204 protein-coding genes, 9 pseudogenes and 1 riboswitch (1 of these 214 running past the window's edge) are annotated in these 229730 nt (G+C 67.3%); of the genes and pseudogenes, 129 read left to right on the top strand and 84 right to left on the bottom strand.

Translation table 11 applies throughout. The features are described 5' to 3' along the window. The 7 genes from WS62_RS01690 to WS62_RS38975 all read right to left on the bottom strand — a co-directional run. On the bottom strand, nucleotides 1-134 hold the start of the coding sequence (locus WS62_RS01690) for a hypothetical protein (protein WP_066566883.1). The gene continues 235 nt to the left of window position 1, outside the view; the window shows 134 of its 369 coding nt (coding positions 1-134); it begins with the start codon at nucleotides 132-134; its stop codon lies beyond the left edge, outside the window. A gap of 275 nt (nucleotides 135-409) precedes the next feature. Further along, on the bottom strand, nucleotides 410-1642 hold the full coding sequence (locus WS62_RS01685) for a glycosyl hydrolase (RefSeq protein ID WP_082720602.1): 1233 nt from the start codon (nucleotides 1640-1642) through the stop codon (nucleotides 410-412). Between the two features lie 473 nt (nucleotides 1643-2115). Next, the gene (locus tag WS62_RS01680) at nucleotides 2116-4485 is read right to left on the bottom strand and encodes a GNVR domain-containing protein (protein ID WP_066566877.1); all 2370 of its coding nucleotides are present in this window, start codon (nucleotides 4483-4485) and stop codon (nucleotides 2116-2118) included. Nucleotides 4486-4606: 121 nt separating this feature from the next. After that, complete coding sequence (locus WS62_RS01675) at nucleotides 4607-5935, bottom strand: cellulase family glycosylhydrolase (RefSeq protein ID WP_066566985.1); 1329 nt, start codon at nucleotides 5933-5935, stop codon at nucleotides 4607-4609. 31 nt (nucleotides 5936-5966) lie between these two features. Beyond that, nucleotides 5967-7310 (bottom strand): O-antigen ligase family protein, encoded by a 1344-nt coding sequence (locus tag WS62_RS01670; RefSeq protein ID WP_066566869.1) that lies wholly within the window; start codon nucleotides 7308-7310, stop codon nucleotides 5967-5969. Between the two features lie 636 nt (nucleotides 7311-7946). Then, complete coding sequence (locus WS62_RS01665; RefSeq protein WP_066566860.1) at nucleotides 7947-9230, bottom strand: methyltransferase family protein; 1284 nt, start codon at nucleotides 9228-9230, stop codon at nucleotides 7947-7949. 89 nt (nucleotides 9231-9319) lie between these two features. Then, complete coding sequence (locus tag WS62_RS38975; protein WP_066566857.1) at nucleotides 9320-10450, bottom strand: collagen-like triple helix repeat-containing protein; 1131 nt, start codon at nucleotides 10448-10450, stop codon at nucleotides 9320-9322. Here WS62_RS38975 and WS62_RS38970 point away from each other — a divergent pair. Then, a complete protein-coding gene (locus WS62_RS38970) occupies nucleotides 10410-11327 on the top strand; it encodes a hypothetical protein (protein WP_442855052.1) in 918 nt (305 codons plus the stop codon). The two genes, WS62_RS38975 and WS62_RS38970, sit on opposite strands and share 41 nt — an antisense overlap. 631 nt (nucleotides 11328-11958) lie before the next feature. On the opposite strand, the gene WS62_RS01655 is transcribed toward WS62_RS38970, so the two are convergent. Then, nucleotides 11959-13890 carry a S53 family peptidase gene (locus WS62_RS01655; protein WP_066566856.1) on the bottom strand — a complete coding sequence of 644 codons (1932 nt, stop codon included), beginning with the start codon at nucleotides 13888-13890 and terminating at the stop codon, nucleotides 11959-11961. On the opposite strand from WS62_RS01655, the gene WS62_RS37210 reads away from it, so the two are divergent. Then, complete coding sequence (locus WS62_RS37210) at nucleotides 13873-14100, top strand: hypothetical protein (protein ID WP_197422741.1); 228 nt, start codon at nucleotides 13873-13875, stop codon at nucleotides 14098-14100. The genes WS62_RS01655 and WS62_RS37210 overlap by 18 nt on opposite strands. Before the next feature lie 784 nt (nucleotides 14101-14884). Here the strand turns inward: WS62_RS37210 and WS62_RS01650 are convergent. Both WS62_RS01650 and WS62_RS01645 read right to left on the bottom strand, forming a co-directional pair. After that, entirely contained in the window at nucleotides 14885-15334 is a 450-nt protein-coding gene (locus WS62_RS01650) for a zinc-finger-containing protein (RefSeq protein ID WP_066566855.1), read from the bottom strand. Between the two features lie 157 nt (nucleotides 15335-15491). Next, complete coding sequence (locus tag WS62_RS01645) at nucleotides 15492-16955, bottom strand: sensor domain-containing diguanylate cyclase (protein WP_066566982.1); 1464 nt, start codon at nucleotides 16953-16955, stop codon at nucleotides 15492-15494. 429 nt (nucleotides 16956-17384) lie between these two features. Here WS62_RS01645 and WS62_RS35790 point away from each other — a divergent pair, with 429 nt between their 5' ends. Beyond that, nucleotides 17385-17618 (top strand): hypothetical protein, encoded by a 234-nt coding sequence (locus WS62_RS35790; RefSeq protein WP_066566853.1) that lies wholly within the window; start codon nucleotides 17385-17387, stop codon nucleotides 17616-17618. A 120-nt stretch (nucleotides 17619-17738) separates the two neighbouring features. On the opposite strand, the gene WS62_RS01635 is transcribed toward WS62_RS35790, so the two are convergent. Next, nucleotides 17739-18545: an alpha/beta fold hydrolase gene (locus WS62_RS01635; RefSeq protein ID WP_226383340.1), complete on the bottom strand. Its 807-nt coding sequence runs from the start codon at nucleotides 18543-18545 to the stop codon at nucleotides 17739-17741. On the opposite strand from WS62_RS01635, the gene WS62_RS38965 reads away from it, so the two are divergent. Beyond that, nucleotides 18471-18734 carry a hypothetical protein gene (locus WS62_RS38965; RefSeq protein WP_442855051.1) on the top strand — a complete coding sequence of 88 codons (264 nt, stop codon included), beginning with the start codon at nucleotides 18471-18473 and terminating at the stop codon, nucleotides 18732-18734. The two genes, WS62_RS01635 and WS62_RS38965, sit on opposite strands and share 75 nt — an antisense overlap. Here the strand turns inward: WS62_RS38965 and WS62_RS01630 are convergent. Beyond that, on the bottom strand, nucleotides 18719-20314 hold the full coding sequence (locus tag WS62_RS01630) for a flavin-containing monooxygenase (RefSeq protein WP_066566851.1): 1596 nt from the start codon (nucleotides 20312-20314) through the stop codon (nucleotides 18719-18721). The two genes, WS62_RS38965 and WS62_RS01630, sit on opposite strands and share 16 nt — an antisense overlap. After that, entirely contained in the window at nucleotides 20311-21219 is a 909-nt protein-coding gene (locus WS62_RS01625) for an SDR family NAD(P)-dependent oxidoreductase (RefSeq protein ID WP_066566840.1), read from the bottom strand. Before WS62_RS01625 ends, WS62_RS01630 begins: the two co-directional genes overlap by 4 nt. Before the next feature lie 106 nt (nucleotides 21220-21325). On the opposite strand from WS62_RS01625, the gene WS62_RS01620 reads away from it, so the two are divergent. The 3 genes from WS62_RS01620 to deoC all read left to right on the top strand — a co-directional run bounded on the left by WS62_RS01620 (nucleotide 21326) and on the right by deoC (nucleotide 24814). Continuing rightward, complete coding sequence (locus WS62_RS01620; protein ID WP_066566837.1) at nucleotides 21326-21979, top strand: TetR/AcrR family transcriptional regulator; 654 nt, start codon at nucleotides 21326-21328, stop codon at nucleotides 21977-21979. Between the two features lie 764 nt (nucleotides 21980-22743). Further along, entirely contained in the window at nucleotides 22744-24018 is a 1275-nt protein-coding gene (locus tag WS62_RS01615; RefSeq protein WP_066566829.1) for a NupC/NupG family nucleoside CNT transporter, read from the top strand. Nucleotides 24019-24031: 13 nt separating this feature from the next. Continuing rightward, complete coding sequence (gene deoC, locus WS62_RS01610) at nucleotides 24032-24814, top strand: deoxyribose-phosphate aldolase (protein WP_066566826.1); 783 nt, start codon at nucleotides 24032-24034, stop codon at nucleotides 24812-24814. 54 nt (nucleotides 24815-24868) lie between these two features. Here deoC and WS62_RS01605 read toward each other — a convergent pair whose 3' ends face one another. Then, nucleotides 24869-25048, bottom strand: a complete 180-nt coding sequence (locus WS62_RS01605) for a beta-lactoglobulin I (RefSeq protein ID WP_066485983.1) — start codon at nucleotides 25046-25048, stop codon at nucleotides 24869-24871. A 727-nt stretch (nucleotides 25049-25775) separates the two neighbouring features. Here WS62_RS01605 and deoA point away from each other — a divergent pair. From deoA to WS62_RS37775, 5 genes are all read left to right on the top strand, one after another. After that, entirely contained in the window at nucleotides 25776-27098 is a 1323-nt protein-coding gene (gene deoA / locus WS62_RS01600; RefSeq protein ID WP_066566823.1) for a thymidine phosphorylase, read from the top strand. A gap of 294 nt (nucleotides 27099-27392) precedes the next feature. Continuing rightward, nucleotides 27393-27785 (top strand): cytidine deaminase, encoded by a 393-nt coding sequence (locus tag WS62_RS01590; RefSeq protein ID WP_066566807.1) that lies wholly within the window; start codon nucleotides 27393-27395, stop codon nucleotides 27783-27785. A 410-nt stretch (nucleotides 27786-28195) separates the two neighbouring features. Continuing rightward, complete coding sequence (locus WS62_RS01585; RefSeq protein WP_066566804.1) at nucleotides 28196-28843, top strand: BON domain-containing protein; 648 nt, start codon at nucleotides 28196-28198, stop codon at nucleotides 28841-28843. Further along, nucleotides 28792-29406: a hypothetical protein gene (locus WS62_RS38960; RefSeq protein ID WP_442855050.1), complete on the top strand. Its 615-nt coding sequence runs from the start codon at nucleotides 28792-28794 to the stop codon at nucleotides 29404-29406. The genes WS62_RS01585 and WS62_RS38960 overlap by 52 nt, the downstream gene beginning before the upstream one ends. A gap of 13 nt (nucleotides 29407-29419) precedes the next feature. Continuing rightward, a complete protein-coding gene (locus WS62_RS37775; RefSeq protein WP_066566979.1) occupies nucleotides 29420-30361 on the top strand; it encodes a 1-phosphofructokinase family hexose kinase in 942 nt (313 codons plus the stop codon). Nucleotides 30362-30732: 371 nt separating this feature from the next. On the opposite strand, the gene WS62_RS01575 is transcribed toward WS62_RS37775, so the two are convergent. The 3 genes from WS62_RS01575 to WS62_RS01565 are packed head-to-tail and all read right to left on the bottom strand — an operon-like array spanning nucleotide 30733 to nucleotide 35115. Then, nucleotides 30733-31911: an acetate/propionate family kinase gene (locus tag WS62_RS01575; RefSeq protein ID WP_066566801.1), complete on the bottom strand. Its 1179-nt coding sequence runs from the start codon at nucleotides 31909-31911 to the stop codon at nucleotides 30733-30735. Further along, nucleotides 31908-33311 carry a bifunctional enoyl-CoA hydratase/phosphate acetyltransferase gene (locus WS62_RS01570; RefSeq protein ID WP_066566798.1) on the bottom strand — a complete coding sequence of 468 codons (1404 nt, stop codon included), beginning with the start codon at nucleotides 33309-33311 and terminating at the stop codon, nucleotides 31908-31910. Before WS62_RS01570 ends, WS62_RS01575 begins: the two co-directional genes overlap by 4 nt. 10 nt (nucleotides 33312-33321) lie before the next feature. Then, a complete protein-coding gene (locus tag WS62_RS01565; protein ID WP_066566794.1) occupies nucleotides 33322-35115 on the bottom strand; it encodes a PHA/PHB synthase family protein in 1794 nt (597 codons plus the stop codon). A 346-nt stretch (nucleotides 35116-35461) separates the two neighbouring features. On the opposite strand from WS62_RS01565, the pseudogene atpD reads away from it, so the two are divergent. The 11 genes and pseudogenes from atpD to WS62_RS01510 all read left to right on the top strand — a co-directional run. Continuing rightward, nucleotides 35462-36926 (top strand): annotated as a pseudogene (atpD, locus tag WS62_RS01560) (F0F1 ATP synthase subunit beta); the annotation flags it as partial. A gap of 471 nt (nucleotides 36927-37397) precedes the next feature. Further along, complete coding sequence (locus tag WS62_RS01555) at nucleotides 37398-37853, top strand: F0F1 ATP synthase subunit epsilon (protein ID WP_066566791.1); 456 nt, start codon at nucleotides 37398-37400, stop codon at nucleotides 37851-37853. Beyond that, a pseudogene (locus WS62_RS01550) lies at nucleotides 37781-38233 on the top strand (AtpZ/AtpI family protein); the annotation flags it as partial. The gene WS62_RS01555 and the pseudogene WS62_RS01550, both read left to right, overlap by 73 nt. Then, the gene (locus WS62_RS01545) at nucleotides 38226-38534 is read left to right on the top strand and encodes an N-ATPase subunit AtpR (RefSeq protein ID WP_066566786.1); all 309 of its coding nucleotides are present in this window, start codon (nucleotides 38226-38228) and stop codon (nucleotides 38532-38534) included. The pseudogene WS62_RS01550 and the gene WS62_RS01545, both read left to right, overlap by 8 nt. Beyond that, complete coding sequence (locus tag WS62_RS01540) at nucleotides 38531-39232, top strand: F0F1 ATP synthase subunit A (RefSeq protein WP_066566784.1); 702 nt, start codon at nucleotides 38531-38533, stop codon at nucleotides 39230-39232. The genes WS62_RS01545 and WS62_RS01540 overlap by 4 nt, the downstream gene beginning before the upstream one ends. Further along, on the top strand, nucleotides 39229-39477 hold the full coding sequence (locus WS62_RS01535) for a F0F1 ATP synthase subunit C (protein WP_066485967.1): 249 nt from the start codon (nucleotides 39229-39231) through the stop codon (nucleotides 39475-39477). Before WS62_RS01540 ends, WS62_RS01535 begins: the two co-directional genes overlap by 4 nt. Nucleotides 39478-39490: 13 nt before the next feature. Beyond that, the gene (locus tag WS62_RS01530) at nucleotides 39491-40240 is read left to right on the top strand and encodes a F0F1 ATP synthase subunit delta (RefSeq protein ID WP_066566781.1); all 750 of its coding nucleotides are present in this window, start codon (nucleotides 39491-39493) and stop codon (nucleotides 40238-40240) included. Continuing rightward, a complete protein-coding gene (locus tag WS62_RS01525) occupies nucleotides 40224-42161 on the top strand; it encodes a F0F1 ATP synthase subunit alpha (protein WP_066566779.1) in 1938 nt (645 codons plus the stop codon). The genes WS62_RS01530 and WS62_RS01525 overlap by 17 nt, the downstream gene beginning before the upstream one ends. Next, a complete protein-coding gene (locus WS62_RS01520) occupies nucleotides 42158-43009 on the top strand; it encodes a F0F1 ATP synthase subunit gamma (RefSeq protein ID WP_066566777.1) in 852 nt (283 codons plus the stop codon). The genes WS62_RS01525 and WS62_RS01520 overlap by 4 nt, the downstream gene beginning before the upstream one ends. Nucleotides 43010-43303: 294 nt before the next feature. Beyond that, nucleotides 43304-44329 carry an alcohol dehydrogenase AdhP gene (adhP, locus tag WS62_RS01515; RefSeq protein ID WP_066566774.1) on the top strand — a complete coding sequence of 342 codons (1026 nt, stop codon included), beginning with the start codon at nucleotides 43304-43306 and terminating at the stop codon, nucleotides 44327-44329. Nucleotides 44330-44460: 131 nt separating this feature from the next. Continuing rightward, complete coding sequence (locus tag WS62_RS01510; protein WP_082720598.1) at nucleotides 44461-44913, top strand: hypothetical protein; 453 nt, start codon at nucleotides 44461-44463, stop codon at nucleotides 44911-44913. A gap of 55 nt (nucleotides 44914-44968) precedes the next feature. On the opposite strand, the gene WS62_RS01505 is transcribed toward WS62_RS01510, so the two are convergent. Then, a complete protein-coding gene (locus WS62_RS01505) occupies nucleotides 44969-45478 on the bottom strand; it encodes a hypothetical protein (RefSeq protein ID WP_066485953.1) in 510 nt (169 codons plus the stop codon). A 431-nt stretch (nucleotides 45479-45909) separates the two neighbouring features. On the opposite strand from WS62_RS01505, the gene WS62_RS01500 reads away from it, so the two are divergent. Then, a complete protein-coding gene (locus WS62_RS01500) occupies nucleotides 45910-47058 on the top strand; it encodes an aromatic ring-hydroxylating oxygenase subunit alpha (RefSeq protein WP_066566769.1) in 1149 nt (382 codons plus the stop codon). Nucleotides 47059-47179: 121 nt separating this feature from the next. Here the strand turns inward: WS62_RS01500 and WS62_RS32175 are convergent, their stop codons facing one another. Continuing rightward, nucleotides 47180-47344, bottom strand: coding sequence for an FmdB family zinc ribbon protein (locus WS62_RS32175; RefSeq protein ID WP_025990365.1), 165 nt, complete (start codon nucleotides 47342-47344; stop codon nucleotides 47180-47182). Nucleotides 47345-47747: 403 nt separating this feature from the next. Continuing rightward, on the bottom strand, nucleotides 47748-48062 hold the full coding sequence (locus WS62_RS37205) for a hypothetical protein (RefSeq protein ID WP_442855054.1): 315 nt from the start codon (nucleotides 48060-48062) through the stop codon (nucleotides 47748-47750). Nucleotides 48063-48434: 372 nt separating this feature from the next. Here WS62_RS37205 and WS62_RS01495 point away from each other — a divergent pair, with 372 nt between their 5' ends. Further along, nucleotides 48435-50522: a putative bifunctional diguanylate cyclase/phosphodiesterase gene (locus WS62_RS01495; RefSeq protein WP_066566767.1), complete on the top strand. Its 2088-nt coding sequence runs from the start codon at nucleotides 48435-48437 to the stop codon at nucleotides 50520-50522. Between the two features lie 578 nt (nucleotides 50523-51100). Here WS62_RS01495 and WS62_RS01490 read toward each other — a convergent pair. Genes WS62_RS01490 through WS62_RS01475 form a run of 4 tightly spaced genes read right to left on the bottom strand, consistent with a single transcriptional unit; the run spans nucleotide 51101 to nucleotide 58069 of the window. Then, on the bottom strand, nucleotides 51101-52225 hold the full coding sequence (locus WS62_RS01490) for an ABC transporter permease (RefSeq protein ID WP_066485945.1): 1125 nt from the start codon (nucleotides 52223-52225) through the stop codon (nucleotides 51101-51103). 2 nt (nucleotides 52226-52227) lie between these two features. Continuing rightward, nucleotides 52228-55473 carry an ABC transporter ATP-binding protein/permease gene (locus WS62_RS01485; RefSeq protein WP_066566765.1) on the bottom strand — a complete coding sequence of 1082 codons (3246 nt, stop codon included), beginning with the start codon at nucleotides 55471-55473 and terminating at the stop codon, nucleotides 52228-52230. Continuing rightward, nucleotides 55470-56543 carry an HlyD family secretion protein gene (locus WS62_RS01480; protein WP_066566763.1) on the bottom strand — a complete coding sequence of 358 codons (1074 nt, stop codon included), beginning with the start codon at nucleotides 56541-56543 and terminating at the stop codon, nucleotides 55470-55472. The genes WS62_RS01485 and WS62_RS01480 overlap by 4 nt, the downstream gene beginning before the upstream one ends. A gap of 11 nt (nucleotides 56544-56554) precedes the next feature. Continuing rightward, nucleotides 56555-58069 carry an efflux transporter outer membrane subunit gene (locus tag WS62_RS01475; protein WP_066566761.1) on the bottom strand — a complete coding sequence of 505 codons (1515 nt, stop codon included), beginning with the start codon at nucleotides 58067-58069 and terminating at the stop codon, nucleotides 56555-56557. A 298-nt stretch (nucleotides 58070-58367) separates the two neighbouring features. Here WS62_RS01475 and WS62_RS01470 point away from each other — a divergent pair, with 298 nt between their 5' ends. The 5 genes and pseudogenes from WS62_RS01470 to WS62_RS38740 all read left to right on the top strand — a co-directional run. Further along, nucleotides 58368-59219, top strand: coding sequence for a TetR/AcrR family transcriptional regulator (locus WS62_RS01470; protein ID WP_066566760.1), 852 nt, complete (start codon nucleotides 58368-58370; stop codon nucleotides 59217-59219). Nucleotides 59220-59437: 218 nt separating this feature from the next. Then, nucleotides 59438-59908, top strand: a complete 471-nt coding sequence (locus WS62_RS01465; protein ID WP_066566757.1) for a universal stress protein — start codon at nucleotides 59438-59440, stop codon at nucleotides 59906-59908. Nucleotides 59909-59944: 36 nt separating this feature from the next. Beyond that, nucleotides 59945-60196 (top strand): DUF2964 family protein, encoded by a 252-nt coding sequence (locus WS62_RS01460; protein WP_066566748.1) that lies wholly within the window; start codon nucleotides 59945-59947, stop codon nucleotides 60194-60196. Next, nucleotides 60193-60636: pseudogene (locus WS62_RS01455) on the top strand (ABC transporter permease); the annotation flags it as partial. The gene WS62_RS01460 and the pseudogene WS62_RS01455, both read left to right, overlap by 4 nt. Nucleotides 60637-60644: 8 nt before the next feature. Further along, nucleotides 60645-61063 (top strand): annotated as a pseudogene (locus tag WS62_RS38740) (efflux transporter outer membrane subunit); the annotation flags it as partial. 27 nt (nucleotides 61064-61090) lie between these two features. Here WS62_RS38740 and WS62_RS01450 read toward each other — a convergent pair. Beyond that, nucleotides 61091-61927, bottom strand: coding sequence for a polysaccharide deacetylase family protein (locus WS62_RS01450; RefSeq protein WP_066566744.1), 837 nt, complete (start codon nucleotides 61925-61927; stop codon nucleotides 61091-61093). A gap of 369 nt (nucleotides 61928-62296) precedes the next feature. Here WS62_RS01450 and WS62_RS38955 point away from each other — a divergent pair. The 3 genes and pseudogenes from WS62_RS38955 to WS62_RS01440 all read left to right on the top strand — a co-directional run. After that, nucleotides 62297-62536 (top strand): annotated as a pseudogene (locus WS62_RS38955) (methyl-accepting chemotaxis protein); the annotation flags it as partial. 12 nt (nucleotides 62537-62548) lie between these two features. Further along, entirely contained in the window at nucleotides 62549-62980 is a 432-nt protein-coding gene (locus tag WS62_RS38950) for an adenylyl-sulfate kinase (protein WP_442855053.1), read from the top strand. Then, the gene (locus WS62_RS01440) at nucleotides 62977-63627 is read left to right on the top strand and encodes a BON domain-containing protein (RefSeq protein ID WP_066566738.1); all 651 of its coding nucleotides are present in this window, start codon (nucleotides 62977-62979) and stop codon (nucleotides 63625-63627) included. Before WS62_RS38950 ends, WS62_RS01440 begins: the two co-directional genes overlap by 4 nt. Before the next feature lie 462 nt (nucleotides 63628-64089). Here WS62_RS01440 and WS62_RS01435 read toward each other — a convergent pair whose 3' ends face one another. Both WS62_RS01435 and WS62_RS01430 read right to left on the bottom strand, forming a co-directional pair. Further along, entirely contained in the window at nucleotides 64090-64362 is a 273-nt protein-coding gene (locus tag WS62_RS01435) for a hypothetical protein (RefSeq protein ID WP_066566736.1), read from the bottom strand. 268 nt (nucleotides 64363-64630) lie between these two features. After that, nucleotides 64631-65572: a TIGR00730 family Rossman fold protein gene (locus WS62_RS01430; protein ID WP_066566734.1), complete on the bottom strand. Its 942-nt coding sequence runs from the start codon at nucleotides 65570-65572 to the stop codon at nucleotides 64631-64633. A gap of 330 nt (nucleotides 65573-65902) precedes the next feature. On the opposite strand from WS62_RS01430, the gene WS62_RS01425 reads away from it, so the two are divergent. Further along, nucleotides 65903-66190 carry a hypothetical protein gene (locus WS62_RS01425; RefSeq protein WP_066566731.1) on the top strand — a complete coding sequence of 96 codons (288 nt, stop codon included), beginning with the start codon at nucleotides 65903-65905 and terminating at the stop codon, nucleotides 66188-66190. Between the two features lie 209 nt (nucleotides 66191-66399). Here WS62_RS01425 and WS62_RS01415 read toward each other — a convergent pair whose 3' ends face one another. Both WS62_RS01415 and WS62_RS01410 read right to left on the bottom strand, forming a co-directional pair. Then, on the bottom strand, nucleotides 66400-66774 hold the full coding sequence (locus tag WS62_RS01415; RefSeq protein WP_066566728.1) for a DUF3564 domain-containing protein: 375 nt from the start codon (nucleotides 66772-66774) through the stop codon (nucleotides 66400-66402). 35 nt (nucleotides 66775-66809) lie between these two features. After that, complete coding sequence (locus WS62_RS01410) at nucleotides 66810-67157, bottom strand: c-type cytochrome (RefSeq protein ID WP_066566726.1); 348 nt, start codon at nucleotides 67155-67157, stop codon at nucleotides 66810-66812. A 289-nt stretch (nucleotides 67158-67446) separates the two neighbouring features. On the opposite strand from WS62_RS01410, the gene WS62_RS01405 reads away from it, so the two are divergent. Further along, entirely contained in the window at nucleotides 67447-67674 is a 228-nt protein-coding gene (locus tag WS62_RS01405) for a DUF3562 domain-containing protein (protein WP_066566723.1), read from the top strand. Between the two features lie 2 nt (nucleotides 67675-67676). Beyond that, nucleotides 67677-68663, top strand: coding sequence for a zinc-dependent alcohol dehydrogenase family protein (locus WS62_RS01400; RefSeq protein WP_066566721.1), 987 nt, complete (start codon nucleotides 67677-67679; stop codon nucleotides 68661-68663). A 144-nt stretch (nucleotides 68664-68807) separates the two neighbouring features. On the opposite strand, the gene WS62_RS01395 is transcribed toward WS62_RS01400, so the two are convergent. Continuing rightward, nucleotides 68808-69590, bottom strand: coding sequence for a helix-turn-helix domain-containing protein (locus tag WS62_RS01395; protein WP_066566718.1), 783 nt, complete (start codon nucleotides 69588-69590; stop codon nucleotides 68808-68810). A 671-nt stretch (nucleotides 69591-70261) separates the two neighbouring features. On the opposite strand from WS62_RS01395, the gene WS62_RS01385 reads away from it, so the two are divergent. Further along, nucleotides 70262-71008, top strand: a complete 747-nt coding sequence (locus WS62_RS01385; RefSeq protein WP_066566712.1) for a beta-ketoacyl-ACP reductase — start codon at nucleotides 70262-70264, stop codon at nucleotides 71006-71008. A 402-nt stretch (nucleotides 71009-71410) separates the two neighbouring features. Here WS62_RS01385 and WS62_RS01380 read toward each other — a convergent pair whose 3' ends face one another. Then, the gene (locus tag WS62_RS01380; protein ID WP_066566710.1) at nucleotides 71411-72790 is read right to left on the bottom strand and encodes an MBL fold metallo-hydrolase RNA specificity domain-containing protein; all 1380 of its coding nucleotides are present in this window, start codon (nucleotides 72788-72790) and stop codon (nucleotides 71411-71413) included. Between the two features lie 74 nt (nucleotides 72791-72864). Next, on the bottom strand, nucleotides 72865-73131 hold the full coding sequence (locus tag WS62_RS01375) for a hypothetical protein (RefSeq protein ID WP_156440826.1): 267 nt from the start codon (nucleotides 73129-73131) through the stop codon (nucleotides 72865-72867). Nucleotides 73132-73457: 326 nt separating this feature from the next. Between WS62_RS01375 and WS62_RS01370 the strand changes: the two genes are divergently transcribed. After that, nucleotides 73458-74363 (top strand): metal-dependent hydrolase, encoded by a 906-nt coding sequence (locus WS62_RS01370; RefSeq protein WP_066566702.1) that lies wholly within the window; start codon nucleotides 73458-73460, stop codon nucleotides 74361-74363. A gap of 464 nt (nucleotides 74364-74827) precedes the next feature. Next, nucleotides 74828-76390, top strand: coding sequence for an amino acid permease (locus WS62_RS01365; protein WP_066566701.1), 1563 nt, complete (start codon nucleotides 74828-74830; stop codon nucleotides 76388-76390). A 201-nt stretch (nucleotides 76391-76591) separates the two neighbouring features. Here WS62_RS01365 and WS62_RS35775 read toward each other — a convergent pair whose 3' ends face one another. The 4 genes from WS62_RS35775 to WS62_RS01350 all read right to left on the bottom strand — a co-directional run bounded on the left by WS62_RS35775 (nucleotide 76592) and on the right by WS62_RS01350 (nucleotide 79018). Next, nucleotides 76592-76735, bottom strand: a complete 144-nt coding sequence (locus WS62_RS35775; RefSeq protein ID WP_156440825.1) for a hypothetical protein — start codon at nucleotides 76733-76735, stop codon at nucleotides 76592-76594. 162 nt (nucleotides 76736-76897) lie between these two features. Continuing rightward, on the bottom strand, nucleotides 76898-77941 hold the full coding sequence (locus WS62_RS01360) for an FUSC family protein (protein ID WP_066566700.1): 1044 nt from the start codon (nucleotides 77939-77941) through the stop codon (nucleotides 76898-76900). 22 nt (nucleotides 77942-77963) lie between these two features. Continuing rightward, entirely contained in the window at nucleotides 77964-78536 is a 573-nt protein-coding gene (locus WS62_RS01355) for an isochorismatase family cysteine hydrolase (protein WP_066566699.1), read from the bottom strand. After that, nucleotides 78533-79018 carry a MarR family winged helix-turn-helix transcriptional regulator gene (locus tag WS62_RS01350; protein WP_066566697.1) on the bottom strand — a complete coding sequence of 162 codons (486 nt, stop codon included), beginning with the start codon at nucleotides 79016-79018 and terminating at the stop codon, nucleotides 78533-78535. The genes WS62_RS01355 and WS62_RS01350 overlap by 4 nt, the downstream gene beginning before the upstream one ends. A gap of 395 nt (nucleotides 79019-79413) precedes the next feature. Between WS62_RS01350 and WS62_RS01345 the strand changes: the two genes are divergently transcribed. Continuing rightward, nucleotides 79414-80295, top strand: a complete 882-nt coding sequence (locus tag WS62_RS01345; RefSeq protein WP_066566694.1) for an alpha/beta hydrolase — start codon at nucleotides 79414-79416, stop codon at nucleotides 80293-80295. Nucleotides 80296-80329: 34 nt separating this feature from the next. On the opposite strand, the gene WS62_RS01340 is transcribed toward WS62_RS01345, so the two are convergent. From WS62_RS01340 to benA, 4 genes are read right to left on the bottom strand one after another with little or no spacing between them, the layout of a single operon-like run. Next, nucleotides 80330-81124 carry a 1,6-dihydroxycyclohexa-2,4-diene-1-carboxylate dehydrogenase gene (locus WS62_RS01340; RefSeq protein ID WP_066566691.1) on the bottom strand — a complete coding sequence of 265 codons (795 nt, stop codon included), beginning with the start codon at nucleotides 81122-81124 and terminating at the stop codon, nucleotides 80330-80332. Continuing rightward, the gene (benC, locus tag WS62_RS01335) at nucleotides 81121-82140 is read right to left on the bottom strand and encodes a benzoate 1,2-dioxygenase electron transfer component BenC (RefSeq protein WP_066566688.1); all 1020 of its coding nucleotides are present in this window, start codon (nucleotides 82138-82140) and stop codon (nucleotides 81121-81123) included. The genes WS62_RS01340 and benC overlap by 4 nt, the downstream gene beginning before the upstream one ends. 43 nt (nucleotides 82141-82183) lie before the next feature. After that, nucleotides 82184-82675, bottom strand: a complete 492-nt coding sequence (benB, locus tag WS62_RS01330; RefSeq protein ID WP_066566686.1) for a benzoate 1,2-dioxygenase small subunit — start codon at nucleotides 82673-82675, stop codon at nucleotides 82184-82186. After that, nucleotides 82672-84039, bottom strand: coding sequence for a benzoate 1,2-dioxygenase large subunit (benA, locus tag WS62_RS01325; RefSeq protein WP_066566679.1), 1368 nt, complete (start codon nucleotides 84037-84039; stop codon nucleotides 82672-82674). The genes benB and benA overlap by 4 nt, the downstream gene beginning before the upstream one ends. A gap of 220 nt (nucleotides 84040-84259) precedes the next feature. On the opposite strand from benA, the gene WS62_RS01320 reads away from it, so the two are divergent. Both WS62_RS01320 and WS62_RS01315 read left to right on the top strand, forming a co-directional pair. Beyond that, nucleotides 84260-85174 carry a LysR family transcriptional regulator gene (locus tag WS62_RS01320; protein ID WP_066566977.1) on the top strand — a complete coding sequence of 305 codons (915 nt, stop codon included), beginning with the start codon at nucleotides 84260-84262 and terminating at the stop codon, nucleotides 85172-85174. Nucleotides 85175-85422: 248 nt separating this feature from the next. Next, nucleotides 85423-85635: a DUF1059 domain-containing protein gene (locus WS62_RS01315; protein ID WP_066566975.1), complete on the top strand. Its 213-nt coding sequence runs from the start codon at nucleotides 85423-85425 to the stop codon at nucleotides 85633-85635. 209 nt (nucleotides 85636-85844) lie between these two features. On the opposite strand, the gene WS62_RS01310 is transcribed toward WS62_RS01315, so the two are convergent. Beyond that, nucleotides 85845-86078, bottom strand: a complete 234-nt coding sequence (locus WS62_RS01310) for a hypothetical protein (protein ID WP_066566676.1) — start codon at nucleotides 86076-86078, stop codon at nucleotides 85845-85847. A 177-nt stretch (nucleotides 86079-86255) separates the two neighbouring features. Continuing rightward, the gene (locus tag WS62_RS01305) at nucleotides 86256-87308 is read right to left on the bottom strand and encodes an AraC family transcriptional regulator (protein ID WP_066566673.1); all 1053 of its coding nucleotides are present in this window, start codon (nucleotides 87306-87308) and stop codon (nucleotides 86256-86258) included. Nucleotides 87309-87438: 130 nt separating this feature from the next. Between WS62_RS01305 and WS62_RS01300 the strand changes: the two genes are divergently transcribed. From WS62_RS01300 to WS62_RS01250, 10 genes are all read left to right on the top strand, one after another. Beyond that, on the top strand, nucleotides 87439-89472 hold the full coding sequence (locus WS62_RS01300; RefSeq protein WP_066566669.1) for an NADPH-dependent 2,4-dienoyl-CoA reductase: 2034 nt from the start codon (nucleotides 87439-87441) through the stop codon (nucleotides 89470-89472). Between the two features lie 664 nt (nucleotides 89473-90136). Continuing rightward, nucleotides 90137-91024, top strand: coding sequence for a ubiquinol oxidase subunit II (gene cyoA / locus WS62_RS01290; protein WP_066566664.1), 888 nt, complete (start codon nucleotides 90137-90139; stop codon nucleotides 91022-91024). A gap of 2 nt (nucleotides 91025-91026) precedes the next feature. Beyond that, a complete protein-coding gene (gene cyoB / locus WS62_RS01285) occupies nucleotides 91027-93033 on the top strand; it encodes a cytochrome o ubiquinol oxidase subunit I (RefSeq protein WP_066566662.1) in 2007 nt (668 codons plus the stop codon). Beyond that, the gene (gene cyoC / locus WS62_RS01280) at nucleotides 93033-93641 is read left to right on the top strand and encodes a cytochrome o ubiquinol oxidase subunit III (RefSeq protein WP_066566659.1); all 609 of its coding nucleotides are present in this window, start codon (nucleotides 93033-93035) and stop codon (nucleotides 93639-93641) included. Before cyoB ends, cyoC begins: the two co-directional genes overlap by 1 nt. Next, nucleotides 93642-93974, top strand: a complete 333-nt coding sequence (gene cyoD / locus WS62_RS01275; protein WP_010110343.1) for a cytochrome o ubiquinol oxidase subunit IV — start codon at nucleotides 93642-93644, stop codon at nucleotides 93972-93974. 341 nt (nucleotides 93975-94315) lie between these two features. Continuing rightward, nucleotides 94316-95062 carry a response regulator gene (locus tag WS62_RS01270; RefSeq protein WP_066566658.1) on the top strand — a complete coding sequence of 249 codons (747 nt, stop codon included), beginning with the start codon at nucleotides 94316-94318 and terminating at the stop codon, nucleotides 95060-95062. Beyond that, nucleotides 95046-96335 (top strand): ATP-binding protein, encoded by a 1290-nt coding sequence (locus tag WS62_RS01265; RefSeq protein ID WP_066566655.1) that lies wholly within the window; start codon nucleotides 95046-95048, stop codon nucleotides 96333-96335. The genes WS62_RS01270 and WS62_RS01265 overlap by 17 nt, the downstream gene beginning before the upstream one ends. A 162-nt stretch (nucleotides 96336-96497) precedes the next feature. Continuing rightward, entirely contained in the window at nucleotides 96498-97703 is a 1206-nt protein-coding gene (locus WS62_RS01260; RefSeq protein WP_066566652.1) for an efflux RND transporter periplasmic adaptor subunit, read from the top strand. Between the two features lie 9 nt (nucleotides 97704-97712). Continuing rightward, on the top strand, nucleotides 97713-100928 hold the full coding sequence (locus tag WS62_RS01255) for an efflux RND transporter permease subunit (RefSeq protein ID WP_066566648.1): 3216 nt from the start codon (nucleotides 97713-97715) through the stop codon (nucleotides 100926-100928). Continuing rightward, the gene (locus WS62_RS01250) at nucleotides 100925-102334 is read left to right on the top strand and encodes an efflux transporter outer membrane subunit (RefSeq protein ID WP_066566645.1); all 1410 of its coding nucleotides are present in this window, start codon (nucleotides 100925-100927) and stop codon (nucleotides 102332-102334) included. The genes WS62_RS01255 and WS62_RS01250 overlap by 4 nt, the downstream gene beginning before the upstream one ends. Nucleotides 102335-102604: 270 nt before the next feature. Here WS62_RS01250 and catC read toward each other — a convergent pair whose 3' ends face one another. Genes catC through WS62_RS01235 form a run of 3 tightly spaced genes read right to left on the bottom strand, consistent with a single transcriptional unit; the run spans nucleotide 102605 to nucleotide 105003 of the window. Next, nucleotides 102605-102895, bottom strand: a complete 291-nt coding sequence (gene catC, locus WS62_RS01245; RefSeq protein WP_066566642.1) for a muconolactone Delta-isomerase — start codon at nucleotides 102893-102895, stop codon at nucleotides 102605-102607. Between the two features lie 37 nt (nucleotides 102896-102932). Continuing rightward, entirely contained in the window at nucleotides 102933-103835 is a 903-nt protein-coding gene (gene catA / locus WS62_RS01240; protein WP_066566638.1) for a catechol 1,2-dioxygenase, read from the bottom strand. Between the two features lie 34 nt (nucleotides 103836-103869). Beyond that, entirely contained in the window at nucleotides 103870-105003 is a 1134-nt protein-coding gene (locus WS62_RS01235; protein WP_066566636.1) for a muconate/chloromuconate family cycloisomerase, read from the bottom strand. Between the two features lie 89 nt (nucleotides 105004-105092). Between WS62_RS01235 and WS62_RS01230 the strand changes: the two genes are divergently transcribed. Further along, a complete protein-coding gene (locus tag WS62_RS01230; RefSeq protein ID WP_066566634.1) occupies nucleotides 105093-105980 on the top strand; it encodes a LysR family transcriptional regulator in 888 nt (295 codons plus the stop codon). Nucleotides 105981-106005: 25 nt separating this feature from the next. Here WS62_RS01230 and andR read toward each other — a convergent pair whose 3' ends face one another. Next, a complete protein-coding gene (andR, locus tag WS62_RS01225; protein ID WP_066566632.1) occupies nucleotides 106006-107031 on the bottom strand; it encodes an anthranilate 1,2-dioxygenase regulatory protein AndR in 1026 nt (341 codons plus the stop codon). Nucleotides 107032-107234: 203 nt separating this feature from the next. Between andR and andAc the strand changes: the two genes are divergently transcribed. From andAc to WS62_RS01200, 5 genes are all read left to right on the top strand, one after another. Then, nucleotides 107235-108512, top strand: coding sequence for an anthranilate 1,2-dioxygenase large subunit AndAc (andAc, locus tag WS62_RS01220; protein ID WP_066566629.1), 1278 nt, complete (start codon nucleotides 107235-107237; stop codon nucleotides 108510-108512). A 14-nt stretch (nucleotides 108513-108526) separates the two neighbouring features. Further along, nucleotides 108527-109012 carry an anthranilate 1,2-dioxygenase small subunit AndAd gene (gene andAd, locus WS62_RS01215; protein WP_066566622.1) on the top strand — a complete coding sequence of 162 codons (486 nt, stop codon included), beginning with the start codon at nucleotides 108527-108529 and terminating at the stop codon, nucleotides 109010-109012. A 21-nt stretch (nucleotides 109013-109033) separates the two neighbouring features. Then, nucleotides 109034-109363, top strand: a complete 330-nt coding sequence (gene andAb, locus WS62_RS01210; RefSeq protein WP_066566620.1) for an anthranilate 1,2-dioxygenase ferredoxin subunit AndAb — start codon at nucleotides 109034-109036, stop codon at nucleotides 109361-109363. Then, nucleotides 109350-110585, top strand: coding sequence for an anthranilate 1,2-dioxygenase system ferredoxin--NAD(+) reductase (andAa, locus tag WS62_RS01205; protein WP_066566617.1), 1236 nt, complete (start codon nucleotides 109350-109352; stop codon nucleotides 110583-110585). The genes andAb and andAa overlap by 14 nt, the downstream gene beginning before the upstream one ends. A 172-nt stretch (nucleotides 110586-110757) precedes the next feature. After that, nucleotides 110758-111174, top strand: coding sequence for an HIT family protein (locus WS62_RS01200; RefSeq protein ID WP_066494271.1), 417 nt, complete (start codon nucleotides 110758-110760; stop codon nucleotides 111172-111174). 43 nt (nucleotides 111175-111217) lie between these two features. On the opposite strand, the gene WS62_RS01195 is transcribed toward WS62_RS01200, so the two are convergent. After that, on the bottom strand, nucleotides 111218-112891 hold the full coding sequence (locus WS62_RS01195) for a phospholipase D family protein (protein ID WP_066566615.1): 1674 nt from the start codon (nucleotides 112889-112891) through the stop codon (nucleotides 111218-111220). Between the two features lie 176 nt (nucleotides 112892-113067). Here WS62_RS01195 and WS62_RS01190 point away from each other — a divergent pair, with 176 nt between their 5' ends. From WS62_RS01190 to WS62_RS01170, 5 genes are all read left to right on the top strand, one after another. After that, entirely contained in the window at nucleotides 113068-113601 is a 534-nt protein-coding gene (locus WS62_RS01190) for a GNAT family N-acetyltransferase (protein WP_066566972.1), read from the top strand. Between the two features lie 28 nt (nucleotides 113602-113629). Then, nucleotides 113630-114916: a DUF445 domain-containing protein gene (locus WS62_RS01185; protein WP_066566613.1), complete on the top strand. Its 1287-nt coding sequence runs from the start codon at nucleotides 113630-113632 to the stop codon at nucleotides 114914-114916. A gap of 183 nt (nucleotides 114917-115099) precedes the next feature. Next, nucleotides 115100-116680, top strand: a complete 1581-nt coding sequence (locus WS62_RS01180) for a Na+/H+ antiporter (protein WP_066566611.1) — start codon at nucleotides 115100-115102, stop codon at nucleotides 116678-116680. Between the two features lie 324 nt (nucleotides 116681-117004). Beyond that, nucleotides 117005-118645 (top strand): acetolactate synthase large subunit, encoded by a 1641-nt coding sequence (locus WS62_RS01175; protein WP_066566609.1) that lies wholly within the window; start codon nucleotides 117005-117007, stop codon nucleotides 118643-118645. Between the two features lie 45 nt (nucleotides 118646-118690). Beyond that, entirely contained in the window at nucleotides 118691-120124 is a 1434-nt protein-coding gene (locus tag WS62_RS01170) for an aldehyde dehydrogenase family protein (RefSeq protein ID WP_066566605.1), read from the top strand. 89 nt (nucleotides 120125-120213) lie between these two features. On the opposite strand, the gene WS62_RS01165 is transcribed toward WS62_RS01170, so the two are convergent. Further along, a complete protein-coding gene (locus WS62_RS01165; protein WP_231748165.1) occupies nucleotides 120214-120561 on the bottom strand; it encodes a MaoC family dehydratase in 348 nt (115 codons plus the stop codon). Nucleotides 120562-120736: 175 nt separating this feature from the next. Here WS62_RS01165 and WS62_RS37200 point away from each other — a divergent pair, with 175 nt between their 5' ends. The 8 genes from WS62_RS37200 (at nucleotide 120737) to WS62_RS01125 (ending at nucleotide 131231) form a co-directional block, all read left to right on the top strand. Beyond that, a complete protein-coding gene (locus WS62_RS37200; RefSeq protein WP_197422740.1) occupies nucleotides 120737-121252 on the top strand; it encodes a hypothetical protein in 516 nt (171 codons plus the stop codon). A 220-nt stretch (nucleotides 121253-121472) separates the two neighbouring features. After that, entirely contained in the window at nucleotides 121473-122570 is a 1098-nt protein-coding gene (locus WS62_RS01155) for a hybrid sensor histidine kinase/response regulator (RefSeq protein ID WP_066566599.1), read from the top strand. A gap of 171 nt (nucleotides 122571-122741) precedes the next feature. Then, on the top strand, nucleotides 122742-124418 hold the full coding sequence (locus tag WS62_RS01150) for a methyl-accepting chemotaxis protein (RefSeq protein ID WP_066566597.1): 1677 nt from the start codon (nucleotides 122742-122744) through the stop codon (nucleotides 124416-124418). Nucleotides 124419-124448: 30 nt separating this feature from the next. Then, nucleotides 124449-124976, top strand: a complete 528-nt coding sequence (locus tag WS62_RS01145) for a chemotaxis protein CheW (RefSeq protein WP_066566594.1) — start codon at nucleotides 124449-124451, stop codon at nucleotides 124974-124976. Further along, a complete protein-coding gene (locus WS62_RS01140; protein WP_066566592.1) occupies nucleotides 124973-127045 on the top strand; it encodes a CheR family methyltransferase in 2073 nt (690 codons plus the stop codon). The genes WS62_RS01145 and WS62_RS01140 overlap by 4 nt, the downstream gene beginning before the upstream one ends. Next, a complete protein-coding gene (locus tag WS62_RS01135; RefSeq protein WP_066566590.1) occupies nucleotides 127026-127748 on the top strand; it encodes a chemotaxis protein CheW in 723 nt (240 codons plus the stop codon). Before WS62_RS01140 ends, WS62_RS01135 begins: the two co-directional genes overlap by 20 nt. Next, nucleotides 127745-130201 (top strand): hybrid sensor histidine kinase/response regulator, encoded by a 2457-nt coding sequence (locus tag WS62_RS01130; RefSeq protein WP_066566587.1) that lies wholly within the window; start codon nucleotides 127745-127747, stop codon nucleotides 130199-130201. Before WS62_RS01135 ends, WS62_RS01130 begins: the two co-directional genes overlap by 4 nt. A 4-nt stretch (nucleotides 130202-130205) precedes the next feature. Beyond that, nucleotides 130206-131231: a chemotaxis response regulator protein-glutamate methylesterase gene (locus WS62_RS01125; RefSeq protein ID WP_066566585.1), complete on the top strand. Its 1026-nt coding sequence runs from the start codon at nucleotides 130206-130208 to the stop codon at nucleotides 131229-131231. Here the strand turns inward: WS62_RS01125 and WS62_RS35770 are convergent. Then, nucleotides 131186-131764 carry a hypothetical protein gene (locus tag WS62_RS35770; protein WP_066566582.1) on the bottom strand — a complete coding sequence of 193 codons (579 nt, stop codon included), beginning with the start codon at nucleotides 131762-131764 and terminating at the stop codon, nucleotides 131186-131188. The genes WS62_RS01125 and WS62_RS35770 overlap by 46 nt on opposite strands. A gap of 65 nt (nucleotides 131765-131829) precedes the next feature. Here WS62_RS35770 and WS62_RS01115 point away from each other — a divergent pair, with 65 nt between their 5' ends. The 3 genes from WS62_RS01115 (at nucleotide 131830) to WS62_RS01105 (ending at nucleotide 134473) form a co-directional block, all read left to right on the top strand. Then, nucleotides 131830-132552 (top strand): haloacid dehalogenase type II, encoded by a 723-nt coding sequence (locus WS62_RS01115; protein WP_066566580.1) that lies wholly within the window; start codon nucleotides 131830-131832, stop codon nucleotides 132550-132552. A 46-nt stretch (nucleotides 132553-132598) separates the two neighbouring features. After that, on the top strand, nucleotides 132599-132859 hold the full coding sequence (locus WS62_RS01110; protein WP_066566578.1) for a hypothetical protein: 261 nt from the start codon (nucleotides 132599-132601) through the stop codon (nucleotides 132857-132859). A 181-nt stretch (nucleotides 132860-133040) separates the two neighbouring features. Beyond that, a riboswitch (Fluoride riboswitch) is annotated at nucleotides 133041-133107 on the top strand. Between the two features lie 82 nt (nucleotides 133108-133189). Further along, complete coding sequence (locus WS62_RS01105; protein WP_066566576.1) at nucleotides 133190-134473, top strand: voltage-gated chloride channel family protein; 1284 nt, start codon at nucleotides 133190-133192, stop codon at nucleotides 134471-134473. Nucleotides 134474-134852: 379 nt separating this feature from the next. On the opposite strand, the gene WS62_RS01100 is transcribed toward WS62_RS01105, so the two are convergent. Both WS62_RS01100 and WS62_RS01095 read right to left on the bottom strand, forming a co-directional pair. Further along, a complete protein-coding gene (locus tag WS62_RS01100) occupies nucleotides 134853-135800 on the bottom strand; it encodes a CPBP family intramembrane glutamic endopeptidase (protein WP_066566574.1) in 948 nt (315 codons plus the stop codon). Nucleotides 135801-136100: 300 nt separating this feature from the next. Further along, nucleotides 136101-136367 carry a DUF4180 domain-containing protein gene (locus WS62_RS01095; RefSeq protein WP_231748166.1) on the bottom strand — a complete coding sequence of 89 codons (267 nt, stop codon included), beginning with the start codon at nucleotides 136365-136367 and terminating at the stop codon, nucleotides 136101-136103. Between WS62_RS01095 and WS62_RS35765 the strand changes: the two genes are divergently transcribed. Beyond that, nucleotides 136347-136964 (top strand): hypothetical protein, encoded by a 618-nt coding sequence (locus WS62_RS35765; protein WP_156440821.1) that lies wholly within the window; start codon nucleotides 136347-136349, stop codon nucleotides 136962-136964. The genes WS62_RS01095 and WS62_RS35765 overlap by 21 nt on opposite strands. Before the next feature lie 340 nt (nucleotides 136965-137304). On the opposite strand, the gene WS62_RS01080 is transcribed toward WS62_RS35765, so the two are convergent. The 3 genes and pseudogenes from WS62_RS01080 to WS62_RS01070 form a co-directional block, all read right to left on the bottom strand. Further along, entirely contained in the window at nucleotides 137305-138012 is a 708-nt protein-coding gene (locus WS62_RS01080; protein WP_066566560.1) for a glycine zipper 2TM domain-containing protein, read from the bottom strand. A gap of 252 nt (nucleotides 138013-138264) precedes the next feature. After that, complete coding sequence (gene trpS / locus WS62_RS01075) at nucleotides 138265-139305, bottom strand: tryptophan--tRNA ligase (RefSeq protein WP_066566557.1); 1041 nt, start codon at nucleotides 139303-139305, stop codon at nucleotides 138265-138267. Between the two features lie 448 nt (nucleotides 139306-139753). Continuing rightward, nucleotides 139754-140661 (bottom strand): annotated as a pseudogene (locus tag WS62_RS01070) (GlxA family transcriptional regulator). Here WS62_RS01070 and WS62_RS37765 point away from each other — a divergent pair. Further along, entirely contained in the window at nucleotides 140584-140844 is a 261-nt protein-coding gene (locus WS62_RS37765) for a hypothetical protein (protein ID WP_231748168.1), read from the top strand. The pseudogene WS62_RS01070 and the gene WS62_RS37765 overlap by 78 nt on opposite strands. Nucleotides 140845-140871: 27 nt before the next feature. Continuing rightward, nucleotides 140872-141570 carry a DJ-1/PfpI family protein gene (locus WS62_RS01065; protein ID WP_066566554.1) on the top strand — a complete coding sequence of 233 codons (699 nt, stop codon included), beginning with the start codon at nucleotides 140872-140874 and terminating at the stop codon, nucleotides 141568-141570. Between the two features lie 478 nt (nucleotides 141571-142048). On the opposite strand, the gene WS62_RS01055 is transcribed toward WS62_RS01065, so the two are convergent. Continuing rightward, complete coding sequence (locus tag WS62_RS01055) at nucleotides 142049-144037, bottom strand: ABC transporter ATP-binding protein (protein ID WP_066566541.1); 1989 nt, start codon at nucleotides 144035-144037, stop codon at nucleotides 142049-142051. Between the two features lie 679 nt (nucleotides 144038-144716). Here WS62_RS01055 and WS62_RS01050 point away from each other — a divergent pair. Further along, nucleotides 144717-145598, top strand: coding sequence for a Dyp-type peroxidase (locus WS62_RS01050; protein WP_066566539.1), 882 nt, complete (start codon nucleotides 144717-144719; stop codon nucleotides 145596-145598). 55 nt (nucleotides 145599-145653) lie between these two features. On the opposite strand, the gene WS62_RS01045 is transcribed toward WS62_RS01050, so the two are convergent. Both WS62_RS01045 and WS62_RS01040 read right to left on the bottom strand, forming a co-directional pair. Next, complete coding sequence (locus tag WS62_RS01045) at nucleotides 145654-146055, bottom strand: OsmC family protein (RefSeq protein WP_066494209.1); 402 nt, start codon at nucleotides 146053-146055, stop codon at nucleotides 145654-145656. Between the two features lie 90 nt (nucleotides 146056-146145). Beyond that, a complete protein-coding gene (locus WS62_RS01040) occupies nucleotides 146146-147072 on the bottom strand; it encodes a LysR family transcriptional regulator (protein WP_066566969.1) in 927 nt (308 codons plus the stop codon). Nucleotides 147073-147209: 137 nt separating this feature from the next. On the opposite strand from WS62_RS01040, the gene WS62_RS01035 reads away from it, so the two are divergent. From WS62_RS01035 to WS62_RS01010, 6 genes are all read left to right on the top strand, one after another. Then, nucleotides 147210-148442 (top strand): acyl-CoA dehydrogenase family protein, encoded by a 1233-nt coding sequence (locus WS62_RS01035; RefSeq protein WP_066566536.1) that lies wholly within the window; start codon nucleotides 147210-147212, stop codon nucleotides 148440-148442. After that, complete coding sequence (locus tag WS62_RS01030; RefSeq protein ID WP_066566533.1) at nucleotides 148439-149515, top strand: phosphotransferase family protein; 1077 nt, start codon at nucleotides 148439-148441, stop codon at nucleotides 149513-149515. Before WS62_RS01035 ends, WS62_RS01030 begins: the two co-directional genes overlap by 4 nt. After that, on the top strand, nucleotides 149512-150201 hold the full coding sequence (locus WS62_RS01025; RefSeq protein ID WP_066566530.1) for a histidine phosphatase family protein: 690 nt from the start codon (nucleotides 149512-149514) through the stop codon (nucleotides 150199-150201). Before WS62_RS01030 ends, WS62_RS01025 begins: the two co-directional genes overlap by 4 nt. A gap of 35 nt (nucleotides 150202-150236) precedes the next feature. Further along, nucleotides 150237-151007, top strand: a complete 771-nt coding sequence (locus WS62_RS01020) for an SDR family oxidoreductase (RefSeq protein ID WP_066566527.1) — start codon at nucleotides 150237-150239, stop codon at nucleotides 151005-151007. 92 nt (nucleotides 151008-151099) lie between these two features. Further along, nucleotides 151100-151891 (top strand): SDR family oxidoreductase, encoded by a 792-nt coding sequence (locus WS62_RS01015; protein ID WP_066566525.1) that lies wholly within the window; start codon nucleotides 151100-151102, stop codon nucleotides 151889-151891. 75 nt (nucleotides 151892-151966) lie between these two features. Next, a complete protein-coding gene (locus WS62_RS01010; protein WP_156440830.1) occupies nucleotides 151967-153238 on the top strand; it encodes an NADP-dependent oxidoreductase in 1272 nt (423 codons plus the stop codon). 1064 nt (nucleotides 153239-154302) lie between these two features. Here WS62_RS01010 and WS62_RS01000 read toward each other — a convergent pair. Continuing rightward, the gene (locus tag WS62_RS01000) at nucleotides 154303-155514 is read right to left on the bottom strand and encodes an MFS transporter (RefSeq protein WP_066566963.1); all 1212 of its coding nucleotides are present in this window, start codon (nucleotides 155512-155514) and stop codon (nucleotides 154303-154305) included. A gap of 549 nt (nucleotides 155515-156063) precedes the next feature. Between WS62_RS01000 and WS62_RS00995 the strand changes: the two genes are divergently transcribed. Continuing rightward, complete coding sequence (locus WS62_RS00995; RefSeq protein WP_066566519.1) at nucleotides 156064-158160, top strand: TonB-dependent receptor; 2097 nt, start codon at nucleotides 156064-156066, stop codon at nucleotides 158158-158160. A 267-nt stretch (nucleotides 158161-158427) separates the two neighbouring features. Here the strand turns inward: WS62_RS00995 and WS62_RS37195 are convergent, their stop codons facing one another. Beyond that, a complete protein-coding gene (locus tag WS62_RS37195; protein ID WP_066566517.1) occupies nucleotides 158428-158616 on the bottom strand; it encodes a hypothetical protein in 189 nt (62 codons plus the stop codon). 33 nt (nucleotides 158617-158649) lie between these two features. Between WS62_RS37195 and WS62_RS00985 the strand changes: the two genes are divergently transcribed. Next, entirely contained in the window at nucleotides 158650-159078 is a 429-nt protein-coding gene (locus tag WS62_RS00985) for a hypothetical protein (RefSeq protein WP_066566515.1), read from the top strand. Between the two features lie 307 nt (nucleotides 159079-159385). On the opposite strand, the gene WS62_RS00980 is transcribed toward WS62_RS00985, so the two are convergent. The 4 genes from WS62_RS00980 to WS62_RS00965 all read right to left on the bottom strand — a co-directional run bounded on the left by WS62_RS00980 (nucleotide 159386) and on the right by WS62_RS00965 (nucleotide 164210). Next, complete coding sequence (locus WS62_RS00980) at nucleotides 159386-160444, bottom strand: AI-2E family transporter (protein WP_066566513.1); 1059 nt, start codon at nucleotides 160442-160444, stop codon at nucleotides 159386-159388. 216 nt (nucleotides 160445-160660) lie between these two features. Further along, nucleotides 160661-161245 (bottom strand): BPSL1445 family SYLF domain-containing lipoprotein, encoded by a 585-nt coding sequence (locus WS62_RS00975; RefSeq protein ID WP_066566511.1) that lies wholly within the window; start codon nucleotides 161243-161245, stop codon nucleotides 160661-160663. 48 nt (nucleotides 161246-161293) lie between these two features. Then, nucleotides 161294-161674 (bottom strand): DUF883 family protein, encoded by a 381-nt coding sequence (locus tag WS62_RS00970; RefSeq protein WP_066566509.1) that lies wholly within the window; start codon nucleotides 161672-161674, stop codon nucleotides 161294-161296. Nucleotides 161675-162335: 661 nt separating this feature from the next. Beyond that, on the bottom strand, nucleotides 162336-164210 hold the full coding sequence (locus tag WS62_RS00965; RefSeq protein ID WP_066566507.1) for an ExeM/NucH family extracellular endonuclease: 1875 nt from the start codon (nucleotides 164208-164210) through the stop codon (nucleotides 162336-162338). A 367-nt stretch (nucleotides 164211-164577) separates the two neighbouring features. Here WS62_RS00965 and WS62_RS00960 point away from each other — a divergent pair, with 367 nt between their 5' ends. The 9 genes from WS62_RS00960 (at nucleotide 164578) to WS62_RS00920 (ending at nucleotide 173549) form a co-directional block, all read left to right on the top strand. Beyond that, nucleotides 164578-164931: a YciI family protein gene (locus WS62_RS00960; protein ID WP_066566960.1), complete on the top strand. Its 354-nt coding sequence runs from the start codon at nucleotides 164578-164580 to the stop codon at nucleotides 164929-164931. A 416-nt stretch (nucleotides 164932-165347) separates the two neighbouring features. Continuing rightward, the gene (locus WS62_RS00955) at nucleotides 165348-165761 is read left to right on the top strand and encodes a YciI family protein (RefSeq protein ID WP_066566957.1); all 414 of its coding nucleotides are present in this window, start codon (nucleotides 165348-165350) and stop codon (nucleotides 165759-165761) included. 21 nt (nucleotides 165762-165782) lie between these two features. Next, nucleotides 165783-166322: an SRPBCC family protein gene (locus WS62_RS00950; protein ID WP_066566505.1), complete on the top strand. Its 540-nt coding sequence runs from the start codon at nucleotides 165783-165785 to the stop codon at nucleotides 166320-166322. Beyond that, the gene (locus tag WS62_RS00945) at nucleotides 166319-167587 is read left to right on the top strand and encodes an RNA polymerase sigma factor (protein WP_066566503.1); all 1269 of its coding nucleotides are present in this window, start codon (nucleotides 166319-166321) and stop codon (nucleotides 167585-167587) included. Before WS62_RS00950 ends, WS62_RS00945 begins: the two co-directional genes overlap by 4 nt. 557 nt (nucleotides 167588-168144) lie before the next feature. Then, nucleotides 168145-169191, top strand: a complete 1047-nt coding sequence (locus WS62_RS00940; protein ID WP_066566500.1) for an N-acetylmuramoyl-L-alanine amidase — start codon at nucleotides 168145-168147, stop codon at nucleotides 169189-169191. Nucleotides 169192-169437: 246 nt separating this feature from the next. Further along, nucleotides 169438-169860 carry a rubrerythrin family protein gene (locus tag WS62_RS00935; protein WP_066492411.1) on the top strand — a complete coding sequence of 141 codons (423 nt, stop codon included), beginning with the start codon at nucleotides 169438-169440 and terminating at the stop codon, nucleotides 169858-169860. A 144-nt stretch (nucleotides 169861-170004) separates the two neighbouring features. After that, nucleotides 170005-171342, top strand: a complete 1338-nt coding sequence (locus WS62_RS00930) for a heterodisulfide reductase-related iron-sulfur binding cluster (RefSeq protein ID WP_066566497.1) — start codon at nucleotides 170005-170007, stop codon at nucleotides 171340-171342. Nucleotides 171343-171370: 28 nt separating this feature from the next. Next, entirely contained in the window at nucleotides 171371-171952 is a 582-nt protein-coding gene (locus WS62_RS00925) for a DUF3501 family protein (protein WP_066566949.1), read from the top strand. 589 nt (nucleotides 171953-172541) lie between these two features. After that, complete coding sequence (locus WS62_RS00920) at nucleotides 172542-173549, top strand: transposase (RefSeq protein WP_066566495.1); 1008 nt, start codon at nucleotides 172542-172544, stop codon at nucleotides 173547-173549. Between the two features lie 75 nt (nucleotides 173550-173624). Here the strand turns inward: WS62_RS00920 and WS62_RS00915 are convergent, their stop codons facing one another. Next, a complete protein-coding gene (locus tag WS62_RS00915) occupies nucleotides 173625-175136 on the bottom strand; it encodes a mannose-1-phosphate guanylyltransferase/mannose-6-phosphate isomerase (protein WP_066566493.1) in 1512 nt (503 codons plus the stop codon). Between the two features lie 428 nt (nucleotides 175137-175564). On the opposite strand from WS62_RS00915, the gene WS62_RS00910 reads away from it, so the two are divergent. From WS62_RS00910 to WS62_RS00865, 10 genes are read left to right on the top strand one after another with little or no spacing between them, the layout of a single operon-like run. Next, on the top strand, nucleotides 175565-176947 hold the full coding sequence (locus WS62_RS00910; protein WP_066566491.1) for an undecaprenyl-phosphate glucose phosphotransferase: 1383 nt from the start codon (nucleotides 175565-175567) through the stop codon (nucleotides 176945-176947). Nucleotides 176948-176992: 45 nt separating this feature from the next. Beyond that, complete coding sequence (locus WS62_RS00905) at nucleotides 176993-178414, top strand: UDP-glucose dehydrogenase family protein (protein WP_066566489.1); 1422 nt, start codon at nucleotides 176993-176995, stop codon at nucleotides 178412-178414. Between the two features lie 20 nt (nucleotides 178415-178434). Continuing rightward, a complete protein-coding gene (locus WS62_RS00900; RefSeq protein WP_066566477.1) occupies nucleotides 178435-178869 on the top strand; it encodes a low molecular weight protein-tyrosine-phosphatase in 435 nt (144 codons plus the stop codon). Next, the gene (locus tag WS62_RS00895; protein ID WP_066492399.1) at nucleotides 178863-180038 is read left to right on the top strand and encodes a polysaccharide biosynthesis/export family protein; all 1176 of its coding nucleotides are present in this window, start codon (nucleotides 178863-178865) and stop codon (nucleotides 180036-180038) included. Before WS62_RS00900 ends, WS62_RS00895 begins: the two co-directional genes overlap by 7 nt. A gap of 50 nt (nucleotides 180039-180088) precedes the next feature. After that, a complete protein-coding gene (locus tag WS62_RS00890; protein WP_066566476.1) occupies nucleotides 180089-182308 on the top strand; it encodes a polysaccharide biosynthesis tyrosine autokinase in 2220 nt (739 codons plus the stop codon). 31 nt (nucleotides 182309-182339) lie between these two features. Beyond that, a complete protein-coding gene (locus WS62_RS00885) occupies nucleotides 182340-183287 on the top strand; it encodes a glycosyltransferase family 2 protein (protein ID WP_066566475.1) in 948 nt (315 codons plus the stop codon). A gap of 43 nt (nucleotides 183288-183330) precedes the next feature. Then, on the top strand, nucleotides 183331-184470 hold the full coding sequence (locus WS62_RS00880; RefSeq protein WP_066566941.1) for a glycosyltransferase: 1140 nt from the start codon (nucleotides 183331-183333) through the stop codon (nucleotides 184468-184470). An 11-nt stretch (nucleotides 184471-184481) separates the two neighbouring features. Beyond that, entirely contained in the window at nucleotides 184482-185957 is a 1476-nt protein-coding gene (locus WS62_RS00875; RefSeq protein ID WP_066566939.1) for a glucose-6-phosphate isomerase, read from the top strand. Then, on the top strand, nucleotides 185954-187138 hold the full coding sequence (locus WS62_RS00870) for a glycosyltransferase family 4 protein (protein WP_066566470.1): 1185 nt from the start codon (nucleotides 185954-185956) through the stop codon (nucleotides 187136-187138). Before WS62_RS00875 ends, WS62_RS00870 begins: the two co-directional genes overlap by 4 nt. Continuing rightward, nucleotides 187138-188304 carry a glycosyltransferase family 4 protein gene (locus WS62_RS00865; RefSeq protein WP_066566468.1) on the top strand — a complete coding sequence of 389 codons (1167 nt, stop codon included), beginning with the start codon at nucleotides 187138-187140 and terminating at the stop codon, nucleotides 188302-188304. Before WS62_RS00870 ends, WS62_RS00865 begins: the two co-directional genes overlap by 1 nt. A 237-nt stretch (nucleotides 188305-188541) precedes the next feature. On the opposite strand, the gene WS62_RS00855 is transcribed toward WS62_RS00865, so the two are convergent. Both WS62_RS00855 and WS62_RS00850 read right to left on the bottom strand, forming a co-directional pair. Then, nucleotides 188542-189309, bottom strand: a complete 768-nt coding sequence (locus WS62_RS00855; RefSeq protein WP_066566458.1) for an AraC family transcriptional regulator — start codon at nucleotides 189307-189309, stop codon at nucleotides 188542-188544. Nucleotides 189310-189356: 47 nt separating this feature from the next. Beyond that, nucleotides 189357-189698, bottom strand: coding sequence for an FKBP-type peptidyl-prolyl cis-trans isomerase (locus WS62_RS00850; RefSeq protein WP_066566456.1), 342 nt, complete (start codon nucleotides 189696-189698; stop codon nucleotides 189357-189359). A 490-nt stretch (nucleotides 189699-190188) separates the two neighbouring features. On the opposite strand from WS62_RS00850, the gene WS62_RS00845 reads away from it, so the two are divergent. The 3 genes from WS62_RS00845 (at nucleotide 190189) to WS62_RS00835 (ending at nucleotide 192679) form a co-directional block, all read left to right on the top strand. After that, nucleotides 190189-191100 (top strand): metal-dependent hydrolase, encoded by a 912-nt coding sequence (locus tag WS62_RS00845; protein ID WP_066566454.1) that lies wholly within the window; start codon nucleotides 190189-190191, stop codon nucleotides 191098-191100. Between the two features lie 461 nt (nucleotides 191101-191561). Further along, a complete protein-coding gene (locus WS62_RS00840) occupies nucleotides 191562-191981 on the top strand; it encodes an MbcA/ParS/Xre antitoxin family protein (protein WP_066566449.1) in 420 nt (139 codons plus the stop codon). Then, complete coding sequence (locus tag WS62_RS00835; protein WP_066566447.1) at nucleotides 191972-192679, top strand: RES family NAD+ phosphorylase; 708 nt, start codon at nucleotides 191972-191974, stop codon at nucleotides 192677-192679. The genes WS62_RS00840 and WS62_RS00835 overlap by 10 nt, the downstream gene beginning before the upstream one ends. A 55-nt stretch (nucleotides 192680-192734) precedes the next feature. Here WS62_RS00835 and WS62_RS00830 read toward each other — a convergent pair whose 3' ends face one another. Continuing rightward, the gene (locus WS62_RS00830; protein ID WP_066492385.1) at nucleotides 192735-193469 is read right to left on the bottom strand and encodes a metallophosphoesterase; all 735 of its coding nucleotides are present in this window, start codon (nucleotides 193467-193469) and stop codon (nucleotides 192735-192737) included. Between the two features lie 121 nt (nucleotides 193470-193590). Between WS62_RS00830 and WS62_RS00825 the strand changes: the two genes are divergently transcribed. The 3 genes from WS62_RS00825 to WS62_RS00815 all read left to right on the top strand — a co-directional run bounded on the left by WS62_RS00825 (nucleotide 193591) and on the right by WS62_RS00815 (nucleotide 195197). Next, on the top strand, nucleotides 193591-194244 hold the full coding sequence (locus WS62_RS00825) for a DUF1345 domain-containing protein (RefSeq protein ID WP_066566445.1): 654 nt from the start codon (nucleotides 193591-193593) through the stop codon (nucleotides 194242-194244). Between the two features lie 142 nt (nucleotides 194245-194386). Continuing rightward, the gene (locus WS62_RS00820; RefSeq protein ID WP_066566443.1) at nucleotides 194387-194848 is read left to right on the top strand and encodes an SRPBCC family protein; all 462 of its coding nucleotides are present in this window, start codon (nucleotides 194387-194389) and stop codon (nucleotides 194846-194848) included. Beyond that, nucleotides 194832-195197 (top strand): ArsR/SmtB family transcription factor, encoded by a 366-nt coding sequence (locus tag WS62_RS00815; RefSeq protein ID WP_066566441.1) that lies wholly within the window; start codon nucleotides 194832-194834, stop codon nucleotides 195195-195197. Before WS62_RS00820 ends, WS62_RS00815 begins: the two co-directional genes overlap by 17 nt. Before the next feature lie 21 nt (nucleotides 195198-195218). Here WS62_RS00815 and WS62_RS00810 read toward each other — a convergent pair whose 3' ends face one another. From WS62_RS00810 to WS62_RS00800, 3 genes are all read right to left on the bottom strand, one after another. Next, nucleotides 195219-196358, bottom strand: coding sequence for an alkene reductase (locus WS62_RS00810; RefSeq protein ID WP_066566439.1), 1140 nt, complete (start codon nucleotides 196356-196358; stop codon nucleotides 195219-195221). Nucleotides 196359-196427: 69 nt separating this feature from the next. Next, the gene (gene dkgB, locus WS62_RS00805) at nucleotides 196428-197234 is read right to left on the bottom strand and encodes a 2,5-didehydrogluconate reductase DkgB (protein WP_066566436.1); all 807 of its coding nucleotides are present in this window, start codon (nucleotides 197232-197234) and stop codon (nucleotides 196428-196430) included. Nucleotides 197235-197477: 243 nt separating this feature from the next. Then, a complete protein-coding gene (locus WS62_RS00800; RefSeq protein WP_066566434.1) occupies nucleotides 197478-198680 on the bottom strand; it encodes an MFS transporter in 1203 nt (400 codons plus the stop codon). A 102-nt stretch (nucleotides 198681-198782) separates the two neighbouring features. Here WS62_RS00800 and WS62_RS00795 point away from each other — a divergent pair, with 102 nt between their 5' ends. From WS62_RS00795 to WS62_RS00740, 12 genes are all read left to right on the top strand, one after another. Then, a complete protein-coding gene (locus WS62_RS00795) occupies nucleotides 198783-199688 on the top strand; it encodes a LysR family transcriptional regulator (protein WP_066566432.1) in 906 nt (301 codons plus the stop codon). A gap of 625 nt (nucleotides 199689-200313) precedes the next feature. Next, nucleotides 200314-201903, top strand: coding sequence for an amino acid adenylation domain-containing protein (locus WS62_RS00790; RefSeq protein ID WP_066566431.1), 1590 nt, complete (start codon nucleotides 200314-200316; stop codon nucleotides 201901-201903). After that, nucleotides 201900-202160, top strand: coding sequence for an acyl carrier protein (locus WS62_RS00785; RefSeq protein WP_010110190.1), 261 nt, complete (start codon nucleotides 201900-201902; stop codon nucleotides 202158-202160). Before WS62_RS00790 ends, WS62_RS00785 begins: the two co-directional genes overlap by 4 nt. Before the next feature lie 92 nt (nucleotides 202161-202252). Beyond that, the gene (locus WS62_RS00780; RefSeq protein ID WP_059472738.1) at nucleotides 202253-203158 is read left to right on the top strand and encodes a chlorinating enzyme; all 906 of its coding nucleotides are present in this window, start codon (nucleotides 202253-202255) and stop codon (nucleotides 203156-203158) included. Nucleotides 203159-203161: 3 nt separating this feature from the next. Beyond that, on the top strand, nucleotides 203162-203959 hold the full coding sequence (locus tag WS62_RS00775) for a thioesterase II family protein (RefSeq protein WP_066566428.1): 798 nt from the start codon (nucleotides 203162-203164) through the stop codon (nucleotides 203957-203959). 7 nt (nucleotides 203960-203966) lie between these two features. Then, nucleotides 203967-204650 (top strand): RraA family protein, encoded by a 684-nt coding sequence (locus WS62_RS00770; protein WP_066566426.1) that lies wholly within the window; start codon nucleotides 203967-203969, stop codon nucleotides 204648-204650. Between the two features lie 14 nt (nucleotides 204651-204664). Beyond that, complete coding sequence (locus WS62_RS00765; RefSeq protein WP_066566424.1) at nucleotides 204665-205609, top strand: branched-chain amino acid transaminase; 945 nt, start codon at nucleotides 204665-204667, stop codon at nucleotides 205607-205609. Further along, nucleotides 205606-206448 (top strand): thioesterase II family protein, encoded by an 843-nt coding sequence (locus tag WS62_RS00760; RefSeq protein ID WP_066566422.1) that lies wholly within the window; start codon nucleotides 205606-205608, stop codon nucleotides 206446-206448. The genes WS62_RS00765 and WS62_RS00760 overlap by 4 nt, the downstream gene beginning before the upstream one ends. Continuing rightward, the gene (locus WS62_RS00755) at nucleotides 206445-207338 is read left to right on the top strand and encodes an acetaldehyde dehydrogenase (acetylating) (RefSeq protein WP_066566421.1); all 894 of its coding nucleotides are present in this window, start codon (nucleotides 206445-206447) and stop codon (nucleotides 207336-207338) included. Before WS62_RS00760 ends, WS62_RS00755 begins: the two co-directional genes overlap by 4 nt. Next, a complete protein-coding gene (gene dmpG, locus WS62_RS00750; protein ID WP_066566418.1) occupies nucleotides 207335-208378 on the top strand; it encodes a 4-hydroxy-2-oxovalerate aldolase in 1044 nt (347 codons plus the stop codon). Before WS62_RS00755 ends, dmpG begins: the two co-directional genes overlap by 4 nt. A 59-nt stretch (nucleotides 208379-208437) precedes the next feature. Further along, nucleotides 208438-208845, top strand: coding sequence for a cupin domain-containing protein (locus tag WS62_RS00745; RefSeq protein WP_066566937.1), 408 nt, complete (start codon nucleotides 208438-208440; stop codon nucleotides 208843-208845). A gap of 36 nt (nucleotides 208846-208881) precedes the next feature. Beyond that, nucleotides 208882-209484: a LysE family translocator gene (locus WS62_RS00740; protein WP_066566416.1), complete on the top strand. Its 603-nt coding sequence runs from the start codon at nucleotides 208882-208884 to the stop codon at nucleotides 209482-209484. A gap of 78 nt (nucleotides 209485-209562) precedes the next feature. Here WS62_RS00740 and WS62_RS00735 read toward each other — a convergent pair whose 3' ends face one another. Further along, nucleotides 209563-210594, bottom strand: a complete 1032-nt coding sequence (locus WS62_RS00735) for a helix-turn-helix transcriptional regulator (RefSeq protein WP_066566415.1) — start codon at nucleotides 210592-210594, stop codon at nucleotides 209563-209565. A 755-nt stretch (nucleotides 210595-211349) separates the two neighbouring features. Then, nucleotides 211350-212204 carry an AraC family transcriptional regulator gene (locus WS62_RS00730; protein WP_066566414.1) on the bottom strand — a complete coding sequence of 285 codons (855 nt, stop codon included), beginning with the start codon at nucleotides 212202-212204 and terminating at the stop codon, nucleotides 211350-211352. A gap of 93 nt (nucleotides 212205-212297) precedes the next feature. On the opposite strand from WS62_RS00730, the gene WS62_RS00725 reads away from it, so the two are divergent. Further along, the gene (locus tag WS62_RS00725; protein WP_197422739.1) at nucleotides 212298-212891 is read left to right on the top strand and encodes a LysE family translocator; all 594 of its coding nucleotides are present in this window, start codon (nucleotides 212298-212300) and stop codon (nucleotides 212889-212891) included. Nucleotides 212892-213099: 208 nt separating this feature from the next. On the opposite strand, the pseudogene WS62_RS00720 reads toward WS62_RS00725, so the two are convergent. After that, a pseudogene (locus WS62_RS00720) lies at nucleotides 213100-213513 on the bottom strand (winged helix-turn-helix domain-containing protein). A gap of 251 nt (nucleotides 213514-213764) precedes the next feature. On the opposite strand from WS62_RS00720, the pseudogene WS62_RS00715 reads away from it, so the two are divergent. Further along, nucleotides 213765-215002: pseudogene (locus WS62_RS00715) on the top strand (alpha-hydroxy acid oxidase). Between the two features lie 59 nt (nucleotides 215003-215061). Here the strand turns inward: WS62_RS00715 and WS62_RS00710 are convergent. Continuing rightward, complete coding sequence (locus WS62_RS00710) at nucleotides 215062-215517, bottom strand: YbaK/EbsC family protein (protein ID WP_066566410.1); 456 nt, start codon at nucleotides 215515-215517, stop codon at nucleotides 215062-215064. Nucleotides 215518-215824: 307 nt separating this feature from the next. Further along, nucleotides 215825-216538 (bottom strand): class I SAM-dependent methyltransferase, encoded by a 714-nt coding sequence (locus WS62_RS00705; RefSeq protein WP_066566408.1) that lies wholly within the window; start codon nucleotides 216536-216538, stop codon nucleotides 215825-215827. A gap of 279 nt (nucleotides 216539-216817) precedes the next feature. Between WS62_RS00705 and WS62_RS00700 the strand changes: the two genes are divergently transcribed. Then, entirely contained in the window at nucleotides 216818-218461 is a 1644-nt protein-coding gene (locus WS62_RS00700; protein ID WP_066566406.1) for a DUF3459 domain-containing protein, read from the top strand. Nucleotides 218462-218613: 152 nt separating this feature from the next. Here WS62_RS00700 and WS62_RS00695 read toward each other — a convergent pair whose 3' ends face one another. The 5 genes from WS62_RS00695 to WS62_RS00675 all read right to left on the bottom strand — a co-directional run bounded on the left by WS62_RS00695 (nucleotide 218614) and on the right by WS62_RS00675 (nucleotide 223414). Continuing rightward, nucleotides 218614-219204: a thiamine phosphate synthase gene (locus WS62_RS00695; protein WP_066566404.1), complete on the bottom strand. Its 591-nt coding sequence runs from the start codon at nucleotides 219202-219204 to the stop codon at nucleotides 218614-218616. A gap of 62 nt (nucleotides 219205-219266) precedes the next feature. Next, nucleotides 219267-220607 carry a hemolysin family protein gene (locus WS62_RS00690; protein ID WP_066566401.1) on the bottom strand — a complete coding sequence of 447 codons (1341 nt, stop codon included), beginning with the start codon at nucleotides 220605-220607 and terminating at the stop codon, nucleotides 219267-219269. 91 nt (nucleotides 220608-220698) lie between these two features. Beyond that, entirely contained in the window at nucleotides 220699-221478 is a 780-nt protein-coding gene (locus WS62_RS00685; RefSeq protein ID WP_066566398.1) for a sensor histidine kinase, read from the bottom strand. 81 nt (nucleotides 221479-221559) lie between these two features. Next, entirely contained in the window at nucleotides 221560-222483 is a 924-nt protein-coding gene (locus tag WS62_RS00680) for a DMT family transporter (RefSeq protein WP_066566396.1), read from the bottom strand. A gap of 55 nt (nucleotides 222484-222538) precedes the next feature. Further along, the gene (locus WS62_RS00675; protein WP_066566393.1) at nucleotides 222539-223414 is read right to left on the bottom strand and encodes a LysR family transcriptional regulator; all 876 of its coding nucleotides are present in this window, start codon (nucleotides 223412-223414) and stop codon (nucleotides 222539-222541) included. A gap of 97 nt (nucleotides 223415-223511) precedes the next feature. On the opposite strand from WS62_RS00675, the gene WS62_RS00670 reads away from it, so the two are divergent. From WS62_RS00670 to WS62_RS00660, 3 genes are all read left to right on the top strand, one after another. Next, nucleotides 223512-223895 (top strand): tautomerase family protein, encoded by a 384-nt coding sequence (locus WS62_RS00670; protein WP_066566391.1) that lies wholly within the window; start codon nucleotides 223512-223514, stop codon nucleotides 223893-223895. A 217-nt stretch (nucleotides 223896-224112) separates the two neighbouring features. Then, nucleotides 224113-225996 carry a CHAD domain-containing protein gene (locus tag WS62_RS00665; RefSeq protein WP_066566390.1) on the top strand — a complete coding sequence of 628 codons (1884 nt, stop codon included), beginning with the start codon at nucleotides 224113-224115 and terminating at the stop codon, nucleotides 225994-225996. A 33-nt stretch (nucleotides 225997-226029) separates the two neighbouring features. Then, nucleotides 226030-226878: a TOBE domain-containing protein gene (locus tag WS62_RS00660; RefSeq protein WP_066566388.1), complete on the top strand. Its 849-nt coding sequence runs from the start codon at nucleotides 226030-226032 to the stop codon at nucleotides 226876-226878. A 297-nt stretch (nucleotides 226879-227175) separates the two neighbouring features. Here WS62_RS00660 and WS62_RS00655 read toward each other — a convergent pair whose 3' ends face one another. The 4 genes and pseudogenes from WS62_RS00655 to WS62_RS37760 all read right to left on the bottom strand — a co-directional run. Beyond that, nucleotides 227176-227877 (bottom strand): ATP-binding cassette domain-containing protein, encoded by a 702-nt coding sequence (locus WS62_RS00655; RefSeq protein WP_066492331.1) that lies wholly within the window; start codon nucleotides 227875-227877, stop codon nucleotides 227176-227178. 1 nt (nucleotide 227878) lies between these two features. Next, on the bottom strand, nucleotides 227879-228553 hold the full coding sequence (gene modB / locus WS62_RS00650) for a molybdate ABC transporter permease subunit (RefSeq protein ID WP_066566385.1): 675 nt from the start codon (nucleotides 228551-228553) through the stop codon (nucleotides 227879-227881). Between the two features lie 12 nt (nucleotides 228554-228565). Beyond that, nucleotides 228566-229366: a molybdate ABC transporter substrate-binding protein gene (modA, locus tag WS62_RS00645; protein ID WP_066566383.1), complete on the bottom strand. Its 801-nt coding sequence runs from the start codon at nucleotides 229364-229366 to the stop codon at nucleotides 228566-228568. Between the two features lie 50 nt (nucleotides 229367-229416). Further along, nucleotides 229417-229730 (bottom strand): annotated as a pseudogene (locus tag WS62_RS37760) (hypothetical protein); the annotation flags it as partial.

The following is a 229730-nucleotide window of genomic DNA, read 5'->3' as shown; positions in this document are numbered from 1 at the left end:
CCGGCGCTACCCACGCCACCCATGCCGCCGCCGTGGCCACTGCCACTAGCCCCGCCGCCCGCCGCTTGCGCGGCCGACGACATCAAGACGAACAGACCCGTAGCAGTTAGTGCAACCAAACGATGACCTTTCATTTTTGCCTCTTCCTAAACGTTGTTTGGGCAATTGCATTGTACGAATCGCATGTGTCGCACAACGGCGGCGTTGTAATCAAAGGTAACCGCGGCGACGGACCGCCTGCGGCGCGACAGTGGGCGATGACGAAGGCCGCGCGGTCGGGTGCGCGGCCCGGCATCGAGTGCATGCGAAGGCAAGGCGGACCGCGTTCTGCCAAGCGGAAGCACGCGTTACCCGTTGGTTACAAGCGTGCTGCCTTCTCCCGACGCGAGTGTCGTCGCGCGAGCGCCGATCAGTTCGGAACAGAACCGGCGATCGCCGCTTTCATGAGCGCGTAGCGCGGCTTTTCTTGTGCGCTGCCCGTCAACAAACCGTAAGGACCGCTGCGATCGTCATAGAGCTCGTACCAGTTGAAGCCGATGACGTTGTAGGCCGCCTTTGCCGCGGCCAGTTCAGGAATCGTTTTCGCGATGTAGGCGGAGATCTGTGCGTCCGAATTGTCCGTGTTCGCGCCAATTTCGGTGACGACGATCGGCAAGTTGTAGCGCTCCTTCAGCCGTGCAAGCACGTTGTATCTGCCGGTCTTGCCGAGCGCGTTCTCGAAGTCGCCGCCGTTCGAATACCAGTGCCACTGGATCACGTCCGGCGTGATCTTCGGGTGCCCGGTGGTGCCATCGGGCTGCGTGCCCGTCATCAGGCCGTCTAGGAAGCCGAAATGCAGCGCGCCGGAGGTCGCGTTCGCGATCAGCTTCGTCGTGCGATTCGTGTCGACCGAGCGCCAGCCGTCGAGCGCGCCCGTGAGCGCGCCACGCCAGATCGGAAAGGTCGAATTGTCGTAATCCGAAATATTGACGCCGTCGCCCTGGATCGGCGCGTTGTGGCTGTCGAGATCGTACTCGTTGCCGAATTCCACCATCGGGATGCCGGCGAGCTTCTTCGCCGCATAGGCGGAAAGCTTGTATGCGTACGCGTAGGCGCTCGCCTCGGTCGGCTGCTGTCCGTTCAGCGAAGGATCGGCCCATGGGTGCGCTTCGATCATCGGCAGGACCGTGACGTTGGGGCCGAGGCCGGGAATGACTGTTGATGCGAGCGTGTTGACGTGATCCGGAATGTATACATCCTGCCGGTAGACGTTCATGCCGAGTCCGGCAAGATGGGCCGCCTGAGTCGCGAGCGGTATCGATGCATACACGCCGCCGTCGACGTAATGTCCGTTCACGCCGAAGAACGGCAGCACCGAAGCGGTTTCCGAAGGCGACGACGCGCCGGATGCGGGCGCGGATGTGCCCGTACCGGACGACGACGTCGACGAACCCGACGAGCCGGACGTTGCCGACGCGCCGGAAGCGGGCACGACGACGCCGTTCGTCGGCGCGACGGCGGCGGCATTGACCTTGCCTTGATCTCCGCCGCCGCCGCAAGCGGAGAGCAACAGCGCGAGCAATGCGGCTCTCGCCGCCGGATAATGAATAGGAATACTAATGGATTGTGTCACGCTCATGGCGACCGCGGCTAGGCGTTTCATGGTGGGATCTCCGAATAGAGAAACCTCTATTTTAGGTTAAATTGAGATAAAGCTATCTCGAAATTCCGCAGCGATAGTTCTGAGTATTCGCGTTCGAGAGATAAATAGTGGCTTCGGGGCGGCTTTTCCCCACTCGGCGGAGGGTTCGGCGTATGTTCGAAACGCGGATCGATATGGCGGGCGCCATTGCTCGCGCAAGCGATGAGAACCTTATGCGACGGGCTTTTGCCGCCGTCGTGCGTGACCGTGGTTCGTGTTGGGGGCGTGCCGGTGAGAGCGCGCGACGCGCGTTTTATCTATTGGGATTCTTATTCGACTCGCGATCTATTCACGAAACGATCATCGTCGTTGTAGCAAAGATGTGAACGCTCGAGCCAATAAAAAACCGGGGGTATGGAAACCCCCGGTTTTTCCTGCGATTGCTTCTTCATATCGCATTGATTCGGAATCCGACGAGATCGGACTCACTGCCGTCAGTTTCGGGAGGTTTTCGCGACGGCTCCTTTTGCCAGCCGGAACGTCTGCTTTGCTCGTGCCGGCCGGGCAGTGCGCTGCGGCTTCGCCCAGCGCTTGGCGACTTGGCGCCACCCGTCTCGCAGTGACGTCCACGTCCGCAGGTGATTGGGCGGCGCGACGTACGCGTTGAAGATGTGCCCGGCGACTTTCGCGTCGACGCTGTCGAGGCGCTGCAGCGCCGTTTCGAGCTCCGCGGCGCGCGTTGTCCTGCCGCGCGAGACGAGCAGCACCGCATCGCAGTCCTGTGCGGCGATCGACAGCGTGTCGCTGTACGGCAGCACGGGCGGCGCGTCGACGATCACGAAGTCATAGCGCGTGCGCAGCGTCGCGAGCAACTGCGAGAATTCGGCGCGTTCGAGCAGCTCGCCCGGATTCGATCCCGTGAGCGTGCCGGGCGTCATCACGGATAGCTTGCTCTTGCCGATCTTGATGATCGCCTTGTCGAGCGATTGCCCGCCTTCGAGCACGTTCGCGAGACCGATGCCGCCGCCGTTGCGGCCGACGCCGAGCGGATTGTGCGATCCGCCGCGCATGTCCGCGTCGACGAACAGCGCCGATGCATTCGCGTCGGCGAACAGATACGCGAGATTCGACGCGACGAAGCTGCTGCCGACGCCTGCGGTCGGACCCGCGAACACCAGCACCTTGCCGCGGCTGCGGCCGTCGTGCGCGAACGCCGCGCGCAGGCTCGTGCGCAGCGCACGCAGCGCTTCGATGCCCGGATCGTTCGGATGTCGCGCGGCAAGCGGTTTCACCGTCGCACGCGCGGCGCCGGTTCTGTCGTCGTCGAGCGCGAGCGCCGATGCCGAAGGTGCGACGACGGCGACGCAAGGAACGTCCGACACGTCTGCGATCGATTGCGGAACGCTCAGCTCGTTGCGATAGCGCGCAAGCAGATATGCGGCGGCGAGGCCCGCGAACAGCCCGCCCAGCAGCGCGCCGAGCACCACGATGCCGCGTTGCGGCCACGCTTTCTTGTACGGCTTGTTCGCCCAATCGACGACACTCACGCCCGGCGTCGTGCTCGCGACGGCGATCTCGAGCTGCTGGGCATTGGTCAGCACGCTCGTATAGAGCTGCGTCGCGACCGACACCTGCCGCGACAGCCGGACGAATTCGCGCTGGGCGGTCGGCAGCTTGTTGGCCGCCGCCGTCGTCTGCTGAATCTCCTTCTTCACTTGATCGAGCTGGGTCTGCACGGTCTGATAGGTCGTGCTGCCCGGCAGGAAGCGCGCCTTCACGTTGTCGAGCGCGAGCTGCAGCACGGTCTGATGCTCGGACAACGAGTTCAGCCGGTTGATGAGCGCGATGCCTTGCTGGTCGACATCGATCGTGCCCGTCGTCGTGCGGTAGCGGTTGAGCGCATCTTCGGCTTTCTCTAGATCCTTCTTGAGACCGGGCAGGCGCGCGTGCAGCGAGTCGAGATTGCGCTGCGCTTTCTCCGCGCGATATGCGATGTCCCGCTGCAGATAGACGCGCACGATCGCGTTGACCATCTCCTGCACGCGCTGCGGCGTGTCGGCCTGGTAGACGAGCTTCATCATCGATGGCTCTTCGAGCGTCGAATCGCGATTCGCCACGACGGTCTTCATCTTCTTCATCACATCGTCGTAGACGAGCTGCGTCGGTTCCTTGAGGATCGAGAACGCAATGCCGGAACGCGCGCGCAGCGTGTCGACGCGGATCCGGCCCGCTTGCGCCGGTTCGCCATCCACGGCGACGCTGAACGGCACGGTCTGGCCGACCGCGCCGTGCGCGAGCAGGCGGTCTTTCTTGTCGTAGAGCGTCCATTGGCCGTTTTCGCCCGCGATGAGCCGGAACTTGTCGCCGAGCGCGGCATCGGGCAACGAGAATTCGCCGAGCTTCAGCTTTTCGCCGCCCCACGCGAAGCCGGACATGCCGAGGAACGGCGACGCGAGCTTGTCGTCGTTCGCATGGCCTGACGCGAGCAGGCGGCCGACGAGCGGGAAATAGTCGAGCGTGCGGATGTCGAGGTTCGCGCCGATCTGTTCGATCGCAGTGCCGACGATCGCGCGCGACGTCAGCACTTCGCTCTCGTCGTTCGCGGACGGGCCGTTCGAGATCGTGCCTGACACGTCCGACAGCGCGCTGATCGACGATCCGGGCTTCGTCTGGATCCGCAGCAGCGCTTCGGCGCGATATTGCGGCGTTGCGAAGAGCGCATACAGAGCGCCCAGCGCGAAGAACACGACGACGATCGTCGCAAAGAGGCGCCGGTGCCGAACGACGCTCCACCACAGGCTCGCGAGCCCGTCGTTTCTCTTTGCGTGCAGTGCCGCCGAAATGGGTTGTGCTTTCAGATCCATCGTTGTTTCCCGTGATATGCGACGACGGCCGCGATGCCGGCCGCCGCAATCCTCTCAGTCAATTCTCTTCATCGAGCGATCGAGCCCGGTTCCGCGCGAGGGCGGGTGCCGGGCGCGACGCTCATGCCCCGATCGTGATGAATATCGGCCCTTGTGCCTCCGAAACGTCGAGTCGCCTGCGGCTGCCGACATCGAGCTCGGCGCCGTACATGTCGGTCACGACCGCGCCGGTCGGCAGCCGCGACAGGTCGACGCCGATCGCGTTGCCGTCGCCGTAGCACCAGACCACGTACTTCGTCGCGCGCGCGGCGGTCAGCTTCAGCACCACGTAGCGCGCGTCCGAACCCAGAAAATACTGGGCGCGTTCGGCGTCCCCGGTGAACGAGAATAACTGGCGAACCGCGATGTATGCCGGCAGCTTCCCGTTGTCAGTGTCGAGGAGTCCAAAGTTGTGCTCCATGTTCTTGCGATCGCGGCCATCGTCGCGAATGTCGTAGTACGACGTGAGCCCGATCTGCGAGATCCAGTTCGCTAGCAGCAGCCGTACTGCGTATCTCGCCTGGCGCTCGCGTGCGACGCTCGAGTGGCCGTCTCGGATGTCGGCGACGTAGTTGTAGCCGTAGCTCGGATACGCCCATTCGGTCGCCCAGATCTGCGGCAGCGTGCGATACGCCGACAGGTCGCGCCGCAGCGCCGCGTAGTCGGCAAACACCGTTTCCGGCTCGGTTTGCCGGTATGGGTGCACGCTGATCGCGTCGGGCGCCGGTTGCGCGCGGCTGGCGATATCGCCGACCGCACGAATGAACGTGCGGTTGACTTGCTGCACGCCGCCCGTCGCGACGATCGCATCGGGATTCGCGGCCTTCACCGCTTGCACTGCCCGCTTCAGTACGTTCCGGTACGCGGCGGGAGACGGCTCGCCGAGCCAGTAGGTCTTGTGGTCCTGCTCGTTCCACACTTCGAAGCGCACCGGCTTGCCCTTGAAGCGCTGCGCGGCCTTGAAGACATACTGGCGGAACGCGGCAAGCTGGGCGGGTGTCGTCGGCGGCTGGTTCGGGCTGTGCAGACGATGCATGCCGCCGAGAATGAACAACGCACCGAGCCCGCGTGCGGACAGATTGGCGACGAGCGCGTCGTACTTCGAGAAATCCCAGCCGTGCGGCGTGTCCACTGCTTCCCAGAACAGGTCCGCGCGGACGAACGAGAAACCGGCGTCTTTCACTGCATCGAGCAGCTTCGTATCGCCGATGTCGTGCACGGCGATGCCGGTGTTGTCGCGCGACGCGGCGAAGCCCGGCAGATCGACGTATGCGCGTTTCGCGACGATGTTCGTGGTCGGTGCATCGAGTACGACGGTAGTCGCGGCTCCAGCGAAGCCGGGTGCGGCGAGCACCGCGCTCGCAAGCGCGGCAAGCAGTCGGCGGCGCTGGTTGGACGTGCGGTTCGTCATATCGTCGTTTCCTTCTTGGCGCATCGCGGCTTCAGCGCGCGATCGGCGCGCTCACGCCCGCACCGTATCGCAACCGGTCGAACGCAATTCGCGCACTCGCGATGCGCGCGCGCTGCGGCGCACGCAGACTGATCGAGCGAAGCGTCACGCCGAGGAACAGCAGGCAGCCGATCGTCTCGCAGATGTCCGTCGTCACGCCGCTCACGAGCAGGAAGCAGAGCATCAGCCAGACGGGCCGGTCATTCGCCGGCTGCGAGAGGATGAAGCGCACGAGAGCCGCGACGATCAGCACGGCGCCGATCATGCCGAAGTTCGCGACCGTGTAGAGCGCCATGTTGTCCGCGTAACCGACGTTGAAGCCGAAGTCGGCCGTGTAATAGCCGACCGCAGAGCCGAATCCGCCCGGCCCGATGCCGAACCAGATCAGCTGCTCGCGCAGCAGCCCTTCGATCAGCAGCGGCCACGTATTGATGAAGCGGTCCTGCATCGACGACAGCGAGTCCGAGCTGCCGACGTCCTGCGTGCTCGCGAGCGTGACGACCCAGCCGGCGATCGGCAGTGCGATCGTGAGCACGGTCGCCCAGATGCATACCGTTCGCAGCGAGCGCGTGCGCAGCATGAAATGCAACGCGACGACGAACGCGAGCGCGACGAGCGTCGTCTTGTTTGTCGTCGCCCAGATGCCGAGCGCCGCGAACGCCAGCAGCGCGGAGCGCGCGAGCCGCGAGCGCAGGCGCGGAAAGATCCAGGTCGTCAGCAGTCCGATCATCAGCCCGGTCGTTGCGCTGCTGCGGCCGAAGCCGGGCAGCCGCGACGAGGTGCCGACGTACGACGATTTCGCAAGCTGCACGCTGACGCCGCCGATGTCGACGCTGCCGCCGACCCACGGCAGCCTGACGAAATAATTGAGCAGCACGCCGCCGATGCACAGCAGCGCGAGTGCGACGAATGCGCCGAGCATCCGGCGCGATTCGAGTTCGTCGAGTGCCTGCTGCGGCATGACGATCGCGAACAGCATCGGTGCGATCGTCCAGATCCAGAAGCCGACCGCGCTCAGGCTGACGCCGTTCGCGAGCGATACGCACGTCTGCGCGGCGAGGTACGCGGCGATGAGCACGTGGCTCGCTTTCGGCCGCTGGACGATCGCGAGCCCGAGGCACGCGACCATCAGCGCCTTCGGCAGGTAGCCGAGCGCCGCGACGCCAGCGAGCGACGTGTAGTAGCGGATCGCGCCGGACAACACGTCGTTCGCAACTGCGATGACGAACGTCGCCGCCCAGAGTCTGTGTATCTTCGAGATACCTTGCATCGGTGCGTAATAGTCGGATGGCGAGTCGAACTGCGGGTCGAACCGCTGGATCTTTCGGGCCGGCATCGTCGGGTTTCGAACGGTTGCGCGTGCCGCCTTCAATCAGCGAGCGATGCCGCAAAACCGCGGTCTCGGCTCAATTCGTCTGACTCACTCGGGCCGCGCGCCCGTGGACGCGTTCGCGCGGCCGGCCGTCGCTCCGACGGCTGGGTTGGCGAGAGGAGCCGCCGCCCGTGGGCGGCGGCGTCGGACATGGATCGACGCGCGAACCATGCATCTGCGTCGAAGGATAGCGTCGCCGTCCGGCGGGGAAAGTACGACAGCCCACACTACGCAGATGGGGCGCAAGGCGGGGAAACGGCGTTGACTGCGGCAAAAATAGGGGAAGACGGTGGGCGGCGGCGCGCACTTGGCGGAAGGCCGCGCGCGACGATGCGAGTGGTGCGGACCGCGGCCGGAGGTTGTTCGCGGGCGGGGAGGCACGCGAATGATGCCGGGGATGCGCCGGCGCGATCATGCGCGGCAGTACCGATTTTGGGCGCGGACGATGCGTGAATGTAGGGAACTGCTCGTGCGCTTGTTCTTATTTGGATAGGCAATCTCGCAATGCCCGTGTTTCGGATGCCCAATCAGCAAAGCGGTTGCTGGAGCAGCATCCGCCTGTCGCGCGATGGACGCGGACGCGGCCATCGCGCATTCCCATCACGCACGCCGCTCCCGCCCGGCCAGCCTCGCGAGCTTCGCGAACAACCCGTGCCGGTCGATCCATTCGGCGTACGCACGATATTCGGGATCGCGCATCAGATGCCGCTCCTCGGTCTTCGCGCGCAGCCAGTACAGCAGATTCACCGTGACGAGCGCCGTCGAATGCATGATCGCGAGGCGCCAGCCGAGCGGCTCGACGAACGGCACCGAGATCATCCAGTACGACAGGTTCTTCGCGAGATAGGCCGGATGTTTCGTGAACCGGTACGGGCCCGACGTGATGATGCCGCGATTCGTCAGGTTCGAGAAACGCAGTCCGAACGAAATCGTCGACAACGCATAGCAGAGCAGGAGCGCGACGATGACGCCGCCCCACACGAAGCGGACGATGGGCACGGACAGCAGCCAGTTGTCCCAGAACATCGAGCCTTCGTAGTGGATGTAGTTGTTTGCGATCAGCGACCAGAACGGCTGATAGCAGATCAGCGCGGCGAGCCAGCCGAGCGTCGTCGGCTCGACGCTGCGCACGTGGCTGTCGAGAAGGCGAAACGTGCACAGATAGCCGACTGCGCCGAACATCAGATCCATCGTGTACGACAGGTCGTACATGAAACGGAACGTCGCGAGCGAGAACGGCGCGCTTGCCGCGCTCGCGAACGACGCGCCGATGCGGTCCGCATCGGTCGATAGATAGACGACCATCAGCGGCAGGAAGAACGCCTTCACGGCCCAGCCGGCAAGCATCTGGCGGATCGGCCGCCAATCGGCCGGGCGCTGTCCGCGGAACAGCCAGCGGCCCCACCCTAGATACGCGTCGTCGACATCGCGCTGGCGCCGGTCCATCCAGCCGAAATAGATCGGCGCGGCGAGCGCGATGGACGGCGCGAGCATGCCGACGAGCGACCAAAACGGCTGGTAGAACGCGCCGTGGTATTCGGGCAGCAGCCAGTAGACGAGCGCGATGCCCGCATAGACCGACGCGAGCGCGGCGAGCCGCAGCGACACGCGCGCGACGCTGAGCGGGCGCAGTGCGCGGTTCGCGAGGCCGGCGCTCGGACGCAGATGGGCGCGCGCGACGAACAGCTCGTACGCGCCGATCGTCGCGATGATCGCGGCGCAGGCGAGCAGGCTGCGTTCCGTGCCGGTCAGCGCGGCCGAACCGCGCGACGCCCACAACGTGAAGAGCCCCGCCGCGATGCCGGCGAGGCCGATCGAAAATGGCGTCGCCGAACGCGGTGGCCGTTCTTGGGCGTTCGCGACGCTGTCGAGAGTGGATTGCATGTCATCCCCCGTGTCATGACATGGACGGCGGGCGGCCGGGCGTTTGGAGTGGTTGGGCCGGGCCGCCGCGCCGTTGCGCTTGCCTGCGCTTACTTTCCGGTGACGCCGCCGAGCAGTCCGCCGATCAGGTTGGTCACGGGCGCGAGCAGGTTCGTCGTCGCCGAGCCGCTCGCGGTCGTGCTGCCGGTCAGGCTGCCGGCGACGCCGGTGACGGGCGAGGTCGTCGTCGAACCGGTGCTCGTCGTGGGCGACGTCGTCGCGACGGCGCCGTTCGCGCTGGTGGCGAGCGAGCCGACGAGGTTCGTGACGGGCGCCAGCACGAGGTTGAGGCCGGAGGTCGCGTTGCCGCCCGTCGAGCCCGACAGGCCGCCGAGCAGGCCGGTGACGGGCGCAAGCGGATTCGACGTCGTGCCGGGCTGCGTCGCGCCTGCCGCGCCGGTCAGCGAGCCCGCGATGCTCGTGATCGGCGCGAGCGGGTTGGACGTACCGCCCGACAGGACGCCGGTGATCGGTGCAAGCGGGTTGGTCGTGCCGCCGGACAGGACGCCGGTGATCGGCGCAAGCGGGTTGGTCGTGCCGCCGGACAGGACGCCGGTGATCGGTGCAAGCGGATTGGTCGTGCCGCCGGTCAGCAGGCCGCCGACGCTCGTGACCGTGTTGCCAAGCTGGCTGACGACGCCGCCGACTGCCTGGACCACCTGGTTGTTGGTCGAGCCCGACACCTTCGCGCCGGCCGCGTTCAGCCCGCTGCCGACGGTGGTCAGCAGATTGTTGACGGGTGCGCCGAGTCCGGTGACGGCGCCGACCGTTTGCGTCGTGCCGGAGACGGCGTTCGTGATCGGGTTGATGATCGAGCTCACGCCGGTTTCGAGCTGCTGGACGGGCGCGCTGGTGAGCACGTTGTTCAGGCTGGAGCCGACTTGGGTGACGGTGCTGCCGAGCGTGCCGACCGCGCCGCCGAGCGGCGACGTGACGGGCGCGAGCGGCGCCAGGGGGCCGGTGCCGATGCTCGTCACGACGCCGCCGAGCGACGAAACCGCGTTGCCGACATTCGAGACGACGCCGGACGTCGACGTGAGCGTCGGGCCGAGCGGGTTCGGCGACGTGCCGAGCGTGCCGAGGCCGGCGGCGGTGCCGTTGCCGAGCGTCTGGACGCCGTTGCCGAGCGAACTGACTGCGTTGCCGAGATCCGTGGTCGTCGCGCTGTTGACGCCAGGCACCGACGTGCCGGAGATCTGGTTGCCGGTGGCGGAGACGACCGTCCCCGTCGCGGTGATCAGATTGCCGGTTTGCGCGAGGATGTTGCCAAGCGGGGAGGAGGCGGTGCCCGAGGTGCCAGACGTGCCGGAAGTACCCGAGGTACCGGAAGTGCCGGAGGTGCCGGAAGTACCGGAAGTACCGGAAGTACCGGAAGTACCGGAAGTACCGGAAGTACCGGAAGTACCGGAAGTACCGGAAGTACCGGAAGTACCGGAAGTACCGGAAGTACCGGAAGTACCGGAAGTACCGGAAGTACCGGAAGTACCGGAAGTACCGGAAGTACCGGAAGTACCGGAAGTACCGGAAGTACCGGAAGTACCGGAAGTACCGGAAGTACCGGAAGTGCCGGAAGTGCCGGAAGTGCCGGAAGTGCCGGAAGTACCGGAAGTACCGGAAGTGCCGGAAGTGCCGGAAGTGCCGGAAGTGCCGGAAGTGCCGGAAGTGCCGGAAGTGCCGGAAGTACCGGAAGTGCCGGAAGTACCGGAAGTACCGGAAGTACCGGAAGTACCGGAAGTACCGGAAGTACCGGAAGTGCCGGAAGTGCCGGAAGTACCGGAAGTCCCCGAGGTGCCGGAAGTCCCCGACGTACCGGACCCACCTGAACCCGACGAACCGGAGGTGCCGCCCGAACCCGAGGTGCCGGACGTGCCCGACGACCCCGATGTACCCGACGTTCCGGTATTGCCGATGGTGGTCGGCTTCACGCCGCCGGAAGGCAAGGACGGACCGTCGACCGATCCGCAGCCGGAAAGGGTGAGCAGCGCGGAAACGCCGATTGCGACGGCCGATTTATTGAACAGTTTTTGCATGACAGGCTCCCAGATAATCTCACTGTGACAGCCATCGATGCAATTTTCGTACCATTGAGTAATGGGTAGAGTTTCCCGTCGTTAATGTATAAAAAATATCAAATCATCGATTAATCGTTCGAAAGTGACGAAGAAATTTGGATTTTCTGCGAGGCCGTGGCGGCGCTGTTCCCGTCGTGCTACGTGACGTTCCGGGCGGCGTAACGGACGACGCTGGGAACACGGAACACGGAACATCGGACACGACGGTGGTGGCCTCGCGCCGTCATTGCTCGATTCGCGCGACGTTTGGCGTACGGCTCAGGTTCGAAAGCGTGAGGCGTGCTGCGATATCGATCGAGGCGGCCCGATTCGAGAAGAGGATGGTGGCTAGCGGGCGGCGCTCACCGACCGATCGGCATCGATTTGCTCGCCGCCGGCATGGTTGAGCTACCTGTGCGGCAAATCAACTGCGATGCGCCCGAGCGCACAACGAATCCGACGGCAAGCCGCAAATTGCGACAAAGAGAGCTCGGCAGGAATCCGTCTCTTCAGCACAGGTGACAGTCGCATCGAAAGCCACGCAGACGCCGGCCTACGATGCCGACATACGACATACGCGTTCCAGCATGAAACTCGCCGCGCGTTCCAAGCTGGCCGCGCGCGGCGATCCCCGCTCGTTACTTGACCGAACTCGCGCTCACCTTGGCGAAATCGAGACTGCCGAAGCCGGTGTCATCGTCCCACCCGGAGTTCGCGCCATAGCCGTAACCGTTATAGCCGTTGTTGCCCGACGTCACGTCGTGCACGAGCGACGTATTGCCCGGCAGGCCCTGGTAGAAGTTCGATGTCGGCAGACCGAGGCTGTTGTTGTTCGCCGATTCGACGCGCGCCCAGCCGCCGACGAAAATCGGCGACGCGAGGCTCGTGCCGCCGATCAACTGATTCGGCTGACCGTTGACGACGATGTACGCGCCCGTCGATTGCGCGGCGTCGAACGCGACGTCCGGCACGACGCGCTTCGTCACCGAGCTGCCGAGCGCGGCCGTCTGCCAGCTCGGCGCCGCCTCGTAGCCGCTGACGCCGCCGCCCGTCGCCCAGATCCGAACCGCGTTGTCGAGCGGCTGGCCGTTGCTGCCGATGTCCGCGTACGCAAGACCTTCGTTCCAGACGGTCTCGCCCGCCCAGGTCGTCGTTCCGCTCGTCGACAGCGTCGTGCCGCCGACCGCGACGACGTACGGCGAGCTCGCCGGCGACGATACGCTGTACTTCGCCAGATTGATCTTCGTCGTGACCTTGCCGCCGCTGTACGTGCCGATGTAGCCCGGCGCGCCGTACGGCGACGTCGACCATTGGTAGACGCCCGCGTCGCCGGACGACACTGAGAAGATCTGGCCTTGCGCGACCGCCTGCTTGAAGACCGCGTCGGTCGCGGCGAGCGTGCCGTCCGAGTTCGCGGCCGCTTCGTCCTCGCCGAGCGATACGTTGATGACCTTCGCGACGTTGTCGGTGACGGCCTTGTTGTACGCGGCCGTCAGCGTCGCGTTCGTGAGCCCGCTGTCGTTGCTGTCGCCGTTGACGGCCGCATAGAAGATCAACTGCTTGACGCCGCCGGATGTGCCGATGATCGTCTGGCTGTCGAGATCCCATTCGCCCGGATCGCCGTCGTTGGCGAGCGTGCCCGAGCTGCCCGCGACGACCGCCGTGTTGACGGTCGGCAGGCCCGCGTTCTGCGTGAACGTGTTCAGGTCGGCGATCGTCTGCGTCATGTCGCCCCACGTGATGATCCCGACTGTCGTATTGGTCGCGGCCGGCAGGCCGCTCGCGTCGTAGATCTGCGCGAAGTCGGTTGTCTGGTGGCCGACCTGCGAGCCGCTCGTCGCGTTCTTCGTGATCGTGTCGGGCTGGATGCGCGCGGCCGTCGGCGTGGCGCGATGGAGCAGCCGATGCGGAACGGCTGCATTCTGCAGCCCGAGCACCGAATCGACGAACGGGCTCATCGACGCAGGAATCAGCGCCGCCGCGTCGTTCGCGTAGACGGCCTTGCCAAGGTAGTTGAAGCGCTTGAGCGTCGTATGGAAGCCGCGCTCCGCATTCGATGCGTTGCCTTCCGCGAAGATCAGCTTGTTGTTCGCCGACACCGTGACATTGCTGAAGCCGTTCGCCTTCAGGTGCGCGACGACGGCCTGCACCTGGCCGTCGGTCGGCGCGAAGCGCGCCTTGAATTGCTCGGGCGTCAGGTACTTGTGATAGTTCGCGCTGCCGGGCTGGTTCACTTCATGAAGGAACGCGTCGAGCTGCGCTTCGTTGCGGCTCTTCAGGACGACGGTCACGCGCAGCGGCTGGCTCAGCTCGAGCGGCGTGACGGTCGTGTCGGCGAGCTCGGGTGCGCCGATCGTATTGAGCGCGTAGCTCGGCGCCGTCTTGGCCAGCGTCTGCGATGCGGCGGCGGCTGGCGCGCGCGTGAGCAGGAAGGCATCGGTGCGGGTCGGCGCCCAATCGGATGCGGCTTGCGCGGAAAGCGGGGACAACGTGGCGGCGATCGCTAGCGGTAGCAGCGACAGCGCGAAACGTTTCGAGAATAGCCGGTTGACATGCTGAGTTCTCTGCATTTTGGGAGTCCCAAGAAAATGATGAAGAACGGATGCGCAGCCTTGGTCCGGCGGGTAGGGACGCGCGGCGCGCAGCCGATGCACGGCGATGCGGCGAAGCTGCGATTCATGGCGACATGGCTTTCTCCCTTCGACGGATTGCGCGGCGGAACGGCGCCGTTTGGTTCGGCGTTCGTGTCGGCGCGCGGTCGGTCTCGCGTGCCGACATGAACGTGCGCCCGACTCGGCGGCGGCTCGCTCAATGCTTAGGAATCCAATTGTTATGGCGCGCGAAAGAACCGCTTCCGCCGCACCGCCATCCATTCCGCGATCCGCACGGTGGCGCGGCGGGCCAGCGTGGCCTGTCGCGCGGCCGCTGCGCCGCGTCTTCCTGCGATTTCAGGCAACACGATCCCGTCGCGCAGCCGCGGCGAAGCGGCGCGCGAGACGGAACGCGCACTCAATAGACCGGCCGGAACCGGGTGAGCTGGTCGGGCCGTGAAGCAAGCCGTGCTGCCGGGGCGTCGGCGGCGCGCGCATCGTTCGTCGTATGCCGCCTTCGTCGGCCGCGCCGGGCGGACGCGCGACATCCGACATTCCGGCATCCGCGCTGCACCGCACTGAAATCCGATCTCGAAAATCCGAGGTTAATCGATTGATTTTCGATATTTCTGATTCGCGATGAATGAAGTTGGATTGCCGGTTAATCAGGAATTAATCGATGGTCCGGAAACGTGCTGCGGTTTCTTCGTGGATTGAAAGCCGCCCCTCGAAAATAACGTAATTGATTTGGAAGAATTCAGTCGGGCTAATGTTTGGGTAATGCTTGTGCCGTGTGCCAGTAGCGGCATTTGTCTGCGAAAAGATAGCAAGGAAAAAATCGAGGCGTCAAACTTTTTTTGATTCGATCTAAAAAATTTAGAAGCGTAATTCGTTTGGATCGAAATCGATAAAAGCTGCTTGTAAGTTTGTCGATGGAAAGCGTTTGATACGCCGCGGAGGCGGTGAATCCGTATTACGAATTCGCGGGCGGCGATTTGCGGGACAGGAATTGCTCGACGAGCAGCCGCGCGTTCCGGCATGCGTCGAGATCGAACGTGTGGAGCGTGCTCGACGTGGCGTCGAGCCCCAACTGCGCCGCGAGCCAGCGTATGCCCTTCGCGCGCGCTTCGAACGCGTTGCAGCCGTCGCGCCGCATCTTCGCGGCGACGAGCGGTTCGAGCGCCGCATGCAGCTCGGATTTCGCATGCCTGAGCTCGGCGTTCGCGAGCCGGCCGAGCGGCACGTGGCGCCGGCTGCGCGGAAAGACGCCGATCCATGCGTCGCACGGCGGGCAGATCCACAGTTCGCCGTGATCTTCACGGTACGGATACGCTTCGTCGCCGAAACGCGCGAGCGTCGCTTTCGCGCCGCAGTAGTCGCAGACGGGTTGAGGGAGGGCGGGAACGGGGCGGCCGACGCGCATGATTCAGGGCAGGTTCGAGCGTGGATAAAGCGATAGCGTATACGAATGACCGGGCCGCGCGGTCTGGGTTCCTTCCGCGCGCGTTCGCGCGCAGGAAAGCGGCGCGGCGGCGCGCGTGCGCCGGGGCTGCGCCGGCGGACCGAAGCGCGGGCGCTCGCTACGCGTGCTGCGCGTCGCAAACGCGGTTGCGGCCCGTCGACTTCGCCTGGTACAGCGCGGCGTCGGCCATCTTGACGAGCGCCGTGTCGGAATGCGCGGCGTTCGCGTGCGATGTCACGAGTCCGATGCTGACGGTCACGCGCCGGTACGGGCTCGTTTCGTGCTCGATATCGAGATCGTAGACGGCGCGGCGGAGGTGTTCGGCGATCGCGGATGCGCTCTTCGCATCGGTGTCCGGCAGTGTGATCACGAACTCCTCGCCGCCGTAGCGCGAAACGTCGTCGGCCGCGCGGCGCACGTTCAGCGCGAGGCAGAGGGCGACTTCGCGCAGCACTTCGTCGCCCGCCTGATGGCCGTAGCAGTCGTTGTAATTCTTGAACTGATCGATGTCGACGAACAGCAGCGACAGCGGCCGGCTGGAGCGCAGCGCGCGCGCCCATTCGCGGCGCAGGTTCTCGTCGAACGCGCGGCGGTTGCCGAGACCCGTCAGCGCGTCGGTGCGCGCGAGGCGCTGCAGGCGCAGTTCAGCGTGCCGCCGCCAGCGCAGCTCGCGCGACAGCAGCGCGGTACCGGTGACGATCACGACGCCGAACACGAGCATCAGCATGCCGAGCCGCCGCGCGCGGATGTGCCATTGGGCGAACACGTGACGCTCGGCGGGCGACACGTCGACCACGATCGGCAGACCGGGCAGCCGCTTGTACACGTAGAGGCGGCGCACGCCGTCGATCGACGCGACGCCGGTGAACGCGCCTTCGTCGTGCGCCGTCGCGTTCGCGTAGAGCTCCGAATTGGCGATGCTGCGCCCGACCATGTTCGTGTCGAACGGCAGCCGCGAGATCATCAGCCCGTTGGTCTCGAAGATTGCTGCGGTGCCGTCGGGGCCGACCGACAGGCCGTCGAGCAGCGCACGAAAGTAGTCGATGCTGAGCGTGCCGGCGACGATGCCGCCGAACGAACCGTCGGGCCGTGTGATGCGCCGGCTCAACGCGATCGTCAGCGCGCCGTGCCGCAAGCGCGCCGCGTACGGCTCGCTGATGTAGAGGCCGCCCGCCGGGTGGTCGCGCTGATAGACGAAGTAGTCGCGATACGCGAAGTTCGCGACGGGCGGCGGCTTCGGGAAATGCGAATCGAGCACGATGTCGCCGCGCGCGTTCATCACGTAGATCGTGCCGAGATACTTGCCGGTCGCCGCGCGGTCGAACAGCACCTTGCTGCGAATCGCGGGGTCGAGGGCCATGATGCGCGGATCGTTGACGCCGTCGACGACGGCCTGAAGCGACAGGTCGTAGAGCTCGATGTTGCGCGCGATGTCGCGTTCGAGCAGCAGCACGAGGTTGTTCGCGTTTTCGGTCGCACGCTGGTAGGCGTCCTTGCGCGACTCGTACAGCACGCGTGCGCAAAACAGCCAGATCAGCGTGAGCAGCAGCGCGCCGCAAACGATTACGCCCGTCGGCGACATCAGACCCTGCATCCAGGGCTGCAGGTAACGAATCGTGAAGGAGGTCGAGCGCTTGCGCATGGCGTCGGGGGCTGTCGGGCGGTGGATCGGCGGCGTCCCGCTTCCGGGCGCTGTCCGATCGAACCGCCGTTTCGTTCGTCGCGTTGCGCGGGTTGCCGGCTCACGCGGGTGCGACGGTTATGCGGGTTATCGTGCAAGGCGGCATTTTCTTGAGCATTCGGGCGTCGCACAAGGGCATTCCCGAGGTCATTCCCGAGGTCGATCCGGCGACGGCCGGCGATTCGGCCGTCGCACGCCGGCCCGTCATGAACGGCGCGCCGCGCACATTTTGCGTCGGTTGATTCGATCGGAGATTTTTACTTCGGAATATCGCGACCGTCGAGCACGGATTCGCGCCCCGATCTTTCAACGTCATTGCAGTGCCGGTCGATGACCGATGCGCTGACCGCGCATGGCCGCATGCTTGCGATGCGATGCGATGGCGTCGCGGGCGCGAGCGCGCGACAGGGCCGGTCAGTCGGGACGCAGCGCGCGGCAAGCCGGCGCGGATCTATGGATCTCGATCCGGAGGGCCGTCGATGTCGCGAAGCGCGAGCTTACGGCGGCGTGACCGATTCGTTGCGTATGCAACGAATCGCGAGTGTGTTCGTTCAGCAGGCGTGAATAATGGTGCGCACAATAAAAAAACGCGCCGCACGAAAGGCGGCGCGCATCGCGCAAATCGGACGGCTTCGCGGCGCAATCGCACGCCGCTAGCGATGCCGTCCGTCGCAAGCCGTCGGCTCAGCTTTCCGCGCTTTCCGTCACGCGCTTGGGCTCGGCGGACACCGGGGTCCCGGCGACTTCGAGCAGCCAGTCGGTCGTTTGCGCGGGCTGCGTGACGGGCAGCATGTGCCCGCCGTCGACGACCTTCAGGTTGACCGCGTCGAGCCGCTTCTTCAGCGCCTCGCCGTGACGCTGCCAGTTGAGGATCTGGTCGCCGCGGCCGTACAGCATGTCGACGGGCACGGTAAGCGACGCGTAGCGGCTTTCCATGTCGGGCAGGTCCTCCGGCGCCGCGACGAGGTCCGACGACGCCGAATAGAACGCGTGCGGCCGCAGCCCCATCAGGCCGCCGCCCTTCACGCCGAAGTCGTGCGGCACCGTTTCCGGCGCGAAGATCAGTTCGATCGCCTTGCGGCTTTGCAGTATCGAAACCGGAATGCCAAGCGTGAACGATGCGAAGCGGCGCATGAGCGACGAGCGCAGCGCGAGGCCGCGGAACGGGCCGGGCGGCTCGGTTTCGGTGTGCGTGAGCGGGGCGATCAGCGCGATGCGGCTCACGCTCTGCGGATGGTTGAGCCCGAGCGCGAGCGAGATCGCGCCGCCGAGCGAGTGGCCGACGACGACCGGCTTGTCGAGGCCGAGCGTCGCGATGAACATCGCGATCGTGCGTGCCTGCGCATAGACGTTCGCGGTCGAGCGCGGGCCACGCGTCGAGCGGCCGGAACCGGGGCGATCGACGAGGATCACGCGATGCGACTTCGCGAGCCGCTGCAGGTCCAGGTACGCGAAATTGCGCAACTGGCCGCAGAGGCCATGCACGAACACGATCGGCGGACCTTCGCCGTATTCGACGTAGTGCAGGCGGTCCGCGCCGACGTCGACGAACTTGCCTTCGGGCGGGAACATCTTCTTGATGCGGTGCGACGTGAACAGCGTGAATGCAACGAGCGCGAGGGTCGCGTAAACGAGAAAGTGGAACAGCTTGATTATCATTGGGATCACCTTCCTTCGTAGGCGGGCTGACGGGTGTCGTCACGTTCGGCGAGCGCCGGGCGGCGGCGTTCGAACTGCATCGCGCCGTCGGCAAGCGTGCCGAACCTGAATGTGGCGAAATCGCGCGCGTAGTTCTGGTAGGACTTCCACGGCTTTTTCGTGCCCTGCTTCGGCAGCACGCCGGCGGCGCGCTGGATATAGCCCGACGTCAGGTCGACGGCGGGTTCGAGCTCCATGCTGTCGGGTGCGAGCCTCGGCACGCAGACGTCGTAGCCGTGCGTGCGCATGTGGTCGAGCAGGCGACACGCGTATTGCGCGATCAGCTCGGCCTTCAGCGTCCACGACGCGTTCGTGTAGCCGAACGACGACGCGAGGTTCGGCACGCCGCTATACATCATTCCCTTGTACGACACGGTCTGCGACAGATCGACGGGGCGTCCGTCGACCGTCACGGCCGCGCCGCCCAGCATCTTCAGCTTGAGGCCCGTCGCGGTGACGATCACGTCCGCGTCGAGGCGCTGGCCGCTCTTCAGGCGCAGGCCGGTCGGCGTGAAGCGCTCGATCTCGTCGGTGACGATCGACGCGCTGCCCGAGCGGATCGCCTTGAAGAGATCGCCGTTCGGCACGAGGCAGACGCGCTGGTCCCACGGCTTGTAGCGCGGCGTCAGATGCTTGTTGACGTCGAACTGCGGGCCGAGCTGCTTGCCCGCCGCGCGGATGATGAACTTCTTCGTCGCATCCGGTCGGCGGCGCGCGAGGTTGTAGAAGTACATCGTCAGCAGTACGTTCTTCAGTCGCACGAGCCGGTGCGCGAGCCCCGACGGCAGCCATCGGCGCAGCGCGTTCGCGATCGCGTCGCGCGCGGGCAGCGACACGATGTAGGTCGGCGAGCGCTGCAGCATCGTCACGTGGCGCGCGTCGCCCGCCATCGACGGCACGAGCGTCACCGCGGTCGCGCCGCTGCCGATCACGACGACGCGCTTGTCCTTGTAGTCGAGATCGCCCGGCCAGCGCTGCGGATGGACGACGCGGCCCTGGTACGCATCCATGTCGGGCCATTTGGGCGCGTGGCCTTCGTCATAGTCGTAGTAGCCGCTGCACATGTAGAGGAAGCGGCACGTGTAGACGGCTTCTTCGTGATGCGTGTCGCTCGTGCGCTGCACGCGTACGGTCCAGCGCGCGCTCGTCGAATCCCAGCTCGCGGCCGTCACCTTGTGGTTGAAGCGGATCGTCTTGTCGATGCCGAACGCGCGCGCGGTGTCCTGGATGTAGCCGAGGATCGTCTGCCCGTCCGAGATCGCCTTGTCGCTGTGCCACGGCCGAAAGCTGAAGCCGAGCGTGAACATGTCGGAATCCGAACGGACGCCGGGGTAGCGGAACAGGTCCCACGTGCCGCCCATCGTCGCGCGGCTTTCGAGGATCGCGAACTTCGCGTCCGGACAGCGCTCGCGCAGGTAGTACGCGGCGCCGACGCCGGATAGCCCGGCGCCGACGATCAGCACGTCGAAGTCGGTCGCGGCGCGGGCGTCGCCGCCCGTCGCCGCATGCGGCGCGCGATCGTTCAGCGAGCGGGCGGCGTTCCAGTCTGTCGTCGAGCTCATGCGGGGTCCTTGCTGATGGAGGAAGAGGGGGCAGGCTGCGCCGCGCCGCGCTGGCGCGCGAGGTTGCGTTCGCGCGACTTGCGAACGAAGCGCAGCACGAAGACCTGGTATGCGGAGCCGAACAGGCGCGCGAGCTTGTCGACGCGGCGCGCGTCGGCGCCGACGAGCACGCGCCGCGCATTGCGCTCGACGCCCGCGATGATCTGGCGCGCGGCCGATTCGGGCGTCGTCACGTTGATGAGCCGGTTCGCTGCGCGGCGATGCGTTTCGATGTCCTGACCGGTCAGCGTCGCGATGCTCGAATCGATCCGCGACGCGGTCGCGATGTTGGTCGCGACGCCGCCCGGATGCACGCAGGTCACGCCGACGGGCGCGCCTTCGAGCTCGAGCTCCATCCTGAGCGCTTCGGTGAAGCCGCGCACCGCGAACTTCGTCGCGTTGTACGCGCTTTGCGTCGGCATCGCGACGAGGCCGAACAGGCTCGACGTGTTGATCACGTGGCCGTCGCCCGATTCGCGCAGATACGGCAGGAACGCCTGGGTGCCGTGTACGACGCCCCAGAAGTTGATCCCCATGATCCATTCGAAATCTTCGATCCGCGCCGTCTCGGCGGGCGCCGCGAGCGACACGCCCGCGTTGTTGAAGACCAGGTTGACCTTGCCGTGCGCTTCGCGCGTCGCGCGCGCCCAGTCGAACACCGCATTGCGCGACGACACGTCGAGCCGCTGCGACGTGATCTTCACGCCATGCGCCGCGCAGAACGCGGCGGTCTGCGCGAGGCTGCTTTCGTTGACGTCGCTGAGCGCGAGATGGCAGCCGCGCCGCGCCAGCTCGACGGCCAGGCTGCGTCCCATGCCGGAACCCGCGCCGGTGATTGCCGCCACCTTGCCGGAAAAATGCCTCATCGGACGGCCCTCCCTATGGGTGTCTCCATTTGACTTGTGTCAGCTTTTAATGTGGTGTTGGTCGTCACCACTTTAATTTTGACATTGTCTGATGTCAAATAGCGAAATGGAGAACATACTCGAACTCGACAAGAAGGGCCGTCCCTACGGCGGGGTGTCGCCCGAGGCGCGGGCGGCGGAGCGGCGCGACGCGCTGATCCGCGCGGGCACGCGCATCTTCGGGACGGCCGGCTTTCGCAAGGCGACCGTGCGCGCGATCTGCCAGGAGGCGAAGCTCAACGACCGCTACTTCTATGCGGCGTTCGACAGTGCCGACGAATTGCTGCGCTGCACCTACCAGCATCATGCGGAGCAGTTGCGCGCGTCGGTGAAGCAGGCGATCGACGCACTCGACGACGCGCACGAAGGGCTCGAAGCGCGGATCGACGCGGGGCTCGCCGCATTCTTCGCATTCCTGCGCGACACCTGCGCGGCGCGCGTGCTGCTGCTCGAAGTGATGGGCGTGAGTGCCGAGACCGATGCGACCTATCAGCGCAATCTGCTCGAGTTCGGCAAGATGATCGTTGCGCTCGTCGGGCCGGTGAGCGAGGACGCCGTCGAGCGCGCGGACCAGCGGATCATCGGGCTCGCGCTCGTCGGCGCGATGACGAACGTCGGCGCGGCGTGGCTGCTGACCGGCTATCGCGATCCCGAGGAGAAGATGGTGCGCAATTGCCGGCAGGTGCTGCTCGGCACGTTGCCGTTTCTCGCGAAGCGGTGAGCGGGGCGCGGTGAGCACGCCGGACGAAGCGCGTCGCGCGAGCGTCGCAAGAACGTCGGGACGGCGCATTGCCGAGGCGCATGTGCGGCGTTTGCTTGCTTCGATGCGCGTTCGCGATTGACCGGCTTCGACCATCGATTGCAGGCGGGCGCGCCGACGCCGTCGCGGCAGCGGATGCCGCGACGGCACGGGCGAACGGGCGAACGGGCGAACGGGCGAACGAGCGAACGAGCGAACGGGCGAACGGGCGAACGGGCGAACGAGCGAACGAGCGAACGAGCGAACGAGCGAACGAGCGAACGGGCGAACGGGCGAACGGGCGAACGGGCGAACGGGCGAACGGGCGAACGAGCGAACGGGCGAACGGGCGAACGGGCGAACGAGCGAACGGGCGAACGGGCGAACGGGCGAACCGACAAACAGGCGACTTCGCGGCGCTCCGCCCGTCGCCGCATGCGCGGCGTCGCGGCGCGCTCGAACGCTTCACGCCTTTCCTCGCGCCGGCGGGCCAGCGCCGTCGCTCCGGCGCCGCTGAGCGCTTACCTCGCCAAAATCCCGCTGACAACTCAAACCACGCACGGCGCTTGCGTCCGTACCTCTTTCGTTCCCCGATCGATCCGACCACTGGCGTTCGCGGTCCGCGCACGTTATGTTCTCGTCCGACGAATGGACGGACTCGTCCGTCCGGTCGAGCCGGCCGGCGAGTCGGTCCGGCCGCGCCGGCAACGGCGGCGGCTTTTCATCCCATCACCCGAGGTACGTTCGTGGACATCTTGCGCAGCTTGTGTGGCATCGTGGTATTGCTCGGCGTCGGTTATGCACTGTCGATCAACAGGCGGGCGATCAGCACCCGCACCGTCGTCACGGCGCTCGCGACGCAGCTCGTGATCGGCGCGCTCGTGCTGTTCGTGCCGATCGGCCGCAACGCGCTCGCGGCGACCGCGCACGCCGTCAACAGCGTGCTCGAGATGGGCCAGCACGGCGTCGCGTTCCTGTTCGCCGGCCTCGTGGGCGACAAGATGTTCGCGCTCTTCGGCGACAGCGGATTCGCGTTCGCGCTGCGCGTGCTGCCGATGATCGTGTTCGTCACGTCGCTGATCGCGGTGCTGTACTACATCGGCGTGATGAAGTGGCTGATCGCGATCGTCGGCACCGCGATGGCGAAGCTGCTCGGCGTGAGCCGCATCGAAGCGTGCTCGGCCGTCGCGACGATCTTCCTCGGCCAGAGCGAGATGCCCGCGTTCGTGAAGCCGTTCATCCGGCGGATGAACGGAACCGAAGTGTTCGCGGTGATGTCGAGCGGCATGGCGTCGGTCGCGGGCTCGGTGCTCGCCGGCTATGCGGGGCTCGGCGTGAAGATGGAGTACCTGCTCGCCGCGTCGTTCATGGCGATCCCGGGCGGCCTTTTGTTCGGCAAGATGCTGTGCCCGACGACGGAGCCTTCCCGCGTCGTCGTCGAATCGCTCGAGTTCGACGAGAAGCGCGCGGCGAATGTGATCGAGGCGGCGGCGTCCGGCGCGGGCGTCGGGATGCGGATCGCCGTGAACGTCGGTACGATGCTGATCGCGTTCATCGGGCTGATTGCGCTCCTGAACGCGATGGTCGGCCTTGTCGCCGGCTGGCTCGGCTTTGCCGGCGTCACGCTGCAATCGCTGCTCGGCGCGCTGTTCTCGCCGCTCGCGTGGCTGATCGGCGTGCCGTGGCAGGATGCGTCGGTGGCCGGCAGCTTCATCGGCCAGAAGCTGATCCTGAACGAGTTCGTCGCGTACGGCGCGCTGTCGCCTTATCTGAAGGACGCGGCGCAGGTTGCCGCAGCCGGGCTGCCCGTGCTCGCGCCGAAGACGATCGCGATCGTGTCGTTCGCGCTGTGCGGCTTCGCGAACTTCTCGTCGATCGCGATCCTGACGGGGGGCTTCACCGCGGTCGAGCCGGACCTGCGTTCCGATGTCGCGCGCTACGGAATGCGCGCGCTCGCGGCCGCGACGCTATCGAACCTGATGAGCGCGACGATCGCCGGCCTGTTCCTGTCCCTTTCCTGAACGAGGTGCTCGCATGGAGCTTTCGCTGAATCGCAACCAATTGACCGAGGCGGCGCTGAAGGCGCTGCATCTGATCGACCTCACGTCGCTCAACGACGACGACACCGACGAGAAGATCGCCGCGCTCGCCGTGTCGGCCGACACGCCGGTTGGCACGCCCGCCGCGTTGTGCGTGTATCCGCGCTTGGTCGGCGTCGCGCACGCGGCGCTCGCCGCGCGCGGGCTCGTGCTGCCGGTGGCGACCGTCACGAATTTTCCGCATGGCGCGGCCGATCCTGACGCGGCGGCGCGCGAGACGGCCGACGCGGTCGCGCTCGGCGCGGACGAAATTGACGTCGTGTTCCCATATCGCGCGCTGCTGGCGGGCGACGAGCGGGTCGGGCGCGAGCTCGTCGCGCAATGCCGCGCGGCGGCGGGCGGCCAGTGCCTGAAGGTGATCCTCGAGACGGGCGAACTGCGCGGCTCGGCGGCGATCCGCAAGGCGAGCGAGATCGCAATCGAGGCGGGCGCGGATTTTCTGAAGACGTCGACGGGCAAGGTCGCGACGAACGCGACGCTCGACGCGTCGGCCGTGATGCTCGCGACGATCCGCGAAGGCGGGCGCACGATCGGCTTCAAGGCGGCGGGCGGCGTGCGCACCGCGCAGGATGCGGCGCAGTATCTGTCGCTCGCCGAGCGCGAACTCGGGTCCGGCTATCTGACGAGCGCGACGTTCCGCTTCGGCGCGTCGGGGCTGCTCGGCAATCTGCTCGAGACGCTCGGGCATCGGGCGGGGGCGGCGCGGGGCGCTTATTGAGCGATGCGCGGCGGCACGTGCCGCCGCGAACGGCCGCTTCGCGCGCTGACAACGTTAGTGAACCGGCGCATAGCCGAGCTTCTCGACCCCATACGTCCTCATCCAATCTTCGCGATCGTCAAATCCCATCGCCTTGGCGAGATGGTCGGCCATGTCTTCGGGTGTCGGCGTCACCGGCGAATCGTAGTAGCCCAGCGGCGTTTCCGCTTTCGGCGTCAAGATGGCGTAGAGCATATTGACCTCCTGTCTTTAGCCCTCTTAACGACCGTGAGCATTGTTTCCTTAACCGGGAGATTCCCGGTTAGAGTGATACGCCCAATCTCCCGGCTATCTGGCGATATGCGTCGATCCGCTGTCTGTCGAGCTCGACATGTCGATACGCCGCCGTGCGCCGTATCGAACGGTACGCTTGCGGGAATCCGTCGGCGTCGGAGCGATTCGCTCGGACCTTCGCCGCTTCGTGCCGATTTGGCGGTGCATACCCTGATAACGTGAAGCTCGAACTCGATCGAAACCGGGGACAGAAAGCGATGGCCAAGGCTGGGATGCGCGTCATGCCGATCCAGCGCTTCCGTAGCCGGACCGATGCGATCGCGTTCGCCAACAGGAATCCGTAGCATCTCGTCAGCAAGCCGTCCGGCGATGCGGCCAATACGCTTGGGTCTGTCGTGCACGATGCGGGCGAAGCCCGGCAATCGCGTCCGTTCGTCGAATGTGAAGCGTCCGTGCAGCCGGATCCTCGATCCATTTCATCGCGGGCCCGTGTTGCCGAATCGATCGAGCCTTCGCGGTGCGTCAGGGCTTCGTGTGCGGATTGCGCGTCCGTGATAGCGTCCCTCTTCATGAGATTTCCGCCCGGCCGTTCGGTCTCGGCAAGGGATTGACCGTCGGGGCGCATAGCGGGACATATTGCTATCCGGGATGTATTTGTGCTTTTAAAAATCGAACATTTACGCAATCCATGACCTTCCTTCCGCAGGAATTCATCCGCAAGGTACGCGACCGCGAGCCGCTCGACGCGGCCGACGTCGAGCGTTTCGTGCGCGGGGTGACGACGGGCGACGTGACCGAAGGGCAGATCGCAGCGTTCGCGATGGCGGTCTATTTCAACGAGCTGCCGCTGCCCGCGCGGATCGCGCTGACGCTCGCGCAGCGCGATTCCGGCGAGGTGCTCGACTGGCGCGGCGAGCGCCTGAACGGCCCCGTCGTCGACAAGCATTCGACGGGCGGCGTCGGCGATCTGACGTCGCTCCTGATCGGGCCGATGGTCGCCGCGTGCGGCGGCTACGTGCCGATGATCTCGGGCCGCGGGCTCGGCCACACGGGCGGCACGCTCGACAAGCTCGAAGCGATTCCGGGCTACGACGTCGCGCCGTCCGTCGACACGCTGCGCCGCGTCGTGCGCGACGCCGGCGTCGCGATCGTCGGCCAGACCGCGCAGCTCGCGCCCGCCGACAAGCGGATCTACGCGGTGCGCGACGTGACGGCGACCGTCGAGTCGATCTCGCTGATCACCGCGTCGATCCTGTCGAAGAAGCTCGCGGCGGGCGTCGACGCGCTCGCGATGGACGTGAAGGTCGGCTCCGGCGCGTTCATGCCGACCGTCGAGCAGTCGGCCGAGCTCGCGCGCAGCATCGTCGACGTCGGCAATGGCGCGGGGATGAAGACGGCCGCGACGCTGACCGACATGAACGAGGCGCTCGCGCCGTGCGCGGGCAACGCGATCGAGGTGCGCTGCGCGATCGACTATCTGACGGGCGCGGCGCGCCCCGCGCGGCTGCACGAGGTCAGCTTCGCGCTAGCGTCGCAGATGCTGACGATGGGCGGCCTCGCCGCGAACGCCGACGATGCGCGCCGGCGATTGCGCGCCGCGCTCGAATCGGGCGCGGCCGCCGAGCGCTTCGCGCGGATGGTCGCGGCGCTCGGCGGGCCGGCCGATCTGATCGAGCAGCCCGATCGGCATCTGCCGCGCGCGGCGGTCGTCGTGCCCGTTCCCGCCGAGCGCGCCGGCTGGATCGAGCGGATCGACGCGCGCGCGCTCGGGCTTGCGGTCGTCGGCTTGGGCGGCGGGCGTGCGAAGATCGGCGACGCGCTCGATTACGCGGTCGGGCTGTCCGCGCTCGCGGGGCTGGGCGCGCGCATCGATGCGGGGCAGCCGCTCGCGCTCGTTCACGCACGCGACGCCGATGCGGCAAAGCGGGCCGCCGACGCCGTGCGGCGCGCCTATCGGATCGGCGCGGGGCAGCCTGCGCAGACGCGCGTCGTCTATGCGGTGATCGACTGAGCGAGCGTGTCGGACGCATCGGACGCATCGAGCGCGTCGAAGGCATCGGATGCAACCGGCGGCGAAACGCGTGAGCGCGCGCGACGTCGATCCCGCTGCCGCCCGGATCGCGCCGTGCGGAGCCGCGCGCAGCTTGCCGTATCCGTGACGTGGTCGACGGACGTCGCGACGTGCGACGCTCGCGCAAGGCGCATCGCTCATAGTTCATCGCTCGACAATCGAGGCGCGACGCGCAGTCGCAGCACGAGAACCGAAGCACGGAACATCGAATCAACGAACGAGGTAAAACACGACATGAAGCACAACGCATTGATCGAAGCCGCAAAGGCCGCGCGCGAAAAGGCCTACGCGCCATATTCGAACTTCAAGGTCGGCGCGGCGCTCGCGACGAAGGACGGCAGGATTTTCCACGGCTGCAACGTCGAGAACGCGTCGTACGGGCTGTGCAATTGTGCGGAGCGCACCGCGTTGTTCTCGGCGCTCGCGGCCGGCTATCGGCCGGGCGAGTTCGCGACGATTGCGGTCGTCGGCGAGACGGACGGGCCGATCGCGCCCTGCGGCGCGTGCCGGCAGGTGATGATCGAGCTCGGCAAGCCGATGCTCGAAGTCGTGCTGACGAACATGAAGGGCGACGTGCGCGTGACGAATGCGGGCGACTTGCTGCCGGACGCGTTCTATCTGGCGTGACGCGCGGCTCGGCGCCGACGGGGCGGGACGTGACGTGACGTGACGTGACGTGACGTGACGTGACGTGACGTGACGTGACGTGACGTGACGTGACGGGCGAGATTCGTCGCGACGCACAGCGTTCCTCGCGATTTTCGTGTTTTTTCGTTTTTCCTCGCGGGTTTCGTCGGCTTCCCGCGTGTCCGGCCACGAGCGGCAGGCCGCCGAAACCGACGAGAACCGGATCTTTCCGTGCCGCACCGAGCGTCGGCCGATTGCGCCGCCCGCTGTGCATTCGTCTGTCATTTTTCCTTCGTTGACGCGCATCAAGGTCCGCGCCGCGCAATGCGCGATGCTGGGTTGCATGCGCCGCCGCGCGTTTTTTCGCTGCGGGCGGGCACTTATCGAAACCGGTCGGCGAGGAGACGACGATGAAATCCGATGCTGCGCTCAGGCAAGATGTCGAACAGGAACTGTATTGGGATCCGTCGCTGGATGCGCGGCAGATCGACGTGTCGGTGCATGACCGCATCGTGACGCTGCGCGGCTTCGTGCCGAGCTGGGCGCAGAAATACGCGGCACAGAAGGCTGCGCAGCGCATCGCCGGCGCGCGGGCGCTCGTGCTCGAGTTGAAGGTGCTGCCGAGCGAATCGCCTCGTGACGACGAAGTGCTCGCCGCCGCGATCGTGTCGGCGCTCGCGTGGCAGGAAGGGCTTGCGGGGCAGGAGATTCACGTCGACGTCGACGAGGGCTGCGTGACGCTCACGGGCGAAGTCGACTTCGGCTATCAGCGGCAGGCGGCCGAAACGGTCGTGAGCCGGATGCGCGGCGTGATCGGCGTCGTCAACCGGATCGACGTGCACTTGCACGACGCGTGCGAGACCGTACGCGCGCGCGTCGCGGATGCGCTCGCGCGGCGCGCGCAGCGCGAGGCCACACATATCGACGTCGACGAGTGCGATGGCGTCGTCACGCTGTCCGGTATCGTCGATTCGCTCGTCGAGCGGCGCGCGGCGTGCGGCGCAGCATGGTCGGTCAAGGGCGTGCGCGAGGTCGTCGATCATCTGACCGTCGCGTAGGTGTGGGCTGTGCGAGCGGCGCTTGCGCGTCGCCCGCACGGCGTTCGACACTGATTGCCGGCAAGCGGCAAGCGGCAAGCGGCAAGCGGCAAGCGGCAAGCGGCAAGCGGCAAGCGGCAAGCGGCAAGCGGCAAGCGGCAAGCGGCAAGCGGCAAGCGGCAAGCGGCAAGCGGCAAGCGGCAAGCGGCAAGCGGCAAGCGGCAAGCGGCAAGCGGCAAGCGGCAAGCGGCAAGCGGCAAGCGGCAAGCGGCAAGCGGCCAACGGCAAGCGGCCAACGGCAAGCGGCCAACGGCAAGCGGCCAACGGCAAGCGGCCAACGGCAAGCGGCCAACGGCAAGCGGCCAACGGCAAGCGGCCAACGGCAAGCGGCCAACGGCCAACGGCCAACGGCCAACGGCCAACGGCCAACGGCCAACGGCCAACGGCCAACGGCCAACGGCCAACGGCCAACGGCCGTGGACACGCGCCGGTGCGGACAGTTCGGCGCCAACTCGAACAGGTGCGATGCGGCGCACGACTTCCGTCGCCGCGCGCTCGATCTTCTCGTTTCCTTTCCGTTATGAACTTTTTTGCACGATGACCGAAATCGTCACCATCACGCCGAATCCCGCGGTCGACGTCGCGACGTCCGTCGACCGCGTGACCGATACCCGCAAGCTGCGCTGCGGAGCCGCGCGGCGCGATCCGGGCGGCGGCGGGATCAACGTCGCGCGCGTGCTGACGCGCCTCGGCGCCGATTGCGCGGCGCTCTATCTCGCGGGCGGCGATACCGGTCGCGCGCTGCGCGGCCTGCTCGCCGACGAGCGGATGCGCACGAGCGGCATCGACGTCGCTGACGAAACGCGAGAAAACTTTTCGGTGCTCGAAACGTCGACGGGGCGCGAGTTCCGCTTCGTGCTGCCGGGGCCGACGCTCGCGCCCGACGAATGGCCGCGCTGCATCGACGCGCTCGCGCGGCTCGCCGACGCGTCGCGCTTTCTGGTGATGAGCGGCAGCCTGCCGCCCGGGATGCCGGACGATTGCTACGGCCGCCTCGTGCGGCTCGCGAACGCGCGCGGCGTGCGGACGGTCGTCGATACGTCGGGACCGGCGCTCGCGGCGGCGCTCGACGCGGGCGTTTATCTGGTCAAGCCGAGCCTGGGCGAACTGCGCGCGCTGACCGGGCTGCCGCTCGACGACGACGCCGAGCGCCTCGCGGCCGCGCGCGCGATCGTCGACAGCGGTCGCGCGCAGATCGTCGCGCTGACGCTCGGCGACGCTGGCGCGCTCGTCGTATCGCGCGACGACGCGGTGCGGCTGCCGGGCGTGCGCGTTGCGGTGCGCAGCGCGATCGGTGCGGGCGACAGCTTCGTCGCGGGGCTCGTCGACGCGCTCAATCGCGGCGCGAGCGTCGCCGATGCGTCGCGTTACGCGCTCGCCGCCGCGTCGGCGTCGCTGCGGAGTGCGGGCACCGCGCTGTGCACGAAGGACGATGTCGAGCGGATCTATCGCGAATTGCCGGGGACAGTCGAGGCCTGACGCCTGCACGCCCGGCTCCCTTTCGGCGTCTTCGTCTGGACCGCATCTTGTGATTCGGCTCCGCGCCCGATTCCGCCGGTCACGCGCATGCGGTCGCTCGCAGGGGCGCTAGAGGACCGATCGGCAACATGCGGCGCAGCCTGCGGAGATGCCGGTGTCGGTTGCGCCGGGCGATTGCTCGTGCGCTCGTTCGAAAGCCCGGCAACGCCCGATCGCCGAGACGCCGCCCGGCACCGCAGCGTGACGCGCAACGCAGCGCGTCACGCGATGCGGATCAGGCAGACGAGCCGCGCATTCCGCTCCGCAATGATGCACATCGCACGGAAGGGCGACCCGAAGAACCCGAAGAACCGCCCAACCGGTCCACGCGCTCACACATGCAGGACCGACGCCGCATCCCGCGCGATCACCTGTTCCTCGTCGGTCGGCACGACGAGCACCGCGATGCGGCTCGCATCGCGGCTGACGATCTCCGCGTTGCGCGCGTTCGCGTCGGCATCGAGCTCGACGCCGAGCCAGCGCAGCCGCTCGCACACCGCGGCGCGCGTTTCGGGCTGATGCTCGCCGATGCCCGCGGTGAACACGAGCGCGTCGAGGCCGCCGAGCGTCGCCGCAAGCCGCGCGGTCTCGCCGGCGATCCGGAACGCGAACAGCTCGAGCGCGTCGCGCGCGCCGTCCGAACGATTGGCGAGCAGCACGCGCGCGTCGCCGCTCACGCCGGATACACCGAGCAAGCCGGAGCGGTGATACAGCATCTGCTCGACCGCATCGACCGAATAGCCGAGCATCTTTTGAAGATGCAGCACGACGCCCGCGTCGAGCGCGCCGCAGCGCGTCGCCATCGGAATCCCGTCGAGCGTCGAGAAGCCCATGCTCGTGTCGCGGCTCACGCCGGCGTCGAGCGCGCACAGGCTCGCGCCGCTGCCGAGGTGCGCGGCGACGACCTTGCCGCGCGCGAGCGCCGGATGCCGTTCGCGCAGCTGTCCGGCGACATATCGGTAAGACAGCCCATGAAAACCGTAGCGCTTGACGCCTTCGTCGAACAGCGCGCGTGGCAGCGCGAAGCGCCGCACGAGATCGGACTGCGTCCGATGGAACGCGGTGTCGAACGACGCGACCTGCGGCAGATGCGGACGCAGATGACGCAGCGCGCGAATCAGGCGCACGCTTTGCGGCTGATGCAGCGGCGCGAGCGGCACGAGCGCGGTAATTGCGTCGAGCGTACGATCGTCGAGGGTGACCGGCCCGTCGAACGCGTCGCCGCCATGCACGACGCGATGGCCGACCGACACCAGCTCGTGCAGCGACAGATGCGACGCGATCCAGTTGAGCGCTTCGTCGAGCACTTCGTGCAGGTCGTCGGTGACGGGCGCGGCGAGCGCAACGGTGCGCGCGTCGCCGCCGCTCGAGTATTCGAACTGCAACGGCGTCCGGTTGAAGTCGATCTTGCCGCGTCCGAGCGGCGCGGGCTCGCCGTTCGCGACGCTGTAGAGGCCGATCTTCAGCGTCGACGAACCGGCGTTGAACGTCAGCAGCAGCGGCTCGCTCATGATGCGAGCGCGCCGGCGCGCGTCCTCTCGGCGACGAGCTTCGCGAGCGCGGCGGACGCGATCCGCACGCGCAGGCTGTCCGCGCGGCTCGTCAGGATGATGGGCAGCCGCGCGCCGAGCACGAGGCCCGCGCCGTCGGCGCCCGCGAAGTACATCAACTGCTTCGCGAGCATGTTGCCTGCTTCGAGATCGGGCACGAGCAGGATGTCGGCCTGGCCCGCGACGGGCGATGTGATGCCCTTCGACTGCGCGGCGATCGCGCTCACGGCGTTGTCGAACGCGAGCGGCCCGTCGACGATCGCGCCCGAGATCTGCCCGCGCGCGGCCATCACGGTGAGCGCGGCCGCGTCGAGCGTCGACGGCATCTTCGGGTTGACGGTCTCGACCGCTGCGAGCACCGCGACGCTCGGCCGCTCGATGCCGAGCACGTGCAGCAGATCGACCGCGTTCTGGCAGATGTCGCGCTTCTGTTCGAGCGTCGGCGCGATGTTGATCGCCGCGTCGGTGATGAGGAGCGGCTTCGGATACGCGGGCACGTCCATCGCGTAGACGTGGCTGATGCGCCGCTCGGTGCGCAGCAGCGACGCCGGGCCGACGACCGCGGCGAGCAGTTCGTCGGTATGCAGGCTGCCCTTCATCAGCGCGGCGACCTGGCCCATGCCGCCCAGCTCGACCGCGCGCGCGGCGGCCGCATGGCTGTGCTCGACCGCTTCGATCGACACGCCCGCGAGATTCACGCCGGCCGCTTCGGCCGCCGCACGGATCTTCGCTTCGGGGCCGATCAGGATCGGATCGATCAGGTGCTCGTCGCGCGCGTCGATCGCCGCGCGGATCGCATCCGGCGAGCACGGATGGACGACCGCGGTGCGCAGCGGCGGCTGCTCGCGCGCGTCGCGCACGAATGTCTCGTAGCGGTCGTGGCGGCGCACCGCGACGTCCGGCGCCGGCACGCGCTCCCACGCGATCGGCTTGTCGGGCGCGATCACGGTCGCGGTGCCGCGCAGCACGACTTGCCCGTCCTGGTTCGTGCAGCGCGTGTCGAGCAGCACGATCCGCTTCTCCGGGTGCTTCTCCTTGACGGTCACGGTCGCCGTGACCGTGTCGCCCGGCGCGACCGGATGCCGAAACTCGAGCGTCTGGTCGAGATAGATCGTGCCCGGCCCCGGCAGCTTCGTGCCGAGCACCGCGGACACGAGCGCGCCCGTCCACATCCCATGGACGACGACGTGGCCGAACAGGTCGTGCGCGGCGAACGCCGCGTCGAGGTGCGCTGGATTGACGTCGCCGGACATCGCGGCGAACAGGTCGATGTCGTCGCGCGACGCGGCGCGCACGACCGACGCGCTGTCGCCGATCGCGAGCGATTCGAACGGACGGTTCTGCAGGATTTCGCGCTCCATGCGGCGCTCCTTATTGCTGGAACACGTAGGTGCCCGGCGCGTCGCCGAGCGTTTCCGCGCCCGGCTTGCCGAGCCGCGGCGGTGCGACGCGCTGCGCGCTCGAATGCTCGGCGAGCCACGCATGCCACGCGGGCCACCACGAGCCTTCGCAATCGGTCGCGCCGGCGAGCCATTCGTCGGGCGAGATGCTCGGCGCGTCGGCGGTCGTGATCTTCATCCGGTAATGGCGCTTCGGATGGCCGGGCTCGCTGACGATGCCCGCGTTGTGGCCGCCCGCCGTCAGCACGAACGTCACGTCGCTGTCGGTCAGATAGTGGATCTTGTAGACCGAGCGCCACGGCGCGATGTGATCGTGCTCGGTGCCGACGACGAAGAACGGCGCGCGGATGTTGTGCACCGACACCGTTTGCCCGTCGATCACGTAGCGGTTCGTCGCGAGATCGTTGTCGAGGAACAAGTGGCGCAGATACTCGGAATGCATCCGGTACGGCATCCGCGTCGAGTCGGCGTTCCACGCCATCAGGTCGATCATCGGCGTGCGTTCGCCGAGCAGGTAGTCGTGGATCATGCGCGACCAGATCAGGTCGTTCGACATCAGCAACTGGAACGATCCCGCCATCTGGTGCGCGCCGAGAAACCCGCGCTCCCACATCATGCTTTCGAGGAAGTAGATCTCGCTTTCGTCGATGAAGAGCTGCAGCTCGCCCGGCTCGGTGAAGTCCGTTTGCGCGGCGAGCAGCGTGATCGACGCGAAGCGCTCGTCGCCCGCGTTCGCCATCGCCGCGGCCGCGATCGACAGCAGCGTGCCGCCGAGACAGTAACCGGTCGCATGGATCTTCGCGCCGGGCACGATCTTGCCGATCGTGTCGAGCGCATCCATCACGCCGAGCCGGCGGTAGTCGTCGAGGCTCAGATCGCGGTCGCTCGCGTCGACGTTGCGCCACGACACGCAGAACACCGTGTGCCCCTCGCCGACCAGATAGCGGATGAGCGAGTTGTGCGGCGACAGATCGAGAATGTAGTACTTCATGATCCACGCGGGCACGATGAGGACCGGCTCCGCGTAGACGTCGGGCGTCGCCGGGCCGTACTGCAGCAGCTCGATCAGATGATTGCGGAACACGACGCGGCCGGGCGCCGTCGCGACGTCCTTGCCGACCTGGAAGCGCTCGACGCCCGCGGGCGGCAGCTTCGTCATCTGACGCCGGACGTCGTCCAGATAATTCCACACGCCCTGCGCGAGGTTCGCGCCGCACGACAGCGCGGTGCGCTGCGCGACCTCCGGATTCGTCGCGACATAGTTCGCCGGCGCGAACGTGTCGAGCATCTGCCGCGCGGAGAACGCGACGACGTCCTCGTGATGGCGCGACACGCCGGGCACTTCGCGCGTCGCCGCGCGCCACCATTGCTCGGCGAGCAGGAACGCCTGGTGCCAGAAACGGTACGGCTCGAGCTGCCACACGTTCGCGCGGAAACGCCGGTCGCCGGGCGACGGCTGCGCGGGCGCCGCGGGCGTGCGCCCGGTCGTCGCTTCGAGCAGGTACTCGGTGAGCAGCGCGGCATGCTTCATCGCGAGCGACATGAGCTCGGCGCGCTTGCCGGGCGCGGCCGCGAGGTGAATCAGCCAGTCGGACAGCGCGAGCTGGAGCGCGGCGGGCGACAGGCCGGACGTCAGCTTCGCGAGCGCCGCCTCCTTCGCGAAATCGAATACGCGGTACGGGCTTTCCTGCTCGTACGACGCGGGCGGGTGGGCGGGCGGCGGCGCTGCGGGCGCGCCGGGTTCGGGGGTATGGCGTGTATCCATCGGGCTTCCTTCGGCTGGCGCTACGCGGGCGACGACATGACGAACCGAGGCAGCCGGTGCGGCCGGCCGAGCGCGAAGCCGCGCGGCGGGCACAGTCGCCCGCCGCGCGCTTCGACGGCATGCGTCGACGATCACTGACACGGCCACTGTAGCGACGCATAGATCTGCGGAATCTGATTTGCATCAATGGAAGCCGAGCGAATCGCGTAACGGCTGCGCAATCGTCGCGTATCGCATCGCGCACGGATTCATCTGGCGATTTCCCGTTTGTTGACCGAGATCAGCCGGCATGCGGCGTGCGCCGTTATGGTGAAGCCATCGACGGACAAGTCAGACGGGAGCGACGGTGGCGGATCTGCATGCGGCGAACGGCACGACTGCGACGGAAGCGGCGCGCGACGGACGGGTCGTCGCGGTGCGCGGCGCGGTCGTCGACGTCGCGTTCGACGGCGGCGCGCTGCCCGCGCTGAACGACGCGCTCGTGATCCCGATCGACGGCGCGGCGCCGATTCTCGCCGAGGTGCACGCGCACCTGAGCGACGCCGCGGTGCGCGCGCTCGCGCTTGGCCCGACGGGCGGGCTCAAGCGCGGCGCCGCCGTGCGGGCGACGGGCGGGCCGATCCGCGTGCCGGTCGGCGATGCGGTGCTCGGCCGCCTGCTGACCGTGACGGGCGAGCCCGGCGACGACGGCGCGGCGCTCGCGCCCGACGCCGCGCGGCGGCCGATCCACCGCGGCGCGCCGCCGCTGTCCGAGCAGAAGAGCGCGACCGCGCTGTTCGCGACCGGCATCAAGGTGATCGACCTGCTCGCGCCGCTCGCGCAGGGCGGCAAGGCGGCGATGTTCGGCGGCGCGGGCGTCGGCAAGACGGTGCTCGTGATGGAGCTGATCCACGCGATGGTCGAGCGCTATCGCGGGATCTCGGTGTTCGCGGGCATTGGCGAGCGTTCGCGCGAAGGGCACGAGATGCTGCTCGACATGCGCGGCTCCGGCGTGCTCGCACGCACGGTGCTCGTCTACGGGCAGATGAACGAGCCGCCCGGCGCGCGCTGGCGCGTGCCGCTCACCGCGCTCGCGATCGCCGAATATTTTCGCGACGAGCGCGCGCAAAACGTGCTGCTCCTGATGGACAACGTATTTCGCTTCGTGCAGGCGGGCGCCGAGGTGTCGGGGCTGCTCGGGCGGCTGCCGTCGCGGGTCGGCTACCAGCCGACGCTCGCGAGCGAGGTCGCCGCATTGCAGGAACGGATCGCGTCGGTCGAGGGCGCGGCGGTCACGGCGATCGAGGCCGTGTACGTGCCCGCCGACGATTTCACCGATCCGGCCGTCACCGCGATCGCCGCGCACGTCGACAGCATGGTCGTGCTGTCGCGCGCGATGGCGGCCGAAGGGATGTATCCGGCGATCGATCCGGTCGCGTCGTCGTCGATCCTGCTCGATCCGCTCGTCGTCGGCGACGAGCATGTCGAGGTCGCGATCGAGGTGCGCCGCGTGATCGAGCATTACCGTGAACTGCAGGACGTGATCGCGCTGCTCGGCATCGACGAGCTCGGCGCGGACGACCGGCGGATCGTCGGCCGCGCGCGCCGGCTGCAGCGCTTCCTGACGCAGCCGTTCGCGGTGACCGAGGCGTTCACGGGCCAAGCGGGCGCGTCGGTCGAGATCGCCGATACGATCGCCGGCTGCCGCGCGATCCTGCGCGGCGACTGCGACGACTGGCGCGAGAGCTCGCTGTACATGGTCGGCACGCTCGACGACGCGCGGCGCAAGGAAGAAGCGGCCCGCGAAGCCGACGCGCGGCGCGATGGCGCGGGCGGGGCGGGCGGCGGCGCATCGGCCGCGCATGGCGGCGGCGCGGGCGGCGGCGGAAATGGGTCGGGCAAGAAGGATGTGGCGGGCGCGGGCGGAGCGGCGGTTGCCGTGGCTGGCGGCGCGGCAGGTGAAACGCCGGGCGCTGCGCCGAGCGTCTCGAAAGACTCGCCGCAAAACGACCAAGCGGGCAACGCGTCGTCCATGAGCGCGAACGGTGCGACGAACGCGACGAATGTGACGAACGCGACGAACGCGACGAACGCGACGAACGCGACGAACGCGACGAACGCGACGAACGCGACGAATGCGACGAATGCGACGAATGCGACGAATGCGACGAATGCGACGAATGCGACGAATGCGACGAATGCGACGAATGCGACGAACGCGACGAACGCGACGAACGCGACGAATGCGACGGCTCGTGCGCCCGAGCGCGATTCGGCTTCCACCGCACCGCAGGGAGCGCCGCATGTCCGCTGAGCTGCGCCTCACGATCGCGACGCCGGCGCGCGTGTGCGTCGACGATCTGCCGATCGCGTCGCTGCGCGCCGAGGACGCGAGCGGTTCGTTCGGCATCCGCGCGGGCCACGTCGATTTCGTCACGCTGCTGCGTGCGTCGGTCGTGCGCTGGCGCACCGTCGACGGCGCGATGCACTACGCCGCGCTCGACGGCGGCGTGCTGCGCGTGACGCGCGGCGCGCGGATCGAGATCGCGTGCCGCGAGGCGGTGCTCGGCGAGTCGCTCGCCGAACTCGACGCGATCGTGCGCGGCGTGCGCGCGACGCAGCTCGACGAGAAACGTCGCGCGCGGGTCGACGAGACGCGGCTGCACGCGCGGGCGATGCGGCGGCTGCTCACGTATCTGCGGCCCGAGCATTCGAAGGACGGCATGCACGCGCCGCGCAAGCCGGAGACGCTCGAATGACGAAGCCGCCCGCGCCCGATGCGAAGCGCGACGGCGATCCCGGCGCGCGGCGCGCGGCCCGATCCGACGCGCAGCCCGACGCGCACGGCCCGGCCGCCGACCGCGTCGAGCAGGCGGCGCGCACGGCCGCGCGGCGTGCGGCGCGCGGCGCGCGCGATCCGGAGCCGTCGCTCGGCAGGCGCCTCGCGCAGGTCGGCGTGCTCGGCTGGACGATCCTCGCGCCGACGCTCGCCGCGCTCGCGCTCGGCCGCTGGCTCGATCGCGCGTTCGCGTCGCGCGTGTTCTTCTCCGCGCCGCTCTTGATGCTCGGCGCGGCGCTCGGCTTCTGGCTCGCATGGCGCTGGATGAAAGGTCAACAAGACGGAGATCGCGATGAGTGAAATTCTGGAAACCGCGCGCGTGTCGCTCGACGGCATCGCCATCGCGATCGGGCTTGCCGCCGGACTCGCGACGGGCGCGTGCCATTTCGTGTCGCTCGGCTGGAACAGCCGCCTGTTTGTCGAAGGCCGCGCGGGCGCGGCGCTCGCGCTGCAGCTGGTGCGGATCGCGCTCACGGTCGCGGTGCTCGTCGTGCTCGCGCGCATCGGCGTCGACGCGCTCGTCGCCGGCTCGGCGGGGCTGTTCGTCGCGCGCGCGTTCGCGATCCGCTGGGCGGGCGCATTGACGGGCGCGCGGCGATGAACGCGTCGCCGCTGTCGACCGTGCCGATGTTCTCGATCGGCCCCGTCGGCGTCTCGGAGCCCGTGCTCGCGACGTGGGGGATCATGGCCGTGCTCGTCGCGCTCGCGCTCTTCGCGCGCAAGCGGCTGAGCGTCGACGCGCCGTCGCGGTTGCAGAGCGTGCTCGAGCTGTTCGTCGCGACGATCGACGCGCAGATCGTCGACACGATGCAGACGCCGCCCGCCCGCTACCGCGCGCTGATCGGCACGATCTTCGTGCTCGTGTTCTGCGCGAACAGCGCGTCGCTCGTGCCGGGCGTCGAGCCGCCGACCGCGCATCTCGAGACCGACGCCGCGCTCGCGCTCGTTGTGCTCGCCGCGACGCTCTATTACGGCGTGCGCGTGCGCGGCCTGCGCGGCTATCTCGCGACGTTCGCGGAGCCGACGTGGGTGATGATCCCGCTCAACGTCGTCGAGCAGTTGACGCGCACGTTCTCGCTGATCGTGCGTCTGTTCGGCAACGTGATGAGCGGCGTATTCGTGATCGGCATCGTGCTGTCGCTCGCCGGTCTGTTCGTGCCGATTCCGCTGATGGCGCTCGATCTGCTGACGGGCACCGTGCAGGCGTACATCTTCATGGTGCTGTCGATGGTGTTCATCGGCGCGGCCGTGTCCGGTGACGAAACTTCCGCGCCGCGGCGCGGGCAGGAGAACTCATGAACAATCTCATCGAAGTGGTCAGCATCGCGGCGGCCGCGCTCGCGGTGTCGTTCGGCGCGATCGGCCCCGCGCTCGCCGAAGGGCGCGCGGTCGGCGCGGCGATGGACGCGATCGCGCGGCAGCCCGATGCGTCCGGCACCGTGTCGCGCACGCTGTTCGTCGGGCTCGCGATGATCGAGACGATGGCGATCTACTGCCTCGTCGTCGCGCTGCTGCTGCTGTTCGCGAATCCGTTCATCAAGTGACGAGGGGGCGGCGATGCGAATCGACTGGTCCACGCTCGCGTTGCAGGCGATCAACGTCGCCGTGCTCGTGTGGCTGCTGTCGCGCTTCCTGTTTCGTCCCGTCAGCGACATCATCGCGAAGCGCCAGGCCGCCGCGCGCAAGCTGATCGACGAGGCGACGCACGAGCGCGACGCCGCGCGCGCCGAGCGCGAGCGCGTGCATGCCGAGCGCGCGGCGCTCGCCGCGGCGCGCGACGACGCATTGAAGGCGGCGCTCGCGCAGGCGGCCGCCGAGCGTGAGCGCTTGATCGAACAGGCGCGCGCCGATGCGCAGGCGCTGCGCGACACGGCGCGCGCGCAAGCGCAAGCCGACGCCGCGCAGCGCGCGAAGGAGCTCGATGCGCGCGCGACGCGCCTCGCGGTCGACATCGCCGCGAAGCTGCTCGCGCGCTTGCCCGACAGCGCGCGCGTCGCGGGCTTCGTCGACGGCGTCGCGGCGTCGCTCGCGCAACTGCCGGAAGACGTGCGCGCGGCGCTCGCCGCCGGCGACGCGCGGGTCCAGCTCGTCGCGCCGCGCGCATTGACCACGCAGGAAGCGGCCGCGTGCCGCGCGGCGTTCACGGCGAGCGTCGGACGGCCGCTCGAGCCGGACGTGCGCGTCGATCCGGCGCTGATCGCGGGGCTCGAGCTCGAATCGAAATACGCGAACGTGCGCAACAGCCTGCGCCAGGATCTCGCGACCATCGAGGCGGCATTGCTGAGCGACGATGACGGCGACCACTGACGCCACCGATGCGGCCTGGCTCGCGCGTCGCCGCGATGCGCTCGCGCGGGTGGCGCTCGCGCCTGTCGCGCAGGCGGTCGGGCGCGTCGAGCGCGTCGCGGACGGGATCGCTTTCGTGTCCGGGCTGCGGGACGCGATGCTCAACGAAGTGCTGCGCTTCGACGGCGGCGTCACGGGCTTCGCGCACACGCTCGACGAGGATCTGATCAGCGTCGTGCTGCTCGATCCGGACGCGAGCGTCCAAGCGCAGGCGGCCGTCACGCGCACGGGCGCGGTGCTCGAAGTGCCGGTCGGCCCGCAACTGCTCGGACGCGTCGTCGATCCGCTCGGCCGTCCGCTCGACGACGGCCCGCCGCTCGGCACGACGGACACGCTGCCGATCGAGCGCCCCGCGCCCGCGATCATCGACCGCGATCTCGTCAGCGAGCCGCTCGACACCGGCGTGCTGATCGTCGACGCGCTCTTCACGATCGGGCGCGGCCAGCGCGAGCTGATCATCGGCGATCGCGCGACGGGCAAGACATCGCTCGCGATCGACGCGATCGTCAATCAGCGGCAAACGGACGTGATCTGCGTGTACGTCGCGATCGGCCAGCGCGCGAGCGCGGTGCGGCGCGTGATCGACGCGGTGCGCCGCTACGGCGCGCCCGAGCGCTGCATCTTCGTCGTCGCGCCGGCCGCGTCCGCGCCGGGGCTGCAATGGGTCGCGCCGTTCGCGGGCTTTTCGATCGCCGAGTATTTCCGGGATCGCGGGCAGCATGCGCTCGTCGTCGTCGACGACCTGACGAAGCACGCGGCGACGCACCGCGAGCTCGCGCTCCTCACGCGCGAGCCGCCCGGCCGCGAGGCATATCCAGGCGACATCTTCTACGTGCACGCGCGCCTGCTCGAACGCGCGGCGAAGCTGTCCGCGAAGCTCGGCGGCGGGTCGCTTTCCGCGCTGCCGATCGCGGAGACCGACGCGGGCAATCTCGCCGCGTACATTCCGACGAATTTGATCTCGATCACCGACGGGCAGATCGTGCTCGATTCGGCGCTGTTCGCCGCGAACCAGCGGCCGGCGGTCGACGTCGGCCTGAGCGTGAGCCGCGTCGGCGGCAAGGCGCAGCATCCGGCGCTGCGCAGCGCGTCGGGTCGCTTGCGGCTCGATTACGCGCAGTTCCTCGAACTGGAGGCGTTCACGCGCTTCGGCGGGCTCACCGATGCGCGGCTGCGCGCGCAGATCACGCGCGGCGAGCGGATTCGCGCGTTGATCACGCAGCCGCGCTTCCGCGCGCTGCGAACGCTCGACGAAGTCGTGCTGCTGAAGGCGCTCGCGGCGGGCGCGCTCGATGCGATGTCGACGGATCGCGTCGCGCCGCTGCGCGACCGGCTGCCGTCGTGGCTCGATGCGCGGATCGCGGCGCTGTCGCCGGCGGGCGCGCCGCCCCTCGACTGGCTCGCGGACGACGCGGCGCTCGCGACGCTCGCGGAGTCGATCGGCGAGCTGACCGAACGGATCATGGCCGATGCGGCGGATCGCGCGGCGGGACACATGCATGCGGAAGACGCGGCGGGCGACATCGGCGGCGCGCTCGATGGCGATGCCGGAACCGAAGTCGAAGGCAACGCTGAAGCCAACGCCAACGCCGACGCCGACGCCGACGCCAAGGCCAACGCCAACGCCAACGCCAATGCCGACGCCGACGCCGACGCCGACGCCGACGCCGACGCCGACGCCAACGCCAACGCCGACGCCAATGCCGACGCCGACGCCGACGCCGACGCCAACGCCGACGCCGACGCCGACGCCGACGCCGACGCCGACGCCGACGCCGACGCCAACGCCAACGCCAACGCCAACGCCAACGCGAAATCCAACGCGAAATCCAACGCCGCCGCGAAAGCCGAGCCCGAAGCCGAACCGGAGCGCAAGCGATGAGCGACAAGCTCGCCGCGATCGAAGCGCGCACCGACACCGCGCGCCAGTTGCAGTCGGTGATCGGCGCGATGCAGGGCGTCGCCGCCGCGCGCGCGCACGAGGCGCAGCAGCGCTTGCCGGGAATCCGCGCATCGGCGGCGACGGTCGGCGCGGCGATCGGCGACGCGCTGTCGGCCGGTGCGCCTTCGCTCGAAGCCGCGGCCGCGCGACGCGGCGCCCCGCACGCGCGGTTGGTCATCGTGCTGTGCAGCGAGCAGGGCTTCGTCGGCGCATACAACGCGCAACTGATCGATTACGCGACGCGGCCCGATGCGCCGGCCGCGACGCGCGAATACATGATGGTCGGCACGCGCGGCGCGATGCTCGCCGAGGCTGGCGGCGTGCCGCTCGTCTGGAGCACGCCGATGGCGTCGCACGCGGACGACGTCGTGCACCTCGCGAACCGGATCACCGACGCGCTGTACGCGCATCTGGCTGAGCGCGGCGCGCAGTCGGTGTCGATCGTCCACGCGATGCCGGCTGCGGCGCAGCAGCTCGACGTGGTCGAGCGCCGCCTGTTGCCGTTCGACTATGCGCGCTTCGATACCGAGCCGCGCGCGCAGCCGCCGCTCGTGCATCTGCCGCCCGCGACGCTGCTCGCGGAGCTCGCGCAGGCATATGTGTTCGTCGAGCTGTGCGATGCGGCGATGCTCGCGTTCGCCGCGGAGAACGCGGCGCGCACGCGCGCGATGATCGCCGCGCGCGAATCGGTCGAACGCACGCTCGGCGAGCTGTTGCAGGCCTACCGGATCGCGCGGCAGGACGAGATCACGGCGGACATCGTCGAATTGGCGGCGAGCGCGTTGTGAAGGCGGTTGCCCCGCGCCTCGCGCGCCGGGATGACCGGCGTCCGTGGCTGAGAACGACGCCTGCACGTGCGCGGTGAGCGCTGCGCCCGACGCGGGCGAGCGCATGCCCGGCGAACGGTTGCACGTCCGCCGGATCGTGAGCCGCCGCGCGCGGCGGCGCGCATCGACATTCCGGAAAGGGAGCGAATCGTCAACGAGTCCGCGCGGCGCGCCGGGCGCGGTTGACGCACGTCAATGACCGGCGCCGCGCGTGATCGATACTCGATCGGTCATCGAACCAACCAGGAGCGACTGATGGCGCAATACATGAAAGCGGCGGTGGTGCACGCATTCGGCGAACCGCTTCGCATCGAGGAAGTCCCCGTGCCGACACCCGGACCGGGCCAGATTCTCGTGAACATCAAGGCATCGGGCGTGTGCCACACCGATCTGCACGCGGCCGACGGCGACTGGCCGGTCAAGCCGACGCTGCCGTTCATTCCGGGACACGAGGGCGTCGGCTTCGTCGCGGCGGTCGGCGACGGCGTCAAGCACGTGAAGGAAGGCGATCGCGTCGGCGTGCCGTGGCTCTATACCGCATGCGGCCATTGCGAGTATTGCCAGACCGGCTGGGAGACGCTGTGCCACGAGCAGCAGAACACCGGCTACTCGGTGAACGGCAGCTACGCGGAGTACGTGGTCGCCGATCCGAACTACGTCGGCCATCTGCCGAGCAATGTGGCGTTCGACGAGATCGCGCCGATCCTGTGCGCGGGCGTGACCGTCTACAAGGGCATTCGCGTGACCGACACGCGCCCCGGCCAATGGATCGCGATTTCGGGGATCGGCGGGCTCGGGCACGTCGCGGTCCAGTATGCGAACGCGATGGGGCTGCACGTCGTGGCAGTCGACGTCGCGCCGGAGAAGCTCGAGCTTGCGCGCAAGCTCGGCGCGAAGTTCGTCGTCGACGCGTCGACGAGCGATCCCGCGGCGGTGATTCAGAAAGAGATCGGCGGCGTGCACGGCGTGCTGGTGACGGCCGTGTCGCGCGGCGCGTTCGCGCAGGCGCTCGGGATGGTGCGGCGCGGCGGGACGGTCGCGCTGAGCGGGCTGCCGCCCGGCGATTTTCCGCTGCCGATTTTCTCGACGGTGCTCAACGGGATCACGGTGCGCGGGTCGATCGTCGGCACGCGGCGCGATCTGCAGGAGTCGCTCGATTTCGCGGCCGAAGGGCTCGTACGCGCGCATATTCATCGCGACAAGCTCGAGAACATCAACGACATATTCGCGTCGCTGCGGGCCGGGAAGGTCGATGGGCGGATCGTGTTGACGGCAGAGTGAGGCGAAGGAGCGCGGGCGGCGGGGCCGCCTGCGTTTGCCCGAGGCTCGAAAGCATGCGGCTGCTGCACTGCGACTGACATCGTCTTGCCGAAGTCGCGGATGACAGAACGACTAAGGAATGACTGGAAAACGTGGTCAAAGAATCGAACGTAAACAATGAAGCGAGGGCGCCTGTTTATCGCTACCGGCTGCAGGTGCGCGAAGTGAACGGCGAACGTCGGACATATCAGCTCAGCTTGCGATCGCTCGACGATCGCTACACGCTGGAAATCCACGAAATGCTGGATTTTCCGGATGTGTATACCGGCGACAGCACGCCGGTTCATTTGTCCAGACCCATCAATCTCGTCGTGTCGGCCGACGACTTCTATCGGCGTCGGCGCGACTATCGCTCCGAGCTGACCGAGTCGGTGGCGGCTGCGTTGAGAGCCGGCGATGTCGTGAGAATGCGAGATTCGCCTTACGATTATCCGGCCGGTTTTGCGGGGAATCCGTGGGTCAATTGCGTACGGGCGGACCTTCGAGCCTATCCCGGCGACCATCCCCATCATGTCGGCGACGACATGCGCGATCTGATCCGATAGCAGGCCGGAATTCGATCTCGACGGACGGCCCGGAACGGCCACGGCTCGAATGGCGTCACGGAAACGCAGGAATAGTCGGATCGGTCCCTTCCAGATGGGCGTCCGGATGATGCTGCTTGATCAGCGCTTCGATTTCCTCGACGCGGTCGCGGTGCACGTCGATCATCATCAGCAATTCGCCATTTTCGACGGCGTCCTCGAAGTGTTTCAGCCGGGTATTCGGCACGCTCACGCCGATCATCGTGCCGACCCACGCGCCGAAGCCCGCTCCGGCGATCGCGAACGCGACCATCGCGCCGCCCGCGATCGTGAGGCCAGCGGGCGGAAACGCGATCGCGGCGAGCCCGGCGAGCGCGCCGGTGACGCCGCCGGCAGCGGTTCCGCGAGCGAGCGCGGGCAGCAGATCGCTGCTTTGCGCGATCGACGCCTCGGGCAGATTTTCCAGCGGAATCCTGTCGTTCGCGACGACGTGGATGCGCCGCCATTCGATGCGCTTGAGCAACAACTCGTCGACGATCACCCGTGCCATGTCCGCGTCGGGCAGCAGGAAATAGATCCGTCTCATGATGACCTCTGTCAGGGATCGCCTGAACGCATGCGTCGGACCTGTGACTTCGATGATGTTCTACCCGGCGAGCCGCGTGCGCGACAGGCTTGTTTTTCGCGGCTTATGTAACGAAGTCTAGGTGAAACGCAAGCTTCGGCAAGGCGCGTGCCGCGCGGTTGCCGGGCACGCGAAGCGCGCCGGCGCGCGCGGTTTGCGTCGCGCGTTACGGCGATTTTTCGAGTTCTTCTAGATCTGCGGGGAGACGGAAGTCGCTTATCGGCCCACGTCGGCGCTTCATCGCCGATCTGTACCGGTGACCGGTTGCATCCGCCATGGCAAACGGACCTTCATCCCCCCCGATGCGCGTAGACTGCACCGGATCCCCCGTTCGCTCATGCTTTTGCTTGTGGCGACGGTCGGAACACCCGTTATGCAAGGAGGCGTCACGCATGCAGGCAGGTCCTTTGCTGGATGGCAGTGCCAACGATCCGGTCGCCAGCGCGCCCGTGCGCGACTTGCGCCGCGTGCCGATCCATCCCGATCACTGGTATCCACTGGCGTGGTCGAATGAGGTCAAGCGGGGCAAGGCCCTCGGGGTGCACTTTGCCGGCGATCCGATCGTGCTGGTGCGTACCCGGTCCGGTACGATATTCGCGCTGGAAGACCGTTGCGCACACCGACAGGTGCCGCTGCACGCGGGCGTGGTGGAAGGCGAGTCGATCCGCTGCGGCTATCACGGCTGGACCTATGACTGCAGCGGCCACTGCGTCGATGTGCCATACCTCGGCCGAGAGCGCTTGCCCAACGGCGTGCGTGCCTATCCGTGCCGCGAGGCGCACGGTCTGATCTTTGTGTTTACCGGCGATGCGGCGCTTGCCGAAGCGCGGCCGCTACCCGCGCTGGCTTCGGTGGCCGACAAGGCGTACAAGACGCGCCGCTTTGGCCGCGAGGTCAAGTGCCACTACTCGTTCATGCACGAGAACCTGATGGATATGAACCACCAGTTCCTGCACCGGCGGCGGATGGGGCAGATGCGCGCGCGCTCCCTCGGCCGCAGTCGCGGCGAGGACTGGGTGGAAGTGAAGTACACGTTCGCGCGCATGGCAGGCAAGCAGCCGGTGGGCGAGGCGCTGGTGTTTGGCGCCAGCAAGCAGCACGGCGGCCAGGACGACAAGGATGTGATGACGGTGCGCACCGGCTATCCATACCAGACCCTGCAGATCCGCTCGGGCGACGGCGCGCTGGTGATGGATCTGTGGATCGTCTACGTACCGCTGGATGCGGCGCAGCGCACCAATCGCACGTTCGGCCTGCTTTCCATCCGCAAGCCCGGCATTCCGTTTGCGCTGGACTTGGCATGGCCGCTGCTGGTCTGGTTCACGGAACGCATCTTCGAGGAGGACCGCTGGATCGTCGAGCGCGAGCAGGAGGCCCACGACAGGCAGGGTGCGGACTGGAACCACGAGGTGTTTCCGGTCATCAACGAGTTGCGCGACCTGCTGCGCAATTGCGGCGGCCGCACCGTGATCCCGATCCGCGAGGTGGCGACGCGGCCTGACGCCGAGGCCAATGTGGCGGCGAGGGCGAATGACGCCTGATGGCCGGTCACACTTGGCTGGCGCACCGGTTTCATACGCCGCCGCTTGCCCACCGGGCAGACGTCCTTTGCTTTGAGAAGGACCACCCATCAAAAAGCGAATGGACGGTGGCGGGCGGCGTTCAGCTTTTTCTCGACGTCTTTGCAACAAACGGCGTCGGTATGTGTTGAACCTGTTCGCTTCCGCACTTCGGGCAGTTCGGATGAGCGGTTTCATGCTCCGCGAGATGTTCAACGTGTTCGAACGTCTCGCCGCACTTCTCGCAACGGTATTGGTAAGTCGGCATGGCATCCCTCCAGCACGAAACTTGCACGTGCTGCGACGGATGAAGCCCGGACGGTGCGCAGCACCCCAATGAGGCATTGTAGTGCTGGAGATGGTGCAGACCTAATCGTTCATTCGTGGCCGGCCTGTGTCTGTCGTCGAGGGGCGGTACGCCACCCGGAACCGCCATTCGATGCTGTGCAGGCTCGGTGGCAGCTTCCGAAGGCGTGGGGGTATTTCAGGGCTTCACCCGATTGCCCGTCGTGACGACCCTCCGGAATGCCTACAAAGCTCACAAACGAGGCGATGCTCATTCCCCGCACGGGAGCGAGATGAAGCGGTGCATCTCCGGCAATTTTTCGCGCCATCGGTTTTTTCAACCGGCTGCGGACGATGCATTGGCTACCGCGGTATCGGGGCGCTGGTTATCGCGATGCTTCGCGCAAGGCCCGCGTCCAGCCGCCAGAGAATACGAAGCGAGGAAAAGTGATCCATTGCTCGAGGAGGATGCGGACCACGGCTTCGGCCGGTCCGGAGAACGGCTCGGGCCGCTCGGGTTCGCCGCGATGGCAGCGGCCCTGCCACGCAAGTGATGCTGCGATGACGGCCAGCGAGAGCATCGCCCCCACAGTCGGCTTGCAATGTGGGGTTCGTTTCTCCATAGATAAATACGAACCTAGCCGGTTTATTTTGGCAAGTTGGTTGGCGGCGTGCTTGATGCTGACCCTGAGCAACGGCACAGACAACCGGCTTACCGTGCTTTATTTTCCGAATTCTGAGGCGACCTCTACCACACGAGATTCAGCGCTGGCTGACTTGAATTCCTAAGGAAGTGACCGATACTTTCGTCACACGAAACCAATTTTCGTAACGTGCCAACGGCCTTGACCTCCTGCACCCTTGACCTGAACGGCGCCCGGAGGAGCCGCACCGCGCAGGACCTGATTGAGCTTGTGCGCCTCGCCCATGGCGGCGCCGGCGCTATGTCGGCCTCATGCTGACACATTGCATGGTTCGCGACGAGCGCCCGGTTGGACTAACCTGCGCCGTTGCGAGCGAAGGGCTTCGGGCACAGACCGTACAGGGCGTGACGCGCAAGTAAGGAGCCAGCGATGCTTTCAAGCAGCTATGACCCTTTGCTCGTACTGTGCTCGGTGTTGGTGGCGATTCTGGCGTCTTACACGGCGCTCGATATGGCCCGCCGCGTTACCACTGCTCAGGGACGCGCGGCGTATTGGTGGCTGGCCGGCGGGGCTTGTGCGATGGGAACCGGCATCTGGTCGATGCACTTCCTCGGCATGCTGGCCTTCAGTTTGCCCATCCCGCTTCGCTACGACCCGGCGATGACCTCACTGTCGCTGCTGATCGCGATTGTTTCCTCGGCCTTCGCGTTATGGCTGGTCTGCCAGGAGGAACTGCCGTGGCTGCGTCTCGCGCTGGGGGCGGTCTTGATGGGCATCGGCATCGCTGGGATGCACTACACGGGCATGGCGGCGATGCGGATGACGCCCGGCATTCAATACGTCCCGTCGTTGTTCATTCTCTCTGTCGTCATTGCCATCGCCGCGTCGGGTGCCGCGCTGTGGATTGCTTTCCAACTGCGTCAGCAGGCATCCTGGGGCAAGCTCTCGCGTGCCGGGGCGGCGGTGGTCATGGGTTTTGCGATCGCCGGCATGCATTACACCGGGATGGCAGCGGCGCAGTTCCCGCTTGGCAGCGTCTGCGGGGCGGCGGACACCGGGATCAGCACCCGAGCGCTGGCGGTTCTGATCATCAGCGTCACGCTGACGGTGATGGCTATCGCGTTGGTCATTTCGGTGCTGGAGGAAATGCGGCTGGAATTGCTCGCCTCCGTGCTGGCGAGCTCGCTCGCCGAGGCCAACCAGGAACTGACGTACCTGGCCTTGCACGACAACCTCACCAAACTTCCCAATCGCGTGCTGCTGGAAGACCGACTCGATCGTGCAATCGAGAGCGCCGATCGCGAGAAAGTCGGATTCTCCCTGATGTTCGTGGACCTGGACGGGTTCAAGGAGGTGAACGATGCCTACGGCCATCATATTGGCGATCTATTGCTGGCCGAAGTCGCGCAACGCATCAAGGCCAACGCCCGGACGCAAGATACGGTCGCCCGCATTGGAGGGGACGAATTCGTGTTGCTGGCGAGCGTCGGTGAGCCGGCGTACGCTGCCACGTTCGCCGATGAACTGTTGATCGTGATGCGCGAGCCCTTTCAGGTCGCCAACCACGACTTGCGTCTCTCGATCAGCGTCGGCATCGCGATGTACCCGAGCGATGGCGCCACTCAGCGCGACCTGCTGACCCACGCCGCCGCGGCGATGTATCAGGCCAAGGCCCAGGGCCGCAACGCCTACTGTTTCTTCGAAGCTTCGATGAATGCAAATGTACATGAGCATCTACGGATCCTGCAGGATCTGCGCATGGCCCTTGCGCGACGCGAACTGGTCCTTTACTACCAGCCTAAATTCGACGCGCCCAACGGCCGCGCGATCGGCGCGGAAGCACTGCTGCGCTGGCAACATCCCACTCGCGGTCTCATTCTGCCGGACCAGTTCATCGCCCTGGCGGAAAAAAGCGGCCTGATCGTACCGATCGGCGAATGGGTGCTGGACGAAGCGTGTCGGCAGATGAAGGCGTGGCGCAACGCCGGCCATGACGCCTGGACCATGGCAGTCAATGTGTCGCCGGTGCAGTTCGCTCATGCTGGATTGGTCCGGACAGTACGCGATGTGTTGAAGCGCCATGCACTGGATCCACGCTGTTTAACGCTGGAAATAACGGAATCGACTGCAATGAGCAATGTCGATTCGAGTGTCTTGATCATGAAGCAGTTGCACGACATCGGCGTGAGCATCGCCCTCGACGATTTTGGTACCGGCTATTCGAGCCTGCTTTATCTCAAACGATTGCCGGCCACCGAGCTGAAGATCGATCGCGGTTTCGTCCATGATCTCGCTCATGACACGGAGGACGCGGCGATTGTTTCCGCGATCGTTGCGCTTGGCCAGACGCTCGGCCTGAAAATTGTTGCGGAGGGCGTTGAAACCGCAGCGCAGCAGGCGTTCCTGACCCGTCTGGGCTGCGACTCGCTGCAAGGATGGCTACTTGGGCAGCCGATGCCGCCGAATCAGTTTATCGAAGAGGTGTCGCGCAGCGATGTGCTGCACGGCGCTGAATGAGGCGCTTACGTGCGACGCAGTGAGCGATGCACAATGGAGTTGGCCACGTGTGGCCGGTCGTCGCCTTGATTTACCTCACCCACGTCTACGCCCGCACCGTCGCCACCTGATCGAACACGCCGCTTCGTCATGGTTCAGTGTCTCGCTGACGCGCGTGAAGGGCACTGATTGAGCGCAGCGACGATTCAATGCCCATCGAAGCAACCGCCAGTGGGGCAGTTCAGCGCAAACGGCGTTACCGGTCAGCGGGCTGACCTTGCCTGGCCTGCCTATACGTCCGAAGTCGCGACCGCTAACCAAAAAAATCCCTCTGCTTGATGGAGAACTTTGCATAAGGCCGACGACGCGACGAACAGGAACGGCGCTCGAAAGTCCGCTGCCAAGGCGGAGGTGACGTTTGAATGTCTCTGTGAAAGCGAGGGCCAACGGCCGAAACTGGCTGCGGATTCAACCGGTCGTGATCGGCGGAAACCAGCGGAACGCAGGCCACATCCGCCTCGTGGCACCAGCGAGCACCGCCAACCATTCCTTAGCATCTTCACGGCATTCCCCAACAACCAGCCCGCGCCGATTCTTCTCTAGGCCATCTGCCCGATCGTCTTCCGAAACCGCTTCAACGACAGCAAGAACAGCACAGTTCCGATCACCGCCAGAATCAGAAACTGCCGCCAAACCGTCTCGATCCCCGCGCCGCGATAGAGAATTGCCTGCCCGATCTCGACGAAGTGCGTCGTCGGCGCGGCGAGCATGATGTTCTGCACCGCGAACGGCATGCTCTCGCGCGGCGTCAGGCTGCCCGACAGCAGTTGCAGCGGCAGCAGCACCAGCACCAGCAGCATCCCGAACTGCGGCATGCTGCGCACGAGCGTCGCGAGAAAGATGCCCATCGACGTCGTCGCGAACAGGTGAATCGCCATCCCCACGACGAACAGCGCGACCGATCCCTCGATCGGCACGTGCAGCGCGCCGCGCACGACGAACATCAGCGAGAACACCGCCGCGCACGCGACGACGAGCCCCATCGACCACACCTTCGCCATCATGATCTCGCCCGGCGTCACCGGCATCACGAGCAAGTGCTCGATCGTTCCGTGCTCGCGCTCGCGGATCAGCGCGGCGCCTGTGAGCACCATCGACAGCAGCGTCACGTTGTTGATCACTTCCATCAGCGAGCCGAACCACGTCTGGTCGAGGTTCGGGTTGAAGCGCATGTGCATCGCGATGTCGACGGGCGGCGTCGCGTTCGTCCGGTAGCGCCGCACGAAATCGTCGATCTCGCCGCTCACGATCTGCTGCACGTAGCCGTTTCCCGTGAACGCCTGGCTCATCCGCGTCGCGTCGACATTCAGCTGGATCTGCGCGGGCCGGCCCGCGAGCACGTCGCGCTGGAAGTTCGGCGGGATGTCGAGCGCGAACGTGAAGTCGCCCGCATCCATCCCGCGGTCCGCTTGCGCGAGCGTCACCATCTTCGGCAGCGCGAACTGCGGCGGGAAGAACGCCGATGCGATCCGCGCGGACAGCGGCGACGCATCCTCGTCGATGATCGCGATCGGCGCCATGTGCAGCGTGTCCGGGCGCGCGGTCGCGGCCGAGTAGATCGACACGGTGAACGTGTACGCGATCAGCACGAGCAGGATCGGGTCGCGCACGAGGCTCCACAGTTCCTTGACGCCGAGACGGTAGACGATCGCGAGGCGCTGCATGATCAGCGTTCCTGTTTTTTCAAGAGCAGTATGGTCGCGCCGAGGATCACCGGCACCGATGCGGCGAGCGGCCAGAACTGCGAGTAGAGATCGGCGAGCGACAGCGCCTTGTTGAACACGCCGCGGCTGATCGACAGCATGTACGTCGCCGGATAGACGAGGCCGATGAAGCGTCCGGTGCCCTCGAGCGACGACAGCGGCGTCAGCAGGCCCGCGAACTGCACGGTCGGAATCATCGTGCCGATGATCGTCATCACGATCGCGGCGACCTGACTGCGCGTGAACGTCGATGCGAGCAGGCCGATGCCCGTTGCGACGACGTTGAAGATCAGCACCGCGAACAGCAGCGTCATGAAGCTGCCCTTGACCGGCACGTCGAACGCGACCTGCGCGAGCACCGTCATCAGCAGGAAATTCAGCATCGCGAGCACGACGTACGGCACTTGCTTGCCGATCAGGAACTCGGTGCGCGTGACGGGCGTCACGTACAGGTTCAGGATCGAGCCGAGCTCGCGCTCGCGGACGACGGCGAGCGCCGTCAGCATCGCGGGCAGCATCAGCAAGAGGAGCGGCATCACGGCGGGGATCATCGCGGGCAGGCTCTTCACGTCCGGGTTGTAGCGATAGCGCGTGACGATGTCCGCGCGCGGCGCGGCCGTCATCCCGAGGCGATGCTGCGCCTGGTCGTACAGCCACATCGTGTGCATGCCGATCGCGTAGCCGCGGATCGTCTCCGCGCGCTGCGGCATCGCGCCGTCGATCCACATGCCGATCTGCACGGATGCGCCGCGTTCGACATCGCGCGCGAAATTCGGCGGGATCTCGATCGCGAGCGACAGCTCGCCGTCGCGCATCCGGCGGTCGAGCTCCGCGTAGTCGGACAGCGTCGGCCGCTCGACGAAGTAGCGCGAGCCGGACAGGTTCAGCGCGTAGTCGTGGCTCAGCTCGGTCTGGTCGCGGTCGAGCACGGCGTAGGTCAGATCCTCGACGTCGAGACTGATGCCGATGCCGATCACGCACATCAGCACGAGCGAGCCGACCAGCGCGAGCGTCGCGCGAACCGGGTCGCGGCGTAGTTCGAGCATCTCGCGCCACATGTAGCTGAGCGCGCGCTGGGCGCTGAAGGCGCGGTGGGGCGGGTCGATCACGCTTGGCGCGGATGGCGGCGAAGCGGCGAGCGGGGCGGGTGCGTCGGGTGCTCCGGATAAGGCGCGTGACGCGGCGCCGGCTCTGTCTCGGGTTTCGAGTTTGATGCCGGCGTCGGCATCGCTGTCGGCCGAGGCGCCGGCGTCGTGACGGGCGTGGGGGGCGACGCCGGCCACTGTCTTCGCTTTCCCTCTCGTTTCAATGCCGACCTCGGCTCCGGTTGCGGCTTCGGCTCCGGTTTTGCCGCGGATTTCGCCTTCGACGCCGGCATCGGCGCCGTCCTTGATTTCGACTTCGACCCGAGCTTCGGCATGGGCGCTCGCTTCGGCTGCCGTATTGATATCGGCCGAACGCTTCATGTCGGCTCGAACGCCGCCCGCGCCGCCGGCTCGCGCGCCAGCGCTTGCACGCGCATCGGCGTGAGTATTGACATCGGCATCGACATTCCCACCGGCCGTGCGTTGCCGATGCGCGGAACTCGCCCCACCCATCGCGCCGTCACCGTCCTGCTTCTGCTTCTGCTTCTGCTTCTGCTCCTGCTCCTGCTCCTGCTCCTGCTCCTGCGCCTGCGCCGACGCATCGACGAGATACCCGATGAACGCGTCTTCGAGCGTCGCCGCGCCGCGCGCACGCACGAGCCCGGCGGGCGAGTCGCTCGCGAGCACGCGGCCCGCGTGCATCAGCGAGATCCGGTCGCAGCGCTCCGCTTCGTTCATGAAATGCGTCGAGATGAAGATCGTCACCTGATCGCGGCGCGCGAGATCGATCATCAACTGCCAGAAGCCGTCGCGCGCGACGGGATCGACGCCCGACGTCGGCTCGTCGAGGATCAGCAGCTCCGGCTTGTGGACCATCGCGACCGCGAGCGACAGCCGCTGGCGCATCCCGAGCGGCAGGCTGTCGGGCAGCGTGTCGTAGATGTCGGTGAGGCCGAAGCGGTGCGCCATCTCGTCGACGCGCGCGCCGATGCCGGCGGCCGGCACGCCGAAGAGGCGCGCGTGCAGCACGAGGTTCTGCCGCACCGTCAGCTCGCTGTAGAGCGAAAACGCCTGCGACATGTAGCCGACGCGCCGGCGCGTGTTGATGTCCTTCGGATCGACCGGCTTGCCGAACAACTGCGCGTCGCCTTCGGTCGCGGGCAGGAGGCCCGTGAGCATCTTCATCGTCGTCGACTTGCCGCAGCCGTTCGAGCCGAGGAAGCCGAAGATCTCGCCGCGGCGAATCCGGAAGCTCACGTGATCGACCGCGGTGAAGTCGCCGAAGCGCATCGTCAGGCCGCGCGCTTCGATCGCGACGCCCGCCCGCGCGTCGGCGCGCAGCGGCTCGATCTTCACCGGCTTGTGATCGCGCCGCTTGTCCTCCGGCAACAGCGCGATGAACGCCGCTTCGAGCGTGTCGCAGCCGGTGCGCGCGAGCAGCTCGGCGGGCGCGCCCGTCGCGAGCACGCGGCCCGCGTCCATTGCGATCAGCCAGTCGAAGCGCTGCGCCTCGTCCATGTATGCGGTCGCGACGATCACGCTCATCGTCGGCCGCTCCGCGCGAATCCGCGCGATCAGATCCCAGAACTGCGCGCGCGCGAGCGGATCGACGCCCGTCGTCGGCTCGTCGAGGATCAGCAGGTCGGGATCGTGGATCAGCGCGCAGCACAGGCCGAGCTTCTGCTTCATCCCGCCCGACAGCTTGCCCGCCGGCCGCGTCAGGAACGGGAAGAGGCCCGTGCTCTGCGTGAGCGCGTCGATCCGGCGGCGGCGCTCGTCGGCGTCATGGCCGAACAGGCGCGCGAAGAATTGCAGGTTTTCCTCGACCGACAGCGTCGGATACAGGTTCTTGCCGAGCCCCTGCGGCATGTACGCGATGCGCCGGCACACGCGCTCGCGATGGCGTCGCGAGCGCATGTCGCCGCCGAGCGCGTCGACGCCGCCCGTCTGCAGCGCGCGCGCGCCGGACGCGAGCGCGAGCAGGCTCGACTTGCCGACGCCGTCCGGCCCGATCAGGCCGATCGTGAGGCCGGCGGGGACGTCGAGCGTGATCCGGTCGAGCGCGACCGTCTTGCCGTAGCGCAGGCTGACGTCCGTGAATCGAACGACGCTCGGCGTGCTCACTGCGCGACCTTGACCGTCAGTTGCGCGGGCCACGGCTTGCTCTGATCGACGCGGACCCATGCGACGCCGGGCAGCCCCGTCTTCACGAGCTTCAAGTGCTTTTGCAGCAGCTCGCGGTCGATCCGCGCCTTCACGCGAAACATCAGCTTCTGCCGCTCGCTCGCGGTCTCGACGGTCTTCGGCGTGAACTGCGCGGTGCTCGCGACGAACGACACGGTCGCGGGAATCACGTAGTTCGGCGCGGCGTCGAGGATGATCCGCGCGTCGGCGCCGAGCGCGACGCGGCCGACGACCGTTTCAGGCAGAAAGAACGTCATGTAGACGTCCGACAGATCGACGAGATTCAGCACCTTGCCGCCCGCGGGCAGCACTTCGCCCGGCTGTGCGACGCGGTATTGGACGCGGCCGTCGCGCGGCGATACGAGCTCGCTGTCGTTGATGTCGGCCTGCACGCGCGCGACGGTCGCATCGGCCGCCGTCACCGCCGAATGCGCGGCGACGAGCTGCGCTTCGGTCGCCTCGATCGCGGCCTGTGCGGCGGCGGCCTGCGCGGCCGCCGCGGACACGGCCGCTTGCGCGCTGCGGCTGCGCGCGCGGTCGTCGTCGAGCTCCTGCATCGACGACGCGCCTTCGCGCGACAGCGTCTCCGAACGCACGAGCCGGCGCTTCGCGGCGTCGAGCTCGCTTTCGCGCAGCACGACCATTGCCTGCGCGGCCACCTTGTCGCTCCTGCGCTGCGCGACCTGCGACTCGACGCCGGCCGCCGTGTTCAGCGCGCGCTGCCGCTGCGCGGTCGCTTCGTCGTACTGCGCGCGCAGCACCTGGATCTCCATCTTCGCGAGCGGCTGGCCCGCCTTCACGAAATCGCCTTCGTCGACGAGAATTTCGTCGATGCGGCCGGGCAGCTTCGTCGCGACATCGATCTCGGTGGCCTCGATGCGGCCGTTGCCGCTCGCGAAGCCGTCGCCCGGGCCCTGATGGCGCAACAGCGTCCAGCCGTAGTAACCGCCGAGCGCGACCGCGACGACGGCGGCCGCGGCGGCGATCTGTTTCCTGGTGACCTGGATCATGACAACGGACCTTATTTCACTGAGGGTTCGGTGGAGGAGGACGATTGCGCAGCGTCGCGCGCGGGCTCGGCGAGATTGCCGCCGAGCGCCGCGTACAGCGCGACGCGGCTCGACAGCAGCGCGCGGCGCGTCTGCACGAGCTGCTGCTGCGCGCTCAGCAAGTCGCGCTGCGCGTCGAGCACTTCGAGGAAGCGCGCGGCGCCGCTGTCGTAGCGCAGCTTCGCGAGCCGCGCGCGCTCGGACTGCGTCGCGAGCGTGTCCTGCGCGATGCGCACCTGATCGGCGAGCCAGTGGCGCGCGGCGAGCGCGTCGGCGACGTCGCGAAACGCCGACTGGATCGTCTTCTCGTATTGCGCGACCGCTTCATCGCGGCGCGCCTTCGCAAGCTTCAGGTTGCCGATGTTGCGGCCCGCGTCGAAGATCGGCATCGACAGGTTCGGAATGAAGTTCCACGCGCTCGTGCCGGACGCGAACAGGTTGTGCAGCTCCGTGCTGCCGGAGCCGATCGAGCTCGTCAGCGCGATGCGCGGGAAGAACGCCGCGCGCGCGGCGCCGATGTTCGCGTGGGCGGCGCGCAGTTGATACTCGGCCGCGACGACGTCGGGACGGTTCGTCAGGAGCGCCGACGGCAGGCCGGGCGCGAGGTTCGGCGCGATGCTCGCGTCGACGAGCGACGCGGGCGTCTGCGCCGGCGCGCGCTTGCCGACGAGCAGATCGAGCGCATGCTGCTGCATGTCGCGCGCTTGCTCGAGCTGCGAGCCGAGCGTTTCCGCCTGTTGCAGCAGGATTTCCGATTGCGTCAGGTCGAGCTTCGAGATCGCGCCTTCCTCGTGGCGACGCCGGAAGATCCGCAGCGATTCGCGGCGGCTCGCGATCGTCTCGTTCGTCAGCGCGAGGCGCTCGTCGTATGCGCAAAGCGACAGATACGCATCGGCGACCTGGCCGATCAGGCTGATCGTCACCGCGCGGCGCGACGCGTCGCTCGCGAGGAACGAATCGAGCGCGGCGGCCTTCAGGTTGCGCACGCGGCCCCAGAAGTCGATCTCCCATTGGACTTCGCTGAGCGACGCCGAATACAGCTCGCCGAGGATCGGATTCGGCAGCAGCAGGCCGCCCGGCTCGCGGAAGCGGATGTATGCGGCGTTCGCGGCGATCGTCGGAAACTGGTCCGCGCGACGGATGCCGTACATCGCGCGCGCTTCCTCGACGCGCTGCGTCGCGATCCGCAGATCGCGGTTGTTCGCGAGCGCGGTCTCGATCAGCGCTTGCAGCTGCGGATCGACGAAATACTGCCGCCAGTGGAACTGGCCGAGCGCGCGCGCGCCGGCGTCCGTCGGGTCGGCGGGGTAGGCCGGATAGGAAGCGGGCACGGGCGGCGGTTGGCGCGCGTAGTCGGGCGCGAGAGACAGGCAGCCCGACACGGCCGCGCACAGCGCGAGCGCGGCGGCATGCCGCGACACGCGGCGCGCGATGCCGTGCCGCCGCTGATGCCGTTCGTCGTGGCGCGCATCGTTGCGCATGGTCATATCCTCGGTGGTCGATGAAGCCGACTGTTTTTCGTGGACGCCGCGCGCGCTCCCGAACATGCTCACCGTCGCGCGTCGCGGGCAAGCGTCGCGCGATGCGCGCCGCTCTCTCATGTCCCTTTATATCCGACGATTACCGAGTCTTATCTTGATCTGAGTCAGTGAGATACCGACTGGTCAGTTTTTAAGATGTCGCCATGCCCGATGCGGGGGCGTCCGCCGCGCGGACGCCCCCGCATCGCGAAACGCAACGACACAACGAACGGCCGCCCGCAGGGCGGCGAAGCGGCGGCGGACCATGCGAAAGCGGAACGGCATCGATCAGGCGGCGACGGCGCGCGAAGCGGCACCGGCCAGGCCGCCGCGCTGCCGGTTGCCCGCCGACGTGCGCATCAACCAGATCCTCGACGCGGCGCTGGCCGAGTTTTCCGCGAGCGGCTTCGCGGGCGCGCGGATCGACGACATCGCCGCGCGCGCGGGGATGTCGAAGGGCGGTGTCTACACGCACTTCGGCAGCAAGGACGAGATCTTCGCGGCGCTGCTCGAGCGCTCGCTGATGCCGCCGCTGCCGGCGACTTCGAAGGCATCGACGGCATCGAAGACATCGCGATCGGCACGCCGGGCGACGGGCGCGCGGAAGCACGACATGGCGAACGCGCAACGCGCTGCGCACGCACAGGAACCTATGAACGCATCGAGCGAGGCCGATGCGCACGATGCGCCGGGTGCGTCGCGTCCGCCGGCCGCATCGAATTCGCCGCCGGCTTCATCCGCGCCGGCCGGGCCCGCGTCGCTCGCGGCGATCGTCGATCTGCTCGCGGGCGATCTCTATGCGTGGTCGACGAGCGAGCCCGTGATCGCGACGCTGCGTCTCCTGATCGCCGAAAGCCGGCGCGCGCCGCATGCGGTCGAGCGCTGGCAGAAGCAGGTCGAGCGCGCGGTCGCGACGGCCGTCGGCCGGCTCGTGCGGCGGGGCGTCGAGGCGGGCGAGTTGCGCGACGGCGTCGCCGCGCGCACGCCGCTCCTGCTCGTCGCGCCGCTCACGCACGCTTGCCTGCGACAGGCGCTGCGCGCGGCGCCCGCGATCCGCCGCGAGGTTGTCGCGGCGCGGCGCGACTATGCGCGTTTCATCGAGGAGCTGTTGACCTGACGAAATGCACGAATCCGGGTGCCGCGCGGCGGAAGCTTGACGGAAGTCAACTTTCCGTACGCAGAACCCACCGATCATGAACTCATGTTTTCGGCATCCCGAACGGTTCCTGGCAACGATGGAGGAATCCGATGCGAACGGCGGTTTTTTTCCGAAGCGCTCGAAAGCGCCGGAGCGCCGGAGCGCCGAAACGACATCGACTTGAATCAGGAGGTTTTATGTATCAGAAGATCATGGTGGCGCTCGACGGCAGCGATATCTCGAAGCGCGGCCTCGACGAAGCGATCAAGATCGCGAAGGCGACGGGCGGACGGGTTCATGCGGTGTACGTCGTCGACAAGTCGGTGGTGTTCAGCTACGCGGGCCATTTCGACCCGAATGCGCTCCTCGAAGGCTTCCGCGACGACGGCCGCAAGGCGCTCGGCGAAGCGGAAAAGACGATGGACGCCGCGCAGGTGCAGGGCGAAGCGGAGCTGTTCGAGACGGCCGGCATCGGCGAGGAAGTCGCCCAGGCACTCGAGCGCTGCGTGAAGCAGAACGGCGCGGATCTCGTCGTATTGGGCACGCACGGTCGCCGCGGCGTGCGGCGCGTCGTGCTCGGCAGCGTCGCCGAGCGCTTCCTGCGCATGTCGCACTGCCCGGTCCTGCTCGTGCGCGGCGAGCAAGCCGAGCATCAAATGGAATTGTGAGCGCGTCCCGCGCGCCCCGAGAACAAGGAGAACGACATGACGCATCCTGACCGCAAGGCGATCGCTTCGACCGTCGCCGTGTTCGCTTCGCAAGTCGGCCTGATCGCAGCGGTACGCGGGCTGCTCGTCGCCGACGGCTCGGCCCCATACTTCGTGCTGTTCGCGATCGTGGCGGGCGTGCTCGGCTTCGTCGATCTGTATTACCGGCCGATCTTCGCACCCGCGTTCGCGCGGCAGCGCGTCGCGTTCGTCCATCTTCGCCGGGGAGCTGCGCGCGACGCATCGTGAACGGGATCCTGAGACTCGCGCCCAAGCTGCTCGTCAACGACAGCGCGAAGTTCACCGCGCTGATCGTCGGGATCACGTTCGCCGTGTTCCTGATGGTCGAGATGACGTCGCTGTTCGCAGGGATCCTGAACAAATCGTCGTCGACCGTCATCAACATCGGCTCGAAGGTGCGGGTGATGGACCCCGGCGTGCAGACGATCGCGAGCAGCATCAGGATGCCCGGCTACGTGCTCGACGCGGTGCGCGGCATCGACGGCGTCAAGTACGCGGTGCCGGTCTATTCCGGCGGCGCGCTCGTCAAGCTCGGCGACGGCACCTATCAGGCCATCACCGTGATCGGCCTCGACGACGCGAGCCTGCTCGGCCGGCCGACGATGAAGGCGGGCCGCATCGAGGACATCTGCGCCGAAAACGGCTTCATCGCGATCGACGACGCCGAGCTCGTGACGGCGAGCGGCGCAGCGTCGAAGGGCTCGTCGCGCAGGCCGATGCGCAACGTCACGCGCTCGCGGCCGCGCGCCTGACGCTCGCGTCGAGCATCGGCAACACGAATCGTCAACACGATGATTGCGTGCGCCGCCTATGCGGACGAGATCGCGGTCACGCGCGAGCTGATCGCGCTGACGGACGAGCAGATCCGCCACACGCGCGCAGGTGAGCGCCGGCACGAGCGCGTACTCGTGCCGTGCCTGCGCTCGACGCGTCGCGCGCGTTGCTCGATGCGCGCCGCCCGCGCTCGCGCAGAAGATCGGTCAGGCGGACGATCTGCTCGCGACGCGCGCGGGCCGCTATCCGGCCGACCGTATATCACCGAAGCGGCCGCTCGCCGACATCGCGTCGCCGCCGCGGCCGTCCTCGCCGATTCCATTGACCCGCTCGCCGCCGCCGTTCGCATCATCGCCGCGCCGCTTCCCCGCGCTCTTCGGCGGTCTTCGCAAGCAGCCGCCGCAGCACGGGCGGCGTGCATTCCTCGACCATCAGAAAGCGCGGCAGCGTGAGAAGCGGCGTGTCGTGCCGGATCTTGCTCGGCTCGAGCGTGAAGCCGGCTACGTAGCCGGCTTCGTGCGCAAGCGCGCCGAGTTCGCCGTCGAACGCGCCGAAGGGCCATGCGAGCAGGTCGACCGTGTTGCCGATTTCGTGCTCGATGCGCGCGCGCGCCTGCTCGAACTGCGCGCGCGTCGCGTCGCGAAACGCCTCGGACGACCGGTGCGCGGCATTCAGATCGGGATGCCACCATGCATGCGACTGCACGTCGAACCAGCCGGTCTTGTGCAGCACGCGCAACTGGTGCCAGGTGAGCGAGCCGGGCGCTTCGCCCACCGCCGACGGATAGACGAACAACGTGATCGGCACGTGCTCGCGCAGCGCGATCATTTTCGCCCATTCGAAGATCGACGCGTGCCCTTCGTCGATCGTCAGCGCGACCGCCTTCGGCGGCAGCACGACATGCTCGCCGCGCAGCCATCGGACGATGTCGCGCAGCAGGACGATCCGATAGCCGAGGCGGCGCAGGTGCGCGAGCTGCGCTTCGAACGTCGCGGTGCTGACCGTCATCGGATCGGAGCGGGACGCGTTCGAGAAGCGGTGATAGACGAGCACCGCGACGTCGGCCGGGGGCGTGACGACGGAGGGCGCGCCAGTCGACGCGTCGGTAGCGACGATCCGCGAGACGGGCCGGAAGCCGGGGCCGAAGACGGCCGTGCGCCAGGTGAACCGGGAACGAGGTGACATGATGAAGTTCGTCGCTGAGTTGTCGGGACCGGCATTGCGCCGGCTGCATGCGGGCTGCGGTCGGAGGCTGGACGCGAACGGTCGGCGCGGCGCGCGGAGAGCGGTGTCGGCGCATCGGATCTCCGGTGGAGCGGCGCTTGACGCACGAACGTGCGAGCCTCATCGACAGCACGCGAAGCATCTTGTTAATAGGATGCGCCGCGCATGCCTGCGCGCGTTGAGCCAAGTCAACGCAGTCGCACCAATGCAGGGCGCCACTATAGGCCGCTGTCGCGGAAGCGGTGGACGGTCGCGCGCATGATTGTTGATGTGCGTCAAATCCGCGCGGCGTTATGTATTCGGCATGATTCATGCGATTTGCGGGGATGAATGAGGCGACATCCGAGCTTCGCATTGGCCGCTTGTCTGTGTGCGGTGATGATCGCATTCGCGCTGAATCGCATCGCGAAATGCGAGCGCTGGACGATCGAGGTTACCGAGGTCACCGAGATGAACGGCATCGAGGCGAAGCTCGAACCGAGCATGACCGAACGCGCGCTCGCGCTGCGCAACCCGATGCTGATCGAGCAGCAGCACGAGATGCGGATCGCGCTGAATCGCATCGATGCCGGCGATCGCGCGATGGCGCGCGGGATCGTCGGCGATGAGCGGTTCAGCGGGATGTACGTCGGTCCGCCGCTCGCCGAACGCGAGCGGCGCGATTCCAAGCGACCGTATCGCAACGCGGGCGGCGGGCAGATGCCGCATGTCGCCGGCGTGGCGTCGCCGGACGAGTCGCCCACGGCGGACGATCCTGGCGTTCGACGCAACCGACTGACGAATGCCGGCGAGTCCGGCGGCTCCGAGACGCGCGATGCGTCCGCGCGCGACATCGGATGCGCCGTCGCGATCGCGAACCCTGTTGCACGGCGACGCGCGTTCCGGTCTTCGGGCCTCCGAGTCGCGGCGCGCCGAATCGCGCTTGACGTGCATCAGAAATCCCGTGGCGCGCGTATGCAAAGCTGTCCTGAAGCGGCGGATTCGCGCCGTGTTTTCAGGTGGAGCGAGCGATGAAAACCGACAGGCAGATCAAGCAGGAAGTCGAGGAGGAACTGGCGGGCAACCCGATGATCGACGTCGCACATTTCAATGTCGACGTCGCGGGACACATCGTCACGTTGACGGGCCATCCATCGAGCTACGCGGAAAAGCTCGCGGCCGAGAAGGCGGCGAACCGGGTCGCGGGCGTGCGGGCGGTCGTCGTCGACGTGCAGGTGCGGCTGCCGCAAGACGACGTTCGGTCCGACGGGGAGATCGCCGACGCCGTGCGGTCGATCCTGCACTGGACCGTGGGGCTGCACGACGCGGCCGTTCAGGCGCAGGTCGAATCGGGCTGGGTGACGTTGTCGGGCAAGGTCGACTGGGCGTATCAGAGCCACGTCGCGGTCCGCGCGATTGCGCAGATGCGCGGCGTGACCGGCGTGACGAACGAGATCGCGATTCTCGGCGACGTCAGCGCCGACGAGATCGCGGGCGGCATCCGGCGCGCGATGCAGCGCCATGCGGAGCGCGAGGCGAAGCACATCGACGTGACGGTCAGGGGCGGCACCGTCACGCTGACGGGCAAGGTCGGCTCGTATGCGGAGCGTGCGGTCGCGCGCGGCGCCGCGTGGTCGATGCGCGGCGTGCGTGCGGTCGTCGACGATCTGGTCGTCGAGTGACGGAAGCGATGCCGGGCGGCGCGGACGGGGTGCGCGCGTTGCATGTGCGTAGTTTTTGATGCGCCGCGCCGGCCATCATGCGCAACGTTCGAAGCGCGCCGCGCGGCAAATGCGATGCGGCGCGATGCGAACGACGCGCCGTGATGCGGCGCAACGCGCACGCCGCCGCCGGCCGCTGCCCGGCGTGCGGATTCACGAACGATCGAGTCGAAAGAAAAGACGCTCGCGAGCGTGCGGGAGAATGAGGCTGCGCACGGCTCGCGAGACGAAAACGAACAAAGACGGAAGCGGAGGCGGTTGGACGAAACGAAACCGCGCGAGCGGTCCGGCTAACGACAGCCGGACGCGTAGCGGCGCGACGCGCAATGGGTGCGGCGGCTGCGGGCACGGGCGATTGCCGCGCGCGGAACACGCGCGCCGCGACACCGCGAGCAGCATGCCGGATTGGCGCAGGCGAGCATGTCAGCGGTCTCCGTCGAGCAGCAATTGTTCGAGTGCGTTCGCGAAGCGCATCAGCGACGCAAGGGAGCCTGCAACGCTCTGATAGCGTTCGCGGCCGATCTGCCCGTCGAGCGTGACGAGCATTCCCGCTTCGCGCGCGAGCGCGAGCAGCGCGTCGGCCCGGTCGGCGGACGCCGCCGGTCGCGCGGCGTTCCCCGATGCGGCGGCGGGTGCGGCTTCGTCGCGGTCATAAGCGAGGTGGCCCGATTCGGTGTAGACGGCTTGGTATGACATGGCGGCCTCCTGATTGCGGTGGAGCGATTCTTCTTGCGTGCGTCGCGCGATGCGTGCCTGCAATGACAGTATCGGGCGGCGCGCGGTGCGCTCCTAGCAGCCCACACCGATCTTGTCGTAGGAAATGCGACGGGCCTATCGGTGTTTTCCTACAACCGATATGCGTGCTTTCGTCGACGTAGGAAAGCGCCCTAGGGAAGAACCCGCGAGACCGGACGCGGATGCGGAAACGCCTTCCGTGAGAACCCTGAATCCGGGCCGTGCGGGCTCACGCGGGACGATGCGGGCCGTCGATCGCCGCCCAGATCTCGTCGGCGGTTTCGCAGAATCGGAACAGCTCGGCGTCACGCGGATCGATCATCCCTTCGTCGACGAGAAACGCGAAATCGACCGCCGCGCGCCAGAACGCGCGGCCCACCAGCACGACAGGCAAGGGCGCGATCTTGCGGGTCTGCAACAGCGTCAGCACTTCGAACAGTTCGTCGCAGGTGCCGTAGCCGCCGGGAAAGAACACGGCGGCTTTCGCGCGTTCGAGCAGGTGCAGCTTGCGGATCGCGAAATAGTGGAAGCGAAAGCACAGCTCCGGCGTGACGTAAGGGTTGGGAAATTGCTCGTGCGGCAGCGTGATGTTGAGCCCGATGCTGAGTGCGCCCGTTTCGTGTGCGCCGCGATTGGCGGCTTCCATGATGCCCGGGCCGCCGCCCGTGATGATCGTGAGGCGGCGCGGATGCGGCGAGCGCGCGGTTTCGCCGACGAGCCGGCCGAGGTCGCGCGCGACGCCGTAGTATTGGCTGCGCTCGAGCAGACGCACCGCGACCCGGACCGCATGCAGCCGTTCGGGATCGCTCGGATGCGCGGCGAGCCGGTGCTGCGCGTCGGCGAGCCGGGCGCGCGCGTCGGCGGGCGCGACGATCCGCGTGCTGCCGTAGACGACGACCGTATCGCTGATCCCGAAGCGCTGCAGCGTTTCCTCGGTCTTCCAATAATCGAGTTGCAGCCGCACGCCGCACATCTCGGGACGCTGGAGGAACGCGAGATCTTCGTCTGCCTGCCGATACGTCGGGCTCGATACGAGCTGCTCGACGGTGGCCGACAGCGGCGGGCGGCTCTTCGGCGCGGCGCGTGCGCGGCGCAGCGGCGTGTGCCGTCCGTCGGCGCGTGCGGCACAAGCCGAGCGCCGCTTCACGCGTGGAGTCGTCGGTTTTTTCATCGCGCTGTCCGGATGCGGAAAGTCGGGTCGACACCACGTTAAGCCGGTTCGGTGCGCGCCGATTGATCGCGGTCAACGCGGCTCGACAAAGCCGGTGCGACGATGCGCGGCGCCGCCGCGAAGTCGACGTGAGCCCGGCGCGCGCCGGGACCGCCGGTGAGTTGCGCATCCGATATCGGCCTCACGCTTGACGCATGTCAAGCGGCATCGGTCGAAGAGCCGGAAGATGCTAATCAGGCGCCCCGAGGATGGACGCAATACTTATCGCTCCGGCACGTCATTTCGCTTTGCCGTATGAGCGCCAGGGGAGAAAGGATCATGGGAATTGGAATGCAGATCGCCTATTTCGGCTTTGCCGGATCAGCACAACTCGAAGCCGAGGCGAGCATCCAATTGATCCGCCTGGAGCGATACAGCGCGCGCCTCGCCGGCTGCCACCTCGCGATCGAGGCGCTCGGCGCCGGCGCCTCGGACCCGACGTACGACGTCCGCCTCGATCTGATCACGCGCGACTACGAACTGAAGCCGATTCCGCACATGATGGGCGCCGATCCGCTCGCGGCGATCCGGAATGCATTCGATGCCGCCGAGCGGGAACTCGCGGTGACGTTCGCCTGATGGTCGAGCGAACCGAGCGAACCGACGGGTGAACTGGCCGACGAAGCTGCAAATGATCGAACCGGTGAACGATCGGAGCTGCGATTCCGCGGGCAGACGAGTCGGCGAATCGGAGAACAATCGATTCCACAAATTCGATGAACGCGTCAGACCCGGCCGCCCCGGGGTGCGCGTCGACCGGCGCCGCCCGCGCCCGCCGCGCCATCCGCTCAGGATTCCTCGCGCCCCGTGAACAGTTCGTGCTCGGCGGGCGCGACAGTTTCGTCGACGCACTGCACGTGCCATTCGCCGACGATGGGCGCGTGATGCGCGTGCCGATACCAGCGGGCCGCGCCCGTCTCGCCTTCGAACGGGCGTTGCTTCGCGCCGAGATCGAGGCCTTCGAGCACGCACAGCGAATGCGTGTCGTCGGCGCTCGTCACGCGGGTCGTGCCGCTCTGGCAGACGATGTTGCCCCACTCGGGCAGTTCGACGCCCGCGTGGCCTTCGCGCGACCATTTGTGCTCCGCCGTGTCGATCCACAGGATCGCGTAGGAGGCCGGATCAGTGGACGCGAACGTATCGAGATGAATGGTGATGCGCACGACTGACTCCTTGCAAAATGCGCGGCGACGCCGCGCTACTGGCTCATGACCCGTTGAATCAAAGTATGCGCGTGTTCGCTCGAAAGCGGGCCGCCGCGTTCCGGGGCGGTCGGCACCGGCGTGCCGCCCCAGCGTGCGCGCCCGCCGCGACGCAGTTCCTGATCGAGCATCTCGCCGGCATTCGGCATGTCGCGATAGCGTTCCGCGATTTGACGGAGCGACGGCGCGAGGAACCGCACGTTCGGCGCATGGCAGAACATGCAATGCTGCGGGTCGATGAGTTCGGTCGGCTCGCGCACCTGTGCGCGGGCGTCGTCGGCCGTGACCATGCTGACTGCGCTCAGCATGCACGCGAGCGCGGGATTCGGCAGACTGTTCAGCATGGCGCAACCTTCGATCGGACGCTCGTTTCGAGTCTAAGCGGCGAGCGCGGGCGACCGTTGACGCAGGTCAACGGGGTCGGCGCATAGGCGCCGCAGGTCGTCGCTACCGGCGCGCCGGAGGGGGCATGAATCGTGCGATGCCGTGGCAGCGGGGCGGCCATGCGCGGCGGCGCGGCGGCGAACCGACGACGCTTGATGCAAGTCAATCAGAGCCTGCGACGCCGGGTTTCAATCGATGACGATGCGCCTACGCTGGAATCGACGGGTTCGACGACAGACAGGAACACGCATGCACCAGGACACGCTTTACGATTCGCTGCTCGCCGCCGCGCAGCGCCGCTCGATCACGGAGGGAGAGTTGATGCACATGCTCGATGATGAAATCACGCGCCTTGCGGACGGCGCGCGCATCCACGACTATCTGCGCGTGATCGCGATCCGCCGCGTGCGCGATCGCATCGCGTCGCCCGCGCACGCGGCGGACGACATGCATACGCGGCGCCCGGGAGGGCGTTGACGATGCGCGCGATGGTGTTCGACGGCGGCGCGCCGCGGCTGCGCGAAGCGGAGCTGCCGGACCCGGTTCCGACGGCGGGGCAGTTGCTGATCGACGTGCACGCGTGCGGCGTGTGCCGGACCGATCTGCATGTCGTCGACGGCGACCTGCGCGATCCGAAGCGGCCGGTGATCCCGGGGCACGAGATCGTCGGCGCGGTCGCCGCGCTGGGTGCGGGCGCGGCGGGCTTCGCGATCGGCGATCGCGTCGGCGTGCCGTGGCTCGGCCGCACGTGCGGGCACTGCGCATATTGCACGAGCGGCCGCGAGAACCTGTGCGACGCACCCGGCTTCACCGGCTACACGATCGACGGCGGCTATGCGGAGCGCACGGTCGCCGATGCGCGCTACTGCGTGCACCTGCCGCGCCGCTACGACGACGTCCACGCGGCGCCGCTGCTGTGCGCGGGCCTCATCGGCTATCGGACGCTGAGGATGGCGGGCCCCGCGCGTCGCATCGGCCTGTACGGCTTCGGCGCGGCCGCGCATCTCGTCGCGCAGATCGCGCGTTTCCAGGGGCGCACCGTCTACGCATTCACGCGGCCGGGCGATAGCGCTGCGCAGCAGCTCGCGCGCCGGCTCGGCGCGGCATGGGCGGGCGGCAGCGACGAAACCGCGCCGGAGCCGCTCGACGCCGCGCTGATTTTCGCATCGGTCGGCGCGCTCGTGCCGGCCGCGCTCGCGGCGGTCGTGAAAGGCGGCGTCGTCGTTTGCGGCGGAATCCACATGTCGGACATCCCGTCGTTTTCGTACGACCTGTTGTGGGGCGAGCGGCGGATCGTGTCGGTCGCGAATCTGACGCGCGACGACGCGGCGGAGTTCATGCGGATTGCGAACGACGTGCGGCTCGACGTCGAGGCGACGCCGTATCCGCTCGCGCAGGCGAACCACGCGCTCGACGATCTGCGCGCGGGGCGCCTGACGGGCGCGGCGGTGCTGACGATGCGCTGATGCGGCATCGACGCGCGGCGCGCGGGGTCGCGTGCACGCGCGCCGCCCGCCGCTTGCACGCCGCCTCTTCGGCGATGCGTGCAGCCCGCTGCACGACCTGCGCGATTTAATACGATACGCGCCACGTACTGCGCCCGCGATGCGTCACACGCGCGCGAGCCCCTGCGGATCGGTGATGCGGATCTGCTTGCCGCGCGGCGAGATCAGCTTGTCGCGCTGGAACTTCGACAGCATCCGGCTGACGGTCTCGAGCTTCATGCCGAGATAGCAGCCGATTTCCTCGCGCGTCATCCGCAGATTGAACTCCGACGCCGAATAGCCGCGTTTCTGGAAACGCTCGGAGATGTTGAGCAGGAACGCGGCGACGCGCTGCTCGGCCGTCATCGTCCCGAGCAGCATCATCAGGCTCGATTCGCGGACGATCTCGCCGCTCATCAGCTGATGGACGTGGTGCTGCATCGGCTTCACTTCGCGGCAGACGGCTTCGAGCTGCGCGAACGGAATGATGCAGACGGTGCTGTCCTCGAGCGCGATCGCGTCGCTGTTGTGACAGCCGCCGCACACGCCGTCGAGGCCGAGCGTCTCGCCGACGATCTGGAAGCCCGTCACCTGCTCGCGGCCGTCGCGATGCATGACGACCGTCTTGAACGAACCGGTACGTACTGCATAGATGCTCTGGAACGTGTCGTGCGTGCGAAACAATGCTTCGCCGCGTTTGACGTGGCGCGTCGTGCACACCATCGCGTCGAGACGGGCGAACTCGCTCGGCGTGAGACCGGCCGGCATGCACACGTCGCGTATCGCACAGGTCGAGCAGCGGCTCGCTGTCTGCTTCGGCGCGTCGTTGGCCTCGACGGGATGCAACGGGAACATGGATCGTTGCGGCACGACGGAAGGCGCAGCTTCATTGACTGAGGCGGTCAGCATAATCGGCTCCTTTCATGCGGCGACGCTCGACTGGCACGATCGAGCATCGCTTCGACGTGGCGCGGCACGAAGTGCCGCATTGCGCGACGGCGTCGACGAAGCGATCGACATACGTCGCGCGGCATGCCGGACGATGTGTGCAAACCGCTGAGACTGACGTCCGGGAGCTCGGCTCGCATGTCATCGTGCGCAATCCGCCGTTTCGTTGCGATGACTGAATCGACTGAGGCAAGCCTGCCCGCTATGAGCATAGTCGACGAAACGCGGGTCGGAGCGATCATCGACGGACTGCCCCTATGGTTGCCAGTATGGAACGCAAACTGCTGCATCGAAATCGGCGAACGTTGAAGATCAGGTAAGCATCAGCGTAGCGCTGTAGGGCGTTTCCTACAGCAGCAGCATAGGCGCGTGCCGTGCATCCGTTTGACTCAGGTCAACGGATCGAGTGAGTGCGCGCTTACAGTAAAACGCGGTAGCTTTGCGGAGTTTCACGCAGCGTCGCGGCAACCGGTTTCGGCACGTTGCCGCATACAAGTCGGCGCGCGTTCTTCATGGCGCGCTGCAAGCAGCATTTTTCTCAACCCCTGCCCGGATCATGACCGCGCGACGCCGCCTGTCGGCCGCGCGGCGCGGCGTCGATGCCGCACCGGGCACCTCATCAGGAGGCCGTGATGGAAGCAAAACGCGTGGCGTTTGTGACGGGCGGTATGGGCGGATTGGGCGCGGCGGTCAGCAGGCGGCTGCATGACGCCGGCATGGCCGTGGCGGTATCGCACTCGGAGCGCAACGATCATGTGTCGACGTGGCTCATGCACGAGCGCGACGCCGGGCGCGACTTCAAGGCATACGGTGTCGACGTCGCCGACTACGAGTCGTGCGAGCGTTGCGCGGAGAAGGTGCTCGCCGATTTCGGCAAGGTCGACGTGCTGATCAACAACGCGGGGATCACGCGCGACGCGACGTTCCTGAAGATGACGAAGGGCGACTGGGACACCGTGATGCGCACCGATCTCGATGCGATGTTCAATGTGACGAAACAGTTCATCGCCGGCATGGTCGAGCGGCGCTTCGGACGCGTCGTCAACATCGGTTCGGTGAACGGCTCGCGCGGCGCGTTCGGTCAGGCGAACTACGCATCGGCGAAGGCGGGCATCCACGGCTTCACGAAGACGCTCGCGCTCGAGACGGCGAAGCGCGGGATCACGGTCAACACCGTGTCGCCCGGCTATCTCGCGACCGCGATGGTCGAAGCAATGCCCCAGGACGTGCTCGAAGCGAAGATTCTTCCGCAGATTCCGGTGGGCCGGCTCGGCAAGCCCGACGAGGTGGCCGCGCTCATCGCGTTCCTGTGCTCGGACGACGCGGCGTTCGTCACCGGCGCCGATCTCGCGATCAACGGCGGGATGCACATGTATTGATCGAAGCCGCGCCGCCGTTCGCGCGGCGGCGCGCGCTCCGGTGCCGCGCGGTGGCGGGCCGTATCGTGCGTGCCGATGTCGGGCACGTTTGTCATGCGGCGCGTTGCGTGGCCCGATGCAACGTTTCTGTCCGTCGTTTCTCGGATGCGCGGTTTCGCATGTGCCCGGCATTCGACAAAGCCCGTTCGCGGTCGCTCGATTCCCGTGATCGTTCAGTGTCCCGAAACATCGAGGCCGTTCGCGGACGCGGCGGATCGCGGGCGATGCATTCGTCAGCGTATTCGACGCGCCGATCTGGACGATTCGGCGCGCATCGCTTCACTTTCCAGTCGATTCGTCCGACGCGTTCGGCATGCCGAAGCGCCGGGCAGACATGCATGCCCGGCGTCCCGTTCCTCTCGTTTACTTCGCACGCGCGGGCGAGTCTTCCAGTTCGACCGATTCGAGATAGGACGGCACTTCGCAGTGCCAATGCAGCGACTCCTCGATCCGGCGACGCAGCGCGTCGGCCGCCGCGGGCTCGCCGTGCGTGACGAACGTGCGCGCGGGCGCGCTCGACTGCGCGCCGAGCCACGCGAGGATCTCGCTGTAGTCCGCGTGCGCGGACAGCGACGAGATCATCTCGACCTGCGCGGGCACGCGCACGTATTCGCCATGGATCTTCACCATCGGCTCGTGCGCGGCGAGCGCCGCGCCGCGCGTGCCCGCCGCCTGGTAGCCGACGAGCAGGATCGTGTTGCGGCTGTCGGGCGCGTAGCGCTCGAGATGGTGCAGCACGCGGCCGCCCGTCGCCATCCCGCTGCCCGCGATGATCACCATCGGCCCGTTGTGATCGGCGATCGCCTTCGATTGCTCGACGGTGCGCACCATCGTCGCCGCATGGCCGATCGCGTCCGCGTCGGACATCGTGAGCCGATGATCGCTCAGGCGCCGCCGGTAGATCTCGGTGACGCTCGTCGCCATCGGACTGTCGAGGTAGACGGGCACATGCGGCATCCGGCCCGTCTTTTTCAACTGGGCGATGTAGTGGAGGACCTCCTGCGCGCGCCCGACCGTGAAGCACGGCATCACGACTACGCCGCCGCGCGCAAACGTCTTCGAGAACACGTCGGCGAGCTGGGTCTCGGGATCGCTCGCGTCGTGCAGCCGGTCGCCGTACGTCGATTCGACGACGAGATAATCCGCGTGAACGGGCGACACGGGCGCGCGCATGATCGGATCGTGCGGACGGCCGAGGTCGCCTGAGAACGCGATCAGCGTGTGCCGCCAGCAGACGACCACGCTCGCCGCGCCGAGAATGTGCCCGGCAGGCAGGAAACGGAAGTGCAGGTTGCCCGCGAGCGGCGTCGGCGCGTCGAATTCGCGCGGCGCGAGACGCTGCAGCGCGCGCCGCGCGTCGTCGGCGGTGTAGAGCGGCAACGCCGGATGGTGCTTCGAATAGCCGTGGCGGTTGGCGAAGTCGGCTTCTTCCTCGAGGAGCCGCGCGCTGTCCATCAGCATGATCTCGGCGAGCTCCGCCGTGCCGCGCGTGCAATAGACCGCCCCGCTGAAGCCTTCGCGCACGAGCACGGGCAGATAGCCGCTGTGATCGAGATGCGCGTGCGTGAGCACGACGGCGTCGATCGAGTCGGCGGGCACGGGCAGCGGGCTCCAGTTGCGCTGCCGCAGCTTTTTCGTGCCCTGGAACAGCCCGCAGTCGATCAGGACGCGTGTCCCGGCGTCCTCGAGCAGATACTTCGAGCCCGTGACGGTTTCCGTCGCGCCGAGGAACGTCAGTTTCATAAGCCCCCCTGAGAAGCGTGTGATGTGGGATGCGTCCATTGCACTACACGCGACGCGCGCGTCGCTGACGTGGATCAATTTGCGCGGCGACGCATCCGGACGCCCGGCAAAAAGGCATCGGCCGATGAATGCGCGAGCGCGTCGTGCGTGCGTCGCCGCGGATCGTGCGCGTCGGCGCGGACGTGAGGATGCGCGAGAACGTGTTGCAGCGCCGCGAACACGACATCGACGCGTGCGAGCGTGCGCCTTCGCGCGATGCGCGGCGCATCGCGCGCCTGAGGTTTGGGGATTGGGGCAATGCGGGTTGTGCGGTGCGAAAAACGCGCGTCGGCGACCGCCACGGCAGAGCCGGACATTTTGCGGATGCCATCCGTGCGCGCTGTTCGGCATGCGGGCTACCGTTTGAAGGAAGCGCTCGGGCATCGCCGCGGGCCGCGCAACCCGGCATGCGGACGAGGCGGGCGCGTGCGAGGCGGAGGATTCTGCAACGGCGAATGTGTTTTTTGCGTGAAGTCGTCCTTGCGCAGACTTAGAACCTCTCCTATCATGACATCCATCAATGTAACGTTGATTGATGGTTTGATGTGAGATTGCGACCGCGCCCTAATTCCCAAATCGAACCATCGAGGGCGTTGCATCGAGTCGCACCGACGTCCCGTTGCGGGACATGGAGACAAACACTGTGAATGCTATTGTCCGTCGCGATATCCGCTTCGCCCTGCCGCCCGATCGCATCTGCGACTGGCATACCGAAGGCGTAGGCGTGACGCATCTGTTCAACGCGCTGTCGCTGCTGTTCCCTGCCGGCGAGCGCTTCTTCATGGATTCGGTCCGCAACTACCGCGACCAGATCGAGGAACCCAACCTGAAGCGCGACATCGCTGGCTTCATCGGCCAGGAAGCGATGCACACGCGCGAGCACGTCGAGTTCAACGACCTGCTGCAGGCGGCCGGCATGCCGGCGCACAAGCTCGACAAGCGCTTGTGGACGGTGCTCGGCTGGTTCAAGAAGGTGCTGCCGAATTCGGCGCAGCTCGCGATCACGATGGCGCTCGAGCACTACACCGCGATGTTCACGGGCCTCGTGCTCGCGCAACGCATCACGACCAGCGACGTCGACGGCTACCGCCAGATGTGGATGTGGCACTCGATGGAGGAAACCGAGCACAAGGCGGTCGCGTATGACGTGTGGCGCACCGTGATGAAGCCGAACGTGAAGAACTACCTGGTTCGCACGGGCGCGATGGGGCTCGTCACGGTCGTGTTCTGGGCGACGCTGTTCGACTTCAACACGCGCCTGTTGATCGCGCATCGCCGCCGCATCGGCAAGGGCCTCGGCATCGGCAAGCTGGTCAAGTATTTGTGGAGCCCGAAGAACGGCATCTTCGCGTTGATCGCGCGCGAATGGATCGACTACTTCCGGCCGGGCTTCCATCCGTGGGATCACGACAACAGCGTGCATCTGGCGCGCCTCGACGATCTGATCGCCGAGATCGACGCAAGCAATGCGCGCCAGGCGGCGAAGGCCGCGCCGCGCCGGGTGCCGCTGCATCCGGTGCCGCAGGCGGTGTAATGCAGGACTAGCAGGCAAATCAGGGAGAAGAGAAGGGCCGCTACGAGCGGCCCTTCCGTTTTTGGGGTGCCGCAAGCGCGTCCGATCGCGGCGCGTCCGTGCGTTGTGCGTCGCAGCGAATGGGCGGCATTCGCGAAATCATCATACTTTTCGATGCGGCGGTGCATCGGGCGAGCGGCCGCTCGCGATGCGCGACCGCGGGCCCCGAGCCGCCGCGTTCAGCGCGCAACCCCTTGATCGACAAAGCGTTTTGCTCACGGCGATCTTGCGCGTCGCAGCACGTCATGTTGCAGGCGACGTCTGACGAATCGGGTAGAATCCGCGCTGCGCAAAAAATGCGTGCGGCGCGGCGCGCCCGGTCGGCACCGGGCGGCGCGCCGCAGATCGTCCCGGGGACGCGCCGAATCCGGCGTCCTGCCCGGCGCGGCGTCGAACCGTCGCCCGCCGCTCCTTGCCAGCCCGTTATGCCATCACACCCGAATCCCGACAGCTCAACCGCACAATCGAATCCCCCTCAGCTGCGCCGCAGCCTGAAAGCCCGTCACCTGACGATGATCGCGATCGGCGGCTCGATCGGCACGGGCCTGTTCGTCGCGTCCGGCGCGTCCATCTCGCAGGCGGGCCCCGGCGGCGCGATGCTCGCGTATCTGCTGATCGGCGTGATGGTCTACTGCCTGATGATGAGCCTGGGCGAGATGGCCGCGTTCATGCCGGTGTCCGGCTCGTTCGCGACCTACGGCGCGAAATACGTCGAAGAGGGCTTCGGCTTCGCGCTCGGCTGGAACTACTGGTACAACTGGGCGGTGACGATCGCCGTCGAGCTCGTCGCCGCGCAGCTCGTCATGCATTACTGGTTCCCCGACGTGCCGGGCGTCTGGTGGAGCGCGGCGTTCCTCGGCGTGATGTTCCTTCTCAACGTGCTGACCGTGCGCGGCTTCGGCGAGGCCGAATACTGGTTCGCGCTGATCAAGGTCGTCACCGTGCTCGCGTTCGTCGGCGTCGGCTTGCTGATGATCTTCGGCATCCTGAAGGGCGGCCCGAGCAACGGCTGGAGCAATTTCACGATCGGCGACGCGCCGTTCGCGGGCGGCCTGCCGGCGATGATGGGCGTCGCGATGATCGCCGGCTTCTCGTTCCAGGGCACCGAACTGATCGGCGTCGCCGCCGGCGAATCGGAAAACCCGCGCACGACGATCCCGCGCGCGGTGCGCCAGGTGTTCTGGCGGATCCTGCTGTTCTACGTGCTCGCGATCTTCGTGATCGGCGTGCTGGTTCCGTACACCGATCCGAACCTGCTGAAGAGCGACGTGACCGACGTCGGCGTGAGCCCGTTTACGCTCGTGTTCCGCCATGCGGGCCTCGCGTTCGCCGCGGGCGTGATGAACGCCGTGATCCTGACCGCGGTGCTGTCGGCCGGCAACTCGGGGATGTATGCGTCGACGCGGATGCTCTACAACCTCGCGACCGAAGGCCGCGCGCCGAAACTGTTCGCGAAGCTGTCGGCGGGCGGCGTGCCGCGCAACGCGCTGTACGCGACGACCGCGGTCGGCGCGCTGTGCTTCCTGTCGTCGCTGTACGGCGACAAGACGGTCTATCTGTGGCTGCTGAACACGTCGGGGATGACGGGCTTCATCGCATGGCTCGGCATTGCGGTCAGCCACTATCGATTCCGCAAGGGCTTCATCCGCCAGGGCTTCTCGGTCGACCAACTGCCGTATCAATCGAACCTGTATCCGTACGGCCCGATCTTCGCGTTCGCGCTGTGCATCGTGATCGCGCTCGGCCAGGACTACCAGGCGTTCCTCGCGAACAAGATCGATTGGGTCGGCGTGCTCGCGACCTACGTCGGCATCCCGCTCTTCCTCGTCGTGTGGCTGGGCTACCGGTTCTTCCACAAGACCCGCCTCGTCCGCTACGAACAGATGGACATCGCGTCGTGGGTCGCCGAGCACGAACGTGCGGCGGCGCGCGATGCGCGCGAAGCGGCGGCCGTGCGCGTGCCGTCGAGTCCCGAAGCGGCTTCGTAACGCGCGGCTTCGCGCAGCGCGCATGCGTTCTCCGTTGCGATTTTGAAAAGCGGCCGCGCCCAACTTCGGGCGCGGCCGCTTTTTTGGGTCTGAGTCGCGGGATGCCGTCGTTTTTTTCGAATTATCGTGTTGTTCGACGACCGCCGACGCGCCGTTCGACGGCAGGCGGCAGTCGCGCCGCTTCGCGCGGGACACAGGCGCTTACGGCGCCGCACACACGTCGGTGCGGTTTGCCGCGTTGCCGAAATTCGTTTGCACGAAGAACGGCGCGAACGACGTCCCGCACGTGTCGAACCTCGCGTACAGCGAATGCCAATCGGTCTGCGTTGCGCCGGTTTTTCCCATGTCGTGATGCATCGAAACTGAAGACCGTGCGCGTTGCGCATTCGTCCTTCGTTCGTGCCTGGTTCGGATGCCGATGTATCGCGAGCGATGCATCGAATGTGATGCGGACGCCGCGTATGCGACATGCGGTGGCTCACACGCGCGAACTCGGCGATTGCTGCGTCACGCGCGCCGGCTTGCGCGAGCGTCGCGCCATCGCGCGAGCGGACGCGTCGCGAACCAATGCGTCGCGAGCACGAACGCGACGCCGATCAGGCCGCCGAGCAGCACGTTGACGACACGTTCGGCGGCGACGGCGGCCGATTGCTGCGCGAGCCACGACGTGCACGCGATGCACGCGCAGCGCGCGCCGAAGCCGGTCGCGTAATGGCGGAACGCGACGAGCGTGAGGACCGATGCAAGCGCGGCGAGCGTGTAGACGAACGCGCTGTGCGGCAGCACGTAGCCGACTGCGAGGCCGAGCGGCACGCCGACGAGCGCGCCGAGCCCGCGATCGCGCAGCTTCAGGTGGGCGGTGGCCGGGTCGCCGGTCACGACGCTCGCGGCGGACCAGATCGCCCATTGCCCATTGTCGATGTGCTGCCATTCGACGAGCAGCGCGGCGACGGCAACCGCGAGCGCGACTGCCGCGATCGCCTGCGTCGCGTCGCCGCGCGCGGCGGGGCGGCCGAGATCGCGTGCGCCGCGCCAGCGCGCGAGCGTGTGCAGGCGCTCCTTCGCGGGCATGCCGCGCAACGTGGCGAAGCACGACAGCGCGACGGGAGGCAGCATCGCCACGCACAGGTACGGGACGAGCTGCGGCGCCGACCGATGCGTGGCAGCGGCCTCGCACGTCAGATACAGCGAAGGAATGAAGACGAAGTTGCCGAACGAGCGCAGCCGCGCGCCGAAGCACGACAGCGCGACGGCGGCCGCCGCGAGCGCCGCGCAGCCGACGACGAACGCGGGCCGCCAGCGCAGCGCGAACGACAGCGACAGGAAGCCGGCGACGATCGCCGCGCCTTGCGCGAGCGCGCCGAGCGGCGCGATGCCGACGCGCTCGACCGCGATCGCGAGCGAGACCGTCGCGATCGATGCGAGCAGCCAGCGCGCGTCGCCTGTTGCGCCGTACAGCGCGATCGTCGGCGCGGAGACGGCGAGCGCGCGGCGCAGCGCCGACAGGTCGAATGCGCCGCCGATCCGGGCGGCGAGCGTGCCGCGGATCACGCGAGCCTCGTGCGATGCGCGCTCAGAGCGCGGCGAGATCGTCGAGCGTGACGATCCGCGCGACGCCGCGCAGCATCTCGATCGAGTGCTGATGCTCTTCCTCCGTTGCGGACGCGCACGCGTCCTCGAGTACGAGTACGTCGTAGTCGCGATCGTGCGCGTCGCGCGCTGCGGCCTGCACGGCCCACGTCGTGCTGACACCGGTTACGATCACGCGCTCGACCCGGTTCGCGCGCAACGCGGCTTCGAGACGCGTTGCATAGAACGCGCTCACGCGCGGCTTGACGACGACGAGCTGCACGGCGTCGGCGTCGAGGTCCGGATGGAAGGCGGTGCCGGAGCCGTTCAGGTCGAGCGCGCCGAATTCCTTCGCTCGACTGAACGTCGGCGAATGCGTGGGCAGATCCGCATAGCCTGCCTCGAAGCCGACCTTGACGGCGATTCGCAGCCAGTCCTTCTGCTTCGCGATCGCGAGCGCCTGATTGAAGCGGCCGACGACGTCGCGCTGTGCGGCATGCGCGGCGCAGCGGGCGATCTTGCCGGTGGGATGCATGATGTCGACGATGTAGTCGAGTCCGATCAAGGCGGTTTTCATCGAGAGCTCCTGGGTGAGGGGACGGGCGACGCGGCGCCTGCCGCGTCCTCGTATCGCGCGAGGCGTTCGAGCAGCGGGCCGGCGGCGGCGAGCAGCGCGCGTTCGTCGGCGGTGAGGCACGCGTGCATCGCGCGCACGAGCCATTCCTCGCGCTTCGCGCGGTTGCCGTACAGCATCCGCTTGCCGGTCGCCGTCAGCGATACGCGGCTCTTGCGACCGTCGTCGGGATCGGCGTGGCGCTGAATCAGGCCGCCGCCTTCGAGCTCGCGCAGCAGCGCGGCGAGATTCGACGAGCGCATCCGCTCGGCCGACGCGAGCTCGGACGGCGTGACGTCGCCGCCGAGGCGATCGATCGCGCCGAGGACGACCAGTTGCGAGAACTGCACGGGATCGGCCTGCGCTTCCCGACGCAGGCGCCGGGTGAGCGCGGTCACTTGGCCGCGCAGGCGGGAAGCCAGTTGGAGGTGTTGGGCGGTAATCATGGACGCTACTTTAATATAGCTATATTTGTATAGCAATATGCGCGAGGTAACGGAAAGCGAGGCGACGGCGGAAGTGGGTGCCCATGCAATGCGATCAGCGCACGAGCGCTTCACCCGTTCGGATTGGCGAGCGTGCGCCGGCGGACATGTCGTGCGATATCGAGGCGATCCTCTACGAATCGCCTATTTGGACGCCTTATCGTTAACCGGTTTCTTTCATCGAAGACGATGCTTGCGGCCGAAAACGTCGCGGACCGGACACGACGCACGACGCATGCCGGTGCCGGTGCCGCGAATCGCGGCGCGGCGTTTGAATCGTTTGAATGCGGCGTGTGCGCACCGTCCAGGCGGCGCGCGGCGCGTGAACCATCGTTCGGACAATCGAGGAGCAGGCCATGCTGGCGGGAATGATGTTGATCGGATCGGTCGTGACGCTCGGCGTGTGGGCCGGTCGCAACCCGGTAGCCGTGCTGAACGCGGCGGCTCGCCGTGCGACGTTCGTCGGCCGCTTCGACATCGTCTACGGCGCGGGGCCGCGCCGCTCGCTCGACGTTTACGTGCCCGCCGGCCGCGGCGCGCCGGCGCCGGGCGGCGGCAAGCCGCCGCTCGTCGTGTTCTTCTATGGCGGCAGCTGGCAGAGCGGCCGGCGCGGCGACTACCGGTTCGTCGGCGAAGCGCTCGCGTCGCGCGGCTTCGTCGTGGCGATTCCCGATTACCGGCTCTATCCGGACGCGGTGTTTCCGGATTTCGTCGAAGACGCGGCCGCGGCGGTGCGCTGGGCGCGCGATCACGCGGCCGAGCTCGGCGCGGATCCGCAGCGTCTGTTCGTCGCCGGCCACTCGGCGGGCGCGCAGATCGCGACGCTGCTCGCGACCGACGGCCGCTTTCTCGATGCGCAGGGCCTCGACAAGCGCGATCTCGCGGGTGTCGTCGGGCTCGCCGGTCCGTACGATTTCCTGCCATTGCAGGACGCGACGCTGATGCGGGTCTTTCCCGAGCCCGTGCGCGAAGCCAGTCAGCCGATCCGCTTCGTCGACGGCCGCGAGCCGCCGATGCTGCTCATATCGGGCCTGCGCGACGCGACGGTGAAGCCGGGCAACACCGCGCGGTTTGCCGCGCGCGTCGCCGCCGTGGGCGGCACGGTGCAGGTCAAGCTCTATCCGCGCGTCGGGCATGCGCTGCTCGTCGGCGCGTTCGGCTTGCCAATCCGGCGTTTCGCGCCGGTGCTCGACGACGTCGCTGCGTTCGTGCGCACCGCGCCGCGCGTGCGGACCTGAAGCGGATCTGAAGCGCATCTGAAACGCGCGGCGCTTACCCTTGATCGCCGCCGCCGACAGGCAGCACCGAGCCGGTCATGTAAGACGCCTCGTCCGACGCAAGAAACAGGATCGCGGCGACCTGCTCGTCGATCGTCCCATAGCGATGCATCAGGCTCGATGAAAGCGTCTGGTCGACGATCTCGCGATACCAGCGCGCATCGTCATCGCTCTGCAGCTCGACGTTGCGCGGCACCTTGCGCGGCGGCGCGTCGGTGCCGCCCGCGGCGACCGCGTTCACGCGGATGCCGTGCGCCGCGTGCTCGAACGCGAGACTCGCGGTCAACGCGTTGACGCCGCCCTTCGCGGCCGCGTACGGCACGCGATGAATGCTGCGCGTCGCGATCGACGACACGTTGACGATCGCGCCGCCGCCGTGCTCGATCATCCCGGGCAGCACCGCGCGACAGCACCACAGCGTCGGGAACAGCGAGCGGCGGATCTCCGCTTCGATCTGCGCGACTTCGTAGCGGTCGAACGGCTTCGTCCAGATCGTGCCGCCGACGTTGTTGACGAGCACGTCGATCCTGCCGAATGCGTCGATCGCCGCGCGCGCCATCGTTTCCGCGCCCGCGTACGTTTCGAGGTCGGCGACGACGGCGAGGGTGCGGCGGCCCTGCGACGCGATCTCGGCCGCGACGTCGTGGACGAAATCCGCGCGGTCGACGAGCACCGTCGTCGCGCCCTCTCGCGCCGCGCGCAATGCGACGCCGCGGCCGATGCCCTGCGCGGCGCCCGTGACGATCATGACTTGGTGGTCGAAGCGGCCGGGTGCGTGACGAGTATTCATGACGCGCTGCTCGACGAGAATTTTTCGAAGTACAGATTGGCCGGCGTGACGCCGCGCTCGCGCAGCCACGTCTGCACCGCGTCGACCATCGGCACCGGGCCGCACAGATAGATGTCGACGTCGCCGTCGTTCAGCCATTCGGGCTCGACGTGCGCGGTCACATAGCCCTTGCGCGGATGCGCGCTCGCATCGTCGGCGACGCAGGTCCGGTATTCGAAGCCGCCGAGGCGGCGTTCGACGTCGCCGAGGCGGTCGAGCGCGACGAGATCGTCGTCGCGCGTGACGCCGTAGACGAGCCGCACGGGCGGCGCGTCGCCGCGCGCCGAGCAGACGTCGAGCATCGACAGGAACGGCGCGATGCCGGTGCCGCCCGCGAGGAAGAGCGCGGGCCGCGCGGTGTCGCGCAGATAAAAGCTGCCGTGCGGGCCCGAGAATGCGATGCGCTGGCCGGGCGCGGCTTCGTCGACGAGATAGCGGCTCATCCGGCCGCCCGGCACGTTGCGCACGAGAAACGACACGCGCGCGTCGCCCGGCCGCGAGCTGAACGAATACGAGCGCGTCGCGCCGACGCCGGGAATCTCGACGTTCACGTACTGGCCCGCGAGAAACGCGAGCTTCGCGGGCTCGTCGACGTCGATCGTGAAATGGAGCGTCGATGCCGACAGCCGCTCGACTGCCGAAAGCGTGCCTTCGTGGCGCGCGGCGCCCGTCTTGCACGCGGCCGACGACGCCGGCACGTCGATCACGCAGTCCGCGCGCGGGCGCGTCTGGCATGCGAGCACATAGCGCTGCGCGGCTTCGTCGGCGGTGAGCGCGTCCTCGATGTAGCTCGACTCGGGCAGATCGTAATCGCCCGACTCGCAACGGCAGCGGCAGGTGCCGCATGCGCCGTCGCGGCAATCGAGCGGGATGTTGATCTGCTGGCGATATGCGGCGTCGGCGAGCGTTTCGCCTTCGCGGCACGTGATGAAGCGGGTGACGCCGTCTTCGAACTGGAGTGCGATGCGGTGTTCCATGATGCGTTCCTCGGGGGCGGCGCGTCGTGCGGCGCGCGGCCGGCTAGATGTGATAGATGTCGATCAGCTGGTTGATGTAGTCGTTCTTCAGGACGACGTACTTGCTGACGATCCTCGGCGCGTCGCCGGAGAAATCGATCGCGTAGCGCGACATCCCGAAATAGCTCGACACCGTCTTGTAGCGATAGCTGAGCGTGTGCCAGTTGAAGCGCACGATGTGCACGCCGCCTTCGACGCTTTCGAGCTCGACGTTCGCGACGTTGTGGCTCGTGCGTGTGTCGGGCATCGTCGCGCTCGAGCGCTCGGTCTTGATGCGGAACACGCGATCCTCGAGCCCTTGCCGGTTCGGGTAGTAGATCAGCGAGATTTCGCGCTGCGGATCGGTGACGAGCGCGTCGGCGTCGTCCCACGACGGCATCCAGAACACGACGTCCGGGTGATAGCAGTCGAGCCACGCATCCCATTTCTTGTCGTCGAGCAGCCGGCATTCGCGATGGAGGAACGCCTGGATGCCGGCGAGATCGATCGTCTTCATGCGCGGCTCCGTTCGGCGGCGAGCGCCTTCTTCATCGTCGCGATCCAGTAGCGGTGCTGGACCGTGTACAGCCCTTCGTCCTCGGTCTTCACGCCGCTCATCACCGGCTGGATGCCGATCCTGCGCGCGGCTTCGTCGGGGCCTTCGATCCAGTGCGTCGCGCCGCGGCACATGTCGTTCCATTCGACCGCGCGGCCCGCGTAGCCTTGCTGGCACGCGCGGAATTCCTCGAGATCGTCGGGCGTCGCCATCCCGCTCGCGTTGAAGAAGTCCTCGTATTGACGGATGCGCCGGGCGCGCGCATCGGGCGCTTCGCCCTTCGGCGCGATGCAGTAGATCGTGACCTCGGTGCGGTTGACGGCGAGCGGCCGCAGCACGCGGATCTGCGAGCCGAACTGGTCCATCAGATAGACGTTCGGGTACAGGCACAGATTGCGCGAGTTCTGGATCATCCAGTCGGCGACGTCGCTGCCGCAGCGCGCGGCGAATTCGTCGCGACGATCGAAGTTCGGCCGATCCTCCGGGTTCGCCCAGCGCGACCACAGCAGCATGTGGCCGTGATCGAACGCGTAGAAGCCGCCGCCCTGGCGTCCCCACTTGCCGGCATCCATCGCGCGGATCGAGTCTTCATGCTGCGCGTCCGTCTTGCGGTGATTGACGGTCGCCGCATAGTTCCAGTGCACGGCCGACACGTGATAGCCGTCGGCGCCGTTCTCGGCGGTGAGCTTCCAGTTGCCTTCGTATGTATACGTCGACGAACCGCGCAGCACTTCGAGGCCGTCCGCCGACTGGTCGACGATCATGTCGATGATTCGCGCGGCGTCGCCGAGATACGCGGCGAGCGGCTCGACGTCCGGATTCAGGCTGCCGAACAGGAAGCCGCGATAGTTCTCGAAGCGCGCGACCTTCTTCAGATCGTGCGATCCGTCGCGGTTGAAGCAGTCCGGGTAGCCGGCTCCTTCGGGGTCCTTCACTTTGAGCAGCTTGCCGCTGTTGCTGAAGGTCCAGCCGTGGAACGGGCACGTGTAGCTCGCGCGGTTGCCGCGCTTGTGGCGGCACAGCATCGCGCCGCGATGCGTGCACGCGTTGACGAATGCGTTCAGCTCGCCTTGGCGGTTGCGCGCGATCACGATCGGCTGGCGGCCGATGCTCGTCGTGTAGTAGTCGTTCGCGTTCGGGATCTGGCTCTCGTGCGCGAGATAGATCCAGTTGCCTTCGAAGATGTGTTTCATCTCGAGCTCGAACAGCATGTCGTCGGTGAACGCGCTGCGGTGCAGCCGGTAGTCGCCGCGTGTCTTGTCCTCGACGAGGAAATCGTCGATGCATCGCAGCGTCGGATGACGATCCGGATAGATCGGGATCATGGGGGCGTCTCCTGATGGGCTCTGATCGTGACCGGCGCGCGTCCGGACGATCGGTCCGGCGCTGCGCCGCAACGCGCGCCGTGCGGAAAACCCGGATGGAGCTACGATGCTTCGCAGGTATAGTGCACGACAACGACGCGGTCAGAATGAGGATAGTTGCCGGCAAAACGGTGCGTCCAACACTGATTGAGTATCGGATCGATATCCAAGAGGTATGAAGATGGAACTGCGCCACCTACGCTACTTCGTCGCGGTCGCGGAGGAGCAGAATTTCACGCGCGCGGCGGAGCGCCTGCACATCGCGCAGCCGCCGCTGAGCCGCCAGATCCAGCAGCTCGAGGACGCGCTCGGCGTGATGCTGTTCGAGCGGCACGCGCGGCCGCTGAAGATGACCGACGCCGGACGCTTCTTCTATTCGCACGCGGTGCAACTGCTTGCGCAAACGGCCGAGCTCGAATCGATGACGAAGCGTGTAGGCAAGATCGAGCGCTCGCTGTCGGTGGGCTTCGTCGGCTCGACGCTGTACGGGATGCTGCCGCGGATCATCCGCCGCTTTCGCGACGAATACGGCGAGGTCGAGCTGAGCCTGCACGAGATGTCGACGATGGATCAGATCAAGGCGCTGAAGGAGGGGCGGATCGACGTCGGCTTCGGCCGCATTCGCCATGAAGATCCGAGCGTGCGGCGCATCGTGCTGCGTGAGGAGCGGATGATCGTCGCGCTGCCGGTCGGGCATCCGCTCGAAGCTGCGAAGCCGTTGCTGTCGCTGCACGATCTCGTCAACGAGACGCTGATCATCTTTCCGAAGACGCCGCGGCCGAGCTACGCGGACCAGGTGCTCGCCGCGTTCCACGATCGCGCGCTGAAGCCGCAGAAGATCTACGAGACGCGCGAGCTGCAGATCGCGCTCGGGCTCGTCGCGGCGGGCGAGGGCGTGTCGGTCGTGCCGCGCAGCGTGCACGGGCTCAAGCGCGATGACGTCAGCTACAAGGAGCTCGACGATCCGAATCTCGTGTCGCCGATCATCATGAGCACGCGGATGCTCGACGAATCGACGGACATTCGCGCGATGCTCGCGTTGATTTATCAGTTGTACGACGAATTCAACATGGATTATCAGCAGCCGCACGAGTGAGCGGGCGGCGTGCGGAACGACGCATGAGCGCGCCGGACCGAATCGCGGCCGAGCCGGAGATCGGCTTGCGGGCGCATGATGCGCGGCGCGTTCGCGCTCGACATTCGTTAGTCCGACAAAGCGTTTCGCCGTGACCTAGAATCCAGCCATAACTTCATCCAATGCGCGGCATCGTCGCTTTCGACGCGATTCACCCCGGGGGAAGTTCGATCGTCAGATCGCTTCACGTCTCATGCGAGGAGGGCATCATGGCTCGCAAATACATCGATTGCCGGGAGTTTCCGAGCGAAATGCACTGCACCGTCGCGATGTCCGCCGATTCGGATGAAGAATTGCTGGACGCGGCCGTGCAGCATGCGGTCACGGTTCATCATCATGCCGATTCGCCGGCGTTGCGCGCTCAGCTGAAGACGCTTTTCCACGACGGCACGCCGCCCGTCGACGCGCCGCGCCAAGCGTAGCGTCGACGGAACGACCGATGCGTATCGATATGCACCGGCACGCATCGGTCCACCGAGGCGCATGTCGAATCTGCTCGGGCGCGCGCGCGAATCCGCTGCCGTGCCGGTGAGTCGGCATGCGGACGCGCGTTTTATACCCGGATGCCGCGGCATGCGTCGCCGGGCGCGCGGCGGGCTGTCTTTTTCCTTTCGTGCCGAACGTCGCTGCGTCACGCAGCCGATTCGGCGCGCTTCATCGCTGCGACGAGCGTCCGGAATCCGACCCAGCCCCAGTAGACCCGATGGCGCGCGATGCGTGTGCCGGCGACGTCGATCGATTCGATCACGTCGACCTGATCGCCATGCGGCGTTTCGCGCGGATATTCCCAGATCAATTCGGCGTCACGCGGCTGACCGAGCACGGCGATCTCCATCGGTTCGGACAACGTGACGCCTTCGTGCATGCAAGTCGGCACGCGCTGCGTCAGCGACGTCGCAGCGCAATCGAGGCCGCGAAGCACGAGCGCCGGCCGGAAGTCGCGTGGCTCGCGCAGCGCATGTTCGCGGCCGCGCGGATGTCGGCGAGCGATGCGGTCATGTCATGAACACGAAGGCGAACACGAACACGCGTAGCGCGCCGTTCACGGCTCGACGTCGCCCGCCGCCCCCCGATACGCGCTGGGCGTTTGCCCCGTCCACTTGCGGAACGCGCGCGTGAAGTTCGCCGGATCGGTGAACTGCAGGCGTTCGGCGATCGTCTTCAGGTCGAGGTCGGACGCGCGCAGCAGCCGGCGCGCGTCGCGCAGCCGCGCTTCGTCGACGAGCGCGCGATAGCCGGAACCCGCATCGAGCAGGCGCCGCCGCAGCGTGCGCGTCGACATCAACAGCCGCTTCGCGAGCGCGTCGGGCCCCGGATAGCCGTGCGCCGACAGCGTGAGCTCCGCGCGCACGCGCGCGACGAGATCGCCTTCTTCGTGGCGCACGTCCGCGTATTCGCGCTCGACCTGCGCGAGCGCCTGCTGGTGCGCGACTTCGTCCGCCATCGGCAGCGGCCAGTCGAGCGCGTCGCGCGACACCCACAGCGCGTTCGCCGCGCAGTCGAAGCGCACGGGCGGCAGCCGGTCGCGGTAGCGCGCGTAATAGTCGGGTTCCGGCCACGCGAACTGCAGCTCGATCGGCGGGGCGGCGCGCCCCGTCACCGTGCCGACGTTCTGCGCGATCCCGGTCAGCACGATCTCGAACATCGCGTGATGCTGCAGCACCGGGCTCGCCTGCACGGCGTGCAGCGCGAGCGTCGCGCCGTCGTCGCGCTCCGCGTACTGCAGCCGGTATTGCCGGTTGCGCATCCGGAAATAGCGCGCGTTCACGAGCAGCGACGTGCGCAAGTCGGCCGCCGTCAGCGCCGCGTAGCCGAGAAAGCCGTGCACCGACATCCGCAGCCGCAGCCCGAGCTCGAAGCCGATCCCCTCGTCGCCGCTCAGCCGGATCGCGTTCAGCACGAGCCGGCCCCATTGCGACGGCGCGACGCGCGCGTCCGGCTCGCCGAGCACGTCGTCGCGCAGGCCGGTGCCCGCGCGGGCGTCGCGCGCATCGATGCCCCGCTCTTCGAACACCTTCAGCAGGTGCCGCAGATACGCGACCGGAATCGTCGGCCGGCGCAGGCCCAGATGGTCTTTCGTCGATCGCCGCGTCATCGTGTCGTGAACTGGCCAGGAATGGCCAAGATTGGCCGTAAATGACAAGCATTATGGCTGTTTGACCTCTCACGGACAAGCGGTGCGCGCGCCTACGATGTCACGATCCCGATACTTCCCACGATACGCGATGACGACCCCGTTTCCGCACCTGCTCGCCCCGCTCGATCTCGGCTTCACGACGCTGCGCAACCGCGTGCTGATGGGGTCGATGCACACGGGCCTCGAAGACAGCCGCAAGACGCTGCCGCGTCTCGCCGACTATTTCGCCGAGCGCGCGCGCGGCGGCGTCGGCCTGATCGTCACGGGCGGCTTCGCGCCGAATGTCGCCGGCTGGACGAAACCGTTCGGCGGCACGTTGTCCACGGCATCGGCCGCGCGCCGGCATCGCGTGATTCCGGACGCGGTGCACGCGGAGGGCGGCAAGATCGCGCTGCAGATCCTGCATACCGGCCGCTACGGGTATCACCCGTTCGCGGTCGCGCCGACGCGGCTCAAGTCGCCGATCTCGCCGTTCACGCCGCACGAGCTGACCGCGCGCGGCATCGAACGGCAGATCGGCGCGTTCGTGCGTTGCGCGAAGCTCGCGCGCGATGCCGGCTACGACGGCGTCGAGATCATGGGCTCCGAAGGCTATCTGATCAACCAGTTCATCTCGCTGCATACGAACAAGCGCACCGACGAATGGGGCGGCTCGTATGCGAACCGGATGCGGCTGCCGGTCGAGATCGTCGAGCGCACTCGCGAAGCGGTGGGCCGCGACTTCATCATCATCTATCGGCTGTCGATGCTCGACCTGATTCCGGACGGCAGCGACTGGGACGAAGTCGTGCTGCTCGCGAAGGCGGTCGAGCGTGCGGGCGCGACGCTGATCAACACAGGCATCGGCTGGCATGAGGCGCGCGTGCCGACGATCGCGACGTCGGTGCCGCGCGGCGCGTTCGCGTGGATCACGAAGAAGATGAAGGGCGAGGTCGGCATTCCGCTCGTGACGACGAACCGGATCAATCGGCCGGAAGTCGCCGAGCAGATTCTCGCGGATGGCTGCGCGGACATGGTGTCGATGGCGCGGCCGTTCCTCGCCGACGCCGAGTTCGTGAACAAGGCGGCCGAAGGGCGCGTCGACGAGATCAATACGTGCATCGGCTGCAATCAGGCATGCCTCGATCACGCGTTCAAGAACCAGATCGCTTCGTGCTTGCTGAATCCGCGCGCGTGTCACGAATCGGATCTGAACTATGGGCGCGCGGCGAACGCGAAGCGGGTCGCGGTGATCGGCGCCGGTCCCGCCGGCCTCGCGTGCGCGACCGTGCTCGCGCAGCGCGGGCATCGCGTCGAGCTGTTCGACGCGGCGGCCGAGATCGGCGGCCAGTTCAACATGGCGAAGCGCATTCCGGGCAAGGAGGAATTCCACGAGGCGCTGCGTTACTTCGCACGACAGATCGAACTGACGGGCGTGCAGCTAAGTCTGAATCGCCGTATCGACGCGGCCGAGCTGATTGCGGCAGGCTACGACGACGTCGTGCTCGCGACCGGCGTCGCGCCGCGCAATCCGCGCATCCCGGGCCAGGATCATCCGAAGGTGCTGACCTACATCGACGTGCTTGCGCGCAACAAGCCGGTCGGCGCGCGCGTCGCAGTGGTCGGCGCGGGCGGGATCGGCTTCGACGTCTCCGAGTTTCTTGTTCAGGATGGCGAATCGCCGACGCTCGATCTCGACGCGTGGAGGGCCGAATGGGGCGTCACCGACCCCGCGCTCGTGCGCGGCGGCGTGACGCGCGGCCAGGTCGCGCCGCCCGCGCGCCGCGTCACGCTGCTGCAGCGAAAGGCGACGGGGCTCGGCAAGGGGCTCGGCAAGACGACCGGCTGGATTCACCGTGCGACGCTGAAGATGAAGCAAGTCGAGATGATCGGCGGCGTGAACTACGAGCTGATCGACGACAAGGGGCTGCACGTGACGTTCGGCAAGGAGCGCGCCGACCCGACCGTGATCGAGGCCGATACGATCGTGATGTGCACGGGACAGGAATCCGAGCGCACGCTGTACGAGCCGTTGAAGGCGGCGGGCGTATCGGTGCATCTGATCGGCGGCGCGGAACTGGCCGCCGAGCTCGATGCGAAGCGCGCGATCGACCAGGGTTCGAGGCTCGCCGCACGGCTGTGAGCGAGGCGCGCGTCCGTGCGTCGCTGCGATACGCGCGCAGCGGCTCGCTTCCGCAATAGAGGGCACGTCGCGGCGATCGAGCATCGCGGCGCATATGCATCCGCATGCATTCGAGCGTGCGTGGCAGGCCGGCGTTCGCGCGTCGGGTATCCCGATCCCGGCTCGTCGAATCGGGTGACGTGACGTGAAGGATCGCGATCGTCGGCTCGGTCTTTCATCATGGCGGCGCTTGACGTGCGGCGGCGGTTCGAACGTGAAGCACGGTCGATTGCGCGACGTCGGCAGCGATGACGAGTGTCCGGCGACGCGCACGACGCATGCAATCGCCGCCGCCGCGTTTGCGATCTCGCCGGACAAGCCACTCCGCGCGCACGTCGCCGATTACACGGCCGATCGCTTCGACGGTTCCGTTCGTCGTTGACGAGCGCCTTCCCGCATAGACATACGCGCGCGTACGCGCGCATGCGCATCCACATTTCCCTCCGCATCAAGACAAGCTGCGCCGTCGCCGTGACAACGTGTCGCACTATCATTTTCTGCAAAGATGATTTGTCTCATTGACGGATTTTCATCTCGTTCGCCGGCCGTATGATGCGAGCGCTTCCGCGAATCGGTCGTCCGCCGGTTCGCTCGGACTGCGATACATCTGATGCTGGCAAATGTGATGAATAGAAAGGCTTTCAAAGGCTTGTCGTTGTTCGGGGCGATCGGTGCGCTCGCCTCGCTGTCCGGTTGCGGGCTCGACGTGCTCGATCCGAAAGGCGCGGTCGGCGCCGCGGAGAAGTCGCTGATCGCGACGTCGACGTGGGCGATGCTGATCGTCGTCGTGCCGGTGATCTTCCTGACGCTGCTCTTCGCGTGGCGCTACCGCGCCTCGAACCGCAACGCGGCCTACGCGCCGAAGTGGGCGCATTCCACCGCGATCGAGATCGTCATCTGGACGGTGCCGTCGCTGATCATCCTGTTCCTCGGCATCCTCACGTGGAAGACCACGCACGAGCTCGATCCGTATCGGCCGCTCGAATCGCCGGTGAAGCCGATCGACGTCGAGGTCGTCGCGCTCGACTGGAAGTGGCTGTTCGTCTATCCGGACCTCGGCATTGCTTCGGTGAACCAACTGGCGGTGCCGGTCGGCACGCCGGTCAATTTCCGCATCACGTCCGACGCGGTGATGAACTCGTTCTTCATCCCGCAGCTCGGCACGCAGGTCTACGCGATGGCCGGCATGCAGACGCGCCTGCACCTGATCGCCGACGAGCCGGGCGATTTCGCCGGGATGTCGGCGAACTACAGCGGCCGCGGCTTTTCCGACATGAAGTTCCGCACGCTCGCGACCTCGCGCGACGCGTTCGACGCGTGGGTCGCGAAGGTGCGCGCATCCTCGGACCGGCTCGACATGACCGCGTACAGCCAGCTCGCGCAACCGAGCGAGAAGCAGCCGGTGCGCTACTACTCGACGGTCGATCCCCGGCTGTTCAACAACATCATCGCGAAGTACAACAACGGCCACGTCCTGGACCTGACGGACGCCGCCTGTCGGACGAAGAGGTAAGCATGTTCGGTAAATTGACGCTTTCGGCGATCCCGTTCGATCAGCCGATCATCATGGGCGCGGCCGCGTTCATGGGGCTTGTCGTGCTCGCGATTCTGGGCGCGCTGACCTATACGAAGCGCTGGAAATGGCTGTGGACCGAGTGGCTGACGACCGTCGACCACAAGAAGCTCGGCGTGATGTACATCATCGTCGCGCTGGTCATGCTGCTGCGCGGCTTCTCGGACGCGATCATGATGCGCCTGCAGCTCGCGCTCGCGTACGACGCGCCCGGCTATCTGCCGCCGCATCACTACGACCAGATCTTCACCGCGCATGGCGTCATCATGATCTTCTTCATGGCGATGACGTTCATGATCGGCCTGATGAACATCATCGTGCCGCTGCAGATCGGCGCACGCGACGTCGCGTTCCCGTTCATCAATTCGCTGAGCTTCTGGATGACGGCGGTCTCGGCGATCCTGATCAACATCTCGCTCGTGGTCGGCGAATTCGCGCAGACGGGCTGGCTCGCGTATCCGCCGCTGTCGGAACTGCAGTTCAGTCCGGGCGTCGGCGTCGACTATTACCTGTGGGCGCTGCAGATATCCGGCGTCGGCACGCTGCTGACGGGCGTCAATTTCTTCGCGACGATCATCCGGATGCGCGCGCCCGGCATGACGTTGATGAAGATGCCGGTGTTCACGTGGACCGCGCTCTGCACGAACGTGCTGATCATGGCGTCGTTCCCGATCCTGACAGTCACGCTCGCGCTGCTCGGCCTCGACCGCTATCTCGGCATGCACTTCTTCACGAACGATGCCGGCGGCAATCCGATGCTGTATCTGAACCTGATCTGGGCATGGGGCCATCCGGAGGTCTACATCCTGATCCTGCCCGCGTTCGGGATCTTCTCGGAAGTGGTCGCGACGTACGCGAAGAAGCCCCTCTTCGGCTACAAGACGATGGTCTATGCGAGCTGCGCGATCATGGTGCTGTCGTTCCTCGTGTGGCTGCACCATTTCTTCACGATGGGCTCGGGTGCGAACGTCAACGCGTTTTTCGGGATCGTGACGATGATCATCGCGATCCCGACCGGCGTGAAAGTGTTCAACTGGCTGTTTACGATCTACCGCGGCCGGCTCGAATTCTCGACGCCGATCCTGTGGACGATCGGCTTCATGGTGACGTTCACGCTCGGCGGGATGACGGGCGTGATGATGGCGATCCCCGGCGCGGACTTCGTGCTGCACAACAGCCTGTTCCTGATCGCGCACTTCCACAACGTGATCATCGGCGGCGTGCTGTTCGGCTATCTCGCGGGCTTCAACTACTGGTTCCCGAAGGTGTTCGGCTTCAAGCTGAACGAGAAGCTCGGCAAGGCCGCGTTCTGGTTCTGGCAGGTCGGCTTCTACGTCGCGTTCGTGCCGCTCTATGTGCTCGGCTTCATGGGGATGACGCGGCGTCTGAACCATTACGACAATCCGGCATGGCATCCGTGGCTCATCGTCGCCGCGTTCGGCGCCGTGCTGATCGCGATCGGCATCGCATGCCAGTTGCTGCAGCTCGTCGTCAGCCTGCGCGACCGCAAGCTGCCCGAGAACCGCGACTTCACGGGCGATCCGTGGGGCGGCCGCACGCTCGAATGGGCGACGTCGTCGCCGCCGCCCGCGTACAACTTCGCGACGGTTCCGGCCGTTCACGCGCTCGACGAGTTCGCGTACCGCAAGGAGCGCGGCCTCGGCATCGGCAAGCATGCGGAGTATCGCGACATCCATATGCCGTCGAACACGAGTGCGGGCCTTTTCGTCGGCGTGTTCAGCCTGGTGCTCGGTTTCGCGGCGGTGTGGCACATCGGGTGGCTCGCGATTGTCGGGCTCGCCGGCATCGTCGTCACGGTGATCGCGTATAGCGCGAGCGATGACGACGGCTATTACATTCCGGCCGATACCGTGCGCAAGATCGAGGAAAAACGCGGCGGCGCGCGCTTCGCCGCGCGGCCGGCGGAAGCCGAACTGGAGGCAAACTGATGTCGTATCAATCCGTGAGCGCCGCTCATCATCAGGCTGCGCACGACCATCCGCCGTCGCATTCGGTGTTCGGTTTCTGGCTGTATCTGATGACCGACTGCGTGATCTTCGCCGCGCTGTTCGCCGTGTTCGCGGTGATGGCGCATCAGTTCGCGGGCGGCCCGACGGCCGTCGACCTGTTCGACATCCCGGGCGTCGCGCTCGAGACCGCGCTGCTGCTCGTCAGCAGCATCACGTACGGCTTCGCGATGATCGGCGCGCAGCGCGGCCGCCGCGGCGCGCTGCTCGGCTGGCTCGCGGTGACGTTCGTGCTCGGCGCGGCCTTTCTCGCGATGGAGCTGCGCGAGTTTTCGCACATGATCGCCGAAGGCGCGGGGCCGCAGCGCAGTGCGTTCCTGTCGTCGTTCTTCACGCTCGTCGGCACGCACGGGCTGCACGTCGCGATCGGCCTCTTGTGGATGGCCGTGCTCGCGTTTCAGGCGATGCGCCGCCCGGCGCTGACCGAGCGCGACATTCGCCGGCTCACCTGCCTGAGTCTTTTCTGGCACTTCCTCGACATCGTCTGGATCTGCGTCTTTACCTTTGTCTATCTCGCGAGCGTGATCTAAATGACCGATACGCACCTCTCTCACGACGGCGAAGCGCACGGCACCGTGGGCGGCTACGTCGCCGGATTCATCCTGTCGGTTCTGTTGACGGCGGCGTCGTTCGGACTCGTGTTGAGCGGCGCGCTGTCGTCGCACGCGTCGCTGATCGCGCTCGCGGCGCTCGCGTTCGTGCAGATCGTCGTGCACCTCGTCTATTTCCTGCACATGAACGCCTCGTCCGGCCAGCGCTGGAACGTGATGGCGTTCAGCTACACGGTGCTGACGGCGGCGATCCTGATCGTCGGCACGCTTTGGGTCATGCACAACGTCGGCATGAACATGATGTCGCGCTGACGGCCGCCGCAGCAGGCGCCGAACGGCCGACGAGCCTGGGTCCGTGCCGGCCGGCCCGTCGAGAAGCCGCCCATTTCCGAATCGCCCCACAAAAATTGGACACGGATCCAGCCTTTTTGGGGGCGGTTCACATCGGGGCGGCTTTTTTTGCGTGCCCGGCGCACGCGTGACATGCATGCGCTACTGCGCCGTAATAAACGGTAAGACTCGCAAAGGAGCCGCAACCGATCGGCGCGCGTTCTTCGCTATAGTCGTCGGGTCAGAAGGCCGGCTGCCGGCGCGTCGGGAAACGGCGCGGGTTCGCGGCTTGATGCGTTTGCCGCCATCTTGTGCTCACGACCATGCACGATACGTCCCTTCAGATCCTGCTGATCGACGACGACGCCGCGCTGCGCGATCTGCTGAAAATGTTCTTCCAGCAGCGCGGCGTCGCCGTTTCGGTTCTCCACGACGCCGCCGGGCTTGCGCGCCGGCTTGAACGCGAGCGGCCGTCGATCATCGTGCTCGACCTGATGATGCCGGGCGTCGACGGGCTGACGGCGCTCAAGCAGCTACGCGCGAACGGCGACACGATTCCCGTCATCATGCTGACCGCGCGCGCCGACGGCGTCGACCGGGTGGTCGGGCTGGAGCTCGGCGCGGACGACTATCTCGGCAAGCCGTTCATGCCGCAGGAACTGCTTGCGCGGATTCACGCGGTGCTGCGCCGGCATGCGCCGCCGCGCCCGCAGGGGCAGGGCGCCGGGCAGCGGGCGCCGCTGCGGTTCGGTCCATTCCGGTTCGATTTCGCCGGGCGTACGCTGCTGCGCGACGGCGAGCCGGTGAAGCTCACGGGCAGCGAATACGCGCTGCTCGAAGCGTTCGCGCTGCATCCGATGGAGACGCTGTCGCGCGCGCGGCTGCTCGACCTGCTGCACGGTCCGTATTCCGATCTGACGGAGCGCGGCATCGACGTGCCGGTGTGGCGCCTGCGCCGCCTGCTGGAAAACGATCCCGCGCGGCCGCGCTACATCCGGACGATGCGCGGCGTGGGCTACATGTTCGTACCGGGCGGCGCGAGCAGCGGCGACGATGAAGAATCCCGCTGACACGCTGTTCGTCCGTCTCGCGCTGATGACGGTGGGGCTCATCGTCGCGGTTCACGTGCTCGGCATCGTGCTGCTGGACCGCGAGCGCTTCGCGCTCGAAGTGGAGCAGACGCGGCGTGCCGTCGCGCTGTCGGTGCAGGCGCGCGCGACGGGCGGCGAACTGGGGCGCGCCGTCAGCTCGACGCTCGGCGCATCGTTCGTCAACGTCGGCGACGCGGCGGCATATGGTTGTCCCGCGTCGTGCGCGGATACGAACGGTCCGTTCGAGCGCGATCTGCGCCGCCAGCTTCCGCCCGGCTCGCACGTCGTGGCCGACGAAGGCACCAATGCGCTGTGGGTGCGCTATCCGGACGACCATTACTGGGTGACGATGACGAGCGCGATGCCGTCATTTGCACGCTTCATCGGCATGTCGTCGCTGACGGTGCTGCTGGCGATCGCGCTGGCCGTCCTCGGCGCATGGCACTTGCAGCGGCCGCTCAGGCGGCTCGCGCAGGCGGCCCGCGAGTACCGGCTCGGCCACCGGCCGCCTGTCGTGCGGGAGAGCGGGCCGCGCGAGGTGAAGGAGCTGGTCGGCGACTTCAACGACATGGTGCGCGAACTGGCGCAGATGGAGCAGGAGCGATCGGTGATGCTGGCGGGTCTTGCGCACGACCTGCGCGCGCCGATCACGCGGATGCAGGTGCGCGCGGATCTGCTGCCCGACGAGGCGAATCGCACGGGCTTCCTGCGCGACGCGCAATCGCTGTCGCGGATCGTCACGCAGTTCCTCGACTTCGCGCGGGACGCCGCGGACGCGTCGCCGGTCGCGAGCGTTGACGCACATTGTCGCCAGCACTACGGCGACATCCTCGGCGAGGACACGCTGCTGACGCTCGACCTGCGCGCGGGCGACGGCTTCGGCCTGCCGCTCGTCGATCTGGACCGGATCCTGTCGAATCTGATCGAGAACGCGCTCACTTACGGCGAGCCGCCCGTCGAGATCGCGACGCGCGCGACGGCCGGCGGCTACGTGCTGACCGTGCGCGATCATGGCGCAGGCATTCCACCCGCGCAGCTCGAACGCGCACTGCGGCCGTTCGTTCGGCTCGACGCCGCGCGCGGCGGCGATGCGCATTGCGGCCTCGGCCTTGCAATCGTCAGGCGGCTCGCCCACTATCACGGCGGTGAGCTCGCGGCGTGCAACGCGCCCGACGGCGGCTTCGTCGCGACGATGACCTTCCCGCTCACGTTGCGCGGTGCGATCAGGCATCCCGACGATTCGGAGCGCTGAGCGACGCATCACCCGGCGTCCGTTACAGACGGTAACGCGGCGCTAAGCCCCCGTAAGAGGCATTTCCTTACGCTCGTGGTTTCCTGTTCCGCCGTGCACCGGCTGCTTTCAGCGCGCCCCGTCGCGTGTGCGGCGGAACCGACTCGGAACCGACGAGAAGCCATGAACCGCATACCCATTCCATCCGATCGTCCGCGCGCACCGGCGCGCCCGTTGCGCCGGCGCGCGTCGCTCGCGCTCGTCGTCCTGGTCGTCTCGCTGCAAGCGGGATGCGGCCGGGGCGGGGCGTCCGGTGCCGGCGCGACGGCTGTCGAAGTCGGCGTGATGACGCTTGCCGAGCAGTCCATCGTCCAGCACACCGAATTGTCGGGCCGGTTGTCCGCGATCAAGGTCGCCGAGGTGCGGCCGCAGATCGGCGGGATCGTCCGCAAGCGGCTCTTCACCGAAGGCTCGGACGTGAAGGCGGGGCAGGTGCTGTACCAGATCGATCCGGCGACCTATCAGGCGTCGTACGATCAGGCGCGCGGCACGCTCGCGAAGGCGCAGGCGACGCTCGCGTCGGCGAAGACCAAGGCCGATCGCTACGCGGAACTGGTCAAGATCAACGCGGTCAGCAAGCAGGATTACGACGACGCGGTCGCGGCCGTGCGCGAGGACGCCGCCGACGTGATCGCCGATCAGGCGTCGCTCGAATCCGCACGCGTCAACCTCGGCTACACGCGGATCGTCGCGCCCGTGTCGGGGCGAATCGGCGCGTCGAGCGTCACCGAAGGGGCGCTCGTCACGACGGATCAGACGAGCGCGCTGTCGACGATCCAGGCGATCGACGAAATGTATCTCGACGTGTCCCGCACGAGCGCCGATTGGCTGAAGCTGCGGCGCGCGTTCGCGTCGGGCAGTCTGAAAGCGGCGGGCAACGGTGCGGCCGTCAAGCTCGTGCTCGAAGACGGCACGGAGTACGAGCAAGCCGGCGCGCTGCAGTTCTCGGACATCACGGTCGATGCGACAACGGGCTCCGTGACGCTGCGGACGATCTTTCCGAATCCGGATCACGCGCTGCTGCCCGGCATGTTCGTACGCGCGCGGCTCGACGAGGGCACGGACGATCATGCGCTGCTCGTGCCGCAGCTCGCGGTGACGCGCAGCTCGGATGGTGGCGCGACGGTATTCGTGGTCGACGCGAAAGGCATCGCGACACGGGTGGCGGTGAAGGCCGACACCGCATACGGCGATCAATGGATCGTCACACAGGGGCTGAAGGCGGGCGATCGCGTGATCGTCAGCGGATTGCAGCAGGTCCATGCCGGGACGCCGGTCCGGATCGCCGGCGACGGCGCGTCCGCGACCGCGGCGTCGGCCGCGCACTGAGGGGGCGGCATGGCGAATTTCTTCATCAACCGTCCGATCCTCGCGTGGGTGATGGCGATCATCGTGATGATGATCGGCGCGGCGTCGGTCACGACGCTGCCGGTCGAGCAGTATCCGAGCATCGCGCCGCCTTCGGTGCAGATCACGGCCACCTATCCCGGCGCATCCGCCGAGACGATCGCGGCCACCGTCACGCAGGTGATCGAGCAGAAGCTGAGCGGCATCGACAACCTGCTGTACCTGTCGTCGAAGAGCAGCGCAGCCGGCCAAGGGACGATCACACTGACGTTCCAGCCCGGCACCGATCCCGACATCGCGCAGGTGCAGGTGCAGAACAAGGTCAGCCAGGCGACGTCGTCGCTACCGCAGACCGTGCAGGAACAGGGCGTGCAGGTCGCGAAATCGGCGAGCGATTTCCTGATGATCATCGCTTTGTCGTCGCCGGGCGGCAGCCTCGATTCGATCGATCTCGGCAACGTGATCGCGACGCAGCTCGAGGATCCGCTCACGCAGGTGAACGGCGTCGGTGACGTCACGCTGTTCGGCGCGCAGCATGCGATGCGGATCTGGCTCGATCCGGTGAAGATGCACGGCTTCGGCGTCGCGACCTCCGACGTGACGACAGCGATCACCAACCAGAACGTGCAGATGTCGGTCGGGCAGTTGGGCGGCACGCCCGCCACCGACGCGCAGGCGCTCAACGCGACGGTTTCCGCCGCCAGCCTCCTGACCACGCCGGAGCAGTTCGGCGACATCCTGCTGCGCGTGAACGCCAACGGCTCGAAAGTGCGATTGAGGGACGTCGCGCGCGTCGAAGTGGGCGGCGACAGCTACGACACGTCGTCGCGGCTGAACGGCAAGCCGTCCGCCGCGCTCGCGATCAAGCTCGCGACGGGCGCGAACGCGATGACGGTCGCGACCGCCGTGCGCGCGAAGATCGACGAGCTGAAGCCGCAATTGCCGAAGGACATCGCGATCGCGTATCCGTACGACACGACGCCGTTCGTGCGGATCTCGATCGAGGAGGTGCTGAAGACGCTCGTCGAAGCGGTCGTGCTGGTGTTCCTCGTGATGTACCTGTTCCTGCAGAACGTGCGCGCGACGCTGATCCCGACCATCGTCGTGCCGGTCGCGCTGCTCGGCACGTTCGCGGTGATGGCCGCGGCTGGCTTCTCGATCAACGTGCTGTCGATGTTCGCCATGGTGCTCGCAATCGGCCTGCTCGTCGACGACGCGATCGTCGTGGTCGAGAATGTCGAGCGGATCATGGCCGAAGAGAAGCTCGGACCGAAGGAAGCGACCCGCAAGGCGATGGGACAGATCACGGGTGCGCTCGTCGGGATCACGACGGTGCTGACCGCCGTGTTCATTCCGATGGCGTTCTTTTCCGGGTCGACGGGGGCGATCTACCGGCAGTTTTCGATCACGATCGTCGCTGCGATGGCGCTGTCGGTCGTGCTCGCGATGACGCTCACGCCCGCGCTGTGCGCGACCCTGCTCAAGCGCGCCGACGTCGAGCATCACGCGCGGCGCGGTTTCCTCGGCTGGTTCAATCGCGCGTTCGAGGCCGGAAACGCTCGCTATAGCGCGACGCTCGTGCGGATGGTCGGCCGGCCCGGGCGCTACCTGATCGTCTACGCGCTGATCGGCGCGGTCGTTGCATGGCTTTACGTCAAGCTGCCGTCGTCGTATCTGCCGGACGAAGACCAGGGCTATTTTCTCGTGTCGATCTCGACGCCCGTCGGCACGCCCGCCGGGCGGACGCTGAAGACGGTCGAGCAGGTCGAGCGCTACTTCCTGAAGAGCGAGCCGTCGGTCGACCAGATGATCACGGTCAACGGCTTCAGTTTCAACGGACAAGGTCAGAACAACGCGCTCGCATTCGTTTCGCTGAAGAACTGGAGCGAGCGGACCGCGTCCAGCCAGTCGGCCACCGCGATGATCGCGCGCGCGAACGCGCATTTCGCCAAGGATCGCGATGCGCAAGTGTTCGTGATGAATCCGCCCGCGATCCACGACCTCGGCACACAGAGCGGCCTCGATTTCGAGCTGGAGGATCGCGGCGGACAGGGGCACGACAAGCTGCTCGCCGCGCGCAACCGGCTGATGGCGCTGGCTGCGAAGGACCCGGCGCTCGCGCTGATGCGGCCGTCCGGCCTCGAAGATACGCCGCAGTTTCACGTCGACATCGATCGCGAGAAGGCAGGCGCGCTCGGGCTGTCGATCTCGGACGTCGACGACACGTTGCAGACCGCGTTCGGCTCGACCTACGTGAACAACTATGTCGATACGGGGCGCATTCAGAAGGTTTACGTGCAGGCAGACGCGCCGTACCGGATGATGCCCGCCGACATCGGTCAATGGTACGTGAAGGCTTCTTCGACGTCCTCGTCCTCGACGTCGTCCTCGTCTTCGTCTTCGTCTTCGTCTTCCACGTCATCGGGGGCGACGAATTACGACGGATCGATGGTGCCGTTCTCCGCGTTCTCGACGAGCCGCTGGACGTTCGGGCCGCCGCAGATCGAGCGCTACAACCGCGCGCTCGCGATGGAAATGTCCGCGCAGACCGGCCCGGGCGCGAGCACGGGGCAGGCGATGACGGCCGTCGAGCGGCTCGCGAAGCAGTTGCCGGCCGGGTTCGGCGTCGAATGGACCGGCCAGTCATATCAGGAGCGGCTCGCCGGATCGCAGGCGGTCTATCTGTACGCGATCTCGCTGATCGTCGTGTTTCTGTGCCTGGCGGGTCTTTACGAGAGCTGGTCGGTGCCGCTCGCGGTGATTCTGGTGGTGCCGCTCGGCGTGCTGGGCGCGTTGCTCGGCGCGCATCTGCGCGGGTTGTCGAACGACATCTATTTCAAGGTCGGGCTGCTCGCCACGATCGGGCTGTCGACGAAGAACGCAATCCTGATCGTCGAATTCGCGAAGGATCTGCAGGCGCAAGGACGCGGGTTGATCGACGCGGCGCTGGAAGCCGCGCACATGCGGCTGAGGCCGATCCTGATGACGTCGCTCGCGTTCGTGTTCGGCGTGCTGCCGCTCGTGATCAGCACCGGCGCGGGCTCGGCGAGCCGGCGTGCGATCGGCACAGGCGTGACGGGCGGGATGGTCGCCGCGACGGCGCTCGCAATCTTCTTCGTGCCGATTTTCTTTGTCGTCGTGCGCGGGCTGTTCGGCGAGCATGGCCATTCGAACGACACGCAACAGGCCGGCGAGGGCGAAGCATGAAATTCAAGACTTTGAGTCTGGCCTGCGCGGTCGCGCTGAGCGCCTGTTCGCTCGATCCCGCGTATCAGCGTCCCGCGTCGCCCGTCGAAGCGGCGTGGCCGGCGTACGCATCCGATGCCGCGGTGTCGCGCACGGCGCAGGCGCCGCTCGCCGCCGACGTGGGATGGCGCGATTTCTTCAAGGACGCGCGGCTGCAGCGGCTGATCGCGCTCGCGCTCGACAATAACCGCGATCTGCGCGTCGCCGCGCTGAACGTCGCCGAATACGAGGCGCAGTACCGGATCGCACGGGCGAATCTCGCACCGGCGATCGACGCGTCCGGCTCGCTCACGCGCGAGCGCGCGCTCGGCACGGAATCCGGTCTCGGCTCCAGCAGCGTGAGCGTCGGCACCACGTCTTGGGAGATCGATTTCTTTGGGCGGCTGCGCAGCCTGAAGCGGCAGGCGCTCGAACAGTATCTCGCGACCGACGCATCGCGCACGAGCACGCAGATCAGTCTGATCGCGACGGTGGCGACCGATTATCTGCAGTGGCTCGCGGACGATGCGCTGTTGAAGATCGCCGCCGACACGGCGGCCGCCGATCAGCAGACGCTCGATCTGACGACGGCGAGCATGAAGATCGGCAACGCGTCGCTGCAGGACGTCCGGCAGGCGCAGAACTCGCTCGCGAGCGCGCGGGCGAGCCTCGCGTCCTACTCACGCGCGGTCGAGCAGGATCTCAACAATCTCGTCGCGGCGATCGGCTGTCCGCTGCCCGACGACCTGCCGCCCGCCGGGACGCTGGAGAGCCCGAGCCTGCTGGAAGACATCGGCGCGGGCGTGCCGTCGAACCTGCTGGCCCGCCGGCCGGACATCGTCGAGGCCGAGCACACGCTGAAGGCCGCGAACGCGAACATCGGCGCGGCGCGCGCGGCGTTCTTCCCGAAGATCGCGTTGACCGCGTCGGCGGGCACGTCGAGCAGCAGCCTGTCGGGCCTCTTCAAGGCGGGCAGCGGAGCATGGACGTTCGCGCCGGCGATCACGATGCCGATTTTCGATTACGGCAGCAACAAGGCGTCGCTCGACGTCGCGAAGATCGAGAAGGACATCGACATCGCCGACTACGAGAAGGCGATCCAGACCGCGTTCAAGGAAGTCGCGAATGCGCTCGTCGGGCGCACGACGTATGTCGAGCAGGTGGCGGCCGACCGAGAATACGTCGCGTCGGCGCACGAATACTACGCGCTCGCCCAGGCGCGCTACCGGACCGGCACCGACAGCTTCCTCACGCTGCTCGACGCACAGCGCACGCTGTACACCGCGCAGCAGCAGCTCGTCACGGATCTGCTGGCGAAGCAGTCGAACCTGATCACGCTGTACAAGGCGCTCGGCGGCGGCTGGTCAGCGCCGGGGCGCAGCGGGTAGCGAGCCGGCGGAATGCGGCGTTCGGGGATGTCGGCGTCATCGTGTCGAGGCGGAGTGAGCAGGTAAATGAGCAGGCGAATGAGCAGGCGCGTCGGCGGGTTATCGGCTCAATCCGGGCGGCGCGCCTCAGCGGACGGCGGGCGGCATCGCGCGCGCAAGCCTCCGACGAGCGAGCCGGACGCCAGCGGTCGAGCGACGCGCGCCGCCCGGCGACGGACGGCGGGCGGCGTTTTCGTCGGGGCGTCGCATCGCGACGAGGCGCGCCGCCGCTCAGCGATCGTCGTCGTGGATCGACGACGGATGACGGCACAGCGCGCGCACTTCGATCTGCATGTACGGGAAGAGCGGCAACTGGCTCAGCACGTCGTGCAGGTGCGCGGGGCTCTCGACGTCGAAGATGCTGACGTTCGCGTAGCGGCCCGCGATGCGCCACAGGTGCCGCCACACGCATTCACGCTGCAGCCGCTGCGCCATCTCCTTTTCTTCGGACTTCAGGCTGGCCGCCTTCACCGGATCGATGTCGACGGGCAGGTCGACGGTCATTTCCACATGAAACAGCATGGCTTGCTCCTTGTGATGAACGTTGCGGCGACGCCGCTCACGCCTGCGCGCGAACGCGCTCGACTTCGCTCGCCGGCACGTCGCCGCGCTCGTGCGTCAGCGAGAAGTCGAAGTCGATCAGCGCGAATTGACCGTCGATTCCGTAAGGCTTGCCTTCCGCGCCTTCGGCCTGCTTGATCTCCGGAATCAGGCCCTCGCGCGTCGCGAACGCGAAGTCGTCCCAGATGTGCGGATCGCCTTCGATGTTGATCTGCGTCGTCAGCTTGCGATGGCCGGGCGCCGACACGAAAAAGTGGATGTGCGCGGGACGGTGGCCGTGGCGGCCGAGCTGGTCGAGCAATTGCTCGGTCTTGCTGCCGGGCGGTACGCTGTAGCCGACGGGCAGCACGCTGCGCAAGCTGTAGCGGCCATCGGCGCCGGTGCGGATCGAGCGGCGCAGATTGAACGCCGGCTGCGATGGATCGAAGTACGAATAATTGCCGAGGTGGTTCGCATGCCACACTTCGACGAGCGCGTTCGCGAGCGGCTTGCCGTTGTCGCCGAGCACGCGGCCGCGCATCAGCAGCGTCTGGCCGGGATCGGTGCCGTCGTCGAGACGCGCATGGCCGACCGATTCCGGCGCGCCGGCGACGTACAGCGGCCCTTCGATCGTGCGCGGCGTGCCGCCTTGCAGGCCCGCCTTCGCTTCCGCTTCGTCCATCCGCACGTCGAGGAAGCGCTCGAAGCCGAGGCCGGCCGCGATCAGTCCGAATTCCTTGCCTGCTTCGTTCAGGTAGTTGAGCGCGGACCAGAATTCGCTCGGCTGCACGTCGAAATCCTCGATCGTGTGGAACAGGTCCTTCACGATCCGGTTGACGATCGCGCGCACGCGCGGGTTGCCGGGATTCTTCGCGGCGTCGTCGAACGACTGCAGCAGGGCGTCGATGGCTTCCTTGTTCATCTGCGTCTCCTATGTCAATGAGTGTAGGCGTGGGTCAGCGGGACTGGCGTCGCATCCGCTCGATGCGGGCCCAATCGAATGTGATGCCGAGACCGGGAGCGGCCGGCAGGTGCAGCTTGAAATCCTCGTAACGCAGCGGCTCGACGAGGATCTCCTCGGTCAGCAGCAGCGGGCCGAACAGCTCGGTGCCCCACTTGAGCGAGCCGAACGTGCTGAAGAGCTGCGCGGACGCGATCGTGCCGGCCGCGCCTTCGAGCATCGTGCCGCCGTACAGGTCGATGCCGGCCGCGGCCGCGATCGACGCGACGGCCGCGGCGCCTTGCAGGCCGCCCGATTGCGCGATCTTCACCGCGAACACGTCGGCCGCGCGGTCGCGCGCGAGCGCGAATGCGTCGACGGGGCCGTGCAGCGCCTCGTCGGCCATGATCGGGATGTGCGCGAGCGCGGTCAGGCGTTTCAGGCCCGCGCGGTTCGTCGCGACGATCGGCTGCTCGACGAGGCTCACGCCCGCTTCCGCGAGCCGCATGTTCGCCCACACCGCTTCGCTTTCGGTCCACGCCTGATTCACGTCGACGCGCACGTCGCCGTGCTCGCCGAGCGCGCGCTTGATCGCGACCACGTGCGCGACGTCGTCGGCGACCGCGCGCGCGCCGATCTTCAGCTTGAACGCGCGATGGCGGCGCGCTTCGAGCATCGCTTCGGCCTCCGCAATATCGCGATCGGTGTCGCCGCTCGCGAGCGTCCACGCGACGTCGAGCGCATCGGTCGCACGGCCGCCGAACAGCTCGGACAGCGGCACGCCGAGCCGGCGCGCCTGCGCATCGAACAGCGCGGTCTCGAGCGCGCATTTCGCGAAGCGGTTGCCCTGGAACAGCTTGCGCACGCGCGCCATCGCGGCGCCGGGGCGGGTCGCGTCCGCGCCTTGCAGCAGCGGCGCGAAATAGGTGTCGATGTTCGTGCGGATGCTCTCGGGGCTTTCCTCGCCGTACGCGAGGCCGCCGATCGTCGTGCCTTCGCCGACGCCTTCGATACCGTCCGAGCATCGAACGCGGACGAGCACGAGCGTCTGGCGGTGCATCGTCGCGACCGACAGCTTGTGCGGCCGGATCGTCGGCACATCGACGAGCAGCGTCTCGATGCGGTCGATGGTGATGCCTGTTGCTATCATCGAAATCCTCCTGTCGCGCACATGGTAGAAACAAACGCGCGGCGGCGTCCAACACCCTTTCCGACTACTTCCATACTTTCGAGGTATGCATGGAACTGCGTCAGCTCCGGTATTTCATCGCGGTGGCCGAAGAAATGAACATCACGCGCGCCGCGGAACGGCTGCACATGACGCAGCCGCCGTTGAGCCGCCAGCTGCAACTGATCGAGGACGAGATCGGCCTGGCGCTCTTCGAGCGCGGCGCGCGGCCGCTGAAGCTGACCGACGCGGGGCGGGTGTTCTACGCGCAGGCACGGCGCGTGCTCGAGCAGGCCGACGAACTCGCGCCGCTCACGCGCCGGCTCGCGCAGGCGGCGGAGCGGATCGTGATCGGCTTCGTGCCGTCCACGCTGTACGGCGCGCTGCCCGACGTGATCCGCGCGTTCCGCGAGGCCGCGCCGGCGGTCGAGCTGTCGCTGATCGAAATGTTCACGCTCGAGCAGCTCGGCGCGCTGAAAGGCGGCCGGATCGACATCGGCTTCGGCCGGCTGCGCTTCGACGACGACCAGCTCGTGCGCGAGGTGCTCGTCGAAGAGCGGCTGATCGCGGCGCTGCCGGACGGGCATCCGCTCGCCGCGCCCGACGCGCCGCTCTCGCTCGCGGAGATCGCCGGGCAGACGCTGATCGTTTACCCGAGTACGCCGCGGCCGAGCTTTGCCGATCAGCAACTGTCCGCGCTGCGCGACGGCGGCCTCGCGCCCGCGGCGGTGCACGAGGTGCGCGAACTGCAGACGGCGCTCGGCCTCGTCGCCGCGCAGGTCGGCGTGTCGCTCGTGCCGGAGAGCGTCGAAGGGGTGAGGGTGAAGGGCGTCGTCTACCGGCCGCTGCCGGAGCCCGTCGCGACGTCGCCGATCATCCTGAGCCGGCGGCTGCACGACGCGAGCCGCGCGACCACGCTGTTCTGCTCGCTCGCGCGGGAACTGATGGCGGGCCGCTGACGCCGCGCGCGGAGCGCGGGCCGGCTCAAGCGTCGCGCTGGTCGGCGAGCGTCGAGGACGGCAGCTCGCCGAACCGCTCGCGGTACGCGAGCGCGAAGCGGCCGAAGTGCGCGAAGCCGCAATCGAGCGCGATCTCGGCGATCCGCCGGTCGGGCGCCGCCGCGCGCAGCAGCTCGCGCGCATGGTCGAGCCGCATCTTGCGCAGGTACTGCATCGGGCTCATTCCGCGAAACTGCAGGAAGCCGTCGCGCAGCGTGCGTTCGGGCACGCCCGCCGCTTGTGCGATATCCGCGAGCTGCAACGGCTGCGCGAATTGGGTGTCGATGAATTCCTGCGCGCGCCGCACGAAGCCCGGCGCCGGATCGGCGCGCCGCACGGGCGCGGCGGCGGGCGGATGGCCGTCGATCAGCAGGTCGAGCAGCAATTGTTCGAGCCTCACCGCGACGCGCGGGTTCGCGCTCGCGCTCGCGAGCAGCTCGGGCGAGCGCGCGACGAGCTTCAGCTGCTGCATCCACGCGCTCAGCGCCGAATCGTCGACGCCGATCACCGGATCGAGCGACGCCGCCGCATCGCCGATGTGCGCGGCGAGCGTCGCGGCATCGATACGGAGGACGAACTGCTCGCAATCGCGGGAAAGGTGCGCGGCGAACGGCTCGCCGGGCGGGCACAGCACGCCCGTGTGGCCGTCGACGTCGAACGCGCGGCCCATCGTGCGCACCTGCGCGCAACCCGTCAGACAAAACATCAGCAAGTGATAGCCGTCGACCGCGTCGACGCGCACCTGCATCGCGTCGCCGAACGCGATGGTTCCGATTCCGAGCCCGCCGAGCCGCACGAAATCCATATGTGACGGCCCGTGCCGCGTGCCGTCCGGCAGCAGCGCGTGCGGCTGCATCACGCGCGAGATCCGCTCGCGCGTTTCGTCGAGATCGCGCGATTCGAACAGCCGGTGCTCGCGCAGCGCGAGCGGATCGAATGGGGTCGGGGGCATGATCGTCTGCCTCGCACAAAGCGCCGGCGTCCTGAATATCGCTCGCCGGCCGGATGGCATGTCTGATGCGCGCATCGTAGCGCACAAAATCCGCCGGAAGTGGATACTGCGCCGCCGCAACCGCACTTTCCGGATAGACGGCGGATTTTAGCGTTTCAAAAATCAGTCCCGTCAGGCGGATTGTCGACCGCCTCAACCGCAAGCATCTTGCATGGGATCGGCGTAAGCGCTGAAGCGCTAACTCCGATCGACAGGAGACAACAATGGAACTGACCGAATCGCCAGTATCGCTGATCGATCGCGCCGATTCATCCGACGTGCGATTCCCGCGCGACGACGGCTCGCGCGTGCCGTACAAGGTGTTCAGCTCGCAGGCGGTGTACGACCGCGAGCAGGAGCGGATCTTTCGCGGTCCGACATGGAATTTCGTCGCGCTCGAAGCGGAGATTCCGAATCCGGGCGACTTCAAGAGCACGTTCGTCGGCGACACGCCCGTCGTCGTCACGCGCGGCGAGGACGGCGCGCTCGCCGCGTGGGTGAACCGCTGCGCGCACCGCGGCGCGCAGGTGTGCCGCAAGGCGCGCGGCAACGCGAGCTCGCATACGTGCGTGTACCACCAGTGGAGCTTCGACAGCCAGGGCAACCTGCTCGGCGTGCCGTTCAGGCGCGGCCAGAAGGGCATGTCTGGAATGCCCGCGGACTTCGATCCGACGCATCACGGGCTGCGCAAGCTGCGCGTCGACAGCTACCAGGGCCTCGTGTTCGCGACGTTCAGCGACGACGTCGCGCCGCTGCCCGACTATCTCGGCCCGCAGATGCGGCCGTGGATCGAGCGGATCTTTCACAAGCCGATCGAGTATCTCGGCTGCACGCGCCAGTATTCGAAGTCGAACTGGAAGCTGTATTTCGAGAACGTGAAGGATCCGTATCACGCGAGCATGCTGCATCTGTTCCATACGACGTTCAACATCTTCCGCGTCGGGATGAAGGCGCGCTCGATTCCGGACGCGACGCACGGGCTGCACAGCATCATCACGATGACGAAGACGCGCGACGACGCGGACACCGCGAGCGCGTACAAGCAGCAGAACATCCGTTCGTTCGACGAAGGTTTCGCGCTCGAGGACGATTCGATCCTCGGCCTCGTGTCCGAGTACGACGAAGACACGACGAACCACATCCAGCCGATCTTCCCTCAGCTCGTGATCCAGCAGATCCACAACACGCTCGTCGCGCGGCAACTGCTGCCGAAGGGGCCGAAGAACTTCGAGCTGATCTTCCACTTCTTCGGCTACGCGGACGACACGCCCGAGCTGCGCGAGCTGCGGATCAAGCAGGCGAACCTCGTCGGGCCCGCGGGCTACATCTCGATGGAGGACACCGAGGCGACCGAGCTCGTCCAGCGCGGCACCGTGCGCGACGCGGACGCGGCGTCGGTGATCGAGATGTCGCGCGGCAATCCCGACCAGGAGGACACGGCGATCACCGAGAGCCTGATCCGCAAGTTCTGGGTCGGCTACCAGAAGCTGATGGGCTATTGAAGCGGGAGACGAACATGACCGACATCACCGACGACATCCGCGTGTGGTTCGAGCTGCACATGCTGCAGGACCGCTACATCGGCCATCTCGACAACGACCGGCTCGAAAGCTGGCCGGGGCTTTTCACCGAAGACTGCCTGTACGAAATCGTCCCGAAGGAAAACGCGGACATGGGCTTGCCGATCGGCATCGTCCATTGCACGAACCGGCGGATGCTGCGCGACCGCGTCGTGTCGCTGCGCCACGCGAACATCTACGAAGCGCATACGTATCGGCACATGACGTCCGGACTCACGATCGTCGGCGCAAAGGACGGCGAGATCGAGACGGAGAGCAGCTACGTCGTCGTGCAGACGCGCAGCGACGGCGAATCGAGCGTGTACCAGGCGGGCAAGTATTACGACACGGTCGTGCGCACGGCCGACGGACTGCGCTACCGGAAGAAGCGCGTGATTTACGACACGTCGCGCGTGCAGACGCTGCTCGCGACGCCGATCTGATTCTCGCAAGGAGTTCGAAGCATGAGCAACGAAACCGTCGCCGCGTGGCATCCGCTCGGCGCGCTCGATGAATTCACGGAGGATGAGCCGGCCGCGCGCGTCGTCGGCAGCAGGCCGGTCGCGGTGTTCCGGATCGGCGACGACGTGTTCGCGCTGCACGACCTGTGCACGCACGGACACGCGCGGCTGTCCGAAGGCTTCATCGAGGACGGCTGCGTCGAATGCCCGCTGCATCAGGGGCTCTTCGACATCCGCACGGGCGCGCCGAAATGCGCGCCCGTGACGGAGCCCGTGCGCGCGTATCCGATCCGCATCGTCGACGGACAGGTCGAGATCCATGTCGACGACTGATCCGTATCTGATCGCGGGCGGCGGGCACGCGGCGCGCCGCGCGGCCGAGACGCTGCGCGAACGCGATCCGGCCGCGCGGATCGTGATGATCGGCGCGGAGCCCGAGCTGCCGTACGACCGGCCGGTGCTGTCGAAGGACGCGCTCGTCGACGACGAAGGCGAGCGCCGCGCGTTCGTGCGCGACGCCGCGTGGTATCGCGAGCGCGACATCGCGCTGCGGCTCGGCGTGCGCGTCGATGCGATCGAGCGCACCGAGCAGCGGGTGTGCCTGAGCGACGGCACGCGCGTCGGCTACGCGCGTCTGCTGATCGCGACCGGCTCGCGCGTGCGGCGCTTCGCCGGCCCGGTCGACGCGGACGTGCCGGTTCATTACGTGCGCACCGTTGCCGATGCCCGCGCATTGCACGCGGCGCTCGCGCCGGGCAAGCGCGTCGCGGTGCTGGGCGGCGGCTTCATCGGGCTGGAAGTCGCCGCGTCGGCGGTGCGGCTCGGCTGCCGCGCGACGCTCGTCGACCCCGCGCAACGCCTGCTTCAGCGCGGGATGCCGGAAATCATCGGCACGTTCGCGCTCGCGCTGCATACGCGGCGCGGCGTCGACGTGCGGCTCGCCGCGCTGCCCGAGCGGATTCGACGCGGCGTGGACGGCGCAGTCGTAGTAGAAACGAGCGCGGGCGACGTCGAAGCCGACGTCGTCGTGGCCGGCATCGGCGTCGTGCCGAACGTCGAGCTCGCGCAGGCGGCGGGCCTCGATGTCGACAACGGCGTATGCGTCGACGAGATGTGCCGCACCGCCGATCCGGCGATCTTCGCGGCGGGCGAGGTTACGCGGCATTTCAATCCGCTCGTCGGCCGCCGCGTGCGGATCGAATCGTGGCAGGTCGCGGAGAACCAGCCGGGCGTCGCGGCCGCGAACATGCTCGGCGGCTGCGAAACCTACGCGGAATGGCCGTGGCTGTGGTCCGATCAGTACGACTGCAATCTGCAGACGCTCGGCCTTTTCGGCGACGAGCAGACGCTCGTCGTGCGAGGGTCGCCGGACGACGGCGCGTTCTGCGTGTTCGCGCTGAATGCGCGCGGCGAGCTCGAAGCGGCGGCGGCCGTCAACGCGGGGCGAGAGATCGCCGCGTGCCGGCGGTTGATGACGGCGAACGTCGCGCTCGATCCCGTGCGTCTCGCGGACCCGTCCGTCGCGCTGCGATCGATGTTGCCGCGCGGCGCCTAGCATCCGGCGCGTGACATGTCGCTCCCGGATCGACGCCGGCACGCGCGCGCAAGCGGCCGACGCTTGCGCGCGCGCATTCGCATGCCGGATCGCTTGCGCGATCGCGCGCGACCGGTAAGAATCGCGAGTTGACGAACATCCGACAGACAGGCTCGCGAGCCGGGAGACTTTGATGGCCTACGATCAATCGAACATTTTTGCGAAGATCCTGCGCGGCGAAGTGCCGTGCATCCGCCTGTGCGAAACGGACACGACGCTCGCGTTCATGGACATCATGCCGCAATCGAAGGGCCATGCGCTCGTCGTGCCGAAGGAGGCGGCGGAGACGTTCTACGAGCTGTCCGAGGCCGCGGCGGCCGAATCGATGAAGATGGTGAAGCGCGTCGCGCTCGCATTGCGCCGGACGCTCGAGCCGGAAGGGCTCTTCATCGGCCAGTTCAACGGCGCGGCGGCGGGCCAGACGGTGCCGCACGTGCATTTCCACGTGATTCCGCGCTGGGCCGACGAGCCGCTGAAGATGCACGCGCGCGAGATGGCCGACGCGGCCGAGCTCGAGGCGCTGGCGCAGCGGGTTCGCGCGGCGCTGTAAACGCAACGCGTACCGCGGGCGCGGCGTGAAGCCGCGCCGCGCATCAAAGCTGATCGTCGATCGGCAACAACAGACACAGCCCCGCGAGCAGGTTGCGATAGAAGCCCGCGTGCGGATCGACGCCGTACGTGCGCACGCGGCCGTCGGCGACTTCGGTCCACACGAGCGGCCACGCGGCCGTGCTCGCGCCCGCCGTCTGCACCGCGCCGGGCGCGCCCGGCGTATCGGACGCGAGCGTCACGCGATAGCTGATGGTCGGCTTCGTCACCTCGTCGAACAGGTCGGCGACTTCTTTCGCGAGCCGCGGGCTGTGAATCACGAGCGCGAGCTCCGTGTTCAGGTGCGCGGAGCGCGGATCGAGGTTCAGCGAGCCGATCACGAGAATCTTCCGATCGATCACGTATGCCTTCGCATGCAGGCTCGCGCGCGAGCGCGAGCCGAGCATGCCGATGCGCGTGCGCCCCTGATCCGGCTTGTATTCGTACAGCTCGATGCCGTGTCGCAGCATCGGCACGCGATACGGCGCGTAGCCCGCTTGCACGGCGACCGCGTCGGTCGCGGCGAGCGAATTCGTCAGGATGGCGACGCGCACGCCGCGCGCGGTGAGCTGGCCGAGCGCCTTCACACCCGCCTTGTGCGGCACGAAATACGGCGACAGCACGAGGAATTCGCGCTGCGCGTCGCGCGTCAGCGCGATGAGCCGCTGCATCGGCGGGCTCTTGTAGCTGTCGTCGGGCGCGGCGATCTTGTCGGGCGAATCGGCCGTGAACTCCGCCGGCGCCCAGACGAGGCCGAGCTCGTCGCGGGCGATCTGCGCGGACAGCGGCGTCGCGTTCAGCGGCTTCGCGTTGTACGGCGTCGCGTTCGCGCGCCAGTGCGCACGCAGCGCCTCGCGCGCCGCATCCAGATCCGTCGCGTCGTAGCGCTGCCGGTTCAGCACTGGCAGCGGATACGTGAGCGCGCTCGACCAGTACGCGTCGAAGCTCGCGGAGACGTCGTGCGTGACGGGGCCCGCCGTGAGCACGTCGAGATCGCGGAATTGCAACGTCGGGCTCGCGTTGAAATACTCGTCGCCGAGATTGCGGCCGCCGACGATCGCGATCTGGTTGTCGACGATCATCGCCTTGTTGTGCATCCGGCGCGTGAAGTTGTCGATTTGCGTGAAGACGTCCGACGTGCGCGCGAACATCCCGCGGCGCGCCGCGCCGAACGGATTGAACACGCGCACCTCGAGGTTCGCGTGCGAGTCGAGCGCCGCCATCAGGCGATCGATGTCCTTGAAGTTCAGGTCGTCGACGAGCATCCGCACGCGCACGCCGCGGTCGGCCGCGTAGAGCGCCGCGCCGAGCAGCAGCTTGCCCGTCGTGTCCTCGGCGGCGATGTAGTACTGGATGTCGAGTGTCTTCGTCGCCGCGCGCGCGACCGCGATGCGCATCTGCAGCGCCTCGTCGCCGCGCGGCAGCACGAGAAAGCCGGACTCGCCCGGATGCGCGCGCTGCGGTGCGGCGAGCGCGTCGGCGAGCGGCGTCGACGTGTCGGGCGGCAGCGCGTGAGAGACCGTGCGGTCGAGCGTGGTGGCGGGCGGATGCGTCGCGCAGCCGGCAAGCGCGAGCCCAAGCCCGAGCGCTGCGCACACGACGAGCGCACGCGCCGCGGCCGCGACGACGCCGGTCGGGCGGCGCAGCGACGGACTGCGGCGGGCGGGACGGTCCGGCACGTGGGTGACTCCTTCGGGCATCGATCGGTCTGGATGGTCGTCGAATCGACGGCGCGGCAGGCCGGAGCACCGCGTTAAGGCATTCTAAGTGTCGCCGGCGACGCGGGTCAACCGAGCCGCGCGACGCGTCGGTGTACCATCTGACGAGTTCATTTTTCATGCTCGCGACGCCCGTCATGGTCAAACCGGCACCCGCACCGTCCGTCGAAGTCAGACGGCTTCTGGCCGCGCACGCGGCCGACTATCGCGCGATCCGCCTCGCTGCGCTGCGGGACGCGCCGGACGCGTTCGGCTCGACCTACGACGCCGAAGCCGCCCGCCCGCTGGTCGCGTTCGCCGAGCGGCTCGCCGGCGCGATCGTGTTCGGCGCGTACGTCGACGGCCGGATCGCCGGGATGGCCGGCTTTAAGCGGCTCGCCGGCGCGAAGGCGCGTCACAAGGGCTTCCTGTGGGGCATGTACGTCGCGCCGGATGCGCGTCGGCACGGCGTCGGCGCCGCGCTGCTCGACGCGGTGCTCGCGGCGGCGGCCGAAGCAGTCGAGCAGGTGACGCTCGCGGTCGTCGACGGCAACGGCGCGGCGCGCGCGTTCTACGAGCGGCACGGCTTCGTCGTATACGGCGTCGAGCCGCGCGCGCTGAAGGGGGCGAACGGCTACGCGGACGAACTGTTGATGGTGAAGCGCCTGCCGTCCGCGCCGCCGCGCGCCTGACGGGCGGAATCGATACGACCGGGTCACGATGCTCGACGACAAGGAACGGGAACTCCGAAACAGCAAGCGGCGCGCGCTCGCGCTGCTCTTCGGCGCGGCGGGCGTGTTCGTCGCGACGCTGTTCGCGCCGCGCGGCTTCTGGATCGACGGCGTCAAGGCGATCGCCGAGGCGTCGATGGTCGGCGCGCTCGCCGACTGGTTCGCGGTCGTCGCCTTGTTCCGGCGCGTGCCGATCCCGTTCGTGTCGCGGCACACGGAGATCATTCCGCAGAACAAGGAAAAGATTGCCGACAATCTGGCCGCATTCGTGCAGGAGAAGTTTCTCGATCCGGCGTCGATCGTCGCGCTGATCAAGCGGCACGACCCGGCCGCGCGGCTCGCGCAGTGGCTCGCGACGCCGCGCAATGCGGACGTGCTGGGCGGCTACGCGACGCGCCTCATCGCGTTCGGGCTCGACATGACCGACGACGCGCGGATCCAGTCGTTCGTGAAGGACGCGTTCCATGCGGCGCTCGACCGGGTCGACCTGTCGCAGTCGGCGGGCGCGATTCTCGACACGCTGACGAAGGACGGCCGCCATCAGGCGCTCCTCGACGACGGGATCGCGCAGATCGTCGCGTTCCTTCGCGATCCCGAGAATCGCGCGTCGATCGCGACGTACATCGTCGACTGGCTGAAATACGAATTCCCGAAGATGGAGAGGCTGCTGCCGATGAACTGGCTCGGCGAGCACGGCGCGGAGCTGGTCTCGAACGTCGTGACGCGCGTGCTCACGCAGATCGGCGAGGACCCTGAGCACCGGCTGCGGCGCAGCTTCGACGACGCGGCCGCGCGGCTCGTCGTGCGGCTGAAGAGCGACCCCGCGTTCATCGAGAAGGGCGAGGAGATCAAGCGCTATCTGCGCGACGGCGACGCGTTCAACCGGTACGTGAAGGACCTGTGGGACCAGCTGCGCGCGTGGCTGAAGGCCGATCTCGCGCGCGACGAGTCGGTCGTCCACCAGCGCGCGACGGCGCTCGGCAACTGGCTCGGCGAGCGCCTCGCACAGAGCCCGCAGTTGCGCGACTCGATGAACGAGCACGTCGAGCGCGCGGCGAGCGAGATGGCGCCCGAGTTCGCCGAGTTCCTGACGCGGCACATCAGCGATACCGTGAAGAACTGGGACGCGCGCGAGATGTCGCGGCAGATCGAGCTGAACATCGGCAAGGATCTGCAGTACATCCGGATCAACGGCACGCTGGTCGGCGGGCTGATCGGGCTCGGGCTGTACGCGGTGTCGAGCATCGCGCGGTGGGCGGGCGCGCTGCCGCATTGAGCGGCGCGCGGTCGTCGCCGCCTCGGCGTTCGATGCGTTGGACGTGTTCGCCGCGCCGAAGCATCGGCATCCTGAACGGATTTGACATTCGCATGCTCGACGCCGCACGCGTCGCCGTGCTGTAATCGCGCGACCGTCCATGCGTTCGTCCGGCCATTCAACCCTTGCGAAGAAGGCGCTTTCATGTCTCCGGTCTCGGCATTCAAGCTCGTCTTGCTGTCATTTCTCGCGATCATCGCGCTCGAGCTGCTCGCGAAGCGGCTCCGGCTGCCGCCCGCGGCCGCGCTGCTCGTCGGCGGCGCGGGCATCGCGTTCCTGCCCGGGCTGCCGCCCGTCAATCTCGATCCCGATCTCGTGCTGATCGTGTTCCTGCCGCCGCTCCTGATGGACGGCGCGTACTTCTCGGTATGGGAGGAGTTCAAGCGCAACGTCGGCGGCATCATGATGCTCGCGATCGGCGCGGTCGCGTTCACGACGCTCGTCGTCGGCGTCGCCGTGCATCTCGTCGCGCCTGGCCTGCCGTGGGCCGCGTGCTTCGCGCTCGGCGCGATCGTGTCGCCGCCCGATGCGGTCGCCGCGAAGGCCGTGCTCGAGCGCGTCGCGCTGCCGCGCCGGCTGATGGTGCTGCTCGAAGGCGAGAGCCTCCTGAACGACGCGGCGGGGCTCGTGCTGTTCCGCTTCGCGGTCGCCGCCGCGCTCACGGGCGCGTTCAGCGCGGGCGATGCGGTCGTGCGCTTCGCCGAGCTCGGCCTTGGCGGCGTCGCGGTCGGCTCCGCCGTCGGCTGGCTGATCGTGCGTTTCCTGATGCTCATCGAAGACGATTACCTCGTGATCACGACGGCCGTCATCGCCGCATGGATCAGCTATATCGCCGGCGAAATGGCCGAGGTGTCCGGCGTGATCGCGACCGTGACGACCGGGATGATGCTCGGCTGGCATCAGCACGAGGTGTTCTCCGCATCGGTGCGCAACCGCGGCACCGCCTTCTGGCAGGTGATCGTGTTCCTGCTCGAGGCGCTCGTGTTCGTGCTGATCGGCTTGTCGCTGCGCGGCGTGATCGTGCGGCTCGGCGGGCTCGGCGAGGTGTTCGCGACGATGACGCCCGCCGTGGTCGCGGTGCTCGTCGCCGTCGTCGTGTCCCGCTTCGTCTGGGTGTTCGCGGTCGAATTGCTGAAGGCGCCCGTCGCGCGCGTATTGCGGCGCGGTTTGCGCGCCGACTGGCGCTCGGCGACCGTGATGAGCTGGGCGGGGATGCGCGGCGTCGTGACGCTCGCGATCGCGCTGTCGCTGCCGGATGCGATGCCGGGCCGCGACCTGATTCTCGTCGCCGCGTTCGCGGTGATCCTCGTCACGGTGCTGTTGCAGGGCACGACGATCGGGCCGCTGATCCGGCTGCTGAAGCTGCGCGATCCGGGGCCCGCCGTGCATCATCTGACCGAGCCGCAGGCGTGGGCGCGCGTCGAGGCCGCGCAGCTCGCGGCGATCCAGCCGCTCGTGCGCGACGCCGACGGCAACGTGATCCATCCGCGGCTGCTCGAGCAATATACGTACCGCGCGAACGTGACTGCGCGCCATCAGAACGAGCCCGCGTTCCCGGCGAGCGAGCGCAACGCGCACTACGACGTCGTGCTCGCCGCGATCGCGGCCGGCCGCGTGGAGTTGCTGCGGCTGCATCGCGGCGGGCGGATTCACGACGAGATGCTGTACCTGCTCGAACGCGATCTCGATTTGCAGGAGATCGCGGCGCAGCACGCGAAGGGGTAGCGGCATACGCCGCCGGTCACGCCTTTCCTTTCCGACTGTCATCGTTTCGTCAACCGCGCTGCTCGAAGCGGCTTTTTCGGCGATCTTCTACAATCGAGAAGCGTTTCCACCGCCGGCGCGCCGTCATTCGCGCGCCGGCCGCCATTTCGGTGTCCGACCGAATGCCGCGGGCCGCGCCGCGCATCGCCGCGGTGGTTTCGCCCAGCTTGCTCGTGCTTTTGTCTGTCGAAGGAAACGGGTCGCGCGCGCCGTAGGCCGGCGTGCGCGTCGCTCAACGCCGCGCCGTCCGTAGGCCGGATGCGCGGCACCAACCGAGAGTCCCCCATGAAAGCATCGGATCTGTTCGTGAAGGCGCTGGAAGCAGAAGGCGTCCAGTATGTGTTCGGCATTCCCGGCGAGGAAAACCTCGATCTGCTCGAATCCCTGCGGCGGTCCCGCATCAAGCTGGTGTTGACCCGCCACGAGCAGGCGGCGGGTTTCATGGCGGCCACCTACGGGCGGCTGACCGGCAAGACGGGCGTGTGCCTGTCGACGCTCGGCCCGGGCGCGACGAATTTCGTGACGGCGGCCGCATACGCGCAGCTGGGCGGCATGCCGATGCTGATGATCACCGGGCAGAAGCCGATCAAGTCGAGCAAGCAGGGGCATTTCCAGATCGTCGACGTGGTCGGGATGATGCAGCCGCTGACGAAGCTCACGCGGCAGATCGTGTCGATCGGCAACATTCCGTCGGCGGTGCGCGAAGCGTTTCGGCGCGCGGAGGAAGAGCGTCCCGGCGCGACGCATCTCGAATTGCCCGAGGACATCGCGCACGAAGAGGGCGACGGCAAGCCGATCCCGGCGAGCTACAGCCGCCGGCCGATCGCCGAGGACAAGGCGGTCGCGCGCGCGGTCGACGCGATTCGGGCGGCGCGCCATCCGCTCCTGATGATCGGCGCGGGCGGCAATCGCAAGACGACCTGCAAGATGCTCAAGGAATTCGTCGACGCGACGGGCATCCCGTTCTTCACGACGCAGATGGGCAAGGGCGTGATCGACGAGACGCATCCGCTGTGGCTCGGCAACGCGACGCTGTCGGACGGCGACTTCGTCCACCGCGCGATCGAGCACGCGGACTGCATCATCAACGTCGGCCACGACGTGATCGAGAAGCCGCCGTTCTTCATGCGCGCCGACGACAAGACCGTGATCCACGTGAACTTTCTCGGCGCGCAGGTCGATCCCGTGTACTTTCCGCAGATCGAGGTCGTCGGCGACATCGCGAACGCGGTGTGGCAGATGAAAGCGAAGCTGGCGCAGCAGCCGTACTGGGATTTCTCGCGCTTCATGCTGATCAAGGCGCACTTCGAAGCACACCTGAAGAAGGGGCAGGACGATCCGCGCTTTCCGATGTATCCGGTGCGGATCGTCAACGATCTCTACCGGTCGCTGCCGAAAGACGGCATCGTCTGTCTCGACAACGGCATGTACAAGATCTGGTTCGCGCGCTACTGGCGCGCGCACGAGCCGAATTCGCTGCTGCTCGACAACGCGCTCGCGTCGATGGGCGCGGGCCTGCCGTCGGCGATCGCGACGAAGATCGTGCATCCGCAGCGCAAGGTGATCGCGGTGTGCGGCGACGGCGGCTTCATGATGAATTCCCAGGAACTCGAAACGGCGGTGCGGCTCAAGCTCGACCTCGTCGTGATGATCCTGCGCGACGACGCGTTCGGCATGATCCGCTGGAAGCAGGAGAACATGAACTTCCCGGATTACGCGATGACACTGTCGAACCCGGATTTCGTCGCGTATGCGCAGAGCTACGGTGCGCACGGGCACCGGATCGCATCGGCCGACGATCTCGAGCCGCTCGTGCGCGAGTGCTTCGCGTCGCCGGGCGTGCATCTGATCGACGTGCCGATCGATTACTCGGACAACGAGCGCGTGCTGAACCGTGAAATCAAGCGCCTGTCGGCGCAATTGTGACCGCAGTCGGCAACTCGGCACATCAACCGGACGGAGTCATTCGACATGCTGAAGGAAACCTATCCGTACTACCTCGCGAACGACGCGGTATACGCGAACACCGATCTCGACGTCACCGACAAATACAGCGGCAAGGTTGCGACGCGCGTTGCGCTCGCCGACGCGAAGGCGATCGACGCCGCGATCGCGGCGGCCGTCGACGCGCAGAAGCCGTTGCGCGAGCTGCCCGCGTTCAAGCGGCAGGCGATTCTCGAACACTGCGTCGCGCGCTTTCGCGAGCGTTTCGACGAGCTGGCCGAGGCGCTGTGCATCGAGGCGGGCAAGCCGATCAACGATTCGAAGGGCGAGGTGACGCGCCTCATCGACACGTTCCGCGTCGCGGCCGAGGAAGCGGTGCGCATCGAAGGCGGGATCATCAATCTCGAAATCTCGCCGCGCGCGCAGGGCTACAGCGGCTATTACAAGCGCGTGCCGATCGGGCCGTGCTCGTTCATCTCGCCGTTCAACTTTCCGCTGAACCTCGCCGCGCACAAGGTCGCGCCCGCGCTTGCCGCGGGCTGCCCGTTCGTGCTGAAGCCCGCGAGCCGCACGCCGATCGGCGCGCTGATCATCGGCGAGATCCTCGCGGAAACGGATTTGCCGAAGGGCGCGTTCTCGATCCTGCCCGCGCATCGTGACGGCGCCGATCTCTTCACGACCGACGAGCGCTTCAAGCTGCTGTCGTTCACGGGCTCGCCCGCGGTCGGCTGGGAGTTGAAGAAGAAGGCGGGCAAGAAGAAGGTCGTGCTCGAACTGGGCGGCAACGCGGCCGCGATCGTCGATGCCGATCAGCGCGAACGGCTCGACTACGTCGTCGACCGGCTCGCGTTCGGCGCGTACTACCAGTCCGGGCAGAGCTGCATCGGCGTGCAGCGGATCATCGTGCATGCTGACGTCTACGATGCGCTGCGCGAGAAGCTGATCGCGAAGACCCGCTCGCTGAAGATGGGCGATCCGAAGGATCCGGCAACGTTCGTCGGCCCGATGATCTCCGAATCGGAATCGCGGCGGCTCGCAGGCTGGATGGACGCGGCCGTCGCGGCGGGCGCGAAGATCGTCGCGGGCGGCAGCGTCGACGGCGCGATGTTCGAGGCGACGCTGCTCGAGCACGTCGGTCGCGGTCAGGATCTGTATCGCAAGGAGGCGTTCGGCCCCGTTGCGCTGCTCGAGAAGTTCTCGGATTTTGACGACGCGCTCGCGCGGGTGAACGACAGCGACTTCGGCTTGCAGGCGGGCGTGTTCACCGATTCGCTCGCGCATGCGCAGCGCGCGTGGGATGAGCTCGAAGTGGGCGGCGTCGTGATCAACGACGTGCCGTCGTTTCGCGTCGACAACATGCCGTACGGCGGCGTGAAGGACTCGGGGCTCGGCCGCGAAGGAATCCGCTACGCGATCGAGGACATGACCGAGCTGCGGCTGATGGTCGTGCGCAAGCGCTGAATGCGGCGCGAGGGCGGGCGGCCCGGCGATGCGTTCGTCGGCGGCGCTGCCCGCCGCAACCGCCCGCCCATCGCGGCCGCGGTTCCGCGCTACGTCGCCGCGAGCGCGTCGTCCTGCAGGCTGAGGCTCGTCGATTTCGCGATCACGCAGATGTCGCCCGCCGTGTTGCGCAACATGCCTTCGAGCCGAACCACGTCACCCTTCAGCTTCTCGCTCGGTTCGATCGCGACGATCCGCCACGCCATCGTCACCGTGTCGCCTGCCGCGACCGCCTTGCGGAACTTGAACTCGAATTCGAGTCCGAGCGCCGGTCGTCGCTCGCTGAGGAACGTCGCGACCATGCCCATCATCAACGCCGAATAGTGCGTACCGCTGACGATCAGTCCGCCGAACCGCGTCGGTTCGGCGAGCGCCTCGTCGTGATGCAGCGGATTCATGTCGCCGGCGAGCGTCGCAAATCGGCGAACGGAATCAATGTCGAACGTGACCATTTTTGAGATGGTTTCGCCAACGTGGTAACTCGGATTCATAGAGGCGTGGTGAGTAATTAGATAAGAAAGATATCGATTGCGTTTTAAACGGACATTACGCGAATATCGAGATAAGGACGCAATGCGGGAGATCGCCGCTATCTCGAAAAAACGAGAGGCGGCGCGCAATGATCGAGACGTCCGCGATTGCGCCGGGGACGCTCGATGCATGGCGGCGTCGCGTCGTCACGAGATGCTATCGTCCACCGACCGGACGGTCAATCGAGCGTGCTGTCCGGCTGTCCGGCTGCGCGGCACGCGCGTCATGCAGCCGACGTTCAATCGGTTCGACGGCCGGCGTGTGCCGCGCGCATGCGGCACGCGCCGGCCCGCAGCGCGTCGCGCGCCGTTTTCTGCCGAGCCGGGCACGTTCGGCGAACGTGCAGTGATCGTGTTCGGAGAAAACGTTTGCGTCCCGCCAATTCCCGGAACTGCCGGCGCATTTGATAAATCTCTCTGTTGCGGACAGATAACACACTGCACGGACGCAATTGCGCACGGCGCGTATCCGGCGCATTGTGATCGCAGTATCGACCGGATCGCGTCGACGCGCGTTTTTTACCTGTTCGATCGGAAATTCGATCGCAAAACGAAGTGAAATGCTCGCCGATTATCGAGCGAAATCAGCGAACACACTTAATTTCATTTAACATCGGCACTTTATATTCGTTTTAAGAAAGAATGAGGGCCCGTTTCATTGCCGTTCACGCGGAACGGCGGGCTCGCGCTCACGCGATCGCATGCCGAACCCGCCAGGCACGCGAGCGACGAACGGAGCTGGAACAGGCGACAAGGCAACGATTGCGTAGCGCTACGACATGATGAACAAAACGAATAGGGATAATGCTTCAGATTCGCTTGAATCAGGGATCTCGGTGCTGCTGGTCGACGACCAGGCGTTCGTCGGCGAAGTGATTCGCCGCTCGCTCGTCCCGGAGAGCGACATCGTGCTGCATACGTGCACCGACGCGCAGCGCGCACTCGCGATGGCGAGGGAAGTGAAGCCGACCGTGATCCTGCAGGATCTCGTGATGCCCGACATCGACGGCCTCGAGCTCGTGCGCGCGTGGCGTGCCGATGCGCAGACGGCGCGCGTGCCGATCATCGTGCTGTCGGCGAAAGAGGAGCCCGACGTCAAGCGCGCGGCGTTCGTCGCCGGCGCGAACGACTATCTCGTCAAGCTGCCCGACACGATCGAGCTGATCGCGCGCATCCGCTACCACTCGAACTCGTATCTGACGCTGCGGCAGCGCGACGAAGTGCTCGATTTCCTGTCGCACGACATGCGCACGCCGCAGACGTCGATCCTCGCGCTCCTCGACGTCTATCGCAACGAGCACGGCGCGATGCCGCCGATCCTCGAGCGGATCGAGACGCACGCGCGCCGCGCGCTCGCGCTCGCCGACGGCTTCATTCATCTGACGCGCGCGCAATCGGAGAAGCGGCCGAGCGAGACGGTGAGCCTGAACGAGGTCGTGCTCGATGCGGTCGACCAGATGTGGGAGAAGGCGGGCAGCGTCGGCAGCCGCGTACGCGCCGACGTGCCGCCGACAGAATGCCTGTGCATCGGCGACCGGATGATGCTGACGCGCGCGGTCGCGAATCTCGTCGACAACGCGCTGAAGTACGGCCCCGCGGGCTGCGAGGTGCGCTGCACGCTCGTCGAGGACGGCGACTGCTGGCTGATCGGCGTCGAGGACGAAGGCGCGGGCATCGCACCCGAGCAGCGCGCGGCGGCAACTGAATCGTTCGTGCGGCTCGTGCCCGCGGGCGGCGCGCAGCGCGGCGGCTTCGGGCTCGGGCTCGCGTTCGTGCGCGCGACGGCCGCGAAGCATCGCGGACAGATCCTGATGCGCTACACGCCGCGCGGCTTTCTCGTGGGACTTCGGATACCGAAGGATGCGAGCGCCGTGTGACGCATGCGCACGGCATGGCTCGTTCGCGCGCCCTGGCCTGTCCCCGTACACGGTGCTTCAAGTTACACTCGCGATGCCCGGGTTTCGCGTCGCGCCGGGATCGATGCGAGCCGCCCGGTGCGGCGCGCGACGCTTTTTTCACATGATTTTCCGCCAGCCGGATAGAACGACATGCCCACTGTGACGCCTCGCGCCAGCAACGAGACTTTTCGCAAACCCGCCGCCGGCAGCCGGCTCACGCTGGGCAACCGGATCCTGTTCAGCTTCGGCGTGCTGTTCGTGCTGATGCTGTTCATGGCGGCGCTGTCGTATCAGCGATTGCACGCGATCAACGAAGAAGCCGTCAGCATCGAGCGCGACTCTCTTCCTGGCGTTTATCTCGCGTCTTCATTGCGTGCGGCCGCGAACGAATCGTATATCACGCTGCAGCGCGCGGTGTTCGCCGACGCCGATGCCGAAGCGCTCCGGCGCGATCTCGCGAAAGTGCCCGGCATGCTCGAAGAGTTCGACAAGCTGTTGTCCGCGTATCAGGCGTCGACGTTCCGCAGCGACGACCAGCAGCGCTTCAATACGTTTCATGATTCGTACAACCGCTACCTGCCGCTGCTGAACGACACCGTGCAGAAGGCGCGCGGCACGAAGAGCGATGCGCTCGCCGCGTACGCGAAGATGACGCCCGCGTGGGAAGAAGTGATTCGAAATGCGAACATTCTCGTGCAGGAGAACCGGCGCTTCGCTGAGCAATCGGCGACGCTGATCCGCGAGTCGGTGCACGGCACCGAGATCACGCTCGCGGTCGCGCTGGGCGTCGTGCTCGTGTCCGCGCTCGTGCTCGGCTATTTCCTGTATCGCGCGGTGACGGTGCCGATGGCGCGGCTTATCGACGTGCACGACGTGATGCGCACCGGCAACCTGACGCAGCGCCTGAACCTCGGCCGCAACGACGAGTTCGGCACGCTCGAGAGCGGCTTCAACCGGATGGCCGACGAGCTGACCGCGCTTGTCGCGCAGGCGCAGCAGTCGTCGCTGCAGGTGACGACGTCGGTCGCCGAGATCGCGGCGACGTCGCGCGAGCAGCAGGCGACCGCGAACGAGACCGCGGCGACGACGACCGAGATCGGCGCGACGTCGCGCGAGATCTTCGCGACGTCGCGCGATCTGCTGCGCACGATGAACGAAGTGTCGTCGGTCGCCGAGCAGTCGGCGACGCTCGCGGGCGTCGGCCAGAGCGGCCTCACGCGGATGGGCGAGACGATGCGCAGCGTGATGGACGCGGCCGGCTCGGTGAACGCGAAGCTCGCGATCCTCAACGAGAAGGCGATCAACATCAACCAGGTCGTCGCCACCATCACGAAGGTCGCCGACCAGACCAACCTGCTGTCGCTGAACGCGGCGATCGAAGCGGAGAAGGCGGGCGAATACGGCCGCGGCTTCGCGGTCGTCGCGACCGAGATCCGCCGCCTCGCCGATCAGACGGCCGTCGCGACGTACGACATCGAGCAGACGGTGAAGGAGATCCAGTCGGCGGTGTCGGCGGGCGTGATGGGCATGGACAAGTTCTCCGAGGAGGTGCGGCGCGGGATGCGCGACGTGCAGCAGGTGGGCGGGCAACTGTCGCAGATCATCGCCGAAGTGCAGACGCTCGCGCCGCGCTTCCAGATGGTCAACGAAGGGATGCAGACGCAGGCGAGCGGCGCCGAGCAGATCACGCAGGCGCTGTCGCAACTGTCCGAGGCCGCGCAGCAGACGGCGGAATCGCTGCGGCAATCGTCGCAGGCGATCGACGATCTGACGCTCGTCGCGAATCAGTTGCGCACGGGCGTGTCGCGTTTCAAGGTCGACGCGTGATGCGCGCGTGACGCGGAAAGCGGAGCCGACATGCTGTTCCTGCTGTTCCACCTCGACGGTGAGCGCTATGCGCTCGATGCGGCGGAGATCGCCGAAGTGCTGCCGTTCGCCGCGACGAAGACGATTCCCGGCGCGCCCGCGTGGGCGGCCGGCATTCTGATGCAGCGCGGCGAGCCGGTGCCGGTGATCGACGTGCCGCGGCTCGCGCTCGGCCGTCGAGCGCAGCATCTGCGCTCGACGCGGCTCGTGCTCGTGCGCTACCGGCTGCCCGCGGCCCCCGAGCCGGCGTTCGCGCAGCCGCGCGTGCGTCTGCTCGGGCTCATCGTCGAACGCGCGACGCAGACGACGCGAATTCCGCGCGACGCGTTCCGCGACAGCGGGATTGCGACGCCGCACGCGCGCTGGCTCGGACCGATCGCGAGCGATGCGGACGGCGTCGTCCAGTGGGTCTCGGTCCAGCACATCGTCGATGGCGATGCGCGCGCGCTGCTGTTCGACTATGCGGCGTCGCTCGAGCCGGCCGGGCCGCTTGCGCCGCCGGCGGGAGACGGGCCGTGAACGTGTTCGACCCGCGCTTTCATGCATGGCTGTCGCGCGAGACCGGGATCGATCCGGCATCGCTCGGCAACGAATTCGTCGCGCGCGCGCTCGCCGAGCGGATCGCGGCAACCCAGCCGGGCGTCGACGGCGGCACGGACGCGCAGTCGGGCCGGCCCCATCAGCCCATCGCGGATGACGCGGTCGACGCTTACTGGCAGCGCCTGAACGCGTCGCCCGACGAGCGGCGCGCGCTGATCGAGCTGTTCGTCGTGCCGGAGACCTGGTTCTTCCGCGAGCGCGAGGCGTTCGGCGCGCTCGCGCGGCTCGGCGCCGAGCGGCGCTTCGCGGAGCCCGCGCGCGTGCTGCGAATCCTGAGCGCGCCGTGCTCGACGGGCGAGGAGCCGTATTCGGCGGCGATGGCGCTGCTCGACGCGGGCATCGATCCGGCGCGCTTCGAGATCGACGCGCTCGACATCAGCGGCCGCGCGATCGAGCACGCGGAGCGTGCGCGCTACGGACGCAACTCGTTTCGCGGCCACGCGCTTGAGTTTCGCGACCGGCATTTCAAGGCGGTGGCCGACGGCTGGGTGCTCGACGAGCGGGTGCGCGCGTGTGTGCGGTTCCGGCGGGCGAATCTGTTCGATCTGCTCGGCCGCCCCGGCGAACCGTACGACTTCGTGTTCTGTCGCAACGTGCTGATCTATTTCGATCGCGACGCGCAGGACCGCGTCGTGCGGATCGTCGAGGAGCAACTCGGCGAGCGCGGGATCGTGTTCGTCGGCCCGGCCGAGACGGGCGTCGTGATGCGGCAGGGGCTGACGTCGGCGCAGATTCCGCTGGCGTTCGCTTTTCACAAGGCGGCGGCCGATGCGACGGCGCGGCCCGGCGTGCCGGGCATCGGCGCGCCTGCGGCGGGCGGCGCGCGGCGCGGCGGACCGGCGGCGGTGACGGGCATCGCGGGCGCGGAGCGAACGCAGACGCTCGGCGGCACGTTGCGCGCGATCGCGCACGAATGGTTCGTCGATGCCGGCTGGCCGACGCCCGAGCCGATCGCGCGCGCGATCGACGGTGAGCCGGCCGCGTTCGAGCCGTCGACTGAATCGTTCACGTCCGCGCCGCGCGCCGCGCGTCCCGCATCCGAGCCGCTCGCGCGTGCGGGCGACTCCGGCTGGCCTGCGGCCCGCGCGTTCGCGCGCGCGCCGAGTGTTGCGGAGCTCGCCGGCGAATCGTTCGCGCCGGCTCGCGATGCCGGACGTCCCGCGAGCGCGCCGCCCGTGAACGCATTCGACACGGGCTGGACGGCCGCGGGCGCGTTCGCGCGCGCGCCCGACGCCGCGCAAGTGTCCGGCGATTCGTTCGCCCTGGCGATCGACGCCGCGCATCCCGCAGCCGCACCGCTCGCGCGCGGTGCGAGCGGTGCGCGTCCGGCGTCCGATTTGCTTTCCACGTCGGCGGCCGATGCCGGCTGGCCCGCCGCCGAGCCGATCGCACGCGACGTCGGCGCCGCGCCGCGCGCGTCCGCATCGCTCGCCCATACGTTCGATACGGGGTGGTCCGCGTCCGGGACCCTCGCGAGCGCGACGGGTGTCGCGCAACCGGTGTTCGTGCCGCATGTGTCCGGCGCGTCCCGCATCGTCGGCGGCGTGGCCGGGACGGACGCCGTGTCCCGCGCGAGCGCCGATCCGTACGCCGGCGTGCCGTCCGAAGCGTCGTTCGAAGCGCCGCTCGGCGCCGCCCGCCGCCTCGCCGACGCAGGCGCGTTCGACACCGCGCAGCAGGCGGTGCGCGCGTCGATCGACCTGTCCGGTCCGAGCGCCGACGCGTTCTATCTGCTCGGCCTGATCGCCGACGCGCAGGGCCGCGGCGACGAAGCGACGGACTGTTATCGGAAGGCGCTGTATCTCGAGCCGTCGCACTACGAAGCGCTGACGCATTTGGCGACTTTGCGCGATATCGCGGGCGATCGCGACGGCGCACAATGGCTGATGCAACGGGCCCGGCGTGCGGCCCAGTACGAATCGGCCTCGTCCGTGACCGACACGGACGACGGTGAACCAAGAGGAACCCATGGACCGCGACGCCGTTGAGCGACCACGGATCGCATTCGAGATCGACGCTTGCTGGAACCGCATCGGCACGCGCGGCGACCGTTCGTGCGAACGGCTCGAAGCCTGTCGCCGCTGCCTGAACTGCGCGGTGTTCGTGCAGCACGCGGCGCTGCTTCTCGACCGTCCGCTGACCGATGCGGATCTCGCCGACGCGGCGCGCCTCGCGGCCGAGCGCGCGCCGCGTTCGACCGCGGCCTTGGCGGCGGCGCGCGACGGCGCGGCCGAGACCGTCCATTCGGCGCTCGCGTTTCGCGTCGCCGACGAATGGCTCGCGCTGCCGATCGGCGTGCTGCGCGAGATCGCCGATACGCGGCCGATCCATGCGCTGCCGCATCGGCGCAATCGCGCGGTGCTCGGCATCGTCAACGTGCGCGGGATGCTGCGCGTCGCGGTGTCGCTCGCCGAGCTGCTGAGCCTCGATGCGCGGGCCGATCGCGCCGCGTCGCGCACACGCTTCACGCGGATGCTCGTCGTCGCGCATCGCGGCGATCCCGTCGTGTTCCCGGTCGATGAAGTCGAGGGCGTGCTGCGCTTCACGCCGTCCGAGTGGATGCCCGTGCCCGCGACCGTCGCGCGCACGGGCGGCGCGCATTCGCGCGGCGTGTTCGCTTGGCGCGGCAAGACGATCGGCCTGCTCGACGAGGACCGCCTGTTCGATTCGCTGACGCGGAGCCTGCGATGAGTCTCGACGACGATCTCGGCCGGGCGTCGCTGCTCGAGCTGTTCCGCGAAGAGACGCGGACGCAGACGCAGGCGCTGTCCGAGCGGCTGCTCGCGCTCGAGCGCGGCGCGCAGGACGCCGCGACGCTCGAGGCGTGCATGCGCGCCGCGCATTCGATGAAGGGGGCGGCGCGGATCGTCGGCGTGCCGCAGGGCGTCGACATCGCGGGGCGGATGGAGGATTGCTTCGTCGCCGCGCAGCACGGCCGGCGGCCGCTGACGCCGTGTCATGTCGATGCGCTGCTGACGGGCGTCGACTTGCTCGTGCGGGCCGGCGATCCGCGGACGGCGGCGTCCGTCACGCAGGGCGAGATCGACGCGTTCGCGACGGCGCTCGATGCGGCGGATGCGGGGGCAAGCGACGCAGGCGAGGCAGGCGAAGCGGGCGCGACAGGCACGAACGATGCGAGCCCTGCCCCCGGCGGCGTCTCGCGCAGCGCAGCCGATTCTCGCGCGATGACCGACAGCCCCGGCGCGACGCAAACACCACAACACGCGCCAGCGCCTGCGCTTCGCGGCGTGCCGCCCGCATTGAACTCGATGCAGCTTCGCACCGAGCTCGTACCGAATGCGCACGCGTCCGACGCGACGCGCGGCGCGATGCGGCGGGACACGCCGGCGACGACGCACGACGCGCCGGATCAGGCCGCCCGTTCGCCCGACGCCGAGCGCGCGTCGAGCCAGATGCGCCGCGTGCGCGCCGAAACGCTGAACCGCTTGTTGAGCCTGTCCGGCGAATCGCTCGTCGAATCGCGCTGGCTGAAGCCGTTTGCCGAGTCGATGCTGCGCGTGAAGCGCGCGCAGCGCGACGCGTCCCGCTCGCTCGACACGCTGGTCGAAGCGCTCGCCGACAATGCCGATCCGCGCGTGCGCGGCGCGCTTCACGACGTGCGGCAGATGTTCACCGACTTGCAGCGCACGTTCGCGACGCGGCTCGACGAGCTCGACCGCTTCGAGCGCCGCAGCTCGCACATCGCCGAGCAGCTCTACGACGAAGCGCTGCAATGCCGGATGCGTCCATTCGGCGACGCGACGCGTGCGTATCCGCGCGTCGTGCGCGATCTCGCGCGCTCGCTGGGTAAACGTGTGCGCTTCTCGATCGTCGGCGAAGCGACGCAGGTCGACCGCGACATCCTCGACATGCTCGACGCGCCGCTCGGCCATCTGCTGCGCAACGCGATCGATCACGGCGTCGAGCCGCCCGACGTGCGCGTCGCGCGGGGCAAGCCGGCGGAGGCGACCATCACGCTCGAAGCGCGGCACAGCGCCGGGTCGCTCCTCGTCAGCGTGAGCGACGACGGCCCCGGCGCCGATCTCGCCGCGGTGCGCGCGGCGATCGTCCGCCATGACCTGACCGACGAGGACACGGCGGCGCGCCTGTCCGACCAGGAGCTGCTCGAATTCCTGCTGCTGCCCGGCTTCTCGATGCGCGAGCAGGTGACCGACGTGTCCGGTCGCGGCGTCGGTCTCGACGCAGTGCAGGAGATGGTGAAGTCGGTGCGCGGCGCGGTGCGGATCTTCAACGAGCCGGGCCTCGGGATGCGCTTCGTGCTGCAACTGCCGCTCACGCTGTCGGTGATCCGCAGCCTGATCGTCGACGTCGGCGGCGAGCCGTACGCGTTTCCGCTCGTGCAGGTGCGCCGCACGCTCGAGCTCGACCGTACGGACATCGACGTGCTCGAGGGCCAGCAGCATTTTCCGCTCGACGACCGCCGCGTCGGCCTCGTCACCGCGCACCAGTTGCTCGACGCGGGCGAGCTCGACGAGAGCCGGCCGACGACGGCCGTCGTCGTCGTCGGTGGCGAGCCGGAGACATATGGCGTCGCGGTCGACCGCTTCCTCGGCGAGCGGATGCTCGTCGTGCAGCCGTTAGACGGACGACTCGACAAAATTCAGAACATTGCGGCGGGCGCTCTGCTGGAAAATGGCGATCCGGTGCTGATCGTCGACGTCGAGGATCTGATCCGCTCGATCGACAAGCTGATTCGCGGCGGCCAGCTCGCGAAGGTGCGGCGCGGCGATCGGGACGCGCTCGCGCAACGGAAGAAGCGCGTGCTCGTCGTCGACGATTCGCTGACCGTGCGCGAGCTCGAACGGAAATTGCTCGAGAAGCGCGGCTACGACGTGACGATCGCGATCGACGGGATGGACGGCTGGAACGCGATTCGCGGCGACAGCTTCGATCTCGTCGTCACCGACATCGACATGCCGCGGATGGACGGCATCGAGCTCGTCACGCTGATCAAGGGCGATCCGCTCTTGAAGTCGGTGCCCGTGATGATCGTGTCGTACAAGGATCGCGACGAGGACCGGCGGCGCGGGCTCGAAGCGGGCGCCGATTATTACCTGGCGAAGGGCGGCTTCCACGACGAGGCGTTGCTCGACGCCGTGCACGACCTGATTGGGGGCGCGTAAAGCCATGAACATCGGCATCGTCAACGACTTGCCGCTCGCCGTCGAGGCGCTGCGCCGCACGATCGCGCTGCGGCCCGAGCACCGCGTGCTGTGGGTCGCGACGGACGGCGAGCAGGCCGTCGACTTCTGCGTCGCGCAGCCGCCGGACCTCGTCCTGATGGACCTCGTGATGCCGCGAATCGACGGCGTGACGGCGACGCGCAGCATCATGGCGCGCTCGCCGTGCGCGATTCTCGTCGTCACCGCGAACGTCGGCGCGAACGCATCGTACGTATACGAGGCGATGGGCGCGGGCGCGCTCGACGCGGTCGATACGCCGACGCTCGAGCAGGGCAGCAGCGCCGATCCGTCGCAGCCGCTCCTCGCGAAGATCGACCAGATCGGCCGGCTGCTCGCCACGCGCACGCCTTCTTCCGCGCCCGTCGCGGCGCCCGCGCCGCAGGGCGTGCTGCCGCCGCTCGTCGCGATCGGCGCGTCGGCGGGCGGGCCCACCGCGTTGACGGCGCTGCTGCGGCGGCTGCCTGAGGATTTCCCGGCGGCGATCGTGATCGTTCAGCACGTCGACCAGGCGTTCGCGATCGGGATGGCGCAGTGGCTCGACGGCTACACGCCATTGCCGGTGCGCATCGCGCGGCAGGGCAGCGTGCCGCAGCTCGGCGAGGTGCTGCTCGCGGCGACGAACGATCACCTGCATCTGACGTCGCGCGGGCTGCTCGGCTATACGCGGCGTCCCGAAGAGACGCCTTACCGGCCGTCGGTCGACGTGTTCTTTCACAGCATCGTCGATCACTGGAAGGGCGAAGCGATCGGCGTGCTGCTGACGGGCATGGGGCGCGACGGCGCGCTCGGCCTGAAGGCGATGCGCGCGAAGGGCCATTACACGATCGCGCAGGACGAGGCGACGAGCGCCGTCTACGGGATGCCGAAGGCGGCCGCCGCGATCGGCGCGGCGAGCGCGGTGCTGCCGCTCGACCAGATCGCCGATCATCTGATCTCGCTCGTCCAGCGCAACAAGCATCGCTGGCGCTGAGCGCGCGCCGGGCGCGCGCCGGGCGCGCTCGCGTTCGGGTTCGGGTTCGATATTGGCGTCTGTGTCCGTGTCGGCTTCGGCTTCGGCTTCGACTTCGACTTCGGCTTCGACTTCGACTTCGGCTTCGGCTTCGGCTTCGGCTTCGGCTTCGACTTCGACTTCGCCTTCGGCTTCGGCTTCGGCTTCGACTTCGGCTTCGGCTTCGACTTCGACTTCGGCTTCGGCTTCGGCTTCGGCTTCGGCTTCGACTTCGACTTCGGCTTCGGCTTCGGCTTCGGCTTCGGCTTCGGTTTCGACTTCGGCTTCGACTTCGGCTTCGACTTCGGCCTCGATCCCGCCCGCGCGGATGCGCGCACGCGATCGCCGATAATGTCGGACAGCAGATGTGCGATCTTCCAGACGTGCAGGAGCGGCGGTCCGCGTTCGGCGGCCGTACGGGGCGGTCCTGCGTTCGACGATCCCGCCTGCGTCGTCGGCCGGCGGTCCGTTCGCAGCGGTACGCTGCCGACTGCGTGCGCATGGCCGACGAACACGGCTCGACTCGCCCGAACGGGGCCGCAGCATCCTGAAACGTCATCCCACGACTCAGGAGAGCATCATGCAAGCGCTTGGCGTGAAGGCATTGGTTTTCGACGTGTTCGGCACCGTGGTCGATTGGCGCTCCGGCGTCATTCGCGACGCGCGGCTTTTTCTGGCGAAGCACGGCCGCGCGGGAGCCGACCCGGCCGCGTTCGCGGATGCGTGGCGCAAGCGCTATTCGCCCGCGATGGAGGCAGTGCGGAGCGGCCGCCGGCCGTTCACGCGGCTCGATGTGCTGCATCGTGAGAATCTCGAAGCGATCCTGCCGGCGTTCGGCATCGATCCCGCGAGCGTGTCCGAAGCCGATCTGCACGCACTGAATCTCGCCTGGCACCGGCTCGATCCGTGGCCCGATTCGGTCGCGGGGCTCGCGCGGCTGAAGGCGCATTACATCATCGCGCCGCTGTCGAACGGCAACGTGATCCTGATGATCGACATGGCGAAGCGCGCCGGACTGCCGTGGGACGCGATCCTCGGCGCGGAAGTCGCGCAGGCGTACAAGCCGACGCCCGAAGCGTATCTGCGCACGGCCGACATCCTCGCGCTGCGGCCCGAGCAGGTGTGCCTCGTCGCCGCGCACAACGGCGATCTCGCGGCCGCGCGGGGCTGCGGCTATCGGACCGCGTTCGTCGCGCGCCCGCGCGAGCACGGTTCCGCGCAGACGACCGACTTGCGCGCGGAACAGGATTGGGACATCGTCGCGGCGGATTTCGTCGAGCTGGCGGAGCGGTTCGGCGCGTGACGAACGATGCGGCGCGCGGCCCGTCGATCGGCCGGGCAGCGCCTTCGTGCCTTACATCGGCAACCGGCTGGCCGACATCCTGTGCGAGCATCACGAGCGCACGGTCGGCAACGACAACTGCGTGAGCTTCGAGCGGCTGAAGCTGCAGATTCCGGCCGACGGCACGCGCCCGCACTACGTGAAGCGGCGCGTGCGCGTGCATCGCTACGTGGACGGATCGCTGGCCGTGTTTTATGGCCCGCGCCTGCTGAGTCGCCATGATGTGAACGGCGCGCCCCTCGGCGTGCCGGTTCAACTGGCCGCCTGATCGTCCGCCAGACGGCCGCAGCGGCCAACCGGCTCCGGGCTTCGCCCTGCGCCGATTGGCCGCCGTCCTCTCCGTCCTAACAAGCGGACATTTTATTTGCTACAAAACCGGACTGTTCTATTTGTCCGCGCCCGCGCCCGCCGCGACGGTTGCCGCTCCGCACCGGCATCGCGTACAATCCGCGGCGACCGGAGATGGCATGCCTCCGTACAACCGTCGGCGAGCCGGCTGATGATGCCTACGCGTTCCTGGGTGCAGGAGGTCGTAGGCCATCTGTAACACGCGGCGTCCTGCCGCCCGGGTTTGATGTCCTGTCGAATCTGGAAATTCATGAAACGTCTGCAAATCCTCGAGCCCGTCGCGATGCTCGTGCATCTGTGCCGCTGGCTCGCGCTGTCGGCGGTGGTGGGCACGCTCGCCGGATCGGCGTCCGCGCTGTTTCTCCGAGCACTCGATTTCGCGACCGGCACGCGCGTCGCGCATCCGTGGCTGCTGTGGCTGCTGCCCGTCGCGGGTTTTGCGACCGGCTGGATCTATCACCGCGTCGGCCAGTCCGTCGAGCGCGGCAACAACCTGCTGATCGACGAGATCCACGATCCGCAGCGGATCGTGCCGAAGCGGATGGCGCCGCTCGTACTCGTCGCGACGGTCGTCACGCATCTGTTCGGCGGCTCCGCGGGCCGCGAAGGCACCGCGGTGCAGATGGGCGGCGCGCTCGCCGATCGCGTCACGCAACTCCTCAGGCTCGATCGCGACGACCGCCGGATCATGCTGATGGGCGGGATCGCCGCCGGCTTCGCGTCGGTGTTCGGCACGCCGCTCGCGGGCGCGGTGTTCGGACTCGAAGTGCTCGCGATCGGACGGCTGCGCTACGACGCGCTGCTCGCGTGCGTCGCGGCGTCGATCGTCGCGGACGCGGTGTGCCGGCTGTGGGGCATCCATCACACCGTCTACGCGGTGCCGTTCGTGCCTGCGTTGAGCGCGGCGGGCGTCGCGTCGGCGGTGGCGGCGGGCATCGCGTTCGGCGTCGTCGGCCGGCTGTTCGCCGCGGCGACGCATGCGCTCGGCGCACTCGCGAAGCGATGGATCGCGTATCCGCCGCTGCGTCTCGTCGCGGGCGGCGCGCTTGTCGCGTTCGCGGCGACGCTCCTGCACACGCCGCAATATCTCGGCCTCGGCATCCCGATGATCGAGGCCGCGTTTCGCGGGCCGCTGCCCGCCTACGATATCGCGGGCAAGTTCGCATTTACGGTCGTCACGCTCGCGTCGGGCTTCAAGGGCGGTGAAGTGACGCCGCTCTTTTACATCGGCGCGACGCTCGGCAACGCGCTGTCGCCGCTCCTCGCGCTGCCGGCGCCCGTGCTCGCGGGGCTCGGCTTCGTCGCGGTGTTCGCGGGCGCGGCGAACACGCCGATCGCGTCGACGATCATGGCGATCGAGCTGTTCGGCGCGCCGATCGGCGTGTATGCGGCGCTCGCATGCGTCGTCGCGTATCTGTTCTCCGGGCACGCGGGCATCTATCGCGCGCAGCGCGTCGGGCAGACGAAGCTGCCGGGCACGAGCGGCGATGCGAGCGTCGCGCGGCCGGTTGCGCGGGAATCGGCGGCGAGGTGATCGCACGGTGCGTCCGAGCCGAGCGGCGCGCGCGTGACGTTCGATGCGCAACCGAAGCAGGACCGAGGCAGAACCGAGGCAGGACCGAGGCAGGACCGAGGCAGGACCGAGGCAGGACCGAGGCAGAACCGAGGCAGAACCGAGGCAGGACCGAAGCAGAACCGAGGCAGAACCGGGGCAGAACCGAAGCAGAACCGAAGCAGAACCGGAGCAGAACCGGAGCAGAACCGGAGCAGAACCGGAGCAGAACCGGAGCAAAACCGGAGCAAAACCGGAGCAAAACCGGAGCAAAACCGGAGCAAAACCGAAGCGAAACCAAAGCGACACCGACACGCGCCGGCCGCGCGCGAGCCGATCCCGGATCGATCGCCGGGCCGGCTCAGATCATCTGTCGACGCCCGTGCGCGATCACCGCGCCGTTCGACGCCGCGCGCGACGGCAGGCGCCACGCGACGTACGCGAGCGCGGCGAGCGCCGGAAACACGAGCACGCTCGCCTCGGGGCCGACCGTGCCGCCGCTCAGCCACACGGGGCCGATCGCGTGGCTTTTGAACAGCGTGTCGTGCGCGGTGAGTCCGCTGTCGGCCGCGCCGAACAGGAACGATTCGCTCCAGTCCCACATCGAATGCTCGCCGAGCGCCCACCACAGCGAGCCGGTGCGCCAGATCGCGACGCACGCGACGAGCCCATAGATCACGACAGGCACGATGCCCGCGATGTTCTCGTTGCGATTCGACACATGCGAGATGCCGAACGCGAGCGACGTGAGCGCCGCCGCGACAACGGGATGCGTGCGTTGCGCGAGCGTGAAGAACGCATAGCCGCGAAACGCGACTTCCTCGGCGAGAGCGACGAGCAGGAACGCGGCCGCCCACACGAGCGCCGATTCGAGCGCGGCCGTCCGGTTCGCGCCTGAGTATTCGATCGTCGCGCCGCCCGTCAGCACGAGCAGGCCCATGATCGCGGACACCGCGACGAGGCTGCAGAGCGCGCCCCAGACGAAATGCGACACGCTGCGCGGCGCGCGCAGTCCGTAATCGAGCCACGCGCGATGGTCGATGCGGCTCATCACACGCGTCGCGATCAGCGAGGCCGCGCACAGCGCGAGCTCGAACGGAATCTGCCCGGCCGCGCTCAGGTCACTGGGCTGACGGAACGGATGGTGCACGATGCGCGCCGCGTAGCCGAGCACGAGCAGGATCGCCGCGACGATCGCGGCGTACAGCAGCACGGCCCAGCCGGCACGCAGGCCGTCGGCGCCATGCCAGATCCGATTGAGTCGAGGCGGTAACGAGGGCGGCCGGCTGGTTTTTTTCACGTCTCCCATTTGAGCGTCCCGGGTTTTTCGATGATCGGGCTTACGAATTGCCTTCGTGTACGTCGCTCGGCGAGGTCTCGGAATGCGGCGCGTACGGGGCGGAATGGTACATCCGGCGCAAGCAATTGTGGTAATGCCGATTGTGGAGAATGTTGGCGATATGTCGAGCGTCGCGCGGCGGCGACGTCGAGCGCGGCGGCGCGGCGGGGGATGCGTCGCGCTGCGAGTCGCGTCGCGTGGTGTTTCGGCGATTCGGCTTATTGACGATTCGACGACCGAGCGGATTCGACGACCGAGCGGCGCGACGCTTCAGCGTGTGTTCACTCGACGCGTACGCGACGCGGCCGCACTCGCACAGCCGCTGCGCGAGCGCATCGAAGTCCGCAACGAACCAGAACGCATCGCGCGATTCGTTTCGCGCACGAGCGCGCGCAACGCGCGGCTGCGCGCGAGCGGTGCGTCGATGTCGCCGACGACGGCGAGCTTGACGCCGTAGTTGATCAGCTTCTGCACGAGATGTCCGGCGACGCAGGTGTCGAGACGAAAGAAATCGTCGTGCGGCGGCTCGGCCGGCAGCGCGATCCACGTTGCGTCATGCTCGCGCGCGGCGACGATCAGCAGGCCGGCACCGTCGTCGCGCAGGGGGCCGCATCGGCCGCGTCGAAACGCAGCACGCGCACGTCGCCGACGCCCCGAACGTCATGCGCCATCGCACGAATCTTTCGTTTTGCCGACGAGGAAGTCGAGCATCGCGTCGCCCTGGCCGCGAATGAAGTGCGGTTGATCGGCGGGCATGCGCACGTCCGCGTGCGGCAGCCGCCGACGCAAGCGTCGTGCGGTATCGGCGGAATCGAGCAGCTTGTCACGTCCGCCGACGATCACGACGAGCGGTGCTTCGATCCTGCGCAGTTGCGCGTCGCCGAACACCGGGATCTTGCCAAGATGCGGACGAAAGCCACGATTGATCGCGTCGAGCAGATCGAGCACCGCGCGATCGTCGGGCGGCGGATGCGACGATCACGATCTTCAGCCGTCGCTCGCCGGGGTCGAGGATCGTTTCGAGGTGAATCGGTTGGGCGTGCGTTTGTCGTGTCGACAATGCCGCTTGCAGGCTTTGCGCGACGTGGCGGTGCAGCGCGGGCGACGCGTCCTGCATGTCGGCGACGCAGGTGACGCGCGCGGGCGGCGGTTGCGTCGCCGCGCAAAGCAGGCGCGCTGCGATTGGCCGGCGCACTCGGCCGGACTGAAGGCGTCGATTCGAATGTCCCGATTCGCATGCCGCGATCGGCACAGGGCGATGCCGTCCGGATTCGGGATCGTCAATCGCCGCGGATTGATATGAGCGGGAGCGTGCGCGCCGAAGGCGGCGCGGTGTGCGGAATCATGCTCGGCCGAATGATCGGGATGGCGAACGAACGGCGCGGCGGCCGGATACGCGCTCCGGCGACGGCTCGCGAAGCCTCGCTCGCGGCCGCCGGCGTCGTCGCCTTGCATTCGGGCGCGAGCGCATTCGTCAGTACCGCGAAATCTGATTGCCGTCGATGCGCACGCGATCGCCCGGACGCAGATCGCCCGGTGTCTGCAGGTCGAACGAGCGCATCGAGCCGTCGCTCAACTGCACGTCGACGCGATACGCGCTCGGCTGCGCGCCCATCTGCTGGCCGATCTGGTTGCCCGCGACCGCGCCGCCGAGTGCGCCGATGACCGTCGCGGCGTCGCGGCCGTGGCCGCGGCCGATCTGGTTGCCGAGCACGCCGCCGACGAGCGCGCCGACGACCGTGCCCGCGACGCCCGACGGGCTCGTCGTGCCGCCGATCGGGCGGATGCCGGCGATCGTGCCGTACTGGGTCGAGTAGCCTGACTGATAGCCCGATTGATACCCGGATTGGTTGCCCGATTGATAGCCCGATTGATAGCCCGATTGATAGCCCGATTGATAGCCCGATTGATAGCCGGGCTGCGCGTAGCCTTGCTGCGGATACGCGGGCTGAGAGTAGTCGGGCTGCGCATACGACGGCTGCGAGTAGGCCGGCTGAGCGTACGACGGTTGCGAATACGCGGGCGAGCCGTACTGCGGCTGCGAACCATACGGTCCGTACGCATTCGGCGCGACGCATGCGCTCAGCGACAGCGCCGCCGTCGCGGCGAGCGAAACGAGCAGCGTAGTCCTCGTGAAAGCCGGGCGCTTCGTTGTTGTTGTTTGGATGGGCTTCGTGTTCATGGTAGCGGGTGGTTGCTATTGCACGCCGGCAGTATAGGGAATGCCGTCATCGTTGGATGAGCGCCGCGGGTAACAGTGTGTAAAGTCTGTTGCCGCTCGGTCGGCGCTTGCGAAAACGGCTTGCGCGCGGTGCGTGTTGCAACGGCGAAAGCGATCCGTCCGACGAAAGGCGGGCGTGTCGGACGATGCATCGTGAACGACCCAACGACCCGACAATGTGCGCCCGCCTGCGCCACTCTGAGCCACCCTGCGTCACCCGACGAACTTCCGAAACGAAAACGCCCCCAGCGCGTCGCGCACCTCGTCGAGCGTGCGCTGCGTGACGTCGTTCGCGCGTGCGGTGCCGTCCTTCAGCACGTCGACGACGTAGCCCGGCTCGCGCGCGAACTGCGCGCGCCGCTCGCGGATCGGCGCGATCAGCGCCTGCAGCTTGTCTTCGAGCCGGCGCTTGAGCGTCATGTCGCCGAGCCCGCGCGCGCGATACGCGGCCTTCAGCCGCGCGACTTCGTCGGGCTTGTCGTCGAACGCATCGAGATACGTGAACACGACGTTGCCTTCGACCGTGCCCGGATCGGACACGCGCAGATGATTCGGATCGGTGTCCATCCGCTTGACGGCATCGGCGATCGCGTCGGGCGACGACGACAGCGGAATCGCGTTGCCCTGCGACTTGCTCGTCTTCGCGCGGCCGTCGACGCCCGGCAGCCGCCCCGTCGGCGAGATCAGCGCGTTCGCTTCGGGCAGCACGTCGACGCGCGCCTGCCGGTTGGTGCGCCGGACGATCTCGTTCGTCTGCTCGATGAGCGGCAATTGATCGTCGCCGACGGGCACCGTATCGGCCTTGAACGCGGTGATGTCGGCCGCCTGCGCGACCGGGTAGCAGAGGAAGCCCGCCGGGATGTCGCGGCCGAAGCCGCGTGCGTGGATCTCGTCCTTGATCGTCGGATTGCGCTCGAGGCGCGCGACGGTGACGAAGTGCAGATAGAAGAGCGTCAGCTCGGCGAGCGCGGGCAGGCCCGACTGCACCGCGATCGTGCTCCGGCGCGGATCGATGCCGACCGCCAGATAGTCGAGCGCGACTTCGATGACGTTGCGGCGGACCTTGTCCGGATCGTGTGCGTTGTCGGTCAGCGCCTGCGTGTCGGCGACGAGGATGAACTGCCGGTGCGTGTCCTGCAGCGCGACGCGCGTTTTCAGCGAGCCGATGTAATGGCCGAGATGCAGCGCGCCCGTCGGGCGATCGCCGGTCAGTGCGATCGGCGGTCGGGAAGGATTCGAGGTGCCGTCGTGCATGAACGGTTTCTCCGGGAAAACCGCCGCAGTCCGAGCCGGGTTGGGGGCGCGATCGACGCGATGCCGGCCGGATGCGGCGGCATGGTCGTGATCGGGATGGGACGATGCCGCTCCGTCAGGAGCGGCGCCAGAAGTGCGGGAGGGGAAGGTATTGCGTCGACATGCGGCAAGAGTCGCATATTCTCGGCTTTTTCGCCATGCGAGGCTGTGTCGCAACGCGTCGTGCGCGCGCGGTCGACGATGCGCTCGGTGACGTCGCGGGTCGCGACGATGCTGCCGCGTCGATGTCTCGCCGAAGCCGATGTCTCGCCGAAGTCAGCCGAAGTCGAAGTCGAAGTCGAAGTCGAAGTCGAAGTCGCCGCCAACGCCAACGCCAACGCCAACGCCAACGCCAACGCCAACGCCAACACGCCGCGCCGCGCCGCGCCGCGCCGACGTCGAATCGAGCTCAGACGCCTCGCCGATCCACCGCGAACCGCTCGCGATACGCCTGCGGCGTCACGCCGAGCATCCGCAGGAAACTGCGCCGCATCGTCTCCTCAGTGCCGAATCCGCAGCGCGCGGCAATTCGCTTGATCGGCAGCGGCGCGTCGGCGAGCAGGTTGCGCGCGGCTTCGACGCGCATCTGCTCGATCGCCCGCGCGGGCGTCTTGCCGGTCGTCTCGCGGTAGCGGCGCATGAAGCTGCGCTCGCTCATCCCGGCGCGCGCGGCGAGCGCCGCGACCGACAGAGTCGCGCCCAGATTCGCGGCCGCCCATGCGTGCAGTTCGCTGAAGCGACCGCTTTCGTGCTGCAGCGACAGCGCGGTGCTGAACTGCGCTTGGCCGCCCGGCCGCTTCAGGAATACGACGAGATGCCGCGCGACGTCGAGCGCGAGCGCGCGGCCGAGATCGTTTTCGACGAGCGCGAGCGAGAGATCGATGCCGGCCGTGACGCCCGCCGACGTCCACACGTCGCCGTCGCGTATGAAAATGGGATCTGGATCGACGCGCATGTTGGGGTAGCGCCGCGCGAGCTCTTCGCAGCGCGACCAGTGCGTGACGACGCGGCGGCCGTCGAGCAGCCCCGCCGCCGCGAGCACGAACGCGCCCGAGCACACCGACGCGATGCGCCGCGTTTGCACCGCGCGGCGGCGCACCAGCCGACGAGCCGCGGGTCGCGCGCCGCGTCGGAGACGCCGCGGCCGCCCGCGACGATCAGCGTATCGGACGGCTCGCGCGCGGCGGGCAGCGGTGCGGCGACGAACGCGAGCCCCGCCGACGACATGACGGGCGGCGCGTGCGCGGCGACGACGCGCGGCGCATACGGGATCGCGAGGCCGCGCCGCGCCGCGAAGTCGTTCGCAGTCGAGAACACCTGCAGCGGCCCGGTGACGTCGAGCAGCTGCACGTCGTCGAACGCGAGCACGTGCACGGCGCGGCGCTCGGCGGCGGCAGGCGCGGCTGGCAGGAATCGTGGGGACTTTGGCATATCCGCCATACGGTACTTGCGTACAGTCGGGTTGTCCACGGTGCTGCGCGGGCGTTCGGGCCGGCGTGACGGCATGCAACAAGGAGGAGGATCGCAATGGCCATCGAAGTGGGATTACTGTTGTTTCCGCAAGTGCAGCAACTCGATCTGACGGGGCCGCACGACGTGTTTGCGTCGCTGCCCGGCGTCACGGTGCGGCTCGTCTGGAAGACGCGCGAGCCGGTGGCCGCGAGCAGCGGGCTCGTGCTCGCGCCCAACGCGACGTTCGACGACTGTCCGCCGCTCGATGTGATCTGCGTGCCGGGCGGCGCGGGCGTCGCCGATCTGATGGAGGACGCGGACACGCTCGCGTTCATCCGCCGGCATGCGGCGCAAGCGCGTTACGTGACGTCGGTCTGCACGGGCGCGCTCGTGCTCGGCGCGGCGGGCCTGCTGCGCGGCCGGCGCGCGACGACGCACTGGGCGTCCCATTCGCTGCTCGCGCCGCTCGGCGCGATTCCGGTGCGCGAGCGCGTCGTGCGCGACGGGAATCTCGTGACGGGCGGCGGCGTGACCGCGGGAATCGATTTCGCGCTGACGCTCGCGGCGGAGTTCGTCGGCGAGGACGACGCGCAGGCGGTGCAGTTGCAGCTCGAATATGCGCCGGCGCCGCCGTTCGAATCGGGCGATCCAGACACCGCGCCGGCGCGGATCGTCGAGCGCGTGCGCGAGCGGTCGAAGCCGGTGCTCGCGCGGCGCGAGCAGGTGGTCGCGCGTGTCGCGGCGGCGCTGGAGCGGAGCTGGGCCGCGGGGTGATGCGGGTGGTTGGTTGACGGATTGGGGGAGTCGCAAGGGGGCGGAGAGGGGCGACGCGGGTGGGCGCCGCCGGATCGCGGGCCTGCGGCCGCGCGGGTAGCGGTGGCTTCGAAGCGATGCCGCCCCTCGCGGCTCGACTTGGTTCGCTGCGTTTCAACCCAGGCGCGTTTCGACCGCATGGATCGATCGTCGCGACTCTGTGCGTTGTTCGTGTGAGTCGAGCTGGAGCAACGCGATTGCGCATGTGTGTACACGTCGCGTGTCGCGTGTCGCGCATCGCGCGAACGCGACGCCAAGCAACGCGACGCCAAGCAACGCGACGCCAAGCAACGCGACGCCAAGCAACGCGACGCCAAGCAACGCGACGCCAAGCAACGCGACGCCAAGCAACGCGACGCCAAGCAACGCGACGCCAAGCGATGCGACGCGACCGCGACCGCGCTCGCGCACAGCCGCGCCGCCCGCGTCGCGACTGCCGCTACTTCTCGACGGCGACCGCCGAATCGTCGATTCGCCCGCCGTCGAACGCGCCGCGCGAGCGCCGTGCGTCGTGCCCGTCGAGCACGCCGGGCTTGTCGCGTTCGCCGCGCTCGTTGCGCTCGTCGCGTCCGTCATGCGCGTCGCGCAGCCAGTCGGAGACGTCGCCGCTCGTCTGCTCGATCAGGCCCTTCGCGAGTTCGAGCGCCTGCCGCTCGAACAGCCGCCGGTAGACGCCGCCTTCGAGCCGGATCAGCGCGTCGTGGCTGCCTTCTTCGATCACGCGCCCCTTGTCGAGCACGATCAGCCGGTCGAGCGCGCGCACCGTCGACAGCCGGTGCGCGACGACGAGCGTCGTGCGTCCGACCATCAGCCGCTCCATCGCCTGCTGGATCAGCACTTCGCTTTCGCTGTCGAGGCTCGACGTCGCTTCGTCGAGGATCAGCACCGGCGCGTCGGCGAGGAACGCGCGCGCGATCGCGACGCGCTGCCGCTCGCCGCCCGACAGCTTGATCCCGCGCTCGCCGACGAGCGTGTCGTAGCCCTGCGGCAGCGCGGCGATGAAGTCGTGCGCGCTCGCGAGCCGCGCGGCGCGCACGATCTCGTCGCGTGTCGCGGTGGGCCGCGCGTACGCGATGTTCTCGGCGAGCGTCCGGTGGAACAGCAACGGCTCCTGCTGGACGATCGCGATCTGGCTGCGCAGCGATTCCTGCGTGACGTCGGCGATGTTCTGCCCGTCGATCACGATGCGGCCGCCGTCGATGTCGTAGAGCCGCTGGATCAGCTTGATGAACGACGTCTTGCCCGACCCGGAATGCCCGACGAGCCCGACCCGCTCGCCCGGCGCGATCCGGATCGAGAAATCGTCGTAGAGCGGCTTCGCGTGCGCGCCGCTGTAGCCGAACGTCACGTGCTCGAAGCGGATCTCGCCGCGCACGATCGAGATCGGCCTCGCGCCCGGCTTGTCATCGATGCCGAGCGGCTGCCGCTCGAGCGACACGAGTTCTTCCATGTCGTTGACCGAGCGCTGCAGGTTGCGGATGTGCATGCCGATGTCGCGCAGATAGCCTTGCAGCACGAGGAACGTCGTCAGCGCGAACGCGATGTCGCCGACGCTCGCGCGATCGTTCGCCCACAGCCACAGCGCCGCGCCGAGGATCGCGGCCTGCATCGCGACGAGCATCGCGCCCTGCACGCCGCCGTTCAGCGTGCCGCGCCGCCACGCGCGGCGGGTGCGCGCGCGCCACTTCGACACGACGTGGTCGAGCCGCGCTTCCTCGCGCGTCTCCGCGCCGAACGCCTTGACGACCGGGTTGCAGCTCACCGCGTCGGCGAGCGCGCCGCCCATTCGCGTGTCCCACAGGTTGCCGAGCCGCGCGGCGGGCGCGACGAAGCGCAGCGACATCGTGACCGTCACCGCGATGAAGACGAGCGAGCCGCCGCCCACCACCGCGCCCATCACCGGCCAGTGCGCGCCGAGCAGCAGCGTCGCGCCCGCCAGCATCACGACGGACGGCAGCAGCGCGACGAGCAGCGTGTCGTTGAGCAAGTCGATCGCCCACATGCCGCGCGTGATCTTGCGCACGGTCGAGCCGGCGAAGCTGTTCGCGTGCCAGTCGGTCGAAAAGCGCTGCACGCGGTGGAACGCGTTCGCCGCGATTTCGCTCATCATCTTCAGCGTCAGCACGATGATGTGGCGGAACGCCGCCTGCCGCAGCAGCGTGCACGCGACGCCGATGCCGATCAGCATGCCGAACGCGTGCAGCGCGCGGCTCCAGGCGTCGGCCTTGTCCGCGGCCGCGACGCCGTGCGACAGCGCGTCGACGAGGTATCCCGCGAAGAGCGGCGTCAGCACGTCGCCGAGCGCGGTGGCGAGCGCGAAGAAGGCGATCGCGCCGATGCGCGCGGGTTGCGCGCGCCAGTGCCGGAAGGTGAACGCGAGCACGTCGGCAAACGCCCGCCCACCCGGATTGCTAGTTTTCTGGACCATTTATCGGGGCCCGGCCGCTCGTGGCGAACGGGACTTGTCGATTGTTGTTCGAAACGAAAGCCGGACGGACGCCGCTGCGCGTCAGCGCACGAAACGAAGGCGAGAAATTGTCCGGAAGCGGTGCGGGCCGGAGAGCGGCCCGCGGAGACGGCGACTTAGAACGCGCGTCGTGGAACTGCCGTCGGGGAGGTGACATGCATTCGCGACATCCGGCACCTCCTTCGAGCGTTGAGTGGGTGAAATGAAGGCGAGCTGAAATTCGACTCGTGTAGCGATTCTAGCGGCCGTTTCGCGTTGCTGCAATGTCAGACGAATGGATGTTGCCGATTCGATACGGGCGATGCGCGGCGTCGTGGCGCGCCGCGTGCGATGGGGCCGGAAGGCGTGGGTTAACATCGGGCATCGTCGTGCGCGCATCGCATCGCATCGCGCCGCGCACGCGTATCGACGGTGTACGTGTGCGCTTGCGCCTCGGCGCGCGGACGCGCATGCCGCGGATGGGCATGTCCCAACGATCTGGCATGCCTCCAACGAGCCCATCCCGGGCGAGCAGTCGCGGACGCGCATGTCGCAAACGGCCATGTCCCCGACGGGCGTGTCCCCGACAATCAGCCTGTCCCGGACGTTATGGGACAATCCGGCGTCCCCCTGTAGAACCGAACATTGCATCGAGGAAACGATGAGCGACTTTCAGCAAGGCATTCTGGCTCCGATTCCGGCCGCGAGCCGTTACCTGTCCTTCCGGATCGTGCATCCGGAGCATGCGGCGAGCGTGCTCGCCGCGCTGCGCGACGCGGTCGACGGCGTCGACACGGTGATCGGCATCGGGCCGTCGCTCGTGCACGCGCTCGACAAGAAGATCGACGGCCTGAAGGAGTTTCCCGAGCTGTCGGTGCCGGGTGCGCCGGTGCCGTCGACGCCCGCCGCGCTGTGGGTCTGGCTGCGCGCCGACGATCTCGGCGCGGCGACCGTGCGCTCGCGCGACATCGAGCAACTCGTCGCGCCCGCGTTCGGGCTCGACGTCGCGGCGAATGCGTTCCGCTATGCGGACGATCGCGACCTGTCCGGCTACGAGGACGGCACCGAGAACCCGGAAGGCGACGAGGCGCTCGAAACCGCGTTCGTGTCCGGCAAGGGCGCGGGGCTCGACGGCGCGAGCTTCGTCGCGGTCCAGCAATGGGTGCACGATTTCGGCAAGATGCGCGAGATTCCGGGCGACGAGATGGACCGGATCATCGGCCGCCGCAAGGACGACAACGAAGAGCTCGAAGACGCGCCCGCGTACGCGCATGTGAAGCGTACCGAGCAGGAGAGCTTCACGCCGGAGGCGAAGGTGCTGCGCCGCTCGTCGCCGTGGGCGGACGAACGCCGCGCCGGCTTGTATTTCGTCGCGTTCGGGCATTCGTTCCGCGCGTTCGAGGTGCAGATGCGCCGGATGATCGGCGCGACCGACAGCGTGCACGACGGCCTGTTCCGCTTCACGCAGCCGATCACCGGCTCGTTCTTCTGGTGTCCGCCCGTCAAGGACGGCAAGCTCGATCTGTCGGCGCTCGGGCTGTAACCGTAACGCGGCGCGGCGCCGCGCCGCGCAATGCCGCACCGCACCGTAGCGCGCATCACTTCAACGTCGTCTCGATCCGTGTCCCGCGCTTGATGAACAGCGTGACCGGCGTCTTCTCGGCGATCTCCGCGAGCCGCTTGCGCTGCGCGTCGTCGAGCGCGCCGTCGACGACGATCGTGCGCCGCACATACTGCGCGCCCTCGCGGTCGACATGCAGTTCGGCGCGCGCGGACAGGCGCGCGGCTGGCCAGTCCTTGCGCTGCATGTACATCCGCAGCGTCGCGACGGTGCACGCGGCGAGCCCAGACAGCACGAGCTCGTACGGCGCGGGCCCGACGTTGCCGCCGCCTTCGTGCTCGTTCTCGTCGCCTTGCAGGCGGTGCGAGCCGGCAGCGATGTCGACGACGTAGTTCGGCGCGTCGGGCGCCATTTCGGCTGAGGCGTGGATGAGCGGCATGGCGTGTTCTCGGTGTCAAGGGAGGGATCGGCCGGCATGCCGGCCTCGATTCGCGAGCATAAACGGCTTCGCGCCGGCCTGCAGCGGCCCTTACGCACCCGCCGGATGCGACGACGCCTCGCGCACGACGTCGATCACGCGCTGCCGGAACCACTGGTGCGCGCGGTCGAGCTCGCGTGACTCGTGCCAGTACGCGAGGATCGGATACGGTTTTAGCCGCAGTGGCAGCGGCTGGGTCGCGATCGGCAGCAGCCGCGTCATCCGGAGTGCGTACGAGCGCGGCAGCGTCAGCAGCAAATCGCCCGACGCCGCGATCTGGCACGCCGCGAAATAGTGCTGGCAGACGAGCTGGATCTGCCGGAAGCGGCCGTCGGCGCCGAGCAGTACGTCGAGCGTGTGCGGCTCGCCGAGCGGCGACACCGTCACGTGCCGCGCGGCGAAATAGTCGGCGCGGCGCAGCGGCGCGCCCGCGAGCGGATGGTCGCGCCGCATCGCGACGACGAGCGTGTCGTCGACCACGTATTCGCCGACGATCCGCGGCCCCGCGGACACGCGGCGCTCGATCGCGAGATCGAGATCGCCGCTGCCGAGCTCGCGCTCGATGTCGGCGACGGGCACGCGCCGGCTCACGAGCCGCACGCCGGGCGCGTCGCGCGCGATCGTCTCGACGAGCTGCGGCAGCGCGATCGATTCGAGCACGTCGCGCACGCCGACGACGAAGCGCATGTCGAGCGCATCCGGGCTGAAGCGCGTCTGCGCGCGCGCCGCGTCCTGCAGGCCCTTCAGATGCAGCTGGACGTCCGCGATCACCGCGCGGGTGCGCTCGGTCGGCACGACCTTGTTGCCCTGCCGCACGAAGAGCGGATCGCCGAAGTGCGCGCGCAGCCGGTTCAGCGCGTGCGTGACGGCCGGTTGCGTCAGGTGCAGCGCACGCGCGGCGGCGCTGATGCCGCCGTGCACGTAGACCGCGTCGAGCACGCGGAACAGGTTCAGGTCGAGTCGGTGGTCGGGTTGCATCGGCGTGTCCGGGCGGCTCGCGCGGTTGCGCAAACCCATCAATGATGTCTATGTCCTCGCATAATAAATATTCATTTCATCGATTGTCGAGGATCGCGTACGCTCGTCTCCATTCGAACCGACCATACGGAGACGCCATGGATTTCTCTCCCTCGGCCCGCTGCCGAGAACTGAGCGAGCGCATCGCGGGCTTCATGCGCGACGAGATCGCGCCCGCCGAGGCGCGCTACCTCGAGCAACTGGCGGGCGGCGCGGACTGGCGCGGCTGGCGGCAGCCCGACGTGATGGAAGCGCTGAAGGCGAAGGCCCGCGCAGCCGGCTTGTGGAATCTGTTCCTGCCGGACGTCGAGCACGGCGGCGCGGGGCTGCCGAACGTCGAGTACGCGCCGCTCGCCGAGCTGATGGGGCATTCGTTCATCGCGCCCGAAGTGTTCAACTGCAACGCGCCCGATACCGGCAACATGGAAGTGCTCGCGCGCTACGGCTCGCCCGAGCAGCGCCGCCGCTGGCTCGAGCCGCTTCTCGCCGGCGAGATCCGTTCGGCGTTCTGCATGACCGAGCCTGAGGTCGCGTCGTCGGACGCGACGAACATGCGGGCGACGGCGACGATCGACGGCGACGAAGTCGTGCTGAACGGCCGGAAGTGGTGGTCGACCGGCATCGGCCATCCGCTCGCGCGCGTCGTGATCTTCATGGGGCTCACCGATTCGGACGCGGAGCCGCATCGCCGGCACACGATGGTGCTGTGTCCGCTCGACGCGCCGGGCGTGACGATCGAGCGGATGCTGCCCGTGTTCAACGCATACGACGAGCCGTCGGGCCACGGCGAAGTCAGCTTCGCGAACGTGCGGCTGCCGGCGTCGAACGTGATCCTCGGGCCGGGCCGCGGCTTCGAGATCGCGCAGGGCCGGCTCGGGCCGGGCCGCATCCACCATTGCATGCGTGCGCTCGGCGCGGCGGAGAAGGCGCTCACGCTGCTCTGCGCGCGCGCGACGACGCGCACCGCGTTCGGCAAGCCGCTCGTCAAGCTCGGCGGCAACGGCGACATCGTCGCGAACTTGCGGATGGCGATCGAGCAGGCGCGCCTGTTGACGCTGAAGGCCGCCTGGACGATCGACACGCAGGGCGTGAAGGCGGCGCTGTCGCTCATCTCGCAGATCAAGGTCGTCGTGCCGACCGTCGCGCAGCAGGCGGCCGACGCGGCGATCCAGATCCACGGCGGCGCGGGCCTGTCGAACGACTTCCCGCTCGCGGCGCTCTACGCGTACGCGCGCATCCTGCGCATCGCGGACGGGCCGGACGAGGTGCATCGCGCGGTCGTCGCGAAGCTCGAGGTGAAGCGGCAGCTCGCCGCCGCGGAGGTCGCATGAGCGTGCGTCTCGACGATGCGCGCGACGTGCGCGACGAAGACCGGCTCGACGCGGCGAAGCTCGACGCGTATCTGAAGTCGCGGATCGAGGGCCTGGCCGGCGAGCCGCGAATCCGGCAGTTCCACGGCGGCGCGTCGAACCTGACCTACCTGATCGGCTATGGCGACCGCGAAATGGTGCTGCGGCGGCCGCCCGCCGGCGCGAAGGCGGGCGCCGCGCACGACATGCTGCGCGAAGCGGCGGTGATGGCGGCGCTCGAGCCCGACTATCGCTACGTGCCGGCGATCCTCGCGCATTGCGACGATCCCGCGGTGCTCGGCAGCGAGTTCTACGTGATGGCGCGCATCGCCGGCGTGATCCTGCGACGCGAACTGCCGGCCGAACTGGCGCTCGGCCGCGACGGCGTGCGCAAGCTGTGCGAGAGCTTCGTCGATCGCCTGATCGAGCTGCACGCGATCGACGCGTCGCGCGCGGAACTCGCGGCGCTCGGCAAGGGCGAAGGCTACGTCGCGCGGCAATTGAGCGGCTGGGGCGAGCGCTGGCGCAAGGCGCTCACCGACGGCACGAATTCGTGCGACGACGTGCTCGCGTGGCTCGAGCGCAACCGTCCGGCGCGCGAGCGCCGTATCTGCGTGATCCACAACGATTATCGCTTCGACAACGTCGTGCTCGATCCGGCCGATCCGTTGTCGATCGTCGGCGTGCTCGACTGGGAGATGGCGACGCTCGGCGATCCGCTGATGGACCTCGGCGGCTCGCTCGCATACTGGGTGCAGGCCGACGACGATCCCGCGTTCGTCGCGATGCGCCGCCAGCCGACCCACGCGGACGGGATGATGACGCGCCGCGAGGTCGTCAGCTATTACGGCGCGCGCACGGGGCTCGACGTCGGCGGCTTCGAATTCTACGAAGTGTTCGGTCTGTTCCGGCTGATGGTGATCGCGCAGCAGATTTATCGGCGCTTCGTGCTTGGCCACACGACGAACGAGCAGTTCGCGGGCTTCGGCGCGGCGGTCCGCTATCTCGGCGAGCGCTGCCGGCGCGTGATCGCGGCGGCCGGGCGCGCGCGATGACCGAGCTGTTCCTGATTCGCCACGCGCAGGCGAGCTTCGACGCGGCCGACTATGACTGCCTGTCGCCGCTCGGCGACGCGCAGTCGGCGCGGCTCGGCGCATGGATGGCGCGCGGCGCGCGGCGGCCCGAGCTGATCGCGACGGGCACGCTGCGCCGCCACGCGCAGACGGCGGACGGCTGCGCGCGCGCGGCGGGCGTCGATGCGCCGCGGCTCGCGCTCGCCGGCCTCGACGAACTCGACGCCGACGAGCTGATCGTGCGCCACCGGCCCGAGCTCGCGTCGCGCGACGCGCTGTTGCGCGCGATGGCGGGCGAAGCCGATCCGCGCCGCGCGTTCCAGGCGCTGTTCGCGGCGGCCGTCGCGCGCTGGACGGGCGGCGCGCACGACGGCGACTACGGCTGCCCGTGGCCCGATTTCCGCGAACGCACGCTCGCGGCATGGGACGCGCTCGCGCGGCAGCCGTCGCGCGAGATCTGGGCGTTCACGTCGGGCGGGCCGATCGGCGTGATCGTCGCGGCGCTGCTCGGCGTGCCCGTCGAGCGCAGCTTCGAGCTCGCGTGGCCGCTCGTCAACACGAGCGTGAGCCGAATCCGGATCGGCCGCGGCGGCGCGCGCGTGATGACGTACAACGGCTGGCCGCACCTCGACGGCGCGGACGGCGAGCGGCTCGTCACGCATCGCTGATTCCTTTTTCCTTCATCGATTGCAGGATATTCTCCATGACCGCACCCAACCTGTTCGACCTGTCCGGAAAGATCGCCGTCGTCACCGGCGGAAGCCGCGGCATCGGCGCGGACGCCGCGAAGCTGCTCGGCGCGTCCGGCGCGCACGTCGTCGTCACGAGCCGGCGCATCGACGATTGCCGCGCGATCGCCGACGAGATCGTCGAAGCAGGCGGCTCGGCCGAGGCGGCCGCGTGCCACATCGGCGAGCTCGACCAGATCGACGCGCTCTTCGCCGCGCTCGAAGCGAAGCACGGGCGGCTCGACGTGCTCGTCAACAACGCGGCGACGAATCCGTATTACGGGCCGATCGTCGACACGGACCTCGGCGCGTTCCAGAAGACCGTCGACGTGAACATCCGCGGCTACTTCTTCATGTCAAGCCGCGGCGCGAAGCTGATGGGCAAGGGCGGCGGCGGATCGATCGTCAACGTCGCGTCGGTAAACGGCGTGATTCCCGGCTATTGGCAGGGCATCTACTCGATCACGAAGGCCGCGGTGATCTCGATGACGAAGGCGTTCGCGATCGAATGCGCGGCGAGCGGCGTGCGCTGCAACGCGCTGCTGCCGGGGCTGACCGACACGAAATTCGCGTCGGCGCTGACGCAGACGCCCGATGTGCTGAAGCAGGTGCTCGCGCACGTGCCGATGCGGCGCGCCGCGCAGCCGTCGGAGATGGCGGGCGCGGTGCTGTATCTTGCGTCGGCGGCGTCGAGCTATACGACGGGCGCGGTGCTCAACGTCGACGGCGGCTATCTGTCCGTCTGACGGCGGGGCGCGCACGCACCGCCCATCATTTCTGCTTCACGCGTGCGCGCGGCCGCACGTGCGCGCGAGCATCGAAACAACCAGGAGGGTTCATGACGAAGAACTTGACGCCGCGTCTCGCCGGCAAGCGCGCGTTCATCACCGGCGCGGCGGGCGGCCTCGGGCGCGCGATCGCGCGGCGGATGGCCGAGCAGGGCGCGAAAGTGTTCCTGACCGACATCGTCGACGCGGCGGTGCTCGACGCGTTCGCGGCCGAGCTGAACGAAGCGGCGGGCGAGCGGCTCGCGTGGGCGGCCGTGCAGGACGTCGCCGACGAAGCGCAATGGCAGTCGCGGCTCGCGCAGGCGAACGACGTGCTGGGCGGGCTGTCGGTGCTCGTGCACAACGCGGGCGTCGGCTCGTTCGGCGCGATCGGGCAGATCGAGCGCGGCGAATGGCGGCGCGTGATGGCGATCAACGTCGAGAGCATCGTGCTCGGCACGAAGCACGCGCTGCCGTATCTGGAGGCGGGCGCGCCCGCGTCGATCGTCAACATTTCGTCGGTCGCCGCGTTCAAGCAGGAGCCCGACTACACCGCGTACAACGCGTCGAAGGCGGCGGTCGCGTCGCTGACGAAGTCGATCGCGATCGACTGCGCGCGCCGGCAGACCGACGTGCGCTGCAACTCGATCCATCCGTCGTTCATCATGACGGGCATCGTCGCGCCGCTCGTCCAGCAACTCGGCGAGAAGGAGGCGGCGCGCAAGCTCGCGCGCGGCGTGCCGATGCGCAGGCTCGGCGAGCCCGACGACGTCGCGTATGCGGCCGTCTATCTCGCATCCGACGAGAGCCGCTACGTGACGGGCGCGGAGCTCGTGATCGACGGCGGGATGTGCGCAGTCTGAAATCGCGTGCATGCGCGGGCGGCGGTTTCCTGCGACGCTGGCGGCGTTGAAGCATCCCGGTGGCGTAGCTCGCGGATCGCGGATCGCGGATCGCGGATCGCGGATCGCGGATCGCGGATCGCGGATCGCGGATCGCGGATCGCGGATCGCGGATCGCGGATCGCGGATCGCGGATCGCGGATCGCGGATCGCGGATCGCGGATCGCGGATCGCGGATCGCGGATCGCGGATCGCGGATCGCGGCAATGCGACAGCGGCGCGCTCGCAACGTTCGCGCGCCCCCGCATCTTTCCACTCATCGAAATCATCGAAATCCTGAAGGTGACGTCCATGTCCACATCCGTCAATCGCCAGTTGCGTCTGAAGGCGCGCCCCGACGGGCGCGTCGGCCAGGAGCATTTCACGCTCGTCGAAGCGCCGCTGCCGGCGCTCGGGCCGGGCGAGATGCTCGTGCGCGTGCTGTATCTGTCGATGGATCCGACCAATCGCGTCTGGATGAGCGACATCCCGCAATACCTGCCGCCCGTCGCGATCGGCGACGTGATGCGCGCGCTCGGCATCGGGCGCGTCGTCGCGTCGAACGCGCCGGGCTTCGCCGAGGGCGATCTGGTGCAGGGGCTCGTCGGCTGGCAGGACTACGCGCACGTGCGCGCCGACGAGGCCGCGCAGTACACGAAGCTGCCCGCCGCGCTGGGCCTGCCGCTGCCGCGCCTCCTCGGCGCATGCGGGATGAGCGGGCTCACTGCGTACTACGGGCTGACCGAGATCGCGCCGGTGCAGCCGGGCGAGACGCTCGTCGTGTCGGCGGCGGCGGGGTCAGTGGGCTCCGTCGCGGGACAGATCGGCAAGATCCATGGCGCGCGCGTCGTCGGGATCGCGGGCGGCGCGGACAAGTGCCGCTATCTGACCGAGGTGCTCGGCTTCGACGCGGCCGTCGACTACAAGGCCGACGACTGGAAGCGCGCGCTGAAGGACGCGACGCCCGACGGCGTGCACGTGAACTTCGAGAACGTCGGCGGCGAGATCATGCGCGCGGTGCTGTCGCGGATGGTGATCGGCGGGCGCGTCGCACTGTGCGGCGTGATCGCGAACTACAACAGCGGCCGCCCGTCCGACGACGTCAGCGTGCTGATCGCAAAGCGGCTGACGATGCGCGGCTTCTTGATCCTCGATTATCGAAAGGGCCGCGAAGCGGTCGCGACGCTCGCGGGCTGGTTGCGCGACGGCCGGCTGAAGGCGGAGGAAACCGTCGTCGACGGACTGGCCAACGCGCCCGACGTGCTGAACCGGCTGTTCGACGGCAGCCATCGGGGCAAGCTCGTGCTGCGGGTCGATCCGCAGGCGTGACGCGGCAGCGTGAGGCGGTGGCATGAGCGGGGGAGTGCCGAGCCGCGCGCGATGTCGGACCGGGCGCGACGCGTACTGCCAGTCGATCGCGCGACGCGGGCGAGCGGAGCGGTCGCGGACGTTGCGCGTGGCCGGCGTTTGCGCGGCGCTCGTCGCCGCATGCTTCACCGCCGCGGGCGCAACGGGCGCGGTCGTCGCGCTGTGGGGGGCAGCGCTTTCGCTTGCGTCGCCTGCTGCGCGAGCTTCGCGCGGATGCGTCACGCCGCCGAGGCGGTTGACGCGGCGTGATTGCCGGATACGCGCGGCGGGTGCGCCGCGGCACGCGAGGCTTGCGGCGCAAGGTACGTCTCGCATGCGAGGTGAGCGGACCGGATGCGCGTGCGGCGCATGTGGCGCGTTGCCGTGTGTCGATCGTGACGTGCCGGATGCGGTGCCTGGCGGAAGCGCGCCGGGTCGCGGCGCGCAAGGGCATTGATGCGCAATGTGGGCGCCGCATGCGACGGACCGACGGCGAAATCGCCGATGCGATGCACTGCAACGGGCCGGACGCATGCCGACAAAAAGACGCCACGGAGGCTTGCCGTCCGTGGCGCGGGAATTCCAGTCAGGGGGGAGAGTGACTGGAGTCTGGCCGCTTTGGCGCGCCGCGCGTCCCGAGACGGGAAGGCACGACATCCTAAGCAGTGTTCATTGTTGAGAAGCGGCCGAACCAAGTCAATTTCGGCAAATTAAGACAACTTACCGCTCGTTACAGCGGGGGCTCGATATGCTGCCGGCGCCGGATTGGCCGGATTGGCCGGATTGGCCGGATTGGCCGGATTTGTCGTCTCACGCCTGCATCGACGGCTTCGACCGTGTGGGCTGCTTCGGCGGCGTAGCGATTTCAACAGCAACGGTTTCGAATGCTGCGGGGCTTTGCGCGTTCGAGACTTTGGAGCGCCGACCCACAGGCACCTTGGTGCGTCGTTGCGCCGACCTGCGCGGCCGACAGCGCCGCGCGCACGCTGCGCCGTCTTCGCCGCTTCCGGCGCGCCCGCACGGCTTTTCCGCCGCTCAGACCACTTTCATCGCGCGGCCGAGCCCGCCGCGATGTCGCGGTGCTTCGCTCGCATCGCGATTCCCCACAGGATCACCGCGCCGCTCGCGAGTGTGAAGCCCGTGCACATCCATGCGACGGGCGCGAGCCCGAGATGCAGGAACGGCGCAACGGCCTGCGTCGCGAGCGCGGCGGCGCCGAGGCCGAAGAACATCAGCAGCCCGGCCGCGCGTCCGGCGATCGACGGCTCGGCCGTGAGCGCACGCGCCATCGACGCTGGTCCGCGCAAGCCGAGCGACCCGCAGAACAGCATCCACGACGCAACGACGAGCGCCGTCGAGCGCAACTCGAGATGGGCGAGCAGCAGGAACGCGGCCGCCGCCGCGAGCTGCAGCAGCGCGCCGAGCGAGATGATCCGGTCGAGTCCGAGCGCGTCGGACCATCTGCCGCTGCGCGACGCGGTCAGCATGAACGCCACGACGCCGCAGGCCTGCATCAGGCTGAACGTCGACGGCCCCGCGCCGAGCCAGATCTCCACGACCTGCGGCGCACTCGCGACGAACGCGAGCAGCGCGGCGAAGCACAGCGCGTGACCCAGCGCGTAGCCGAGATAGACGGGCGAGCGCAGCAGACGCCGATAGCCGCCCGCGCGCCTGCCCGCGTCCGCGCGCGCTGGCGCGTGCGTCGACGAAGCGGCGGGAATCACGCGGAACACGAGCGGCGCCGCGACGACGGAAAGCACGACGATGATCCAGAAGCTCGTCCGCCAGTCGGCGACGATGAGCAGCGCCGCGCCGACGACGGGGGCGAGCCCCGGCACCGCGCTCTCGATGATGCCGAGCCATGCGAGCGCGCGGACCGCGCCGCCGTCGCCGAACGACTGTCTGACGATCGCGGGGACGATGACCGTCGCCGCACCGACGCCGAAGCCTTGCACAGCGCGCGCGCCGATCAGCACGCCCATCGACGGCGCGAGTGCGCAGACGGCGCCCGCGGCGAGCTGCAGCAGCACCGCGAACGCGAGCGAGCGGCGATACCCGAAGCGATCGGCGGCGGCGCCCCAGACAAGCTGCGAGACGGCGAGCGCGGCCGAGAACACGGCGAGCGTCGCCTGCGCGCTTTCGATCGAGCCGCCGAGCTGCTGCGGCAGCGACGGCACGGCGGGGAGGTAGAGGTCGGTCGCGAGGAGCCCGACGGCCGTCAACAGGGCCAGCGGAAGGATCGATCGGAAAGGATGCATGCGTGAAGCTGAAAGGATTTCGTCGGTTTGCGAGCGCTCGACGATACCACGTCGACGCGAGCGGCCCGGACGGCGCGCGCCCTCGACGGCGGGCGGCGCAAGCATCTGGCGTCCGATGCGGCGAATCTGCGGCGCGGTCGGGCCCGTGATCCACGCATGGGTTATGCATGTGCGGGCGGACATCGAAAAAGCGCCGGCAGCGCGGCGGCATGAAAGGCGATGCGGGCGGGCGAAGCGCTCGGAACGGGCCGGTCCGGCGACGAACGGAGCAAGCCGAGGCGGCGCAAAACAGCGGGGCGCCGACGATTCAGCGCCGCCCATCTGCGTCGTAAGGGATTTGTTACAAAAATTGAAATGATATAACATATCCGATCCATCGCATGCTCGCTCGCTGGCCGGAACTGCATCGCCGCGCCCGCCGACGGACTGCCGATGCGTTTCGCCACGGGCCGTCGTGCGCGCAGAATTTGATACGTTATATCGTCTCATGCGATGCGCGACTCGACCCGTGATCCCGTTCACCCCGACAACACCACACCGATTACCGCAATGGATGACCACCGACGTATCGCGCCGCCTTTCGTTCGCAGGCTGCATCCCTTGTCGCTGCTGCTCGCCGCGAGCCTCGCGCACGGCGAGACGAGCGCGCCGTCCGCCGAGCGTCCGTCGAACGCACCGCCGGCAACGACGCTCGCGCCGATCTTCGTGACCGCCAATCCGCTCGGCGCGTCGGCGCTCACGTCGCCGACCGCGTCGCTGTCCGGCGACGCGCTGACGCTGCGCGGCACCGATTCGCTCGGCGATACACTGAACGGCCTGCCCGGCGTGTCGACGACGACCTACGGCCCGCTCGTCGGCCGCCCGATCATCCGGGGTATGGACGGCGACCGCATTCGCCTGCTGCAGAACGGTGTCGCCGCGTACGACGCGTCGTCGCTGTCGTACGACCACGCGGTGCCGCAGGAACCGCTCACCGTCGAGCGCGTCGAGATCGTGCGCGGGCCGGCGGCGCTGCTGTATGGCGGCAACGCGGTCGGCGGCGTCGTCAATACGATCGACAACCGGATTCCGCGCGAAGCGATCACGGGCGTCACGGGGGCGGTCGACGCGAGCTATGGCGGTGCGAACAACGCGCGCGCGGGCGCGGCGCTCGTCGAGGGCGGCAACGGCCGCTTCGCGTTTCACCTGGACGCGTTCGGCCGCGAGGCCGACGAACTGAGGATTCCGGGCTTCGCGCATTCGGCGCGCCAGCGCGCGCTCGACGGCGAAGACGCGAGCGAGCCGTACGGCAAGCTGCCGAACAGCGACGGCCGCCGCTACGGCGGCGCGGCGGGCGGCTCGTACACGTGGGCCGACGGCTACGTCGGCGCGTCGTACAGCGGCTACGAATCGAACTACGGCTCGGTCGCCGAAACCGACGCGCGGCTGCAGATGCGCCAGGAGCGCGTCGCGGTCGCGTCGGAGGTGCGCAATCTGCGCGGTCCGTTCTCGCAGCTGAAATTCGACTTCGGCTACACGAACTATCTGCACAAGGAGATCGAGGACGGCGTGACCGGCACGACGTTCCGCAACCACGGCTACGAGGCGCGCGTCGAGGCGCGGCACCGCAAGATCGGTCCGTTCGAAGGCGCGCTCGGCGTGCAGGTCGGCCAGAACACGTTCTCCGCGCTCGGCGGCGAAGCGCTCGCGCCGACGACGCGCACGACGAGCGTCGCGCTGTTCGGTCTCGAGGAGTGGCAGGCGACCGACGCGCTGAAGCTCACCGCCGGCGCGCGGATCGAGCACGTGCGGCTCGACCCGAGCGCGAACGGCGACGACAAGTTCGGCTCCGCGCGCGGGCGCGACTTCAATGCGGGCAGCGTGTCGGCGGGCGCGCTGTACCAGCTCGCGCCCGCGTGGTCGCTCGCGGGCAACGTGTCGTACACGGAGCGCGCGCCGACGTTCTACGAGCTGTATGCGAACGGCCCGCACGGCGCGACGGGGCAGTACCTGATCGGCCTGCCGGATGCGCAGAAGGAGAAGGCGGTGTCGACCGATCTCGCGCTGCGCTACGCGAGCGGGCCGAACCGCGGCAGCGTCGGCGTGTTCTACAGCCGCTTCCGGAACTACCTCGCCGAATACGACACCGGGCGGCTCGTCGACGACGAAGGCGCGCCCGTCGCGGCCGGCGCCGGCGACGCGCTGCGCGAGGCCGTCTATCGCGGCGTGCGCGCGGAATTCTACGGTGTCGAGCTCGAAGGCAAGTGGCGCGCGTTCGAGAAGCGCGGGCATCGCGTCGACTTCGAACTGACGGCCGACTACACGCACGCGCGCAACGCGGACACAGGGGAGCCGCTGCCGCGGATCGCGCCGCTGCGCGCGACGCTCGCGGCCGATTACGGCTACGGGCCGTTCGGCGCGCGTGCGCAGGTCACGCACGCGTGGGCGCAGCACCGCGTGCCCGACAACGATCTCGCGACCGACGGCTACACGTCGCTCGGCGTCGTGCTGACGTACAAGTTCCGCGTCGGCGCGACGAACTGGCTCGCCTATTTGCGCGGCGACAACCTGACCAATCAGGACATCCGCTACGCGAGTTCGGTTGTGCGAAACATCGCGCCGCAAGGCGGGCGCAGCGTGACGGTCGGGATGCGCACGACATTCTGAGCGTGGCGCGCGGGCGGGAGAATCGGCGGCGCGGGGCAATTCGAGCGGAGTCGACGTACTCGGTAAGCTCGACTAACCTTGCCGCCCGCCGCCCGCCGCCCGCCGCTCGCCGCTCGCCGCTCGCCGCTCGCCGCTCACCGCTCACCGCTCACCGCTCACCACTCACCGCTCACCACTCACCACTCACCACTCACCACTCACCGCTCACCGCTCACCACTCACCGCTCACCACTCACCACTCACCACTCACCACTCACCACTCACCACTCACCACTCACCACTCACCGCATCGGTATCGGTATCGGTATCGGCATCGGCATCGGCATCGGCATCGGCATCGGTATCCGAGCCCGCCCGCCGCGCTCGCCCCCTCTTCTGTTCGCGGCCGATCGTTTGTAAGATAGCGGTCGCCGTGCGCGGCCCTGAGAGCGCACGCGGCGTCGTGCGCAACGGCATGACTTCCTTCCGCCATTCCTTTTCGAGTCGAAAATGAAAAGAACAACCCAGAAAAGCTGGGCGGCGCTCGTGCCGCTGCTCGCCGCAGGTTCGGTCTGCGTCGCCGCGCCGCTGTGCCAGACCCAGAAGCTAGGCGTGCACACGTCGAAGATGTGCGTCGAGCAGACGCCGTTCAAGCACGACTACTACACGCTGTGGGTCGACGATTCGCCGATTTTCATGCTGCCCGACGACTACGTCGAGAAGGTCGCGCTCACGCACACGGTGCCGGAGGACGGCGCGATCGAGTTTGCGCTGTCGAAGCAGGGCACGCCGACCGTGACGATTTCGGGCGGGTGCCAGCCGATCAGCGAGACGCAGGGCAAGGGCACGGACGCGGTGAGCCTCGAAACCGGACGCGTGTGCTCGTTCAACTGGGGCAAGGAGCCCGTCGTCAAGGATCTGCGCTTGAGCTTCGAGTGAGCGGCGCGACGCGCGGCGTCGCTTCGTCGTGCTGCGCGGATGCGGCTGCCATCGTCGTTCGGGCCCGATCGGAGCCGACTTCGGCGTCGCCAGAGAACCCCGCCCAGGCTGTCATGCCGTTTAGTTAAGCGTGGTTCGCAGTGGTCTAGCTTTGCAGAACCCAGGAAAAAGGCCGCTCCGATTGATACCGGAGCGGCCTTTTTGATCTTGGCCGAACGACATGACAGACCGGGCCGGGTTTTTCGTTTGGAATCCCGACGAGCGCCGGTTCGTGCGTCGGGTGGCGCGCGAAGCCACCGTCAACGCGTCATTCCCAGTCGGCCTGCTCCGTGCGCGCGAAGATGTCCCAGCTCGCCATGAACAGCGCGGCGACGAGCGGGCCGATCACGAAGCCGTTGATCCCGAAGAGCGCCATTCCGCCGAGCGTCGAGATCAGCACAACCCAGTCGGGCATCTTCGTGTCCTTGCCGACGAGGATCGGCCGCAGCAGATTGTCGACGAGCCCGATCACGCCGACGCAGAACGCGACGAGGATCACGCATTTCCAGATCTGCCCGGTGACCGCGAGGTAGCCGGCGGCGGGCACCCAGACGAGCCCCGCGCCGATCGCGGGCAGCAGCGACAGGAACGCCATCAGCGCGCCCCACAGGATCACGCCTTCGATCCCGAGAATCCAGAAGATCAGGCCGCCGAGCGCGCCCTGCACGGCCGCGACCGCGATGTTGCCCTTCACGGTCGCGCGCACGACGGTCGTGAACTTCGTCAGCAGGTGCTGCTTGTGATCTTCGGCGAGCGGCAGCGCGCGCCGCACGCGGCGGCCGATCTCGCCGCCGTCGCGCAGCAGGAAGAACACGAGATACAGCATCACGCCGAAGCTGACGACGAACTGGAATGTGTTCTGCCCGATGCTGAGCGCCTGCGTCGCGACGAACTGGCTGATCGCCGCCGCGCCGTCGGTCAGCTTCTTCTGGATGCCGGCGATGTCGGTGAGCCCGTAGTTGTGCAGCACGCGGTGCACGGACGTCGGCAGCGCGTGCATGATGTCCTGGAAGTACTGCGTCATGTTCGGCTGCATCGCCTTGATCTGCTGATACACGTACGCGATTTCCTGCACGAGCGTCCCGGCGACGAACGCGAGCGGCAGGATCACGATCAGGATGATGAGCGACAGCGTGACGAGCGCGGCGAGATTGCGGCGCTTGCCGAAGCGCGCGGCGAGCCAGCGCTGCACGGGCTGGAACAGGATCGCGAGAATGGTCCCCCAGAAGATCGCGCCGAAGAACGGCGTCAATATCCAGCAAAGACCGACGGTGACGACGAAAAGCAGCAGGTGGAAGAATTTTTGGTGATCGTTCCCGCTATCCATGGTGTGCTCAGGGGAGGATGGTTGATCGGACCGGCAAGCCGCGCCGCGGCGGCCCGCCGTGACGCATCGATTATGCCTGACGCGTCCCGCGCGGCGACTGTGCGTTGCCGCGCCCCGAGCGCGCATCGTTCGGGCTGCGATCGAAGGTGCCGCGGCGGGCGGCCGCGGCGCGGGCGAAAAGCGGCGCGGGCAGAGGAAGCGCCGCGCCGCGTTCCGTCAGAGCTTCAGGCGCGTGACCTTCGTGCCGTTGACCGACAGGTCGCCCATCAGGCCGGCATTGGTCAGGACGATCACGTCGACCGGACCCGTCGCGGTCGACGTGTCGACTGCGCCGTTCGCGCCCATCTTGACGAGCGCGACCGACGCGTCGGCGCCCGCGGCCCAGCCTTCCGAGCCGCGGAATTTGTCGAGCGCGTCCTGCGTCATGAACAGGAAGATGAGCGCCTTCGACTGCGCGCCCGCCTGCAGGCCGACCGACAGCGACGACGTGTTGTAGTAGCCGACCGTCGCGCCGCCGACGCGCAGCGCGCCATTGCCGCTCTGGCCGCCGACGATGAAGCCGGCTTGCAGCACATTCGGGAACACGAGCACGCCGCGCGACTTCGAGACGAGTTCATGCGAGCCCGGCACCGTCGAGTAGAGGCGCGACAGCGTCGCGTTGATGCGCGCGTCGATCGCTTCGCGCGTCGACGCGTTGGACGATGCGGTCGCCGGCTTGTCGGGCGTGGTGGTGCAGCCTGCGAGCGCCAGGCTGCCGAGCACGGTCGCGATCGCGACCTTCATGACGAGCGTCTTGCGCATGATGCTTCCTCCGTATTGATGGTTGAACGTCGGGCGAAAGCGCCGCGCTTATCGACGCGCAAGGAGGATGCCTGCCGCGAATGCGAGGCCGGCGATGATGCCGGCCGTTTGCCACGGATTGTCGTGGACGACCTGCGACACGCGCTCGGCGGATTCGCGCAGCCGGCGCGACGCGTGCCACGATGCGTCGTCGAGCGTGTCGCGCGCGGCTTCGAGCCGCCCGTGCAGGCGCTTGCGGAGCGCGTCGGCGTCGCCGTCCTCCTTCAGCAGCGCGTCGAGCTCGTCGACGAGCGAGCGCATGTTGTCCTTCACGTCGCCGTTCAAGTCGCGCGCCGCGGAACGCGCATCGCGCGCGAACCGGCGGCCGACGCGTCGTGCTTCGGAGAGGCCGCGGTCAAGCGTGTATTCGACAGTGTCGGAAAGAGCCATGATGGTCGTTCTCCTGACGGTTTGAGGGAAATGTGCGGGCGTTGCTCACGTGTGATCCGTTATCCGGCCCTGAGTTTCGCGCGCCGGCCGCGGCACGCCGCCGTGACGGGGCCAAAGCCTTTGTGGGGCGGGGCTCGGCGGAAAATGCAACATTTTGTGCGGCGATCGGATGCATGAATTGATTAAGTATGCGAATTGGAGAGGGAGATTTTTCCGGGTTGGGTGGCGGCATTCGGTAAATGTGTCTTGTTCCGATGGCGCACTGGCGGCGGTCTTTTTTCTTGTGCGGACCGTTTCGTCCATCGCTGCGATTGCTTGAGGGGGCGGGACGGGCGTTTCGCGAAGCGATCGCCGTGAGGATTCCGTCGTCATGTCGGCACGGCAGCGCGTGTGCGCGCCGAACGATCCGACGTCGCCGGCACGAGCGGATCGATCGTGGATTCGTCGCCGCAATCGTCGAATGTGTTCGCGAGCGGCATGCGTTGAAGCGATGCGACGAGGAAAACTCACAGGGGCCGATTTCTCTGCATCGGCAACCGGCAATTGGCAACCGGCCGCTCGATGCCCGGCGCCGTTTCCGCAAACGCCGGCATCGCACGGCCATGCGCCGCGCGCCGTTCGTCACACGGCCTGCATGACGAACGGCGCGACATCGGATGCGTTACCGCCAGGCGCGCCGACTATGCGCGGCGGCCATTTCTGCGCCCTTGCGGGAGGCGGCGGCCGCATATTCGTCGGCGAGCGCGATGTCGATCAGCACCGGGTCGTGATCCGACGAGCGATATGCGTCGGGTGCGTAGTACGTGCGCTGCTGCTCGGCGGTCTTGTAGGCGAGCGTGTATTGCAGCGCGATCGGCTCGTCCGCGTTGATGTGCCAGTCGTGCACCGCCTTCACGCGCGACGCGAGCGCGCTCGACGCGAGCGCGTGGTCGAGATAGCCGGCCTCGCCGTTGTACACGTAGCTGTACGCGCCCGCGCCGATCTTGCTCGACACGAGATTCACGTAGCCGCGCGACTCGAGCGTGCGAACCGGGTCCTCGTACGTGTAGCTGTTGAGGTCGCCGATCAGCAGCACGCCTTCGCTCGGCACGCCGGTGGGCGTGCGGGCGAGCCAGTCGGCGACCTTCGAGGCCGCGCGCGTGCGCGTCGCGTTCCAGCAGCCCTGGCCGTCGCCCTGGTCGAGGTCGTCGCCCGCGGCGTCCGGGCAGTTCTTCGATTTCAGGTGATTCACGGCCACCGTCACCGCGCGCGAGCCGCCGACGGGCCGGAAGGTCTGCGCGAGCGGCTGGCGGTTCTTGTCGTCGATCGCGAGCGTCGCCGCCTGGCCGACCGGCTTCACCTTGCGGCTGTCGTAGATCAGCGCGACCGAGATCGCGTCGCCGCCGAGCCGCGCGACGCCCGGATCGACGACGCGCCAGCCGTCGCCGAGCTTCGCCGCCAACTGGCGCACGGCGCTCAGCTCGCCGTAGCCGTCGTTCTCGATTTCCATCAGGCCGATCACGTCGGCATCGAGCGCCTTCAGCGCGCTGACGATCTTCGCGTCCTGACGGACGAACTCGTCGTAGTTCTTCGCGCCGCGGTTGTTCGGATCGTCGAAGCCGCCGCCGGTGCCGTCGCCGTTGAAATAATTCAGTACGTTGAACGAAGCGACCCGCAGGTTCGCGCGCGGATCGCGTGCGGGCGCGGTCGTGCGCGGATTCGCACTCGCGCCGAACGCCGGCGTGCGCGCGCCCGGCACCGGCTGCAGGCGCCACGTGCCGTAGCGCATCTCCAGCACGCCTTCGATGCCGCCGACCGTGTAGCCCGCGCGCAGCGTGTTCGCGGCGCTCAGCGCCGGCGCCGGATACGAGACGGTCGCCGGATTCTGCTTGTTCGAGCCGTCGTCGAGGATCAGCCGGTTGCGCGCGTTCGCTTCGGCCACCGTTTTCGCCTGCGCGGGCGGCACGACGCTCGTCGGCGTGCGCAGGCGCCCGTTGCTGAGCAGCACGCTGCCGTAGCGGCCGAGCTCGTAGACTTCGGTGACGGTCAATGTCTGCGGCAGCCGCACGAGCATCCCTTCGTACGCGGCGAACGTGCTCGTGTTGTCGACAGGCAGCGTGAGCGTCGCGGGCGTGACCGACTGGCCGCTCCCGCAGACCGCGATGCCGCCCGACAGCGTGAGCTGCGTCTGCCCGTATTTCTCTTCGATCTTGCCCGCCAGATGCACGAGATCGCCCGCCTGCGCGCGCGCCTTCGGCGCATAGACGAACAGGCCTTCGGACACGCCGGGCTGGTTGCGGCGCTGCGGATCGGCCTGCTGGACGAAGAAGCCGCCGAAGCCGTCGGTGCCGCCGAAGTCGGCCGTGACGACGGCTTCGATCGATACGTTCTGGCCGGCGAGCGGAGACGGTGCGCCGGCGCCCTGGATCTCGGCGATCGGCGTCGCGCTGCCGCCGCAGTTCGTGCTGACGGGCGCGGCGGTGGCCGCGAAGGCGGGCGCGGCGGCGAGGGACGGCAGGAGCGACAGGGCGGCGAGCAAGGATGTCGGGGTGCGCATGAGGACGGTCCGTTGTGTGGGAATCCTGAAAGCTTAATGGCGCATGTTGACAGTTTTGCGTAAAGAATAGACATGAATATGTAATCAGGCCACGTTTTTTCGGGCCGTGTTCGCGGCGCATCGTCGATGCGGGATCGGCGATTCGCGATAGAACCGTTTCCGGCGTCCGGGGCGAGGTGACGCCCGGCGCTTTCACGCGCCGGCCGTGCGTTCACCCGCGCGGTTGCGCATCGCGAGGCAAGCCTTCGATTCCGATGGACCGCCGCACGCCGGCCGCTCAGAATAGAGGCGCGGCCATCAGCGATTGCCGGCTCGATGCGGCCGCATCGAGCGATTCCGGACGGCGTCGTCATAGGAGGTGACGCAAATGAGCTACATGTTGTTGATCGTCGAACCGCGGGGCCAACGCGCGGAACGCACGCGAGCGGAAGGCGAAATCCTGTACGAGCGGATGCGCCACTTCGCCGGCGAGCTTCAATCGCGCGGCGTGCTGATCGGCGCCGAATCGCTCGTCTCCGACGACAAGTCGACGCGCGTGCAGGTGCGCAACGGCGAAGTGCGTCTCGTCGACGGACCGTTCGCCGAAGCGAAGGAAATGGTCGGCGGCTTCTTCCTGCTCGACGTCGAGACGGAAGGCGAGGCGCTCGCAATCGCGAAGGGCTGCCCTGCTGCCGAATGGTGCTCGGTCGAGGTGCGCGAGATCGGCCCGTGCTTCTCCTGACCGGGTTCGAGTGAATCCGACCGACGCCCGCCGGGCGTCGCGTATCGCATCGATCCGGCGTCTGTTCACGCTAAACGGGTTTGCGAGCGTGCGCTGCACGCCGCCTGCCAACGAAGCTTCCTGCGGCGCGCCGTGCAAGGAGGGCGGTGCGTCGCCTGGCCGGGCCAAGCGCCCCGAATTTCGCGGGGCCGGTCGCCGGAAGGGCCGATCGCCGCGCCGTGCTCGCTGCGAATACACCCCGTCTTCGTTCTTGCGCTTGGCTTTTGGGGCGGCGAGTGCAAGCCTGTCATGCGCGTGAACCGGCGTTAGGGGTTTTCCCGAATTCGACGCGCGGAATGTCGAGCGGAGATCGCATTGTCCGTCGTAGGGGCGGGATGCCCGATGAGGCGTCCGTCCATCTGCCAAAGGAGAGAGCGATGCGTTTCATGATCATGGTGAAGGCCAACGCGACGAGCGAGTCCGGTGCGATGCCCGACGAATCCCTGATCGCCGCGATGGCGACCTATCACGAAGAACTGGCGAAGGCGGGCGTGCTGCTCGACGCGTCGGGGCTGCAGCCGTCGTCGAAGGGCTGGCGCGTTCGTTATTCGGGCGGCAAGCGCATCGTCGTCGACGGTCCGTTCACCGAAACGAAGGAACTGATCGCCGGCTACACGCTGATCCAGGTGCGGTCGCGCGACGAGGCGCTCGAATGGACTCGCCGTTTTCCCGCGCCGTTCGGCGAGCGCGAGGACGGCGAGATCGAAGTGCGGCAGTTGTTCGAGTTCGACGACTTCGAGCCGAGCGATGCGGTCGAGCGGTTCCGCGAGCTCGACAGCAAGCTCGGCTGACGCGAGCGAGAGGAGACGGCGATGGTCGAGATCGTGGTGATCGCCTGCGCGGCGGTGGTCGCGCTGGCGCTGCTGTTGATGCTGTATGCGGCGTCGCGGCCGGGCACGTTTCGCGTCGAGCGCAGCGCGCGGATCGATGCGCATGCCGAGCGCATCTTTCCATACATGGCGGACCTGCGCCGCTTCAATACGTGGAATCCGTACGAGCGCAAGGATCCGGCGCTGCGCGGCGAATACGGCGCGGTGACGTCCGGCGTCGGCGCGAGCTATGCGTGGACGAGCGACAAGGTCGGCGTCGGGCGCTTCGAGATCACCGAGCTCGAAGCGCCGTCGCACGTGACGATGCGGCTCGATTTCGTGAAGCCGTTCGAGGCGCACGACGTCGCGGAATTCACGCTGCGGCCGGACGGCGACGCGACGGTCGTCACGTGGGCGATGCGCGGCCCGTCGCCGTTCCTGTCGAAGCTGATGCAGGTGTTCTTCAGCATCGACAAGATGGTCGGCGCGGATTTCACCGCGGGGCTCGCGAACCTGAAGGCGCTCGCGGAAGGGCGCGCATGACGGACGCCGCCGTTCATCGCGCGATCGACGCCGTCTGGCGGATCGAAGCGGCAAGAATCATCGCGCACGTCGCGCGGCTCGTGCGCGACGTCGGCGCCGCCGAGGAGCTTGCGCAGGACGCGCTCGTCGCCGCGCTCGAGCACTGGCCGCGCGATGGCGTGCCGGAGAATCCGGGCGCATGGCTGATGACAACCGCGAAACGCCGCGCGCTCGATCATCTGCGACAGAACGCGCTGCATGCGCGCAAGCGCGAGCAGATCGGCCTCGACCTCGACGCGCTCGGCGCACACGTGGCGCCTGACGTCGTCGACGTGCTCGAAGCGGCGCGCGACGATGACATCGGCGACGATCTGCTGCGGCTCGTGTTCACCGCGTGCCATCCGGTGCTGTCGACCGGCGCGCGCGTCGCGCTCACGCTGCGCCTGCTGGGCGGGCTGACGACGGGCGAGATCGCGCGCGCGTTCCTCACGCCCGAGCCGACGATCGCGCAGCGGATCGTGCGCGCGAAGCGCACGTTGTCGGCGGCGAAGGTGCCGTTCGAGGTGCCGCGCGCGCCGGAGCGCGCGTCGCGGCTTGCTTCGGTGCTCGAAGTGATCTACCTGATCTTCAACGAAGGCTATTCGGCGACGGCCGGCGACGACTGGATGCGTCCCGCGCTGACCGACGAAGCGCTGCGGCTCGGACGCGTGCTCGCCGAGCTCGCGTCCGACGAGAGCGAAGTCCATGGACTCGTCGCATTGATGGAAATCCAGGCATCGCGGATGCGCGCGCGCATCGATGCGCAAGGGCGTCCGGTGCTGCTGCTCGATCAGGACCGCAGCCGCTGGGATCCGCTGCTGATCCGGCGCGGGCTTGCCGCACTCGCGCGCTCGGAAGCGCTGGGCGGCGCGAGCGGCCCGTATGCGCTGCAGGCGGCGCTCGCCGCGTGCCACGCGCGTGCGCGCAGCGCCGACGACACCGAGTGGGGGCAGATCGTCGCGCTCTACGATGCGCTCGCGCAAGTCGCGCCTTCGCCCGTTGTCGAACTGAATCGCGCGGTCGCGGTCGGCATGGCGTTCGGGCCGGCGGCGGGGCTCGAAATCGTCGACGCGCTCGCCGCCGATCCGGCGCTCGCGCGTTATCACTGGCTGCCGAGCGTGCGCGGCGATCTGCTCGCGAAGCTCGGGCGGCGCGACGAGGCGCAGGCGGAGTTTCGGCGCGCGGCCGACATGACGCTCAATGCGCGCGAGCGCGAAATGCTGCTCGCGCGGGCGACGGAGCGATGATGCGTCGTGGGGCGATCATGGGGGATCGGATTGGCGGATTGCGTGTGCGTGACGCGTCGCCGCCCGCGCATTGCACCCCGGCATGTGTCGTGTCGCCACGCATAGCGTGTTTCGGCATTGATCAGTAGGACGATGCGTATGCGAGTCGTTGCTCGTTGCCGCCATCCGTCGGGGCGACGTCGTTTCGTTCCGATAGGGCGACGCGCTTGACGTAGCCTCCCGCGAGCCGCGAGCCGCGAGCCGCGAGCCGCGAGCCGCGAGCCGCGAGCCGCAAGCCGCAAGCCGCAAGCCGCAAGCCGCAAGCCGCGAGCCGCAACCACACGCCACGCGTCGCCCGCGCGAAATATCGACACGCAGTGCATCTTCATCTTCACGCGGTCGCATCGTCGACTTCGCTTCGAAGCTTTCCCGTTTTCCGCGAATACGTCGCACTCCGAATCGGAACTTGCGCTGCCTCGCCGACTCCCACGCTCGCGCGTCGCTTCATCGCGCAACCTGATCGCTCGGCGCATCGCGCCGATTCTCAATCGCAAGTTACGACTCTTACGGAATAGGGTATGGCTGAAGAACAACAAGCGAAAATCATCAACGAGGGCAGGCGCGGTTTTCTCGCGCGTTCGTCGGCATGGCCGATGGGAATGCTCATGCTGCCGCTCGCCGGTTGCGGCGACGGCGACGGCGTCGTGTCGTCCGCGCACGCGCAGGATACGTCGCAGTCGTCCGGCGCGGCAGCCGGCGCGAGCTATACGATCGACCGCTCGATCCAGTCGCCGAATCAGGATTCGCGGGTGCGCACGCTCGTGCTGCACTACACGGCGCAGACGCTCGCGGATTCGTTGGCATCGCTGACCGATCAGCAGCGGCAGGTCAGTTCGCACTATCTCGTGCCCGACGCGGCCGACGACGGCCAGCGCTTCAAGGTATTCGAGCTCGTGCCGGAGGCGCGCCGCGCATGGCATGCGGGCGTCAGCTACTGGCAGGGCGACCGGATGCTCAACGCGGGCTCGGTCGGCATCGAGATCGTCAATCTCGGTTTTCCGCCGGAAGACGAAAACCTGCCGCTGATGAACCGGCGCTGGTATCCGTATCCGGACGCGCAGGTCGCGGTGTTCGGCGCGCTCGCCGCCGACGTCGTCGCGCGGCATCAGGTGCTGCCGCACAAAGTCGTCGGACATTCGGACGTCGCGCCCGGCCGCAAGACCGATCCCGGGCCGCTGTTCCCGTGGAAGAAGCTCTACGATCAATATCGGATCGGTGCGTGGCCGGAGGTGGAAGCCGTCGATTACTATCGGACCAACCGGCCGTTCGCGGGCGACGTCGCGAGCCTGCAGTCGAAGCTGCTCGCGTACGGCTACGACACGCCGCAGACGGGCGCGCTCGACGCACAGACGGTCAACGTCGTATCGGCGTTCCAGATGCACTTCCGGCCGTCGCGCTACGATGGCGTGCCGGACGTCGAGACGGTCGCGATCCTCGATGCGCTGCTCGAGAAGTACTTCAACCGCGGACGCTCGATCAGCAAGCAGGCGCTGCCGGGCGCGACCGCGCCGACGGGCGAGAAGGGCAGCGACGCATGGCCGCTCGCGCCCGCGTCGCCGCGCTGACATCGTAGGCGCACGTGTGCCGCGCCGCAATGCGGCGCGGCATCGTCATCGCCTGGCTGCCGTCGCTGCCTCCCGCCATCGCCGCACTATCGACGACATTGAAAAAGCCTATTGGGGGATGCACACGAGAGCGCCTAGATTGAAATGCACGGTGCCCCAGCGGCGGCAGCCGAGCTGCGCATCGTTCCCCACAATCGTTCATCCGGCCCGCCGCCGCGCGCGTCGGCATGAGACACGGAGGCGCAGATGGCACAGCTCAAGGGCAGCAAGACCGAAGAGAACCTGAAGTACGCGTTCGCCGGCGAGTCGCAGGCGAATCGCCGCTACCTGTATTTCGCATCGAAGGCGGACGTAGAGGGACAGAACGACATCGCCGCATTGTTCCGTTCGACGGCCGAAGGCGAAACCGGCCACGCGCACGGCCACCTCGAGTATCTGGAAGCGGTCGGCGATCCGGCGACGGGCTTGCCGTTCGGCTCGTCCCGCCAGAACCTGCAATCCGCGATCGCGGGCGAGACGCACGAGTACACCGACATGTACCCGGGCATGGCGAAGACCGCGCGAGAAGAGGGCCTGGACGAAATCGCGAACTGGTTCGAGACGCTCGCGAAAGCGGAACGCAGCCACGCGAATCGGTATACGAAAGCGCTCGAAGCGCTCGTCGACTGAGCGCGCCGAGCGCGCCGCTGGCCGGCGCGCGGAGCGTTCGCTCGTCGTACCGTCAGCCGGAGGCGGCCGCACGCGAGCGCGTGCGCGTCGCCGTGCGGTCCGGCACAACGCGCGCGGCCGCGCGCAACGTGATGGAGCTGCCCCATGTCCCACCGAGAAGGCAGTCTGGAGGCCCCCACCCGCCATCCTCTCGATTGGCGCTCGGACGCGTTCTACGATCAGGCCGCGATCGACGCCGAGCTTACCCGCGTGTTCGAGATCTGCGCCGGCTGCCGGCGCTGCGTGTCGCTGTGCGGCGCGTTTGCGACGCTGTTCGATCTCGTCGACGAGACCGAGACGGGCGAGGCGCATGCGGTCGATCCGAAATCGTTCGGCAAGGTCGTCGACCAGTGTTATCTGTGCGACCTCTGCTACATGACGAAATGCCCGTACGTGCCGCCGCATCCCTGGAACGTGGATTTCCCGCATTTGATGCTGCGGGCGAAGGCCGCGCGCTATAAGCGCAACGACGTCAAGCTGCGCGACAAGCTGCTGTCGAACACCGACATGCTCGGCTACTTCGCCGGCATCCCGATCGTCACGCAAGCCGTCAATGTCGCGAACCGCACGCCTCCCGTGCGCAGTGCGCTCGAAGCGACGCTCGGCGTCGATCGGCACGCGTGGCTGCCGCCGTTCGCGCCGCGCAAGTTCCGCCGCGCCGCGCAGCGGTCGCCCGGTCCGCTGCCGCGTGACGGCGGGCGCACGCCGGGGCGCGTCGCGATCTACGCGACCTGCTACGTGAACTACAACGAGCCGGGCATCGGCCACGATCTGCTCGCGGTGCTCGCGCACAACGACATCCCCTACGAGCTCGTCACGAGCGAAGCATGCTGCGGGATGCCGCTTCTCGAGCAGGGCAATCTGGAAGGCGTCGCGAGGAAGAAGGAGGCGAACATCGCGGTGCTCGCCCGCTATGCGCACGAAGGCTATGCGCTGATCGGCGCGATTCCGAGCTGCGTGCTGATGTACAAGAGCGAGCTGCCGCTGATGTTTCCCGACGATCCCGACGTGCGCGCGGTTGCCGACGCGTTCTGGGATCCGTTCGAATACGTGGTCGCGCGCCATCGCGACGGCCTGCTGAAGACTGATTTCAAGCACGAGCTCGGCACCGTGTCGTACCACGTGCCGTGCCATGCGCGCGTGCAGAACATCGGGCGCAAGACGGCCGACGCGCTGTCGCTCGTGCCGGGCACGAAGGTGAACGTCGTCGAGCGCTGCTCGGGTCACGCGGGCACGTTCGGCGTGAAGAAGGAATTCCATGCTCAGGCGCTGAAGATCGGCGCGCCGGTGTTCAAGGCGATGGCGGAGCAGACGCCCGACTACATGTCGTCCGATTGCGCGCTCGCGGGACATCACATCGAAGAGGGGATCGGCGCGAAAGGCGTCGCGCCGCCGCCCCTCGTGCATCCGATCACGCTGCTGCGCAAGGCATATGGCATCTGAGCACGGCGCACCGAACGAGGAGCACGACATGACGCTCACCCGTGATTCGCTGTTGACGCTCGAAGCCTATGCGAAGGTACGCCGGCAAGAACGTGCACGTGTGATCGCACACAAGCAGCGCCGTGCGGTGTCGCTCGGCAATCACTTGCGCTTCCTGTTCGAGGACGAGACGACGATCCGCTATCAGATCCACGAGATGCTGCACATCGAGAAGATCTTCGACGAGGCGGGCATCTCGGGCGAGCTCGAAGCGTATCTGCCGCTCGTGCCTGACGGCAGCAATTTCAAAGCGACGATGCAGATCGAATACGAAAACGAAACGGAGCGACGCGCGGCGCTTGCGCGGCTCATCGGCATCGAAGATTGCGTGTTCCTCGTCGTCGGCGATGAGACGCCCGTCTATGCGATTGCCGATGAAGATCTCGAGCGCGATACGGACGAGAAGACTTCCGCCGTGCACTTCGTGCGCTTCGAGCTGAGCGACGCGATGAAGGCGAAGCTCAAGGCGGGCGCGCCGCTGTCGATCGGCTGCGACCATCCTAACTATCCGGTACAAACGATGCGGATCGACCCGAACGTCGCAGCGTCGCTCGCGAGCGATCTGGACTGAGCGGACGAGCCTGTCCTGCATGCGGCCGACGGAACTGGCATCGACCGCATTCAATCATTTATGAGATTGCGTGCAATGAAAAGTATAACGATTGAAAAAGGATTTAATTACCGATCAATAAACAATTTGTCACGTATTTTCCCTTTGCTTACCGATGTTGCAACAACGTCGGAAAATGCTGCCGCCCACGGTCGGAGCTTGCATCAGAACCCGTTTGCAATGTACTTTTCATATTCCCTTCAGCCTTTGTGGGCGGGGCTATCGGGTTGGTCGGAATAAAAACATCATAATAATTGATATGAAATGCTGACCCTGCTTGATCACTATCTTGTTTCAGTGAGTAACATGACACCGTTGTCATATTGAGATAAACCCTGATGATGGTATGCTTCATGCACAAAAAATACCGCATACGAGTGAGACAGTGCTTCGTGCGTCATCGTCGGGAGTCGCGGCACCTTGTTTGTGCGTAGCGAACCGGCGTGCACAACCGAATAGCGTCCATGTGCAACCTGGCCGCGGTTACGAGTGCGATTCGCTCGCGACCGTGCCGCCAATCGCAGCCCGGCCTGGCTGCGTGGAGAGATCTATGTTCTTCGATGAGCTAAACGATGAAGAGTGGGCCCGTCTGTCGACGTTGATCGCCGATGAACCCATCCGACTGAACCGACGAGGCCGACCGCGCGCTGAGAATCGGGTCGTCGCGAACGCGGTGCTTTGGATTCTCACCACGGGCGAACCGTGGTCGAAGCTGCCCGGCCGTTATCCATCCGGTCCGACGTGCCGGCGCCGCTTTGAAGAATGGCTCGCGAGCGGCACGCTCGGCGAGATGGTGAAAGTGCTATCGGAAGAAAGCGGCCGTGCGTTCGCGTATGTGCCGCCGCCTCCGGAGCCTGTCACGCCCGTTCGGCGCGCGGAGCCGCCCGCGGATTGCGATCGTCTGCGCGGTGTGTTCTGGCAAAACCCCGAGTCGTGGCAATTGCCGGTCGCTCAAGCCAGCGCTTGCCGTCCGGGCGCGGGCGTGAACGTCAGGCGCTTCGCGAGCGATGAGGAGGAAGGCGAGCAGCGCGATGTCGATGCGTCGCATCACCACGGCTTCGCGGTGCCGGGCGCGTCCGTGCGCGACCAGGGACATGGCAGGCCGCATCCCGCGTCGTTCAGCTTCGGGATGCAAACGCCGCAAACCGAAACCTATCGCGGCTATACCGTGTACGGTATCGCGCAGCCCGTGCAGAACCTGATGTATCGGGCATGGGCCGAGATCGTGCAGGACGATCGGCGCGTCGAGCGCTCGGGACTCATCGGTCCGCGTTTCACGGATGCCGAATCGGCGGAGCAGTACGCGCTCGATTGGGCGCGCCAGTGGATCGACCGCCAATGCGCGGGCGGGCGGGATGCGCACGAGGCGTCGGCGCCTGCTGCCGCCGAGCAGGCGAGCAAATCGGTGCCGACGATCGCCGGGCTGTCCGCGCTCGCGCTGGCCGAGACCAATATCAAGCACTTCGCGGCGGAACGGCGCCGCGCACTCGCGGACGGACGCGGCGACGCGTCGCAAGTGCTGGTCGACCGGCGCGAGTACGCGTATCGCGTCGGTTGAATGCGGTCGTGCCGTTCGCCGCGCGGCACGCTTGCGCGCGGGCCGCGTCGTGGCCGCTGCGGCGCGGCCGTTCCGTCAGTGTCGTCCATAGTTGTCTTCGAAGCGGACGATGTCGTCTTCCCCGAGATACGAGCCCGATTGCACTTCGATCAGTTCGAGCGGCATCTTGCCGGGATTCTCGAGCCGGTGCGATACGCCGAGCGGAATGTAGGTCGACTCGTTCTCCGACAGCAGGAATGTCTCGTCGCCGCGCGTGATCCGCGCAGTGCCGCGCACGACGATCCAGTGCTCGGCGCGGTGATGATGCATTTGCAGCGACAGGCGCGCGCCCGGCTTGACGACGATCCGCTTCACCTGGAAGCGCTCGCCGCTGTCGACCGAATCGTAGTTCCCCCACGGGCGATGCACCTTGCGGTGGTCGGACGCTTCCGCGCCGGACGCCGCCTTCAGGCGTCCGACGATTTTCTTCACGTCCTGCACATGCGCGCGATCGGCGACGAGGATCGCATCGGGCGTCTCGACGACGACGAGATTCTGCGTGCCGACGCAGGCGATCAGGCGTCCTTCCGAATGCGCGAACGTCGACGACGCTTGCTCGAAGCATACGCGGCCACGCGCGACGTTGCCGTCGTCGTCCTTGTCGCTGATCTGCCAGAGCGCGTCCCACGAGCCGACGTCGGACCAGCCGGCGTCGAGCGGCACGACGACGCCTTCGCAGACGGCGGGCAGGTTCGAAAGCGGTTCCATCACCGCATAGTCGATCGAGTTCGACGGCGACGCGGCGAAGCTGTCGCGATCGACGCGGAAGAACGGACCGTCGTCGCTGCCGAGCGCGACCGCGCGCGCACATGCTTCGTGGATCGCGGGCTGGAAGTGGCGAATCGCCTTCAGCCATACCGATGCGCGGACGATGAAGATGCCGCTGTTCCACCAGTATTCGCCCGAGGCGACATATTGCTGGGCGAGTTCCAGGTGCGGCTTCTCGACGAAGCGGTCGAGCTTCCTGGCCGCGACGCCGAGTTCCGCGTCGCTTGCGCCCGCGCCGACGCGGATGTAGCCGTAGCCCGTCTCGGCGTGCGTCGGCACGATGCCGAGCGTCGCGATCATGCCTTGTTCGGCGTAGCGCACGCCGGCCGCGACCGCTTGCTGGAAACGCGCGACGTCAGCGACCGCGTGGTCGGCCGGCATCACGGTCAGCACCGCGTCGTCGCTGTCCGCGACCGCGCGTAGCGCGGCGATCGTCAGCGCCGGCGCGGTGTCGCGGCCGAGCGGCTCGAGCACGAGCGTCGCGTCCTTGCCCGCGAGTCGCAGTTGCTCGGCGGTCGTGAAGCGGTGTTCTTCGCCGCACACGATGATCATTCGTTCGGATACCGGATGACCGGTCGACAGTCCGTCGAGGCGGCGCGCGGTCGATTGCAGCAGCGACTCGTCGCCGAGCAGATTGATCAATTGTTTCGGATGGCGCTCGCGCGACATCGGCCAGAGCCGCGTGCCCGAGCCTCCGGCCAGCACGACGGGTTGCACGGAAAGGTGCGTGCCGGCGGCGACGCAAGCGGGACGGGCGTCGGTGGCGAGCGTGGTGTTCATGATGACACTCCTCGAGTACAAGACTGTCCCGACGTTGTAGCACGACGTAAATCGACAATAAAAGAATCGTGCGGACACGCTCGATTGGCGGATTGCTATCGTGCGGTGCACACAAATTGCATGGAATGCGCGTGAAGTAATAAATAAAAAATCAAAAAAATATTGGGTTCCAACCCGTCAAATCCTTGTAGGTAAAGGCTTTTGGCGGCATCTTCGTCTCTTCTGGTTGTCTATCGAGGTGATTGCTTCGGCAAAATATTCTGATTGATTATCATCGTGCCCATGAAAAAATTTCCGATTATTTTTAGAAATACTTGTGCGCTTGCGGGAGGGATTTTCTTCCCGGTTCAATAACGGCATGCAATGTTTAAATCGGATGCACGTCGACGAGATGTGTGCGGCCGGTTTCCGTCTCACGAGGAACAACCATGCTGAGCGTACTGGCTAGGATGATCGATATCGCGATGGCCGTGGCAGGCGCATTGATCGCCGCCATGATTCATCGCGGCGGCTTCGTGTGGCTCGACGACCTGCAGCGCACGGTCGTCGTGTTCGACTGCATGCTCGTCGTCGTGTTCTTCCCGGCGTTCGGCATTTACCAGTCGTGGCGCGGCAAGCCGGTGTTCGGGCTCATGTGGCGCGTGTCGGTCGCGTGGCTCGTCGTCGAGCTGGCGGGGATCCTGATGAGCTTCAGCGTCCATCACGCGGGCGATCTGTCGCGCCTGTGGCTCGGCTATTGGGCGATGACGACGATCACGCTGCTCGTCGCGTCGAAAGCCTGCGTGTACGCGGTGCTGCGGCAACTGCGGCGCGGCGGCTTCAATCACAAGTCGGTCGCGATCGTCGGCAGCGCGGACGCGACCGCGACGAAGCGCCTCGTCGCCCACATGCGAGCGCGTCCGGATGCGGGCTTCAATCCGGTGTGCATCTACGACGGGCGCAGCGACGCGGCGGCGGCCGAATTCGACGGCATCGCGATCGAGCGCCGCTTCGGCAACCTCGTGCGCCGCGTGCGCAGCCGCGAGATCGGCGAGCTGTGGCTCGTGCTGCCGCTTTCCGAAGAGCCGCAGATTCACCGGATCGTCACCGAGTTCAGAAACGATTTCGTCAACATCCGATTCGTGCCGGACGTGCGCAGCCTGTCGTTCTTCAACCAGGAAGTCATCGAACTGCTCGGCGTGCCTGCGATCAATCTCGCCGCGTCGCCGATCACCGACGTGCGGATCTTGCCGAAGTTCGTGTTCGACCGGCTGTTCGCGCTTGCCGCGCTCGCGATGCTGGCGCCCGCGATGCTCGTGATCGCGGCGCTCGTCAAGCTGACGTCGCCCGGCCCGGTGTTCTTCCGGCAAAAGCGCAAGGGCATCGACGGCAACGAGTTCGAGATCTACAAGTTCCGTTCGATGAAGGTGCATCACGAGGCGGCGGGGAAGGTCACGCAGGCGAGAAAGAACGATTCGCGCGTGACGTCCGTCGGCCGCTTCCTGCGCCGCACGAGCCTCGACGAGCTGCCGCAGTTCATCAACGTGCTGAAGGGCGAGATGTCGGTGGTCGGTCCGCGTCCGCATGCGCTCGAGCACGACGACATCTACAAGGATCTCGTCAAGGGCTACATGTTCCGCTACCGGATCAAGCCGGGCATCACGGGCTGGGCGCAGATCAACGGCTTTCGCGGCGAAACCGATCGCATCGAGAAGATGATGGGCCGCGTGAAGCTCGATCTGTACTACATGCAGAACTGGTCGTTCTGGCTCGACATCAAGATCGTCGCGCTGACGCTGTGGAAGGGCTTCACCGGCAGCAATGCATACTGAGCGCGGCAACGCGTTTTCCGACTCACTGGGTAAGAGGTTCGACAGATGAATCTGACTATCATCGGCAGCGGTTATGTGGGGCTCGTCACGGGCGCGTGTCTCGCCGACATCGGCCACGACGTGTTCTGTCTCGATGTCGATCGGAAGAAGATCGACGTACTGAACGGCGGCGGCGTGCCGATCCACGAGCCGGGCCTCGCCGAGATCATCGCGCGCAATCGCGCGGCGGGCCGGCTGCAGTTCTCGACCGATGTCGAGGCGGCCGTCGCGCACGGCGACGTGCAATTCATCGCGGTCGGCACGCCGCCCGACGAGGACGGCTCCGCGGATCTCCAATACGTGCTCGCGGCTGCGCGGAACATCGGCCGCTACATGACGGGCTTCAAGGTGATCGTCGACAAGTCGACGGTGCCCGTCGGCACGGCTGAGCGCGTGCGTGCGGCGGTCGCTGGCGAACTGAAGGCGCGCGGCGACGACGCGATGTTCTCGGTCGTGTCGAATCCGGAGTTCCTGAAGGAAGGCGCGGCGGTCGAGGACTTCACGCGGCCGGATCGGATCGTGATCGGCTGTGATGACGACGTGCCCGGCGAGCGCGCGCGCGAGCTGATGAAGAAGCTCTATGCGCCGTTCAACCGCAATCACGAGCGCACGCTGTACATGGACGTGCGCTCGGCGGAGTTCACGAAATACGCGGCGAACGCAATGCTCGCGACGCGCATCTCGTTCATGAACGAGCTCGCGAATCTGGCTGACCGCTTCGGCGCCGACATCGAAGCGGTGCGGCGCGGGATCGGCTCCGATCCGCGGATCGGCTATCACTTCTTGTACGCGGGCTGCGGCTATGGCGGCTCGTGCTTTCCGAAGGATGTCGAAGCGTTGATTCGCACGGCGGCCGAGCACGGGCAGGCGCTGCGCGTGCTGCAGGCGGTGTCGGCCGTCAACGACGAACAGAAACGCGTGCTCGCGCAGAAGGTCGTCGCGCGTTTCGGCGAGGACTTGACCGGCCGCCGCTTCGGCGTCTGGGGCCTCGCGTTCAAGCCGAACACCGACGACATGCGCGAAGCGCCGAGCCGCGCGCTGATCGCCGAATTGCTGTCGCGCGGCGCGCACGTCACCGCGTACGACCCGGTTGCGCAGGCGCAAGCGCAGCGTGTGCTCGCGCTCGACTTGGGCGATCGTCAGGACGCGCTCGCGCGGCTTGCGTTTGCCGACGACGAGGCGCAAGTCGCGCAGGACGCGGATGCGCTCGTGATCGTCACCGAATGGAAGGCGTTCAAGAGCCCGGATTTCGCCGCGCTCGGCAAGCGCTGGAAGACACCCGTGATTTTCGACGGACGCAATCTGTACGAGCCGATCGCGATGCGCGAGCTCGGCATCGAGTATTACCCGATCGGACGGCCGGGCGCCGCATCACGCGCGGCGGCGAGCGACGAGCGCACCGCGCGCGCGGCGCGCGCCGGAGCGTGAGTGACGACGCGAGTTCGACCATGTTCCGCAACATTCTGATCGTATGCCGTGCGAACGTGTGCCGAAGCCCGGCCGCGGAGCTGCTGTTCAAGTCGATGGCGTCGCGCGCCGCGCTCGCGTTCCACTCGGCGGGCATCGACGCGAACGACGGCGACGGCATCGATCCGACGATGTCGCGCCTGTTGGCGGAGCGCGGCGTCGACGCGGCGCGGCACCGTTCGCGGCGCCTGAGCCGAGCGCTCGTGCGTGCGGCGGATCTCGTCCTCGTCACCGAGCGCCGGCAGATCGCCGACGTCGAATTGCTCGATCCGGTCGCGCGCGGCAAGGTGCATCTGCTCGGCAAATGGGAAGACACCGAGATCGCCGATCCCTACGGCGGTCCCGAGGTCGATTATCGACAGAGCTACACATTGATCGAACGTCTGGTTCAAGGATGGTTGCAAAAGATATGCTGAAACGTTCGCTTAAACCCATGGCGCTCGCCGTCGCGTTCGCATCGTTGCTGCAGGCGTGCTCGATGGCGCCCGGCAACTATATGGATACTTCGCGCCTCGACGACAAGGATGCGCAACCGACCGAGCACTACAACGTGCAGCTCATCACCGCGCAGCTGGTCGTTTCGCAGGCCGAAGCGCAGCGCAAGGATCGGCCGCTGCCGCCGTCGCACTACACCGATCCGGCGCAGTACGTGTACCGGATCGCGCCGCAGGACATTCTCGGCGTCACCGTCTGGGATCACCCTGAGCTGACGACGCCGCAAGGTCAGTCGTTCTCGAGCGGCGGCAACACGACGCAGACGGTTGCGGGCGCGCTGCAGCAGCCGTATACGAATGCGCTGCCCGGACAGGCCGATCCGTACGGGCAGACGGTGGGCGCGGACGGCACGATCTACTTTCCGTTCGTCGGCCGCCTTCGGGCGGTGGGCAAGACGGTCGGCCAGGTGCGCGACGAACTCTCCGCGCGGCTCGCGCGCTACGTGAAGAATCCGCAGGTCGACGTGCGCGTGCTGTCGTACCGCAGCCAGAAGGTGCAGGTGACGGGCGAAGTGAAGACGCCCGGCCCGCTCGCGATCACCGACGTGCCGATCACGCTCGTCGACGCGATCACGCGCTCGGGCGGCTCGACGAACGAGGCCGACCTGCAGCGCGTGCGTCTCACGCGCGACGGCAAGTTCTACCAGCTCGACGCGAACGGAATGCTCGATCGCGGCGACGTCACGCAGAACGTGATGCTGCAGCCGGGCGATATCGTCAACGTGCCGGACCGCAGCGACAGCCGCGTGTTCGTGATGGGCGAAGTGAAGACGCCCGCGACGGTGCCGATGCTCAAGGGCCGCCTGACGATCGCCGATGCGCTGACGGCAGGCGGCGGGATTCTCGATACCGACGCGAACCCGCGCCAGGTTTACGTGCTGCGTGACCTGAAGGACAAGCCGAACACGCCCGACATCTTCCGTCTCGACATGACGCAGCCTGACGCGCTGATGCTGTCGAGCCGCTTCCAGTTGAAGCCGCTCGACGTCGTCTATGTCGGCACGACCGAGTCGGTGCGTTTCAACCGCCTGCTGCAGCAGATTTTCCCGACGATCCAGTCGATTTACTACATGAAGCAGATCACGCGCTGATCGGTCCCGGGCCGTCGCGCGCGGCCCGCCTCAACCTCAAGCGGGAATGCATGGTGAATACGCAAGCGAAACATCCTTATGCCGACCTCGCGGTGAAGACCGAGGAGGAAGACGTCGTCCTGGGTCAGCTGATCCAGGTGATTCTCGACGATATCTGGCTGCTTCTCGGCATCGCGCTTTTTGTGATCGCGCTCGCCGGGCTCTACTGCTATGTCGCGAAGCCGGTGTATTCGGCCGACGCGCAGGTTCGCGTCGAGGCGAACGACAACACGTCGCAAGCGCTCACGCAGACGCAGACGGGCGCCGTCATCAACAGCGGCCCGGCGACGCCGCCGACCGACGCGGAAATCGAGATCATCAAGAGTCGCGGCGTCGTCGCGCCGGTCGTCGAGCAGTTCAAGCTGAACTCGTCGGTCACGCCGAACACATTTCCGATTCTCGGCGCGATCGCCGCGCGGCTCGCGACGCCAGATCGTCCGGCGAAGCCGTGGCTCGGACTGTCGTCGTTTGCGTGGGGCGGCGAGGAGGCGGACGTCGATTCGGTCAACGTGACGCCCGCGCTCGAAGGCAAGAAACTGACGTTGACGGCGGGCGCGGGAGGCGACTACACGCTCGCCGATCCGGACGGCAACCTGTTGTTGCGCGGCAAGGTCGGCGAGAACGAGCAGGGCGGCGGTGCGACGATCAGCGTGTCGAAGCTCGTCGCGCGTCCCGGCACGCGCTTCACGGTGATCCGGCAGAACGATCTCGACGCGATCACCGGATTCCAGTCGGCGATTCAGGTGGCCGAGCAGGGCAAGCAGACGGGCGTGATCCAGATCTCGCTCGAAGGCAAGGATCCCGAACAAACCGCGCAGATCGCAAACGCGCTCGCGCAGTCGTACCTGCATCAGCACATCACGAGCAAGCAGGCCGAAGCGACGAAAATGCTCGATTTCCTGAAGAATGAGGAGCCGCGCCTGAAGTCGGATCTCGAGCGCGCGGAGGCGGAGCTCACCGAATATCAGCGCACGTCGGGCTCGATCAATGCGAGCGACGAAGCGAAGGTCTATCTCGAAGGCAGCGTCCAGTACGAGCAGCAGATCGCCGCGCAGCGGCTGCAGCTCGCGGCGCTCGCGCAGCGCTACACGGAAGAGCATCCGCTCGTCGTCGCGGCTAAGCAGCAGCTCGCGCAGCTCGAGGCGGAGCGCGCGAAGTACGACGGCAAGTTCCGCGGGCTGCCGGCGACCGAAGTGAAGGCGGTCGCGCTGCAGCGTAACGCGAAGGTCGCGGAAGACATTTACGTGCTGCTGCTCAATCGTGTGCAGGAGCTGTCAGTGCAGAAGGCCGGCACGGGCGGCAGCATCCGCCTCGTCGACGCGGCGCTGCGCCCGGGCGTGCCGGTGAAGCCGAAGAAGGTGCTGATCCTGTCGGCGGCGACGCTGCTCGGCCTGATCCTCGGCACGAGCGTCGTGTTCATGCGCCGCAACCTGTTCCATGGCATCGAGGATCCGGATCGCGTCGAACGCGTGTTCAACCTGCCGCTGTACGGCCTCGTGCCGATGAGCGCCGAGCAGACGCGCTTCGATGCCGCCGACAAGGGCCTTCGCGTGCGGCCGATCCTTGCGTGCGCGCGGCCGAAGGACCCGAGCGTCGAAAGCCTGCGCAGCCTGCGCACCGCGATGCAGTTCGCGCTGATGGACGCGAAGAATCGCGTGATCGTGTTGACGGGCCCGACGCCCGGCATCGGCAAGAGCTTCCTTGCCGTCAATCTCGCTGCGCTCGTCGCACATTCGGGCAAGCGCGTGCTGCTGATCGATGCCGACATGCGGCGCGGCTCGCTCGATCGCTACTTCGGCACGGGCGTGAAGAGCGGTCTGTCGGAACTGCTGAGCGATCAGGTCGCGCTTGAAGAGGCGATCCGCGAAACGTCGGTGCCGGGGCTGTCGTTCATCCCGTCGGGCTCGCGTCCGCCGAATCCGTCGGAGCTGCTGATGTCGCCGCGACTGTCTCAATACCTCGACGGCCTCGCGAAGCGCTATGACGTGGTGATCGTCGATTCCCCACCGATCCTCGCCGTCACCGACGCGACGATCTTCGGCGAGCTCGCCGGCTCGACGTTCCTCGTGCTGCGCTCCGGCATGCATACCGAGGGCGAGATCGGCGATGCGATCAAGCGGCTGCGTACCGCGGGCGTGCAACTGCAAGGCGGGATCTTCAACGGCGTGCCGGCGCGCACCCGCGGCTACGGCCGCGGCTATGCGGCCGTGCACGAATATCTGAGCGCATGACGCGGACCCTGCTTCGATCGACGAGGTGACGATGAAAATTTCCGTACTCGTGCCGACTTACCGGCGTCCCGCGGATCTCGCGCGCTGCCTGATCGCATTGCAGCGGCAGCGCATGGCGCCCGAAGAAGTGATCGTCGTCGCGCGCCCCGACGACGATGCGACCCACGAGCGGCTCGCCGATCCGGGCGTGTGCGGCGCGCTTGCGCTGCGGATCGTCGTGGTCGACGTGCCGGGGCAGGTGGCGGCGCTCAATCGCGGCCTCGACGCCGCGCGCGGCGACGTGATCGCGATCACCGACGACGACGCCGCGCCGCGCGCCGACTGGCTCGAACGGATCGGCACGATATTCGCCGCCGATCCGCGCGTCGGCGCGGTGGGCGGCCGCGACTGGGTGCACGAGAAAGGCCGGCTGCTCGACGGCGAGCAGCTGCTCGTCGGCCGGCTCACCGTGTCGGGCAAGATCATCGGCAATCACCATCTCGGCGTCGGCGGCGCGCGCGAAGTGGACACGCTGAAGGGCGCGAACATGAGCTATCGCCGCGCGGCGATCGAAGGACTGCGCTTCGACACGCGCCTGCGCGGCGCGGGAGCGCAGACGCACAACGACACGTCGTTCAGCATGTGCGTGAAGCGCGCGGGCTGGAAGCTCGTCTACGACCCAGCCGTCGCGGTGGACCATTATCCGGCCGAGCGTTTCGACGACGATCGGCGCGACGCCGCGTCGATGGCCGCGCTGTCGAACGCCGCGTACAACCTGCATCTGACCTTGCGCGAGCATCTGCCGCCCGCGCGGCGCGTGATCGCGTGGTGGTGGTGGACGCTCGTGGGCACGCGCGCGTACCCGGGCTTCGTGCATGTCGTGCTGACCGTCGCCGCGAAGAACGGCGCGAGCATGCGTGCGCGTTGGCGCGCGGTGCGGCGCGGCGCGCACGATGCGCGGCGCATGGCGTCCGCGCCGCATGTCGGCGCCGCGCGATGAGCGACGCATTGCAGATTCATTCGATTCGGGCTGGAGTTTTCGCATGACCGCCACGAAGGTTCACGTTCATCTGTTTTACGGCGCCGATCCGCGCACCTATCGCAAGGGCGACGAAATCGGCTGCCTGTATGGCTATCACCATGCGGAGTCCGAAGAGTTCACACTGACGTATTCGCACGACACGCGCGAGAGCCGGCTCGTCGGTGTCGGCCGCCGCGCGCTGAAGTACGTGCTCGGCTTCGATCTGATGCATGCGTGGCGCAACCGGGCCGCGCTGCTCGATTCGGATGTGATCTGGACGCACACCGAGCAGGAGCATCTCGCGGCGTCGCTCGTGCTGAAGCTGTCGGGCGCGCGCGGCGCGAGGCCGCTGCTGCTTGCGCAAAGCGTGTGGCTTCTCGACAAATGGCCCGGCTACGGCGTCGTGCGCCGCTGGGCATATCGGAAGCTGCTCGGCCGCGCGGACGTGCTGACGACGCTTGCGCGCGACAACGCGGAGCTGTGCCGCCGCTATCTGCGGCGCGATGCGTTGCAGGTGTACTACGGGCTGAATACGCAGGATTTCCCGATGTGCATGCCGGACGCGTGGTCGCCGCATCGGCCGCTGCGCATCGCGGCGATCGGCAACGATCGCGACCGCGACTGGAAGACGTTCGTCACCGCGTTCGGCGGCGACGCGCGCTATGACGTGCGTCTCGCGACGCGCCGCCGGATTCCGCGTGCGCTGCATGCGCCGAACATCGAGATCGCATCTGTGTCGGGCATCGAGAGGCAGCGCGAACTATACGACTGGGCGGACCTGATCGTCGTGCCGCTGCGGCCGAATCACCACGCGTCGGGCATCACGGTGATGCTCGAGGCGGCGGCGGTCGGCAAGCCGATGATCGTCAGTGACGTCGGCGGGCTGCGCGATTATTTCCCTCATGGCACGGCGACCTACGTGCAGCCGTTCGACGTGAGCGCGCTGCGACGCGCGGCCGACGCGCTCGCCGCGCGGCCCGACCAGGCGCTCGCGCGCGCGCAGGCGGCCGCACGCCGGCTGCAGGAGCGCGATCTGACGACGCAGCAATTCGCCGCGCAGCACATGCGGATCACGCGCGATCTGTTGACGCGCCGCCGTGCGCATGCGGCGGCGAAGGCTGCGCTGTCGTTCGCGGATTCGCGTTCGCGCTCGAACGGATGAGGGCGGCGACGATGAGCGTGACGACCCTGCCCGTTCCTGCATCCGGCCGAGGCGCGAGCCGGCGCAAGTTACTGAGCGATCCGAAGCATTGGGTCGCGCAGGTGGGCTTGTGGACCGTCACCGCACTGCTGATCGCCGCGCATCAGGGCACGATTTTGACGTACGGTTTTCCGTGCCTCGCGATCGCGGCCGGCTTGTGGCTGTACTTCATGAGCCCGGCGCGCTATGTCGGTTTCATGTGGTGGATGTGGTTCCTGAGCCCCGAGGTGCGACGCCTCGCCGACTGGTCGAAGGGCGCGTATACGCCGACGAGCCTGATCCAGATCGCGCCGCTCGCGGTCACGATGATCGCGGGGCTCGGCTTGCTGCGCCATTACAGGGTGCTCGCCGAGCGGCGCGGATTGCCGGTGCTGCTGATCCTGTTCGGCCTGATGTACGCGTTTCTCGTCGGCGTCGTGTCGAGCGGGCCGCTCGCCGCCATCTACGACCTCGCGAACTGGCTCTACCCGGTGCTGATCGGCTTTCACATCGTCGTGAATTCGCGCGACTACCCCGAGTATCGCAAGGTGATTCTGTCGACGTTCGTCTGGGGAATGCTCGTGATGGGCGTCTACGGAATCGTGCAGTTCTTCGTGATGCCGAAGTGGGACGTGCTGTGGATGGTCGGCTCGCAGATGAGTTCGCAGGGCGATCCGGTGCCGTATGGCGTGCGCGTGTTCAGCACGATGAATTCGTCGGGGCCGTTCGCGTTCGCGATGATGGGCGCGCTCGTGTTCATGATCGCCGCGACCGAGCGCGTGCGCTGGATTGCGGGCGCGGCCGGCTTCATCTCGTTCTGCCTGTGTCTCGTGCGATCGACGTGGGGCGGCTGGGTGATCGCGCTCGTGATCCAGCTCGCCAAATCGAGCAATCGCGTGCGCGTGCGGATCATCGGCAGCGCGATCGTGCTGGCCGCGCTGTGCGTGCCGCTCTTGACCGTCGGGCCCGTCGCGGACCGCCTCGGCCAGCGCCTGCAATCGATCACGAACCTGAAGGATGACCGCAGCTACGACGATCGCAACAAGTTCTATGCGACGTTCGCGCAGACCGCATTTACCGACGTCGCGGGCGAAGGGCTCGGCGCGACCGGCGCGTCGACGAAGCTGTCGAGCAGCAACGGCGATCTCGGCAAGTATGGCAGCTTCGACAGCGGCGTGATGAACGTGCCGTTCGTGCTCGGCTGGCCCGGCACGCTGCTCTATCTGTTCGGGTTCGTGTGGCTGCTCGGCCGCGTGCTGCGCGCATCGTTCCGGCTGCGCCGCGACAAGTTCGTCGCCGCGTGCCTGAGTCTCAGTTTGTCTGTCTTCGCGATGCTCGTCTTCACCAATTCGTTCATCGGCACGGGAGGGCTGTTGCTGTTCATGAGCATATTTTCGATCTTGTCCGCGGCGCACTGGCAAAAGCTACAGCGCGCGAGCGCCGCGCGTTTTCCGGGAGCCGACCAGTGAGAATCGTCATCGTCACGCACGTCGTGCGGCATAACGACGGCCAGGGACGCGTCAACTACGAGATCGCGCGAGCGGCGCTCGCGGAGAACTATCCGGTGACGCTCGTCGCGTCGAATGTCGCGCCGGAGTTGCTCGCGGATGCGCGCGTGCGCTGGATTCCGATGAAGGTGGGCCGCTTCTGGCCGTCACACCTCGTCAAGCAGCAGGTGTTCGCGATCAAGAGCGCATGGTGGCTGCGCAACCATCGCGATGCGTACGACGTGTTGCACGTCAACGGCTTCATCTCGTGGGTGCGCGCTGACGTGAATACCGCGCACTTCGTCCACGGCGGCTGGTTCGCGAGCCCCTACTACCCGTTCGGCTTGTCGAAGGGGCTGTGGTCCGCGTATCAGTACATCTATACGCGAACGAACGCGCTGCTCGAACGCTGGGCGTACCGCCGCTCGCGCGCGATTACGGCCGTGTCGCGGAAGGTGGCCGACGAGATCGAGCGGATCGGCATCGACGGCGAACGGATCGGCGTGATCTACAACGGCGTCGACACGCAGGCGTTCGCGAACGCGGCGCCCGATCGCAATGCATTCGGTTTGCCATCCGAACCATTCATGCTGCTGTTCGTCGGTGATCTGCGCACGCCGCGCAAGAACCTCGGCACCGTGCTGAAGGCGCTGACGCAGTTGCCGACGGACGTGCATCTCGCGGTCGCGGGATACTTGCCCGGCAGCCCGTATCCGGACGAGGCGCGCGCGCTGAAGATCGATTCGCGCGTGCATTTCCTCGGGCTCGTCAAGAACATGCCGACACTGATGTCGTCGGTCGATGCGTATGTGTTTCCTTCGCGCTACGAAGCGATGAGCCTGTCGCTGCTCGAAGCGATGGCGGCGGGGCTGCCCATCGTGACCGCCCGCACCGCGGGCGGCGCGGAGATCATTACGCAGGACTGCGGGATCGTGCTCGACGATCCCGACGATCCGGTCGCGCTCGCGCAGGCGATCGGACGCCTCGCGCGCTCGCGCGAAGCGTGCCGCGCGATGGGCGAGGCGGCGCGCAAGCTGATGGAGGGATTCGGGTGGGCGCGCATGGGCGCGCAATACATCGCGCTGTATCGGCGGCTGCGCCAGTCGTCGCAGTCGCCGTCGCTCGTCAGCGCCGAGCATGCCGTGACGCAGGAGCCATTGTAATGAAGCACACCGTAACGTCGATCAAGTCACTGCAAATCGGCATGCATTGGTTTCCCGAACGCGCGGGCGGGCTCGACCGCATGTATTACTCGCTCGTCGGCGCGCTGCCGGGCGCGGGCGTCGCGGTGCGCGGCGTCGTCGCGGGCTCCGAGCGCGTCGCGGCCGACACGGGTGGCGCGATCCGCGGCTTCGGTCCGGCGACGTCGTCGCTGCCGCGCCGGATGATCGCCGCGCGCCACGCGCTGCGCGACGTGGTTCGGATCGAGCGGCCGGACGTCGTGTCGTCGCATTTCGCGCTGTACACGTTCCCCGGTCTCGACGTGACGCGCGGCATTCCGCAGGTGTCGCATTTCCAGGGACCGTGGGCGGACGAGAGTCACGTCGAAGGCGCGGATTCGCTCGGGCAGAAGGTCAAGCACCGGCTCGAACAGGCGGTCTACGCGCGTTCGCTGCGGCTCATCGTGCTGTCGAACGCATTCGGCCAGATTCTCACGTCGCGCTACAACGTCGATCCGGACCGCGTGCGCGTCGTGCCGGGTTGCGTCGACACCGCGCAATTCGATCTGCCGATGACCTCCGCCGACGCGCGCCGCAAGCTGCAACTGCCGCAGGACCGGCCGATCGTGCTCGCGGTGCGGCGGCTCGTGCGGCGCATGGGGCTCGAGGATCTGATCGACGCGGTGAAGATCGTGCGGCGCCGGCATCCGGACGTCCTGCTGCTGATCGCAGGCAAGGGGCGGCTCGAAGGCGAATTGCAGAAGCGGATCGATGACGCCGAACTGGGCGACAACGTGAAACTGCTCGGCTTCGTGCCGGACCATCATCTGGCCGCGCTGTATCGCGCGGCAATGCTGAGCGTCGTGCCGACCGTCGCGCTCGAAGGGTTCGGCCTCATCACCGTCGAATCGCTCGCGTCCGGCACGCCGGTGCTCGTGACGCCCGTCGGCGGGCTGCCGGAGGCGGTCGCCGGCTTGTCCGAGGCGCTCGTGTTGCCCGAGATCGGCGCGCGCGCGATCGCGGACGGGCTGACAGCGGCGTTGTCGGGCTCACTCGTTCTGCCGGATGCCGATGCGTGCCGGCGGTATGCGCGCGAGCATTTCGACAACGCGGTGATCGCGCGGCGCGTCGCGGAGGTTTACGAGGAAGCGATTCGGGCAGGAGCGTGATGTGCGGACGCGGCGTTCGGACGTTCGCCTACCCGCGCGCAATGTGCGGCGCGAAGGATGGGCCGCACTGCACCGTCGTGGATTTTCTGGTGAGTCTGGTCGAGGCAGGACGCCGTGCGGTGCAATGCCGCCGGCCGGGCGTTTTCGAACGATGTTCGCAAGCGTTGCGCGAGCCGTTGTGCGTTCTCTGCATCGTCGTGCCGCTCGAACCGGCGGCCGACTGCGTGCGCTGAAAATTCAGTGCCGATCGCCGCGCCACTGCCCGGGTGCGAGTCCGAACCGTTTCGTGAAAGCGTGCGTGAACGCGCTCTGATCGGCGAATCCGACTTCGCCTGCGATATCGGTCAGCGAACGCTTCGGATCCCCTAGCAATACGACAGCGGCATCGAGCCGCAGCCGTTGCAGATAGCGATGCGGCGTTTCGCCGAAAGCGTCGCAAAAGAGCTGATGGAAACGCCGCATGCCGAAGCCGCAGTGGGCGGCGAGATCGGCGATTCGCAGCGGCTCCGCGAGATGCGCGCGCAGCCAGCGGTCGATTCGCGCGAAGTCGAGCCCGGCGGCCGGCCGCGGCGACGCGCCGCCCAGCTCGCCGACGAGCGCGCCGCAGAGGCGCGCGGCCGCCTGCCAGTGGAAGCGCCGGACCGATGCGACGTCGACGCGCGGCTCGGGTACGACGCGCGACGCGAGTTCGCCGACGAGCGTCGTCAGACCCGGATCGATCGGCAGCGTCTTCGCGCGCTCGAACAGCCGCTCGGGCACCGCGAGCGATCCGAGCGGCAGGTCGAGCACCAGTTGGCTGTTGTCGCCGAGCCCCGCGTATTCGTGTCGCGAGCCTGCCGGAATCAGCCAGGCGGAGCGGTAGTCGATCCGTTCGTCGGCGCCGTCGACCGTCATCGTCATCGAGCCGTCGACGCCGAGCACGATCTGATGGAAGTCGTGCACGTCCGACTCCTGCATGGCGCCGTAGCGGCGCAGCGAGAGCGTCGGCGAAGCGAGGCGGGCCATGATGCGGCGACGGTCGATGGTCGTCTGACGACGGAACGATGCCGGCGTCAGACGTCGAGCAGTTCGACTTCGAACACGAGCGTCGCGTTCGGCGGAATCACGCCGCCCGCGCCGCGCGCGCCGTAGCCGAGTTGCGGCGGGATCGTCAGACGGCGCACGCCGCCCACCTTCATCCCTTGCACGCCTTCGTCCCAGCCCTTGATGACCATGCCGCCGCCGAGCACGAACGCGAACGGGTCGTTGCGGTCCTTGCTCGAATCGAACTTCTGACCGTCGGTAAGCCAGCCGGTGTAGTGGACGCTCACCGTCTGGCCCGCGCGCGCTTCGGCGCCCGCGCCTTCGGTCAGGTCTTCGTATTTAAGGCCCGATTCGGTGGTGACGACTGTCATGAAATGCTCCTGAAGGAAACGAAATGATCGCTATTGTAGGGGAGCCGCGCGATCTCGGCCGGATTTCCCGGCGCGCACGGCTTGGCGGATTCGCGCGATGCGGCGGAAAAGCGGCCCGAGATTGCGTTTACGAGACGAGGCAATAGCCGGCACAACTACGCCGAATCGCCCGCCACGCCTGGCTCTGCGGCGCGCGTCACGGCGCTTTGCGGCCGCTCGTCGTTTGGAAGGCCGCCACTAACACGCGCCTTGCTTATCCGCGCATCCTCGCCATATTGTTTCAGCTATTAATGTAAAGGTTGTGGCGGCCGAACTGCGAGCGTGCGGCGGCCGGCGCCGCGTGACTCGGCGGGTGCCGACGGTATGCGGCGGCCGGTGCGCGAGCGACCCGGCGTCGAACCGTCGAATTGCGCGAGCCTTTCGCCGGCGGATGCGATGCAGGCCTGGCCCGCGTCGACACAGCCAACGATCGCTCAGATAGGAGACATCGATGAATCAACCCGCGAAGTCGACGGACCCCGTGTTCGTCATGCCCGTGCGCCGCGACCTGCGCTTCAATCTGCCGGTCGAGCGCGCGACGAATTGGCACGGGCAGGGCTCGCAAGTCTCGCATTTCTTCAATGCGCTATCGCTGCTGTTTCCGGCGGGCGAACGCTTTTTCATGGATTCGGTGCGCAACTACCGCGACCGGATCGACGATCCAGTGCTGAAGAAACAGGTGCTCGGCTTCATCGGTCAGGAAGCGATGCACACGCGCGAGCACATTGAGTACAACGAACTGATGCAGGCGAACCGCCTGCCCGCACGCAAGCTCGACAAGCGCGTGTGGAAGGTGCTCGGCTGGCTGAAGAAGGTGCTGCCGCATTCGGTGCAACTCGCGCATACGGTCGCGGCCGAGCACTACACGGCGATGCTCGCGAACTGGTTGCTGTCCGATCCGGCTGTGTTCGCCGGCTCGCACGAAGGCTACAAGCAGATGTGGCAGTGGCACGCGCTCGAGGAAACCGAGCACAAGGCGGTGTCGTTCGACGTGTGGAACGCGGTGATGAAGCCTGGTCCGAAGCGCTATCTGATTCGCGCCGGCATTTTTCTCATGACGACGCTGACGTTCTGGCCGACTGTGTTCCTGCTGCATACGCGCCTGATTCGTTCGGACCGCTACGCGGATCATCGCGTGCGCGGCCTCTGGCGCGTGATCAAGCTGCTGTACGGACCGCGCCACGGGATGTTCCCGAGCATCGCGCGCGAATGGCTGAGTTTCTTTCGGCCGGGCTTCCATCCGTGGGATCACGACAATCGCCATCATCTCAAACGCGTCGACGGCATCGTCGCGGCGACGCAGGCGCGCGACGCGCAAAAAACGCTGCCGCCGATCGATCTCGACGGCGCGAAGCCGGCGTGAGCCGGCGCGATCGGCCGGGCCGCCGTATTTGACGGCGCGCCTGATGGCGCGTCGCCGCCTTCGTGCCGCTTGCCGTTGAGTCGGTCTGTCACCCTTGCGTTTCTCCGTGTCGTCGAGCCAGTCGGCAATGCTGCTGCCTGCTGCCGACCGCCGGTTCGCCAACTGCCAACTGCCAACTGCCAACCTGCCAACCTGCCAACTCGCCAACTCGCCAACTCGCCAACTCGCCAACTCGCCAACTCGCCGATTCGCCGATTTGTCGACCGCCCAAGCCGCCCACGCAGTTCAACTCGCCCAAGCCGCACGTCCATCCCAAATCGGCCGAATCTCCGCCACCTTGCGGCGTTCAGACCCTACCAACCGGCCCAATCCGCCGCTTATCGGGATCCGCCATCATTTTTCTTGCAATGATCTCAAAATGGACTAATCTTGTTAGTAGATTCATTTTGAGACTAACCGCCATGTCCCATCCCGTTCTGAAGCCGCTCCCGCATCCGCCGGAGGCGACGGTCGCGCAAATGTCGGCGGCCGGCCTGCGCGCATTTTTCAACATCGCGCGCGACTGGGATCTGTCGACCGACGAGCAGATCGTCCTGCTGGGCTCGCCCGGCCGCTCGACGTTCTTCAAATGGAAGGCGTCGCCGCAAACCGCGCGTCTCACGCACGACACGCTTGAGCGCCTGTCGCTCGTGCTCGGCATCTACAAGGCGCTGCAGATCCTGCTGCCGCAGCCGACCGCGGCGGACGCGTGGGTCAAGCGTCCGAACGACGCCGTGCCGTTCAACGGCAAGCGCGCGCTCGACCGGATGCTTGCGGGGAACATCAGCGATCTCATCGCGGTGCGGCAATATCTCGACGCGACGCGAGGCGGATGGGCGTGAATTTCCCCGAACGGCAGACGAACTGGCCCACCGCGGCGCTTCACTGGACGCCCGCCTATCGCGTGATTCCCACGCGCTTTCCCGCGATCAACCTGTTCGACCGCGTTGCGTCGGCCGAGGACTTCGACGCGCTCTACGCGCTTGAGGCGCTGACCAACGACCGCGTGCGCACCGAAGTCGGCGTGCTCGGCCTCGTGCCGCCCGACGAGCGCCGCTTCGGGCCGGGCTACGGGCCGATCATGGCGGCGTTCACGCACCTGAATCCGAACGGCAGCCGTTTCTCGGACGGCAGCTATGGCGTGTTCTATTGTGCGCACACGCGCAATACGGCGATCGCGGAGACGCGCTTCCACGCGTCGCTGTTTCTTGCCGCGACGAAAGAGCCGCCGATGCGTCAGCAAATGCGGCTCTACACGGTGGTCGCGCAAGGCGGGGTCGCCGACGTGCGCGCGTGGCGCGAGCGCGATCCGGCGCTCCTCGATCCCGTCGACTATACGGCCGGCCAGGCATTCGGCCATGCGGTGCGCGATGCGGGCGGCGCGGGCATCGCGTATCCGTCGGTGCGGGATCCGGGCGGCGAGTGTCTCGCGGCGTTCAGGACGGCGCTGTTGCGCGATTGTCACCATGCCGCGTATCTCGAATACAACTGGAACGGCGCGGCGATCGACGCGGTGTTCGAGCTGAATCAGGTCGGCTGAGCGCGCGGGCCGGGCACGACGCCGCGCGGCGGCGCATCGAGGCAACTGAATCGCGTCAAGGCAGCGGGACGTCGGCCGCGCCCTGTTGGCGCGCGGCCGCGACCGACAGCGACCAGCATTCGCCGCTCTTCGTGTCGAGCAGCGTGAGCCGGCCCGACGGATCGAACGCGCCGGTGTCGATGAAGGTCTGCGCGCCGATGCGCACGACATCGTGCATCGGCGTGTGCCCGCAGTAGGTGGTCGACAGGCCGTTTTGCCGCGCGGCCGGATCGGTGCGCCCGTACGCGAGCTCGCGGCCCCACAGCAGGCGCGTGATCACGTCCGGCGCGTAGTCGCCGCGGTCGAGATCGGCATCGCTGCCGAAGAATTCCGCATGCAGCACGTTGAAGCGCTCGTTGCCGTCGCCGACGACGCGCACGAGCGGCAGCTCGCGCAGCCGCCTTGCGTGGCGTTCGAGCGTCTCGGCGGGCAGATCGGCCGCCCAGTCGCCGCCGATGCGCTGCCAGACGCTCATCGGCAGCCTGCCGGCAGCGACCGAGCACAGCACGTCTTCGTGATTGCCGAGCACGCAGTGGAACCACGGGTGGTCGAGCAGCGCGAGCGCCGCCTCCGACTGCGCGCCGCGGTCGACGAGGTCGCCGACCGAGAACAGCCGGTCCCGTGCCGGATCGAAGCGCACGGTGTGCAGCAGCACGCGCAGCGGATCGACGCAGCCGTGCAGATCGCCGACGACGAAATCGCGGCCGGCATGGTTCGCGGTATGGCGACGGATCAGGGGAGCGGTGTCCATTCGCCCATCTTAGGACACAGCCGCGCTTGGCGCAGCGAGACAACATGACGATAATCGCTGCGACGCGCCGCAGCGGCGGCGCGAACTTTCACTCGACTTTCGAATATCCCGGCGAGAAACCATGACGTTCTATCCGCAAGTGCTGCGCAATCGTCCGCGCATGGTGACCGCGGTCGCCATCGGCGCCGCGTTCGGCCTGCTGTTCCCGCACCCGCTGCGGCCGTTCGCGCGCATTCTGATCGGCTGGGATTGCACGATCTGGCTGTATCTCGTGCTGATGTGGGTGAGGATGGTGCGCGCGCATCATCACAAGGTGCGCGAGATCGCGATGCGCGAAGACGAGAACGCGACGATCGTGCTGACCATCATCTGTTTTGCAACGGTCGCGAGCATCGCAGCAATCGTGCTCGAGCTCGTCAGCGTGAAAAGCGTCGGGTTCCGTTCGGGCCTCGGGCACTATGCGGTGACGGGTGCGACGATGTTCGGCGCGTGGTTCCTGATTCCGACGATCTTCACGCTGCACTATGCGCGGCTCTACTATCTGTCGCCGAAGGAAGCGCGCGCGCTGTCGTTTCCGGACCGCGAACTCGAGCCCGATTATTGGGATTTTCTGTACTTCTCGTTCACGATCGCGGTTGCGTCGCAGACGTCGGACGTATCGCTGCGCGGCAGGTCGATCCGGCGTGCGGCGCTCGCGCAGTCGATCCTGTCGTTCTATTTCAACATGGCGGTGCTCGGACTGTCGGTCAACGTCGCGGCGGGGCTGCTGAGCTGAAATCGAAGGCCCGGATGTTGCATGCTGCGTCAGTCGTGCGCATTCGCGCATATGCCGCGGTGCCTGGGCGATTTTCGTAATATGCAGCCGATTCCTTGCATTGCCCGGATGCGCTGCCTAATATGCAGCCAGGAGGCTGCATATGAACACATCGACCGATCGTATCGAAAAGCGGATCGTGCTGAACGCGCCGCGCTCGCGGGTGTGGCGCGCGCTGACGAACGCCGATGAGTTCGGCGCGTGGTTTCGCGTCGATCTGACAGGGCAGGCGTTCGAAGCGGGACGGCGCGTCGAAGGCCGCATCACTTATCCCGGCTATGAGCATCTGGTGCTGCAGATGCGGATCGAGCGGATCGAGCCGGAACGTCACTTCTCGTATCGCTGGCATCCGGCCGCGGTCGATCCCGCAGTCGACTACTCGCAGGAGACGCCGACGCTCGTCGTGTTCGAGCTCGCCGACGCCGAAGCCGGCACGCTGCTCACCGTCGTCGAATCGGGCTTCGACAAGCTGCCGATCGAGCGCCGCGCGGACGCGTTCCGGATGAACAGCGGCGGCTGGGACGAGCAGATGAAGAACATCGCCGCGCATGTCGACGCGCGCTGACGGGCGGCCGCCGCGCGCGCCGCTCAAGCGCACGCAGTTGCGCGATTGCGCGGCGGTGTTCGCCGCGCTCGGCGACGAGACCCGCCTGCGGATCGTCGCCGCGCTGTGCGCGGGGGCGGCGCTGTCGATCGCGCAGATTACCGCGGGCACCGACATCACGCGACAGTCGGTCACGCAACATCTGCAGGTGCTCGCGGAAGCGGGGCTCGTGCGCGGCGTGAGGGTCGGGCGCGAGCGGCTGTGGAGCTTCGAGCCCGCGCAGATCGACGCGGCGCGGGCGGCGCTGGACGCGATCGGACGGCAGTGGGATCGGGCGTTGCTGCGGCTCAGGCAGGCCGTCGAGGAATGACGGCGGCGCCGCTCGCGATGCCTACCCGACGCGTTCGGCGACCGGCATCGCGGCTTCCTCCGCGAGCGACGGGTAATCGGTAAGCCCGCGCGCATCGCCGCCGAACAGCGTCTCGCGCCGATGCGCATTCCACGGCGCATTCTGCCGGATTCGCGCGGGCAGATCCGGATTCGCGACGAACGGACGCCCGAACGCGATCAGGTCGGCCCAGCCTTCGGCGATCGCTTCGCGTGCACGCTCCGCCGTGTATTTGCCTGCATAGATCATCACGCCGCGATAAGCGGCGCGCAGCCGCTGCTTGAACGACACCGGCATGTGCGGCGCGTCTTCCCAGTCGGCTTCGGCAATGTGGATGTAGCCGACGCCGATCTCGTCGAGCAGCTTCACGGCCGCGGCGTACGTCGTCTCGGGATCGGCGTCGACGCAGCCGTTGAGCGTCGTCAGCGGCGCGAGACGGATGCCGACGCGCGCGGCGTCGCCGGTGCCTTCGATCAACGCGCGCGCGACGTCGCCGAGCAAGCGCAGCCGGTTCTCGAGCGAGCCGCCGTATGCGTCGGTTCGCGTGTTGGCGTTCGAATCGATGAACTGATTGACGAGATAGCCGTTCGCACCGTGCAGCTCGACACCGTCGAAGCCGGCTTCGATCGCGTTGCGCGCCGCGTCGCGGAATTGGCGGACGATTTCCGGAATCTCGTCGAGCGTGAGCGCGCGCGGCGTCGATGCCTGAACGAAGCCGGGTGCGCCGCCATCGCCCGCGACGAACACGCTGACGCCTTCGGCCTGCAACGCGGACGACGACACCGGCTGCGCGCCGCCGAGCAGGCTCGTGTGGCTCAGCCGCCCGACGTGCCACAGTTGCGCGAACATGCGCCCGCCCGCCGCGTGCACGGCGTCGGTGACTTCTCGCCAGCTCGCGATCTGCGCGGGCGTATGGATGCCGGGCGTCCACGCATAGCCCTTCGCGAGCGGCGCCACGTAGGTGCCTTCGCTGACGATGAGGCCGGCGCTCGCGCGCTGCGCGTAATACGCGGCCATCAATGCGTTCGCCTCGTCGCCGGGCTGCGTCGCGCGCGAGCGCGTCATCGGCGGCATCACGATGCGGTTCGGCAGGGTCAGGCCGCCGAGTTGCAGCGGTTCGAACAGGGGATCGTCGTTCGTCATGTTCACTCTCCGGATAGGTAATACGGCGCGCACGCCGCGGATGCGTTCGATCAGGCAGCAGCGGCTGCGTCAGTCCCAGGCGGGTGCGAGGCCGTCCGGGCTCACTTCGCGGCCGTTGCGTTCGAGCGCCGCGATCTGCGCGAGCTCGTCGTCGGTCAGGCGAAGCTGCTGCGCGAGCCGATTGCTCGCGAGATGCGCGCGTTTCGTCGACGACGGAATCACCGAGTAGCCGAGCTGCAGCGCCCATGCGAGCGCAACCTGCGCGGGCGTCGCGCCGTGGCGGCGCGCGATCTCGACGAGCGTCGGATCGCCGAGCGCCTTGCCGTAGGCGAGCGTCATGTACGACGTCACATGGATGCGCTCGCGCTGCAGGAACTCGACCAGCTTGCGGTTCTGCAGATACGGGCTCAGCTCGATCTGGTTCGTCGCGATCGTGTCGCGGCCGACAGCGGCGATCGCGCGCTGCGTCAGCGCGACGGTGAAGTTCGACACGCCGATCCCGCGCGTGAGGCCGGCTGCTTTCGCTTCGGCGAGCGCCGTCATGAATTCCTCGATTGCAATGCCGTTGCCGGGCGCCGGCCAATGGATCAGCGTCAGGTCCACGTAATCGGTGCGCAGTTTCGCGAGGCTCGCTTCGAGGCTCGCCGCGAGCTTGTCCTTCGCGTAGTTGTCGACCCAGATCTTCGTCGTGAGAAAGAGCGCGTCGCGCGGCACGCCGGATTCGGCGATCGCGCGGCCGATTTCCGCTTCGTTGCCGTAGATCTGTGCGGTGTCGATCGCGCGATAGCCGAGTTCGAGGCCGTCGCGCACGGAATCGATCACGGCCTGGCCTTGCAGGCGGAACGTGCCGAGACCGAATGCGGGAATGGTGTTCATGTCATGCTCCGTAGTGCTGATGTTTCGGGAGGTGGGTGGAAATGGAATGCCGTCGATGCGGTGTATCGGCGGTTGCATGCGCGCTTCGCCCGATAACGATCCGCTCGCGAAGCAGCGCGGTGGACGCGTCGCCGTATTGACGCGGTGAATCGCGCGGCGCATCGAGTCGGAGGGCGCACGTGGCCTGCGATTCGTTCGGCATCCGGACGAGCGCAAGGCAATGGGCACGCTTGCCGGCATCCTTCAATGCGCGAGCGAGCCGGCGTCAGCGGTTCGTTCGGGCAAGCCCGCCCGACGATCGAGGCGGCCGCTCAGCGCCGTTAGCGCGAGCGCGCCGAGCGTGACCGCGCCTGCGATCCACGGCGTGTGCCCGAGGCCGACGTGCGCGACGACGAGCCCGCCGAGCGACGAACCGCCCGCGACGCCGAGGTTGAATGCGGCGATGTTGAATCCCGATGCGACTTCCGCCGATCGAGGCGCGAAGTGCCGCGCCTGCTTGACGACGTAGACTTGCAGTCCCGGCACGTTACCGAACGCAACGGCGCCCCAAGCGAGCATCGTCGATACCGCGAGCGCCGCGTGATGGATGGTGAAGGTCAGTGCGAACAGCACGACCGAGAGCAGCAGGAAGATGTGTTTCAGCGCGCCGATCGGGCCGAGACGATCCGCGAGCTTGCCGCCCCAGACGTTGCCGGCCGCGACCGACACGCCGTAGGCGACGAGCACGAGACTCACCTGCGACGGCGTGAAGCCCGCGATCTGCTCGAGGAGCGGCGCCATGAACGTGAACGCGATCAGCGAGCCGCCATAGCCGACCGCCGTCATCGCATAGACGAGCAGGAGCCGCGGATGCGCGAGCGCACGGGCCTGCTCGACGAGCGGCGCGGGGCGCGCATGCGGCAGGCCGCGCGGGATGAATGCGAGCGCGCCGACGGGCGCGACGACGCCGAACGCGGCGACGACGACGAACGTCGTACGCCAGCCGAAGTGCTGGCCGATGAACGTGCCGAGCGGAATGCCGGCGACGAACGCGACGGTCATTCCGCTGAACATTGTCGCGATTGCGCTTGCCGTCTTGTCCTTCGGCACGAGCGTCGTCGCGATCACGGAGCCGACCGAGAAGAACACGCCGTGCGAGAGCCCGGTCAGCACGCGTGCGACGATCAGCGACTCATAGCCGGGCGCGCGCCACGCGATGAGGTTGCCGATCGTGAAGAGCGCCATCAGCGCGGCGAGCAGCGTCTTGCGCGGCACGCGGCCAGTCAACGCGGTCAGCAGTGGCGCGCCGACAGCGACGCTCAGCGCATAAAGGCTCACGAGCAGCCCGGCGGACGGCAGGCTCACCCGCAGATCGGCTGCGATGGTGGGAATCAGGCCGACGATCACGAACTCGGTCGTGCCGATGGCGAAGGCGCTGAGCGTCAGCGCGAGGAGGGCGACGGGCATGATGGCGGTTCCGGCATCGATGAAGACGAAGCGGAGTGTGCGCCCTTTACTTTTGATGAAAAAGCGGTCTATAAACGAAATACTTTTGATTTGAAATCAAGTATGAAAATCACGCTCGACGAATTGCAGACGTTCGCGACCGTGGTCGACACGGGATCGATCACGGCGGCCGCGCAGCAGCTTGACCTGACCGTGTCGGCCACGAGCCGTACGCTCGGCCGGCTCGAGAAGAAGCTGCAGACGACGCTGCTGCGCCGGACGACGCGTCGTCTGGAACTGACCGAGGAGGGACGCGCATTCCTGCAGAACGCGCGTGCAATCATCGAATCGGTCGAGCGCGCGGAAGAACAGATGGCCGCGCGTCGCGAGCGGCCGTCCGGGCGGCTGCGCGTCGATGCCGCAACGCCGTTCATGCTGCATGTCGTCGTGCCGCTCGTGAACGGCTATCGCGCGCGCTATCCGCACGTCGAGCTGGAGCTCAACAGCAACGACGAGATCATCGATCTGCTCGAACGCCGCACCGACGTCGCAATCCGGATCGGTCGCCTGAGGGATTCGACGCTGCATAGCCGCGCGATCGGCAGCAGCCGGGTGAGGATCCTCGCCAGTCCTGAGTATCTGGATGCGCACGGACATCCGCGGCGTGTCGACGACCTCGGCAAGCATGCGCTCCTCGGCTTCAACCAGCCGGAATCGCTGAATCAGTGGCCGGTGCTCGGACGGGACGGCGAGCCGTACCGGATCGCGCCGGCGCTGGCGTCGTCGAGCGGCGAGACGCTCAGGCAGCTCGCGCTGCAGGGCGCGGGAATCGTTTGCCTGTCCGACTTCATGACCGCGTCGGACCGCGACGAAGGACGGCTCGTGCAACTGCTTCCGCGCCAGACGCGCGAAGTGTTGCAACCGATTCATGCGGTTTATTACCGCAATACGGCGATCTCGTCACGAATCGCGTCATTCATCGATTATCTGGCTGACGAAATGAAACGCATCGGATTGCAACGCGCGTGATACAGAAATGCCGCGCGTCGAATCGGCAAGTGCATCAGGCCTGCGGCGAGATGCGCTTTCATTTTTTTTGGCGCGCATTCGGTGCGATGCAGCGCTTCCCATGCCTGCAAACAAACGCAACCGCACGCGAGGCGGCACGCTTCGGACCATGCATTTATTTAGGTTGCCAAAAAACATCAACAAACGCTTAAATAACTGCTTCGGCCTTATTCTTGAATCGCGCCGAAATCGTGCAGGCATATTCTGGAAGTGATCTAAGTATTTCCGCGGGGAATTTCATCTAGCCTATCAATCAACGAATGTGGCGACGAACGACACGCATTCGAGCCGACGCCGCGCAACACGCACTCCGCCTGTTCGATGCGCGCTCGCCAGCGTTGCATCCGAACGCGGGCGCGCCGCTCCATCGGCGGACCGGCGGCGCATCGGCAGAACGATTCGAACAAGCAGCCAGCAGTCTGAGAGAAAGCAACAAGCAGTTAAACGACGAGGGGCCGGTAGTCGTTGACGAACGGACGTGCATCGCAGGCGCGCATGCAGGGTCGTTCGCTCGTCTGCCGGTGCGCAATGCCGCCTGAATCTCGAAGGTGCCCGTAAAGAGACATCGCAAAGAGGATTCAGTCAGATGGCCAGACACATCGTTCAAGCAATCCAGTCTCATGCGTTCGGCACGCCGTACAAATGCGCGTTGTCCGATTCACGCGGCGATCTCAGCTACGCCGATCTTGACCGTTTCAGCACCCGTTTCGCGATGCGTCTGCAGGATCTGGGCTGCCGCCCGGGCGACCGCGTCGTGATGCTGGCGAGCCGCCGCGCGCTGTTGGTCGCGGCGATCATCGGCGTGTTCAGGGCGGGCTGCGTACACGTGCCGCTCGATCCGCGCATGCCGGCCGACCGCCTGCGCTACATTCTGCACGACGTCGCGCCGACGCTCGTGATCGCCGACGAGGACTCGACCGACGCGCTTGAACACGCGCTGCCGTCCGCCGCGCCGATCATGCCGGTAAGCGAGCTCGAGCGTTTCCTCGCCGACGACGATTCGGCGCGGTTCGATGCGCTCGTGCAGCCGCTGCCGCTGCCGCCGCTCGACGAAACCGCGATCGCGTACTGCATCTACACATCCGGCTCGACCGGCCGCCCGAAAGGCGTGCTGATCAATCATCGCAGCATCGCCGACTTCTTCAAAGGCACGCGCGTCGTCTACGACGTCACGTCGCAATCCCGATGCGCGAGCTTCTCGCCGCTGCATTTCGACGTGTATCTGATGGACATGCTGTTCCCGCTCGCGCAGGGCGCGTCTTTGTACGTGCACGACGACGTGAACGCGCCCGACTTGCTGTTCGACGCGATTCGCACGCACGACGTCACGCATTTCTCCGCGTGGGGCATGATGCTCGGCCTGATCGCGCAGGCGGGCGAATTCGAGACCGCGCCGCTGCCGCACCTGAAGACGATCCTCACCGGCACCGACGTGCCGGACGTGAAGACGATCCAGCGCTGGCTCAGGAAGAACACGGGCGTGCAGGTGATCAATGCATATGGTCCGACCGAGGCGACCTGCGCGTCGACCGCGCACGTGATTCGCGAGATCGAGCCCGAGCGGCGCGCGCTCTATCCGATCGGCAAGCCGCTCGAGCACGTGCGGACGCTGCTCGTCGACGAGCGCGGCGAGCGGATCACGGCGCCCGGCGTGCCGGGCGAACTGATGATCGGCGGCACGCAGGTGATGCAGGGCTACTGGAACTTGCCGGAGGAGACGGCGGCGCGGCTCGTTCGTCTGGACGGCGTGCCGTTCTATCGGACGGGCGACGTCTGCACGTATCTCGCCGACGGCAGCCTGTATTACATGGGCCGCAAGGATAACGAAGTGAAGATCGGCGGTTATCGGATCCATTTGAGCGAAATCCAGCGAGTCATCAACAGCGTGCCGCACGTGTACGGATCGGAGGTCGTGCTGCTCGAATCGCGCTACGGCGAGACGTTGCTCGCCGCCGGCGTGCTGTTCGAGCGGGACGCGTCGCTCGATGCCGACCTGCAGGTCGACGAGATCAAGCAACGCCTCGCGGCGGAACTGCCCGCCTACATGGTGCCTCGCCACGTCACGGTTCTCGAGCAGTTTCCGCAGTTGTCATCGGGAAAGACGGATCGCAAAGCGCTTCTGTCGATATTGCAACACCGCATCAACGAAAGTAACCAGGAGGAAGTGAATTCATGAAAACCGAAACGATGTTGATTCAGATTCTGGAGAGCGTGATCGGCGTCAAGAAAGTGACGGGCGATACCCGTTTTCTGGACATCGGCGGCAATTCGCTCAATCTCGTCGAAGTGCTGAAGCAGATCAAGGCGAAAACGGGCGTCGCGCCGTCTCCGAGGCTGTTCTTCGACAAGACGCGCTCGACGGTGACGGCGTTGAGCGCCGAAATCGACGCATTGCGCGAACTCAGCAACGCCGCGGCCCCGGTCGCGGGCTGATCCGGGGGCGTTTCACGAGCCGCGCGAGCGGCGGCCGCGACAAGCAGATTTTTCAGGACATGGCGCCTTGCGCCACATTTAGGAGAACTGAGATGCAAAAGCGTTTTCACCTGTCGGAAGCCGAGCAGAAGTTCTTTTACGAGAACGGCTATGCCGGTCCGTTCACGCTGTACGAGCCGGAAGAAATGACCCGTGTCTGGGAAGACGTGCGGATGGATCTGCTCGACGTGACGAGGGCGGCGTTCCCGAACAGCAAGCTCAACTACGACCGCCATCTCGACATGCCCGCGCTGAACCAGATCATCAGTCATCCGAAGATCGTCGACCGGATCTCGAGCATCCTCGGCCCGGACGTGCTGAGCTGGCGCACCGAATGGTTCCCGAAATATCCGGGCGACGAAGGCACCGACTGGCACCAGGCCGAGAGCTTCGTCGAGTTCGAGGGCACCGAGAAGCTCGAGCCGACGGCGGCCGAAGAAGGGCACCCATGGGAGCTGACCGCGTGGGTGGCGATGAGCGAGGCGACGAAGGAGAACGGCTGCCTGAAGCTGATGCCGGGCAGCCACCGCACCTGGTACTTCGACGAGAAGCGCAACATCCCGTTCGAGCCGGAGAACTTCAACAAGCGCGTGCTCGACGACGGCCAGAAGTCGGGCTTCTACGGCTACGACTACGAGAAGCTGAAGCTCGATCCCGACTGGAAGCCGGATGAGGCGCGTGCGGTGCACATGGAAGTGAAGCCGGGGCAGTTCTTCATCTTCACGTCGCGCTGCATGCACGGCTCGAATGCGAACACGAGCAAGGATTCGGTGCGCTTCGGCTGGGCGACGCGCTTCGTGCCGACCCACGTGAAGGTCTACTCGGGCCAGGACTCGTTTCACCATTTCGGTGAAGTGCTGCCGCTCGAGCGCTACGCGACGGTACTGGTGGCGGGCGAAGACCGCTATGGCCATAACCGCGTGACGAAGCCGCTCGCCGCCGTGGCAGCGCTCGCGTAAGCGATGGACGGCGCCGACATGAATGCATGCGAGGCCCGCTGGTTCCTGTTCGGCGCCGACGAACGGAAGCCCGACGCGCGAATCCGGCTGTTCTGCTTTCACTACGCGGGCAGCGGTGGTTCGATCTTCCGGCACTGGGCCGCATCGCTGCCGGACGAGGTCGAGCTCGTCGCCGTGCAGATGCCCGGCCGCGAGAATCGTCTGAACGAACCGCTCCTGTACTCGATGGACGAAGTCGCAGCGCCGTTCGTCGACGCGCTCGCACCGCTGCTCGATCGGCCGTTCGCGTTCTTCGGGCACAGCACGGGCGCGCTGATCGGCTTCGAGGTCGCACGGGTGCTGCGCGCCCGTGCGCACCCGCAGCCGCGGCTGCTGATCGCGTCCGCGCAGAACGCGCCCGACGTGAAGCCGGAGGTGATTCGGCATCGGCTGTCGGACGCCGAGTTCGTCGACGTGCTGCGCGGCTGCAACGGCACGCCCGACGCGATTCTGGAGGATCCGGCGCTGCTCGAGCTGCTGCTGCCGCGGATTCGCGCGGACGGCGCGGTGTTCGAGACGTATCGATACGAGCGGCAGGCGCCGCTCGATTGCCGGATCGTCGTCTTCCATGGCGTCGACGACAGCCTCGTGCACGACGACGGGCTCGCCGGCTGGGCGCGCGAGACGCGACAGAGCTTCGCGCGCTACCGGTTTCCCGGCGACCACTTCTTCATTCACGACGAAGAGGCGTCGGTGCTCGACCACATCAACCGCGAGCTCGAGCCGCTCTTGAGCGACGCGAGCTCCACTCTAATCGGATGACAGACAAATGGCGCAGTGGAATTCAGATGACGAGCTGTTCGCGCTGCTGCGCGCCGAGCTCTCGACCTGTCCCGTCAGCGACGTGATGGAGCAGCTCGGGTTCGCTGACCCGATGCTGCCGCCGGAGATTCGCCCGCTGCGTCGCGACATGGTGATGATCGGCCGTGCGATGCCGGTGCAGGACGAGCCGCCCGTGCCGCACGGCGGCCTCAAGCGTTACGACGCGAAGCCGTTCGGACTGCTGTTCGAATCGGTCGAGGCGCTGCGCCCCGGCGAGGTCTACATCGCGAGCGGCGGCCCGACCGCAGTCGCGCGGCTCGGCGACCTGCTGGTCTCGCGCGCACGCAAGCTGGGTGCGGCGGGCGTCGTGCTCAACGCGCACGTGCGCGACGCGAGCGCGATGCTCGATCTGAAGCTGCCGGCGTTCGCGCACGGCTCGTACGCGTACGGACTGCAAGGCCGCCACAACGTCGTCGACTATCGCTGCTCGATCACTATCGGCCACGTTCGGGTGCGGCCCGGCGATCTGATCTTCGGCGACGGCGACGGTGTCTGCGTGATTCCGCGCGAAGCCGAGCAGGAGGTCATCACGCGCGCGATCGCGAAGAACCGGCTCGAGCGCAAGGTTCGGGACGCGATCGCAGAAGGCCGCAGCGTCGTCGACGCATTCAATCAATACAACGTCATGTGAGGAGCGCAACAGCGATGAAAGCGAGTTATGTGTGGAAGAACGGCGAACTGGTGCCGTGGGAGCGCGCGCAGGTACATGTGATGAGCCATGCGCTGCATTACGGGACCAGCGTGTTCGAGGGCGTGCGCGCCTACGAGATCGGCGACAAAGCGGCGATTCTCTGCGGCCGCGAACATTTCGAGCGTCTGCTGTTCAGCTGCAAGGTTGCGCGGATTCCGTCGCCGATGAGTGTCGGACAGTGGATGGAAGCGACCGTCGAGACGCTGCGCGCGAACGGTCAGCGCAGCGCATACATCCGGCCGCTCGTCTATCGCGGCGCGGGCGAATCGCTCGGGCTCGACGCGCGGCAGTGCCCGGCCGAAGCGCTGCTCGTTACCATGCCGTGGGGCGCGTATCTCGGCGACGAGGCACTGCAGCAGGGCGTCGACGTGCAGGTCAGCAGCTGGCGGCGCAATGGCTCGGGCGCGGCGAGCACGCTCGCGAAGATCGGCGGCCAGTACGTCAACGGCCAGGCGATCGTGATGGAGGCGCACGAGAACGGGATGAGCGAGGGCATCGCACTCGACGCGAACGGCTTCGTCAGCGAAGGCAGCGGCGAGAACGTGTTCCTCGTCTACAAGAACGAGATCTTCACGCCTTCGATCGGCAGCAGCATCCTGAGCGGCATCACGCGCAATTGCGTGATCCGGATCGCGCGCGACCTCGGCTACACCGTGACCGAAACGAGCATGCCGCGCGAAATGCTGTATCTCGCCGACGAGATCTTCTTTACCGGCACGGCGGTCGAGATCTGTCCGGTGCGCTCGGTCGACCGGATGCCTGTCGGTAGCGGCAAGCGCGGCCCGGTGACGAAGGCGATCCAGGATCAGTACTTCGGCATCGTGCGCGGCACGCATGCGGACAAGTGGAACTGGCTCACGCCCGTGCCGGTGCAGGCACGCGACGGAGCACGGTCATGAACGCACGTGAATCGGCGGCCGATTCGCCGTGGCTGATCGTCCATGCGGCGTGCGAAGCGCGCGTGCGTCTCTTCTGCTTCCACTACGCGGGCGCGACCGCGTCGATTTTCCGGACGTGGCCCGGTGGCTTGCCGGACTGGGTCGAGGTCGTCGCGGTGCAGTTGCCCGGCCGCGAGTATCGGCTCGGCGAGCCGTTGATCGAGCAGGCGGAGCCGATCGTCGCGGCGCTCGCGGAAACCGTGCCGCCGCTGCTCGATCTTCCCTACGCGTTCTTCGGCCACAGCATGGGCGCGCTGATCGGGTTCGATCTCGCACGCTTGCTGCGCGCGCGCGGTTTCGCGACACCGTCGCTGTTCGTCGCGTCGGGCCGCAGCGCGCCGCGCTTCAAATGGCGGGACGCAGGCATCCAGGCGCTGCCCGACGACGCGTTCATCGCCGCAGTGCGCGATTACAACGGCACACCCGATGCGCTGATCGCCGATCCGGCGTTGCGCGACCTGTGGCTGCCGCGGCTGCGCGCTGATCTGACGATCTCGGCGACGTACCGCTACGTCGAAGCGCCGCCGCTCGATTGTCCGATGCTGGTGTTGCACGGCGCGAACGACGGCCTCGTCAGCGATGCCGGGCTCGAAGGCTGGCTCGCGGAGACGAGCGGGCTCGTGCGCTACGTCGGGTTTTCCGGCGGCCATTTCTTTATGCACAGCGAAGAAGAAGGCGTGCTTGCCGAACTCGGTCGCGAACTTGAGCATCTGCTCGCGCACGACGCGGCGGGCGCGCCGAGCGGCATGGGCGATTCGGCGGCGCGCGTGCGTCATTTGACGGAGGAGAGCGAAACATGAAGAACAAGTCATCGCGAACGCGCGTGGCGATCCTCGGATCGGGCAGCATCGGCCTCGATCTGATGTTCAAAGTCAAGGCATCCGAACAATTCGATCTGAAGTTCGTCGTCGGACGCAATGCGCAGAGCGAAGGTCTCAAGCTTGCGCGAAGCTGCAACGTCGAGACGTCGAGCGACGGGCTCGACTTCCTGAAGGAGCACGAGGACGCGTACGACCTCGTGTTCGACGCGACGTCGGCCGCCGCGCACAAATTCAATAATCGCTTCTTCTCGGATGCGGACAAGTTCGTGATCGACCTGACGCCCGCGAAGCTCGGACGCCTGTGCGTCCCATGCATCAATCTGGATGACATGGGCGCCGAGCAGAACGTGAACCTGATCACCTGCGGCGGGCAGGCGAGCCTGCCGCTCGCGTACGCGCTGAAGCAGGCGGTCGACGAGATCGAGTACCTGGAGGTGGTGTCGGCGATCGCGTCGCGCAGCGCCGGCATCGCGACGCGCGAGAACATCGACGAGTACATGACGACGACCGAGTACGCGCTCGCGAAGTTCAGCGGTGCGAAGAAGACGAAGGCGATCCTCAACATCAATCCCGCCGAGCCCGGCGTGCGAATGCAGACGACGCTCTATGCGTATGCGCGCTATCGAGATTTCGAGCGGGTGCGCGCGCGTGTCGCCGACATGGTCGAGAAGGTTCGCGAATACGTACCCGGCTATCGGCTCGTCGTCGAGCCGCTCGAAAGCCAGGGCAGGATCACGATCGGCCTGACGGTGCGCGGGCGCGGCGACTATTTGCCCGAGTACGCGGGCAATCTGGACATCATCAATTGCGCGGCGCTCGCGGTCGCCTCGCATCGGCATGCAACCGCCAGACAAGGAGCCACACAATGATACTGATCAGCGATGCGACCTTGCGCGACGGCAATCACGCGATTCGTCACCAACTGAGCGCCGCGCAGATTCATGCGTATGCGCGCGCGGCCGACGACGCCGGCATCGACGTCGTCGAAGTCGGGCACGGCAACGGCCTCGGCGGCTCGTCGTGCCTGCTCGGGCAGACGCCTATCGGCGATCGCCTGATGCTCGAGACCGCGCGCGCCGCGCTGCGCACGAGCCGGCTCGGCGTGCATTTTATTCCTGGGCTCGGCAAGGCGGCGGACATCGCGCTCGCGCTCGAGATCGGCGTCGACGTCGTGCGCGTCGCGACGCACTGCACCGAGGCGAACGTGTCTGCTCGCTTCATCGAGCAGACAAGGCTCGCCGGCCGGACGGCGTTCGGTGTGCTGATGATGTCGCACATGGCGCCGCCCGACGTGCTGCTCGCGCAGGCCCGGCTGATGGAGCGCTACGGTGCGCAGGCGGTGGTGCTGATGGACAGTGCCGGCTATTCGACGCCGTCGCTCGTGCGCGCGAAGGTCGAACGTCTCGTCGACGGTCTCGACATCGACGTCGGCTTTCACGCGCACAACAACCTCGGGCTCGCGGTCGCGAACAGTCTCGTCGCGCTCGAAGCGGGCGCGCGCATCGTCGATGCGTGCGTGAAGGGCTTCGGCGCGGGCGCGGGCAATACGCAACTTGAGACGCTCGTCGCCGCGATGGAGCGGGAAGGGCACGACACGCGCACGACGTTCGAACGTGTGCTGACGCTCGCGCGCAGCACTGAGGCGTTCCTGAATCCCAAGACGCCGCACATCCAGCCGGCGAACATCGCGAGCGGGCTGTACGGGCTCTTCTCCGGCTACGTGCCGCACATCCAGAAGGCGGCGCAGGAGTTCGGCGTCAACGAGTTCGAGCTGTACAAGCGGCTCGCGGAGCGCAAGCTCGTCGCCGGACAGGAAGACATCATCATCGAAGAGGCGAGCCGGCTCGCGCGCGAGCGGGACGCGCAGCGCGCGACCGACGGCGAGCGGATTCGCGAGCTGTCCGCGTAAGCACGCGGACGCTGCTTCACATGATCGAACGATCGAACGAGGAGGCAATCGTGGCCGGTTTGAATGAACGAGGTTTCGGCGCATGGGATAGGGTCGAGCGCGAAGTACTGACCGATCAGATCGAGCGGCAGGTCGTCTCGGGTGACGCGCTGACGATGGCGAAGCTGTTCCTGAAGAAAGGCGCGTTCGTCGGGACGCACTCGCATCCGAACGAGCAATTCACTTGCATCCTGGAAGGGCGCCTGCTGTTCCGCTACGGCGCGCAACTCGAGCACGAGGTCGAGGTTGGGCCGGGCGAGATCCTGCACATTCCCGCGAACGTGCCGCACAACGCGCTGTGTCTCGAAGATGCAGTCGATCTCGACGTGTTCACGCCGCTGCGGGCCGACTGGCTCGCGCCGGACGGCAATCGCTATTTCGCCGGCGCGTCGGCCGCGGCTTCGTCCGCGTCGGCGGCCGGACGATGACGACCACCATTAAAGCCGACGAACCGAGGAGGCGCCGTGCTCATTCAGGATGCATTGCTCAAGATGTCGTTCTACGTGTCGCTCGTGCTGATCGTGCCGGGGCCGACGAACACGCTGCTGCTGTCGTCGGGCCTGAAGGTCGGCCTGCGCGGCACCTGGCACCTCGTGATCGCGGAGGCGCTGGGCTATGTCGTCGCGATCTCGCTATGGGGATTCTTCCTGCTGTCGGTGGCGGCCAGCCGGCCGTGGCTCTTCGGCACGATCAAGCTGTTGAGCGCCGCGTACATCCTGTGGCTCGCAGTCAAGATGTGGACGAAGAGCCGCGCGCTGCACGACCTGTCCGCCGGCCCGATCGGCTTCGGAGATCTGTTCGTCGCGACACTGATGAATCCGAAGGCGCTGCTGTTCGCGAGCACGATGTTCCCGCTCGAAGCGTTCAGGTCGCTCAGCTACTTCGGATGGGCGGTCGTCGTGTTCCTGATCGTGCTGGCGCCGATCGGCGTTGGCTGGTCGAGCCTCGGCGGCCTGCTGACGTCGCAGCGTTCGTGGGCCGCGCATACGTCGACGTTCATGCGCGGCGCGTCGCTCGTGCTCGCGATGTTTTCGGGCTCGCTCGCGTATTCGGTGTTGGGGCACTGAACTCGCTCGCGGGCGTGAGGCCTGCGAGCGAACGTCGGCAACAGGAAGAATGGGCGAGCGCGGCACGCGGCGCCACATTCATTCGGAGATGTAGCCTTCCGCCAGAAAGCCGAACTGCTTCGCCTTGTTCGCGCTTGTCTTGATGTGGCCGCTATTCATTTTCTTGTTGATCGACGTGAACAACTGATAAACCGCATGCTCCTCGAGCTTCAGCTCTTCGGCGACGTGGCGTGCGTTGCCGCCCCTGTCGACGAGCCGCAACGCGACGAGTTCGCGATGGCTGAGCGACATTTCCCTGGCGAGCATCTGACGCTGTGAGGTGACTTTCCATTCGAGCATCTCTGTCGCGAGTCCGCGCAGCGTTCGCCGATTGCGCCAGATGATCTCTTCGCCTAGCGCAGGCGGAAGCGACGAACTGACGTGCAACAAACCGATCGTGTCGTCGTCGCGACGGTGCGCAGGAAAAAACACGTTGCTGGTCAGGCCGAGAAATTGCGTTTGCTGATTCAGCCAATGATCGGCCGGCAGCGTCGCGAGCGTTGACACACGCAACGGGCGCGTGTCGTTGCGCGCATGCGCGATGGCGGGATCGTTCAGATACCAATGACGATGTACATAACGGTGTGCCCAAACGGGCGTTCCGCCGATCAATAATTCGTGGCTCGTCAGGTTTCCGGTTTTCTCATCGATCCTTAAGTAATGGTAAAAACAGTTTGTTGCGCCGCATTCAGTGATCGTGTTGCGCATCACGGTCAATAAACCACTTTCGCTGATGCATTCCGATGCGAATTCGGGTTGAGCTGCTTTGTTTGCGAACGAATTCATGGATTTTTCTGGAAAGTCAACTACTGATCGATATAAAATTTCCAGCTCCGCTGAATAAGGATCGTGTTCGATGAATGACGCAACGGTCGCGCCATCGAACAGATCCACGCGTTGCACGAACGCCGGCTGACGCGGCGCGGCATGATGACGCTCGAGCAAGTATCCTTGTGCTACTTCACCACATATCCTGAGCGATATCTGTTTGTCGCCGATGACGCCGTTGCGTTCCAGGGCAACGTTCACATGCGCGCGTTCGATAGGAAATACTGTGCGATTTCGAGCCATACGCGCCAGGCCATGCTTCGAGGATTCCGAACTTCATGACGATTCGCCGCGACCAACCGGAGCGCCGAGCTGGCGGCGAATAGCGCAGCGAGAAATCGCTCGCGGTGTGTGGGGTCGGAGGCATGCGTTGAATTGCGTTCTTTAACTTACTGCGTCTACATATTGGTTAGCAATACAAATGTTTAATAAATTGTATTGTCTTTGGTAATTATTTCCTTGTCCGGAATTTTTTTGGTGGCCAATAAATTTAGGTGGGAATTGAATCGGAAGATTCCTAGATGGACATTCGATCCAGAGATGCATATCGTGATTCGATTCGGCGACTCTATCGATAATGCGAGCGATTTCTGTCTCGATGCGACCAGAACATTGGACATGTAATCATCGGCGGGCAGAACCTCTGCCGCCTTCTGAGCGATTCGGTCGCCGTATAAGAGGACCCGGTCATGCCATCCGGTAGCACGGGCTCGGATGGCGTGGGCCGTCACCATCGCGATGCAGCGTGCATGCGACAGGCGTCGGGACAAAGGGCGTCGAGTGACGGGCAATTCGCAACGTTTACCTCCCTAGCTAGTTCATTAAAGGCCAGGCGGATATGCAGGCGGTGGTCTGCAGAATGCCGGGCGCAGCCGGATAGGCCGCGCATGCGCGAAGCGCTCGGACGAGCACGCCGCATCTGCCTGTTGGACGGATGCCGCGGTCGAAAGAGGCGGGTCGAAGAGGGTGTTCGGCCGCCGTCTGGTGGCTGGATGCTTCTAGTGGTCTGTCTGGTGCTGCGAGCGCCGGGTGCGCACCGCGGAAATCCACGAACCCGGTGTGATGCCATAAGTGCTCTTGAAGTGCCGCGACATGTGACTCTGATCGGAGAAGCCCGCGTCGGTGGACGCGGTCGACAGCGATTCGCCTTCCATCAACAGCCGGCGCACGAGACTGAGCTGCCGTTGCGTGCGAAAGCGGCTCGGGCTCGTGCCGAACAGCGTGCGGAACTGGCGGGCGATGGTCCAGCGGTCGATTCCCGAGACGTGTTCGAGCGTGTCCATCGAGATCGGCATGTGCGGGCGCGACGCGATGATATCGCGTATGCGCGTCAATTCGGTCACGGCGAGCGTGCCGGCCTTGGGCGCGTGGCTCTTCGCGGCGGCGGCCGTCAGCAGGTTCGCGACGGCGACCGCGATGTCGATGCGGGATAGGTTGTCGATTTCTTCATCCAGATTCCAGATGCCGGCAACGAGCCCTTCGGCGATAGCGGGCGCTTGGACGATTGGCGAGCGGACGAAGGGAAGCATGCGGCCGCCGAGAGCTTCCTGGACGAGCGCGGGATCCACGTAGACGATCCGGTAGCCGAAGCCTTCGTCGGTTCCCGCGCGGCCGTCGTGCAGTTCGTCCGGATGCAGGATATGGCACTGCCCCGGCAGGCAGTGGTGGGTTTCGCCGAGATAGCGGAATGTCTGCACGCCCGAGAGCGTGATTCCGATCGCGTACGTGTCGTGACGATGAGGCGTGAACGCGTGATCGAGGAAGTGCGCTTCCGCGCGCTCGATGCCCGTGGCGCCGGATCCTATCCGGATGTGATTCCTGTCGGGCGCAGTGTCGCGTGCACAATCGTTCAAGACAGCCTCCGTGGCGCTTCCATAAGCTATCTATTCAAAAAATGGTGCAATGGAGCATCGATGGTAAACCAAGTCGACCTTGTTTCGGATATGTTGCGCTCTCTTTTGACCCTGCTCCTTGCAGCGGTCGTCGTGATGGGGAGCCCCGGGCCCTCCACGGTCAGTGCGACGGCGATGGGCGCGTCCTATGGGGTGCGACGATCGCTCCGATATGCTTGGGGCCTCATTGCTGGCACGGTCGCCGTATTGCTTCTCGTGTCGACGGGAGTGACGGCATTTGTGATGTCGATGCCGAACGGCACGAGGGTGCTCAACGTCATTTCCGCCATCTACATTCTCTATCTCGCATACAAGATTGCAACAGCGCCGCCGCTTGACGCGCGCGCAGGAAGCGTTTCGTCTCCCGCGTTCAAAGGCGGCTTCCTGTTGGCCGTCGCCAATCCGAAGGCGTATATCGCGATTGGCGCCGTGTTTGCAGGGACGACGCTCGTTGCCAGCAACTATAGCCTGGATGCCGCCGCCAAGATCGTCCTGCTGAGCGTGATGATCATCATCATCCATCTCGGCTGGCTGCTGGCGGGGGTGTCGTTGTCCCGGTTCCTGCACGATCCGGTTGCGTCCCGCATCATCAATGTTTCCTTGGCGGCAATATTGGCGATTGTTTCGATGATTGCGCTATTTGAATGAAATAATTGTCGCGAAGACGTTATCGATTGCAGTTCGTTGTTTTTGAAGGGGCGCAGTTGGGACGGCAGATTCGGCGTCGGAGCCGATCGGCCGCTCGCCATCGGCGGCGCGGGCGACCCGATCGTAAGTGCCGATGCGAGCATGCTGCCTTGGCGCGATTCCGGCGCTCGTTGGCTCGGGGTGGGCAGAAGGTTTCGTCGAGTATGCTTCAGCGAGCGACGCTCGGGTGCTTTTCCGTTCGTTTCAACGAGACGTCGAGCGTGCGCAGCAATTCCCATCCGCCGGTTTTGCTGTATGCGATGCCGAATTCGCGCTCGATCAACATGCGCACTCGGGTGAGCGTCCATTGCGGGCTCGTGAAGATCGCCGCGAGCGCACGGTTGTCGAGCATCGTGCAAAGCGCTGCGCATTGTGCGGAATTCAATCGCCGCGGCCGCCGCATCGGCTTCGCAACTTGCATGTCGCGTTCTGCATGCCGTTCGCCCATCTGCATACCGATTGCCGCGACATGACCAGCGTTCGCGCAACGTCGGCTTGCGACATGCCCATCTCGAGTACGGAGGCCCTCCACACGCCGTTCGGCGCTCGGCGATTCATCATCATGCTTCGTGTCCGTATGCATTTTATCGGTTGACAATTTCAATGATGCAATGGAATGCTAAATAATTTAAAAAGTCAATGAAATGTCGATGAAAATCACATTAGAATGTCGACGAGAAAGTTAGTGCGGAAATCAGGTCGAATCAGAGTCGTTGCCGTGAAAACATGATCGTAGTGCGTTGGCACAAGCGCGATGCGTTCCCGCACACGGCGTTCGAGCACGGAAAAGACGAGCGTCCGCCTTGTACTAGCGGCGAATGGAGAAGATCAAAGATGACTGACGTCGGAAAGGCATGGAACATTGACGATCTGCGAAAAATGGCACAAAAGCGCGTGCCCAAGTATTTCTTTGATTATCTGGATGGCGGGGCGAACAGTGAAACCACGATGCGCGCGAATGAAAGCGATTTCGCGCGCTGGCGGCTACGCCAGAAAGTGCTGACCGGGGCGGAGAGCAGTGCGGCGGGCTTGAACGCGACGTACCTCGGCGCAGAACATCGGCTTCCGATCCTGCTCGGGCCGGTGGGATTCGCCGGCATGTATTGGCCACACGGGGAGATCGCGGCGGGGCGTGCGGCCGACGTGGCGGGCATTGGTCAATGCCTGTCGACGTTCTCGATCTGTTCGCTCGAAGATGTCGCCGCGGCGCGTTTTGGCCCGCTGTATTTCCAGCTCTACATGTTCCGCAATCGCGATCTGACCGAAGACATTCTCGCGCGCTGTCGACAGGCGAACGTGGACGTCGTTTTCCTGACGGTCGACACGTGCTATATCCCGATTCGCGAGCGCGATGCACGCAACGGTTTTCGCGCCGATACGCGCTTGTCGGCACGAGGAGTGTGGTCGATGCTCAAGCACCCGGGCTGGTGCGTCGGCGCGCTGTCCAACGGGATGCCGAAGATCGGCAACGTCTTGCGCTATCCGGATCTCGGCGCATCGTTGCTCGAGCAGTCGGCCGCGGTTGGCCGGATGATCGACTCGCGTTGTCCTGGGCCGAGGTCAAGTGGTTACGCGCGCGCTGGCCCGGCAAGATTGTCATCAAGGGCATCCTCGATCCCGACGATGCGCGGCGCGCGGTTGACGAAGGCGTTGACGGCATCCTGATTTCTAATCACGGCGGACGGCAACTTGACCCGGCGCCGTCCGCGATGGACGTGTTGCCTGAGATCGCCGACGCAGTCGGTGAGCGGACCGAGATTCTGATGGACGGCGGTGTGCGGCGCGGTGCGGACGTGATCAAAGCGCTTGCGCTTGGGGCGAGCGCGGTCTCGATCGGACGACCATATATCTACGGCCTAGGCGCGGCGGGCGAGAAGGGCGTCGAGCGGTGTCTTGAACTGTTGAAGAGCGAGATGCTGCCGGCGCTCAACATGATGGGCTTTGAGTCGATTGCCGAGCTTAGGGCGGCGGGCAAGTCTGCGTTGCGGATGGCGGGAGCGGTCCATCATGCGGTGACGGTTGCTGCGAAGCCGGATGGAACGTCGCGCGAGCCGATGGAGAGCGTGCTGTGATGTGCCGATGACCATTGACGCGCGCCGCAACCGGTAACGGACGGCGTGCGGCGTGCGGGCTATTTACAAACGTCGACCCACTCTGCTTCGGCCAGGTCGGCGAGCCGGATCGGATCGATGCGTAGCGCGGCATGCGTCGAGCCGGCGGCCGGCACGACGAAGTCGTACGATTTCAACATCACGTCGCAATAAACGGGTAACGGGGTCGAGAGACCGAACGGACATACGCCGCCCACCGGATGGCCTGTGACGGCGACCGTTTCTTCCGCGGAGAGCATTTTCGCTTTGCCGCCCAGCACGGCTTTGATTTTCTGGTTGTCGAGACGGGAATCGCCGCAGGATACGAGCAGCAAATGGGTATCGCCGACCTTCATCGCGAGCGTCTTGGCGATCTGCGCCGGCTTGATGTCCCAGGCCGCCGACAACGTTATCGTGGAACTGCTTTCGCTCAAGGGAATGACGTCGATGTCCGGCGCCTTTTCTGCCAGAAACTGGCGAACCGATTCAACACTCACGTTTATGGCCCTCCGTGCGGCCGGCTTGCCTGCCTTCGTATTATCGGCGAGAGCAAAGGCTGGCTCGGCAACCTTTGCTCTCGCATCGTTGGTGGACCCTCGAAACGGACAAGTTATCGTACGCGGCGCCGGCCGTATTGAACGATTGTGCAGAGAGAGTCGCAGCGGATTGAAATGGGCGCCGGCAGAGGCTTTGCGTGGGTGGCGCAAGCGGCGCAGATCGCGTCGCGCTGATCTCTGCATTTATGTGTCGCACGGTGCGCGAAAATGCCGCTGACGCTGCGAACCGGGCGACTGACAAGCTCGCTCACGCACCGCGCGTCGCGATCCACGCACCCCAGAACAGGCTCGCGAAAAACCGCACCGGCTCGCGAAACCCGGCGGCGTCGAGCAGCGCATGCACGGCATCCTCGGACGCGGGCGGATCGGCGCCGCGCAGGATCGTCGCGAGCTTCTGCGCGACTTCGTCAGGCGATGCCCCGTGCATTCGCCAGCGCTGCGCCCATGCGCTCAGCAGCCGCGGATGCTCGGTGTAGCGGCGGGAGTTGCCCGCGACGACGAGCGGCGCGCCCGGCTTCAAGCGCCGCGCGATCGAGCCGAGCAGCGCGGCCTTCGCGTCGTCGCCGGGCACGTGATGCAGCACGCCGATCAACGTCGCGCCGTCGAAGCGCGCGTCGGGCGGCAGATCGTCGACGTAGCCATGATGCATCCGCATGCGCGCGTCGAGGCCGGCCGCCACGACGTTCGCGCGTGCGAGGTCGAGCATCGGCTGCGAAGGATCGACGGCGGTGAAGCGCCAGCCGGGCTCGAGGCCCGCAAGCGCGACGACCTCGCGCGCGGTGCCGCCCGCGCCCGCGACGAGGATATGCGCGGCGCCTTCTTCCGCAGCGGCGGACGACGCGAGCATGCACGCGGCGAGATCGTGGCACGCGTCGTAGCCCGCGAGCGCGATTCGGCTTTGCGCCGCGTATTCCGCGGCGCGCGATGGGTCGAATTTTGCGGCGCCGGATGGCGTGGACATGGCAGTCGGACTCCTGATCAAATACGTGGCCGGGGTGGCGTGCGAAACGAAGCAGGAGCGTAGACGGCGGCGCGAACCGCAACAAGTCAAGCGACGATCATGGTATCGCGACTACCGTTCTTTTTCGGGGTCGCTCCACGTTTAAAGCCCGCTGCGGCGCTCGCCTCGCGGCCCGAATCGGCGCATACTGAGTGCCCCTTTTTCGTCGGGCCACGCGTGTCATGCATGTGCGCCGTACACGGCGCATCGTCATGCCTCTGAACGCAGGAGGAGCGCATCATGTCCGAATGTCCTCACGATCCGTATGCGCGGCATCATTCGCATTGCCTACCTTTCGGCGCACAACCGTGCGGCGCGGCTGGCGCGACGACACGCACGCATTTCCGCGTTTGGGCGCCCGCGCATGCGACCGCCACGCTCGCGATCGAAACCGCGAGCGGTCCGCATGAACTGCCGATGGCGCCCGCTGGCGACGGCTGGTTCGAGACGTTTGCCGATTGCGGCGCCCATACGCGCTACCGGTACCGGCTCGACGATTCTCTGACGATTCCCGATCCTGCCTCGCGCTCGCAGCCGGAAGGCATCGACGGGCCGAGCGAAGTGATCGATCCGCGCGCGTTCACGTGGCGCCATACGTTCTGGCGCGGCAGGCCGTGGGAGGAGATCGCGCTCTACGCGGTCCAGCCCGGTGCGGCGGGCGGCTACGACGGCGTGCGCCGCCGTCTGCCGCAACTCGCGCGGCTCGGCGTGACGGCGCTGGAACTGCTCGCGGCGCCGCAAGCGCGTGACGACAGCCTGCCGTTCGCGCCGATCGCCGCATACGGCGGCCCCGAGGCGCTGAAGCAACTGATCGACGACGCACACGGCTTCGGCCTCGCGGTGCTGCTCGATCTCGACTACGCGCGCTTCGGCTGCGGCACCGACGAAATGCGGCACTACGCACAGCCTTTCTTCCATACGCGCGACGATCCGCTGCAGGCACCGCCGCTCGCGCTCGATCATCCGCAGGTCTGCGAATTCTTCTGCGACAACGCGCTGTACTGGCTCGAAGAGTATCGATGCGATGGGCTGCGAATCCGCGAGGCGGATCGCATCGACAGCGCGTGGCTGTGCGAGATCGCCGACCGCGTGCACGCGGCGATGCCGACCGATCGGATCGTACATCTCGTGCTCGGCAGCGAACGGCATCCGTCGCATCTCGCCGATACGCATTTCGACGCGCAATGGAACGGCTGCGGCGAGCGTGCGCTGTATCGGCTGACGGGCCGGCGCGATCGGGCGCGCGGCGACGGCGTGTCGACGCATCAGTCGATTCACGCGCTCGCGCGCGCGTTGACCGCGGACGGCGCGGTATTCCAGCGCGCGCAGCCGATCGGCGACGGCGGGATGGCCGATGTCGGGCTACCGCTCACGTCGCTCGTGCTGTCCGACGGCGTGGTGCACGATGCGCGCGAGGCGGATCTCGCCGCGCTCGCGTTATCGCTGTTGACGCCGCAGATTCCGCTGATCTTCGACGAAGCCGCCGGCGATTCGTCGCGCCGTCACTTCTTGCAATCGGCGCTCGCGGTGCGCGCCAAGCTGATCGCGCCGCGCCTCCTCGACGTGCAGCCGCGCAGCGCAGACATGCTGCGCACGGCCGACGGCGTCGAAGCCGATGCGCTAGTCGCCGCATGGCGGCTCGGCGACGGCGAGACGCTCAGCATCGCGCTGAACCTGTCGCCGCAGTCGATACCGTTCTACGGCGCGCCGGACGGGATGATCGTGTTCGAGACACCGGGCCGCGCGAGAGATCGCGTCGACGGCGGCGAGTTGCCGGCGTATGCGCTCGTCGCGTGGCTGACGGGCGACGTCAATCAGTACGCGCTGACGCACGATGCGCGTCGCTACGCGGATGTCGCGCCGCGCCCGCCGGGCGGCGCTTGATCGGGCGAAAGCGCTCGGTGGGGCGTCGCGCCGGCCGAGCCGGCGGCGCCTGCACCGTTTCGTCCGATCAGGATGCCTGAACGAACGCGGGCCGAAGACGGCATGCGCGTGATGAGGCGACAGGCGCGTGGCGCCCGTTGCCGGATCGTTTCCTACCAGAGTCCTCGAATGCTGGCGATGCCGTGCGCGCGATGCTCGCGCGCCGTCGCCAGATGCTCGCGCGTCATCCCGCCGAGCGCGTAGATCGGCATGCGCGCTTGCGCCGCGTATTCGGCGAAGCGGGGCCAGCCGAGCGTCGGCGCGCCGGGATGCGTGAGCGTCGGCAGGACCGGCGACAGCGTCGCAAAATCCGCGCCGATACGCTCCGCGTGCCGCAGCTCGTCGAGCGAGTGGCACGCGGCCGATAGCAGGTAGTCCGAAGTGAACGGGCGCGCGGTCGCTGCACGCAGCGCCGCGCTGCCGAGATGCACGCCGCTTGCGCCGAGCGCGAGCGCGGTGTCGGCATCGATCGGCCCGTTGACGACCAGGCGCGCGCGTTGCGCGCGGCATCGTGCGATCGCCTCGGCGGCGAGCGCCGCGTAAGCGGCTGTATCGAGCGACTTCACGCGCAATTGGACAAGTGTGAGCCCCGTCGCGAGCGCGGCCGACAGCCGGTCGAGAAACGCCGCGAGGTCCGCGTCGGAACCGGAGGCCGGCTCCGGCGTGATCAGGTAGTATGGCGGCAGTGCGAGGACGTCGGTCATTTCGCCATCCTACGCAGCCGCAGCCGCAGCCGCAGCCGCACTTTCGCGCGCCGCCCGCCCGCTCATTCGTCCGCCTCCTTGAACGCCTTCGGATACACGCGCACGAGCACGATCCGCGGCCCGATCATCTTCTTCACGACGACGTCGAAGCGATCGAACGACATACGCTGGCCTTCGGTCGGCAAGTCGTTGAGCGCCTGGATCACGAGGCCGCCGACCGACTCCGCGCGGCCTTCGTCGATGTCGATCCCGAGCGCCTGCTCGAGCGACACGACCGGCAGGCTGCCCTTGCCGATCAGCGTGCCGTCGTCGAGGCGGCTCCAGTCCGAATCGCCCTGACGGAACTCGTCGTGGATCTGGCCGACGAGCGCGCCGAGCAGGTTGTCGAGCGTCAGGTAGCCGATCGGCTTCTCGCCTTTCTTGCCGACGAGCGCGAAGTGCGGCGCGCCCTTGCGAAAGCGGCGGAACAGGTCGAGCGCGGGCGTGTCGGGCTTCACGTACTGCACCGGGCGCATGTAGTCGGACAAATCGGCGAGCGACGCGCCCGCGTGCCGCGCGAGCAGCAGATCCTTCAGGTGGATAAGGCCGTTCACGCGCTCGCGCGATTTGTCGTCGAAGAGCGGGTAGCGGCTGAAGCGGTGGCGTGCGACGACTTCCATGTTGTCCGCGAGCGGCACGTCGCGGCGCAGGCCGACCATCTCGTGCGCGGGCCGCATCAGGTCCGACACGGTCATCGACGAGAAATCGAGCGAATGCGCGAGCGTGTTCCATTCGTCAGTGCTGTACGTGTCCTTCGACGCCTTCGCCGCGTCGGCCGTGTTGCGGCGGCTGCGCAGAATCAGCTTCAGCTCGTCGGTCGAGTAGTGCGCGTCGCCGCCGTGATCGGCGGCCAGCCCCGCGAGTCGCAACACCGCGTTCGCGCTCGAGTTGAGCACCCAGATCGCCGGATACATCGCCCAGTAGAACGCGTAGAGCGGAATCGCGACCCATAGGCCGGTCTTCTCGGCCTGGCGGATCGCCATCGATTTCGGTGCGAGCTCGCCGACGACGATGTGCAGGAACGAGATCACCGAGAACGCGAACACGAGCGAGATCAGATGCACGAGCCGCTCTGACTCGACGCCGACGAACGCGAGGATCGGCGACAGCAGCGCGGCGAACGCCGGCTCGCCGATCCAGCCGAGGCCGAGCGAGGCGAGCGTGATGCCGAGCTGGCAGGCGGACAGATACGCGTCGAGCCGCGCATGGACGATCCGCAAGATGCGCCCGCGCAGGCCGTGCTGGCGGGCGAGAGACTTGACGCGCGTCGCACGCAGTTTGACGAGACCAAATTCGGCGGCGACGAAAAAGCCGTTGAGGGCCACGAGGAACAACGCGCCGGCGAGCGCGAAGATCTGTATCAACGAAGGAACTCCGGAAATGAACGAAGCGACAGTATAAGGTTAGAAAGGAAAGCGTAATGTATTGCGGCGTGATCGTGACGCGCGCGGCCGATCACGCGCGGGCGGCCGGAATCGTCAGCGTGAGCGTAGCCGGCGCGCCGGCCGCGAGCGGGCCTTGCGCGAACCTGCCGCCGTGCGCGCGCGCGACGCGCTGCGCGAGTGCGAACACCGACGCCGGACGTTCGCCCTGGCGCTCGGCGAGCGCGTCGCGCCGTGCGAACATTTCGAATACGTGCGGCAGCGCCGCGTCGGTCAGCGCCGACGGCTGCGCGCGGAGCGTCACGTCGAAGCGCGTCGCGTCGGTCGCGGCGTCGCAGCGGAGCGCGACTTCGCTGCCGGGTGCGCTCGCTTCGATCGCGAACGCCAGCATCGACCACAGCGCCTGCGCGACGCGCTCGCGGTCGCAATCGAGCGAAGCGCCGGGCTGCGCGAGCAGCGCGATCGTCACGGCCGTGCCGCGCGCGTCGCCGAGCGCGGCGCGTGCGAGCGCCGCGCATTCGTCGACGAGCGGCGCGAGCGCGACGCCGGCGCGTGCGATCGGAAGCGCGCGCGTCTCGGCGCGCGGCGCGTCGACGACCGTTTCCAGCAAGCTCGTCTGTTGCTCGATCCCGATCCGGATGCCGGCGAGCGCGCGCTGCAGGCTGTCGTCGCCGGGCGCGAGCCGGCGCTCGAGCACGTATGCCCAGCTGTGCATCGCGTTGAGCGGGCTGCGCAGGTCGTGCGACGCGACGGACAGCGCGTGGTCGCGGACGAACAGCGCCACCTCGGCGGCGAAGCGCGCGGCGCGTTCGCGCAGCAGCGCGGCGGCCGGATCGGCGGCGGACGGAGTCACAGTGTTTCCCTTGCGTGAAATCGTGATGACGGGCGAATCGACATTATAGGGAGCGGACGCGCGCGCGGCGTCCGGCGCGCGTCAAGCGGGGAGCGCGTCGTTGTCGTCGGCGCGCCGTGCCTGGCGTGGCAGCAACTGGCAGACGAGCAGCCCCGCGAGCATCAGCGCGCAGCCCATCAACGCGCGCAGCGACAGCGTCTCGCCGAGCGCGGCCCAGCCCGCGATCGCGGCGAACACGCCTTCCATGCTGAAGATCACGGCCGCGTGCGCGGGCGCGGCGTCGCGTTGCGCGACGACCTGCAGCGTGTAGCCGACGCCGACCGACAGCAGCCCGCCGTACAGCAGCGTCGGCAGCGCGCGCACGATCGACGTGCCCCCAACGGGCTCGATCGCGAGCCCGAGCGCGAGACACAGCACGCCGCAGACGACGAACTGCATGAACGACAGCACGAGCGGATCGTGCCGGCGCACGAGATGGCCGACCGCGATCACGTGCACGGCGATCACGATCGCGCCCGCAAGCTGGAACCAGTCGCCGTATAGCATCGAGAAGTGCTCGTCGACGCTGAGGAAATACAGGCCGATTGCCGCGAGGAGCGCGCCGAGCCACGTGCCCGTTCCGGTGCGATGCCGGAAGAACACGCCGATGATCGGTACGAGCACGACATAGAGCGAACTGATGAAGCCCGCGTTCGCGATCTTCGTGTATTGCAGGCCGATTTGCTGCATCGAGATCGACACCGCGAGCAGCCCGCCCAGCACGAGCCCCGGCAGCAGCAGCGTGCGGTCGCGCGCGATCGCCGTGCAGTGCGCGCGCGCCGCGCCGTTCAGGTTCAGCAGCGGCACGAGCACCGCCGCGCCGAGCAGGAAGCGCAGCCCGGTGAACAGGAACGGGCCGATCACGGCGAGGCTCAGTCGCTGCGCGACGAACGCGGACCCCCAGATCGCGGCGGCGGCGAGCATCAGCAGATTGGCGCGGAGGTGTTGGCGGGCGTCGTGATTCATGCGATGGCGGACAAGCGGACGAAAGGCGGTAAATCGGCAGACGAAACCCGACAGTCTACTCGCGTCCGGCCGACTGCGCCGGCCCCGCCAGGCTGTCGGCGAAGCGCCGCAGCGTGTCCTTCGAGCGCGCGTCGCGCACCCGCGAATACAGCGCGACCTGCGAGTCCGGCAGCGCCGGCAGCCCGAAGCGTGCGCCGACGTCGACGAGCGCGCGCGGCGCGACGCGCCGGGCAAGCGGACACACCGCAAGGCCCGCAGCGGCAGCGGCGGCGACGGCCGCGACGCCGCCGCCCGTGAAGCGTTCGCGCCACGGCACGCCGGCGCGGTCGAGCGCGCGCAGCGCGGCCGCGCGCACGCCGCACGGGCCGGCCAGCACCGCGAGCGGCAGCGGCTCGCCCGCGCGCGGCGCCCAGCCGGGCGCGGCGAGCCATGCGAGCGGTTCGGAGAAAAGCAGCGTCGCGTCGTCGCGCGGTGGGTCTTCGCCCGGCTCGTGGCGAACGAACGCCGCGTCGAGACGCCGTTCGTCGTATTGCCCGAGCAGCCCGGCGGACATCCCGACGTGCATCTCGAGCACGAGCCCCGGGTCGTGCCGGTTGAGGCCGGTGAGGACGGCCGGCAGATCGGGCACCGCGACGTGCTCGCTGACGCCGATCGACAGCCGGCGCTGCTCGGGCGACAGCGCGGCGAGCGCGCGCTCGTGCGCGTCGAGCAGGTCGCGCGCGGCGGGCAGGAACGCGGCGCCAACGGCTGCGAGCGTCACGCGCCGCGGCGTGCGTTCGAGCAGCGGCTTGCCGAGCTGCGCTTCGAGCCGCTTGAGCTTGAGGCTGACGGCCGATTGCGTGGTGCCGAGCGCGTCGGCGGCGCGCGTGAAGCTCGCCAGGTCGGCGACGAGGACGAATGCGCGGACGGCGTCGAGGTCGAGCAGTTTCATTTCAAATGAAAATGGATGAAATATTCATTGATATCTATTCATTATAGATGTCGAAGCCTAAGCTGAATGCGCGTCCCAACCCACGAGGAGAAACACGATGCCGTTCACCCGTATTGCATTGCGCGAAGGCAAGTCCGCCGAATACCGCCGGGCGTTGTCGGAGGGCATTCATCGCGCGCTGCAGCGCGCGTTCGACGTGCCCGCCGACGATATTTTCATGATCGTGACCGAGCACAGCGCCGATAATTTCTTCTACGGCCGCGACTATCTCGGCATCGTGCGCAGCGACGATCTGGTGATGATTCAGATCACCGCGAACAACACGCGCACGCTCGAGCAGAAGCGCGAGTTGTACAGGCTGATCGCCGACCATCTCGCCGAACGTCCGGGCGTGCGTCGCGAGGACGTGTTCATCAGCCTCGTCGAGGTGCTGAAGGAGGATTGGTCGTTCGGCAACGGCATCGCGCAGTACATGCGCTGAAACTCGGCGCAGCGAAGCCGGTCGGACGGCTGAAGGCCGATAAGGCGACATGAAAAAGCCGAAACGCGGCGCGCCCGCGCGTGGACGATTCGCTCCGTCCGCGCGCGGCGTTCCGCCTCACAAGTTGTAAAAAGGGCCGTGTACTATGGGGAACGCCGGAGTTCGTCGACGAGCGCGGGACGCGCAGCGGACGGGCCCGACCATCGCCGGAGCTTCCATGGCGCGTGTTCTGGAAATCGTGTTGAATTTTCCGCTGCAGGGCTGGCAAGCCGAACGCGGGTCGCGGGCGCGTACGTCGCGCGGCGCGGCGCGCGACTTCGGCGTGGAGCTTGCGCGGGCATGGCGGATCTGTCCGCCGGTGAAAATGCGTCGCGGGCACGAGCGCGTGACGATCGAGCCGTGCCGGTTCGTCGAAGCGGAGCCCGACGACGGCGGCCGCTGGCAGACCTGGATCGAGACGATCGCGCAGGCGCGGCGGGTGCTTGCGGCGCGTAGCCATCCGTTCGTGCCGGGCGTCACGATGCGCGAGCGCTTCGACGACTATCGCGGTGATGTGCGTATTGCATCGCAGGTGTCGGGGGATGCGGCCGCATCGCCGGCAGCGATGGAGGCCACGCAGGAAAGCACGCCGCCGCCCGATTCGCCGGCGGCGGTGCGAGCGGCGCCGCCGCCGCGGGGCCGAGCGTCGAAAGCTGCTTCCGCGCGCTCGTCGAAGCATGCGTCGACGAGCGCGTCTCCGCCGCCGGGCGAACCCGACGCAGACGGCGGGGCTCGATTTTCCGGAGCCGGTCCCGTCGCGTCCGCAGACTCGACCGCCGATTCCGCCTCGATCGCCGGCGCCGCCGTTTCCGGCGCGGTTTCCCCCGATTCGCAATCTGCCGATCAATGGGCGCACGGCTTCGTTGCCGATCGCCGTCGCGGGCGGTGGCTGGACGCCGACGGCATCGAAGTCGAACTGACGCTCGACGACATCACGTTCGCGCCGGCGGCGGCCGCCGCGTCTTCCACCGCTACCCAAGCCGCGCCGTTGCGCGTCTGCGAATTGCGTCTCGCCGTCGCCGACGCGGATGATCCCGACGCGCGCGCCGCCGCGTTGCGCGCGCTCTTCAGCGCGGCGCGCGAACTGAGCGGCGCGTGGCCGGCGTCGCTGTCGCTGACGAGCGTCCTCGACCGCGCGTGCACGGGCGAAGCGCCGGACACGCTCGCCGCGCCGATGAAGGCGCAGTCGGTCGATCTGTCGAAGACGCGCACGCAGCGTGCGGCTTTCTTCGCGCTCGGCTGCCGCGTGACCGGGCACTGGCTCGGCAACGAAGCCGGCGTGCGCGACGCGGGCGATCCGGAATACGTCCATCAGATGCGCGTCGCGCTGCGCCGGCTGCGCACGCTCGCACGGCTGTTCCCGCGCTACGCTGACGCCGCGTGGAAGGACGCGTTCTCCGGCGATCTCCGCTGGCTCGCCGGGATGCTCGGCACGGTGCGCGACTGGGACGTCTGCGTGACGTCGACGTTACCCGATCTCGCCGCCGCGGACGGCGACGAGGCCGCGTGGGCCGGCACGCTCGATGCCGCACGCGCGCAAGGCGACGCGGCGCGCGCCGAGTTGCGGCAGGCGCTCGGCACCGCGCGCTATGCGCGGCTCGTGTTCGCGTGGCTCGAGTGGCTGAGCCTGCTCACGCTGACGCACGACGATCCGACGCGCGGCAAGGCGCCGTCGCTCAAGCGGCACGCGGCGAAGCGCGTGAGCCGGCTGTTCGGCCATCTGTACGGCTCGGGACGGCTGACGACGCTCGACGCGGCCGCGCGTCACCGCGTGCGGATCGATGCGAAGCGATTGCGCTACGCATTGGAATTCTTCTCGTCGCTTGCGCCGCGCCGCACGCGCGAGGGGACGGTGCGGCTGCTCGCGCGCGTGCAGAACGCGCTCGGCGATGCGAACGACGCGGCTGTCGCGCTGGGCTGTCTCGAGCGGCTGTCCGCGCCGCCGTATCAGCTCGGCTTCGCGCGCGGCTACGGCGCGGCGGCGCAGCGCTATGCGGCGGAGACGGCCGAGCAAATGCTGCGCGGGATGCGGCCGCCGAAGATCGGCGGCAGGAAGGCGTGACTATAATGGCTCCCATCTTGCTTCGCTGCGTCGATGACTGCCGATTCGTCTTCCCCCCGTTCCGACGCGCCCGCCGCGCGCGAGCCGCTCGCACTGCGCGGCGAGCTGTGGCTGAATGCGGGCGCCCGGACGCTCGGTGGCGCGGCACGCATCGCGCTGCTCGCCGCGATCGGCGAGACCGGCTCGATCACACGCGCGGCGAAGGCGGTCGGCCTCAGCTACAAGGGCGCGTGGGATGCGATCGACGCGATGAACAACCTCGCGGGCGAGCCGCTCGTGTTGCGCTCGACGGGCGGCAAGGGCGGCGGCGGCACGACACTCACGCCGCGCGCGACGGCGCTGATCGCGGCGTTTCGCGCGATCGAGCGCGAGCATCGGCGCTTCATCGACGCGGCGAGCGCAGCCGTCGAAGGCTTCGCAGTCAATTGGGAACTCATCGGGAGAATAGGCATGAAGACGAGCGCACGCAATCAGCTGTTCGGCAAGGTTCTCTTAGTCAAGCACGGCGCGGTGAACGACGAAGTGGTGCTCGCGTTGCCGGGCGACCACACGATCACCGCCGTGGTCACGCACGAGAGCACCGAGGCGCTCGGGCTCACGCCGGGCGTCGACGCATGCGCGCTCGTGAAGGCGTCGTTTATCGTGCTCGCGGTCGACGCGGGCGCGCCGCTCAAGCTGTCGGCGCGCAATCAGCTACCCGGCGTCGTCGAGACGGTCACGCGCGGCGCGGTGAACAGCGAAGTGCTGCTCGCGCTCGACGGCGGCATGACGCTCGCGGCGATCGTGACGAACGATAGCGTCGACGCGCTCGGGCTCGCGAAGGGCGTGAGCGCGACGGCGGTGTTCAAGGCGTCGAGCGTGATTCTGGCGGTCAACGGCTGATGCGGCGGCCGCGCTCGCCGGGCGGTATTCGGCGGCGCGGGCGAGGGCGGAACGAAGCCGGCTCGATGCCGGCTTTCTTGCGTCTGTCCGTTCGCCGAAGAAACGAGCGCGCGGTGATATGCCGTCTCGTGGAGAGGCGTTAAGAACCACGTCGAACGCAGTGGAGTGGCCGAAGATGTCGAAAGATCGGCGCGGTTCCCGGCGGGCAATCGCCAAGCTGCCGTATCGCGCGATTCATCGACATCGAAATCGCATCCCGGCAAACACCGGCCGCGCAAACGACGCGAGCCGATCTCGTCACCGAATGCTCGTCGCCCACTCGGCGATCGGCGCCTCGGGCAGCACGCGCCCTTCCTGAAGCGGCACGACCTGATCGCCGAACGCGGCGACATCGTCCGGATCGTGCGTGATCAGCACCATCGGAATGTCGAGCCGCATCTGCAGATCGGTCAGCTCGCGGCGCATCCGCTGGCGCATCGCGACGTCGAGTGCCGAGAACGGCTCGTCGAGCAGCAGGATTCGCGGCTGCGCGATCAGCGCGCGCGCGAGCGCGACGCGCTGCTTTTGCCCGCCCGACAACTGCGCCGGATAATGCCCGGCGAGCGCATCGAGCTCGAACGCGCGCAGCCAGTATGCGGCTTCGTCCGGCAGTTCCTTCGCGCGCGGATTGCGCCAGCCGCGCTTCAGGCCGAACGCGAGGTTCTGCCGGACGTTCAGATGCGGAAAGAGCGCGTAGTCCTGGAACAGATACGCGACGCGGCGCGCCTGCGTCGGTACGTCGATGCCGCGCGCGTCGTCGAACAGCGTGTCGCCGCCGAGCGAGATCGTGCCGCGGTCGGGCGCGAGCAGTCCGGCAATCGCCTGCAGCGTGAGACTCTTGCCGGCGCCCGACGGCCCGAACAGCACGATGCGCTGCGCGGCCGACGCAAACGACACGTCGAGCGTGAAATGCCGCTCGGGCGTGACGAGCGTCTTGCGGATGTCGACGACGAGGCTCATCTCATCGCGCTCCGACGAGCGCGCGCTGCGGCACGAGCCGCCCCGCGACGAGGAGGATCAGCACGCAGGTCACCGACGTGACGAGCACGAGGAAGTTCGCGGTCGTGTCGTCGCCCGCCTGCACGGCCGCGTAGACGGCGACGGACAGCGTCTGCGTGCGTCCGGGCAGGTTGCCCGCGATCATCAGCGTCGCGCCGAATTCGCCGAGCGCGCGCGCGAATGCGAGCAGCGCGCCCGCGAGAATGCCCCGCGCGGCGAGCGGCAGCGTCACGCGAAAGAAAATCCCGGCTTCGCTGATGCCGAGCGTGCGCGCCGCGCGCTCGAGCTGCGGATCGACTGCTTCGAACGCGGCGCGTGCGGATTTCAGGATCAGCGGAAACGCGACGACCATCGACGCGATCACCGCGCCTTGCCACGTGAACACGAGCTGGATGCCGAGTTCGTCGAGCCACGCGCCGAACACGCCGCGGCGGCCGAGCAGCACGAGCAGGTAGTAGCCGAGCACCGTCGGCGGCAGCACGAGCGGCAGCGTCAGCAGCGAATCGATCACGTCGCGCGCGCCCGAGCGCCAACGCGCGAGCGCATAGCCCGTCGCGACGCCGAGCACGAGATCGAGCGCCGTCGCCCAGCCGGCGACCTTCAGCGACAGCAGCAGCGGAACCCAGGCGTCGTGCATCGCGTATCCCGATCAGTTCGCGGCGTTCGCGGCCGGCTTGAAGCCGTACTTCGAGAGCACCGCCTGGCCCGCTGGCGACAGCACGAAGGAGACGAAGCCTTGCGCGGCCCCCGCGTGCCGGCTGTCCTTGACGACGGCGATCGGATAGGTGATCGGCGTTTGCGTCGGGACGGTCAGCGCGATCTTCACGCGCTCGGGCATCACGGCCGCATCGGTGCCGAACACGAAGCCCGCGTCGACTTCGCCGCGCGCGACGTAGTCGAGGCTCTGGCGCACGTTCGCGGCGAGCACGCCCTTCGCGCTCACGTCGTTCCACACGCCGGCCGCCTTCAGCGCGCCCTCGGTGTAGCGGCCGACGGGCACCGACGCCGGATCGCCGAACGCGACGCGCTTCACGGCGGGCGCCGTCAGATCGCGCAGCGAGCCGAACGTCGCGCGGCTGTCGGTGGGCACGATCAGTACCAGCGAGTTCGCGGCGAAGTCGCGGCGCGTGCCGTCGGCGATCACGCGCTCGGCGACCGCGCGATCCATCGCCTTCTGGTCGGCCGACGCGAACACGTCGGCCGGCGCACCCTTCGCGATCTGCTGCATCAGCACGTCGGACGCGCCGAAGTTGAACAGGATCTTCGTGCCCGGATGCTGCTTCTCGTAGGCGTCGCCGACTGCCTTGAACGCATTGGTCAGGCTCGCCGCAGCCGACACGACGAGTTCGTCGGCGGCATGCGCGGCCGGAGCGGCGAAGCCGGCGGCGAGCGCGGACAGCGTCGCGAGACGCAGGAACAAACGGCGGGTGGAACGGACGGGAGCGGACATGGCGGGAAACAATGACGTGGAGGAAAAACGTAATCGTAATATACGCGAGGTTATAACGGCCCGGGTTTTCGTGCTGTGCTGGTGCTGCATGACGCCGCAGCGCGGAGGGCGGCGCAATGGCTCAGGGCGGCGGGAAGCAGGACAATTGGGTAGCGGAACAGCGGAACAGCGGAACAGCGGAACAGCGGAACAGCGGAACAGCGGAACAGCGGAACAGCGGAACAGCGGAACAGCGGAACAGCGGAACAGCGGAACAGCGGAAGAGCGGCACAGCGGCACCACGGAACAGCGACACACGTGAACAAGGACAGCAGGACAGCAGGACAGCAGGCCAGCACGAAAGCAGGACAGCACGACAGCAGGG

This window comes from Burkholderia sp. ABCPW 14 (genome assembly GCF_001523835.1).
Taxonomy (GTDB): domain Bacteria; phylum Pseudomonadota; class Gammaproteobacteria; order Burkholderiales; family Burkholderiaceae; genus Burkholderia; species Burkholderia mayonis.
Note: the sequence above shows the minus strand (reverse complement) of the source record. Positions and strands in the feature narration are given on the sequence as shown.

Coding starts and splice junctions, on each gene's coding strand:
- WS62_RS01685 (WP_082720602.1), bottom strand. CDS start 1,642: ATGAAACGCCTAGCCGCGGTCGCCATGAGCGTGACACAATCCATTAGT.
- WS62_RS01680 (WP_066566877.1), bottom strand. CDS start 4,485: ATGGATCTGAAAGCACAACCCATTTCGGCGGCACTGCACGCAAAGAGA.
- WS62_RS01675 (WP_066566985.1), bottom strand. CDS start 5,935: ATGACGAACCGCACGTCCAACCAGCGCCGCCGACTGCTTGCCGCGCTT.
- WS62_RS01670 (WP_066566869.1), bottom strand. CDS start 7,310: ATGCCGGCCCGAAAGATCCAGCGGTTCGACCCGCAGTTCGACTCGCCA.
- WS62_RS01665 (WP_066566860.1), bottom strand. CDS start 9,230: ATGCAATCCACTCTCGACAGCGTCGCGAACGCCCAAGAACGGCCACCG.
- WS62_RS37210 (WP_197422741.1), top strand. CDS start 13,873: ATGCTGAGTTCTCTGCATTTTGGGAGTCCCAAGAAAATGATGAAGAAC.
- WS62_RS01655 (WP_066566856.1), bottom strand. CDS start 13,890: ATGCAGAGAACTCAGCATGTCAACCGGCTATTCTCGAAACGTTTCGCG.
- WS62_RS01650 (WP_066566855.1), bottom strand. CDS start 15,334: ATGCGCGTCGGCCGCCCCGTTCCCGCCCTCCCTCAACCCGTCTGCGAC.
- WS62_RS01645 (WP_066566982.1), bottom strand. CDS start 16,955: ATGTCGCCGACGGGCGTAATCGTTTGCGGCGCGCTGCTGCTCACGCTG.
- WS62_RS35790 (WP_066566853.1), top strand. CDS start 17,385: ATGACCGATGCGCTGACCGCGCATGGCCGCATGCTTGCGATGCGATGC.
- WS62_RS38965 (WP_442855051.1), top strand. CDS start 18,471: ATGCGACTTCGCGAGCCGCTGCAGGTCCAGGTACGCGAAATTGCGCAA.
- WS62_RS01630 (WP_066566851.1), bottom strand. CDS start 20,314: ATGAGCTCGACGACAGACTGGAACGCCGCCCGCTCGCTGAACGATCGC.
- WS62_RS01625 (WP_066566840.1), bottom strand. CDS start 21,219: ATGAGGCATTTTTCCGGCAAGGTGGCGGCAATCACCGGCGCGGGTTCC.
- WS62_RS01620 (WP_066566837.1), top strand. CDS start 21,326: ATGGAGAACATACTCGAACTCGACAAGAAGGGCCGTCCCTACGGCGGG.
- deoC (WP_066566826.1), top strand. CDS start 24,032: ATGGAGCTTTCGCTGAATCGCAACCAATTGACCGAGGCGGCGCTGAAG.
- WS62_RS01605 (WP_066485983.1), bottom strand. CDS start 25,048: ATGCTCTACGCCATCTTGACGCCGAAAGCGGAAACGCCGCTGGGCTAC.
- deoA (WP_066566823.1), top strand. CDS start 25,776: ATGACCTTCCTTCCGCAGGAATTCATCCGCAAGGTACGCGACCGCGAG.
- WS62_RS01590 (WP_066566807.1), top strand. CDS start 27,393: ATGAAGCACAACGCATTGATCGAAGCCGCAAAGGCCGCGCGCGAAAAG.
- WS62_RS01585 (WP_066566804.1), top strand. CDS start 28,196: ATGAAATCCGATGCTGCGCTCAGGCAAGATGTCGAACAGGAACTGTAT.
- WS62_RS38960 (WP_442855050.1), top strand. CDS start 28,792: ATGGTCGGTCAAGGGCGTGCGCGAGGTCGTCGATCATCTGACCGTCGC.
- WS62_RS37775 (WP_066566979.1), top strand. CDS start 29,420: ATGACCGAAATCGTCACCATCACGCCGAATCCCGCGGTCGACGTCGCG.
- WS62_RS01575 (WP_066566801.1), bottom strand. CDS start 31,911: ATGAGCGAGCCGCTGCTGCTGACGTTCAACGCCGGTTCGTCGACGCTG.
- WS62_RS01570 (WP_066566798.1), bottom strand. CDS start 33,311: ATGGAGCGCGAAATCCTGCAGAACCGTCCGTTCGAATCGCTCGCGATC.
- WS62_RS01565 (WP_066566794.1), bottom strand. CDS start 35,115: ATGGATACACGCCATACCCCCGAACCCGGCGCGCCCGCAGCGCCGCCG.
- WS62_RS01555 (WP_066566791.1), top strand. CDS start 37,398: ATGTCCGCTGAGCTGCGCCTCACGATCGCGACGCCGGCGCGCGTGTGC.
- WS62_RS01545 (WP_066566786.1), top strand. CDS start 38,226: ATGAGTGAAATTCTGGAAACCGCGCGCGTGTCGCTCGACGGCATCGCC.
- WS62_RS01540 (WP_066566784.1), top strand. CDS start 38,531: ATGAACGCGTCGCCGCTGTCGACCGTGCCGATGTTCTCGATCGGCCCC.
- WS62_RS01535 (WP_066485967.1), top strand. CDS start 39,229: ATGAACAATCTCATCGAAGTGGTCAGCATCGCGGCGGCCGCGCTCGCG.
- WS62_RS01530 (WP_066566781.1), top strand. CDS start 39,491: ATGCGAATCGACTGGTCCACGCTCGCGTTGCAGGCGATCAACGTCGCC.
- WS62_RS01525 (WP_066566779.1), top strand. CDS start 40,224: ATGACGGCGACCACTGACGCCACCGATGCGGCCTGGCTCGCGCGTCGC.
- WS62_RS01520 (WP_066566777.1), top strand. CDS start 42,158: ATGAGCGACAAGCTCGCCGCGATCGAAGCGCGCACCGACACCGCGCGC.
- adhP (WP_066566774.1), top strand. CDS start 43,304: ATGGCGCAATACATGAAAGCGGCGGTGGTGCACGCATTCGGCGAACCG.
- WS62_RS01505 (WP_066485953.1), bottom strand. CDS start 45,478: ATGAGACGGATCTATTTCCTGCTGCCCGACGCGGACATGGCACGGGTG.
- WS62_RS01500 (WP_066566769.1), top strand. CDS start 45,910: ATGCAGGCAGGTCCTTTGCTGGATGGCAGTGCCAACGATCCGGTCGCC.
- WS62_RS32175 (WP_025990365.1), bottom strand. CDS start 47,344: ATGCCGACTTACCAATACCGTTGCGAGAAGTGCGGCGAGACGTTCGAA.
- WS62_RS01495 (WP_066566767.1), top strand. CDS start 48,435: ATGCTTTCAAGCAGCTATGACCCTTTGCTCGTACTGTGCTCGGTGTTG.
- WS62_RS01490 (WP_066485945.1), bottom strand. CDS start 52,225: ATGCAGCGCCTCGCGATCGTCTACCGTCTCGGCGTCAAGGAACTGTGG.
- WS62_RS01480 (WP_066566763.1), bottom strand. CDS start 56,543: ATGATCCAGGTCACCAGGAAACAGATCGCCGCCGCGGCCGCCGTCGTC.
- WS62_RS01475 (WP_066566761.1), bottom strand. CDS start 58,069: ATGACCATGCGCAACGATGCGCGCCACGACGAACGGCATCAGCGGCGG.
- WS62_RS01470 (WP_066566760.1), top strand. CDS start 58,368: ATGCGAAAGCGGAACGGCATCGATCAGGCGGCGACGGCGCGCGAAGCG.
- WS62_RS01465 (WP_066566757.1), top strand. CDS start 59,438: ATGTATCAGAAGATCATGGTGGCGCTCGACGGCAGCGATATCTCGAAG.
- WS62_RS01460 (WP_066566748.1), top strand. CDS start 59,945: ATGACGCATCCTGACCGCAAGGCGATCGCTTCGACCGTCGCCGTGTTC.
- WS62_RS01450 (WP_066566744.1), bottom strand. CDS start 61,927: ATGTCACCTCGTTCCCGGTTCACCTGGCGCACGGCCGTCTTCGGCCCC.
- WS62_RS38950 (WP_442855053.1), top strand. CDS start 62,549: ATGGCGCGCGGGATCGTCGGCGATGAGCGGTTCAGCGGGATGTACGTC.
- WS62_RS01440 (WP_066566738.1), top strand. CDS start 62,977: ATGAAAACCGACAGGCAGATCAAGCAGGAAGTCGAGGAGGAACTGGCG.
- WS62_RS01435 (WP_066566736.1), bottom strand. CDS start 64,362: ATGTCATACCAAGCCGTCTACACCGAATCGGGCCACCTCGCTTATGAC.
- WS62_RS01430 (WP_066566734.1), bottom strand. CDS start 65,572: ATGAAAAAACCGACGACTCCACGCGTGAAGCGGCGCTCGGCTTGTGCC.
- WS62_RS01425 (WP_066566731.1), top strand. CDS start 65,903: ATGCAGATCGCCTATTTCGGCTTTGCCGGATCAGCACAACTCGAAGCC.
- WS62_RS01410 (WP_066566726.1), bottom strand. CDS start 67,157: ATGCTGAACAGTCTGCCGAATCCCGCGCTCGCGTGCATGCTGAGCGCA.
- WS62_RS01405 (WP_066566723.1), top strand. CDS start 67,447: ATGCACCAGGACACGCTTTACGATTCGCTGCTCGCCGCCGCGCAGCGC.
- WS62_RS01400 (WP_066566721.1), top strand. CDS start 67,677: ATGCGCGCGATGGTGTTCGACGGCGGCGCGCCGCGGCTGCGCGAAGCG.
- WS62_RS01395 (WP_066566718.1), bottom strand. CDS start 69,590: ATGCTGACCGCCTCAGTCAATGAAGCTGCGCCTTCCGTCGTGCCGCAA.
- WS62_RS01385 (WP_066566712.1), top strand. CDS start 70,262: ATGGAAGCAAAACGCGTGGCGTTTGTGACGGGCGGTATGGGCGGATTG.
- WS62_RS01380 (WP_066566710.1), bottom strand. CDS start 72,790: ATGAAACTGACGTTCCTCGGCGCGACGGAAACCGTCACGGGCTCGAAG.
- WS62_RS01370 (WP_066566702.1), top strand. CDS start 73,458: ATGGAGACAAACACTGTGAATGCTATTGTCCGTCGCGATATCCGCTTC.
- WS62_RS01365 (WP_066566701.1), top strand. CDS start 74,828: ATGCCATCACACCCGAATCCCGACAGCTCAACCGCACAATCGAATCCC.
- WS62_RS35775 (WP_156440825.1), bottom strand. CDS start 76,735: ATGGGAAAAACCGGCGCAACGCAGACCGATTGGCATTCGCTGTACGCG.
- WS62_RS01355 (WP_066566699.1), bottom strand. CDS start 78,536: ATGAAAACCGCCTTGATCGGACTCGACTACATCGTCGACATCATGCAT.
- WS62_RS01350 (WP_066566697.1), bottom strand. CDS start 79,018: ATGATTACCGCCCAACACCTCCAACTGGCTTCCCGCCTGCGCGGCCAA.
- WS62_RS01345 (WP_066566694.1), top strand. CDS start 79,414: ATGCTGGCGGGAATGATGTTGATCGGATCGGTCGTGACGCTCGGCGTG.
- WS62_RS01340 (WP_066566691.1), bottom strand. CDS start 81,124: ATGAATACTCGTCACGCACCCGGCCGCTTCGACCACCAAGTCATGATC.
- benC (WP_066566688.1), bottom strand. CDS start 82,140: ATGGAACACCGCATCGCACTCCAGTTCGAAGACGGCGTCACCCGCTTC.
- benB (WP_066566686.1), bottom strand. CDS start 82,675: ATGAAGACGATCGATCTCGCCGGCATCCAGGCGTTCCTCCATCGCGAA.
- benA (WP_066566679.1), bottom strand. CDS start 84,039: ATGATCCCGATCTATCCGGATCGTCATCCGACGCTGCGATGCATCGAC.
- WS62_RS01320 (WP_066566977.1), top strand. CDS start 84,260: ATGGAACTGCGCCACCTACGCTACTTCGTCGCGGTCGCGGAGGAGCAG.
- WS62_RS01315 (WP_066566975.1), top strand. CDS start 85,423: ATGGCTCGCAAATACATCGATTGCCGGGAGTTTCCGAGCGAAATGCAC.
- WS62_RS01310 (WP_066566676.1), bottom strand. CDS start 86,078: ATGCACGAAGGCGTCACGTTGTCCGAACCGATGGAGATCGCCGTGCTC.
- WS62_RS01305 (WP_066566673.1), bottom strand. CDS start 87,308: ATGACGCGGCGATCGACGAAAGACCATCTGGGCCTGCGCCGGCCGACG.
- WS62_RS01300 (WP_066566669.1), top strand. CDS start 87,439: ATGACGACCCCGTTTCCGCACCTGCTCGCCCCGCTCGATCTCGGCTTC.
- cyoA (WP_066566664.1), top strand. CDS start 90,137: ATGAATAGAAAGGCTTTCAAAGGCTTGTCGTTGTTCGGGGCGATCGGT.
- cyoB (WP_066566662.1), top strand. CDS start 91,027: ATGTTCGGTAAATTGACGCTTTCGGCGATCCCGTTCGATCAGCCGATC.
- cyoC (WP_066566659.1), top strand. CDS start 93,033: ATGTCGTATCAATCCGTGAGCGCCGCTCATCATCAGGCTGCGCACGAC.
- cyoD (WP_010110343.1), top strand. CDS start 93,642: ATGACCGATACGCACCTCTCTCACGACGGCGAAGCGCACGGCACCGTG.
- WS62_RS01270 (WP_066566658.1), top strand. CDS start 94,316: ATGCACGATACGTCCCTTCAGATCCTGCTGATCGACGACGACGCCGCG.
- WS62_RS01265 (WP_066566655.1), top strand. CDS start 95,046: ATGAAGAATCCCGCTGACACGCTGTTCGTCCGTCTCGCGCTGATGACG.
- WS62_RS01260 (WP_066566652.1), top strand. CDS start 96,498: ATGAACCGCATACCCATTCCATCCGATCGTCCGCGCGCACCGGCGCGC.
- WS62_RS01255 (WP_066566648.1), top strand. CDS start 97,713: ATGGCGAATTTCTTCATCAACCGTCCGATCCTCGCGTGGGTGATGGCG.
- WS62_RS01250 (WP_066566645.1), top strand. CDS start 100,925: ATGAAATTCAAGACTTTGAGTCTGGCCTGCGCGGTCGCGCTGAGCGCC.
- catC (WP_066566642.1), bottom strand. CDS start 102,895: ATGCTGTTTCATGTGGAAATGACCGTCGACCTGCCCGTCGACATCGAT.
- catA (WP_066566638.1), bottom strand. CDS start 103,835: ATGAACAAGGAAGCCATCGACGCCCTGCTGCAGTCGTTCGACGACGCC.
- WS62_RS01235 (WP_066566636.1), bottom strand. CDS start 105,003: ATGATAGCAACAGGCATCACCATCGACCGCATCGAGACGCTGCTCGTC.
- WS62_RS01230 (WP_066566634.1), top strand. CDS start 105,093: ATGGAACTGCGTCAGCTCCGGTATTTCATCGCGGTGGCCGAAGAAATG.
- andR (WP_066566632.1), bottom strand. CDS start 107,031: ATGCCATCCGGCCGGCGAGCGATATTCAGGACGCCGGCGCTTTGTGCG.
- andAc (WP_066566629.1), top strand. CDS start 107,235: ATGGAACTGACCGAATCGCCAGTATCGCTGATCGATCGCGCCGATTCA.
- andAd (WP_066566622.1), top strand. CDS start 108,527: ATGACCGACATCACCGACGACATCCGCGTGTGGTTCGAGCTGCACATG.
- andAb (WP_066566620.1), top strand. CDS start 109,034: ATGAGCAACGAAACCGTCGCCGCGTGGCATCCGCTCGGCGCGCTCGAT.
- andAa (WP_066566617.1), top strand. CDS start 109,350: ATGTCGACGACTGATCCGTATCTGATCGCGGGCGGCGGGCACGCGGCG.
- WS62_RS01200 (WP_066494271.1), top strand. CDS start 110,758: ATGGCCTACGATCAATCGAACATTTTTGCGAAGATCCTGCGCGGCGAA.
- WS62_RS01190 (WP_066566972.1), top strand. CDS start 113,068: ATGGTCAAACCGGCACCCGCACCGTCCGTCGAAGTCAGACGGCTTCTG.
- WS62_RS01185 (WP_066566613.1), top strand. CDS start 113,630: ATGCTCGACGACAAGGAACGGGAACTCCGAAACAGCAAGCGGCGCGCG.
- WS62_RS01180 (WP_066566611.1), top strand. CDS start 115,100: ATGTCTCCGGTCTCGGCATTCAAGCTCGTCTTGCTGTCATTTCTCGCG.
- WS62_RS01175 (WP_066566609.1), top strand. CDS start 117,005: ATGAAAGCATCGGATCTGTTCGTGAAGGCGCTGGAAGCAGAAGGCGTC.
- WS62_RS01170 (WP_066566605.1), top strand. CDS start 118,691: ATGCTGAAGGAAACCTATCCGTACTACCTCGCGAACGACGCGGTATAC.
- WS62_RS01165 (WP_231748165.1), bottom strand. CDS start 120,561: ATGAATCCGCTGCATCACGACGAGGCGCTCGCCGAACCGACGCGGTTC.
- WS62_RS37200 (WP_197422740.1), top strand. CDS start 120,737: ATGCGGGAGATCGCCGCTATCTCGAAAAAACGAGAGGCGGCGCGCAAT.
- WS62_RS01155 (WP_066566599.1), top strand. CDS start 121,473: ATGATGAACAAAACGAATAGGGATAATGCTTCAGATTCGCTTGAATCA.
- WS62_RS01150 (WP_066566597.1), top strand. CDS start 122,742: ATGCCCACTGTGACGCCTCGCGCCAGCAACGAGACTTTTCGCAAACCC.
- WS62_RS01145 (WP_066566594.1), top strand. CDS start 124,449: ATGCTGTTCCTGCTGTTCCACCTCGACGGTGAGCGCTATGCGCTCGAT.
- WS62_RS01135 (WP_066566590.1), top strand. CDS start 127,026: ATGGACCGCGACGCCGTTGAGCGACCACGGATCGCATTCGAGATCGAC.
- WS62_RS01130 (WP_066566587.1), top strand. CDS start 127,745: ATGAGTCTCGACGACGATCTCGGCCGGGCGTCGCTGCTCGAGCTGTTC.
- WS62_RS01125 (WP_066566585.1), top strand. CDS start 130,206: ATGAACATCGGCATCGTCAACGACTTGCCGCTCGCCGTCGAGGCGCTG.
- WS62_RS01115 (WP_066566580.1), top strand. CDS start 131,830: ATGCAAGCGCTTGGCGTGAAGGCATTGGTTTTCGACGTGTTCGGCACC.
- WS62_RS01105 (WP_066566576.1), top strand. CDS start 133,190: ATGAAACGTCTGCAAATCCTCGAGCCCGTCGCGATGCTCGTGCATCTG.
- WS62_RS01100 (WP_066566574.1), bottom strand. CDS start 135,800: ATGGGAGACGTGAAAAAAACCAGCCGGCCGCCCTCGTTACCGCCTCGA.
- WS62_RS01080 (WP_066566560.1), bottom strand. CDS start 138,012: ATGAACACGAAGCCCATCCAAACAACAACAACGAAGCGCCCGGCTTTC.
- trpS (WP_066566557.1), bottom strand. CDS start 139,305: ATGCACGACGGCACCTCGAATCCTTCCCGACCGCCGATCGCACTGACC.
- WS62_RS01065 (WP_066566554.1), top strand. CDS start 140,872: ATGGCCATCGAAGTGGGATTACTGTTGTTTCCGCAAGTGCAGCAACTC.
- WS62_RS01055 (WP_066566541.1), bottom strand. CDS start 144,037: ATGGTCCAGAAAACTAGCAATCCGGGTGGGCGGGCGTTTGCCGACGTG.
- WS62_RS01050 (WP_066566539.1), top strand. CDS start 144,717: ATGAGCGACTTTCAGCAAGGCATTCTGGCTCCGATTCCGGCCGCGAGC.
- WS62_RS01045 (WP_066494209.1), bottom strand. CDS start 146,055: ATGCCGCTCATCCACGCCTCAGCCGAAATGGCGCCCGACGCGCCGAAC.
- WS62_RS01040 (WP_066566969.1), bottom strand. CDS start 147,072: ATGCAACCCGACCACCGACTCGACCTGAACCTGTTCCGCGTGCTCGAC.
- WS62_RS01035 (WP_066566536.1), top strand. CDS start 147,210: ATGGATTTCTCTCCCTCGGCCCGCTGCCGAGAACTGAGCGAGCGCATC.
- WS62_RS01030 (WP_066566533.1), top strand. CDS start 148,439: ATGAGCGTGCGTCTCGACGATGCGCGCGACGTGCGCGACGAAGACCGG.
- WS62_RS01025 (WP_066566530.1), top strand. CDS start 149,512: ATGACCGAGCTGTTCCTGATTCGCCACGCGCAGGCGAGCTTCGACGCG.
- WS62_RS01020 (WP_066566527.1), top strand. CDS start 150,237: ATGACCGCACCCAACCTGTTCGACCTGTCCGGAAAGATCGCCGTCGTC.
- WS62_RS01015 (WP_066566525.1), top strand. CDS start 151,100: ATGACGAAGAACTTGACGCCGCGTCTCGCCGGCAAGCGCGCGTTCATC.
- WS62_RS01000 (WP_066566963.1), bottom strand. CDS start 155,514: ATGCATCCTTTCCGATCGATCCTTCCGCTGGCCCTGTTGACGGCCGTC.
- WS62_RS00995 (WP_066566519.1), top strand. CDS start 156,064: ATGGATGACCACCGACGTATCGCGCCGCCTTTCGTTCGCAGGCTGCAT.
- WS62_RS37195 (WP_066566517.1), bottom strand. CDS start 158,616: ATGCCGTTGCGCACGACGCCGCGTGCGCTCTCAGGGCCGCGCACGGCG.
- WS62_RS00985 (WP_066566515.1), top strand. CDS start 158,650: ATGAAAAGAACAACCCAGAAAAGCTGGGCGGCGCTCGTGCCGCTGCTC.
- WS62_RS00980 (WP_066566513.1), bottom strand. CDS start 160,444: ATGGATAGCGGGAACGATCACCAAAAATTCTTCCACCTGCTGCTTTTC.
- WS62_RS00975 (WP_066566511.1), bottom strand. CDS start 161,245: ATGCGCAAGACGCTCGTCATGAAGGTCGCGATCGCGACCGTGCTCGGC.
- WS62_RS00970 (WP_066566509.1), bottom strand. CDS start 161,674: ATGGCTCTTTCCGACACTGTCGAATACACGCTTGACCGCGGCCTCTCC.
- WS62_RS00965 (WP_066566507.1), bottom strand. CDS start 164,210: ATGCGCACCCCGACATCCTTGCTCGCCGCCCTGTCGCTCCTGCCGTCC.
- WS62_RS00960 (WP_066566960.1), top strand. CDS start 164,578: ATGAGCTACATGTTGTTGATCGTCGAACCGCGGGGCCAACGCGCGGAA.
- WS62_RS00955 (WP_066566957.1), top strand. CDS start 165,348: ATGCGTTTCATGATCATGGTGAAGGCCAACGCGACGAGCGAGTCCGGT.
- WS62_RS00950 (WP_066566505.1), top strand. CDS start 165,783: ATGGTCGAGATCGTGGTGATCGCCTGCGCGGCGGTGGTCGCGCTGGCG.
- WS62_RS00945 (WP_066566503.1), top strand. CDS start 166,319: ATGACGGACGCCGCCGTTCATCGCGCGATCGACGCCGTCTGGCGGATC.
- WS62_RS00940 (WP_066566500.1), top strand. CDS start 168,145: ATGGCTGAAGAACAACAAGCGAAAATCATCAACGAGGGCAGGCGCGGT.
- WS62_RS00935 (WP_066492411.1), top strand. CDS start 169,438: ATGGCACAGCTCAAGGGCAGCAAGACCGAAGAGAACCTGAAGTACGCG.
- WS62_RS00930 (WP_066566497.1), top strand. CDS start 170,005: ATGTCCCACCGAGAAGGCAGTCTGGAGGCCCCCACCCGCCATCCTCTC.
- WS62_RS00925 (WP_066566949.1), top strand. CDS start 171,371: ATGACGCTCACCCGTGATTCGCTGTTGACGCTCGAAGCCTATGCGAAG.
- WS62_RS00920 (WP_066566495.1), top strand. CDS start 172,542: ATGTTCTTCGATGAGCTAAACGATGAAGAGTGGGCCCGTCTGTCGACG.
- WS62_RS00915 (WP_066566493.1), bottom strand. CDS start 175,136: ATGAACACCACGCTCGCCACCGACGCCCGTCCCGCTTGCGTCGCCGCC.
- WS62_RS00910 (WP_066566491.1), top strand. CDS start 175,565: ATGCTGAGCGTACTGGCTAGGATGATCGATATCGCGATGGCCGTGGCA.
- WS62_RS00905 (WP_066566489.1), top strand. CDS start 176,993: ATGAATCTGACTATCATCGGCAGCGGTTATGTGGGGCTCGTCACGGGC.
- WS62_RS00900 (WP_066566477.1), top strand. CDS start 178,435: ATGTTCCGCAACATTCTGATCGTATGCCGTGCGAACGTGTGCCGAAGC.
- WS62_RS00895 (WP_066492399.1), top strand. CDS start 178,863: ATGCTGAAACGTTCGCTTAAACCCATGGCGCTCGCCGTCGCGTTCGCA.
- WS62_RS00890 (WP_066566476.1), top strand. CDS start 180,089: ATGGTGAATACGCAAGCGAAACATCCTTATGCCGACCTCGCGGTGAAG.
- WS62_RS00885 (WP_066566475.1), top strand. CDS start 182,340: ATGAAAATTTCCGTACTCGTGCCGACTTACCGGCGTCCCGCGGATCTC.
- WS62_RS00880 (WP_066566941.1), top strand. CDS start 183,331: ATGACCGCCACGAAGGTTCACGTTCATCTGTTTTACGGCGCCGATCCG.
- WS62_RS00875 (WP_066566939.1), top strand. CDS start 184,482: ATGAGCGTGACGACCCTGCCCGTTCCTGCATCCGGCCGAGGCGCGAGC.
- WS62_RS00865 (WP_066566468.1), top strand. CDS start 187,138: ATGAAGCACACCGTAACGTCGATCAAGTCACTGCAAATCGGCATGCAT.
- WS62_RS00855 (WP_066566458.1), bottom strand. CDS start 189,309: ATGGCCCGCCTCGCTTCGCCGACGCTCTCGCTGCGCCGCTACGGCGCC.
- WS62_RS00850 (WP_066566456.1), bottom strand. CDS start 189,698: ATGACAGTCGTCACCACCGAATCGGGCCTTAAATACGAAGACCTGACC.
- WS62_RS00845 (WP_066566454.1), top strand. CDS start 190,189: ATGAATCAACCCGCGAAGTCGACGGACCCCGTGTTCGTCATGCCCGTG.
- WS62_RS00840 (WP_066566449.1), top strand. CDS start 191,562: ATGTCCCATCCCGTTCTGAAGCCGCTCCCGCATCCGCCGGAGGCGACG.
- WS62_RS00835 (WP_066566447.1), top strand. CDS start 191,972: ATGGGCGTGAATTTCCCCGAACGGCAGACGAACTGGCCCACCGCGGCG.
- WS62_RS00830 (WP_066492385.1), bottom strand. CDS start 193,469: ATGGACACCGCTCCCCTGATCCGTCGCCATACCGCGAACCATGCCGGC.
- WS62_RS00825 (WP_066566445.1), top strand. CDS start 193,591: ATGACGTTCTATCCGCAAGTGCTGCGCAATCGTCCGCGCATGGTGACC.
- WS62_RS00820 (WP_066566443.1), top strand. CDS start 194,387: ATGAACACATCGACCGATCGTATCGAAAAGCGGATCGTGCTGAACGCG.
- WS62_RS00815 (WP_066566441.1), top strand. CDS start 194,832: ATGTCGACGCGCGCTGACGGGCGGCCGCCGCGCGCGCCGCTCAAGCGC.
- WS62_RS00810 (WP_066566439.1), bottom strand. CDS start 196,358: ATGACGAACGACGATCCCCTGTTCGAACCGCTGCAACTCGGCGGCCTG.
- dkgB (WP_066566436.1), bottom strand. CDS start 197,234: ATGAACACCATTCCCGCATTCGGTCTCGGCACGTTCCGCCTGCAAGGC.
- WS62_RS00800 (WP_066566434.1), bottom strand. CDS start 198,680: ATGCCCGTCGCCCTCCTCGCGCTGACGCTCAGCGCCTTCGCCATCGGC.
- WS62_RS00795 (WP_066566432.1), top strand. CDS start 198,783: ATGAAAATCACGCTCGACGAATTGCAGACGTTCGCGACCGTGGTCGAC.
- WS62_RS00790 (WP_066566431.1), top strand. CDS start 200,314: ATGGCCAGACACATCGTTCAAGCAATCCAGTCTCATGCGTTCGGCACG.
- WS62_RS00785 (WP_010110190.1), top strand. CDS start 201,900: ATGAAAACCGAAACGATGTTGATTCAGATTCTGGAGAGCGTGATCGGC.
- WS62_RS00780 (WP_059472738.1), top strand. CDS start 202,253: ATGCAAAAGCGTTTTCACCTGTCGGAAGCCGAGCAGAAGTTCTTTTAC.
- WS62_RS00775 (WP_066566428.1), top strand. CDS start 203,162: ATGGACGGCGCCGACATGAATGCATGCGAGGCCCGCTGGTTCCTGTTC.
- WS62_RS00770 (WP_066566426.1), top strand. CDS start 203,967: ATGGCGCAGTGGAATTCAGATGACGAGCTGTTCGCGCTGCTGCGCGCC.
- WS62_RS00765 (WP_066566424.1), top strand. CDS start 204,665: ATGAAAGCGAGTTATGTGTGGAAGAACGGCGAACTGGTGCCGTGGGAG.
- WS62_RS00760 (WP_066566422.1), top strand. CDS start 205,606: ATGAACGCACGTGAATCGGCGGCCGATTCGCCGTGGCTGATCGTCCAT.
- WS62_RS00755 (WP_066566421.1), top strand. CDS start 206,445: ATGAAGAACAAGTCATCGCGAACGCGCGTGGCGATCCTCGGATCGGGC.
- dmpG (WP_066566418.1), top strand. CDS start 207,335: ATGATACTGATCAGCGATGCGACCTTGCGCGACGGCAATCACGCGATT.
- WS62_RS00735 (WP_066566415.1), bottom strand. CDS start 210,594: ATGGCTCGAAATCGCACAGTATTTCCTATCGAACGCGCGCATGTGAAC.
- WS62_RS00705 (WP_066566408.1), bottom strand. CDS start 216,538: ATGTCCACGCCATCCGGCGCCGCAAAATTCGACCCATCGCGCGCCGCG.
- WS62_RS00700 (WP_066566406.1), top strand. CDS start 216,818: ATGTCCGAATGTCCTCACGATCCGTATGCGCGGCATCATTCGCATTGC.
- WS62_RS00695 (WP_066566404.1), bottom strand. CDS start 219,204: ATGACCGACGTCCTCGCACTGCCGCCATACTACCTGATCACGCCGGAG.
- WS62_RS00680 (WP_066566396.1), bottom strand. CDS start 222,483: ATGAATCACGACGCCCGCCAACACCTCCGCGCCAATCTGCTGATGCTC.
- WS62_RS00675 (WP_066566393.1), bottom strand. CDS start 223,414: ATGAAACTGCTCGACCTCGACGCCGTCCGCGCATTCGTCCTCGTCGCC.
- WS62_RS00670 (WP_066566391.1), top strand. CDS start 223,512: ATGCCGTTCACCCGTATTGCATTGCGCGAAGGCAAGTCCGCCGAATAC.
- WS62_RS00665 (WP_066566390.1), top strand. CDS start 224,113: ATGGCGCGTGTTCTGGAAATCGTGTTGAATTTTCCGCTGCAGGGCTGG.
- WS62_RS00660 (WP_066566388.1), top strand. CDS start 226,030: ATGACTGCCGATTCGTCTTCCCCCCGTTCCGACGCGCCCGCCGCGCGC.
- WS62_RS00655 (WP_066492331.1), bottom strand. CDS start 227,877: ATGAGCCTCGTCGTCGACATCCGCAAGACGCTCGTCACGCCCGAGCGG.
- modB (WP_066566385.1), bottom strand. CDS start 228,553: ATGCACGACGCCTGGGTTCCGCTGCTGCTGTCGCTGAAGGTCGCCGGC.
- modA (WP_066566383.1), bottom strand. CDS start 229,366: ATGTCCGCTCCCGTCCGTTCCACCCGCCGTTTGTTCCTGCGTCTCGCG.